At 44.1% G+C, this 230,686-nt stretch carries 192 protein-coding genes and 6 tRNA genes (1 of these 198 running past the window's edge); 101 read left to right on the top strand and 97 right to left on the bottom strand.

Translation table 11 applies throughout. The features are described from left to right. Together ACXAGK_RS03675 and ACXAGK_RS03680 are read right to left on the bottom strand one after the other, a co-directional pair. Nucleotides 1-376, bottom strand: partial view of a LytS/YhcK type 5TM receptor domain-containing protein gene (locus ACXAGK_RS03675; RefSeq protein WP_474854165.1) — the 5' portion only. It extends 1,313 nt beyond the left edge of the window; the window shows 376 of its 1,689 coding nt (coding positions 1-376); its start codon is at nt 374-376; its stop codon lies beyond the left edge, outside the window. A 122-nt stretch (nt 377-498) separates the two neighbouring features. Then, nucleotides 499-1,992 carry a carbon starvation CstA family protein gene (locus tag ACXAGK_RS03680; protein ID WP_474854167.1) on the bottom strand — a complete coding sequence of 498 codons (1,494 nt, stop codon included), beginning with the start codon at nt 1,990-1,992 and terminating at the stop codon, nt 499-501. A 346-nt stretch (nt 1,993-2,338) separates the two neighbouring features. On the opposite strand from ACXAGK_RS03680, the gene prfC reads away from it, so the two are divergent. From prfC to ACXAGK_RS03695, 3 genes are all read left to right on the top strand, one after another. After that, nucleotides 2,339-3,928, top strand: coding sequence for a peptide chain release factor 3 (prfC, locus tag ACXAGK_RS03685; protein WP_474854170.1), 1,590 nt, complete (start codon nt 2,339-2,341; stop codon nt 3,926-3,928). Between the two features lie 33 nt (nt 3,929-3,961). After that, nucleotides 3,962-5,692, top strand: a complete 1,731-nt coding sequence (gene argS, locus ACXAGK_RS03690) for an arginine--tRNA ligase (protein WP_474854172.1) — start codon at nt 3,962-3,964, stop codon at nt 5,690-5,692. A gap of 204 nt (nt 5,693-5,896) precedes the next feature. Next, nucleotides 5,897-6,463 carry an NADPH-dependent FMN reductase gene (locus ACXAGK_RS03695; protein ID WP_474808067.1) on the top strand — a complete coding sequence of 189 codons (567 nt, stop codon included), beginning with the start codon at nt 5,897-5,899 and terminating at the stop codon, nt 6,461-6,463. A 42-nt stretch (nt 6,464-6,505) separates the two neighbouring features. Here the strand turns inward: ACXAGK_RS03695 and ACXAGK_RS03700 are convergent, their stop codons facing one another. From ACXAGK_RS03700 to ACXAGK_RS03720, 5 genes are all read right to left on the bottom strand, one after another. Next, nucleotides 6,506-7,174 (bottom strand): pentapeptide repeat-containing protein, encoded by a 669-nt coding sequence (locus tag ACXAGK_RS03700; RefSeq protein ID WP_474854174.1) that lies wholly within the window; start codon nt 7,172-7,174, stop codon nt 6,506-6,508. Nucleotides 7,175-7,236: 62 nt separating this feature from the next. Continuing rightward, a complete protein-coding gene (locus tag ACXAGK_RS03705) occupies nt 7,237-9,087 on the bottom strand; it encodes a methanol/ethanol family PQQ-dependent dehydrogenase (RefSeq protein WP_014948731.1) in 1,851 nt (616 codons plus the stop codon). A 243-nt stretch (nt 9,088-9,330) separates the two neighbouring features. Next, a complete protein-coding gene (locus tag ACXAGK_RS03710) occupies nt 9,331-9,966 on the bottom strand; it encodes a response regulator transcription factor (RefSeq protein WP_474808061.1) in 636 nt (211 codons plus the stop codon). A gap of 105 nt (nt 9,967-10,071) precedes the next feature. Then, nucleotides 10,072-11,232 carry a DUF2891 domain-containing protein gene (locus tag ACXAGK_RS03715; RefSeq protein WP_474854176.1) on the bottom strand — a complete coding sequence of 387 codons (1,161 nt, stop codon included), beginning with the start codon at nt 11,230-11,232 and terminating at the stop codon, nt 10,072-10,074. A gap of 154 nt (nt 11,233-11,386) precedes the next feature. Continuing rightward, nucleotides 11,387-12,430: a PLP-dependent cysteine synthase family protein gene (locus ACXAGK_RS03720; RefSeq protein ID WP_474854178.1), complete on the bottom strand. Its 1,044-nt coding sequence runs from the start codon at nt 12,428-12,430 to the stop codon at nt 11,387-11,389. Between the two features lie 410 nt (nt 12,431-12,840). On the opposite strand from ACXAGK_RS03720, the gene ACXAGK_RS03725 reads away from it, so the two are divergent. Together ACXAGK_RS03725 and ACXAGK_RS03730 are read left to right on the top strand one after the other, a co-directional pair. After that, nucleotides 12,841-14,055, top strand: coding sequence for an endonuclease/exonuclease/phosphatase family protein (locus tag ACXAGK_RS03725; RefSeq protein ID WP_474854180.1), 1,215 nt, complete (start codon nt 12,841-12,843; stop codon nt 14,053-14,055). Between the two features lie 102 nt (nt 14,056-14,157). After that, nucleotides 14,158-17,016, top strand: a complete 2,859-nt coding sequence (locus ACXAGK_RS03730; protein ID WP_474854480.1) for a ligand-binding sensor domain-containing diguanylate cyclase — start codon at nt 14,158-14,160, stop codon at nt 17,014-17,016. A 61-nt stretch (nt 17,017-17,077) separates the two neighbouring features. Here the strand turns inward: ACXAGK_RS03730 and ACXAGK_RS03735 are convergent, their stop codons facing one another. Next, nucleotides 17,078-17,956 carry a DUF417 family protein gene (locus ACXAGK_RS03735; RefSeq protein WP_474854182.1) on the bottom strand — a complete coding sequence of 293 codons (879 nt, stop codon included), beginning with the start codon at nt 17,954-17,956 and terminating at the stop codon, nt 17,078-17,080. A 231-nt stretch (nt 17,957-18,187) separates the two neighbouring features. On the opposite strand from ACXAGK_RS03735, the gene ACXAGK_RS03740 reads away from it, so the two are divergent. Continuing rightward, nucleotides 18,188-18,646 (top strand): hypothetical protein, encoded by a 459-nt coding sequence (locus tag ACXAGK_RS03740; RefSeq protein ID WP_474854184.1) that lies wholly within the window; start codon nt 18,188-18,190, stop codon nt 18,644-18,646. A gap of 68 nt (nt 18,647-18,714) precedes the next feature. On the opposite strand, the gene ACXAGK_RS03745 is transcribed toward ACXAGK_RS03740, so the two are convergent. Further along, the gene (locus ACXAGK_RS03745) at nt 18,715-19,176 is read right to left on the bottom strand and encodes a hypothetical protein (protein WP_474854186.1); all 462 of its coding nucleotides are present in this window, start codon (nt 19,174-19,176) and stop codon (nt 18,715-18,717) included. 191 nt (nt 19,177-19,367) lie between these two features. On the opposite strand from ACXAGK_RS03745, the gene ACXAGK_RS03750 reads away from it, so the two are divergent. Together ACXAGK_RS03750 and ACXAGK_RS03755 are read left to right on the top strand one after the other, a co-directional pair. Beyond that, nucleotides 19,368-21,293: a GGDEF domain-containing protein gene (locus tag ACXAGK_RS03750; RefSeq protein WP_474854188.1), complete on the top strand. Its 1,926-nt coding sequence runs from the start codon at nt 19,368-19,370 to the stop codon at nt 21,291-21,293. Between the two features lie 79 nt (nt 21,294-21,372). Beyond that, nucleotides 21,373-21,831, top strand: a complete 459-nt coding sequence (locus ACXAGK_RS03755) for a DUF2177 family protein (RefSeq protein WP_474854190.1) — start codon at nt 21,373-21,375, stop codon at nt 21,829-21,831. Here ACXAGK_RS03755 and ACXAGK_RS03760 read toward each other — a convergent pair. Next, nucleotides 21,809-22,972, bottom strand: a complete 1,164-nt coding sequence (locus ACXAGK_RS03760; protein WP_474854192.1) for a fatty acid desaturase family protein — start codon at nt 22,970-22,972, stop codon at nt 21,809-21,811. The two genes, ACXAGK_RS03755 and ACXAGK_RS03760, sit on opposite strands and share 23 nt — an antisense overlap. Further along, nucleotides 22,969-24,027, bottom strand: a complete 1,059-nt coding sequence (locus ACXAGK_RS03765) for a flavin reductase family protein (RefSeq protein WP_474854194.1) — start codon at nt 24,025-24,027, stop codon at nt 22,969-22,971. Before ACXAGK_RS03765 ends, ACXAGK_RS03760 begins: the two co-directional genes overlap by 4 nt. Nucleotides 24,028-24,316: 289 nt before the next feature. On the opposite strand from ACXAGK_RS03765, the gene ACXAGK_RS03770 reads away from it, so the two are divergent. Continuing rightward, complete coding sequence (locus ACXAGK_RS03770; RefSeq protein ID WP_474854196.1) at nt 24,317-25,402, top strand: alkene reductase; 1,086 nt, start codon at nt 24,317-24,319, stop codon at nt 25,400-25,402. A gap of 162 nt (nt 25,403-25,564) precedes the next feature. Here ACXAGK_RS03770 and ACXAGK_RS03775 read toward each other — a convergent pair whose 3' ends face one another. Continuing rightward, nucleotides 25,565-25,783 (bottom strand): hypothetical protein, encoded by a 219-nt coding sequence (locus ACXAGK_RS03775; protein WP_474854198.1) that lies wholly within the window; start codon nt 25,781-25,783, stop codon nt 25,565-25,567. A 336-nt stretch (nt 25,784-26,119) separates the two neighbouring features. Here ACXAGK_RS03775 and prfB point away from each other — a divergent pair. Together prfB and lysS are read left to right on the top strand one after the other, a co-directional pair. Then, nucleotides 26,120-27,218, top strand: a protein-coding gene (gene prfB / locus ACXAGK_RS03780) for a peptide chain release factor 2 (protein WP_474808039.1) whose coding sequence is annotated in 2 segments (ribosomal slippage) — nt 26,120-26,194 and nt 26,196-27,218 — 1,098 coding nt in all. Because the reading frame shifts where the segments join, the coding sequence is not laid out codon by codon here. Nucleotides 27,219-27,241: 23 nt separating this feature from the next. Next, on the top strand, nt 27,242-28,810 hold the full coding sequence (lysS, locus tag ACXAGK_RS03785; RefSeq protein ID WP_269916047.1) for a lysine--tRNA ligase: 1,569 nt from the start codon (nt 27,242-27,244) through the stop codon (nt 28,808-28,810). 23 nt (nt 28,811-28,833) lie between these two features. Here the strand turns inward: lysS and ACXAGK_RS03790 are convergent, their stop codons facing one another. The 3 genes from ACXAGK_RS03790 to ACXAGK_RS03800 are packed head-to-tail and all read right to left on the bottom strand — an operon-like array spanning nt 28,834 to nt 31,161. Then, entirely contained in the window at nt 28,834-29,775 is a 942-nt protein-coding gene (locus ACXAGK_RS03790) for a ketopantoate reductase family protein (protein ID WP_474854201.1), read from the bottom strand. A 58-nt stretch (nt 29,776-29,833) separates the two neighbouring features. Next, complete coding sequence (locus ACXAGK_RS03795) at nt 29,834-30,601, bottom strand: pseudouridine synthase (RefSeq protein ID WP_474854202.1); 768 nt, start codon at nt 30,599-30,601, stop codon at nt 29,834-29,836. After that, nucleotides 30,601-31,161, bottom strand: a complete 561-nt coding sequence (locus ACXAGK_RS03800; RefSeq protein ID WP_474854204.1) for an Hpt domain-containing protein — start codon at nt 31,159-31,161, stop codon at nt 30,601-30,603. The genes ACXAGK_RS03795 and ACXAGK_RS03800 overlap by 1 nt, the downstream gene beginning before the upstream one ends. A gap of 336 nt (nt 31,162-31,497) precedes the next feature. Between ACXAGK_RS03800 and ACXAGK_RS03805 the strand changes: the two genes are divergently transcribed. The 6 genes from ACXAGK_RS03805 (at nt 31,498) to ACXAGK_RS03830 (ending at nt 38,473) form a co-directional block, all read left to right on the top strand. Beyond that, entirely contained in the window at nt 31,498-34,368 is a 2,871-nt protein-coding gene (locus ACXAGK_RS03805; RefSeq protein ID WP_474854206.1) for a M16 family metallopeptidase, read from the top strand. 74 nt (nt 34,369-34,442) lie between these two features. Then, nucleotides 34,443-36,041 carry a glutamate--cysteine ligase gene (gene gshA / locus ACXAGK_RS03810; RefSeq protein WP_474854208.1) on the top strand — a complete coding sequence of 533 codons (1,599 nt, stop codon included), beginning with the start codon at nt 34,443-34,445 and terminating at the stop codon, nt 36,039-36,041. 67 nt (nt 36,042-36,108) lie between these two features. After that, nucleotides 36,109-36,747 carry a transglycosylase SLT domain-containing protein gene (locus ACXAGK_RS03815; RefSeq protein WP_269916053.1) on the top strand — a complete coding sequence of 213 codons (639 nt, stop codon included), beginning with the start codon at nt 36,109-36,111 and terminating at the stop codon, nt 36,745-36,747. Nucleotides 36,748-37,144: 397 nt separating this feature from the next. Beyond that, complete coding sequence (locus ACXAGK_RS03820; protein ID WP_474854210.1) at nt 37,145-37,603, top strand: hypothetical protein; 459 nt, start codon at nt 37,145-37,147, stop codon at nt 37,601-37,603. A gap of 135 nt (nt 37,604-37,738) precedes the next feature. After that, entirely contained in the window at nt 37,739-38,158 is a 420-nt protein-coding gene (locus ACXAGK_RS03825; RefSeq protein ID WP_474854212.1) for a hypothetical protein, read from the top strand. A 189-nt stretch (nt 38,159-38,347) separates the two neighbouring features. Further along, on the top strand, nt 38,348-38,473 hold the full coding sequence (locus ACXAGK_RS03830; RefSeq protein ID WP_474831331.1) for a hypothetical protein: 126 nt from the start codon (nt 38,348-38,350) through the stop codon (nt 38,471-38,473). A 20-nt stretch (nt 38,474-38,493) separates the two neighbouring features. Here ACXAGK_RS03830 and smrB read toward each other — a convergent pair whose 3' ends face one another. Further along, the gene (gene smrB / locus ACXAGK_RS03835; RefSeq protein ID WP_474854213.1) at nt 38,494-39,144 is read right to left on the bottom strand and encodes an endonuclease SmrB; all 651 of its coding nucleotides are present in this window, start codon (nt 39,142-39,144) and stop codon (nt 38,494-38,496) included. Nucleotides 39,145-39,296: 152 nt separating this feature from the next. Here smrB and prmB point away from each other — a divergent pair, with 152 nt between their 5' ends. The 3 genes from prmB (at nt 39,297) to ACXAGK_RS03850 (ending at nt 42,708) form a co-directional block, all read left to right on the top strand. After that, a complete protein-coding gene (gene prmB, locus ACXAGK_RS03840) occupies nt 39,297-40,232 on the top strand; it encodes a 50S ribosomal protein L3 N(5)-glutamine methyltransferase (RefSeq protein WP_474854482.1) in 936 nt (311 codons plus the stop codon). A gap of 9 nt (nt 40,233-40,241) precedes the next feature. Then, a complete protein-coding gene (aroC, locus tag ACXAGK_RS03845; protein WP_474854215.1) occupies nt 40,242-41,339 on the top strand; it encodes a chorismate synthase in 1,098 nt (365 codons plus the stop codon). Nucleotides 41,340-41,490: 151 nt separating this feature from the next. Further along, nucleotides 41,491-42,708 (top strand): MFS transporter, encoded by a 1,218-nt coding sequence (locus ACXAGK_RS03850; protein ID WP_474854217.1) that lies wholly within the window; start codon nt 41,491-41,493, stop codon nt 42,706-42,708. A gap of 28 nt (nt 42,709-42,736) precedes the next feature. On the opposite strand, the gene ACXAGK_RS03855 is transcribed toward ACXAGK_RS03850, so the two are convergent. The 4 genes from ACXAGK_RS03855 to sodB form a co-directional block, all read right to left on the bottom strand. Continuing rightward, nucleotides 42,737-44,284, bottom strand: coding sequence for a SpoVR family protein (locus ACXAGK_RS03855; RefSeq protein ID WP_474854219.1), 1,548 nt, complete (start codon nt 44,282-44,284; stop codon nt 42,737-42,739). 1 nt (nt 44,285) lies between these two features. After that, nucleotides 44,286-45,572 carry a YeaH/YhbH family protein gene (locus tag ACXAGK_RS03860; protein ID WP_474854221.1) on the bottom strand — a complete coding sequence of 429 codons (1,287 nt, stop codon included), beginning with the start codon at nt 45,570-45,572 and terminating at the stop codon, nt 44,286-44,288. A gap of 102 nt (nt 45,573-45,674) precedes the next feature. Then, nucleotides 45,675-47,597 (bottom strand): PrkA family serine protein kinase, encoded by a 1,923-nt coding sequence (locus tag ACXAGK_RS03865; protein WP_474854223.1) that lies wholly within the window; start codon nt 47,595-47,597, stop codon nt 45,675-45,677. 240 nt (nt 47,598-47,837) lie between these two features. Next, nucleotides 47,838-48,419 carry a superoxide dismutase [Fe] gene (gene sodB, locus ACXAGK_RS03870; protein WP_025254504.1) on the bottom strand — a complete coding sequence of 194 codons (582 nt, stop codon included), beginning with the start codon at nt 48,417-48,419 and terminating at the stop codon, nt 47,838-47,840. Between the two features lie 349 nt (nt 48,420-48,768). Between sodB and ACXAGK_RS03875 the strand changes: the two genes are divergently transcribed. From ACXAGK_RS03875 to ACXAGK_RS03895, 5 genes are all read left to right on the top strand, one after another. Then, complete coding sequence (locus ACXAGK_RS03875) at nt 48,769-49,119, top strand: Grx4 family monothiol glutaredoxin (RefSeq protein ID WP_136780857.1); 351 nt, start codon at nt 48,769-48,771, stop codon at nt 49,117-49,119. A 334-nt stretch (nt 49,120-49,453) separates the two neighbouring features. Beyond that, nucleotides 49,454-52,009 carry a TonB-dependent receptor plug domain-containing protein gene (locus ACXAGK_RS03880; RefSeq protein WP_474854225.1) on the top strand — a complete coding sequence of 852 codons (2,556 nt, stop codon included), beginning with the start codon at nt 49,454-49,456 and terminating at the stop codon, nt 52,007-52,009. Between the two features lie 165 nt (nt 52,010-52,174). Then, nucleotides 52,175-52,735: an RNA polymerase sigma factor gene (locus ACXAGK_RS03885; RefSeq protein WP_474831674.1), complete on the top strand. Its 561-nt coding sequence runs from the start codon at nt 52,175-52,177 to the stop codon at nt 52,733-52,735. A gap of 1 nt (nt 52,736) precedes the next feature. Further along, on the top strand, nt 52,737-53,792 hold the full coding sequence (locus tag ACXAGK_RS03890) for a FecR family protein (protein ID WP_474808010.1): 1,056 nt from the start codon (nt 52,737-52,739) through the stop codon (nt 53,790-53,792). A gap of 100 nt (nt 53,793-53,892) precedes the next feature. Continuing rightward, the gene (locus ACXAGK_RS03895) at nt 53,893-56,964 is read left to right on the top strand and encodes a TonB-dependent receptor domain-containing protein (RefSeq protein ID WP_474854227.1); all 3,072 of its coding nucleotides are present in this window, start codon (nt 53,893-53,895) and stop codon (nt 56,962-56,964) included. 150 nt (nt 56,965-57,114) lie between these two features. On the opposite strand, the gene ACXAGK_RS03900 is transcribed toward ACXAGK_RS03895, so the two are convergent. Continuing rightward, on the bottom strand, nt 57,115-57,309 hold the full coding sequence (locus ACXAGK_RS03900) for a bacterioferritin-associated ferredoxin (protein WP_179982758.1): 195 nt from the start codon (nt 57,307-57,309) through the stop codon (nt 57,115-57,117). Between the two features lie 297 nt (nt 57,310-57,606). Between ACXAGK_RS03900 and ACXAGK_RS03905 the strand changes: the two genes are divergently transcribed. Next, complete coding sequence (locus ACXAGK_RS03905) at nt 57,607-58,212, top strand: peroxiredoxin C (RefSeq protein WP_474854229.1); 606 nt, start codon at nt 57,607-57,609, stop codon at nt 58,210-58,212. A gap of 71 nt (nt 58,213-58,283) precedes the next feature. Here ACXAGK_RS03905 and rnt read toward each other — a convergent pair whose 3' ends face one another. Then, entirely contained in the window at nt 58,284-58,919 is a 636-nt protein-coding gene (gene rnt / locus ACXAGK_RS03910) for a ribonuclease T (protein ID WP_474854231.1), read from the bottom strand. A 339-nt stretch (nt 58,920-59,258) separates the two neighbouring features. Here rnt and ACXAGK_RS03915 point away from each other — a divergent pair, with 339 nt between their 5' ends. Beyond that, the gene (locus ACXAGK_RS03915; RefSeq protein ID WP_474808003.1) at nt 59,259-60,131 is read left to right on the top strand and encodes a flagellar protein MotY; all 873 of its coding nucleotides are present in this window, start codon (nt 59,259-59,261) and stop codon (nt 60,129-60,131) included. Nucleotides 60,132-60,168: 37 nt separating this feature from the next. On the opposite strand, the gene glpQ is transcribed toward ACXAGK_RS03915, so the two are convergent. The 3 genes from glpQ to ACXAGK_RS03930 form a co-directional block, all read right to left on the bottom strand. Continuing rightward, nucleotides 60,169-61,365: a glycerophosphodiester phosphodiesterase gene (glpQ, locus tag ACXAGK_RS03920; RefSeq protein WP_474854233.1), complete on the bottom strand. Its 1,197-nt coding sequence runs from the start codon at nt 61,363-61,365 to the stop codon at nt 60,169-60,171. 105 nt (nt 61,366-61,470) lie between these two features. After that, nucleotides 61,471-61,866: a lactoylglutathione lyase gene (gene gloA / locus ACXAGK_RS03925; protein WP_179982761.1), complete on the bottom strand. Its 396-nt coding sequence runs from the start codon at nt 61,864-61,866 to the stop codon at nt 61,471-61,473. Nucleotides 61,867-62,066: 200 nt separating this feature from the next. Then, nucleotides 62,067-62,777, bottom strand: coding sequence for an SDR family oxidoreductase (locus ACXAGK_RS03930; RefSeq protein WP_474854235.1), 711 nt, complete (start codon nt 62,775-62,777; stop codon nt 62,067-62,069). Between the two features lie 327 nt (nt 62,778-63,104). Here ACXAGK_RS03930 and cspE point away from each other — a divergent pair, with 327 nt between their 5' ends. After that, nucleotides 63,105-63,317, top strand: coding sequence for a transcription antiterminator/RNA stability regulator CspE (gene cspE / locus ACXAGK_RS03935; protein WP_025254517.1), 213 nt, complete (start codon nt 63,105-63,107; stop codon nt 63,315-63,317). A 164-nt stretch (nt 63,318-63,481) separates the two neighbouring features. Beyond that, complete coding sequence (locus tag ACXAGK_RS03940) at nt 63,482-63,661, top strand: hypothetical protein (RefSeq protein ID WP_334057716.1); 180 nt, start codon at nt 63,482-63,484, stop codon at nt 63,659-63,661. 236 nt (nt 63,662-63,897) lie between these two features. On the opposite strand, the gene ACXAGK_RS03945 is transcribed toward ACXAGK_RS03940, so the two are convergent. Next, the gene (locus ACXAGK_RS03945) at nt 63,898-65,316 is read right to left on the bottom strand and encodes a M20/M25/M40 family metallo-hydrolase (RefSeq protein WP_474854237.1); all 1,419 of its coding nucleotides are present in this window, start codon (nt 65,314-65,316) and stop codon (nt 63,898-63,900) included. Nucleotides 65,317-65,514: 198 nt separating this feature from the next. On the opposite strand from ACXAGK_RS03945, the gene ACXAGK_RS03950 reads away from it, so the two are divergent. Further along, nucleotides 65,515-66,315 carry a hypothetical protein gene (locus ACXAGK_RS03950; protein ID WP_474854238.1) on the top strand — a complete coding sequence of 267 codons (801 nt, stop codon included), beginning with the start codon at nt 65,515-65,517 and terminating at the stop codon, nt 66,313-66,315. A gap of 68 nt (nt 66,316-66,383) precedes the next feature. Here the strand turns inward: ACXAGK_RS03950 and ACXAGK_RS03955 are convergent, their stop codons facing one another. The 9 genes from ACXAGK_RS03955 to ACXAGK_RS03995 form a co-directional block, all read right to left on the bottom strand. Beyond that, nucleotides 66,384-67,106 (bottom strand): endonuclease III domain-containing protein, encoded by a 723-nt coding sequence (locus tag ACXAGK_RS03955; RefSeq protein WP_014948779.1) that lies wholly within the window; start codon nt 67,104-67,106, stop codon nt 66,384-66,386. Between the two features lie 122 nt (nt 67,107-67,228). After that, on the bottom strand, nt 67,229-67,921 hold the full coding sequence (locus ACXAGK_RS03960; protein ID WP_474854240.1) for an electron transport complex subunit E: 693 nt from the start codon (nt 67,919-67,921) through the stop codon (nt 67,229-67,231). Nucleotide 67,922: 1 nt separating this feature from the next. Next, a complete protein-coding gene (locus ACXAGK_RS03965; protein WP_474854242.1) occupies nt 67,923-68,777 on the bottom strand; it encodes an RnfABCDGE type electron transport complex subunit G in 855 nt (284 codons plus the stop codon). Further along, complete coding sequence (gene rsxD, locus ACXAGK_RS03970; protein WP_474854244.1) at nt 68,777-69,862, bottom strand: electron transport complex subunit RsxD; 1,086 nt, start codon at nt 69,860-69,862, stop codon at nt 68,777-68,779. The genes ACXAGK_RS03965 and rsxD overlap by 1 nt, the downstream gene beginning before the upstream one ends. Continuing rightward, the gene (gene rsxC / locus ACXAGK_RS03975; RefSeq protein WP_474854484.1) at nt 69,859-72,738 is read right to left on the bottom strand and encodes an electron transport complex subunit RsxC; all 2,880 of its coding nucleotides are present in this window, start codon (nt 72,736-72,738) and stop codon (nt 69,859-69,861) included. The genes rsxD and rsxC overlap by 4 nt, the downstream gene beginning before the upstream one ends. Before the next feature lie 5 nt (nt 72,739-72,743). Next, the gene (gene rsxB / locus ACXAGK_RS03980) at nt 72,744-73,325 is read right to left on the bottom strand and encodes an electron transport complex subunit RsxB (protein ID WP_179982769.1); all 582 of its coding nucleotides are present in this window, start codon (nt 73,323-73,325) and stop codon (nt 72,744-72,746) included. Then, complete coding sequence (rsxA, locus tag ACXAGK_RS03985) at nt 73,325-73,906, bottom strand: electron transport complex subunit RsxA (RefSeq protein WP_179982770.1); 582 nt, start codon at nt 73,904-73,906, stop codon at nt 73,325-73,327. Before rsxA ends, rsxB begins: the two co-directional genes overlap by 1 nt. A gap of 193 nt (nt 73,907-74,099) precedes the next feature. After that, nucleotides 74,100-74,176 (bottom strand) — tRNA-Asn (locus ACXAGK_RS03990). 27 nt (nt 74,177-74,203) lie between these two features. Beyond that, a tRNA-Asn gene (locus ACXAGK_RS03995) sits at nt 74,204-74,280 on the bottom strand. A gap of 998 nt (nt 74,281-75,278) precedes the next feature. Between ACXAGK_RS03995 and ACXAGK_RS04000 the strand changes: the two genes are divergently transcribed. The 3 genes from ACXAGK_RS04000 (at nt 75,279) to ACXAGK_RS04010 (ending at nt 80,140) form a co-directional block, all read left to right on the top strand. Beyond that, nucleotides 75,279-76,661: an MATE family efflux transporter gene (locus tag ACXAGK_RS04000; RefSeq protein ID WP_474854246.1), complete on the top strand. Its 1,383-nt coding sequence runs from the start codon at nt 75,279-75,281 to the stop codon at nt 76,659-76,661. 96 nt (nt 76,662-76,757) lie between these two features. Further along, on the top strand, nt 76,758-78,773 hold the full coding sequence (gene uvrB, locus ACXAGK_RS04005) for an excinuclease ABC subunit UvrB (RefSeq protein ID WP_474854248.1): 2,016 nt from the start codon (nt 76,758-76,760) through the stop codon (nt 78,771-78,773). Nucleotides 78,774-79,213: 440 nt separating this feature from the next. Next, a complete protein-coding gene (locus ACXAGK_RS04010; protein ID WP_118489862.1) occupies nt 79,214-80,140 on the top strand; it encodes a LysR family transcriptional regulator in 927 nt (308 codons plus the stop codon). Between the two features lie 109 nt (nt 80,141-80,249). Here the strand turns inward: ACXAGK_RS04010 and queC are convergent, their stop codons facing one another. After that, on the bottom strand, nt 80,250-80,906 hold the full coding sequence (gene queC, locus ACXAGK_RS04015) for a 7-cyano-7-deazaguanine synthase QueC (RefSeq protein ID WP_334057735.1): 657 nt from the start codon (nt 80,904-80,906) through the stop codon (nt 80,250-80,252). Between the two features lie 94 nt (nt 80,907-81,000). Here queC and queE point away from each other — a divergent pair, with 94 nt between their 5' ends. Beyond that, nucleotides 81,001-81,675 (top strand): 7-carboxy-7-deazaguanine synthase QueE, encoded by a 675-nt coding sequence (queE, locus tag ACXAGK_RS04020; RefSeq protein WP_474854485.1) that lies wholly within the window; start codon nt 81,001-81,003, stop codon nt 81,673-81,675. Between the two features lie 100 nt (nt 81,676-81,775). Next, nucleotides 81,776-82,657 carry a type 2 periplasmic-binding domain-containing protein gene (locus tag ACXAGK_RS04025; RefSeq protein ID WP_474854249.1) on the top strand — a complete coding sequence of 294 codons (882 nt, stop codon included), beginning with the start codon at nt 81,776-81,778 and terminating at the stop codon, nt 82,655-82,657. Nucleotides 82,658-82,726: 69 nt separating this feature from the next. On the opposite strand, the gene asnB is transcribed toward ACXAGK_RS04025, so the two are convergent. Then, complete coding sequence (gene asnB / locus ACXAGK_RS04030; RefSeq protein WP_474854251.1) at nt 82,727-84,397, bottom strand: asparagine synthase B; 1,671 nt, start codon at nt 84,395-84,397, stop codon at nt 82,727-82,729. 399 nt (nt 84,398-84,796) lie between these two features. Beyond that, the gene (locus tag ACXAGK_RS04035; protein ID WP_474854253.1) at nt 84,797-86,464 is read right to left on the bottom strand and encodes a M28 family metallopeptidase; all 1,668 of its coding nucleotides are present in this window, start codon (nt 86,462-86,464) and stop codon (nt 84,797-84,799) included. A gap of 70 nt (nt 86,465-86,534) precedes the next feature. Here ACXAGK_RS04035 and ACXAGK_RS04040 point away from each other — a divergent pair, with 70 nt between their 5' ends. After that, nucleotides 86,535-87,488, top strand: a complete 954-nt coding sequence (locus ACXAGK_RS04040; protein WP_474854255.1) for a DUF3025 domain-containing protein — start codon at nt 86,535-86,537, stop codon at nt 87,486-87,488. Nucleotides 87,489-87,634: 146 nt separating this feature from the next. On the opposite strand, the gene ACXAGK_RS04045 is transcribed toward ACXAGK_RS04040, so the two are convergent. The 17 genes from ACXAGK_RS04045 to ACXAGK_RS04125 all read right to left on the bottom strand — a co-directional run bounded on the left by ACXAGK_RS04045 (nt 87,635) and on the right by ACXAGK_RS04125 (nt 109,006). Then, nucleotides 87,635-88,339: a YIP1 family protein gene (locus ACXAGK_RS04045; RefSeq protein WP_474854257.1), complete on the bottom strand. Its 705-nt coding sequence runs from the start codon at nt 88,337-88,339 to the stop codon at nt 87,635-87,637. Between the two features lie 275 nt (nt 88,340-88,614). After that, nucleotides 88,615-90,339, bottom strand: a complete 1,725-nt coding sequence (locus ACXAGK_RS04050) for an SLC13 family permease (RefSeq protein WP_474854259.1) — start codon at nt 90,337-90,339, stop codon at nt 88,615-88,617. A 16-nt stretch (nt 90,340-90,355) separates the two neighbouring features. Then, nucleotides 90,356-91,771: a sulfate adenylyltransferase subunit CysN gene (cysN, locus tag ACXAGK_RS04055; protein WP_474854260.1), complete on the bottom strand. Its 1,416-nt coding sequence runs from the start codon at nt 91,769-91,771 to the stop codon at nt 90,356-90,358. A 1-nt stretch (nt 91,772) separates the two neighbouring features. Further along, nucleotides 91,773-92,564 (bottom strand): 3'(2'),5'-bisphosphate nucleotidase CysQ, encoded by a 792-nt coding sequence (gene cysQ, locus ACXAGK_RS04060; RefSeq protein ID WP_334057750.1) that lies wholly within the window; start codon nt 92,562-92,564, stop codon nt 91,773-91,775. Next, nucleotides 92,564-93,160, bottom strand: coding sequence for an adenylyl-sulfate kinase (gene cysC, locus ACXAGK_RS04065; RefSeq protein ID WP_474807967.1), 597 nt, complete (start codon nt 93,158-93,160; stop codon nt 92,564-92,566). Before cysC ends, cysQ begins: the two co-directional genes overlap by 1 nt. Continuing rightward, entirely contained in the window at nt 93,160-94,074 is a 915-nt protein-coding gene (gene cysD, locus ACXAGK_RS04070; RefSeq protein ID WP_474854263.1) for a sulfate adenylyltransferase subunit CysD, read from the bottom strand. The genes cysC and cysD overlap by 1 nt, the downstream gene beginning before the upstream one ends. A 252-nt stretch (nt 94,075-94,326) precedes the next feature. Beyond that, a complete protein-coding gene (gene putP / locus ACXAGK_RS04075) occupies nt 94,327-95,832 on the bottom strand; it encodes a sodium/proline symporter PutP (protein WP_474854265.1) in 1,506 nt (501 codons plus the stop codon). 117 nt (nt 95,833-95,949) lie between these two features. Next, nucleotides 95,950-97,911: a GGDEF domain-containing protein gene (locus ACXAGK_RS04080; RefSeq protein ID WP_474854267.1), complete on the bottom strand. Its 1,962-nt coding sequence runs from the start codon at nt 97,909-97,911 to the stop codon at nt 95,950-95,952. A gap of 194 nt (nt 97,912-98,105) precedes the next feature. Beyond that, nucleotides 98,106-98,810, bottom strand: coding sequence for a DUF3379 family protein (locus ACXAGK_RS04085; RefSeq protein WP_474854269.1), 705 nt, complete (start codon nt 98,808-98,810; stop codon nt 98,106-98,108). After that, nucleotides 98,803-99,360 carry a sigma-70 family RNA polymerase sigma factor gene (locus ACXAGK_RS04090; RefSeq protein ID WP_118489846.1) on the bottom strand — a complete coding sequence of 186 codons (558 nt, stop codon included), beginning with the start codon at nt 99,358-99,360 and terminating at the stop codon, nt 98,803-98,805. Before ACXAGK_RS04090 ends, ACXAGK_RS04085 begins: the two co-directional genes overlap by 8 nt. A 116-nt stretch (nt 99,361-99,476) precedes the next feature. Then, nucleotides 99,477-101,330 carry a DUF885 domain-containing protein gene (locus ACXAGK_RS04095; RefSeq protein ID WP_474854271.1) on the bottom strand — a complete coding sequence of 618 codons (1,854 nt, stop codon included), beginning with the start codon at nt 101,328-101,330 and terminating at the stop codon, nt 99,477-99,479. Between the two features lie 204 nt (nt 101,331-101,534). Continuing rightward, nucleotides 101,535-103,334 carry a BatD family protein gene (locus tag ACXAGK_RS04100; RefSeq protein WP_474854272.1) on the bottom strand — a complete coding sequence of 600 codons (1,800 nt, stop codon included), beginning with the start codon at nt 103,332-103,334 and terminating at the stop codon, nt 101,535-101,537. Then, nucleotides 103,335-105,383 (bottom strand): vWA domain-containing protein, encoded by a 2,049-nt coding sequence (locus tag ACXAGK_RS04105; RefSeq protein WP_474854274.1) that lies wholly within the window; start codon nt 105,381-105,383, stop codon nt 103,335-103,337. Then, entirely contained in the window at nt 105,383-106,459 is a 1,077-nt protein-coding gene (locus ACXAGK_RS04110) for a vWA domain-containing protein (RefSeq protein ID WP_474854276.1), read from the bottom strand. The genes ACXAGK_RS04105 and ACXAGK_RS04110 overlap by 1 nt, the downstream gene beginning before the upstream one ends. Further along, a complete protein-coding gene (locus tag ACXAGK_RS04115; RefSeq protein WP_474854278.1) occupies nt 106,452-107,072 on the bottom strand; it encodes a DUF4381 domain-containing protein in 621 nt (206 codons plus the stop codon). Before ACXAGK_RS04115 ends, ACXAGK_RS04110 begins: the two co-directional genes overlap by 8 nt. After that, nucleotides 107,072-108,046 (bottom strand): DUF58 domain-containing protein, encoded by a 975-nt coding sequence (locus tag ACXAGK_RS04120; protein ID WP_474854280.1) that lies wholly within the window; start codon nt 108,044-108,046, stop codon nt 107,072-107,074. The genes ACXAGK_RS04115 and ACXAGK_RS04120 overlap by 1 nt, the downstream gene beginning before the upstream one ends. 3 nt (nt 108,047-108,049) lie before the next feature. Further along, entirely contained in the window at nt 108,050-109,006 is a 957-nt protein-coding gene (locus tag ACXAGK_RS04125) for an AAA family ATPase (protein ID WP_474854282.1), read from the bottom strand. 429 nt (nt 109,007-109,435) lie between these two features. Here ACXAGK_RS04125 and fadI point away from each other — a divergent pair, with 429 nt between their 5' ends. The 3 genes from fadI (at nt 109,436) to ACXAGK_RS04140 (ending at nt 113,312) form a co-directional block, all read left to right on the top strand. After that, nucleotides 109,436-110,746, top strand: a complete 1,311-nt coding sequence (gene fadI / locus ACXAGK_RS04130) for an acetyl-CoA C-acyltransferase FadI (protein WP_474831292.1) — start codon at nt 109,436-109,438, stop codon at nt 110,744-110,746. Between the two features lie 19 nt (nt 110,747-110,765). Further along, a complete protein-coding gene (gene fadJ, locus ACXAGK_RS04135; protein ID WP_474854284.1) occupies nt 110,766-112,907 on the top strand; it encodes a fatty acid oxidation complex subunit alpha FadJ in 2,142 nt (713 codons plus the stop codon). Between the two features lie 207 nt (nt 112,908-113,114). Then, a complete protein-coding gene (locus ACXAGK_RS04140; protein WP_474854286.1) occupies nt 113,115-113,312 on the top strand; it encodes a hypothetical protein in 198 nt (65 codons plus the stop codon). 101 nt (nt 113,313-113,413) lie between these two features. On the opposite strand, the gene ACXAGK_RS04145 is transcribed toward ACXAGK_RS04140, so the two are convergent. From ACXAGK_RS04145 to ACXAGK_RS04155, 3 genes are all read right to left on the bottom strand, one after another. Then, entirely contained in the window at nt 113,414-113,578 is a 165-nt protein-coding gene (locus tag ACXAGK_RS04145) for a hypothetical protein (RefSeq protein WP_474854288.1), read from the bottom strand. Between the two features lie 299 nt (nt 113,579-113,877). Continuing rightward, the gene (locus ACXAGK_RS04150; protein WP_474854290.1) at nt 113,878-118,434 is read right to left on the bottom strand and encodes an EAL domain-containing protein; all 4,557 of its coding nucleotides are present in this window, start codon (nt 118,432-118,434) and stop codon (nt 113,878-113,880) included. A gap of 398 nt (nt 118,435-118,832) precedes the next feature. Beyond that, nucleotides 118,833-121,580 (bottom strand): insulinase family protein, encoded by a 2,748-nt coding sequence (locus tag ACXAGK_RS04155; protein WP_474854292.1) that lies wholly within the window; start codon nt 121,578-121,580, stop codon nt 118,833-118,835. A 171-nt stretch (nt 121,581-121,751) separates the two neighbouring features. Here ACXAGK_RS04155 and sixA point away from each other — a divergent pair, with 171 nt between their 5' ends. Both sixA and ACXAGK_RS04165 read left to right on the top strand, forming a co-directional pair. Next, nucleotides 121,752-122,267 (top strand): phosphohistidine phosphatase SixA, encoded by a 516-nt coding sequence (gene sixA / locus ACXAGK_RS04160; RefSeq protein ID WP_474854294.1) that lies wholly within the window; start codon nt 121,752-121,754, stop codon nt 122,265-122,267. A 121-nt stretch (nt 122,268-122,388) separates the two neighbouring features. Further along, entirely contained in the window at nt 122,389-122,583 is a 195-nt protein-coding gene (locus ACXAGK_RS04165; protein ID WP_118489834.1) for a hypothetical protein, read from the top strand. 36 nt (nt 122,584-122,619) lie between these two features. Here ACXAGK_RS04165 and ACXAGK_RS04170 read toward each other — a convergent pair whose 3' ends face one another. Together ACXAGK_RS04170 and ACXAGK_RS04175 are read right to left on the bottom strand one after the other, a co-directional pair. Beyond that, on the bottom strand, nt 122,620-123,915 hold the full coding sequence (locus ACXAGK_RS04170) for an HlyC/CorC family transporter (RefSeq protein WP_118489833.1): 1,296 nt from the start codon (nt 123,913-123,915) through the stop codon (nt 122,620-122,622). A gap of 163 nt (nt 123,916-124,078) precedes the next feature. Further along, on the bottom strand, nt 124,079-124,870 hold the full coding sequence (locus ACXAGK_RS04175; RefSeq protein WP_474854297.1) for a cytochrome C assembly family protein: 792 nt from the start codon (nt 124,868-124,870) through the stop codon (nt 124,079-124,081). Between the two features lie 297 nt (nt 124,871-125,167). On the opposite strand from ACXAGK_RS04175, the gene ffh reads away from it, so the two are divergent. After that, nucleotides 125,168-126,607 (top strand): signal recognition particle protein, encoded by a 1,440-nt coding sequence (gene ffh, locus ACXAGK_RS04180; protein WP_269916103.1) that lies wholly within the window; start codon nt 125,168-125,170, stop codon nt 126,605-126,607. 184 nt (nt 126,608-126,791) lie between these two features. Further along, nucleotides 126,792-128,849 carry a hypothetical protein gene (locus tag ACXAGK_RS04185; RefSeq protein ID WP_474854299.1) on the top strand — a complete coding sequence of 686 codons (2,058 nt, stop codon included), beginning with the start codon at nt 126,792-126,794 and terminating at the stop codon, nt 128,847-128,849. Between the two features lie 199 nt (nt 128,850-129,048). Here the strand turns inward: ACXAGK_RS04185 and ACXAGK_RS04190 are convergent, their stop codons facing one another. Continuing rightward, nucleotides 129,049-130,068 carry a heparin lyase I family protein gene (locus ACXAGK_RS04190; protein WP_474854301.1) on the bottom strand — a complete coding sequence of 340 codons (1,020 nt, stop codon included), beginning with the start codon at nt 130,066-130,068 and terminating at the stop codon, nt 129,049-129,051. A 350-nt stretch (nt 130,069-130,418) separates the two neighbouring features. Here ACXAGK_RS04190 and ACXAGK_RS04195 point away from each other — a divergent pair, with 350 nt between their 5' ends. The 5 genes from ACXAGK_RS04195 (at nt 130,419) to ACXAGK_RS04215 (ending at nt 138,205) form a co-directional block, all read left to right on the top strand. Continuing rightward, on the top strand, nt 130,419-134,141 hold the full coding sequence (locus ACXAGK_RS04195) for an ATP-binding protein (RefSeq protein ID WP_474854303.1): 3,723 nt from the start codon (nt 130,419-130,421) through the stop codon (nt 134,139-134,141). Further along, nucleotides 134,138-134,773: a condensin complex protein MksE gene (locus tag ACXAGK_RS04200; protein WP_014978725.1), complete on the top strand. Its 636-nt coding sequence runs from the start codon at nt 134,138-134,140 to the stop codon at nt 134,771-134,773. Before ACXAGK_RS04195 ends, ACXAGK_RS04200 begins: the two co-directional genes overlap by 4 nt. Further along, nucleotides 134,770-135,987, top strand: a complete 1,218-nt coding sequence (locus ACXAGK_RS04205) for a phosphoenolpyruvate carboxylase (RefSeq protein WP_474807924.1) — start codon at nt 134,770-134,772, stop codon at nt 135,985-135,987. Before ACXAGK_RS04200 ends, ACXAGK_RS04205 begins: the two co-directional genes overlap by 4 nt. A 462-nt stretch (nt 135,988-136,449) precedes the next feature. Next, on the top strand, nt 136,450-136,842 hold the full coding sequence (locus tag ACXAGK_RS04210) for a TerB family tellurite resistance protein (RefSeq protein ID WP_025254566.1): 393 nt from the start codon (nt 136,450-136,452) through the stop codon (nt 136,840-136,842). Between the two features lie 34 nt (nt 136,843-136,876). After that, entirely contained in the window at nt 136,877-138,205 is a 1,329-nt protein-coding gene (locus tag ACXAGK_RS04215) for an alpha/beta hydrolase (RefSeq protein ID WP_474854306.1), read from the top strand. 273 nt (nt 138,206-138,478) lie between these two features. On the opposite strand, the gene ACXAGK_RS04220 is transcribed toward ACXAGK_RS04215, so the two are convergent. The 3 genes from ACXAGK_RS04220 to ACXAGK_RS04230 all read right to left on the bottom strand — a co-directional run bounded on the left by ACXAGK_RS04220 (nt 138,479) and on the right by ACXAGK_RS04230 (nt 144,603). Beyond that, nucleotides 138,479-141,595, bottom strand: a complete 3,117-nt coding sequence (locus ACXAGK_RS04220) for an efflux RND transporter permease subunit (protein WP_474854308.1) — start codon at nt 141,593-141,595, stop codon at nt 138,479-138,481. Further along, nucleotides 141,588-142,646 (bottom strand): efflux RND transporter periplasmic adaptor subunit, encoded by a 1,059-nt coding sequence (locus ACXAGK_RS04225; RefSeq protein WP_474854309.1) that lies wholly within the window; start codon nt 142,644-142,646, stop codon nt 141,588-141,590. The genes ACXAGK_RS04220 and ACXAGK_RS04225 overlap by 8 nt, the downstream gene beginning before the upstream one ends. Before the next feature lie 142 nt (nt 142,647-142,788). Continuing rightward, nucleotides 142,789-144,603 carry an ABC transporter transmembrane domain-containing protein gene (locus ACXAGK_RS04230; protein ID WP_474854311.1) on the bottom strand — a complete coding sequence of 605 codons (1,815 nt, stop codon included), beginning with the start codon at nt 144,601-144,603 and terminating at the stop codon, nt 142,789-142,791. A 260-nt stretch (nt 144,604-144,863) separates the two neighbouring features. Here ACXAGK_RS04230 and ACXAGK_RS04235 point away from each other — a divergent pair, with 260 nt between their 5' ends. The 6 genes from ACXAGK_RS04235 to ACXAGK_RS04260 all read left to right on the top strand — a co-directional run bounded on the left by ACXAGK_RS04235 (nt 144,864) and on the right by ACXAGK_RS04260 (nt 148,469). After that, nucleotides 144,864-145,538, top strand: coding sequence for a DsbA family protein (locus ACXAGK_RS04235; RefSeq protein WP_474854313.1), 675 nt, complete (start codon nt 144,864-144,866; stop codon nt 145,536-145,538). Between the two features lie 214 nt (nt 145,539-145,752). Next, complete coding sequence (gene rpsP / locus ACXAGK_RS04240; RefSeq protein ID WP_105931878.1) at nt 145,753-146,004, top strand: 30S ribosomal protein S16; 252 nt, start codon at nt 145,753-145,755, stop codon at nt 146,002-146,004. A gap of 23 nt (nt 146,005-146,027) precedes the next feature. Continuing rightward, nucleotides 146,028-146,549, top strand: a complete 522-nt coding sequence (gene rimM, locus ACXAGK_RS04245; RefSeq protein ID WP_179982811.1) for a ribosome maturation factor RimM — start codon at nt 146,028-146,030, stop codon at nt 146,547-146,549. Continuing rightward, a complete protein-coding gene (gene trmD / locus ACXAGK_RS04250) occupies nt 146,550-147,311 on the top strand; it encodes a tRNA (guanosine(37)-N1)-methyltransferase TrmD (protein ID WP_334057805.1) in 762 nt (253 codons plus the stop codon). It begins immediately after the preceding gene. 18 nt (nt 147,312-147,329) lie between these two features. Further along, a complete protein-coding gene (gene rplS / locus ACXAGK_RS04255; protein WP_024015986.1) occupies nt 147,330-147,689 on the top strand; it encodes a 50S ribosomal protein L19 in 360 nt (119 codons plus the stop codon). A gap of 129 nt (nt 147,690-147,818) precedes the next feature. Then, entirely contained in the window at nt 147,819-148,469 is a 651-nt protein-coding gene (locus ACXAGK_RS04260; protein WP_474807912.1) for a trimeric intracellular cation channel family protein, read from the top strand. An 88-nt stretch (nt 148,470-148,557) separates the two neighbouring features. Here ACXAGK_RS04260 and ACXAGK_RS04265 read toward each other — a convergent pair whose 3' ends face one another. Next, entirely contained in the window at nt 148,558-149,274 is a 717-nt protein-coding gene (locus ACXAGK_RS04265) for an enoyl-CoA hydratase/isomerase family protein (RefSeq protein ID WP_474854316.1), read from the bottom strand. Between the two features lie 649 nt (nt 149,275-149,923). On the opposite strand from ACXAGK_RS04265, the gene ACXAGK_RS04270 reads away from it, so the two are divergent. Then, a complete protein-coding gene (locus tag ACXAGK_RS04270; protein ID WP_474807907.1) occupies nt 149,924-151,012 on the top strand; it encodes a 3-deoxy-7-phosphoheptulonate synthase in 1,089 nt (362 codons plus the stop codon). Between the two features lie 75 nt (nt 151,013-151,087). Further along, the gene (tyrA, locus tag ACXAGK_RS04275; RefSeq protein ID WP_474854319.1) at nt 151,088-152,242 is read left to right on the top strand and encodes a bifunctional chorismate mutase/prephenate dehydrogenase; all 1,155 of its coding nucleotides are present in this window, start codon (nt 151,088-151,090) and stop codon (nt 152,240-152,242) included. A gap of 48 nt (nt 152,243-152,290) precedes the next feature. On the opposite strand, the gene pheA is transcribed toward tyrA, so the two are convergent. From pheA to yciH, 3 genes are all read right to left on the bottom strand, one after another. Then, nucleotides 152,291-153,472, bottom strand: coding sequence for a prephenate dehydratase (gene pheA / locus ACXAGK_RS04280; RefSeq protein WP_474854487.1), 1,182 nt, complete (start codon nt 153,470-153,472; stop codon nt 152,291-152,293). 307 nt (nt 153,473-153,779) lie between these two features. Beyond that, complete coding sequence (locus tag ACXAGK_RS04285; RefSeq protein ID WP_118489812.1) at nt 153,780-154,580, bottom strand: response regulator; 801 nt, start codon at nt 154,578-154,580, stop codon at nt 153,780-153,782. 60 nt (nt 154,581-154,640) lie between these two features. Beyond that, a complete protein-coding gene (yciH, locus tag ACXAGK_RS04290; protein WP_269916119.1) occupies nt 154,641-154,973 on the bottom strand; it encodes a stress response translation initiation inhibitor YciH in 333 nt (110 codons plus the stop codon). A gap of 170 nt (nt 154,974-155,143) precedes the next feature. Here yciH and ACXAGK_RS04295 point away from each other — a divergent pair, with 170 nt between their 5' ends. From ACXAGK_RS04295 to ACXAGK_RS04335, 9 genes are all read left to right on the top strand, one after another. Next, nucleotides 155,144-155,449, top strand: coding sequence for an STAS domain-containing protein (locus ACXAGK_RS04295; protein WP_179982820.1), 306 nt, complete (start codon nt 155,144-155,146; stop codon nt 155,447-155,449). A gap of 20 nt (nt 155,450-155,469) precedes the next feature. After that, complete coding sequence (locus tag ACXAGK_RS04300; protein ID WP_474854322.1) at nt 155,470-157,146, top strand: SpoIIE family protein phosphatase; 1,677 nt, start codon at nt 155,470-155,472, stop codon at nt 157,144-157,146. A 176-nt stretch (nt 157,147-157,322) separates the two neighbouring features. Then, nucleotides 157,323-157,766 (top strand): tellurite resistance TerB family protein, encoded by a 444-nt coding sequence (locus tag ACXAGK_RS04305; RefSeq protein ID WP_474854324.1) that lies wholly within the window; start codon nt 157,323-157,325, stop codon nt 157,764-157,766. 163 nt (nt 157,767-157,929) lie between these two features. Then, nucleotides 157,930-159,999 carry a putative bifunctional diguanylate cyclase/phosphodiesterase gene (locus ACXAGK_RS04310; protein ID WP_474854326.1) on the top strand — a complete coding sequence of 690 codons (2,070 nt, stop codon included), beginning with the start codon at nt 157,930-157,932 and terminating at the stop codon, nt 159,997-159,999. 300 nt (nt 160,000-160,299) lie between these two features. After that, nucleotides 160,300-160,581, top strand: a complete 282-nt coding sequence (locus ACXAGK_RS04315; RefSeq protein ID WP_474854328.1) for an EF-hand domain-containing protein — start codon at nt 160,300-160,302, stop codon at nt 160,579-160,581. Between the two features lie 62 nt (nt 160,582-160,643). Then, nucleotides 160,644-162,041 (top strand): sensor histidine kinase, encoded by a 1,398-nt coding sequence (locus ACXAGK_RS04320; RefSeq protein WP_474854330.1) that lies wholly within the window; start codon nt 160,644-160,646, stop codon nt 162,039-162,041. A gap of 1 nt (nt 162,042) precedes the next feature. Beyond that, a complete protein-coding gene (locus ACXAGK_RS04325) occupies nt 162,043-162,627 on the top strand; it encodes a hypothetical protein (RefSeq protein WP_474854332.1) in 585 nt (194 codons plus the stop codon). Next, nucleotides 162,624-163,964, top strand: coding sequence for a sigma 54-interacting transcriptional regulator (locus tag ACXAGK_RS04330; protein ID WP_474854334.1), 1,341 nt, complete (start codon nt 162,624-162,626; stop codon nt 163,962-163,964). Before ACXAGK_RS04325 ends, ACXAGK_RS04330 begins: the two co-directional genes overlap by 4 nt. 14 nt (nt 163,965-163,978) lie before the next feature. Further along, nucleotides 163,979-164,281, top strand: a complete 303-nt coding sequence (locus tag ACXAGK_RS04335) for a flagellin (protein WP_474854336.1) — start codon at nt 163,979-163,981, stop codon at nt 164,279-164,281. Between the two features lie 34 nt (nt 164,282-164,315). Here the strand turns inward: ACXAGK_RS04335 and ACXAGK_RS04340 are convergent, their stop codons facing one another. Next, a complete protein-coding gene (locus ACXAGK_RS04340; protein ID WP_474854338.1) occupies nt 164,316-164,792 on the bottom strand; it encodes a GAF domain-containing protein in 477 nt (158 codons plus the stop codon). Nucleotides 164,793-164,888: 96 nt separating this feature from the next. Next, a complete protein-coding gene (locus ACXAGK_RS04345; protein WP_474854340.1) occupies nt 164,889-165,740 on the bottom strand; it encodes a DUF72 domain-containing protein in 852 nt (283 codons plus the stop codon). Nucleotides 165,741-165,988: 248 nt separating this feature from the next. On the opposite strand from ACXAGK_RS04345, the gene aspS reads away from it, so the two are divergent. The 17 genes from aspS (at nt 165,989) to ACXAGK_RS04430 (ending at nt 178,314) form a co-directional block, all read left to right on the top strand. Then, nucleotides 165,989-167,749 carry an aspartate--tRNA ligase gene (aspS, locus tag ACXAGK_RS04350; RefSeq protein ID WP_474854342.1) on the top strand — a complete coding sequence of 587 codons (1,761 nt, stop codon included), beginning with the start codon at nt 165,989-165,991 and terminating at the stop codon, nt 167,747-167,749. Between the two features lie 3 nt (nt 167,750-167,752). Beyond that, entirely contained in the window at nt 167,753-168,193 is a 441-nt protein-coding gene (gene nudB, locus ACXAGK_RS04355; RefSeq protein WP_474854344.1) for a dihydroneopterin triphosphate diphosphatase, read from the top strand. Then, complete coding sequence (gene ruvC, locus ACXAGK_RS04360; protein ID WP_014948862.1) at nt 168,193-168,711, top strand: crossover junction endodeoxyribonuclease RuvC; 519 nt, start codon at nt 168,193-168,195, stop codon at nt 168,709-168,711. The genes nudB and ruvC overlap by 1 nt, the downstream gene beginning before the upstream one ends. A gap of 36 nt (nt 168,712-168,747) precedes the next feature. Beyond that, nucleotides 168,748-169,368, top strand: a complete 621-nt coding sequence (gene ruvA / locus ACXAGK_RS04365; RefSeq protein ID WP_269916132.1) for a Holliday junction branch migration protein RuvA — start codon at nt 168,748-168,750, stop codon at nt 169,366-169,368. Nucleotides 169,369-169,437: 69 nt separating this feature from the next. Next, nucleotides 169,438-170,442: a Holliday junction branch migration DNA helicase RuvB gene (gene ruvB, locus ACXAGK_RS04370; RefSeq protein WP_118489799.1), complete on the top strand. Its 1,005-nt coding sequence runs from the start codon at nt 169,438-169,440 to the stop codon at nt 170,440-170,442. Nucleotides 170,443-171,033: 591 nt separating this feature from the next. Continuing rightward, nucleotides 171,034-171,432, top strand: a complete 399-nt coding sequence (gene ybgC, locus ACXAGK_RS04375; protein WP_474854346.1) for a tol-pal system-associated acyl-CoA thioesterase — start codon at nt 171,034-171,036, stop codon at nt 171,430-171,432. Then, entirely contained in the window at nt 171,422-172,111 is a 690-nt protein-coding gene (gene tolQ, locus ACXAGK_RS04380; RefSeq protein WP_014948866.1) for a protein TolQ, read from the top strand. The genes ybgC and tolQ overlap by 11 nt, the downstream gene beginning before the upstream one ends. 29 nt (nt 172,112-172,140) lie before the next feature. Next, on the top strand, nt 172,141-172,560 hold the full coding sequence (tolR, locus tag ACXAGK_RS04385) for a protein TolR (protein WP_061485248.1): 420 nt from the start codon (nt 172,141-172,143) through the stop codon (nt 172,558-172,560). 7 nt (nt 172,561-172,567) lie between these two features. Next, on the top strand, nt 172,568-173,461 hold the full coding sequence (gene tolA, locus ACXAGK_RS04390; protein WP_474854348.1) for a cell envelope integrity protein TolA: 894 nt from the start codon (nt 172,568-172,570) through the stop codon (nt 173,459-173,461). Between the two features lie 4 nt (nt 173,462-173,465). Beyond that, complete coding sequence (gene tolB, locus ACXAGK_RS04395) at nt 173,466-174,821, top strand: Tol-Pal system beta propeller repeat protein TolB (protein WP_474854349.1); 1,356 nt, start codon at nt 173,466-173,468, stop codon at nt 174,819-174,821. A gap of 40 nt (nt 174,822-174,861) precedes the next feature. Continuing rightward, nucleotides 174,862-175,428 (top strand): peptidoglycan-associated lipoprotein Pal, encoded by a 567-nt coding sequence (gene pal, locus ACXAGK_RS04400; RefSeq protein WP_014948870.1) that lies wholly within the window; start codon nt 174,862-174,864, stop codon nt 175,426-175,428. Next, nucleotides 175,428-176,222: a tol-pal system protein YbgF gene (ybgF, locus tag ACXAGK_RS04405; protein WP_474854351.1), complete on the top strand. Its 795-nt coding sequence runs from the start codon at nt 175,428-175,430 to the stop codon at nt 176,220-176,222. The genes pal and ybgF overlap by 1 nt, the downstream gene beginning before the upstream one ends. A gap of 292 nt (nt 176,223-176,514) precedes the next feature. Then, nucleotides 176,515-176,590 (top strand) — tRNA-Lys (locus ACXAGK_RS04410). 24 nt (nt 176,591-176,614) lie between these two features. Beyond that, a tRNA-Lys gene (locus tag ACXAGK_RS04415) sits at nt 176,615-176,690 on the top strand. A gap of 38 nt (nt 176,691-176,728) precedes the next feature. Then, nucleotides 176,729-176,804: transfer RNA gene (locus ACXAGK_RS04420), tRNA-Lys, on the top strand. A 241-nt stretch (nt 176,805-177,045) separates the two neighbouring features. Beyond that, nucleotides 177,046-178,101: a quinolinate synthase NadA gene (gene nadA / locus ACXAGK_RS04425; protein WP_474854353.1), complete on the top strand. Its 1,056-nt coding sequence runs from the start codon at nt 177,046-177,048 to the stop codon at nt 178,099-178,101. 122 nt (nt 178,102-178,223) lie between these two features. Further along, nucleotides 178,224-178,314, top strand: a tRNA-Ser gene (locus ACXAGK_RS04430). Nucleotides 178,315-178,372: 58 nt separating this feature from the next. Here ACXAGK_RS04430 and ACXAGK_RS04435 read toward each other — a convergent pair. Next, complete coding sequence (locus ACXAGK_RS04435) at nt 178,373-178,759, bottom strand: winged helix-turn-helix transcriptional regulator (protein WP_474854355.1); 387 nt, start codon at nt 178,757-178,759, stop codon at nt 178,373-178,375. 127 nt (nt 178,760-178,886) lie between these two features. Here ACXAGK_RS04435 and ACXAGK_RS04440 point away from each other — a divergent pair, with 127 nt between their 5' ends. After that, entirely contained in the window at nt 178,887-179,507 is a 621-nt protein-coding gene (locus ACXAGK_RS04440) for an NADPH-dependent F420 reductase (RefSeq protein ID WP_474854356.1), read from the top strand. 161 nt (nt 179,508-179,668) lie between these two features. Next, nucleotides 179,669-180,406, top strand: coding sequence for an SDR family oxidoreductase (locus ACXAGK_RS04445; RefSeq protein ID WP_474854358.1), 738 nt, complete (start codon nt 179,669-179,671; stop codon nt 180,404-180,406). Between the two features lie 125 nt (nt 180,407-180,531). On the opposite strand, the gene ACXAGK_RS04450 is transcribed toward ACXAGK_RS04445, so the two are convergent. Then, nucleotides 180,532-180,966 carry a hypothetical protein gene (locus ACXAGK_RS04450; RefSeq protein ID WP_474854360.1) on the bottom strand — a complete coding sequence of 145 codons (435 nt, stop codon included), beginning with the start codon at nt 180,964-180,966 and terminating at the stop codon, nt 180,532-180,534. Between the two features lie 193 nt (nt 180,967-181,159). On the opposite strand from ACXAGK_RS04450, the gene ACXAGK_RS04455 reads away from it, so the two are divergent. Beyond that, nucleotides 181,160-181,807: an HAD family hydrolase gene (locus ACXAGK_RS04455; protein WP_474854362.1), complete on the top strand. Its 648-nt coding sequence runs from the start codon at nt 181,160-181,162 to the stop codon at nt 181,805-181,807. Between the two features lie 37 nt (nt 181,808-181,844). Here ACXAGK_RS04455 and ACXAGK_RS04460 read toward each other — a convergent pair whose 3' ends face one another. After that, complete coding sequence (locus ACXAGK_RS04460; protein WP_474854364.1) at nt 181,845-182,999, bottom strand: patatin-like phospholipase family protein; 1,155 nt, start codon at nt 182,997-182,999, stop codon at nt 181,845-181,847. 218 nt (nt 183,000-183,217) lie between these two features. Between ACXAGK_RS04460 and ACXAGK_RS04465 the strand changes: the two genes are divergently transcribed. After that, the gene (locus ACXAGK_RS04465) at nt 183,218-184,246 is read left to right on the top strand and encodes a 2-dehydropantoate 2-reductase (protein ID WP_474854489.1); all 1,029 of its coding nucleotides are present in this window, start codon (nt 183,218-183,220) and stop codon (nt 184,244-184,246) included. Nucleotides 184,247-184,306: 60 nt separating this feature from the next. Here ACXAGK_RS04465 and ACXAGK_RS04470 read toward each other — a convergent pair whose 3' ends face one another. Beyond that, on the bottom strand, nt 184,307-186,835 hold the full coding sequence (locus ACXAGK_RS04470; protein ID WP_474854366.1) for a response regulator: 2,529 nt from the start codon (nt 186,833-186,835) through the stop codon (nt 184,307-184,309). 117 nt (nt 186,836-186,952) lie between these two features. On the opposite strand from ACXAGK_RS04470, the gene ACXAGK_RS04475 reads away from it, so the two are divergent. Then, a complete protein-coding gene (locus ACXAGK_RS04475; protein WP_474854368.1) occupies nt 186,953-187,312 on the top strand; it encodes a VOC family protein in 360 nt (119 codons plus the stop codon). Between the two features lie 111 nt (nt 187,313-187,423). Here ACXAGK_RS04475 and asd read toward each other — a convergent pair whose 3' ends face one another. Beyond that, complete coding sequence (gene asd, locus ACXAGK_RS04480) at nt 187,424-188,548, bottom strand: aspartate-semialdehyde dehydrogenase (protein WP_474854370.1); 1,125 nt, start codon at nt 188,546-188,548, stop codon at nt 187,424-187,426. A gap of 46 nt (nt 188,549-188,594) precedes the next feature. Here asd and ACXAGK_RS04485 point away from each other — a divergent pair, with 46 nt between their 5' ends. From ACXAGK_RS04485 to ACXAGK_RS04495, 3 genes are all read left to right on the top strand, one after another. Next, nucleotides 188,595-188,774 (top strand): hypothetical protein, encoded by a 180-nt coding sequence (locus ACXAGK_RS04485; protein WP_474854372.1) that lies wholly within the window; start codon nt 188,595-188,597, stop codon nt 188,772-188,774. Between the two features lie 189 nt (nt 188,775-188,963). Beyond that, nucleotides 188,964-189,767, top strand: coding sequence for an SDR family NAD(P)-dependent oxidoreductase (locus ACXAGK_RS04490; protein WP_474854491.1), 804 nt, complete (start codon nt 188,964-188,966; stop codon nt 189,765-189,767). Between the two features lie 206 nt (nt 189,768-189,973). Beyond that, a complete protein-coding gene (locus ACXAGK_RS04495) occupies nt 189,974-190,540 on the top strand; it encodes a cytochrome b (protein WP_474835124.1) in 567 nt (188 codons plus the stop codon). Between the two features lie 104 nt (nt 190,541-190,644). Here ACXAGK_RS04495 and ACXAGK_RS04500 read toward each other — a convergent pair whose 3' ends face one another. After that, nucleotides 190,645-191,601: a 2OG-Fe(II) oxygenase family protein gene (locus ACXAGK_RS04500; RefSeq protein ID WP_474854374.1), complete on the bottom strand. Its 957-nt coding sequence runs from the start codon at nt 191,599-191,601 to the stop codon at nt 190,645-190,647. Between the two features lie 299 nt (nt 191,602-191,900). Between ACXAGK_RS04500 and ACXAGK_RS04505 the strand changes: the two genes are divergently transcribed. After that, nucleotides 191,901-192,671, top strand: a complete 771-nt coding sequence (locus ACXAGK_RS04505; protein WP_474854376.1) for a CmcJ/NvfI family oxidoreductase — start codon at nt 191,901-191,903, stop codon at nt 192,669-192,671. A gap of 16 nt (nt 192,672-192,687) precedes the next feature. Here the strand turns inward: ACXAGK_RS04505 and ACXAGK_RS04510 are convergent, their stop codons facing one another. The 4 genes from ACXAGK_RS04510 to ACXAGK_RS04525 form a co-directional block, all read right to left on the bottom strand. After that, nucleotides 192,688-194,292 carry a sensor domain-containing diguanylate cyclase gene (locus ACXAGK_RS04510; RefSeq protein ID WP_474854377.1) on the bottom strand — a complete coding sequence of 535 codons (1,605 nt, stop codon included), beginning with the start codon at nt 194,290-194,292 and terminating at the stop codon, nt 192,688-192,690. After that, the gene (locus ACXAGK_RS04515; RefSeq protein ID WP_474854379.1) at nt 194,285-194,728 is read right to left on the bottom strand and encodes a hypothetical protein; all 444 of its coding nucleotides are present in this window, start codon (nt 194,726-194,728) and stop codon (nt 194,285-194,287) included. Before ACXAGK_RS04515 ends, ACXAGK_RS04510 begins: the two co-directional genes overlap by 8 nt. 9 nt (nt 194,729-194,737) lie before the next feature. Further along, nucleotides 194,738-195,982: a hypothetical protein gene (locus tag ACXAGK_RS04520; protein WP_474854381.1), complete on the bottom strand. Its 1,245-nt coding sequence runs from the start codon at nt 195,980-195,982 to the stop codon at nt 194,738-194,740. Between the two features lie 169 nt (nt 195,983-196,151). Then, complete coding sequence (locus ACXAGK_RS04525; RefSeq protein ID WP_474854383.1) at nt 196,152-197,066, bottom strand: LysR family transcriptional regulator; 915 nt, start codon at nt 197,064-197,066, stop codon at nt 196,152-196,154. A gap of 116 nt (nt 197,067-197,182) precedes the next feature. Here ACXAGK_RS04525 and ACXAGK_RS04530 point away from each other — a divergent pair, with 116 nt between their 5' ends. From ACXAGK_RS04530 to ACXAGK_RS04540, 3 genes are all read left to right on the top strand, one after another. After that, nucleotides 197,183-198,172 (top strand): zinc-dependent alcohol dehydrogenase family protein, encoded by a 990-nt coding sequence (locus ACXAGK_RS04530; protein ID WP_474854384.1) that lies wholly within the window; start codon nt 197,183-197,185, stop codon nt 198,170-198,172. Nucleotides 198,173-198,359: 187 nt separating this feature from the next. Then, nucleotides 198,360-198,857 carry a M48 metallopeptidase family protein gene (locus ACXAGK_RS04535; protein WP_474854386.1) on the top strand — a complete coding sequence of 166 codons (498 nt, stop codon included), beginning with the start codon at nt 198,360-198,362 and terminating at the stop codon, nt 198,855-198,857. A 100-nt stretch (nt 198,858-198,957) separates the two neighbouring features. Then, the gene (locus tag ACXAGK_RS04540) at nt 198,958-199,377 is read left to right on the top strand and encodes a CBS domain-containing protein (protein WP_474807835.1); all 420 of its coding nucleotides are present in this window, start codon (nt 198,958-198,960) and stop codon (nt 199,375-199,377) included. Between the two features lie 145 nt (nt 199,378-199,522). Here the strand turns inward: ACXAGK_RS04540 and ACXAGK_RS04545 are convergent, their stop codons facing one another. Together ACXAGK_RS04545 and ACXAGK_RS04550 are read right to left on the bottom strand one after the other, a co-directional pair. Continuing rightward, entirely contained in the window at nt 199,523-202,564 is a 3,042-nt protein-coding gene (locus tag ACXAGK_RS04545) for an efflux RND transporter permease subunit (RefSeq protein ID WP_474854388.1), read from the bottom strand. Nucleotides 202,565-202,567: 3 nt separating this feature from the next. Then, a complete protein-coding gene (locus ACXAGK_RS04550) occupies nt 202,568-203,656 on the bottom strand; it encodes an efflux RND transporter periplasmic adaptor subunit (protein WP_474854389.1) in 1,089 nt (362 codons plus the stop codon). Nucleotides 203,657-203,881: 225 nt separating this feature from the next. Between ACXAGK_RS04550 and ACXAGK_RS04555 the strand changes: the two genes are divergently transcribed. Together ACXAGK_RS04555 and ACXAGK_RS04560 are read left to right on the top strand one after the other, a co-directional pair. Continuing rightward, entirely contained in the window at nt 203,882-204,496 is a 615-nt protein-coding gene (locus ACXAGK_RS04555; protein ID WP_474835146.1) for a TetR/AcrR family transcriptional regulator, read from the top strand. A gap of 759 nt (nt 204,497-205,255) precedes the next feature. Then, on the top strand, nt 205,256-207,331 hold the full coding sequence (locus ACXAGK_RS04560; protein WP_474854391.1) for a TonB-dependent receptor: 2,076 nt from the start codon (nt 205,256-205,258) through the stop codon (nt 207,329-207,331). Nucleotides 207,332-207,538: 207 nt separating this feature from the next. Here the strand turns inward: ACXAGK_RS04560 and ACXAGK_RS04565 are convergent, their stop codons facing one another. The 7 genes from ACXAGK_RS04565 to ACXAGK_RS04595 all read right to left on the bottom strand — a co-directional run bounded on the left by ACXAGK_RS04565 (nt 207,539) and on the right by ACXAGK_RS04595 (nt 217,397). Further along, nucleotides 207,539-208,027 (bottom strand): N-acetyltransferase family protein, encoded by a 489-nt coding sequence (locus ACXAGK_RS04565; RefSeq protein WP_474854393.1) that lies wholly within the window; start codon nt 208,025-208,027, stop codon nt 207,539-207,541. A 133-nt stretch (nt 208,028-208,160) separates the two neighbouring features. Then, a complete protein-coding gene (locus ACXAGK_RS04570; protein ID WP_474854395.1) occupies nt 208,161-211,340 on the bottom strand; it encodes an efflux RND transporter permease subunit in 3,180 nt (1,059 codons plus the stop codon). Between the two features lie 9 nt (nt 211,341-211,349). Beyond that, the gene (locus ACXAGK_RS04575) at nt 211,350-212,498 is read right to left on the bottom strand and encodes an efflux RND transporter periplasmic adaptor subunit (protein WP_474854397.1); all 1,149 of its coding nucleotides are present in this window, start codon (nt 212,496-212,498) and stop codon (nt 211,350-211,352) included. A gap of 119 nt (nt 212,499-212,617) precedes the next feature. Next, nucleotides 212,618-213,751, bottom strand: coding sequence for a GGDEF domain-containing protein (locus ACXAGK_RS04580; RefSeq protein WP_474854399.1), 1,134 nt, complete (start codon nt 213,749-213,751; stop codon nt 212,618-212,620). A gap of 2 nt (nt 213,752-213,753) precedes the next feature. Continuing rightward, entirely contained in the window at nt 213,754-214,365 is a 612-nt protein-coding gene (locus ACXAGK_RS04585; protein WP_474854401.1) for a PqiC family protein, read from the bottom strand. 240 nt (nt 214,366-214,605) lie between these two features. Further along, nucleotides 214,606-216,258: an intermembrane transport protein PqiB gene (pqiB, locus tag ACXAGK_RS04590; RefSeq protein WP_474854403.1), complete on the bottom strand. Its 1,653-nt coding sequence runs from the start codon at nt 216,256-216,258 to the stop codon at nt 214,606-214,608. Continuing rightward, complete coding sequence (locus tag ACXAGK_RS04595; protein ID WP_474854405.1) at nt 216,255-217,397, bottom strand: paraquat-inducible protein A; 1,143 nt, start codon at nt 217,395-217,397, stop codon at nt 216,255-216,257. The genes pqiB and ACXAGK_RS04595 overlap by 4 nt, the downstream gene beginning before the upstream one ends. 165 nt (nt 217,398-217,562) lie before the next feature. On the opposite strand from ACXAGK_RS04595, the gene ACXAGK_RS04600 reads away from it, so the two are divergent. Continuing rightward, a complete protein-coding gene (locus tag ACXAGK_RS04600) occupies nt 217,563-218,576 on the top strand; it encodes a hypothetical protein (protein WP_474854407.1) in 1,014 nt (337 codons plus the stop codon). Between the two features lie 107 nt (nt 218,577-218,683). On the opposite strand, the gene ACXAGK_RS04605 is transcribed toward ACXAGK_RS04600, so the two are convergent. Beyond that, nucleotides 218,684-219,355 carry a fibrobacter succinogenes major paralogous domain-containing protein gene (locus tag ACXAGK_RS04605; RefSeq protein ID WP_474854409.1) on the bottom strand — a complete coding sequence of 224 codons (672 nt, stop codon included), beginning with the start codon at nt 219,353-219,355 and terminating at the stop codon, nt 218,684-218,686. Nucleotides 219,356-219,425: 70 nt separating this feature from the next. Further along, entirely contained in the window at nt 219,426-220,376 is a 951-nt protein-coding gene (locus ACXAGK_RS04610) for an SDR family oxidoreductase (RefSeq protein ID WP_474854410.1), read from the bottom strand. 241 nt (nt 220,377-220,617) lie between these two features. Here ACXAGK_RS04610 and ACXAGK_RS04615 point away from each other — a divergent pair, with 241 nt between their 5' ends. Beyond that, complete coding sequence (locus ACXAGK_RS04615; protein ID WP_474854412.1) at nt 220,618-221,517, top strand: AraC family transcriptional regulator; 900 nt, start codon at nt 220,618-220,620, stop codon at nt 221,515-221,517. A 133-nt stretch (nt 221,518-221,650) separates the two neighbouring features. Here the strand turns inward: ACXAGK_RS04615 and asnS are convergent, their stop codons facing one another. Further along, nucleotides 221,651-223,048 carry an asparagine--tRNA ligase gene (asnS, locus tag ACXAGK_RS04620; RefSeq protein ID WP_334057913.1) on the bottom strand — a complete coding sequence of 466 codons (1,398 nt, stop codon included), beginning with the start codon at nt 223,046-223,048 and terminating at the stop codon, nt 221,651-221,653. Between the two features lie 456 nt (nt 223,049-223,504). Between asnS and ACXAGK_RS04625 the strand changes: the two genes are divergently transcribed. Then, nucleotides 223,505-223,882 carry a hypothetical protein gene (locus ACXAGK_RS04625; protein WP_474854493.1) on the top strand — a complete coding sequence of 126 codons (378 nt, stop codon included), beginning with the start codon at nt 223,505-223,507 and terminating at the stop codon, nt 223,880-223,882. 123 nt (nt 223,883-224,005) lie between these two features. Here the strand turns inward: ACXAGK_RS04625 and ACXAGK_RS04630 are convergent, their stop codons facing one another. Continuing rightward, entirely contained in the window at nt 224,006-224,974 is a 969-nt protein-coding gene (locus tag ACXAGK_RS04630; protein ID WP_474854414.1) for a calcium/sodium antiporter, read from the bottom strand. 250 nt (nt 224,975-225,224) lie between these two features. On the opposite strand from ACXAGK_RS04630, the gene ACXAGK_RS04635 reads away from it, so the two are divergent. Together ACXAGK_RS04635 and ACXAGK_RS04640 are read left to right on the top strand one after the other, a co-directional pair. After that, complete coding sequence (locus ACXAGK_RS04635) at nt 225,225-226,712, top strand: RimK family protein (RefSeq protein WP_474854416.1); 1,488 nt, start codon at nt 225,225-225,227, stop codon at nt 226,710-226,712. Further along, on the top strand, nt 226,709-227,983 hold the full coding sequence (locus tag ACXAGK_RS04640) for a GNAT family N-acetyltransferase/peptidase C39 family protein (RefSeq protein ID WP_474854418.1): 1,275 nt from the start codon (nt 226,709-226,711) through the stop codon (nt 227,981-227,983). The genes ACXAGK_RS04635 and ACXAGK_RS04640 overlap by 4 nt, the downstream gene beginning before the upstream one ends. A gap of 47 nt (nt 227,984-228,030) precedes the next feature. Here the strand turns inward: ACXAGK_RS04640 and ACXAGK_RS04645 are convergent, their stop codons facing one another. The 4 genes from ACXAGK_RS04645 to bioA all read right to left on the bottom strand — a co-directional run bounded on the left by ACXAGK_RS04645 (nt 228,031) and on the right by bioA (nt 230,677). Continuing rightward, nucleotides 228,031-228,312: a hypothetical protein gene (locus ACXAGK_RS04645; protein ID WP_474854420.1), complete on the bottom strand. Its 282-nt coding sequence runs from the start codon at nt 228,310-228,312 to the stop codon at nt 228,031-228,033. 157 nt (nt 228,313-228,469) lie between these two features. Beyond that, nucleotides 228,470-228,685, bottom strand: coding sequence for a hypothetical protein (locus tag ACXAGK_RS04650; RefSeq protein WP_474854422.1), 216 nt, complete (start codon nt 228,683-228,685; stop codon nt 228,470-228,472). A gap of 40 nt (nt 228,686-228,725) precedes the next feature. Further along, entirely contained in the window at nt 228,726-229,247 is a 522-nt protein-coding gene (locus ACXAGK_RS04655; protein ID WP_474854424.1) for a DUF2937 family protein, read from the bottom strand. 164 nt (nt 229,248-229,411) lie between these two features. Next, nucleotides 229,412-230,677: an adenosylmethionine--8-amino-7-oxononanoate transaminase gene (bioA, locus tag ACXAGK_RS04660; protein WP_474854426.1), complete on the bottom strand. Its 1,266-nt coding sequence runs from the start codon at nt 230,675-230,677 to the stop codon at nt 229,412-229,414. Between the last annotated feature and the right edge of the window lie 9 nt (nt 230,678-230,686).

Here is a 230,686-nt window from a genome sequence, read left to right on the forward strand (position 1 = left end):
CGTAGTAAATGTGCACTAGGCCACCAATCAAGCCTTCTAGTGTAGTGGAGATAGCGCAGGCCAGATCCGTAAAACCTCCCAATGAATAACGATGTAGGCCGCCGGTTAACCCTACGGCAAAGCCAACTATTGGCCCGCCTAGCAACCCACCTATGACAGCGCCAATGGCCCTAGTGTTCGCTATAGCATCGTCTATTTGCAGACCAAAATAGGTACCCAACACACAAAATGAAGAAAAAACTAAGTACACCAAGTAGCGGTGCTTGTGGTGGGAGGAAATACTGAGAATAGGAAGGAAAAGCGGTGTTTTACTGAGCATGTACGCCAGTACAAGATACACACACATTTGTTGAAGTAGTGAGAGTATGAGTTCCATGCTTGCCAATATTACCGCCAGTTAAAGGTGAGCCTCATTATAACCCATTTAAAACGTACAAAATAAATAGCCGCCCCATCTGAAGGGCGGCTCATCATAATGTCTGTATTTCGATTATTAAGTTACGCGTCCGCGGGTTGGGTGGGCTTTTCAGTACTTACAGACATAGGTTCAAGTGGGGCTTCGCCTTTCCCTTTAGAAATTCGAATGACATACACTGTGGTAATCAATGATGCAACGAGCCCGATGATTGTCGATACATTCATCGCCATACCGAAACCCAAGGTATCGTTATTTAAAATAAAAGTTACACAAACGGCAGTCATAAAGATAGCCGGCACCGTGGTGATCCAATGCAGCTTATTGTGTCTAAGTAAGTACGCAGAGGCAGTCCACAACATCATGACGGCAGTTGTCTGATTGGCAAACCCGAAGTAGCGCCAGATAACACCGAAGTCGACTTGGGTGAGTATACCGCCCAGAACAAACAAAGGGGCAGCCATAAATAGTCGGTTACGTATACCTTTTTGTTCAACGTTAAAGTACTCAGCCATAATGAGACGGCTTGAACGAAAGGCGGTGTCGCCTGACGTGATAGGTAAAATCACCACACCAAGAAAGGCAAGTATGCCACCCACAACGCCCAACAGTCCGAATGAAGAAGCGTAAACAACGTTTCCAGGGCCACCGTCTGTAATGGCTGCCGATAGTCCTTCTAGATTATCGAAATAAGAAAGGGCAATCGCACACCAGATAAGGGCAATCACGCCTTCACCTATCATTGCACCAAAAAACACGAAACGTCCATTTTTCTCGTTTTCCATGCAGCGGGCCATTAGTGGAGATTGGGTAGCGTGAAACCCGGAAATAGCGCCACAAGCAATAGTAATGAAAAGCGCTGGCCACAGCGGCATATCGTTAGGGTTTAGGTTAGTTAGCATATCGCTTGCTGAAAACTGACTTAAAATTGAGTGCTGGTCAGAATAGCTGGCTGCGGCTAATAAACCTACTGACATGAAGATTAGAAGTGCACCGAAAAACGGATAGAAGCGGCCAATAATCTTATCTACTGGAACTATGGTTGCCAGTATGTAATAGGCGAAAATAATAGCTACCATTGTGCCAACTTCAACCTGCCATGATGTCTGGTCGTTGACTAAATTTGTGATCATACCTGCGGGCGCTGAGACAAAAACCACACCTACCAGCAGAAGCAGCACAATAGCGAACAAGTTCATAAAGTGTTTAGCGCCTCGGCCCAAATAACGGCCAGATAAGCTAGGCACTGACTCACCATTGTTGCGAACTGACAGCATGCCAGAGAAGTAGTCGTGAACAGCACCGGCAAAAATGCAGCCTAATACAATCCAAAGCATTGCTGCTGGGCCATATAGCGCCCCCATGATAGGACCAAAAATAGGGCCTACACCAGCAATGTTGAGTAGCTGTACGAGATATACCTTTGGTGTAGACATAGGAACAAAATCTACACCGTCTTTTTGGCTATGTGCAGGAGTAGGGCGTGCAGGTGTGACGCCAAATACCTTTTCGACAAAGGCGCCATATATAAAGTAGCCAGCAATAAGCGCGGCTACACAAATCAAAAACAATATCACAGGGCATTGTCCTTATTTTTATAAATAGGGTTTATAAAAAGGGTCTCTTTCTTATGTTGTAAACGCTGTGTACAACAATGTTTGAAATAGGTTAACGATATGAAAGTGTGTATGCATGAAAAAAAGCAGTGAGCGGTCGCATAGCAAATTAAGCGGTAGGGAGTATGTAATTTCGCTCTACTGTTACGAGCAGTAAAATGCTAAAATCCGCGCAATTAACTACCAAGCCGTATCAAGCGTTTTGCCGCAATACTAAATTTGCGCGGAAAAGCATTGCTTATCCGTTATAAAACGCGCCTGTAAATAATTGTTTTACAGGGATAATAGATAACGAAGATAAGTATTGATGTCAGATAAAAAGCTTCTTGAAGAGATTAAAAAGCGACGTACGTTCGCAATCATATCGCACCCGGATGCGGGTAAAACCACCATTACTGAAAAAGTACTGTTGTTCGGGCGCGCCCTGCAAACGGCGGGTACTGTAAAGGGGAAAAAGTCAGGTCAGCACGCCAAGTCTGACTGGATGGAAATGGAAAAAGAGCGTGGTATCTCGGTAACTACCTCGGTTATGCAGTTTCCTTACAGCGATCACTTGGTAAACCTGTTAGATACTCCGGGGCACGAAGATTTCTCTGAAGATACCTATCGTACGCTCACAGCGGTTGATTCATGCCTTATGGTAATCGACGCGGCTAAAGGTGTAGAAGACAGAACCCGTAAGCTTATGGAAGTTACGCGTTTGCGCGATACGCCAATTGTGACTTTTATGAACAAGCTAGACCGGGATATTCGCGATCCTATGGAACTGCTTGATGAAGTAGAAACCGAGCTTGATATACTGTGCGCGCCAATCACGTGGCCAATTGGCTGTGGAAAAAGCTTTAAAGGTGTATATCACCTTCACCGCGATGAGACTATTTTGTATCAAAGCGGTCAGGGTCACACTATTCAAGATGTGCGTATCATTAAAGGGTTGGATAACCCAGAGCTTGATACCGCAGTAGGAAGTGACCTAGCTGAAACCTTGCGTGACGAGCTTGAGCTTGTACGCGGTGCATCAAACGAATTCGAGCAAGAGCTTTTCTTGGAAGGCCAGTTAACGCCAGTATTTTTCGGTACAGCATTGGGTAACTTTGGTGTTGACCACATGCTTGACGGATTGGTTGAGTGGGCGCCTGCGCCACTTGGTCGTGAGACCGAAGAAGGGACTATTGAAAGCACTGACGGCAAGTTCAGCGGTTTCGTCTTTAAGATTCAAGCCAATATGGACCCGAAACACCGTGACCGTATCGCGTTTTGTCGCATAGTGTCGGGTAAGTACGAGAAAGGCATGAAAATGCGCAACAGCCGTCTAGGTAAAGATGTGCGTATTTCCGATGCACTGACTTTCTTAGCAGGCGATCGAGCTTTACTAGAAGAAGCTTATGCCGGCGATATCATCGGCTTGCACAACCACGGTACTATCCGAATTGGTGACACTTTTACGTCAGGCGATAACTATCGATTTACTGGTATTCCAAACTTTGCGCCAGAGCTATTTAAACGTATTCGTTTGAAAGATCCACTTAAGCAAAAACAGCTGCTGAAAGGCCTTATTCAGCTTTCTGAAGAAGGCGCAGTTCAGGTGTTTCGACCCCTTGCAAACAACGATTTGATCGTAGGCGCGGTTGGTGTGCTTCAGTTTGATGTGGTAGTGGCACGACTAAAAGCCGAATACAATGTAGATGCACTTTACGAGCACGTGAACGTTGCAACAGCCCGTTGGGTTTACGCGGATGATGAGAAGAAACTAGACGAGTTCCGACGTAAAGGTGAGCAGAACCTAGCCCTTGATGGAGGCGACAACCTGACGTACATCGCGCCAACAATGGTGAACCTGCAACTATCGCAAGAGCGTTACCCAGATATTCAGTTTACGAATACGCGCGAAAATTAAGCTAGAAAAAATTAATTAAAGACAATATACACTATGAACATACATGCACTATTAGTTAACCGTTTCACTGAAGCTTTACAAGAAATGGGCGTAGAAAATGCGCCAGTGCCAGTTTCGCGCAGTGCTCGACCTGAGTTTGGTGAGTATCAGTTTAACGGCGCTATGGCCCTTGCCAAGCAGCTTAAGCAAAAGCCTCGAGATATTGCAGAGAAGGTTGTTGAAACCGTTAAGCTTGACGATATTGCCAGTAAATTAGAAGTGGCTGGACCTGGCTTTATTAACGTACATTTAAACGACGATTGGCTGTCTAACCAGTGCGAGCTGTCGTTAACCGATCCGCGTTTGGGTATTGCAAAGTCAAAAGAGCAAAACATTGTAGTAGATTATTCATCGCCGAACTTAGCCAAAGAGATGCACGTAGGTCACCTGCGTACGACCATTATCGGCGATGCAGTAGTTAAAGTACTCGAGTTCTTGGGTCACAACGTAATTCGTCAAAATCACATGGGCGATTGGGGTACCCAGTTCGGCATGTTGCTTGCGCATCTGTCAGACAAGCTTCAAGAGGAAGTGGCGGAAACTGCGCTGTCTGACCTTGAAGACTTTTATCGCGAAGCCAAAGTACGTTTCGATGAAGAAGAAGGCTTTGCCGACCGTGCCCGTGAATACGTAGTTAAGCTGCAGGGCGGTGATGCACAGTGTCTAGCGCTATGGGAAAAGTTCATTGATGTGTCTATCGCTCACTCAGAAGAAGTTTATGACAAGCTAAACGTAAGCCTTACCCGTAAAGATATTATGGGGGAGTCTGCGTACAACCACGACTTAGCTAATGTAATCAGCGACCTTAAAGCAAAAGGTATTGCGGTTGAAGACCAAGGCGCACAGGTGGTGTTTATTCCTGAGCTTGCCGATAAAGAAGGTAACCCGGCTGTTTATATCGTTCAGAAGTCGGGTGGTGGCTATCTTTACGCAACTACTGACCTCGCAGCAATGCGCTATCGCAGTGGCAAGCTAAATGCCGACCGTACGCTTATTCTTACAGATGCTCGCCAAGCCCTGCACTTCAAGCAAACTGAAATTGTAGGCCGCAAAGCAGGCTTCATGAAAGAAGAGCAAACTTACGAGCATTGCCCGTTTGGTATGATGCTAGGCAGTGACGGTAAGCCATTTAAAACCCGTACTGGCGGCACGGTTAAACTGGTCGAATTGCTTGATGAAGCCGTTGAGCGTGCGGGTAAACTTATCGCAGAGCGCGACAACGATTTAAGCGAAGACGAACTTAGAGAAGTTGCTCGCAAGGTAGGTATTGGCGCCGTGAAATACGCTGACCTATCTAAAAACCGTACAACTGATTACATGTTCAACTGGGACTCAATGCTAAGTTTTGAAGGTAACACGGCACCTTACCTTCAATATGCGTATACCCGTGTGAAAAGCTTGTTTAGAAAAGCGGGTGTTGATATGGCAACTATGCCGGTAGATATCAATATAGTTGAGAAACAAGAGCATGCGCTAGCAGTGTTATTGATGCAGTTTGAAGAAGTGATTGGCATGGTATCTCGTGAAGCGACACCTCACGTATTGTGTACGTACCTGTACGATGTGGCTTCAGCGTTCATGACGTTCTACGAAGCTTGCCCAATGTTAAAAGACGGCATTGAGCCAACTGTACGTGATAGCCGCTTAGCGTTGTCAGCTTTGGTTGCCAATACGCTAGAGAAAGGATTAACTCTACTTGGCATCGAAACACTAGAAAAAATGTAGTGTTCGCGGTACAACATAGGTAGTGATATTGAAAAGGCTGACATTGATTGTCAGCCTTTTTTTATGCTTAACGCGAGCGACCAAGAGAGCTAGCTTGTCGGTCTCACTAATTGATTTGGTATTTCAAATAAAACCGATAGGCCAACACATCTTTATAAATAAGAAGACTAAATTATCTATTCAAATTAAGGACAGGAAACCCAAATGACTAAGATCCTTGCATTTGCAGGCAGTACCCGTAAAGGTTCGTTTAACCAAGCTATTGTTAACGTCGCTGCTGAAGGCGCCCGTGAAGCTGGCGCAGAGGTTACCGTTATTGACCTAGCCGACTATCAAATGCCAATATTTAATGAAGACGAAGAGGCTGAATTTGGCATGCCTGAAAAAGCGCAGGCGTTCAAAGAATTGCTAATGAGTCATGATGGTTTTCTTATAGCATCACCAGAATACAATTCTAGCTACCCAGCACTGCTGAAAAACGCTATCGATTGGGCATCGCGCATGGGAGAAGGCGAAAAGCCACTGCAAGCCTATCGCGGTAAAGTGGCCGGCATTATGGCCGCGTCGGCCGGCGGGCTGGGCGGCATGCGTGTGCTGGTGGTACTGAGGATGCTGCTTGAAAACTTAGGTACTATGGTCCTGCCAAACCAAAAAGCTATCGCGAAGGTCAGTACGCTTATGGAAGATGGCGTAATTACCGATGAAAAAACGATTAAACAGCTCAAGAATTTGGGTAAAGAAACAGCTGAGTTGGCTGGTAAACTGTCTTAGACGTGAGCGACCTTGCTAGAGCGACCCCAAGGGGGCTCTAGCTTACCAGTCAATCGGACAATTTATACATTCGTCCATGAAAGTGCCCTGAAATGTTGCGTAGTGGATGCGCGTGCCTGTTAGGTTCGCTCGATACAAACTTGCATCGTTCAGTTTTGCTTCCTGAATATTGGCGTTAATGAGTGAAGCACCTTCAAAGTTTGCTTTGTTCATCCAAACTCGCTCTAGGCGCGCGGCACGTAAGTTGGTGTTTACCATTGTCGCACCTGATAAACGCCCTTGGTCTAGGTTGGCACCTGAAAAGTTGGAGTTGGTGAAATCAACCCCTTGACCGAAAAGCGCCCAGCCATCTACACCTTCTAAGTTAGCGTTGCGAACTTTTGAACTGCGTAAATCTGCATGTTTTAAGTTGGCGGTAGCTAAATCAGCATGATCTAGGTTACTTTTCTTAAACGTCGAGTAGCTTAAGTTGGCGTGCCTTAAATTGGTTTTGTGGAACTTAACGTTGGTGAATACTGCCCCGTGCAAATTTGCATGGCTCAAATCAGCACCGCTTAAGTCAGTATTGCTGCATACTGTCTTTGGTTTTATTTCGCATCCGTTGATAATTTTCACGTCATCTTCGAAATCGGGAATGGCACTGGCAGTTGCTGAATATAGGGCGACTAATAATACTGGGAGTTGTTTGGTTGTTTGAAAACGTAAGCGCATGAGAGCTCCTTAATGCCGAGAGGCGTTTTCACCGCCTCTCGGTTTGGTTTGCAAATTTAAAGCTATTGTTTAGCTACGTTTTGCTTCTTATTGTGATTAGGAAGTTTAAATACCCAGAACGAACCACCTTGCGCGACAGGTTTGGTGAGTTCAGCCATATCTCCTCCCCATAGAGGTACTGCACCACCATACCCTGACGCTAAGCCAATATATTGCTCACCATCCTCTTCCCAGGTTATAGGGCATGAAATGATGCCCGAGCCCGTTTGGAACTTCCAAAGTTCTTCACCGGTTTCCTCATCGAAAGCTTTGACGTAGCCATCGCCCGTTCCGGTAATAATGAGTCCGCCTTTGGTCGCCAGTACCCCAGCCCACATAGGAAGTTTCTCTTTGTGCGTCCATTTAATTTCACCTGAAATGGGGTCTACGGCACGAAGTACGCCCACGTGGTCGTCATACATGCGCTTAATTCTAAAACCCTGTCCTAGGTAAGCTGCACCTTTCTTATAGGTCACTTCTTCCGTCCAGTAGTCTTCTTTCCAGTGGTTTGCGCCCATATAGAACCAGCCAGTATTCTGGCTGTAGGCCATCGGGTTCCAGTTCTTCCCGCCCAAGAATGGAGGCGACACCTCTATTGACTTTCCTCGTTTTTCACCCGGCTCAGGCAGTGGTGGGCGTTGTCCGTCTACTTCAACTGGGCGACCCGTGTCAGGGTCTATATGTGTGGCCCACGTAATGTTATCTACAAAGGGAAAGCCTCTGATGAATTCACCGTTTTGTCTGTTAACTACATAGAAAAAGCCATTTCTGTCTGCATGAGCCGTCGCTTTTATGAGCTTTCCATTATCGTAATAGTCAAATAGAACAAGTTCATTGTTGCCAGAGAAATCCCATGCGTCGTTAGGTGTATGCTGATAGAACCATTTAACCTCACCAGTGGTTGCATCTACACCCACTTGTCCGGAAGTATAGAGGTTATCCCAATCTCGTGGATCGCCGCCTTTGGCGGTGCGTTTCCATGTATTCCAAGGAGCGGGGTTACCTGCACCTATGATGATAGTGTTAGTTTCAACATCGAAGCTTGCACTCTGCCATGGTGCGCCACCACCGTGGTGCCAAGCCTCAACCATTTCGCCATTTTCATCTTTCGGCCATGTTGTCACTTCGTATGAACCGCCAGTAGGTGTGCTGTCTTTTCCATTTAATCTGCCCATGTGCCCTTCAACAAATGGACGCATCCAAATCTCTTCACCGGTTTCAGGATCGCGTGCAAATAGTTTTCCTACAACGCCAAATTCATCACCTGATGAACCGTGGATAAGCATGACCTTTCCTGACTTTTGGTCTTTAACAATCGTAGGTGCCCCCGTCATGGTGTAGCCTGCACGATAGTCTTCAAAGCGCTTCTTCCATTTTACTTTGCCCGTTAGCCGGTCAAGGGCAACAACGCCAGCATCCAGCGTACCGAAAAAGACTAAGTCACCATAAATTGCTGCGCCGCGATTTACCACGTCACAACAAGGTCGAATACCTTCTGGAAGGCGGTGGGCGTAGTCCCACAACTTCTTACCTGTTTTTGCTTCATAGGCGTAGATACGGGAGTAGCTACCGGTTACATAGACAATACCGTCGTACACTATTGCCTGGGATTCTTGACCCCGTTGCTTTTCATCACCAAAACTCATCACCCAAGCCGGAGATAGCATGTGTACATTTTCTTTGTTGATTTGATCTAGTCCGCTGTAGCGCTGAGCTTCTGGACCCATACCATACATCAGCACGTTCTCAGGCGTCTTGGCATCATTTTCAATGTCTGCCCATGTCACGCCATCGTCCGCATATAAATGTGAACTCGTACCTAAACCAATAATTACGCTTAAGGCCAATGAAGCCTTTGAATAGAACTTAGCCATAGTTTTGTTTCCACTGTTACCTTGATGTTGTGTTAACAGTATGTAACTAAGTAGAGTCTCTTATAAACGGAATTCGTCCTCCAAAACACGGGAAATTTTCCCTTAGTGTGAAGTGGGGCGAAAACACTAATATCTTGATTTACATAAAGTATCTTTGTCATAAGATAAAGTCAGTACCAAAGGGGGGTATAAAAGAGACGAAAGTACAGGGAAGATTTCCCGACTTTATTTAGTGGGTCTTGTTTAGCTGGCGATTTTGATATAGCCCTGCTTGATGGCAAGGTGAACAAACTCGGCATTTGTTTGTAGCTCAAGTTTTCGCTTGAGCTGGGTGATAACGTTTGAAACCGTTTTTTCGGAAATATTGAGGCTTTCTGCAACCTGTTTTCGACAGAGGCCGTTCGCTATTCCAAGGAATATATCTAACTCTCTTTGTGTCAGATCTGTTAAGTTGCTTCCGGAATGTGACAGGTTGAATGTGGCGAGTTCAATTGCAGTATTGTGTTCCAAATAACGCCGGCCTTTAATGATAGATGTCACCGCGCTTATCAGCACATCAGGTTCACTTTGTTTGCTAACATAGCCCATTGCCCCTAGCTTCATAGCTCTATCGATGATGGAAATATCATCGAACATGCTGAACATAAGTACTTTTGCGTGCTCCCAGCGCTGAATAATGTATTCCGCTAGCGTAAGTCCGCTGGTGGCTCCTAAATTAATGTCTAAAATAATGAGGTCGAAGTGGTTGGTACGAAGTGCATTTGTGGCTTGCTGCGCATTTTTTGCATTGGTGACGACAGCGCCTTCGAGAACCGAAGATAACAGCGTAGAAAAGCCTTCTCTCACTATTGCGTGATCATCAACAAGTAAAATTTCCATAGCTGCGCTTTATTCATATCACCATAGAATGAGCATGCCACGGTAGGCGTGTGAGACGAATAGCACTTTAGTGCCCATTCATCTCACACTTTAGTAGGATATAAGTTAATTCAAACCGCGCTGTGTTTCCAAGTAGCTGGCAAAGCTGCCAAGCCAATGGCTTCCCATATAGTGCATATCACCAAACACCGCGTTTAATCCTGCTTCACGATGTGCTTTTAGCGTTTTCCCCAATACAGGTAAGCGTGCGTCATCGTCTGGTAAAGCGCTCATGATGCCTTCAATCATCCACGCACGACTGATATTCAGTCCGTCTAGGTGGGCAAGCTTACCGTCTGTTTTGTCTGTCACGGTCGCAGGCGCTAGCCAACTTGATGTTTTAGCGGTTAGGTCTGGAAAAAATGCTGAAAGCCATTGGCTGTAGTCTTCTTTAGCCATTACTCGGCGCATTAGGTCAGCTTCGGCCAAACACGGTGATAGGAAATCCTGCCCTGAGGGTTCGTAGGCTAGGGGGCATTGCTTATCAGCCTGGTAATACTCTTTTACTCTAGATGTAAGCAGGGCTTCAAAGTCCTCGTTATCTGCTACCTTCGCCCAGTCTAACATTAGTCCAAAAGCAAAGGCGGTTTGGCTGTGTTCACCCGTTCGAATAGGGTAAGCCAATTTAGGTAACCATGCGCTTACTCTTGCCACAATTTCTTCCTCAAGTGGCAGTAGCGTGTTTAGCCATACCCTTGCTTGTGGAATTGATGATTGACGTAGTTCCGCGGTTAATTGTAGAAACCAAGCAAGGCCATAGGGGCGCTCAAATGACGCATTGTTTTCGCGCTTAAGGCTAGCCAGTTCACCTTGAATGTTCTCTGTCGTAAAGCTGATATTTAGCTTTTCAATGATCTCGTCTTTATCCACCGCGTCTTGTGCCGTATTTAACATCCTTACCAAAAGCCAATGGCCATGGACTGACGAATGCCAGTCTAAACAACCATAAAATGCCGGGTAGAGTTTATTAGGTGCTTTAACGTCGTCGGCACTATTCATCATGTGTTTTACAACATTGGGAAACTCTTGATGAATACAGTGACGTGCAAGATTGGCAAAAACGCTTTCGTAGTTGTTGTTAGAAGTACCTGTGGAGTAGCTTGCATCTGTCTTAGTATTGCTGGTGCTAACGCCTTCAGCTGTCGGTATGCTAGTAGCGAAGGCGTTGTGAGTAGCGACTATCGCAGTTAACGCAGCACTGCTGCGAATAAAGTTCTTTATTTTCATCTTTATTTTCATCATGGCTTCGTGAGCTTTTTTATTAAAAATCTATCGCCAATGTATAGTGAACCATGATTTGAATAAAGTGCTGCGCGACATATAGCGTGCCAGCACTTTAAGTAGCAGATTAAAGTGTAAACCAAGCTGCCTTAGTTTTATTTCAGCTTTCGATACTTTCTAGTTTTTCAGTAAACACACTTGTACAACCAATATTGTTTAGTACCCACTGTTCGTTGTAATAAGTGTCACCATACCTTTCCCCGCTATCGCACATAAGCGTTACAATAGAGCCCGCTTCGCCCCGCTGCTTCATTTGTTTAGCAATACTTAATGCGCCCCATAAGTTGGTACCGGTAGAGGGGCCGGCTTTAATTCCCATGGTGTTGTTCAACCAATGCATGGTTGCAATGCTAGCCGTATCGGGAACAGCAATCATGTCGTCTATAACGTCATGCTGAAAAGAGGCTTCTACTTTAGGGCGTCCAATCCCCTCTATGCGGCTTCCTCGGGTAGCCGTAAGTTTATGATCCTTGTTCTTGTAGCTATCAAAAAACACACTGAATTCTGGGTCTACTACAACGAGTTTTGAAGCGAGGCCTTTGTATCGTATGTAGCGGCCTATGGTTGCTGATGTTCCGCCTGTACCTGCACTCATAACCACGGTGTGTGGTATAGGGTGGGGCTCGGCTTTCATCTGCTCAAAAATACTTTCAGCAATATTATTATTGCCGCGCCAGTCCGTAGCGCGCTCAGCGTAAAGGAACTGATCCATAAAGTAGCCGTTAAGTTCTTTCGCTACCTTAGTGGCTTCGCTGTGCATTTGTGTAGGGCAATCCACAAAGTGACACTGTCCGCCATATCGCTCAATAAGCGCGATTTTACTTTGTGCAGTTGATTTAGGCATGACAGCAACAAACGGAACGCCAATCATCTTAGCGAAATAAGCTTCAGACACCGCTGTACTGCCTGATGAGGCTTCAACAACAGTGGTTCCCTCTACAATTTTTCCATTACACAAAGCATACAGAAAAAGGGAGCGAGCCAAACGGTGTTTCAAGCTGCCCGTGGGGTGAGTGCTTTCATCTTTTAGATAGATGTCGATACCTTGAAATGCTATTTGCTCAAGCTTTATCAGATGGGTGTCTGCAGAGCGCTGATAATCTGCATTGATGGTATTAATCGCTTTTGAAACCCAGCTTTTCATAACACTTCTCTCTTCCTATTAAATTCTTGTTCATTACTTCCAAATGCGTGCAGCAGTTAAAGTCAGGGAGAGTTTTACTCACTGGACTTCAGAAAAAGAATATCAGTGCATTATGAGTAATAGATTCTATTATTCCACTTTGTAGTAGTTTTTGTGCAATATAATTTTGTTAAAAGATTTAATTGTGCGGTTATTTTTTAAAATGGTAATAGCGCAAGAATTGGAAAGATCAAAACTAACCCAAGATTGTAACGACAAGGGCAAAAAAATAGCCGCAAGTGAGGTAACTTTAGGTAAGGTTCATTGCTCCTAACGCTTAACAGACCCTGGCTATTCTTCAGTACAAAATAGTTTAGAATCCTCATGCATATTGGTATCGTTAGCAAACGACTTTATTTAAAGGTAACAACATGAAAATTAGAGCGCTTTTCTTTGTAACAGCTCTTTTACCCGCAATGTGCGTATCCACTTTGGCTTATTCAAAAGATCAGCAAATGCTTAAAGTTGCTACGTTTAACGTAAGTATGGAAGCCACTAACTATAAATCGTTGGATATGCCGCCAAGCAATAAAGTTCTTCAACACGTTCTATCTACAGGTGAGCACCCTCAAGTCAAAAATATTGCTGAGATCATTCAACGTGTGAACCCTGATATTTTATTACTCAATGAGTTTGATTACATTGCAGATAAACGCAAAGGGGTAGAGGCTTTTATAGAAAACTACCTGAACGTTTCTCAGCGTGGCCTAAAGCCAGTGGATTACCCCTACACCTACGTAGCGCCAGTAAACACGGGCGAGCCTACCACCTTCGACTTAGACAATAATGGTAAGGCAGAAGGTTTTGGTGGCGATGCCTATGGGTTTGGATTATATCCAGGTCAATACGGAATGGCGCTACTGTCAAAATACCCTATTGATGTTGAGGGTATTCGTACCTTTCAGACATTCAAATGGCACCATATGCCTCATCCCCAAGTACCTATCATTCCAGATGAAAATGGCAATGTGGACAATGGCACTCCTTGGTACGATGTAAATGAATGGGCGGCATTGAGGTTAAGTTCAAAGTCTCACTGGGATGTGCCAGTAAAAGTAGGGGATAAAACCGTACATGTATTAGCAATGCACCCAACGCCCCCGAATTTTGATGGAAACGAGGACCGCAACGGTAAGCGCAATTTCGATGAAATAAGGCTAATGGCAGATTACCTTTCTCCTGACAAAGGCGCATATATCTATGATGACACGGGCGAAAAAGTTAGCCTAGCAAACGATACACGCTTTGTGCTTGTAGGCGATTTTAATGCTGCTGATATCGGGGATAAACACAGAGAAGGTGTAATTGAGCAATTAACCGAACACCCACTTGTTAATAACGAAACAATTCCAACAAGCGCAGGTGGGGCTGGCGCGTCTGGCGCTAAATACAGTAATCGCTTTACCGCCTATTGGGGCGCCAGGGCTGACTATGTTTTGCCATCTCGATATGGATTGGATGTACATGATGCAGGCGTTTTTTGGCCAGCTAAAACAAGTGACCTGTATCGATTAGTTAAAGACCGTGCCGCCAGCTCAGATCATAGATTAGTCTGGGTAAGCTTGTTGGTAGAACAAGATAAATAAAAACCACAATTTTTGTGTTAGTTAATAGATAGAGGTATTATTACATCGTCTATCTAATAATGTACCGAGAAGCCATTGAAGTTTGTGTCTCTCACTTTTGTGATGTGTTTGCTGTGGGTGATACCCATAGATGGCTTTTCGGTAGAGTCTTCTCAGCTCATGCCGCTCAACCGGTATTTCCCTCAATCGTGGGGAACGAAAGACGGGCTTCCTCACAATAGTATTCACGCATTAGCACAAACGTCCAATGGGTATCTATGGGCGGGTACTTGGGAAGGTGTTGCTCGGTTTAATGGTCAGCAGTTCACTGTATTTACCCGCGGCGCGCAAACAGGATTACCAGACTCCGGTATTCGAAGCTTGTATTACAACAAGCCCCGCGACGAGCTACTTGTGGCAGGAAACCGAGGCGGTGTAACGTCGCTTATAGCAGAGCAGTGGCATGCTCAAGCGCCCTTGTCTTCAATGGTTAATCATGCATTCAGAGACAGTAATGACGTGTTGTGGTTTGCGTTGGAAGACTCGGGTGTTGTAATGAGAATGCCTGACGGCACTCAAAAAGAATACATTGTAAATTCGAGTGCCTACCGCATAATCGAAGACGGATTTGGAGTAATTTGGTTTGCAACAAACCAAGGGCTATTCAAATACATAAACAATAAATTTCAGCTAGCTGTACCTGACCATAACATACTCTCTGGTCCATCATTCACTCTCGCTCTTGATAGCAATAAGCGTGTTTTAGTTGGCACAGAACACGGTGTTTGGCAGCGAAAAAACGGTACTTTCGCGCTACTTCACACCTCACTTGCCGACAAATCTATTAGTAGTATTTTGCTTGATCATCAAAATAGCATTTGGGTAGGCACCATTAATCATGGCCTTTATCGTCTAAGTGATTTAGGCCTAGAAAAACTGGATGCCACAGCAGGTCTTCCCAATAACCGCGTTTTTTCACTGCTTGAAGATTTGGAAAAAAATATCTGGATCGGCACTAATGGTGGTTTGTTTAGGCTGCGTCGTGCGCTATTCACCACATTCTCGCAAAGCCAAGGTATGAGTGGAGATTTTTTGCGAACTGTTTTGCAAACGTCTGATGGCAAAATTTTATCAGGTGGAAGTGCTGGGTTAGATATATTTTTCAATGATGCGTTTTCCAGCACATCGCTCACTACGGGTGAAGCTTTTTCTGTACTTAGTTTGGCAGCGGTAACTGAAGAGGTAACGTTAGTTGGTACCTACACAAAAGGTGTGCTGCGATATGAAAATGACCAACTTACTCCTTACCTCAATAGACATCTAGGGTTACCAAGTAATGAAGTAAGGGCCATTCTTTTAGCGAGTGACCACAGTGTTTGGTATGCTACGGCGCAAGGTGTAGTTAAACAAACGCCAGATGGAAAGCTAATCCATTTTAATGAACAAAATGGTCTACCTGCCCATTTCTCAATGGGCTTGGCAGAAGATCGTGAAGGACGAATCTGGATTGCTACAGGGATAGGGCTCGCCTATATCCAACAGGGGATTGTGCACACAGTTCCGTTTCCTGAACATTCAGATGCGCAGCACGCGTTCAGTTTTAGCGTTGTTGAAAAGGGAACTTGGATTACAACCGATCGTGGCCTTGCGTATTTTGACAATGATACCCAGGCACTTAGTGTAATCGAAAAGTCGCAGGGACTTCCCGTAGATAAACTGTTTTCAATTGGTATAGATCATAATAGCGGTGTATGGCTAAGTTCAAACCAAGGAGTCATTTTCACTTCACTATCAAATCTTGAAGAGTGTCTGATATATCCAAGTGCAATATTGGAATTTGAGCATTTTAAGGAAGAAAATGGTCTAACGAGTATTCAAATCAATGGTGGTTCACAGCCATCTCAGTTTGTCGATGTAGACGGAAATATCTGGCTTCCTACTGCGAAAGGGCTTGCCACAGTAACGCCTGCAAACCTTGCCATGTTAAGTGAATTCCCTATTCCGGTAAGCATAGAGGCGGTACTACTAGACGGAGCTGACCAGCAATTTGATACGTCTGAAAGGGAAGTAGATGTAACGCCGTTAACCACGCGAGTTGCGTTTCAGTATGCAGGGTTGGGTTTCGCTATGCCTTCGCGTATAGAATATCAGGCTATGTTAGTAGGATATGACCAGCATTGGGTTAACCGTCATCAATTTAGAATGACTGAATACACTAATTTAGCACCTGGTCGTTATCAGTTTAAAGTACGTGCCCGTTACATTGGTGGTCCTTGGCAAGAGGTTACGTCACCATTTTCTATTCGTGTGCTACCCAGCATTTATCAGACATTTGCTTTTAAATTCTCGGTGTTTCTTTTCTTCTGTTTTGTCATCTATGCACTTTATAAAATACGTTTTCATCATTTGAAAAAATCAGAAATGATTTTAAAACAAAGGGTCGATGAACAAACCAGATCATTAGAATTACAAACCAAGCGGTTCGAGTTCCAAGCAACTCACGATGATCTAACGGGGATTGCAAATAGACGAGCATTCGACCGCTGGCTTGTACGATATTTTGAGGAGGCTAAAGCGAAACAAACTTTTCTATGTCTCGCCGTTATCGATATCGATCATTTTAAACAGGTGAATGATCAGTACTCTCATTTAGTGGGAGATAAAGTCATTACTGAGGTGGCCCGTATATTAAATCGCGAAGTTCCGCATTACGCTAAATGTGCAAGGTGGGGCGGCGAAGAGTTTACTGTGTTGTTACCCGAGTATGACTTGGTAAATGCAAGGAGCGCTATGGAGCATGTTCGAAAAATCGTGGCTGCACATGATTTCAGTTTTATAGCGCAAACGCTGAAGGTCACAATCAGCATTGGTGTAGCGAGTGCAGATGGCGCAAAAGATCACGGCAGAATGTTAACCCATGCGGACCAGGCACTTTACACTGCAAAAGAAAATGGCCGCAACCAAGTGACCATTTTCGAATAAACAATATGCGAAATAGTTGTTAATTATTACAACATCTCTAACTTGGCTTTGCCGTATAGCCTTACTGTGACGAGCGACCCGAACGCGCTTCTTTGCGTTCTCGTGAAACTGCCTCGAACAGCGTAAAATAAGCCACTACCGCTAAGTTAGCGACAAACCAAAGGTCTTTAATAACGAACTGGCCTAAACGGTTAACGATGGTGGCACTGTTAAAGGTATCCGGCACAGTAAACAAAAATGTTTGGGTCATCAAAAATACGGATAAACAAGCGATTCCACTCGTAATGATCATTGGCTTGTTCTTAGTGTAAATACCTACGCCCAAAACAAGCGCAAAGAAGACGTCAAACCCACCAATTACATTCGATGCTCCCTGTACACTGAACACGTCATAAAGCCACGACATAAACGGCGAGGTTTCTACTAACCCAACAATTGCATTGGCTTCAAAACCAAAAAACTTCATGCTCCCTATCCATAGTAAAACCATGGCTACAGGTGCAAAGTTAAGGTAAGTCAGCTGTTTACGCGAAAGTTTGTCGCGATAAAACAAGAACAGAAAAAGCGGTAATACTGCGAAGTACTTGATGATGCCTTGACCACTTCCGATAATCGGGAAGCCGCCTAAATCAGCCATCCATCGCCCGGGAGATAACAAGGTGAGTAGGGGGATTGCGGTAACCAATGCAGCGAATAGCGTAACCGTTTTTACTGACACTAGCTTAAATCGAGCAGCAAATGTCATTAAGGCTAGCAGCAATAATGTAATCCCAGTGATAGCACCAAGTGCACTTTCACTAACTATTGCGCCTAACGAATAGAAGTTAAAAGTAGTTATTAGTGCATTGGGGTTTGCACCCAGTAAAAACGTTAGGCCAAGAACAGCGAAGCTGAAGGCTATTAAGGCCGTTACTAGGTTTTCGGTTTGTTTTAGTGTCATAAAGCATCCGTAAATACTGCAAGTTTTGCGAAGTGTATGTAGAGACCCGCCTAAGTATCACTAAAATTTCAATGGTTTGATAATTAATTAGGCATAGCGCAGCGCACGAATAAGGATTTATTGAAAAAATAAGAACTTATCTAATAGCCGTGGTCATAAGTATCGCAGGTTTGAAAAAGCGTGGCCTTTAAGTAGTGGTTGTTTAAAAAGTAAAACAAATAGAGGGAAAGAATGAAACAGGCAGGCGTTAAGATACAGCATCGGTTTGGGGCCTGGTTGGCAGTGGGCTTGGGTGCAACTTTAGCGGCTTGTGGTGCGCGGCCCCCAGAAGTCATTGAACAGCCGATAGCAAGTGTTGAAGAAGTTGAAAAATTAGAGCATGTTGTTGATACCTCATTGCCTCTGGTACAGCAGGCCTATTCTATTGAGTCTGAAAAAGTGTGTGATAAACAAGGTGGTGACTGGAAGAAAGTGGGCCGACAGCAGGCGTATGCTTGCGTTTTACCGGCGAGTGATGCTGGCAATGCCTGCAATGACAGCAGCGAGTGCGAAGTCGCCTGTGTTACAGGAAATAATCAGGTGGAAGCTGGGCAAAAAGCCAGTGGCGTGTGTTTAGAAACTACCGACCTATTTGGCTGCAGAGCTTATGTGTCTAATGGTGTGGTGGAGCATACCCTCTGTGTTGATTAAGAGCTTGTTGATTAAATGAGCGTTAAATGAAGCGCACGCTATCGGCAATGCGCTTTATGAAAAACGCGTTAATTAACGTTCGGGAAGTCGAGTCTGTCCAGTTCGCTAGCCGTCTCATTACATTCGCCTAATAGGTGCAGCCTATCTTCGGTTTGATGTGTATCGATTTCTATAAAGCCGGTTTGGCAATAACCTGTTTCATCCAATTTTTCATCAAGAGAGGCATAGAGTTGCTCAGTCATTCTATCGCTGCTATCTGACGAATTTTGTGATGAGCCTCCTCGGCTTTCCTGTCCTCCACGGCCGCCACGACCACCGCCACCTTCAACCCCTTGACCACGGCCGCCTCTGCCGCCACCTTTAGCGCCTTCTCGCGGTTTCATTAATGGAATGCTAAAGGCGAAGAGCTTGGTACCGTCCTGCTTGATTTTCGTTTCAAAGAATATTTCATCCATGTCTAAAGGTGGTGGCCTATGAGCACACGCACTGACAATCAAAGAGGTCGTTATTACTAATAGTGTTTTATTCATTTTATTTAACGCTTATTTGAACCACGTCACTTTGAGATTCGAAAGCTTCTTTGGTTGCAATTTGCAGTGTAAGTTTTAGGTAAAGTATTTCCGACTTCTTTGGCGTGTTTACTATTGAATGGATACCAAAGTTCAATGGCGATTTATAAATAAAAACCTACTTTTATTATAGAGAATATAAGAGTTAGCTAATGCCGTTGAATAAATTGAAGGTATTCATAATTTCAATACTTCCGTGTTTCGCACTTCATGTGAGTGAAGCGATTGCTCAAGATTTAACGAAACTAAGCCGCTACGATCAGGCAACGTATAGAGCGATAACCCTCTGGTCGAATAATAACGAACAATTGAATAATGAGTTAAGCAAACAAATTAAGTCGTCAGGTCTCCCTCAAGATGATTCCTCGCTGGGGCTTATCTTCAAACACGTTATCTGGGAAGGTTTTAACGGAGATAAAGTAGTTGAAAACTGGTTTAGCCGTCCAAGCAGGCTAATTGAAACGAATGATTGGGATGTCCTTAAAAGCCTAGATGCTGAACTCTATGCGGGAGTTCGTTCGTACTTTATTTATTCGAGTTCGGCTAAAAACGATGGACATGAACAACAAGCAACTCCAGCGATAGAAAAACTTAGACGCTTAAAATCTGAAATGCTCGAAGCCTCGAATAGTAGGGCTGTCGCTCTTGTAAGTGCATGGCTAGGCAATGAATTTCAATCAAAATCGCATATTGACGCATTAGTCGAATTTAAATATTCGTTTAATTATTTGAACGTTGAGAAAAAAGATTCGTTCAAAGCAATGCTAACTCAAAGAGAAATTGCAGCATATATAGCGAATATACTCATAGAGCTTCAGCTTTACTCTGAGGCCTTGCAGTACGCAGATTATATTCTATCGATAGTGCCTGTAAGTGAGCGATATTCTGTAGACTACATTGTTTCAGTCCAAGCATTGACTCAATTAGGGCGCTTTTCGGAAGCTTTAGCAAAATCAGAATTGGCTGTTGAATTAGCAACAGAGCAGGACGATACAGATAATCTTATTGTCGCGTTTATACTTAATTTATCTGTATATACGCATTTTATGACTGAAGCCGAAGTCGATAAAATAAGAGGTTTAGCTGGGCGAATAGCGGCTGTCGTTGAAACAAGTACTAGCAATAGCTCTTCGCCAATGATAGAGGCATATATTCAGACAGCTCTAACTCTAATTGAAGCATTAGATGGTAATGACCCTGTCAGGTTCTCTGAGGAGGTTGATACTCTTACTGAAAAATATGAGACTTGGTCAGCACAGCATCCCTCACCAACGGATATCAACCTAAGGCTTTATCAAAATCTCCAGAGAATTTATGAGGTAAAGGGAAATTACAAAAAAGCGTATCAATTCGCTACTAAATATCGGTCGCTAAAATTAGATAGAAACCAGCTTATCTCATCTTCAAACACTAATCTTGGTAATGACTTTCTCTCAAAAGAAATTGAAATCACTGAACTTAGAAACATAAAAATTAATAGAGAAAAAGACCAATTGACCAACCAAGCTAATTTTCTAAAAAGTATATTGTTTGGAGGTTTAGCTATTATTCTAGGTTTCACCACGTTGTGGTACCGACGTCGACACAATATCGCTAAAGCCTTGGCAGACGTAGACTCTCTAACCGGTGCTTATACTAGGAGAGCTATCAACAGTTGGTTGACCTTTATCTCACCTGAACAGGTTAATTGTGCAGTCCTTTTAGATGTCGATCATTTTAAAAAAATTAACGACAACTATGGGCATAATTTGGGAGACGAAGTGCTCAAAACACTGAGTCAAATCATCATAAAACGCATACGTAAAATAGATCGCTTATGCCGGTACGGGGAAGAAGAATTTTTGTTGGTTATACAAGCTACAGATATCTCTGAGGCGAGCGCAATAATAAATGTTATTCGAAAAGAAGTAGAGGGCATTGAGTACTGGGGAGAACAGGAAGTACCATTTAACGTAAGCTTTTCTGCCGGTATTGTAACATTTAAAAGCACTGATAAGATTGAGTCAGTATTAGAGCGTGCCGATCATCTTTTATACGAGGCTAAAAGAACGGGAAGGGCAAAAACGTTAACAGAATAGCTCTGATAAAGGGGCATATGTTTGCGATCTACGCTTAGTTTAATAACCAAAAATAGAGTAAACTAATTAAGATCACTTTATGCTAACAGGGATAGGTTTCATGCTTTCCAACATCATTCGCTTTGCGAAAAACATCATCGTGTCGTTAATTGCTATCTTTGTGTGCTTTGGCGTACTTGATTTCTTTTGGCTTGGCGTTATTGCGGACGGCTGGTATCAAAGTGAGATGGAGCCGCTACTCAGAAGTCAATTTATCACGTGGCCTTGGGTAGTGTTCTACTTAATGTATGGATGCGTGGTGTTTGTACTTGCCGTGGTAGCGAACAGAGAGAAGTCGCTACTTTATGCTGGAATAGATGGCGCGCTTTTAGGATTAGCCAGTTATGGCGCTTACAACTTAACGGCATACAGCATTATTGAAGGTTTTACATTGTTCATCATGCTGGTTGATTGGGCGTGGGGAACGTGCCTAACCAGCGCGAGCGCTATGGCCGGCTGGTTAGGGTTTCAGTTTGTTAAGGGAAAGAGTAGCGAATAATGCGTTTTAACACGCTGGCGTATTGTTTAAAAAAGCCGCCAGTGTTGTAGTGCATGCCGTGTTCTTTGAATACGGCTTCTACCTTGGGAGCCATTTCTCTGTAGCGCTTAGCAGGAATATCTGGGAACAAATGGTGCTCAATCTGAAAACTTAAATGCCCAGTAAGAACGTGAAACAGGTTGCCGCCTTTGATGTTAGATGAGCCTAGCGCTTGACGGTAGTACCACTGTCCTCGCGTCTCGTTAACGCAATCTTCCTCTTTGAATGTTTCTACATCGCCAGTGAAATGACCACAGAAGATGATAGTCGACGTCCACAGATTGCGCAGTAAGTTGGCAACAAGGTTGCCTGTAAGTACCCATAAAAATAGAGGGCCAGCTATCAGAGGAAATAGAACATAGTCTTTTACTAATTGACGCGCCCCTTTGCTGAAAAAGCGCTTCTTAAGCTCGCTATGGGTAACCTGATTCTTGCGGTTATCTTTCTTCTTTCCAAAAAAGACACGCTCAGCGGCCATCTCGTGATAAGACACGCCCCACTGAAACATCACGCTAAGTACGATATAAGTTGCGAACTGCCATAAGTTTTTTACACGCCATCTGAAATCGTTAGACAGGCGAAGCAAGCCATAGCCAAAGTCTCTATCTTTGCCAATAATGTTGGTATAGGTGTGATGTTCGTAATTATGAACGCGATTCCAGCTTGCGCCATCACAGGCAATATCCCACTCATAGCCTTTCGAGTTAATATGTTTATCGTTCATCCAGTCGTACTGACCGTGCATCACGTTATGGCCAATTTCCATATTGTCGAGTATTTTAGCCGTTGCTAAGCTTAATACGCCGGCAACCCAGAGCAGCGGTTGAATGAATCCCAACATTAGGAGTATTCGGCCCCCCCATTCGCAGATACGCTGAATGAGAATAATACGTCGAATATAGGCTGCATCTTCAGCACCTACTTTCTGTTTGATATCGGCTTTGATTTCATCAAGTTGGGCGGCAAGTAGCTCGTAGTTAGGTTTCTTTTCAGTGCTCGTTGCCCCAATTACTTGAGTATTATGAGTTTCATACTCCGGTAAGCGCGCTTGTTCAATCGCCTCTTCTCGGTGTTGTTTGTCTATTGCTACGCTTGTGTTCATAGTTGAATCTCCACATCGGTAACGGCTTGTGATACACACAATTGAATAAGTTGCTCTGCGCTATCTGAAAGTTCGCCAGTACGGGTATCTCTTACCACGCCTCTTTTCTTAACACATTGGCACTGATGACAAATCCCCATTCCACAGCCATAGGTCACAGGCTGTTCTGCTTGTTGAAGCTGTGAAAGCAGGGTTTGCTGATTATCGATAGCCAAAGATTGGCCGTTGTGAATTAAAGAGAAGGTTTCGCTTTCGGTAAGGCTTGTGTTGCTCACCACAGGCAACGCAGCGAAATGTTCGCTTGAAACAGGTGCGCTAATTGTCTTTGCATAACTTTCAACTTGCTCGAACATGGCATGTGGGCCACACACTAACCAGTGTGCATTGGCGAAATAAGATAAATGGGCTTCTACGTCCCCATCTTTTTGCTTAGTTAAAATATCATAGGTGAAGTGTTCACAGCGTTTACTGAAGGCAGATAGCTCGTTAAGCAATACGTGTTCATTGGGCTTGGCAAAATAAAGCAAATGTACTGCTTTTTGATTTACCTCTGCATTGTTAATAGCATCGTCAAGCATGGCAATGAAAGGGGTAATGCCCGAGCCGCCCGCAATCATAAGTAGAGACCTTTCTGTCTTAGGCCATACAAACTCTCCCTTGGGGGCTGAGATATTTACCCATTGATTGGGCACACAAGCATGAAGGTAAGGCGTTAGCGCGCCCTCGGCTTTTACCTTAGTCACCAAGCGGATCTGCTTGTCTCTTTGGTAGGTATTAGCACCACTTGCTATGGTAAATACTCGGGTGGTGAGCCTGCCATTAATCTCTATGGTTAACGCGATATGCTGCCCCGCGGTATGAGTGGGCCACGAACTATTTGGCTTAAGTACCACCTCGAGCATATCCGTGCTTAAGCTGTTTACTGTTATAACTCTGGCTCTGAAATACCCATCGCGCCATGCGGGTTTAATTTGCTGAATCAGTACTTCCCAATAGCCCTTCCAAGAGCCGTGGTGGAATATGCGATCAGTAAATTTATCTAGTAATTGTCTCAATGTAGAAATCACACCTATTTAACGTCGGAATATTTTCAATACAAAAAAGATGAAATATTTAAGCGTACAGGTGTACGCTAATTCAGCGAACAAGTGTAAGCTTAAAATTTTCTGCGTCAAGAGGTGATAGTGAATTTTTGGTGTAACGTCGTCGAAATGGGCTAATACTTTTGCGAAAAATGCAAAAGTGCTTTGTAAAAAGTACGGGTTCTGACAAAGCTAATGGGCCTCATTTATAGGGTTACATAAGATGAAACTGCAAAAGTGAAAAACTTAAAGGACCCCCATTATGAAATTATTTGAAACCGTATCGCTGGCTGGAAAAACGCTTAAAAACCGTGTTGTTATGCCACCGATGACCCGTTCCCGTTCAACCCAGCCTGGTGACGTGCCAAATGCGTTAATGGCAGATTATTACGCCCAACGCGCAAGCGCAGGGCTAATCGTAAGCGAGGGCACACAAATTTCTGCGCTAGGTAAGGGATATGCTTGGACGCCAGGTATCTATACCAAGACCCAAATTGAAGGCTGGAAACTAGTAACAGATAAAGTACATGACGCAGGTGGTGTAATGTACGCACAACTTTGGCACGTGGGTCGTGTTTCTCATCCATCAAATACAGAAGGGCAGCAGCCTATCAGTGCATCTCCAATTCAAGCAAAAGGGGTTAAGGTATTCGTGGATGAAGATGGCAACCCTGGCTTTGTAGACTCAGTCATGCCAAGGGAAATGACCATTGACGATATAAAAGCGGTGGTTGAAGAATACCGAGTTGCTGCAAGAAACGCGGTTGATGCCGGTTTTGATGGTATTGAGCTGCATTCTGCTAATGGTTACTTGCTTAACCAGTTTATTGATTCTCAGAGTAATGCAAGAACTGATGAATACGGCGGAGGTGTACAGAACCGTATTCGATTTTTGAAAGAAGTGGTGCAGGCTGTGTCTGAGGAAATTGGCGCTGATAAAGTAGGTGTACGTCTAGCGCCCCTAACAACATTAAACGGGACGGTCGACAACAATCCGGAAGAGACCTACCTTGCAATAGCTTCAATGCTAAACAGCGTTAATGTTGGCTATATGCATATTGCAGAGGCCGACTGGGACGATGCACCGCAAATGCCGATATCCTTCAAGCAGGCTATTCGCAAAGCATTCAGCGGTATATTGATTTATGCAGGAAAGTACGACAAGGCGCGTGCCGAAAGTGCGCTGTCAGCAGGGTGGGCAGATATGATTGGTTTTGGCCGTCCTTTCGTAGCAAACCCTGATTTACCCTATCGATTAGAGAACGATCTACCGTTAAACACACATAATCCCGACACCTTGTTCGGTGGCGATGAGAAAGGCTATACGGATTATACGTTGGCTAAATAGCCGTAAATGTAGAGGTGAGCACTGCTGCGCATGAAGGCAGGAGATTCTTTTATGCGCTCGGCAACTTACCTATACGCACTGCAGTTTACAATTGAGAATACGTAAGTATGTATGATTAATTACGTTGGCAGATTGCAGTGCGCTTACAATATGGCAACGCGATTAGACGTTGCGGTTTCGAAATAGCCAAACGGCGATACCACTTCCAGCTATTAACATTGAGGTGGCCAGCCATAGTTTTGAAATAGGCGTACCATTGGGGCACTGTAGCGCCATGGTTGCGCCGGCTAAGTTCTGACAGTCAACAAGTTGGCCTAATGCCAATACTAAGAGACCGAGAAGTACTCCGATAACAGCATAAGACAAATTATTTAACGACATTCTTTTCCTATTACTTTTCCAATTATCGCTTATAACGACTTTATGGTTTACACTGCACACTTGTGGGAAGCGAGAATGTGCTAAACCAGTGCATCGAATTAAGATGCCAATAAGCGTTTAATGTTTTATAAGTTTGATCTTATGGGCTTTGACTGTGTTACCAATGCTAGCTGCGCGCCGTTTAACGGTAATATTATTCAATTCACCTTAAGCGACTAAAAAATGTTCGCTAGTTTATGCAAAAACTAGGTCGCAATATTTGCGCCAACCCCTATCAAAATTCCTTCAAATTCGGTACTATCCGCGGTCTTAAATTTTTAACGAAATAAGCGGACTATGTTTGAAATAAACCCCGTTACTAATGCGATAAAAGATATCCGCGAGCGCACCGAAGCGCTTAGGGGGTATCTTTGACTTTGATGCAAAGTCAGAGCGTTTAGAAGAAGTTAGCCGAGAGTTAGAAAGTCCCGATGTTTGGAACGAGCCAGACAGAGCGCAGGCACTTGGCAAAGAAAAAGTGGCCCTTGAGCAAATCGTTGAAACGATCCATAAGCTCGACCAGGGAACAGAAGATGTTGAAGGTCTTGTTGAATTGGCCGTTGAAGCCGAAGATGAAGATACTTTCAACGAGGCCCAAAGTGAACTGGAAGGCTTAATTGAGCAGCTAGAAGTGCTTGAGTTTCGCCGTATGTTCTCTGGTCCAAATGATGAAAACGACTGCTACATTGATATTCAGTCGGGCTCTGGTGGTACAGAAGCGCAAGATTGGGCAAATATGCTGCTTCGCATGTATTTGCGTTGGGGTGAAGCCCACGGTTTTAAAACTGAACTTATTGAAGTATCAGACGGTGATGTAGCCGGGATTAAAAGCGCAACTTTGCGTATTCAGGGCGAATATGCATTTGGTTGGCTACGTACAGAAACCGGCGTGCACCGTTTGGTTCGTAAGTCACCGTTTGACTCGGGTAACCGCCGTCATACGTCATTTTCATCAGCGTTTGTATACCCAGAAATTGACGACGATATTGATATAGATATCAACCCGTCTGATTTACGTATAGACACCTATCGCGCATCGGGCGCGGGTGGTCAGCACGTAAACAGAACGGACTCTGCGGTACGTATTACTCACGAACCAACGGGTATTGTGGTGCAGTGTCAAAATGACCGCTCGCAGCACAAAAACAAAGATCAGGCGATGAAGCAGTTAAAAGCCAAACTTTACGAGTTTGAACTGCAAAAACAAAACGCTGAAAAACAAGCGATGGAAGACAGCAAGTCTGATATCGGCTGGGGAAGTCAAATACGCTCTTACGTACTTGACGACTCTCGCATTAAAGATTTGCGTACTGGCGTGGAAACACGTAACACTCAAGCCGTGCTAGATGGCGACTTGGACAAATTTATTGAAGCCAGCCTGAAATCTGGGCTGTAAACCGAACAACGAAGTGAAAGGTTATGACTGACCAACAAACAGACGATAACAAATTGATTGCAGAGCGCCGTGCCAAGCTAAGCGCTATTCGCGAGCAGTGCCGTGCAAACGGTTTCCCAAACAGCTTCCGTCGCGAAAACTATGCGGATGAGCTTCAAGCTAAGTTCGGTGAATTCGACAAAGAAACGCTACAAGAACAGGGTAATAAAGTAAGCATTGCTGGCCGTATCATGGCAAAGCGTGGTCCTTTCATGCTGCTTCAAGATATGACAGGCCGTATTCAAGCTTACGCTGATAAAGACACACAAAAAGCCCTTAAAGCCAAATACGGTGCACTGGATATTGGTGACATCATTGGTGTAGCGGGCGACTTGCACAAGTCAGGTAAAGGCGACCTATACGTAAACATGGAGCAATACGAGTTGCTAACAAAAGCGCTTCGTCCATTGCCAGAAAAGTTCCATGGTTTGAGCGACCAGGAAACGAAGTATCGCCAGCGTTATGTTGACCTAATTACAAGTGAACAAACGCGTAAAACCTTCATGATCCGAAGCAAGATCGTAAACGGGATTCGCAATTATCTTACCGAGCGAGACTACCTTGAAGTAGAAACGCCAATGCTACAGGTTATTCCTGGTGGCGCGACGGCGAAGCCGTTTGTAACTCACCACAATGCGCTAGACATCGATATGTACCTGCGTATCGCGCCAGAGTTATACCTTAAGCGCTTAGTGGTTGGTGGATTTGAGCGTGTGTTCGAAATCAACCGTAACTTCCGCAATGAAGGTCTATCAACCCGTCATAACCCAGAGTTTACTATGCTTGAGTTTTACCAAGCGTATGCAGACTATAACGACCTGATGAACCTTACAGAAGATATGCTGCGCACCTTGGCAGAAGATATTCTTGGAACAAGCATTATCAAAAACACAACCAAAGACGCTGAAGGTAACGTAACGTCTGAAGTTGAATACGATTTTGGTAAGCCGTTTGACCGCTTAAGCATGGGTGAAGCTATTCTTAAGTATTGGCCAGAAGCTAATGAGGAAGCTATCCGCGACCCAGAAGCTAACCTTGATGCGCTTAAAGCGATGGCGAAACAGCTTCACATCAAAGAGCCTGAAGTTGACGGTATTTGGGGGGCAGGTAAGTATCTTTGTGAAATCTTCGAAGCAACCGCTGAAGAAAAGCTTGAGCAACCTACGTTTATTACAGAATATCCGTGGGAAGTATCGCCGCTTGCGCGCCGTAACGACAACAACCCATTCATTACCGACCGTTTCGAGTTCTTCGTAGGTGGACGTGAGTTGGCAAACGGCTTTAGCGAGTTGAACGACCCAGAAGACCAAGCAGAGCGTTTTGCAAAGCAGGTTGAAGAGAAAGATGCTGGTGACGATGAAGCCATGCACTTTGACGACGATTACATCCGCGCCCTTGAATACGGCTTACCGCCAACAGCGGGTGAAGGCATTGGTATTGACCGTCTAGCTATGCTATTTACTGATAGCTCAACAATTAAAGACGTTATCTTGTTCCCACACATGAAGCCTCAGGCGCCAAAAGATGGGCAAGAAGCGGGTGAGCAAGAGTAAAAACGGTTATAAACGCTAAGGCCTTAAACACTTAGCGCTTTAATACGCTCTACCAAAAGGGTGTTCTCGGGAACGGGGATACCCTTTTTCTTTGCCATTTCTACAATATAACCGTTAATGGCGTCTATTTCTGTTTGTCTATCGTGGGTTACATCCTGATGCATACTGGAGTAGTTTTCACCTGTTGCATTGGCTACCGACAGTACGTTTTCATGAACCATCTCTGCAGTAAAATCTAACCCGTACGCTTTTGCCACAAGCGTAAACTCATGGCATATAGCATGACGGCTTTGCTCGAATTCTGCATCAGCGATATGCTTATTTCGAATATTGTAAAGTGCTGTCAGTGGGTTTATCACCGCATTAACGGAAAGCTTCGTCCACAGTGCTTTTAAAATATCACTTCGGTACTGCACGGGCGGAAGCGCACTATTTAAAGTAGCAATTGCATTTGCAAGCAACGGTGCTACTTGTATAAGGTCTGCAAGCTTTTGAAGTATTGGCTTAGCTAAATTAGGCGCGCCAATTTGCGTTGCGCCAACTCCAGTATACTTCACATGAAAATCGCCGCTTAATGTACTTTCTTTTAACGCACCGTGACTCGTTGTAGCAAGAAGCAGCGGATAATCGCCGCCTAACAAATTTCGTGCAACCTCTAAACCGCCCATACCATTGTGCATCAGTACAACCGTCGGTTTTTGATTAAGGTAGGGAAGCCATTGTATTAGAGCTGCGTTAAGTTGGTACACTTTAAGTGGGAGTATTAACACGTCATCTTTTTCGAGAACGACAGGCGCTGACATAGCAGCTTTCAGTTCAATACTTTGACCATCTTGCCATTGTGCGCGAGCTGGCATGGTCCTAATATTTCTGGGGTAGCAATCATAGGGCACGCCATTTTTATGAGCGCTCGCTGCAATTAAACTCCCGATGGCACCGCCACCGACTATGTGTAGTTTTCCCATTAATATTTATCAAATGTTGTATAAGGTTACGGTTTTACTTATGCGGAACTGGCTTAACTCAACAATGCTCTTTAACAGATGCAGACATAAAGCGCGCTGGTATTGACGGCCATGGATAAGTTTCCGGCGCATTAAGTTCCTTGACCCAAGCTTGCACGTCTTCTTGGTTAATTACTTCGCCTGTATCAAAAGGGGCGGTTACCGCTAATTCACCTTTTGATAAAGGAAGGCGCAAATGCCAAGCATGAAGGTAGAGCCTGTCTGATGCCGCGCCGCCGTAAAGTGTATCACCTAAAATAGGGGCCCCAATGCTTTTAAGCGCGACTCTAATTTGATGGGTTTTCCCTGAATGAGGTTTAACGACGAAACCACGAGTGCCGGGTTTAGCCGCGCTACTGAAAAACTGAGTTATCGCTGGGCTTTCCTGAGTTTTAAGCAAAATACGCTGGCCGCCGCGACGATTTTTCATATCACCGATTATCGTGCCCTGTTTCTTTTTAGGTTTGTTATCGCTCAAGGCTAGGTAGTATTTGCTGACCCGTCTTGATGAAAAAAGCTCGCCGATTTCTGCCGCCACTGTGGCGTTTTTAGCCAGACACAAACAACCTGAGGTACCGGTATCTAAACGGTGACAAAGGTGCAATTCTTTAACGGCGAGCTGCTTTTTTAAAACAGTAACAATGCCGTCTACCTTTCCTGCTTTAATACCTTCAGTTGTTTCTTGTTCTACGCCAGCGTCATTACCAGCGTCATGCATGGCAACGCCAACAGGCTTATTAACGACAATAAGCTCAGCGTTTTCAAAGAGGATAGGGATGTGCAGCACTAGCTATTTTCTAACTCTTCGATAGCTTCTTCATAATCTAGCTCGTCAACCGCATCGATAATAGCCGTGCGTTTTTCTTGCGGTAAGGCAAGGGCGTCTAGCCATTCGTCTAACTTATCCTGCGCAATAAACTCACTGGCTTTCAGTGCCGCTAACAATTGCTTTCGAGCTTGCTCAGCGGCAGCGCCATTTGCAGGGGCAGAAGCGGTAACTTCTGGCTCTTTGATGAGCGCATCTACCGAGGTAATGGTCTCATTTAGCACAGCGACAAACGCAGGGTATTCATCAGCTACTTGTCTGTCATTTCGAAAGCTGGCTTCAACCGGCTTGCTTGCGTTGTGAAGCGCAAACATACCAAGATTTCCCGTCACTCCCTTAAGGGTATGAACAAGTGAATAAGCCTCAGTGAAGTCACCCTTTGCTATATGCGCTTGTAAGTCAGCATCAAGAGAACGGTATTCGTCCGTGAACTTACCTAGTAGGGTGAACAACAGTTTTTTGTTACCACTTAACTGTGACATTCCGAAGTCTATATCAAGTACTGTTGTTGACTGATCCATACATCTATCCTTTTATTTCGCAACTTCTTTCCGGACAATTTCTAGTCCGAACGCAAACCATTTGTCAGTTCATTCGTACCACTTAACGAATTCAACTGGCTAAAGCCTTTATTACTAAAGACTATGAAGTGTAAGTGTATTTCAGAAATACACAAATTAATACAATCATAGCAAAGTCGAAGCAAGTAAAGCGTTAAAAAGTCTGGTAGTCTTCGAAAATTCGCTCGCGCTTTTAAAATCGCAACTTCATTCTTGACCGTAGAGTTAAGTGGTTACGTCAAAGTGAAGTTAGAGTGAAGGCGAGTGAAAACATGTAGTAATTGAAAAGGAATCATCATGTCAGGAAAACTGACCCTTCGTACCCTCTTTATGGCCATAGGCGTCATTGCAGTATCAGCGTGTCAGCACGTGCAGGAAGAACAGGCGAATAGTAAATTAGATACCGCCGCAACTACATCAAATAGCGTATCTATTCCTTATGAAAAATATACGCTTAGTAACGGGCTGACCGTCATCCTTCACGAAGACCATTCAGATCCGCTGGTTCATGTCGATGTAACCTATCACGTCGGTTCGGCACGAGAAGAAATTGGTAAATCCGGCTTTGCCCATTTTTTCGAACACATGATGTTTCAAGGATCAAAACACGTTGCTGATGAGCAGCATTTTAAAGTTATTACAGAATCTGGCGGCAATTTAAACGGCACGACAAATACCGATCGCACTAACTACTTTGAGACTGTGCCGGCAAACCAGTTAGAAAAAGTGTTATGGCTTGAGTCTGACAGAATGGGCTACTTGCTAGAAGCCGTAGACCAAACCAAATTTGAAAATCAAAGAGAGACAGTTAAAAACGAACGCGCACAACGGGTGGACAACCAGCCTTACGGGTTGCGTTTTGAGCTTAATGGCGAAGCGCTATACCCTGAAGGTCACCCGTATTCGTGGATGACCATTGGTTATGTAGAAGACTTAGATCGGGTAGACGTAAACGACCTGAAAGCCTTCTTTAAGCGCTGGTATGGCCCTAACAATGCTGTGCTAACCATTGGGGGCGATATCGATGTAGCTAAAACTAAAGCTTGGGTGAAGAAATACTTCGGCGAAATACCAGCGGGCCCCGCAGTAGAAGAGCCTGAGCCGCAGCCGGTGACGTTAAACGAAACCCGTTATGTAACGTTAGAAGATAAAGTCCATCTTCCGCTTCTTCAAATAACCTACCCCACGGTATACGGTCGTCATGAAGATGAAGCGCCGCTAGATGTTTTAGCCGATATTTTAGGTGGTGGTAAAACGTCATTGTTTTATAAAAACTTAGTAAAAGAGGGTATGGCAGTGCAGGCCGTGGTGTCTCACCCTTGCCGTGAACTCGCCTGTGAATTTCAGCTACTTGCCTTGGCTAATCCTGCAAAAATCACCTCGCTCTCAACACTTCAAAATGTGCTGAGTGAAACACTTAAAGAGTTTGAAACAAGAGGTGTCACCACCGATGATTTGGCGCGAACAAAAGGTAAAATTGAAGCGCGTACGGTGTTTGGCTTACAAAGTGTGTCTGGCAAAGTGTCAGCCCTTGCTGCTAACGAAACTTTTTATCAAACGCCCGATTTAATAGCTGAAGATATTGAGCGCTATAACGCGGTAACGGCTGAAGACATCATGCGCGTTTATAACAAGTATATTAAAGATGCCAACAGCGTAGTGCTAAGTGTAGTGCCAAAAGGGCAGGTGCAACTTGCTGCAGCCGAGCAGAACTTTGAGCGCCCAGTAAGAAATATTGAGATAGAAACCGCAGAGGTTACAAATGAGGAAGCCTTTACCAGCGCAGCATCAAGTTTCGATAGAAGCGAAATGCCAGAAGCTGGCGAGGCACCAGTTGTTGAAGTCCCTGATTATTGGGAAGCTGAACTAGCTAACGGTATAGAAATGCTTGGCGTTACCAGTGCTGAAACACCAACGGTAACGTTAACTCTAGGCATGGATGGTGGCATGTTGCTAGACCCTGAAGGTAAAGCTGGAACGGCTTATCTGACGGCTTTGCTAATGAATGAAACTACAAAAAATTACAGTAACGAAGAATTAGCTAACGAGCTTGCTAAGCTGGGAAGTGCTATCCGATTCAGCACTGCTGGTAGGTACTCGCAAGTCTATGTATCAACATTAACTAAGCATTTAGATGAAACCTTAGCACTGTTAAAAGAAAAGTTGTTTAACCCCGCGTTTACGCAAGAAGACTTCAACCGCATGAAAGAGCGTGTTGTGCAGGGGTTACAGCAGCAAGCCAAAACGCCTTCAAGCCTGGCGCGTCGTGCACGAGATCTCATCTTGTTTGGAGAACAGAATCGCGTAAGCCTGCCTGACGAAGGTACATTAGAATCAGTACAAAACATCACGTTAGAAGACGTTAAAGCGTTTTATGCTAATTATTACTCACCTGATAAAGCGAGTATTGTTGTTGTCGGTAACTTACCGAAAGATGCTATGGTGAATACTTTAGATTTCATCGGTAAGTGGCAAGGTAAAACCTATGAGTTCGCTGATTACAGTGACTTCCCTAAGTATGAAGAAAATCAGATATTCCTGATAGACAGCCCAGAAGCGGTACAGTCAGTGGTATATCTAGTCGATCGAAGTCTACCTTTTGATGCAACAGGCGATCACTTTAAGTCCCGCCTTATGAACTTTCCGTTAGGTGGGGCATTTAATAGCCGTATAAATCTTAACTTGCGAGAAGATAAAGGTTTCACCTACGGAGCAAACAGCGGCTTTGTGGGTGGTAAAACACTTGGTTGGTTTGAAGCAAGTACCGACTTAACCGCTGCCAATACAGGTGAAGGCATTTCTGAAATTCTTAAAGAAATTAATCGCTACCGCACCAAGGGAGTGAATGAAGAAGAAATAGCCTTTATGCGCAATGCCTTTACGCTAAGTGATGCGTTAGAATTTGAAACGCCTGCTAGCAAAGCACGCTTTCTAAGACAGCTGCTTAGTTACGATTTGGAGAAAGGCTATCGTGAAGAGCAGCTTACTATTATCAACAATATTGATAAGGAAACGATGGATGCGCTAGCGAAGCAATATTTGAATCTCGATAAGATGCAAATTATTGTAGTAGGTGATAAAGCTAAAATTTTGCCTCAGTTAGACGCGCTATCGATGCCAATTATCGAATTATCAGTAGAGAGTAATACCCGAGAAACGTTAAACTGATAGATTGATTTTTGTTGAATTTACACTATTGCCCCCCATAACAGGGGGCAATATTGACATAACGGACCACCATTTTGACTGTAGACTCATCCCGTTTTGAAGCGCGCATTGCTGCGCTTAAGTCACCCGAGTTCTTAGCTGCGCTAAAAGACATTAAGCGCGGAGTAGAGCGTGAAGCCCTTCGCATAAACCCAAATGGTACGTTGGCGCAAACGCCTCATCCTAAACCTCTGGGCTCTGCACTGACTCACGATTCAATAACTACAGACTTTTCTGAATCACTGCTTGAGTTCATTACACCGCCAGAGAATAGCGCAGCCAAAACCATCAATCAGTTAAAAGATATCCATAAATTCGTTATCGATAACATTGGTGACGAGCAGATATGGCCACTAAGCATGCCGTGTTTCATCGAAGATGAAGCCGACATTCCTATCGCTTACTTTGGTGAGTCAAATGTAGGAAAAATGAAGCGGGTGTACCGCATAGGGCTTAAAAACCGTTATGGCAGTATGATGCAGGCTATTGCTGGCGTTCATTTTAACTTTTCTCTACCTGATAGCTTTTGGAAACTATGGGCTGAACTGAACGGAAAAGAATATTCGCAAGACCAGGTTTCAGCGGATTATTTTGGGTTAATTCGCAACTATCGTCGCCTTTGTTGGCTAATACCTTATCTTTATGGCGCATCTCCTGCACTTTGTGGTTCATTCCTGAAAGGTAAAAAGCACGCCTTGCCGTTTGAGAAAGTGGGTAAAGGTACAGTTTACATGCCTTATGCCACGTGCCTTCGAATGAGTGACTTAGGCTACACCAGTGCCGAGCAATCGTCCCTTAAAATCTGTTACAACCAGCTCGACAACTACGTCAAGCTGTTGCGGGATGCCATGAATACGCCGTCTACGCGCTTCAGCCAGTTTGCTGCTGGGGATGAGGGCAATTATCAGCAGCTTAGCCGTAATATTATTCAGATTGAAAATGAGCTGTACTCGCCTATACGACCCAAGCAGCCTACTAAGTCAATGGAAAAACCAACAGACGCTTTGGTTCGCCGCGGTATCAATTACATTGAAGTGCGAGCGCTAGACGTTAATCCGTTTTCGGCAGTGGGTATTTCACAAACCCAGTTTGACTTCTTAGATGTATTTTTGGTTGCGTGTCTATTATTGCCAAGTGCTGAGCTTGATGAAACACAGCTTAACGAAGCTAAAGAGAATATGAACCGAGTAGTACTAGAAGGGAGAAATCCAAATCTAGTGCTACAAAATGGTGGCGTGGATATCACATTACCCCAGTGGTGTACTTCGCTGTTTGAGTCTTTCGAGCAGGCCGCTGAATTACTTGATATGGCTAACGATACTTCTCGCTACGGTGAAGCAGTAAAAACTGAATTTGCCAAAGTACAAGACCCCGATTTAACGCCGTCAGGCAAACTGCTTTCTATGCTTTTAGAAGACGACAAAGACAATGGAGTGCTAGGGTTAGAACTTGCTCGGGCTTATCAATCTGAGATGAAGTCTTTTGAATATGCGGATACCGACGCGGCAGGATTCGCTGCCCAAGCGGAAGTCTCATTTGCTGCTCAAAAAGAAGTAGAAGCGGCTGATGTGAAAGACTTCGATACATTCATACGTGATTATTTCGCTGAGGCTCCAGCAAAAAAAAATGCCTGACATAGGTCAGGCATTAAAAGGTTCCAGGGAAACACACATTTTACTAGAACATTAGTTAAGACAAGTTATGAACCAAAAGTTCAAAAAACTGGTTGTTTTTTTATCAACTCTCATCGTTCTTTTTCCACTGTTTATCGCTGGGTGCGCAACTACGCCTCCTAAAGACATCAGTAATTTGTGCGAAATATTCTACGAAAAGGACGATTGGTATGATGCAGCTGCTGACGCCAGAGATAAGTGGGGCGTGCCCATTCATGTGCCTATGGCCATGATGTATCAGGAAAGCTCCTTCCGTCACGATGCACTACCACCTCGCGATTATGTGTTCTTCGGGCTTATCCCTTGGGGGCGTGTGAGTTCAGCTTATGGTTATTCACAGGCTAAAACGCCTACTTGGGCAGACTACATGCGCGAGACTGATAATAGTGGTGCGGATAGGGATGATTTTGAAGATGCCATCGATTTTATGGGTTGGTTTATCTACAAATCGCAAAAAGTGAACGGTATTTCTAAATGGGACGCCTATGCACAATACCTAAACTATCACGAAGGGTGGGGCGGCTATAAGCGCAGAAGCTATGACAGAAAACCTTGGCTTAAGAAAGTGGCGTCAAAAGTAAAAGCCCGTTCTTTGCGTTACGCGACACAACTGAAGACCTGCGAAGAGGATCTTCAAAAAGGTTGGTTTATGAAGCTGTTTAGCTAGCTTTTAGAAGCGAATATTTATTTAGTATTTAAGACGCGACTTTTAAGTCGCGTTTTTTATGTCAGTAAGAGACTGAGTATCGAGAAGTAGTGAATGAAAACAACACGGCAATAGTCATTGAGGCAGATGAAAAAATGAGGGATAGACGGGCGTCTATCCCTCAGCGACGCTAAGCCAAGACCGTTTTTTACCCAACGTCGAACAGGCATTTACAAGATAATGTAAATGATAATGATTTGCAATAGTCTTTTGGTGTTATTTTAATATTCTTTAAATATCGATGTTTTCGTCATTCTTTTTGAATTTTGGTTTGTAGGCGAAATTTAGATTGTTGAATTATACTTCAATGTGACTAGCGTTTTTTAAACAGGTAAAAGCGAGCAGCGGTAGCAATTTTATGGAAAGTGAAAAATTTGGCGCACACGGCGATGTTAAAGCTCACTTCGTAGAGGACAGACGGATACTAACTATCGATCTCAACGGCCCTTTCAATTTAGAGTTTATCCGCAAATATCAACGTGTGGTGGGCGCAGAAAGAAGAAAGATTAATGCTCCTCGTTGGGCAAGCCTAGTTAATATTTACGGCTTGGCGCTTGCGCCCCTAGAAGGTACAGCAGATGCGCAACTGATAGTAGAGGAAGCTGTGGACTCAGGGCTTGTTGCCACCGCTGTAGTGCTTCATGAACCAGAGGGACTCGCACTGCAGCAAAAGTTTTGGTCTAGAATTTACGATGCATCCACAATACCTTTCCAGTTTTTTAGTGAAGCACCTAAAGCCTCAGAGTGGTTGAGCGAGAAAATTACTTCTGGTATGCGCGCGAAGGGCATTTATCAAAACAACAACATTATTCGGTAAGGGATACAAGGTACGAGCAGACCGAACTCATTCGTTTTCTCGGTTTCTATCTTTGAAATCATTTCCTTTTCATTAAATGATCTAAGCATCAAAACACTTCTTATCAATTCTATAAAGGCATAACAGGAGGTAGCCATGGTAGGAAGTCAGCATCAATATCGTTTTTTCAACGTCAATGAGGTGCTATTTGATATCCCAAGCAGGGTATACGACGACAGAGCGGTAGACGACTGGTTTGCGGCAATTGTTAAAGAAGGGAGAAAGAGAGAACATTGGGTAATATTCTCTATCCCCGATAAAAGTTTAACTGTCACCCATACCGTAGCAAAACAACTCTGTAGTCGTCTGCCTTATTTAAAGTCTTACGGTTGCCTTGGCTTTTTACTTTTATCGACACACACTAACGCAAAAATTTTTCAACACAGTTTAAAATCTACGCCTTCTAACTTTGACGTGAAAGTGAGTGAGTCGATGGAAACACTCTGTAGGACTGCTGAGTTGATGCTAGGGAATGAAAACGAGCTCAATATCTTTAACCGATTTGGGTCGAGATAATGTAAAGCGCTCGGTATGCCTGCGCTCTAATTACCCTAACAAAATATAAATGTTAAAATGACAACCTCAATTTGACCTAGATCAAGCATACTAAAAGTTGCCGAAAGGCTAATTTTCGCTATTGATCTAGATCACAATCGCTAACACCAGTCTCTTCTATTATGAACTTAGTTAAAGAGGAGACTTATTATGATGTGGACTATGATGAAAGACCCAGTGGTATGGGGCTCACTATTAGGTATAGGCATTATTGTTGCGATGATGATGTATTACACCTATTTATTTATGCACAACAGTGCAGACGAGAATAAATAGACCGCACTACGCAGCATTGCCTATCGTTTGTTGTTTTGAAGCGGTACCTCAATAAGCACCAGTAGTGCAGCTTGTCCGCCGTATTCGAGAGGGGCTTGATGGAAAGCACGTACGTGTGGATGCTGGACTAAGTAATGGGGGAGGGCAGCTTTTAACACGCCCTGCCCAAAACCGTGCATCACGCAAACACAATCAATCAGTTCTTTTCTTGCCGTGTGAATAAGCGCAGCAAGCTCTGCTTTTGCCATTTCTCGGGTTAACCCATGTAAATCCAGGGTCATTTCTGGTGAGTAATCGCCGCGACGCAACTGTTTCAAAATATGCGTAGACTCACCTTCTTGGCAAAAGCGCACAGGGCCTTCTTGAGGTAGTGCTGCCTGGTACATGTCAGAAAAATTGAAACTAGCTGCAAGTTGCTTGCTGTGTTTTAGGTGTTTACCTTTTACCTGCTGCGACTTTTTAAATAATTCAACTTGCTTATCAGGTTCAACCTTATCTTGTGATAAAGGCGTCACTCCCTGCATTGCATCTGCAAATGAAAAGGTGTCTTCCTCAGCATTCGTAGACGTCTTTCCATTACGCGCACCTTCCTTTATCGCCTTGTTTGTATGGCGATTGGGTTCAGAAAGTTGCTTCTTTAATGCTCTGAGTTCTTTTTTAAAGGTTTTCATCAAATATAGCTTGGGTTAATACACTCGAGTTTAATGATTCAAAACGCCTAAATTATAACGAATAGAAAGATTCGGTACGTAGTTAATTATGTGAATCGGTATGAAGTTTGGGTATGATACCAGCTTTGAAATTTTTGATGTACCCAAACGCCATGACCGATAAGTTTTACCTTGAAGAAGCCATTGAAGATCTGCACACCCTGTTAGATATGACACGATGGGCAACCAGCCGTTTTAACGATGCGGCTTTGTATTTTGGTCATGGTACTGATAACGCGTGGGACGAAGCGACAAGCCTAGTTATGCAAGCCTTACATTTGCCTCACCCTATACTAGAGCAGGTGGGCGATAGCGTTATGGCGTCTCGCTTAACGAAAAGCGAGCGAGAGAAGATTGCAGAGCTTGTTTTAAAGCGCGTACAAACTCGCATGCCGTTGCCTTACATTACAAACGAGGCTTGGTTTTGCGGTATTCCATTTTACGTAGACGAGCGTGTGCTTATTCCACGTTCGCCGTTTGCCGAACTCATTCAAAACGAATTTGCGCCTTTTGTTGAGTCTGCGCCAAACACTATTCTCGACATGTGCACAGGCGGTGCTTGTATTGCTATTGCACTTGCTCATGCATACCCTGAAGCCCAGGTGGACGCTGTAGATATCAGCACAGATGCCTTGGAAGTGGCTGACATTAATATTCAGGAGCATGGTTTAAGCCACCGCGTGTATCCAATCCAGTCAGATCTGTTTTCAAGTTTAGAGGGGCAGAAATACGACCTTATCGTGTCCAACCCACCTTATGTTGACGCGGAAGACATGGCTGATTTGCCAGAAGAATATCATCACGAGCCTGAACGTGCCCTTGCCGCAGGCGACGACGGTTTAGACCTTGTGGACATTATGCTTAAAGATGCGCCAAATTACCTTAATGATGGCGGCTGGCTGTTCGTAGAAGTAGGCAACAGTGAAGTGCACATGAGCGAAAGGTTCCCTGGCTTAGAAGTCATTTGGCTTGAGTTTGAAAATGGTGGTTCAGGTATTTTTGCCGTGCGCAAAGACACACTCGTACAGTATTTTAGTAGTAAGGATTAATAGTTAATTATGTCAGGTAACAGCTTTGGAAAACTTTTCACTGTAACCACGTTTGGTGAAAGCCACGGCATTGCAATTGGCGGTGTAGTAGACGGTTGCCCTCCAGGACTTGAGATCACAGAAGAAGATCTTCAGGTGGATTTAGACAGACGCAAACCAGGCACTTCGCGCTATACCACAGCGCGAAGAGAAGATGACGAAGTACAAATTCTATCTGGCGTATTTGAAGGCAAGACCACAGGCACCAGCATTGGTTTGTTGATTAAAAATAAAGATCAGCGAAGCCAGGATTACGGCAATATTAAAGACCGCTTCCGCCCAGGTCATGCTGACTATACCTATGATCAAAAATACGGTAGCCGTGACTATCGCGGTGGTGGTCGCTCGTCAGCCCGCGAAACAGCTATTCGCGTAGCCGCTGGCGGTATTGCGAAAAAGTACTTGAAAGAAGTGCATGGTATCGAGGTGTTGGGTTATTTGTCTCAGCTTGGCCCTGTAACGGTAGATAAAGTTGACCATAGCGTCACCAACACTAACCCGTTCTTCTGCCCAGACGAGTCTAAGTTAGATGCGCTGGACGAATACATGCGTGATCTTAAAAAATCTGGCGACAGCATTGGCGCGAAAGTGTCGGTTGTGGCTAAAAATGTCCCTGTGGGTCTAGGCGAGCCTGTTTTCGATAGGCTGGATGCTGAAATCGCACACGCTATGATGGGCATTAACGCGGTGAAAGGCGTTGAAATTGGCGATGGCTTTGATGTTATTAATCAAAAGGGCAGTGAACATCGCGATACGTTAACGCCTGAAGGGTTTACGTCTAATCATGCCGGTGGCGTGCTAGGCGGCATTTCTACTGGTCAGGATATTGAAGTACACATGGCGCTTAAGCCAACCTCAAGCATTTCGGTACCGGGTAAAACTATCAATAAAGACAATGAAGAGATTGATATCGTCACAAAAGGACGTCACGACCCGTGTGTGGGTATCCGTGCTGTTCCTATTGCTGAAGCCATGCTGGCGCTAGTGTTAATGGATCACTTGCTACGTCACCGCGCGCAAAATGCGGGCGTGCTATCAACGACTAAGCCGATTGCAGGTCAGGCATAGGGTATATAATCGAAACACCGCAACCTTAAAACCACCACATTCACGCGGTTTACAAATACGCGCAGCACTAAAAACATGCTGCGCCAATGAATTTTACTATTCGCCACTACCCGTTTTGCGCTAGTGGCGTTTTTGTATATGGAGATGTGAATTGTCATCTAATGGTCTAAACCACGCCAAAAGCGCTGATCCAGGCGCAAACAGTAGCAAAGCTGCGCTCTTTATCCTCGCTATTACCTATTGGCTTTACTTCGGGCAACTTGGCGTGCTTGTTCCATACTTGGGGATCTTTCTCGATGGGCGGGGCTTTTCTTCTGCCGAAATTGGTGAGCTTTTTGCCGTCATTACCCTAGCGCGTATTTTGGGCCCTGGCTTGTGGGCAGGCGTTGCCGATAAAACTGGAAATGCTATAGGCGTTATGCGTTTAGGCTGCTTTCTTACGGTGCTGACTTTTAGCTCTGTCTTTTACTTCACTAGTTTCTGGGGGCTTACGCTGGCTTTCGGCCTAATGATGATGTTTTGGACAGCGGTATTGCCTCAACTTGAAGTTATCACCATGAACACGGTGGCGAAAACCAAGGCTACCTATGGGCAAATAAGGCTATGGGGAAGTGTTGGATTTATTTGTTTGACGGTAGGTGTGGGTAAGGCCCTAGATATTTTTTCTACTGATACCCCTGTGCATGCCAGTGTTGGTGTACTAGCGCTTTTATTTATAAGTACCTTGTTTATACGCGCGCCGAAAGAAGCTGCACCTGAATCTTCTACGGCGGGCAGTATTTGGAAATACGCCAAACAAAAACCTTTCGCCATCTTTATATTCGCTTCAGCGTGCTTGCAAATTAGCTTTGGTGCGTATTACGGCTTTTTCGCCCTTTACATGCGAGACCTAGACTACAGCGGACAACAAACTGGCATTTTTATCGCGCTGGGTGTACTTGCTGAAGTGGGGATTTTTCTGGTTGCCCGTAGGCTTATTAGTCAATTTGGCGTGTGGAATTTATTGTTTGTAAGTATCGCGCTCACAGGGCTTCGTTGGTATGTGATGGCGGCATTTGCTGACAGCTTTATGGTGATCGTATTAAGCCAGCTTATTCATGCATTAAGCTTTGGGTTAACCCATGCGGTATCGGTACACTTTATCCACCAGTTTTTACCTAAGGCATATCACAGCCGAGGGCAAGCCGTGTACATTAGTGTAGCCTTTGGCCTTGGCGGCGCATTTGGAAACTACATGGCGGGGCAGCAGTGGCAGCAGGGTACTAACGCCTATGAGACCTTTGTCACCGCAGCCGTTTTTGCAGCAATAGGCGCACTGTCATTACTATTGTGTTCACGAAAAGAAATGGAAAGCCCAAAAGCGGCTTAATACCTTTTTGTGAGGGCGTACCGCAGGCCTATCCCTGCGGTGCGCGTTTACACTCCGATATCACTTCAACGCCACTATCCCCATTGTCTTGCTCTAAACGTACGTCGAATTTCCATAGCCTGTGCAAGTGACGCATGACTTCATCTTTAGATTCACCAAGCGGTATACCCCGCTGTGGAATATAGCGCAGAGTCAAGGACCTATCCCCACGCACATCAACGTTGTGTACCTGAATGTTAGGCTCTAAATTACTCAAATTGTATTGGGCGGAAAGCTTCTCTTTAATAATTTGATAACCCCTTTCATCGTGGATAGCACTGACTGCGATAAAGGGTTTAGCGGTATCATCTTCAAGGGCGAATAATTTAAAATCTCGAATCACTTTTGGCGATAAAAACTGACTGATAAAGCTCTCGTCTTTAAAGTTTTGCATAGCGAAATGCACGGTTTCCAGCCAGTCCTTACCCGCAATACTGGGCAAATATTTATAGTCTTCCTCAGTAGGCGACTGACATACCCGCTTAATATCCATGAACATGGAAAAGCCAAGAGCATACGGATTGATGCCAGAGTAATAAGGGCTGTTGTACTCTGGCTGCATCACTACACTTGAATGACTGTGCAAGAACTCCATCATAAAGCGGTCGCTAACTAAGCCCTCGTCATACATTTCATTGAGAATATGGTAATGCCAGAAACAAGCCCACCCTTCGTTCATCACTTGGGTTTGTTTCTGCGGATAAAAATACTGTGAGACTTTGCGTACAATACGCACAATCTCCCGCTGCCAGGGTTCAAGTAATGGAGCGTTTTTCTCAATAAAATAGAGCAGATTTTCCTGGGGCTCTTGTGGAAAACGAATTTTCTCTTTGTGCTTGCTGTGCGGGCTATCGGGCAAGGTGCGCCAAAGCTCATTCACTTGCGATTGAAGGTAGGCTTCCCGCTCTTCCTGCCTGTTCTTTTCTTCTTGTAGCGAAATCTTCTGCGGGCGTTTGTATCGGTCAACGCCATAATTCATAAGCGCGTGGCATGAATCGAGCATGTTTTCGACCTCGTCATAACCGTACTTCTGTTCGCATTTAGCAATGTAGTTTTTAGCAAATACCAGGTAGTCGATGATAGAGCTGGCATCGGTCCAGGTTTTAAATAAGTAATTACCTTTGAAAAACGAATTGTGCCCGTAGCAGGCATGGGCCATCACCAGCGCTTGCATAGTAATGGTGTTCTCTTCCATTAAATACGCAATACAGGGGTCAGAGTTAATAACAATTTCGTAAGCCAAGCCCATTTGCCCGCGACGATATTGTTGCTCGGTTTGAATAAACTTTTTGCCAAAGCTCCAGTGCGTGTAATTAAGCGGCATACCTATGCTGGCGTAGGCATCCATCATTTGCTCTGCGGTAATGACTTCAATTTGATTGGGGTAAGTGTCTAACTTAAAATTTTTAGCGATGCGATCGATGTGCTGCTCGTACTCTTCGATAAGCGGAAATGTCCAGTCGGGCCCATCGCTTAGCAAATGTCGTTTTGATGATTTAGCCTTGCTGTTATCTGTTGCGATAGCGTCGGTTGTCATATTAGGCTCCTTGCTGCGCATCTTGTTCAGAGCGTTTGAATAGCTCTCTGAACACAGGATAGATGTCGGCCTGTGTTTGTATGTGCTTGCATACAAAGTTGTCGTGAGTGGCGGCCACTTTCTCGTATTCTCGCCACAAACTTTGGTGCTGCCTCTCGGTTATCTCGATATAGGCATAGTAACGGGTTGCGGGTAGCAGTTTAGCGGTAAGCAAGTCACGACACTGCGGCGAATCGTCAGCCCAGTTATCGCCGTCAGACGCCTGTGCTGCATAGATATTCCAGTCTCCATCGCTATAGCGCTCACGCACTACTTCATCCATTAGTTTCAAGGCACTTGAAACAATAGTGCCGCCAGTTTCTTGAGAATAGAAAAACTCCTGCTCGTCTACTTCTTTAGCCTGAGTGTGATGGCGAATGTATACCACGTCTACGTTTTCGTAAGTGCGACTTAAAAATAGATAAAGCAAAATATAGAAGCGTTTTGCCATTTCTTTAGTGGCTTGGTCCATAGAGCCAGACACATCCATTAAACAAAACATCACCGCTTTACTTGAAGGAAGCGGGCGCTTGTCGTAGTTTTTAAAGCGTAAATCAAACGTGTCGATAAAAGGCACTCGAGCTATTTTGGCTTTAAGTGCTTCAATTTCTTCTTTTAGTGCATTAATAGCCAGCGTATTGTCATGCTTGTCTTCTACAAGCAGTACCAGTTTTTCTTCAAGCTCTTTGAGTTTCTTTCTATCACTTCCACTTAGGGCAATACGCCTTGCTACAGAACCTTTGAGCGAGCGAACAATATCAAGGTTACTCGGTACGCCGTCGGTCTGATAACCTGCGCGGTAGGTTTCGAATTGGGTGACTTTGTCGAACTGATTTTTCTTTAAATTTGGAAGCGCTAAATCTTCAAATAGTAAGTCTAAATATTCGTCTTTGGATATTGAAAATACGAACTCGTCTTGCCCTTCACCCTCGTTGCTAGCGTCGCCTTCACCTGCGCCTTTACCGCCGCCACCTGGCGGTCTGTCAATTTTATCTCCTGCAGTGAATTGGTCGTTGCCGGGGTGGACAATATCTCTACTGCCGCCGCGACCGGTATGAAAAATAGGTTCAGAAATATCTCTGGCTGGAATGCTTATTTGCTCCCCAGAATCTAAGTCGGTAACAGAACGTTTTCCCACAGCATCAGATACAGCACGCTTTATTTGCTGTTTGTAACGCTTGATAAAGCGCTGGCGGTTTACCGTACTTTTGCCTTTGCTGTTTAACCTTCGGTCTATGAAATGAGCCATACACACCTGCTTGGGTTGTTGTGAACTACAAATACCGGTACTAAAGCGCGCTTAGCGCACGCTTTAGTACCAATTACGTTCTAGAAGCTTCCAGCCTTTAGGCTATGACGCTTTTCGTACGCGTAGGTACCATTCACAAAGCAAGCGAACTTGTTTTTGCGTATAGCCTTTTTCGGTCATACGATTTACAAAGTCGTCGTGCTTTTTCTGCTCTTCTGCTGAGCCTTTGGTGTTAAAAGAAATAACGGGCAGTAAATCTTCCGTATTAGAGAACATCTTTTTCTCAATGACGGTGCGAAGCTTCTCATAACTTGTCCACGCGGGGTTTTTGCCGCCGTTATTTGCACGTGCTCTCAAAACAAAGTTAACGATTTCGTTACGGAAGTCTTTCGGGTTGCTAATCCCAGCGGGCTTCTCTGTTTTTTCTAACTCAGCATTAAGCGATGCTCTGTCAAACAGCTGCCCAGTTTCTGGGTCGCGATACTCCTGGTCTTGGATCCAGAAATCAGCATAAGTCACATAGCGGTCAAATAGGTTTTGCCCGTATTCAGAGTATGACTCTAAATAAGCGGTTTGGATTTCTTTGCCAATAAACTCCACATAGCGGGGGATCAGGTAACCTTTTAAAAACTCCAAATACCTATCAGCGGTTTCTTGGGGGAACTGTTCCCGCTCAATCTGACGTTCCAATACGTAGAATAAATGAACTGGATTCGCTGCCACTTCTTGATGATCGAAGTTAAACACGCGAGAGAGGATCTTAAATGCAAAGCGGGTGGATAACCCCTCCATGCCCTCGTCGACACCTGCGTAGTCTCTGTACTCCTGATAAGACTTTGCTTTCGGGTCGGTGTCTTTTAAGCTTTCTCCGTCATAGACCCGCATCTTTGAAAACATGCTGGAGTTTTCAGGCTCTTTTAAACGGGATAGCACGGTAAACTGTGCTAAGCATTCCAAAGTGTCTGGTGCACAGGGAGCGCCACTAAGTTCACTACTATCGAGTAACTTTTTATAAATGCGAATTTCTTCGCTTACTCTTAAGCAGTAAGGGACTTTAACAATATAAACACGGTCTAAAAACGCTTCGTTGTTTTTATTGTTTCTAAACGATTGCCACTCAGATTCGTTTGAGTGTGCCAGTATTAATCCATCGAAGGGAAGGGCAGAGAAGCCCTCTGTCGGGTTGTAGTTACCTTCTTGTGTAGCAGTTAATAGGGGATGCAGCACCTTAATCGGTGCTTTGAACATCTCTACAAATTCCATTAAGCCTTGGTTGGCTTTACACAGCGACCCTGAATAACTGTAAGCGTCTGGGTCATTCTGTGCATATTGTTCTAGGCGGCGAATATCAACCTTACCCACAAGAGCTGAAATATCCTGGTTATTCTCATCTCCCGGTTCGGTTTTAGCTATGCCCACCTGGTCAAGCACCGATGGATAAACCCGAACCACTTTGAACTGGGTAATATCGCCGTTGAACTCATGAAGGCGTTTGCGAGCCCACGGTGACATAATAGTTTTTAGATAGCGCTTAGGAATGCCATACTCTTTTTCTAATATGTCGCCATCTTCTTTGACATCGAATAGACAGAAAGGATGATCATTCACTGGTGAGCCTTTAAGCATGTAAATAGGCACGTGCTGCATTAGCTCTTTAAGTCTTTCAGCCAGTGACGATTTACCGCCGCCAACTGGGCCGAGTAAATAAAGTATTTGTTTCTTCTCTTCAAGACCTTGTGCGGCATGCTTGAGGTAAGAGACGATTTGTTCAATGGCTTCTTCCATGCCATAGAATTCTGAAAAAGCTGGATAACGAGAAATGACGCGGTTGGAGAAAATGCGGCTTAGCGCCGGGTCGTTGGCAGTGTCGATTAGTTCTGGCTCACCGATGGCTTGTAACAAACGTTCTGCAGCGTTTGCGTAAGCACTTTGATCTTCCTTACAAATTTCAAGGAACTCCCCAATGGTGAACTCTTCCTGTTTTCGCTCTTCATAGCGACTTTGATAGTGTTCAAAAATACCCATGAATACCCCTTAAATACGGAACCCCGTAATTTCAGCTTAGTAGGTATTTGAGAAAAGGATAGTAATTATTGTGTATAGTTTTTAATCTTTTCGTCTAATAAAAAATGCAACTTTAATAAGAATTTAGTGTCTCTTAATGAAGCTTTTACATAAACAAAAGCCCCGCTAAATAGCGGGGCTTTTCATTTGTTTTTTCAACACCGTGTAGCACACAGTGTGAACTACAAAACGGCGTCTGGCTTATGCAAAGTTTTTGCTTGCGAATTCCCAGTTAACCAGTGCCCAGAAATTTTCTAGGTACTTAGGACGCGCGTTGCGGTAGTCGATGTAGTAAGCGTGTTCCCAAAGGTCGACAGTAAGTACTGGTGTTAGGTCATCGCCAGAAATAGGTGTTTCAGCGTTGCTAGTGTTAACGATATCTAGGCTACCGTCTGCAGTTTTAACTAGCCAAGTCCAGCTAGAGCCGAAGTTGTTAACTGCTTTGTCGTTAAACGCTGCTTGGAAGTCTGCAAATGAACCCCATTTGGCGTTAATCGCGTCAGCTAGTGCGCCAGTAGGCTCGCCGCCGCCATTCGGGCTAAGGCAGTGCCAGTAGAACGTGTGGTTCCAAACTTGCGCTGCGTTATTGAAAACACCGCCTTCAGAAGATTTAATGATTTCTTCTAGGCTTTTGTTTTCCATGTCAGTACCTTCAACTAGGCCGTTAAGCTTAGTTACATAAGTAGCGTGGTGCTTGCCATAGTGGTACTCAAGCGTTTCAGCAGAAATATGCGGTTCTAGTGCATTTTGTTCATATGGTAATGCTGGTAGTTCAAAAGCCATGACGGTCTCCATGTTGGTTTAGTATTGTAGTCTAAAGCACACTTATCTTCGCCTGTTCAATAAGTGCCAGTCAACGCTTAGCTGACTATATCACTTTAGACGCTAAAGCATATCCCAAATGTGGGGATAAAGTCTTATAACTCAATGACAAAATTGTGAATTTTTTTTCAAAATCTATTTTGTGGAAATCTAGCGTTGGTAGATATACAGGTAGATAGGGATAGAGCGTACTAAAAGATCAATTCAGTAATGGGTAATTAAAAGGGATTTTATGATACCCTTCGCCTTGATAAATCATACATGCATTCCCATCTAAGAGGGAATACACTTTTGTGCTCAGAGGAATCAAATGGATAATACTGAAAATCAATCAACGCTAGATAGAATCAAGCAGCAAATCGAAGAAAACCCAATTTTGTTGTATATGAAAGGTTCTCCTAAACTACCTAGCTGTGGCTTTTCTTCACAAGCATCACAAGCGTTGATGTCATGTGGCGAACCATTTGCTTATGTAGATATTCTACAAAACCCTGATATTCGTGCTGAACTACCTAAATACGCGAACTGGCCTACATTCCCACAGCTATGGGTAGAAGGTGAGCTTGTTGGTGGTTGCGATATTATTATCGAAATGTTCCAACAAAACGAACTTCAGCCGCTTATCAAAGAGACAGCTGAAAAATACAAAGAAGAAGAGTAAATCTGTCGATTTGTAGCAGATTTCTGATATTTTAAATATCGATTAAAAAGCTGGCTTTATGCCAGCTTTTTTCATTAAAAACCGCCAAAAACTTCTCACTTTCATTCCCGTAAAAACTATATAGACAGGTCAGAAATAGAGATCCTCTATGGTTTGAAAAAATATTTTTATTTTGTCGAAAAAGGTTTGTTTTTTAATATCTTGCGTTCTATAAAATCAAGCATCTGGCCACAAATGAGTCAGTGTTGAAGGTATAAAATAACAACCTCTCGAAATACTTTTTTATTGTGTGAATAACGCTGAAAGTGTTTTAGAGAAAATCCGGGAAACCACCATGAATACATCCTTGTCTTTATTGACTAAAAACGTGCGCGGCGTATTAGCTGCATCTGCGGCGTTTTCAGTAATGGCTACAGCACCTGTTTATGCGCAAGAAATAGAAGAGAGTGCTAAAGCTGAAGATTATGAACAAATCGCCGTCGTTGGTTCACGCGCAGCGCCTCGCTCTGTAGCAGACTCAGCGGTTCCAATTGACATTATTTCTGACGAAGAGTTCAAGCAACAGGGTGCCACAGATATGGTATCTATGATGCAAACTGTCGTTCCGTCTTTTAACGTTAACGACCAGCCAATCAACGATGCATCGACGTTAGTTCGCCCTGCAAACCTTCGCGGCATGGCATCGGACCATACGCTAGTGCTTGTAAATGGTAAACGTCGTCACCGCTCTGCGGTTATCACTTTCCTAGGTGGCGGTTTATCAGACGGTGCACAAGGCCCTGATATTTCAGTAATTCCAGCAGCGGCACTAAAGCAGGTGGAGGTACTACGTGACGGTGCAGCAGCACAATACGGTTCAGATGCTATTGCAGGTGTAATTAACTTCGTACTGAATGACGCGTCGGAAGGCGGTACATTTGAAGCTCGCTATGGCTCTTACTACGAAGGCGATGGCGACATGATTCAGCTGTCAGGTAACGTGGGTTTACCATTATCTGACAAGGGCTTTCTAAACCTTTCAGCCGAATACCGTACTGCTGACGATACGTCTCGCAGCATACAGCGTGACGATGCCGCAGACCTTATCGCTGCGGGCAACACTTTTGTAGCAGACCCTGCGCAAATTTGGGGTTCGCCTGAAATTAAGCATGACATCAAGCTTTTCGCTAACGCGGGACTAGAGCTTTCTGCAACGTCAGAAGCTTATATATTTGGTAACTTTGCCGAGCGTGAAGTTGAAGGTGGCTTTTATTTCCGAAACCCACATACTCGTAGTCAAGTATACGCTGATCCAGATGGCAACCTATTAGTGGCAGACCTAACGGACGATATGTCAGGTAATTGCCCTAATGATATTGCTCCTGGTGCAAATGTACTTACGAATCAACGCTACATCGACGAAGTAGCGAACAACCCAGATTGTTTCGCGTTTAACGAAATGCTTCCAGGTGGTTTCACTCCTCGCTTTGGCGGGACGGTAACAGATATGTCGCTTGTCTTTGGTACCAAGGGCGAATTAGACAACGATATCACCTATGACGTAAGTTTGAACCTAGGTCAAAACGAAGTTGATTTTGCTATTAGTAACACTATCAACCCGTCGCTTGGTCCAGACACGCCAACGTCGTTCAGCCCAGGTCGTTACACGCAGTCTGAGCAAACGCTTGATATTGATTTTACAAAACCTTTCGATGTTGGTTTGTATGAGCCGCTATTCGTAGCGACTGGTTTCCAATACCGCAACGAAAGTTATGAGAGCGTTGCAGGTGATACTGCCTCTTATGAAATAGGTTCGCTGGCGACACAAGGCTTTGGCATTGGCTCAAATGGTTTCCCTGGCTTGGCGGCCAATAGCCAAGGTCGTGTGTCCCGCAACAATATCGCGCTTTACATTGATGCAGAAGCCTATATCACTGAAAACTTCATGCTAGCCGGTGCGCTGCGTTACGAAGATTTCTCTGATTTTGGCGATACTACGAAAGGTAAAATTGCGTTCCGCTGGCAAGCGCTAGAGAACATCGCGTTCCGTGGTGCATTCTCAACAGGCTTCAAAGCACCTACGCTTGGTCAAAGTAACGTTCGTAACGTAACCACAGCGTTCGGTACAGGTGGTGAGCTTATTGACCGTGCAACGTTACCGCCAACGGATCCGGTATCTCAGCTTAAAGGCGGTGAGCAGTTAACGCCTGAAGAGTCAGAAAGCATTACATTTGGTGTGGTAGCAGACTTTGAAAATGGTTTATTCATTACTGCTGACTACTACAACATCGAGCTGACTGACCGCATTAGCACGGCATCTGGTATTGCCTTGACTGAAGACGATATTGCAGCACTTCTAGCGCAAGGCATTAATGATGCGTCTAGTTTCCAAGAGATCAGTTTCTTTACGAATGACTTCGATACAACCACTGAAGGTCTTGACGTAGTAGCCAACTACGCAATGGAAATGATGGGCGGTGAAACTAAGTTCTCGCTTGCTTATAACTGGACATCGACAGAAGTAGACCGCGCGTCAGAGAATATTTCACCTGAGCGTATTCGCATGCTAGAAGACAACCTTCCAGCAGTGCGCTACAGTGCAACAGCGAATCACACCAACGGTGACTGGCGCTTCCTTGCACGCTTGAACTATTACGGTAGCATCTTTGAAGATCACTTAGATTCTGCATTGCCTATTGATAAAGTAGGTTCAGAGTTTACTGTGGACTTAGAAGTGGCTTATAACTTCACTGAAGAGTTTACTGTAACAGTAGGCGCGAAAAACGCCTTTGATGAATACCCAGATGAGAATACACAGTATGCCGGTATCGCAGGTTCGTTGTATCCAACTACCTCACCAATCGGTATTAACGGTGGCTTCTATTATCTAAGAGGTGTTTACACGTTCTAATCGCTAATACTAGCGAAAACAACTTTCACAATTGTTTCGACGTGAAGGGGAGCGTTAGCTCCCCTTTTATTTTCAATATCGAACATCATTTGCGTGAAAAGTTATGAAGAAACAGGCATTATTGATGCCATTGTAAGCAATTCGAAACACACAACTTTTATTATTATGACAAGAAAGTCGACAGTAGCTGAAACCTTTTTAAAATACCGCTCGAAGTTAATGCGCGCGGTAGGTTCTATTGTTGGCGCTGACGACATTGAAGATATCGTGCAAGAAGCTTTTATAAAAAGCTACGAAGCAGAATTAAAACAAGAAATACAATATGAGCGGACATACATGCTCAAAACAGCGCGTAACTTAGCGTTGAACCATGTTGCAAAAGCAGAAAATAAAAACAAGCAGCAGCTAGATGACATGGATATTTTGCCTTACGAACTAGTGGGGCACAGTTTAGAAAAAAATGTAGAGAGTAAAGAGCGCTTTATTCATTTTTGCCGAGCGACAGACACGCTGTCTGCTGATGTAAAACGCGTATTTTTACTTAAAAAAGTATATGGCATGCGACAAAAAGAGATTGCAGAGCTTGTGGGGCTAAGCGAAAGCACCGTAGAAAAGCATGTCGCCAAAGGTTTAATGATGTGCTCTAGGTATTTAGCCGAGCTTTCAAATGACAGTGCATCTCCCCGTGCCACTGCTACCGCGACTCAGGACATAAGCAGTAGTTAACATGAATAATATTCGCCAGTTTTCAAGCAAAGAAGATATCCAAGAGCAAGCGTGCCTCTGGGTGAGCCGTCTCGATCGCGGTTTAAAAAGTGACGAAAAGGTAGAGTTAGACACCTGGTTGGCAGAGAGTAATGCCCATCGCCAAGCTCTATTAGATGCCGCAAGCTTGTGGGATGATATGTCTGTGCTTAATGAATTAAGTGGGTTATTCCCACAACCAACAGCAAGGCACACTGCCAAAAAGCGCGCCCTACCGAAAAACGCTGTATGGGGGATTGCTGCCACTTTCTTAGTCATGGCAATCGCGATTGGCGTCATTGTTCAGCGCACATGGTTAAATAGCACGCCTGAATTTGCTGCTGTTAGCCAAAAAGTTCAGACGGGTGTCGGCGAACAGAAAAATGTAACCTTATCCGATGGTTCGCAGCTTCATCTAAACACCAACTCTTTAGTAACGGTAGATTTCACATCAAGTGCACGTAATATTGTACTTTTGAAAGGCGAAGCCCATTTTGAAGTGGCTCACGATAAAACCCGTCCATTTTCAGTTACCGCTGGAAACAATACTGTAACGGCAGTAGGTACCGCGTTTAATATGCAGTATGTTGACGACAACGCATTTGAACTTGTTGTTACCGATGGCAAAGTATTAGTTAAAGACCGCTTTAAAGCATCATCTTCAAATGAATCACTGTTTGGTAAGCGCCCTGTTACAGAGGAAGGTCTGCTAATGTTTGCAGGGGAGAAAGCGACTGTTTTGGGCAAAGTAGAAACCCGTGAAAGTATGTCGCAAGATGAGATTGACGATGATTTAGCATGGCAGCAGGGCATGATAGTTTTTAAAGGCGAGCCCCTTGAATCTGTGCTGCTAGAAATTGGGCGTTATACGCCAGTTCGTTTTCATATTTCTGACAATAGTTTGCGTAAGCGCAGAGTAGCGGGCTATTTCAAAGTGGGCGACATAGACGGCTTGTTGTCTGCACTAGAAAGCAGCTTTAATATTACCTATGAGAAAGTTACAGAAACCAGTATTGAGCTTAAGCTAGCGAAAGGTTAATCAATGTTTGATAGATAGGTGCTATTGGCTATTCCCCATTGGCATCAATTTATTTAATGTGACAATATAATTAAAATAATAAGTACATCGATCATATATCTTGCATTACGGCAATTTAGCGATAAGCAGGCAAACGAAAAAGGCAATCGAGAAGCTGCATGCCCTTGCGTGTTCGGCTGGTTGCGTTTCGCACAAAACAACGGCGTGGTTTTTTCACGTTGCTCTTGCAGCGCCCTTACATATTGCCTCGAGTGTATGTTTATTTTTATTCGTAACACCGTCACTTTACGCGCAAGACCAAAGCGGTTCGACGCTAATAAATTCTCAACCTTCTAAAACTCTTCCGGCATCAGCGCCCGATGCTTTTAGTTTCTCTATTCCAGCACAGAACGCTAACGAAGCCTTAACTGAATTAGCTAAACAAGCCAACACTACCCTTTTGTTTCCTTTTGATTTGGCGAAGAAAGTAACGACCAATGCGCTTAAAGGAACCTTTACTTTAAGTGAAGCATTGGCTCAATTACTTGAGGGAACGGAATTAGCGGTGGTTGCTGATGAGAATGGGGCGTTGAGTATTCGTTCTCGTGCATCGCTAACAGCACAAAATAAACAGCCTGATGATAATGAACAGTCAGATGACGAGGGGGCAAACGGGCTTGAAAAAATTGCTATCGTTGGCTCTCGTAACGCGCCTCGAAGCGCTGTCGACTCGGCAGTGCCTCTTGATGTTATTGGAGCAGATAAACTAAGTTCACAGGGCAATAGCGACGTCCTTTCCATGCTAAGCGTTATGGTGCCTTCACTAAACGTGAACGACCAGCCTATCAATGATGCAAGTAGCTTGGTGAGACCCGCTAACCTAAGAGGTATGTCGTCAGATCACACTCTGTTGTTGTTAAATGGCAAGCGGAGACATCGCTCTGCGGTTATTACGTTTTTAGGTGGAGGTTTATCAGATGGTGCTCAAGGTCCCGATATATCCGTTATACCTGCTTATGCGTTAAAACAAGTGGAAGTACTGCGAGACGGGGCCTCTGCCCAGTATGGCTCAGATGCTATCGCTGGCGTGATCAATTTTGTGCTAAAAGATGACCGTGAGGGTGGGAGCGTTGCGCTTAAAGTCGGAGGATACAGTGAGGGTGATGGCGAACTGTTTCAAATACAGCTTAATAAAGGCTTTGCGTTAGGAGACTCGGGATTTTTTAACGCCACTGCGGAATACCGACAGCAAAACGGCACATCGCGCTCGGTGCAGCGAGATGATGCCCAAGGGCTATTAGAACAGGGGAATAGCTTTATTGCCTCGCCATCTCAAATTTGGGGCGCTCTTGATGTTAATGAGGATATTAAGCTCGCGCTCAATGCAGGTGCTGATATTTCGGCAACCTCCCACTTTTATAGCTTTGCAACTGCTGCGAGAAGAGAAATAAACGGCGGTTTTTATTTTCGAAACCCGCAAACTCGTGAAGGTGTTTTTAGCCGAACCGATCCAAGTACCGGCGAAAGCCGTCTTATTGTTGCTGATTTAGATGGGCTAAACAGCGGCATAGCGTGCCCTTCCATTTCCTTATCAAATGATAACGTACTAGAAGACCTCGACTACCAACTTATCGCAGATAACACGACAGCACTTGGAGCAAACTGCTTTGCCTTCAATGAATGGTTCCCTGGTGGTTTTGCTCCTCAGTTCGGTGGAACGATTACCGATGCATCTATTGCAATGGGTATAAAGCATGAATTGCCTCACGGTTGGGCGATGGATATTAGTGGCACGTTGGGCTATAGCGATATTGAGTACACTATATCGAATACAGTCAACCCTTCGCTAGGGCCGCAAAGTCCAACGGCCTTTTCGCCGGGCGGGGTATCGCAAGTAGAACGCACACTCAATCTGGATTTTACGAAACTGATCCAAACCATTTTTGACGACCCGGTAAGCATTGCTGCCGGTTTTGAATGGCGAAAAGAGACGTATTTCCAAAAAGCAGGAGACGAAGCCTCTTATATCGCTGGCCCTTTCGCTTTAGAGCCGCCGATAGGCTTAAGTGAAGGCTTCTCAATAGGCTCTAACGGTTTTCCAGGTTATCAACCTCAATCTGCAGGTCACTGGAGTCGCAGCAACTGGGCAGTGTATGCCGACTTGGAATTATACGCGACTGAAGACTGGCAGTTTGGTTTAGCAACGCGAGTAGAGCATTTCAGTGATTTCGGGTCAACATTTGATGGAAAGCTAAGTACGCGCTACACACTTAACGAGATGTTTGCACTGCGAGGTTCTGTCAATACTGGCTTTAAAGCTCCGACTGTGGGGCAAAGCAATGTCATAAACGTTACCACTGCCTATGGTGTTAATGGTTTGGAAGACCAAGCAACATTACCGCCAACCGACCTTATCTCGCAGCAGCTTGGCGCCACGCCGCTGACGCCTGAAGAATCAGTAAACTTTAGCTTGGGCTTGGTTATGCAAGCAAGTGACAGCTTCTTTGCTACCCTTGACTATTTTAATATTCGCCTTACCGATCGTATCAGTACCACATCGGCCATTCCTTTAACCGAGGATGACGTTAATACGCTTGTTGCTCAAGGGCGTTTTGATGCGGCCCGATATAACTCCGCTAAGTATTTTACCAATGATTTTGATACTAAAACCCAGGGTATCGATTTAGTTGTAAACTACAATTTTGCGTTAAGTGACTGGTCAAACTCTGTGTTGGTTGCCTACAACTGGACAGACACGCAAGTGGAGCGTGTATCTCTGTACCCGGTGTTAAGCGATGGGAAAACAACGCTTCTGCCCAACTTAACCGAGGCTCGAATACGTATGTTAGAAGACAATCTCCCTGCTCATCGAGGGAGCATTACCTTAGAACAGTCAAAAGATGAATGGGCCTTCACTTGGCGTTTAAACTACTACGGTAAATTTTATGAAGATCATCTAGATGCTTCGGCAGGCTTGGATATTTACGGCAGTGCGCTAACCACTTTCGATGCTCAACTCGCTTGGAAGGTTTTGCCTGATACTCAACTTACTTTTGGAGCGCAGAACTTGTTTGATGCGTTGCCAGATGAAAACCCCTTTAAAGGGGAAGTGGGGGCCCTTTATCCACCAACATCTCCGGGCGGTATTAACGGCGCGTTTTACTATGCAGGTGTCGAGTATCGCTTTAATTAGCTGAAAGTACTGACGAAGCTCAATTAAGAAAAGGTGAGGGAGCTAAACTGAGCGTTTTAAGATGAATAAAGCGTTAACATCAATAGATAGGGTAAGCGTGTTCGGAAATAAGACTGCGATATTTAGCCTTGATAGCCTTGGACTTTAATATTAGCCAACGTCTTTGAAAAGCGACTCATCAATGATAGTTTGATCGATAATTTGTTGCGCCATATTGATGCACTTACCGCACTGTGAGCCTAGCTCTAAATGTTGGCGTAACTCACGTACATTTCCCACGCCGTTTTCTTCAACCGCCGCGCGAATGCTTTTATCTGTTACACCATAGCACATGCAAACAAACATTAAACGTACTCCAAATGAATCTGTAAATGATAATAATTGTTATTCTTTGTTTTGGCAAGCAGATAATGGCAAGTTTAATAAATCACAATTTGGTAATGAGTGGGTAATGACTGGGTAATGTCTAGATAATTATTTATGTGGACGAGCATTATTGGTACGAGCAGTAAAAAAAACTCATTGTTTAACATTGTTATTTCCGTATTCGTACCTATTTTCTGGGAAGGAAATTTTCTATCAAAGTGGTTACGCAATGTAATCACTTCTATTGTTACAATCCAAATATAAATGGAGAGACTCATGAGTGTATTAGTTGGCCGTCCTGCGCCTGATTTTACTGCTGCAGCGGTACTTGGTAGCGGTGAAATCGTAGATTCTTTCACACTAAGTGAAGCAATCAATGGTAAAAAAGCGGTTGTATTCTTCTACCCGCTAGATTTTACTTTTGTATGCCCGTCAGAGCTGATCGCTTTCGACAAGCGTTATGACGAGTTTAAAAAGCGCGGTGTTGAAGTAATTGGTGTTTCAATCGACTCTCAATTTTCACACAATGCGTGGAGAAATACCCCAGTAAATCAAGGTGGTATTGGTCCAGTTAAATACACTCTTGTTGCTGACGTAAAACACGATATCTGCCAAGCATACGATGTTGAGCACCCTGAAGATGGTGTTGCTTTCCGCGGTTCATTCCTAATTGATGCAGAAGGTATGGTACGTCACCAGGTAGTAAACGATCTTCCACTTGGTCGTAATGTTGACGAAATGCTTCGCATGGTTGATGCACTAGCGTTCCACGAAGAGCATGGCGAAGTTTGCCCAGCAGGTTGGACCGAAGGTAAATCAGGTATGGATGCATCACCTGAAGGTGTAGCTAAATACCTATCTGAAGAAGCAGACAAACTATAAGCTAACCTGTTCAAAGATAATAAAACAGCGCCTTTTGGCGCTGTTTTTGTTTATGGCGTTTATCGAAAAAACTATTCTTGATTTTCTACTGGCCAGCCACCTAAGGCCTTATAGCGATTTACCATATAGCAAAATAGCTCGGTGGTTTTCTGTGCATCGTAAAGGGCGCTATGCGCTTCATTTTGGTCAAACGATATCCCAGCCGCCCGGCATGCTTTTACCAGCACAGTTTGACCAAGAGCAAGGCCCGCTAGGCTGGTGGTATCAAAGGAAACAAATGGATGAAAGGGCGTGCGCTTTATATTGCAGCGTTCAATCGCAGCATTAACGAAGCTTTGGTCAAAAGTTGCGTTATGAGCAACGATAACAGAACGCTGACAGTCTGCATTTTTCTGTGCTTTGCGAATGCCTTTACATAAATCCTTCATGGCTTCGCTTTCCTCAATAGCACCTCGTAATGCGCAATTCGGATCAATGCCATTAAATTCTAATGCCGCAGGCTCAAGGTTAGCGCCCTCGAACGGATCTATATGGTAGTGAAAGGTTTGGTCTGGATGCAGTATACCGTCTTCATCCATTTTCACCGTAACCGCTGCTAACTCTAGTAAGGCGTCAGTGCCTGCATTAAATCCGGCCGTTTCAACATCGATGACAACGGGAAAATAACCTCGAAAGCGCTGGGAAAGAAGGGGCGGGTTGGCAGACATAAACACTCTTGTAAGACTAGATTGCAGAAACTGGTTGGCCGCTTTAAATGCGAACCTACCTGCGAAACTTATTAGCAAACAGAATTATCGCAAGGATATCTTCGAGTTGCCAGTTTCAATTTAAAAGTAGCGAAGATGGGACGCGCTAATAGTACGAAACGTTAATGGTATTAAGCGTTAAACTTTTCTACACTTTGGACGATAATCATATTAACCATGAATTTTTAAAACACTCAATTCGCGACTTAAAACGAATGGGTACAATTTATGGCGCTAGAGATTGGTGGGCGTATAAAAGGCCTACATTTATGTTAGTCTGACTTTCGTTATGGTGTCGAAATGGTGTCGAAATTAAAATATATCGCTTTATTGGGGATGGTGGGGTCGCTGTCGTCCCATGCTGCCATGCGGCAATATTCTGCAACCATAGAAAGCTCCAACTGGCGTATTGATTCTGACACGCGCCTGCAGTGTACGCTTAACCACGAACTCCCTGGTTACGGCGAAGCCATGTTCACTAGTTCTGCATCGAAGCAGCTCAACATGGAATTTGAATTAGATATGTACATGCTGCCAAACAAGTTCGATGTGGCTGCGGTCTACTCTGTTCCGCCAAAGTGGATGCCGGGTGTGGCGCCAAAGACCATCGCGGATATGTCGATTCGCAAGCAATATAACGGCGACTTGCCGCAAGATGCTGCATGGACCATGCTATCTGAGTTAGAGAAAGGCTTTTGGCCCACGATTTACTACCAAGACTGGTATAACAAATACGACCAGGTGAGTGTGGCATTAAACGCAAGCAACTTTTCGGGCGTGTATCGCGACTTTGTTAAGTGCGTGTCGAACTTGCTTCCCTTTAGTTTTGATGACATAGCCTACACCGTATTGTCTTATCAGAACAACAGCACAGAACTTACTAAGTATTCGCAAAAGCGTTTAACTATGATTGGCGAATATTTAAAAGAAGACAGCGAATTGGAGCTTGTGCTTCTCGATGGTTATACGGACAGTTACGGTGGACGTTACAACAACGAGCAATTGTCTATTCGAAGGGCCAATGAAGTAAAAAGCTATCTCACTACGCTAGGTGTACCTGAAGATAGGATCCAGCTTACAGGCCATGGTGAAAAACGTCATATCGCGCCAAACGATACGCGGGAAAGCCGTGCGCAAAACAGACGCGTAGTGGTACGACTATCCAAGTCATAGGCGCTTGCTAAAGCGCATTAAACCCGTTTAACTTGCGTTAATGTGTTTTGTCTCGCCAAGTTAATACAGGCACTAAATGGTCGGTAAAAACGCCGTCAGCTCGAATTTCTTTTTGCAATACATCTAAAATGTGTTCTCCAGACATGCCCGCTGGAAGCGCATCCTGACGATAAGTATAGGGGTGAATGGTAAGTTCATTATCGTGAGCGTACTGAACCCAGCTTGCTGCTTCGATTTTCCCTTTAGCCATAGCCTGGGTATCCATTAAATGGCCTAACCAAGGGCCTATGCCGTTTGCATACTTCGCGACTTGTTTCATGCCATCTTGTGTACGCAGCCAATCGTAGTCGGTGTCGCTCTCGCCCCAATCGTTCTCGCCAATCAGCATAACTACTTTGCCCTTATAGCCAAGGGTTTCACGAATGCGTTTGACTTCGTTAAAGTCAAAGCACTGCAGGTAACTATTGCCGTTTTCTCCCGCAAACCCGTAGTTTTTTAATGTGTCGATAACCATCTTACTGGCATCAATACCTTCAGCAATGTGAAAAGCAGGGGACTTTACTTCTGGGTATACGCCTACAGACGTGCCGAATTGGCGATTAAGTTCGCTGATTAGCTCAAAGTGTTCACTTAACGTGGCCACTTTGAAATTAGCCTGGGAGCCGCGGTACCTACTTTTAAAAACTTGTTTGCCATCACTGTTGGCACGCTCATGTACCCGCAATGCTCGAAGCTCTTCGAGGGTAAAATCACGGGCATAATAGCGTCCGTCCTTTCGGTGACGTGCTGGAAAAATATCCTCTACATTAGTGACTGTCTCTAAGTGAATGTCGTGTAGTACCACCGGAATGTCATCTTTGGTTATAACAACATCCTGCTCTATAAAATCAGGACGCAGCGAGAATGCTAGCGTGGCTGCTTCAAGGGTGTGTTCCGGCAAATAGCCAGACGCACCTCGATGGGCGATAACGGTAAAGTGCAGTCTTTCACTAGCGGTATGTTCTGCTTCAGCGTGCGAAGTTTTACCATTCGTAGCATCAGCCGCAAACGTACTCTCAGAGGCAAGAGCACCTGTAAATAGCACCACCAAAGCAGGTAGTAACGATGCCAATCTAGTCGTGTATCTATTGCGCAACCTAGCATTGCCCTTTAATCTCAGCTTGAGCTGGTTCGACGAACCCGCTATACCCTTGCTTACCCGGTTTAAAGAAAATAATAAGCGGTTACCTAGCATGTGACTGCCACTCCATGTGTTTACTTTTATCGCCTTCTTACTTATGCCGTACATTTCACAGAAAGCTTATGTTACAAGCGCTTAAAAGATATTGGCGACGTCGCGCTATAGTGAAATAGACTTATTTTGAATAAGTTCTATGGCATACCCATCTGGATCGCGTACAAAAGCGATGACGGTAGAGCCACCTTTTACGGGGCCGGGTTTACGGTACACCTCAGCGCCATTTGCTTCTAAGTTTTCACAAAACTGATAGATGTCGTCTACTTCAATGGCGATATGGCCGTACGCGTTACCCTTATCGTAGGTGTTGTCACCCCAGTTATAAGTAAGTTCTAACACGGTGCTATCGGTCTCTTCTCCATATCCTACAAAAGCGAGGGTGTACTCATACTCTTTGTTTTCTGATTGTCGAAGAAGGCGCATGCCCATCAATGAGGTGTAAAAGTGAAGTGACGCCTCTAAGTTTTCAACTCGAAGCATGGTGTGAAGCATTCGCATAACTATTTCCTATTTGAACCATCAGAATTACCCAATGGTACACTGCATTGTATGTGCGCGTTTGCAGTTGCCACATGTATCCAGAACTCTAGCTATACAGATCCCCGCATAGTACTTTCGTTGGTCAACGCAAACGACACACCATGATAATGGAAAAATGTTAACGCTTTAAGACAGTTTTACAATTCCACTTAAACGTATTAAAAACCCCACATGCCGATATTATCAATTTTAAGTCTACGTGGTTGGCTTAACAGATAAACCACCATTTTTCCTAAGTCTTCGTTTTGAATCAAACCCTTGTCTACTTTCTCTGATCCTGTTTTTTGTGACTGAATTAGCGCAGGGTTGAGCGAATGTACGTGAATGCCATAAGGTCGCACTTCCTCTTGAAGAGCTTTACCAAATCCCACCAATGCGAATTTCGAAGCGCAATAAACGCCCGCATTGGCATATCCATTTAGTGCCGCCTGAGAGGCAATATTAATAATGTAACCTTCTCGATTTTCAATCATATGGGGCACCACTTGCTTACACATAAGGAAGGAACCTTTTACATTGGTATCCATCACTTCATCCCAATCGTCTTCACTGGTTTCCCAGATGAGCGTTTCTTTACCAAAACCACTGTTATTGATAAGAACGTGAAGTTCGCCAAATGCATTTTTAACTTCTTTTACGAAACTTGCGACTTCATCACTTTTTGATACATCACATTTTGCCCCAATGACTTTACCGGGGAATAGCGCATCTAACTGTTCAACAGTCTCGTTTATCGTTTCTTTGTTGCGTCCACAGATAGCTACTTTCATTCCTGCATCTAATAGAAAGCGGGTAATAGTTTTACCCAGTCCCTTGCCGCCACCTGTCACGATGGCGGTTTTACCCGATAATGAGTACATGTCTGTCATAATTAAAACCTAGCGAAAAAAGAATAAGATTAACTTAGCTGCTATTGGCGTTATACAAACATACGTATTCATTGTGGGAGGCGTAATTAGATCGCATTGCAATGCTTAAAAAATAATCCCGAAATAGTTGGACATCGCGGTCAATAACCTGTATTGTCTCGCTCGCTCTAGATATGTTTTATGCTTTACCTAATACTGCGCTGTACCTTTCTTTATACCTTCAAATTGAAGTGCTAGATAGATATACAACTGCTTTACTAGCTTAGTTATGTCTATTGCTATTCGGTGGCTTCCACCATTACATCAATTTTTTAAAAGGTTATTATTATGTCTAATTCTGTAAACGGTACAGTTAAGTGGTTTAACGAAGAAAAAGGTTTCGGTTTCATTACTCCTGAAGCTGGTGGCAAAGACGTATTCGTACACTTCCGTTCAATCACTTCTGACGGCTTCAAGACTCTTGCTGAAGGTCAAGCGGTTAGCTTTGAAGTTGAACAAGGCCAAAAAGGCCCACAAGCTGCTAACGTAACAGTTCTTTAAGACCTGTAAGCAAGCTTAGGGTTATTTCTCTTATTTGAAGTAACCCGCAAAGATGGGCTCTTTTTCACGTAAAATGTGAAAAGAGCCTAATTTTCGTTTTTAGATTTCTTAACCCAACCTGCGAGGAATTCAAAACAAACAATATCAATAAAGAAGTATTTAATATGCAATTTCAAAACTCTATCTCTACCATTAACAGCCTTATTCCAGGTGCGTTAATTTCAAATATCTCCATAAATAAAACAGCTGTTGCCTTCAAACATGCGAACACCTATCGACATGTTCAATTATCATCGAGACAAGAAGCAAAGCGATTTATTGATCAGCTTATTCAAGAGAGCTAATTAAGTTCTAACTACCCATTCTATGCTTTCGTGCTTAATAACAAGCGCTTAAGAGACTTTATCGCTGTATAGTCAATAATGATGCTAAAAAGCTAAAAGGTTATAGGTCTTGCGTGTTCAGTCGTGCAACTGCGTCGTATGTATTAAGCGCTGTAAATAAAGGTGTGTTGTTACAAGAAAAGCATTGGCTAGTACGGGTGTGTACTAACCAACGTCATTATAGAAATAACCTGTGGTTATTGTTTGGCTTTTAAGTCGACGTCTGAATCTGCTAACAGATATATGCTTGCTGCATAAGCTGCAATGTTTTGCGCCAGTTCATCAGGGTTAATTTTATCCAATGTGTCATCAGGCGTGTGATGAAGATCGAAATAATCTCGTCCGTTTTGGTTCAACCGGATAGTCGGTACGCCTTTCGCTGCTAGCGGTATAATGTCGGGGCCGCCACCAGCAACGTCTGAACCACCGCGAATTATACCTAGCGGGGACAGGATTTTTGCGATTTCATCTACCAGTACTGTTGCTTCAGGGTTCACATTCGACACAAGTTGCCAAATTGTTTGCGCGCCAAAATCAGACTCTGTAGCAAGTACGTGGTTAGCAAGGTTCTTTTCATGCTGTTTTGCATAAGCAAACGCGCCTAACAAGCCTACTTCTTCAGCGCCAAACATAACTACACGAATAGTGCGTTTAGGGCGTTCAGGCAGTGATGCAATTAATGCGGCTGCCGCTGTGGTAATAGCAACGCCCGCACCGTCATCTACAGCGCCAGTGCCGAGGTCCCAGCTATCTAAGTGACCACCAATGAGCACAATCTCTTCAGGCTTTTCACTTCCTACTAAATCTAGTATTACGTTGCCGCTATTTACTTCGCCTTTCCACTTTGACTCAGAATGGAGCGATAACGACAGTGGCTTGCCTAAATTGTGTAGGCGTCGAAGATGATCGGCGTCGGGGTTAGAAATAGCAACTACTGGGATATCGGCCCACTCATCACCGTCTGAGCTCATCATGCCAGAGTGAGGGAAGCGATGAGAGTCTGAGCCTACCGAACGTACAACTAAAGCTTTAGCACCACCGCGTTGTGCATGTTGCCAACCAATACGGCGACGCTGATTCGCTTGACCATAACCTGCACCCGTTTGGCTTTTTACCATGGCGTCGCCATCGACAAACGCAATTTTGCCTTTCAGCGCGCCGTCTTTAACTGCGGTTAGTGCATGAATATCCCTGAAATACACGATGTCAGCGTTGATCTCGCTCTCTGAAGGAGCCGCTCCACCTAACGCGGTACCGTAAAGGGGCTGCATGTATGGCGCGGTCAGTGAAATATGCAGATGGCCTCTATCCCAAAATGGCATAGTGAATTCTTCTATACTCACTTTATCAAAGCCTAGACGCTTTCCTACCTCTACGCCCCAATCTCTTGCTCGCTTTTCTGCTTCTGAACCGCCAAGGCGTGGGCCTATCTCTGTGGTTAGTGATTCGACGATGCTATAGCCTAAGTCACTTTTCAGCGCTTTTTGAATTAGCGTCTCGGCATTTTTCTTTTGCTCGTCAGTAATGGGGGAAGTTTCAGCAAAAACACCGAAACTGCATGCACTTACTAATGCACCAAACGCTAGATTCCTAGCGATATTATTCAATCGGGACATGTGTTCTCCGTGGATTATTTTTATATTTTTGTTTATTTGCGTGAGCAAAAATATGACGTGCTTATCATAGCCAAATTGAGATGTGCTTTCGAGGTAAACCACAAGCCGAAGTCGTAAGTTAATCGCAAAGCAGATCTACTTGGTTGTTAAAAATAATGTTACCTTCTGAAAAGGACAAAAATAACAAGGAAAGTAAATATGAAGATACCTCTCTATACTTATTTCAAAAATAGAACATTAGCCTTCTCAAGTATTATCAACAATAAGGCTTGTTTCGGTTCATTGGTCTGTGCATTTTGGCTTGTTGGTTGTGGCGGTAGTTCAAATGACAATGTAGTGAGGCCAGATTCAGTACTAGGCGTATGGTTTGGGCAAACTTCAACAGTTGAAGATGGGCAAGAAGAGGTTGTTGTTGCGGTTTCCTCTGAAGGTAAAGCTATTGTATTTTCGCAGGCCTCGCGAGACACGCTTATTGCTCACGGCGATATAAGCGAAGATACCTTTACTTCTGACGATACCATGCTGTATCCAGGAGAAGGCATGACTAAGCATGGCACAATGCAGCTCACAGCGAATGGTGACAGTTTAGAAGGCTCAGCGACAGTATCGGGTCTCACACTTGATTTCTCTGCCAACAAAGTCAGCGCTACCGAGGATGTTTCACTTATCGATATTGCTGGCAATTATGCAAGTTCTTGGTCTGATGGCGCCTACACTCGTTCGTTTGCTATCGATAACGAAGGGATGATCAGCGGTTCAGATACTAATGGTTGCATATACTCAGGCTCTGTAGAGCCAATTATCGGGATCAATTCACTTTTCGATATTACGATTAAAGCGGAGACTTGCTTTGAAGATTTCGAATATGAAGGGCTTCTCGCTTATGGTGTATTTCCCTTTGAATATCAAAACTCAATTATTGAGAGAAATGGTATTGTCATATCAACAGAGGCTTCATCAAGAGCTTATGCTTTTCGCCAATTTAGCCCGCAAGATTAGCGCTATCCGGTATATGAACAAGGAGTCTATAGACTCCTTGTTTGAATCGCAAAGGCTTGCCTTAAGTTCTATCTACGCTTCTTCTTAAGCGCCAATTTTTGCTTTTTCTCTTGTTCTTTCAACACTTCGTTTATAAAGCTCTTTCTACCGAACTCACGTGTGATAACACACTTATTTAAATCAAAACCGCGAGCAGGGCAGTATTCTCTGCCGTACAAGATAATCTGTAGATGGAGGTCGTTCCATCTTTCTTTAGGGAACAGGCGTTTTGCATCACGTTCTGTTTGCTCTACGCTTTTTCCGTTCGATAAACCCCAGCGGTACATTAAACGGTGAATATGTGTATCTACCGGGAAAGCAGGAATGCCAAAGCCTTGCGACATAACCACAGCGGCTGTTTTGTGGCCAACAGCAGGCATGGCTTCCAGCGCTTCAAAGTTTGCTGGAACTTCACCATTATGTTGTTTAATGATCATATCGGACAAATGCCAGATGCCTTTCGACTTCATAGGCGATAATCCACAAGGGCGGATAATGTCTTGTATTTCTTCAATACTCATCAACACCATGTCGTAGGGGTTATCTGCGCGGGCGAACAGCTTTGGCGTAATTTGATTAACGCGCTCGTCGGTACATTGGGCCGATAATAGAACCGCAATGAGTAACGTATATGGGTCTTTGTGATCTAAAAAGATAGGAATTTCTGGATAAAGGTCATCCAAAATTCGCATTATTTCTTTTACTTTTTCCTGCTTAGAAAGCGGCTTTGCCGGCTTAACTACATCATTCATTTCTATATACTTTTTTAATATGGTCGCTAAACAAGGTGTAAATTTTTTAAGTTAAAACGTTTGCGCCATCTGCTGAAGTTTTCGCTTACTCCGTCAAGCCACACTAATAATTACAGTATGATTTAACTCTCTGCAGTAACACGCACGCGCTCAGCTTTCACCGCAGGCGATGTTTGCTTAGCTGCTAACTTGGCATCTACGCTGTTTTTAATAGCAATAAGAAGTCCCATGCCTAAAAACGCACCCGGCGGTAATATCGCAAGTAGAAATGGGTTTTCTGTGTTGAACAGTGTAATAGTCCAATTCGCAGCAATGGGCCCAAATAGCCTATCTGCACCCGCTAATAACGTACCCGCACCCAGTATTTCTCGCATGCCGCCTAGTACCACCAACACAGTGGTAAATCCTAAGCCCATCATGAACCCATCGTATGCGGACGCAAGGGGCCCGTTTTTCGATGCAAAGGCCTCAGCGCGACCTATGATGGCGCAGTTAGTTACAATCAGTGGAATGAAAATACCTAACGCCAAGTAAAGGTCGTAGGTATAGGCATTCATTAAAAGCTGAACAATGGTTACAAATGCTGCAATAATCATAACGAAAACAGGGATGCGAATCTCGTTTCTTACCACGTTTCGAACGAGTGAAACGGTAATGTTACTGCCAATTAAAACCAACATGGTAGCAAGGCCAAGTCCTAAACCATTAATGAAGGTAGCGGTAACGGCTAGTAGGGGGCACAATCCTAACAGCTGTACTAACGCAGGATTGTTCTTCCAAAGTCCTTGCAAGGACAGGTCGCGAAAGTCAGTCACGTTATAACTCCTCTACACTATGAGGTTGCGTTTCATCCACATTAACGGCATCTATTGTTTCAACCGAATCTGTTATTGCACAGGTGTTGGGAGCGGAGAATAGCGCGCTTTGGTTAGCCTGAGCGTAAAGTAAAGCCTCACGTACGGCTGTGACTACCGCTCTTGGTGTTATAGTAGCGCCTGTGAATTGGTCAAATTCGCCGCCATCTTTTTTGACTTGCCATGGGGCTAAATTGTCTGGTGAGAAAGACTTGCCGCTGAAGCTTGTGATCCAATTGCTCACTGCAAGCTCAATTTTATCACCAAGCCCAGGGGTTTCTTTGTGTTCGATAACGCGTACGCCAAGCACTCTCATATTGGTCGTTTTTATTTCAGGCGTATTCATTTCGGAAGAACTCGCGTCGAGCTCAACCATATCGGTTAGCGGTAGGGCAGAGGTATTGAGGTTTTCACTCTCACCGCTACTGGAGTCGCTTTTCATACTCTGTTGTTTATCGGTGCCAATATGTGTATCTACTTTTACACCGACAACAATATCTATATCACCGCTATAACCATCTGGAGCGGTGGCTTCCAGCACAAGCGCGCTAGGTTCGCCGTTTAGCGTGGCCCGGTATACCTTATGGGCTTTTTTGATACCCAGTTCGGGGGCGTTGACTTCTGTGCAGTTGGCGTACAGGGCATTGTCGTGGAATTCACTAGGCACAACTTCATTAAGTACGCTTAAAAGCTTTTGCTGCTTTTGTTGCTCAATTTTGTCTTGGGTGCCGAAAAAGGTTAACGCTATTAACGCTGTGGTGACAACGGCAAACGCACCTAACATAAGGCCGTTTTTGGCCAAGCTTTCTTTCATCATTACTGCTTACCTCGGCCTTTGCCCACATTTTTACCGTAAACGCGAGGGCGGGTGTAATAGTCAATAAGCGGTACCGCCATATTCATAATGATCACCGCAAACGCCACCGCATCGGGGTAACCACCAAATGTACGTATTATAACTACCCAAAAACCAATGGCAGCTCCAAATATAATTCGGCCTTTTGGGGTTGTTGACGCTGAAACCGGATCGGTTGCGATAAAAAATGCGCCTACTATTACTGCCCCATTGAATAGGTGGAATAGCGGTGAAGCATAGTAATCGGCGTTAACTAAATGAAGGAGTGATGCACAGATAAATACGCTCAGCAGCATGCCACCTGGGATGTGCCAGCTAATAACACGGGTTTTCCATAGGTAAAGACCGCCAAGTAAATAGGCAAGGCTCACCATACCCCATCCTGCACCAGCGGCGTCGAATATGCCGCCATCGAAAATCGGTTTAGCTAAAGACTCTGAATAAGTCACGCCTTGTGTTAAGTCAGTTTTTAACGTGTCTAGCGGTGTAGCCATGGTTACACCGTCGGCAATAGTTTTAAGCTGAGTAACATCGTAGCCGCCGGTAGTGAAGCCTGTAAATATCAATGATAACGAGTCAAAGAAGCTTGGCGTAACACCGGCATGGGTTGCAGGAGGAAGCCATAGGCTCATGGCTGCCGGGAATGAAATAAGCAAAACCACGTAGGCTATCATTGCGGGGTTAAAAATATTGAAGCCAAGCCCACCATAGACCTGTTTAGCAACCGCGATCGCAAAAAATACCCCAATGACCGTCATCCACCACGGCAGAGTAGGTGGAATACTAATCGCAATTAACAAGCCGGTTAAAACTGCGCTGTAATCAGTAAGCGTGCGTTCGATAGGGCGCTTTCTTAAAAATAAAATAACCCCTTCAATAACCAGTGCACTTACTACTGCAATGACCGCTTGAATAAGCATGCCCCAACCAAAAAAAATAGATTGGGCTATCATGCCTGGGATCATGGCGTAAATGACCATGCGCATGACCTGTCCGGTATCGCGTTTAACCCGTTGGTGTGGTGAACTCGATAAACTTAACTTCATTCTGATTCTTTCTCTTGTTCAGCCGCCGCTTTTTTGGCTTTAGCTTTTGCAATGGCTGCCGCTATACGTGCTTTTTTTTCATCTTGAGCAGTGGTGGTTTGAGAAGTTGATTGCATGCTTGCTACTTGTTCTGCTTCACTAGGCGGCTCGCTCTGTTCATTTTCCTTGTGACTTTCTTGTTCAGCAGTATCTTGTGAGGCTGCTAAATCGTCATTTGTGCTCTGAGCAAGCTTTTTTGCTTTGGCCTTTGCCACTGCGGCTGCTATACGCGCTTTTTTCTCGTCGGCGTCACTTTTAGATGGAGCGTCGTTAGTATTCTCATTAGGCGTGCTGGTTACATCCTGCGCATTTTGCGCTGAAGCTGTCTCTATGCTGAGGTCACTGTTGCTAGCATCTACTTGCTCGCCTTCTATATTGTCCTCTAGATTCCCTTCCTGTTTGGCCGCTTTTTTGGCTTTTGCTTTTGCCACGGCGGCAGCAATGCGGGCCTTTTTCTGTTCCGCTTCGCTCAAGTTGCTAGATGAATTTAAAGCCTTGTTATCCTGAGCACCATTATCTTGGCCGTTGACACTTTGAGGATCCGCTTCTTTTTGCAAGCTAACGTCTTGGCTGTCTGTGTCAGCTTCACTAACAGGGCTAGATGCTTGTGCTTTTTGCGACGCGGCCTTTTTGGCTTTCGCTTTAGCAACGGCAGCAGCTATCCTAGCCTTCTTTTCATCCTTAGCGTCCGTTTCACCTAGCGGTTCTTTAGACTGATTGTCTTGCTGCTCGCCAAATTGAGTGGGCGTAGCCTGCTCAGATTGGCCACTTGCGTCATTTCTTGCGGCTTTTTGCGCTTTTGCTTTAGCAACAGCCGCTGCGATTCGCGCTTTTTTCTTTTCCTCAACTGATAGGTCTGCGTTAGTTTCAGTCTTTGAAGGCTCAGAATTTGATGTCTCAGAATTTGAAAGAGCAGCATTTTTTTCGACTTGAGAACCTGCTTGGTTTTCTATTGACGCATCTGAATGCTGGCCAGCCTGGGCTGCTTTCTTCGCTTTCGCTCTGGCGATAGCAGCGGCAACTTTGGCCTTTTTATCATCCTCTGGCGATGATACCTGAGCCGCTGGCTCAGTGACGTTCTCAGCTTGCTCTGAACCTTGAGCTCGGGCTGCTTTCTTCGCTTTCGCTCTGGCGATAGCAGCAGCTACCTGCGCTTTTTTATCGTCTGCCGCTGGGGCAGGCTCCTCAGCGTTTACTGGCGTATTTTCGTCTTTAGCCTTGGCCTGCATTGCCGCTTTTTTTGCTTTTGCGCGTGCAAGCGCCGCCGCTACTTTATCCTTTGCTCCCGTTGCGCCAGTATCAGCCGTGCTATTTGCATTATCTACAGCTGCAGCGTTTTGTTCTTTGGCTTTATTTGCGGCTAACCGCGCCTCTTTTGCTTTTCTATGCTTTGCTTCTCGCTCCAGCTTTTCACGCTCTAAACGCTCTTTACGCGCTTCAAAACGCTGCTTGGCCTTTTCAGCCTTGTTCTTTTCATCGCGCTGAATGCGTATCTCAGATTTCGCCTGGCGATAGTAATGCACCAGCGGTATCTCGCTGGGGCAAACATAAGCGCATGCGCCACACTCTATACAGTCGAAAAGGTCGTATTCTTCGGCTTTGTCGTATTCTTTTGCTTTAGCGTGCCAAAAAATCTGTTGTGGGAGCAGTGATGCCGGGCAAGCATCGGCGCACGCGCTACAGCGTATGCACGGGCGTTCTGCATTATCATCTACAAGCTCTTTTTTAGCCGGGACTAGTAAACAGTTTGTGGTCTTTACCACAGGAATAGTTGCGTCTGATAAGGTGAAGCCCATCATAGGGCCGCCCATAATGACCTTGGGCGCTCTCTGTTTTTTCGGGTTGTAACTTGCTTCTTCTAACAAATGAGAAACAGGGGTACCTAAAAGCGCTCTGAAGTTACTAGGGGATTTAACTGCTTCACCGGTTACGGTAACAATACGCTCTATGAGCGGCTTACCATGCAAAATAGCGTCTGCAATGGCATAGCAGGTTCCTACGTTAAACATCATCACACCTACATCGGCAGGCAAACCATTTCTTGGCACTTCTCGACCAGTGACTACCTGGATCAGCTGTTTTTCACCGCCGGCAGGGTATTTAGTTTCAACGCTAACCACGCGGTAGTCTTTCTTATCCTGACAAGCAATATTGAGCGCCTCAAACGCTTCGGGTTTGTTGTCTTCGACCGCAACTATAATTGCCTTAGGTTCGATAAGGTGAGTCAAAATGTCTAAACCCTGGCGTATTTGCCATGCGTGCTCGCGCATTAACCGGTCATCAGATGTGATATAAGGTTCACACTCAATCCCGTTTAGAATAAGAAACTCAACAGGCTTAGACGTTGAGGTTTTAATATGGGTCGGGAAGCCTGCGCCCCCCATTCCTGAAATACCAGCTTGGCAGATGGCTTCAATAAGTTTGTTTTTATCAAGCTCGCTGTAATTAGCGATGGGCGACAGGTCGCCCCATGTGTCTTTACCATCCGGGCGTATTGATATACACATTTCGGTTAAGCCGCTAGGATGAGCAACAACATGCGGCGCTATTGCAACGACTTCTCCAGAGGTGGGAGCGTGTACAGGTACCGAAAAAGGCGAGGAGCTTTGCGAAAGAATTTGGCCTTTTAACACGGTATCGCCAACTTCTACGCAGCATATGCCGTCTGAACCGATGTGCTGGCGCAATGGTACTATCAATAACTCAGGCAACGATGGCTTTTTAATTACCGACGTATTAGAAAGTGATTTTTTATCCTCAGGATGCACACCACCTGGAAATGAGTACAGCTTCCCCGCTTCAAGCGCTTCTATAATTGAATCAAAACTTGGATACATCACAATTACGATACCATTTTGATAGGGATATCACCTTTAGGTGATGATTCGAAATCCCACTTCCATGTAGAAGTAGTTTGAACGATTGGCACCATGTCAATGCAGTCGACAGGGCAGGGGTCTACACATAAGTCACATCCTGTACACTCATCAGTAATAACGGTATGCATGTGTTTTGCGGCACCTAATATGGCATCGACAGGGCAGGCTTGGATACATTTGGTACAGCCGATGCACTCATCTTCTCGAATGAAAGCAACTTTTTTGACGTCTTCTTCGCCGTGTGCTGCGTCAAGGGGTTTGGGTTCAACCCCCATTAAGTCTGCAAGTTTTTTAATTGTTGCTTCACCGCCTGGAGGACATTTATTAATGTCATCGCCATCTGCAATAGCTTCAGCATAAGGTTTACAACCTGGATAACCACATTGGCCGCATTGGGTTTGTGGTAACACGGCGTCGATTTGCTCGACAAGGGGGTCGCCCTCTACTTTAAAGCGAATGCTCGCATAGCCCAAGACTAGGCCAAAAATAAGGGCTAGGACGCCAATTGCAATGACAGCAAGTATGATCGTAGTAGACATCGACATTACACCTTCACCAACCCACTGAATCCCATAAATGCGAGGGACATAAGGCCTGCGGTAATCATGGCAATTGATGCACCCTTGAATGAGACAGGTACGTCAGCAGCAGCTAAGCGCTCACGCATAGCTGCAAATAACACCAATACCAAGGAGAAACCTACTGCAGCCCCGAATCCATAAATAAGGCTCTGCATGAAATTATGCTGCTCCGTAAGGTTTAACAACGCTACACCAAGAACTGCACAGTTGGTTGTGATAAGAGGAAGAAATATACCTAACAGTCTATACAAGGTAGGACTTGTTTTGTTCACGACCATTTCTGTGAACTGAACAACCACCGCAATAACAAGGATGAAGGCTAGGGTTCTGAGATAGCCAATACCTAAAGGCGCAAGTAAATAGGTTTCAACCAGGTAACTTGAAGCCGAGGCAAGGGTGAGTACAAATGTGGTGGCCATAGACATACCCATGGCGGTTTCCAGTTTTCCAGATACACCCATAAACGGACATAAACCGAGAAACTTAACCAACACAAAGTTGTTAACCAGTACTGTACCAATCAATAGCAGTAAAAATTCAGTCATGAATAACGCAATTCCTTCGAGGAATCTTGACGGACAATGCCCGCGAATTAAAAAGAAAAACAGATTAGGTCTATTATCCCTTTTTAGAACGGGTTTAACAACTTGATTGAATTAGGGTTATTTAATGTCTAAACGCGTTGTTTTAGGAATTAAAATAGAATGAAGTGGGTGAGGCGATTAAGAGCCAACTAAGTGGCTCCCCCTCCCCGACTCGAACGGGGGACCTGCGGATTAACAGTCCGTCGCTCTAACCAACTGAGCTAAGGGGGAATCGACACCTAAGTTGTTTGCTGAAGTTGGCTCCCCCTCCCCGACTCGAACGGGGGACCTGCGGATTAACAGTCCGTCGCTCTAACCAACTGAGCTAAGGGGGACCTGTGCTTCAACGGGGGCGAATATTAAAGACGTACTTAGGAACTGTCAACAACATAAATGAAATATTTGTGCTGACTGCGCAAAAAATAGCTTTTTACAGCTTTAATGCTCATTTTGTCGTCAATGTAGCGAAAGTGATGGTTAATAAGTGCACATGTTGCTTATTAACATATAAACAAGTGTGCTTTTAGCTATAAAAGAAAATGATTTTTTCTTTTTCGCTATATATCTCAGTATAGGTAAGTAATATAACTAAAAAGAATAAAAAATTGCTTCCATACTGTTATTATGTACAGCCTTTAATAAATCTGTAACCTGTACCTGAGGATTAAAAGGTTAGTCATCACTTACGTGATGAGAAATTAATCGAGCACGAAATCCCGCCGAATATGGTCTGGCGGTAGTTATCCACTAAATCTGTGGATAACTATGTTGATAGCTTAGATTCGCCTACTGCTTTTGTAAGATCAGGTATTAATTGATCCGATTGAATAGGCCTGGATGTGGGGTGATATTCTATATACTACAAAGGGTTAGCACTGTTTTTGTGATCGCAACCTTCGATCTAAATTGATCGGTTGAACAAAAAGTAGCTTGTGTGTTAATTCAACGAATGACTAAATGCTATCCAACAAAATCCATGTTATTTCTCAGGTTCTTACAATCTATTAACATTTTTGTTGTTCTTTCAAGCGTTAAGCAGTGAAAACTTAACGTGAACGAACTTCAGAAGTGACTATATTAAAAGTGAAATAGAATAGAAACTAAACTGTCACGGACTTACTGACACATTTATCGCGTACAATTAACGACAAAGTAGTGCTTTTAGCGAATAGCGAACAAATTCGTAGAACGCATGCATTTTCATTAAAAACACCATATTTCTTCTCTCCCTCTTGCTCTTTGCTTTGTTTATCGAAACAGAATAGCTAAATAGTGTTCACCGTTTTACACTAGCGTGCAATTAATGAGGGGAATTCATTCAGCCGGAGATCTAGTGATAAAAAGTAACGCTAAACAACGTACTTCCGACTTATTGGGAGGAGATATAGGTACTACGTTAAAGCGTATGACTATTCCTATGATATTAGGAATGGTAATGATGATGAGCTTTGGGCTTATCGATACCTTTTTCGTCAGTTTGTTGGGCACAGACCCATTAGCTGCTATCAGTTTTACCTTTCCAGTGACCTTTACAGTAATCAGTCTGAACATTGGTTTAGGTATAGGAACCTCGGCAATTATAGGGAAATTGCAGGGTAGTAAGGAAATAACCAAGTCCCAACACTATGCTACAGGCTCACTAATGCTGTCTGTTTTGCTGGTAGGGTCATTAGCACTGATTGGCTTTTTTACCATAGAGCCTGTATTTAAACTGCTTAATGCCACAGATAACTTAATGCCATATATATCTGACTATATGGGGCTATGGTATTTGTCGAGCATCTTTTTAGCTATGCCTATGGTGGGCAATAGTGTACTACGCGCATGTGGTGACACGCGGACGCCTAGCATAGTGATGGCAGCTGGGGGCGGTTTAAATGCGTTGCTTGACCCTATTTTTATATTCGGACTTGGGCCTATTCCCGCAATGGGAATAAAAGGTGCGGCGCTGGCTACCTTTATCGCGTGGATAGTTGGTGCCATATGGATACTTTATATTTTATCTGTACGTCGAAAGTTGATGTTACCTCGACTTCTAACAATCACCGAGCTCCGTGACAGCAGCCGGGAGATTCTCAAAATAGGGCTGCCTGCGGCAGGGGCAAATATGTTAACCCCAATTGCAGGTGGTGTGATGACAGCTGTAGTTGCTGGTTACGGCGCCGAAGCAGTGGCAGCTTGGGGGGTAGGTAATAGAATGGAGTCTATTGCTAGTATTGTCGTTCTAGCGCTATCTATGACGCTGCCTCCATTTATCAGCCAAAATGTAGGGGCAGGGCAGGTAGAGCGGGTTAAAAAAGCATATTCGCTTACTTTGAAGTTTGTTCTTGTTTGGCAGTTCGGCATTTTTCTTCTTATGTGGGCAATGTCTAGCTGGATAGCCGTTGCTTTTGCCCATGAAGCAGAGGTAAGCGTATTAATACAGCTATTTTTGATGATTGTACCTCTGGGTTATGGCATGCAAGGCATTATAATTCTGACTAATTCATCGTTGAACGCAATGCACCGCCCCATGACGGCATTAGTATTAAGTGTCATCCGCTTATTTATTTTCTTCGTACCAATAAGCGTTGCCGGTAGTTTTCTATTTGAACTGAAAGGGTTATTTGCCGGTACTGTCATTGCCAATATTGCAATGGCGTGTGTTTCATTTGTTGTTTTCAAACGTGCGATTACTCAGTTTGAATCAGATAAGAAAACATCTGAGCGCAGCTAATACCATAGTGGCCAACCAAGGTTGTGTGTTTGTAAAGTTAAGTAGTTTGACCGAGAGCAAAATGTTAAGCAGTAAGCTAAAGAAAAGGTTAAGTAAATGAGTAGAGGGTTTGAGCTTCATTCTAAATACAAGCCAGCAGGCGACCAGCCAAAAGCAATAGAAGCTTTGGTGGATGGCTTGGAAAGTGGTTTGGCTGGCCAGACACTGCTGGGTGTTACGGGGTCAGGTAAAACCTTTACCATGGCTAACGTGATTAAAGAAGTGCAGCGACCAACACTTATTTTGGCACACAACAAAACACTGGCGGCTCAACTGTACGGTGAAATGAAAGAGTTTTTCCCCAATAACGCCGTAGAGTACTTTGTCTCCTATTACGATTACTACCAGCCAGAAGCCTACGTTCCTAGTACCGATACCTTTATCGAAAAAGACGCGTCTATAAATGATCACATCGAACAAATGCGATTATCAGCTACCAAGGCACTGATGGAGCGCCGGGACGTAGTGATAGTGGCCAGTGTGTCGGCTATTTATGGCTTGGGTGATCCTGAATCCTATATGAAAATGCTGTTGCACCTTCGACAGGGCAACACTATGGATCAGCGTGATATCTTACGTCGCCTTGCAGAACTGCAGTACAAGCGTAACGATTTGGCTTTTGAACGGGGTACATTTCGCGTGCGTGGCGATGTCATTGATATCTTCCCCGCCGACTCTGAAAAGCAAGCCGTACGGGTTGAGCTGTTTGACGATGAAATAGATAAGATAAGTCTGTTCGACCCGTTAACGGGCGCAGTGGATAAGTCTGTTATTCGCGCGACGGTTTTCCCAAAAACGCACTATGTAACCCCGCGAGAGAAAATTCTGAATGCTATTGAGCATATAAAGGATGAATTAGGCGATCGCAAAAAGCAGCTTCAAGAAACGAATAAGCTTATTGAAGAGCAACGCATCTCACAACGTACCCAGTTTGATATCGAAATGATGATGGAGCTTGGATATTGTTCAGGTATTGAAAACTATTCCCGCTACTTGTCGGGACGAGCGCCGGGCGAGCCGCCTCCAACTTTATTAGATTATTTTCCGGCAGATGGCTTGATGTTTATCGATGAGTCTCATGTTACGGTTTCCCAAGTAGGGGCTATGTACCGTGGGGATCGCTCTAGAAAAGAAACGCTAGTGGAGTTTGGTTTCAGATTGCCATCTGCGTTAGACAATCGTCCGCTTAAGTTTGAAGAATTTGAGCAAATTTGTCCTCAAACCATTTATGTTTCTGCAACGCCGGGTGACTATGAGTTGAAGAAAACTGACGGCGAGGTAGTCGAGCAAGTGGTACGGCCCACTGGGCTCTTAGACCCGGTTATTGAAGTGCGCCCTGTTGCAACTCAAGTCGATGATGTTCTGTCTGAAATTCAAAAGCGGGTAGAGCTTGACGAACGTGTGCTTATTACTACCTTAACAAAGCGTATGGCCGAAGACTTAAGCGAGTACTTAAACGAGCACGGCGTTAAGGTGCGCTATCTACATTCGGATATCGATACTGTAGAGCGAATTGAAATTATCCGTGATTTACGATTGGGGAAATTTGATGTCTTGGTCGGTATCAACCTGTTGCGTGAAGGTTTAGACATGCCTGAAGTGTCGCTGGTGGCTATCTTAGATGCAGATAAAGAAGGCTTTTTGCGCGCTGAGCGTTCGCTTATTCAAACCATTGGTAGAGCTGCGCGACACGTGAATGGTAAAGCCATTTTATATGGTGACAGCATAACCAAATCTATGAAAAAAGCGATAGACGAAACGGACCGTCGTCGTGAAAAGCAAATGGCACATAACGAGGCAAACGGCATTACACCAATGCGACTCAATAAGCCTATTACCGATATAATGGACTTGGGTGATAGTGCACATCCTGCTTCTGGTAAGGTAAGACTGCGCAAGGTTGAAGAAAAGAAAAAGCAACAGAAGACAGCAAGTGCAACTGAGTTAATGGATCAAATCACCGAACTGGAAAAACAGATGTTCGAATATGCTCGGGAGCTTGAGTTCGAAAAAGCGGCGTCACTTCGTGACGATATTGAATCACTTAGAAAACAGGTAGTTGCGCTTTCTTAAGCATTTTGCCAAGTCAACGCCTTCAGTACTTATTGGGGGCGCTTTACTTGCCAGATCTTCCCGAAGGACGAGTCTAAAATGTCCGTACTCTTTGTGGTGTAACCTTGATGTCGAACCACTACTCCTACGGTTACACGCCGCGATTACGAATATTCTAACTCTCATTGAGTGAGTAATTATATATGCGGGCTGTTAAAAAGCCCCTTGCGCTCGTATTCCGTATAAATCTGAATAACAGATCTCTACTTGCTCTTCACCTTTGCTTAGTTCTTTTTACTTATGTAAAAATATTCCTGTAGATAACTATTTACGAAACAGAGAAGTTGTTTTTTTATTATTAAATGAGACGAAAAGCAGCAAAATGTCGTTGTAATAGCACGATTAGTTACATATAGTTCTCATTAGAGTATCTATAACTATACCTAAAAACAGGTGCTAACATGCTTAATCGTCTTCAGGAGTCAGATATCAAGCTACTGCGTGTGTTTTATGCTGTAGCAAGCTGCAACGGATTTACTGCGGCTGAACCCGTGTTGCGTATGCAACGTCCAAATATCAGTGCCGCCATTAAAAAGCTCGAAGAGCGTTTGGATTTGGTGCTATGTCATCGTGGTCGTGGTGGTTTTCAAATGACAAAAGAAGGTGAGGTGGTTTTTCAAGAAACCAAGCGCATCTTCAATGCCTTCGATAACTTTGTTTTTAATCTAAAATCGCTACACGATGATTATTCTGGTCATATCACGCTAGTGTTAATGGCAGGCCTCCCACTTTCAATGCACATGGCTGTAAGTAAAGCAGTTAAAAGTACAATGAAGAAGTTTGATGATATCCACGTGAATATCCAAACTCGTTTATATAACGAAGTAGAACATGTTGCGTTATCAGGTGAGTGTCACCTTGTGGTTTCAACCTATGACATGGTAAAACCTGAATCAGTGACTTTTCACCCTGTGGGGATTGAAACTGAAGGGCGTCTATATTGTGCGCCAACCCATCCGTTGGCAAAGTATCGCGATACTGAATTGCCAGAGAATGTGAAGATTGGTGATTATCCTGCCATTGGCATTGCTGGCCTGTCATCAGCTAACTACATTGAAGATGAGACAAGGCTATCTATACAAACCTTTTCTGATTCTTTTGACGCTGCGATGTCCGCAATTATGACGGGCGAATATATCGGTTTGTTACCTGATTACATGGCAAAAGAGCAGGGGGCGGCGTTAGGACTTGTGCCTATTGCTCAAGGGAGTCTTTTTAACTTTAGCCACGAGCTATTTGTGATGAATGGTAAAAACACGCGGTTAAACCCGGTATTACGCCACTGCATTAAAGAGTTAAGTTATTTTATTTCTGAAAGCCAGAAGTAGTTTCATCAATACAGCTAATATAAAAACACCTCTTGTTCTAAAGCGTTCATAAATACGCAGGGAACAAGAGGTGTTTTTTATTGAGTCTGTTTATTTGTATGAGCAGTACTTATTCGTACTCTAGTGGGTCGGTAGCGTTGTTTTCCTTAAAAGCTTCTAAACGCTCTTCACATGCACCGCATTTCCCGCACGCTTTCTCTCTGCCGTTGTAGCATGTCCATGTTTGCCCGTAATCCAAACCCATCGACAACCCGTCAGTCAAAATAGCTGTTTTGCTGTCGTCGATATAAGGCGTCATAATGGTAACTGGGGTATAGTTTGCAATACCACATACGTCATTCATCTTATGCACGAATTCTGGTCGGCAGTCGGGGTAAATGGCGTGATCGCCTGAGTGTGCACCGTAATAGACTTCATTGGCGTCCAAACTTACAGCATAGCCAACCGCCAAAGACAGTAATATCATGTTACGGTTAGGCACTACCGTTTGTTTCATGCTTGGTTCTTCATAGTGACCTTCAGGTACGTCGATATCTGACGTTAGGGCAGAGCCACCAATAAGTGTGTTAATAGCGCTAATATCGACAATTTTATGTGGCACATTAAGTGATTTACACACGTTCGCCGCATAGTCGAGTTCTTTTTTGTGACGCTGTCCGTAGTTAAAGCTTAATGCGTGAACTTTTTTGCCTGCCTTCAGTGCTTTGTGCAGTACTGTGAAAGAGTCCATGCCTCCTGAATAGATAACAACAACATTTTCTGACATAGTTTTCGAAGATTTAAGAAATTATCCCCGAATTTTATGTGATCCTTGGTAAAATCCCAACATACAATCGTTAAAGGGTGTCAATTTGTCTGTAATGTCCACATTAAACATCAATGAGATGTTTGAAACTATCCAAGGTGAAGGTGCTCACACAGGTATTCCTTCTATCTTTGTTCGCCTGCAGGGCTGCCCTGTAGGCTGCCCATGGTGTGATACTAAACATACGTGGGAAATAAAACCTGATTTAAGTGTTTCGCCTCAGGCTGTGATAACCAAAGGCGAAGAGTCAGAAAGTTATTTCATCTCAAGTGAAGACGCCTTGCTGGCCGAATTTAGTAAACAAGGATACGTGGCAAAACACGTGGTCATCACGGGGGGGGAACCTTGTATGTATGATTTACGTCCGTTGACAACCCTGCTACACGATAACGGGTATACCACACAAATTGAGACCAGCGGTACCTTTGAAGTGCTCTGTGATGAGCGCACTTACGTAACTGTTTCACCTAAAATAAATATGAAAGGCGGATACGACGTTTTAGTCAGTGCTTTAGAAAGAGCAAACGAAATTAAGCATCCTATTGCTATGCAAAAGCATGTTGATGAACTTGACGCTCTGCTGAGCAGCGTATCATCGCTGGAAGGAAAACAGGTTTGTTTACAACCAATTAGCCAGCAGAAGAGAGCAACTGAACTGGCTGTGCGGACTTGTATTGAGCGCAACTGGCGGCTATCTTTACAAACACACAAATACATTGGCATTGAATAAATGTTTAATACATATCTGCCTTTTAAAAGAATAAAACGCGATCAAGAGTACTCAGCTCACTCTTTAACTCACTCTTTAATTCAACTTGGGCATAAAGAAAATGAACAGCTTCAACTCGCTTAAAAAAGCTGTTGCGGCAGCGGTTTCTATATGTCTTTTGGTTATCGTTCCAATGGCTGATGGCGCTACGTGGACGATTACCTATCCCCGTCCTATCGACGACTCTGACGCTCGAGCTCAATATCCTATCGCTTTACTTAAACTTGCTCTCGATAAAACCGGTGTCAATTACGAACTCCGTCCTTCGGATCGCATATTACTGACGAGTAAAGCTATGCGCCAGCTACGTGAGAATAGAGAAGTTAACGTTGTGTGGAGCATGACAGATAACCAGCGAGAAAAAGAGCTGACTCCCATTCGAATACCTATCGCCAAAGGGCTTATTGGCTTTCGCGTTTTTGTTATTAACGAAGATAAGAAGTCGAAGTTTGATGATGTATTGTCGTTGAACGATATGCGTAAACTTGTTCCTATCCAAGGAGAAGAGTGGCCAGATACTAAGATTTTGCAAGCTAACGGGTTCAATGTTTTCACCGTGCCTGAATTTCGTGAAGCGTATGACATGATTAAACAGGGCAAAGGAGACTTTTTCCCTCGTTCTGTGATGGAAGTAATCGCTGAACTTGAAGAAGAGGGCCGTCGCACTAACCTCTATCTAGAGCCTTCAATGGCGCTTTATTACCCCACAGCCATGTATTACTTCGTTAATGGCAATAACAAAACATTAGAAAACCTTATTCAGACTGGCCTAAATAGAGCCATAGAAGATGGCTCATTCGACGCTCTTTTTGAGTCTACTTACGCGCCTATTTTAGAATATTTAGGCGTTAATGAGCGTAAAATTTTTACTATAGAAAACCCATTGCTTCCTATTGAAACGCCTGTCACTAATTCTGCACTCTGGTATAAACCAAAGTTATAAAGAATAAAATGGCAACAAAAAACGCAGCCTAAGCTGCGTTTTATACATATCTTTGCTTCGTTTCGTCTATTACGACTCGCCAGCGTGAACATCTTTCATTGAGCGACCAGAAGGGTCGGCATTGTTCTTGAAGCTTTCGTCCCACTCGAGGGCTTCAGCTGTACTACAGGCGATTGACTTGCCGCCAGGTACGCAGCGAGCGGCACTTTCTTGAGGGAAATAACTCTCGAAAATAGTGCGGTAGTAATAGCCTTCTTTAGTGTCTGGCGTATTCACTGGGAAGCGGAACTCCGCAGTAGCTAGCTGTTGGTCGGTTACTTCGTTTTCAACGAAATCGCGAATCGAGTCTATCCAAGAATAACCTACGCCATCACCAAACTGTTCTTTCTGGCGCCACAATACTTCCGCAGGAAGGGTTTCGCCGTTATCAAACGCTTTACGAAGGATCCATTTTTCCATTTTTCCGTCAAGACACATCTTGTCTTGTGGGTTTAAGCGCATGGCTACGTCAATAAAGTTCTTATCTAAGAAAGGAACACGTGCTTCAACACCCCATGCTGACGTCGCTTTGTTGGCGCGAGCACAGTCAAACATGTGAAGACGATCCAGCTTACGTACCGTTTCTTCGTGGAACTCTTTGGCATTTGGCGCCTTATGGAAATACAGATAGCCACCAAAGATTTCATCAGAGCCTTCACCGGAAAGCACCATCTTTATGCCCATTGCTTTAATTTTGCGGGTCATAAGATACATAGGGGTAGCAGCGCGGATAGTGGTTGTATCGTAGGTCTCAAGATGGAAAATAACATCACGGATGGCATCTAAACCTTCTTGAATGGTGAAATGGATTTCATGGTGAACGGTACCAATCATATCCGCCACTTTCTTCGCAGCTTTAAGGTCTGGAGCACCTTCAAGACCTACAGCAAAACTGTGAAGGCGTGGCCACCACGCGTCAGTCTTGTCTTCATCTTCAACACGTTTGGCTACGTACTGTGCAGCCACAGCAGAAACCAGTGATGAGTCTAGACCACCAGACAACAGAACTGCGTAAGGCACGTCAGACATCATGTGTGACTTCACCGCTTTCTCAAATGCTACGCGAAGCTCGTCTAAATCGCTTGTGTTGTCTTTTACGTTGTCGTATTCCATCCAATCGCGTTTGTAGTACTTAGTGATTTTTCCTTCTTTGCTCCACAGGTAATGACCTGGAGGGAATTCACTAATTGTCTTACATACGCCCGCTAGTGCTTTCATTTCTGACGAAACATAGAAGTTTCCGTGTTCATCGTAACCCGTGTAAAGCGGGATAATACCAATATGATCACGGGCGATCAGGTAGGCGTCTTGCTCTTCATCGTAAAGAATAAACGCGAACATGCCTTCTAAATCATCAATAAAGTCGACACCTTTTTGCTGAAAAAGCGGAAGGATAACTTCACAATCTGAACGGGTTTTAAATGGATACGGCTCATCTAAGTCAGCGGCTAGCTGCTTGTGGTTGTATATCTCGCCGTTAACAGCAAGGATTTGCTTATCGTTTTGGCTGATAAGAGGCTGTGCCCCTGTATCTACGTCGACAATCGCCAGTCTTTCGTGACAAAGAATGGTATTGTCATTATTCCAGATACCCGACCAGTCAGGGCCACGGTGGCGCAATAGTTTTGATAAATCGAGGGCTTGGGTTCTGAGTTCAGACACATCGGTTTTGATATCAAGGATACCGAAAATACCACACATATAACGGATTCTCTCTGTTCACTTGTTGAAAAAAATAATAGAAGTTTTTTCTGTCGGTACTCGCGTACGAGTGAGCGAAGGATTGTTTTTATTCTTTTTTCGCGTGCCTTGAATGTGCCAGTCTGACAGGAAATTGCAAGTACATTATGATGAGAAAATGGAAATTCTTATTCCTTTTATATCAAAACAGCCGTTTATTAACATTTTTATCCTATTTAGAGTGCATAATTATTATGTCAACTAAATAGCGCGGGAGTTTACTGAATAGTAAAAAATAGCAGTTCGAAGTCGCTTGAATCAGTATTCCGGAAGTGAGAAATAAGAAAGGGCCTATAAAAAGGCCCTTTTAATTTCACTGCATAACTACGCATTTTTAACGCTTAGATGTCGGTGCGGGTATTAATTTTTGCGTTGAAACTCACTTGCTTCATTCCATTTAGGCCAAGCGTCTGCATTTGCAACGCCTACACCCACGTCAAACAGCATTTGTGTGTCCTGTACTATACCGCTTAGATCCCAGTCATCGCGATATTGGTCGCACACTTGATGGTAGCAGCCTGTTACAATAACGTTCATACGTTTTCTATACTTAGCCGTTTCTTCATCTGCTGGTTCATTGCCGCCCTCTGCATATAGTGCCGGTACACCTTGTTTAGCGAAGCTGAAGTGGTCAGAACGGTAGTAGTAACCTGCTTCAGGTCGGTCTTCTTGGGTAAGTGTACGACCTTGCTTAGCCGCAGCTGCTTCAAGGTAGTCTTCCATTTCTGATTTGCCCATGCCCACAACCGCCACGTTCTTGGTTTTACCTAAAACGTTCATTGCATCCATATTGATGTTCGCAACGGTATTCTCAATAGGAATAACAGGGTTGCTGGCATAAAACTTACTGCCCAATAGCCCTTGCTCTTCAGCTGTAACTACTAGAAACGACACTGAACGCTTAGGTGCAGGCGTAAGTTCTGAGTAGGCTTTAGCCATCGCAAGCATAGCTGCAGTACCCGTGGCGTTATCGTGCGCGCCGTTATAGATTTGGTCGCCTTCTTTGCTTTCATCTTTACCTAGATGATCCCAATGTGCCGTGTAGATGATATGCTCATCAGGAAGCTCGGTACCCGGTAATGTGGCGATAACATTGTTGCTTTCTGACTTTTCGAACGTGTTTTTCACGGTAACTGACGCTTTAATATCCATTGCTTTGCTATATGGACCCTCCATCGCGTTAGCTTTCTCTGTGTCAAAATCAAGGCCGGCATCGGCAAACACTTTTTTCGCTGCATCTAACGTAAGCCAGCCTTCAACGGCAACGCGGCTCGCACCTTTATCGGCACTCACTAAACCGTACTGCGGACCACTCCAGCTGTTTGCAACAACAGACCAGCCGTAGGACGCTGGCGCGGTTTCGTGAACAATAATGGCACCCGCTGCCCCTTGACGACTCGCTTCTTCATACTTGTAGCTCCAACGGCCATAATAGGTCATGGTAGTGCCTTGAAACTTCCCACTTTCTGGGTTTTCAAAACCTGGGTCGTTAATTAGAATAACCACGGTTTTGCCTTTAACATCTAAGCCTTCATAATCGTTCCAGTCGTATTCTGGAGCATTTACGCCATAACCAACGAACACCAGTTCAGAGTCTTCAAGAGATACCGAGTTTTGCTCGCGCTTTGAAGAGGCGACCATTTGCTCTTTGTAGGCAAATGTATTGTCGCCAATGGTCATGGTCATGTCAGGATCAGCAGTGATCTCCATGAGCGCTACTTTTTGAAGGAAGCTATCGCCATTACCCGGCTGAAGCCCAGCTTTAGTAAATTCACTGACCAAGTAACCAATGGTTTTCTTTTCACCTTCAGTCGTTGGTAAACGACCTTCAAACTCATCAGAAGACAAAACTTTTAGCGGCTCGCGAATGTCAGCATCAGAAATACTGCTGTAAACGCTGTCGAAGTTAGAAGCCGCAGGCATAGTCTTCTGCGCTGATTCGTTTGTTGAGGTGCTGTCGTTGTTAGGAGTGCAAGCACTTACGCCTAGAAGGGTAGGTACAAGCAACGGCAAAAACATTTTTTTCATTGTTAGTCTCTGTTTGCTCTACAATACGCGTCCAGTATAGAGAAAACCCCAAAGCGAACCAATAGTTGATATGCAATCAAACTCAATCCCCTTCTGTAAAGACTACTTACTAAAACACGCCAGTAAACCGGTTACGGCGCTTCTTGAAGAGGTTGGCTTACTAAGTAATACCGAATTCCCTGCACCTGACCAGCTAAATGAATTGACGACACGGTATTGTGAGCATTGGCAGGGGCCTCAGTTCAAAGGGCAAAGCCAGTTTTCAAACGATGAACAACGATATTACGAAACCATTATTAGTGAAGACGGTGTAGTTCCTACACGGGAGCAAAGCTGGCACGACTTGTTTAATGCACTTATTTGGCTGCAGTTTCCTAAAACAAAATCGTTACTAAATGAGCTGCATATCAAAGATATCAATGCGTATGGTGTAAACCCCAGAACGGCGCGCCGCAACCGTATTACTCACTTCGATGAGTGTGGGGTAGTACTTGCCATTGAAGCACCCGAGAGCATTGCTTTAAATAAGCCCAAACGTACAGCTACACTTAATGACTCAAATAGCGGAACAACAGATAAGATCATGCAAGGTGCGCCATGTGATCGTGACACCCTTGAAACGTTTTTAGCGGAATTAGCGTCCCATCAGTGGGAGCGTGTTTTTATGGCAAAACGGTCACTGTGGCACACACAGATCAGCCCTTTTATCTTCGGACACGCGAATTTAGAAATGATGCTAAACCCATTTATAGGCCTTACCGGCAAGTGGTTAGCAGTAGCTGTACCACATGGTTTTAGCCGTCTTGATAAATGGCAGCAGCGCTTGCTGTTAGACGATGCGATGACAGCACGCATCAAAGCGTTAAACTATTTTGAAAAAACACCGCTTTTAAAGCCATTGCCTTTGCTTGGTGTTCCTTTGTGGCACAGTCAACAAGATGAAGTTTTTTATCAGAATAAAGACTATTTTAGACCGCTACGGGAGGGAAGTAATCCGACAATTCAGCTACCTTTGTGGTCTTAAAGGGCTTGGCCCGTTGACTTGTGTACCGCCTTTTTTATATTAAGCTTCGAAGATTTAAATTTTAGGTAGGAGCTTGTCGCTGCCTCCGTTTTATCGGGGCAGCAACAACAAATAGCCAAATGGAAGGCGGCTATTAAGTGTATATTTTAGAATAGCGCTAAAGCAATCAGCCAAATACCGTAGATAACCACATACGGAGCGCTTGCAATGAGTGCCGCTTTCTTAAGAGGAAAAGACGTCCATTGAGAGATGCCTACCGTGGCCAAATAAATTCCCCAAAAAAGCTCTAACCTTAAAGCTTGGCCGAACGCGTACCAAGGCGAGTCCATAGGAATACTTGCTATAAAGCCTAAGGATGCTGGTGATAAGATTGATGGTGCCACCTGGTGGTCGCCGGTGAACAATAGCAGTGCAACGCCAACTAAACCGGTCAATACGTAAGGCATTGAAAGCCACCATGCAAAACCGTACCAATCTGTGAAACCGAAAACATGGCTATCGTCTGAACGAGTCATCAGGTTTACGTAAACGGCATAAACAGCGTTAATGGTAATAGGAATGAAAAAAGCGAAGATAATAGAAGACCAAAGCAGCGCATCTCTGGTAAAGAAAGCCTTCATCTGTTCTTCTTCAGCCGGGCTCATATCGCCTTGCGCGGCAATGTTCATTTCTGCAAACCACTCAATATCGACAAAGTTCACATAGAGATATTGAGATACCAGCGTAATAGCCATTACCAAGATAAACGGCATCCAGCTCCAGTTATTGTGCTCGCCAACCGCTTTGAAGACGCCATTCGGTTTAAAAAAGATATCATTACACGCTTGGAAAGGATTCGTCACAGTGTGCATCCTTTGCTCCTCTTTCTTAGTTTTTATTTGCTGTTCAGATTCTGTGTAAAACAATGATTGTAAATTATTGTTCGTTAACACGTGGATAAGTTTGGGTATAAAGATTACTGGCGGGCACACATTATGTACAGCACAAGATTCTGATAAAGAGTCATTTTTTTGTAAGGGAAAATGAATAAGGTTAGTTAATTGTAGCACGAAGGCTCGGTTAAAGAGCAGTAAAAAGGGAAGCTAGGCTTCCCTCTTATTTTCTATGGTAGTAAACCATAAACAATCTATAGATAAGTTATATTCAGCAGCGTTAGCACTATTGTGCTGTACATCACAGATATAGGTAGGCCTATCTTTATAAAGTGCGCAAATTTGTAGTTCGCAGCGTTATAGACTAAGAGGTTAGTCTGGTAACCAAATGGCGATATAAAGCTCGCGCTTGCCGCAAAGGCAACGGCTAAAGCAAATGGCATTAGCGGTGCGCCGATAATTTGCACTAGCCCATAAGCAAACGGGAACATTAATGCCGCAGCTGCATTGTTGGTAACGAACTCAGTTAAAAGTAAGGTTAGCAAGTAGATAACCACGAGCGCTACAAACCAATCAGTGCCCGCCAAAAGAGGCATTAGTGCTTCGGTTGTAGTCGTAATAACCCCAGAGTTTTCAAGTGCTGTGGCTAAACTTAACGCACCAACTATCACAACAATCAAGTTTAGCGGCAGGTTTCGCTTCATTTCTCCGTTTGACGTAACCCTAACGCCGATAAGTACAGCAGCTAAGAACAATAAACCAATAGCCAATGAAATGACATTAGTCGCGGCTAATAACACCGTCGTAAGGAAACCACCAAGGGTGATCCACTCTTGCTTATTGGTCAAAGGACGGGCAATTTTTTGCTCAGACAAAATGAAAAAGTTCTTGTTCAAGTTTTGACGAGTCGCAAAGTCAGGACCTGTCGCTAACAACAAAAAGTCACCGGCTTGAAGCTTTATTTCTCCTAACTTTCCTGATAGTTGCTCTCCATCGCGACGAATTGCCACAACGGCGGCATCAAACAGAGCTCTAAAACCAAGATTTTTAATGGTTTGCCCAATTATTTGAGCGCGGTTTGCCACCACAACTTCAGTTAAGCTTTCACGCAATACCCCATCGGTTTCTGCGAACATGCTTAAGCCTTTTATATGGCTTAAGTTATCTAGCTTTTGGACGTTGCCAGAGAAGATCAGCTTGTCGTTTTCCAGAATAACCAGGTCAGGCCCAACAGGCGAGATTAGGTTGCCATTGCGCACCACTTCTACCAAAAAGAGCTCAGGCAGATTACGTAAGTGGTTTTGCTCCACGGTTTTGCCAATGAGTTCTGAACCTGCTTCGACTTCTGCTTCAACCATATACTCATGATAGTTATTGTTTTTGTTGCCGATATTGGGCAGCAAAGGTAATAACATGAACATGAGAAGGCCACAGCTTAACCCAGCAATGGAGCCATACAGAGTGAAGTCAAAAAAATTGAAGCCAGGGTGCCCGTGCTCTTGTAGAAAGCTATCTACAATAAGGTTGGTTGAGGTACCAATTAAAGTAACCGTGCCACCGAGTATTGCGGCGTAGGAAAGCGGGATCAGTAATCGGGAAGCGGGGTGATATTGGTTCTGTTTTATAGGGCCAATAAGGCTTGCCACAATAGCGGTGTTATTGAGTAGTGCTGAAGACACAAAAGTGAGTGAAAACAGACGCCAGTAAGACTGCGTAAAGTTAGCACTAACAAGTTTTCTACCAATACGTTTTATTAACGCGGTTTTATCAATAGCACTGCTTACTAAAAGCAACAAAATAAGGGTGATTAAGCCCTTGTTTGTTAAGTTTAGCAAGATGTCATCAAGAGATAACTGCTGGGTAACCAGTAAAGCTAACACTGCGCCAGAAAACACAGTGGAAGGGCGCTGACTGGTAAAAATCAGCGCGCATATCGTACCGGCAAATACTGCCAGTACGATGAACTGGGTCACATCCATATTGCTCCAGTCCTGCTTATAGTTTACTGATATCCACAGAGTTCCAATGCGGGAAGTGCTTGCGTACTAGTGCATTGAATTCAAGCTCGAACTCAGAGAAGTCAGGCGATGTATGCTGTGCGTCGCCCGCAATTTCATCAATGATCATACCTGCACCAACCGTGCCGTTGGTAAGGCGATCTATGACGATGAATGAACCGGTAGGGCGGTTGCGCTTATACGGGTCGCAGGCAACAGGTTGAGTAAACTTAACGTCTACTACACCAATCTCGTTAAGATTTAGATGCATGGCATCTGTTTCTTCCAGCGTGTTCACATCAATTTGATTATCGATATGAGCAACTACCCCTGGTGTTGATTTAGTCGCGAACTTAAACAAGTATTGCTTGTTTGGCATTAGCGGCTCTTCAGACATCCACACAAGGTGAGTTTTAAATTGCGTGTTAAGCAGTGGCAAGTTGTCTGATTTTACAATCATATCGCCACGAGAGATGTCAATTTCATCTTCTAGCGTTAGCGTTACTGCTTGAGGTACATAAGCGCGTTCTTGATCACCTTCAAATGTAACCACTTGCTTAACTTTTGATTTCTTGCCAGAAGGAAGTGCCGTCACTTCATCGCCTGGTGCGACCTGGCCTGATACTACCGTACCAGCAAAGCCACGGAAGTCTAGGTTAGGGCGGTTAACATACTGTACAGGGAAGCGGAAATCTTCTTGATTGTCATCTTCACCAATTTCAATATTTTCTAGCATTTCCATTAGTGGCGTGCCGTTAAACCAAGGTGTTTTCTCACTGATACCTACAACGTTATCGCCTTCAAGTGCTGAAATAGGAACAAACTGAATGTCTGGGATATCAAGCTGTTCAGCAAACTTCAGGTAATCTTCTTGAATCTGCTTGTACACTTCTTCTGAATAGTCCATTAAGTCCATTTTGTTGATTGCAACAATAACGTGCTTAATACCTAGAAGTGAAACTAGGAATGAGTGACGCTTGGTTTGCACCTTAACGCCGCCACGGGCATCAACAAGAATAATTGCAAGGTCGCAGGTAGATGCGCCTGTTACCATGTTGCGGGTGTACTGCTCATGCCCTGGGGTATCAGCGATAATAAATTTACGCTTGTCGGTAGAGAAGTAGCGGTATGCTACGTCAATGGTAATACCTTGTTCACGTTCAGACTGAAGGCCGTCTACAAGAAGGGCAAGGTCAACTTTCTCACCCGTAGTACCTACTTTTTTACTGTCTTTTGTAATGGCAGCAAGCTGGTCTTCATAAATCATTTTTGAATCGTGAAGCAAGCGACCAATAAGGGTACTCTTACCGTCGTCTACGCTACCGCAGGTAAGGAAACGTAGCATGTCTTTCTTTTCGTGTTGCTCAAGGTAAGACAGAACGTCCTGTCTTAATAATTCGTTTTCGTTGTTCATGTTATGCGCTCACAAGGAAAAAGGGGTTTAACACAGACTCTTTTTGGTTATAGGTAAGAGCGTCGGCGTTGTCATCTAATGGATTTTCTGGGTCTAGAACAGTTACATTTGCCCCAGCAGCCAGTGCAACTGCATGTGCAGCGCCTGTATCCCACTCAGATGTTGGGCCCAAACGAGGGTAAAGATGTGCTTCGCCCTCTGCCACTAAGCAAAGTTTTAGTGAGCTGCCCATCGCCACAAGCTCGGTTTCACCTTCAAGCTGTGCCAATAAATTTTGAATTTCAGGACTTTGGTGAGAACGACTGCCCACCACTTTCCACACTTCTGCACCATCGTGCTTACGCGCAGAAATGGCAGTGAATTCACCATCTACTTCGGTCCATGCACCTTCACCTACAATACCAACATAGCTTTTGTTTAGCGCAGGCGCGTAAACCACACCCATAGTCGGTTTGCCATTTTCGATGAGTGCAATGTTTACCGTAAATTCACCGTTTTTCTTAATAAACTCTTTGGTGCCGTCGAGCGGATCAACCAGCCAGTATGACGACCATGTTTTACGTTCATCCCACGAAATATCAGCTGACTCTTCAGACAAAATAGGCAGGTCAGATTCCGCTTCAAGGGCCTTTACAATAACGTTATGGGCGGCAAGGTCAGCTTCGGTTAGTGGGCTGGTATCTTGCTTCTCATAAATAGCGAAGTCTTTTTCGTAAATCGCCATAATTTTATCGCCAGCTTCTTTGGCAATAGTTAGCACTTTTTGTGCAAGGGTATTTAAAGGCTGTGTCATTACACCAATCCCTTTTCTTGTAGCAAAGCATATAAACGCTCAGCGGTTTGCTCTGCCGGTTCATCCTGATAGGTTAGGTGCACTTCTGGTGATTCAGGTGCTTCATAGGCTGAATCTATGCCCGTGAAGTCCTTGATCTCACCGCTGCGCGCTTTCTTGTATAGCCCTTTCGGGTCGCGCTTTTCACACACCTCAAGTGGCGTATCAACAAACACTTCTACAAATTCACCGTCATCCATTAGGCTACGGCAGTAATCGCGGTCTGCCTTAAACGGAGAGATAAAAGCGGTAAGCACAAGAGTACCTGCGTCAACGAACAGCTTCGCAACTTCACTGATGCGGCGAATATTTTCAACGCGATCTTTGTCGCTAAAGCCTAAGTCGCCGCATAAGCCGTGACGTACGTTGTCGCCATCAAGCAGATAGGTGTGCTTGTTCTGCTCGTGAAGCTTTTTTTCAAGCAGGTTTGCTAATGTCGATTTACCAGAGCCGCTTAAACCCGTTAGCCAGAATACACGAGGCGTTTGGCCAAGCTTTTCAGAGCGGGTGGTCTTGTTTACTTCATGTTTATGCCAAACAACGTTGTCGGTGGCCATTAGAAGTACCCTTCCATTTTCTTCTTCTCCATAGAACCTGCGCTGTCATGGTCGATAACTCGGCCTTGACGTTCAGACGTCTTGGTCAGCAGCATTTCCTGAATAACTTCAGGTAGGGTTGCTGCTTCTGACTCTACTGCACCGGTAAGTGGGTAACAGCCAAGAGTACGAAAACGCACAGAGCGCATTTCTGGAACTTCACCTTCTTCAAGCGGCATACGGTCGTCATCAACCATGATAAGCACGCCATCACGCTCTACCACAGGACGAGGCTTAGAAAGGTACAATTGTGGAATATCAATGTTTTCTAGGTAGATGTATTGCCAGATATCTAGCTCAGTCCAGTTAGACATTGGGAAAACGCGGATGCTTTCGCCTTTGTTAACTTGTGAGTTGTAGATATTCCAAAGTTCTGGGCGCTGGTTCTTAGGGTCCCAGCGGTGGTTGCTGTCGCGGAAAGAATAAACGCGCTCTTTAGCACGAGACTTTTCTTCGTCGCGTCGTGCACCACCAAACGCTGCGTCAAACTTATATTTGTTTAACGCTTGCTTAAGCGCTTGAGTCTTCATGATATCAGTGTGTTTCGATGAGCCGTGGCTAAATGGACCAACGCCAGCTTCAACACCTTCTTCATTAATGTGGACAAGCAAATCAAAACCGTGTTTCTTTGCTTGCTCGTCGCGGAATTTGATCATTTCGCCAAACTTCCACGTGGTGTCTACGTGTAGAAGTGGAAAAGGAATTTTGCCTGGCGCGAACGCTTTACGGGCAAGGTGAAGCAGCACTGAAGAGTCTTTTCCTACAGAGTAAAGCATTACTGGGTTTTCAAACTCAGCAGCTACCTCACGGAAAATTTGAATACTCTCGGCTTCGAGTTGTTTCAAATGCGTTACAGACGGGATACTAGCAGTCATTTTGAAGTCCGAATTTATGTTATATATAAAAAAGTTATATGCGGGTTATTTTTCTGCATAGAACGATAACATATTTAAATTCAAAAGTAGTATGCGATTTTGCTATTTAAAATAGCAATCTTATTCCAATAAATAAAACTGTCATACAATTGAAGCATAAGGCCCTATTTTGCAGGGGTAGAAAAAGATAAGGCCCTGCTTAGAAAACTAAACAGGGCCTTACTGTTGCTCTTATTTACGCGTTATTTTTAATTACTTTTCATTCAGCCTGGTCTGGAATGCGTCGAATGTGTCTAGCACGCCTTCTCTTGGTGTACCTGATTTACTCAAAATCATTATGGTTAAGCTCGACAAAATGAACCCGGGTACAATTTCGTACATCCATGCCCCAAGCTTTTGTCCACCAATTTCTATCGGAAGATAAATCCACAGTAGTACGGTCACAGCACCAACTATCATGCCCCCCAATGCCGCGCGGCGGGTCATTTCACGTTTAAATAAGCTAAACAGTACTAGCGGGCCAAATGCTGCACCAAAGCCAGCCCATGCGTTACTCACTAAGGTCAATATCGTGCTGTCTCTGTCATAAGCCAGGTAGATAGCCACGAGTGCTACGGCTACAACGCTTACACGACCCGCTATTACTAACTCACCATCAGATGCATCTCTGCGAAGGAAGGCTTGGTAAAAGTCGCTGGTAAGTGAACTAGACGTTACTAGAAGCTGAGACGAAATGGTGCTCATGATAGCCGCTAGGATTGCAGCGAGTAAGAAGCCTCCAATAAGCGGATGGAATAAAATTTGAGAAAGGTAGATAAATACTGTTTCTGGGTCAATGTCATTGCCGTTACCGGTAATATAAGCCAACCCAAATAAACCCGTCATTAGCGCGCCGATGATAGAAACAATCATCCAACTCATGCCGATGTTTCTAGCGGTAGGAATATCTTTTACCGAACGGATAGCCATGAAACGAACGATAATATGTGGCTGACCGAAGTAGCCTAGACCCCATGACATCAGTGAAACAATACCGATTACGCTTAATGCTTCGTTAGTAGAGGCATCCATGAATGCATCAAATAAAGCAGGGTTAATGGTATCTAGTGCGTCAATTGAAGCCCCAATGCCGCCAAGCTCACTGATGACCACAGCAGGTACCATAATAAGTGATACGAACATTATGCAGCCTTGCACAAAATCGGTCATACTCACCGCCATAAATCCACCCACGAGGGTGTAAGCAACCACAACACCAGCGGTAACGTACAAACCTGTCTCATAGGTTAAGCCAAAAGATGTTTCAAAGAGCTTCCCACCGGCGACAACGCCAGAAGAGGTGTAAAGCGTGAAGAAAACTACGATGACCACAGAAGCAATAACTCTCAGTAGACGAGAGTTATCGGCAAAACGGTTCTCAAAATAGTCGGGGAGGGTAATGGAGTTGTTAGCCACTTCGGTGTAAACGCGAAGGCGCGGAGCGACCAACATATAATTTGCGAGTGCACCTAAAACTAACCCGACGGCAATCCAGCCTGCAGATAAGCCCGATACGTACATGGCACCAGGTAAACCCATGAGCATCCAGCCACTCATATCTGATGCGCCTGCTGAAAGTGCGGTTACAGCGGGGCCTAGTTGGCGGCCGCCAAGCATATAGCCTTCTACGTTGGTGTCTGTTTGCCGATAGGCGAAAAGGCCTATTCCCAACATTACAACAAAATACAAACCCAACGAGATTATCGTGCCAGTAGCCATATAAATTCCCTATGTTTTTTATCTCATGCTAACACCTATGACGCAGAGTCTCTACGTCAGTCAGTGACCTTGCTTGTTTTCTATACGACTAAAGGTGAATAAAGTTTGGCAAAATTTTTAATACGCGAAAGATTCTACTCGCGCGCGGCCTGACCTTTTTGCTTTATAAAGGAGTTCGTCACAGGCTTTGATTATGGTATCCAAGTTAGTCTCTCCGTCAACATTTAACAGACCGGAAGAAAAGCTAACTGAAAACTTCTTATTGGTATGCGTCCAGTTTTTTTGGTGAGAAAGCGCCACATTTAACTCATCGAGTATACGCTTGGCCGATTGTTCATCTGAGTCAGAGAAGTAGATCAAAAACTCTTCACCACCATATCGGCAAAGCTTATCTGATTTTCTAATCCTATTTTTGATGGTTCGAGTGAGTGTAGTCAGCACTTCGTCGCCTACGGTGTGACCATATCTATCGTTAATTTTTTTAAAATTATCAACATCAAGCAGGGCTATACACGATGTATTGTCGCCTTTAAGTGACTTCTTAAGGCTATTCAACATCGCGCGACGGGTGAGGGCGCCAGTAAGAGAGTCTCGCTCTGCGAGTAAGTCACTTTGTCGTTTAGAAATCCAAAGCCACAAAGCAAGTATAAGAAGAATAGTGACAATGAGCGCAAAAATAGTCGTTTTCATTGCTTCTTTATCGGTGGATAGCCCTTCTTTTTCGTCTCGCAGGGCGTTGATTTCTTTTTGTCTATAATGGACAAGCTCAATATCCTTCGCGATGCTATTTGAGAAGGCAGGCGAAGAAAACTGAAATTGCTCGGTGTTCTTCTCGAAGAGAAGTTGGTTGTACGCTTTTGAATGCTCATAGGCTTTTTCGTAATTGCCTGCAGTATCATAAATTCTTGTAAGTTCGAGTTCTTTACGTAGAAGGTATTGGCTCTTAAATTCGCTTGACGACGCGCTTTCAAGCACGGAGTTTTCGTACTTTGTAACTGTCAAAGCGAGTTGGCTTTCGTTATTTTCAACAATGGCTTTATAAGACTGATAGAGGTAAACAAGTTCTTTTAAATCAGTTTCAAACCGAAGGGCGCTTATAGCATCCATCTCACTTACAATAGAGCGTATCTGACTATTATGGGTTACTCTAAATCCCATCACGAGTGTTCTTAATTTTTGATAAAGAATTAAAAACATATCGGCTTTTGAATTTCTATTTTTTACAAAATTAATAGCTTTTTCCGAGATAGTTAAAGCTTCCTCGTATTTAGCTTGAAGTAGCAAGGCATCAATCGCAGTATAATATGCCCACGCTACAATATCGTCACGTTGAGTGCTCTCTTTTACTATCTTCATAGAGTGAAAATAAGCTCGACTTGGTACCGATAACTCAGTAAAAGCGATGCGAAGCCATTCATGGGCAGTATCGCTATCTAATGAATTTTCCAAAGTAAGCGTAGAGGAGCGGGCGGGTAGATGGGGGAGTGCGTACTCCAATTCATTGATTGCCTGAATGGGATTAGCTAGGGTGAGTTCCATTGACAGCCACACACTAGCTATGGCGGTTGCTGTTTTGCTACCCGTTTCCAAAACTTCACGCTTTAAGCGTTTAAGCGCTGGCACTGTAACATTGATTCGCAGTGACGATCGGTCAAAGTCGTTAACTGCTCTGGCATAGATATAATACGCCCTTGCAGCAGCATACAAATCTGTATTGAGCGACTTTAGCTCGTCCCAATGGTTCTCAAGCAAAGGTGACTTAACGTATATTGGAACTCGAGGACCTTCCGTTTCGTTAGCTGTCCCCGTAGCCAATAAATGTCTAAAGATTATGCCTTCACTACTATCATCAGATTGAATTTGTAAGTCTTCGATTTTTGCTTTTATCTGGTCATTATCAATATCAGATTGATTATTCCAGTTATAGATAGTTACTGCTGCTAACCGACTATAAGCATCTAACTTTTTGAGCCTCAACTTCTCAGAATTAGTGTCTAACTGTGCATGAAGCGAGTGACTGAAGAAAATGATGAAAAGTAGACAAAATTTCCCCCTTGTAAAACGACACCAAGCGGCCATTGAATTTGCTACCTCTATACTGCGGATAAGCTGAAATGTTTGCTGAAAATTAAAACGATTGTTTTAATCCTAAAGTATAAGTTTTATTGAACGTATTTTCACCTTAAATTTAGGTAAAAAAATCGGCCACAGTGGGCCGATGAAGGGAAGTGCATAAATTCAGCACTTTTTTGGAACAAGGAGTAGGCTTTTTTCTAGGCCGAAAATTGAATCCTTTCAGATACGGCTTTTTTCATTTCACTCAGGTCAGCACCTTTGTCGCCCACTATCATGACATTGGCGTGTCTCATTTTGATGCTTTCGCCGTGGTACTGGTCGTCAGAAAATTCGCTAGGTACAGTGATATCACCGCGCTCAGGCACAACGAATACCGACATTTTCCCTTGTGGCGTATCAAGGATAAGGTGCAGGCTTCTCACTGTACTTAAGTGACAATAGTTCACCACTTCAACACCATCAAGCATCTCACTGAAGCTACCGCCAAAGCTTGCCAATTTTGCATTTACCATATTCAAATCAGCTGGAAGTAGCGAATGCGCAGTTTCCATTTCGGCGTACTGCATATGCGCTAGCGCTTGACCACCAATACTAAGCGGTTGGTGGTACCACATGGTAAGTCCGATACCTATAGTAAAAGCAACGGATGCGGCCATCGCCAAATACCAACGACTTCGGCGTTTGTAGCGATTAAACTCGTCAGTCGACTGTTGCCAAATGAGCTTACTAGCTAGGTCCTCTGGCACATCGACTTTTAAGGCTTGCTTTAACTGCTTATCTAACTGCTTTTGTTCATTCCAGAAACTGCGTTTACTTTCATCCGCTTTCGCTGCTTCTACAACATCACTGTCAGTCGTTTCTGGATCGGCGTAGATTCGACGCCTAAATTCTAACTCATCCATTTATACGACCTCTCTGTTCATTTTGTTTCTCTAATGCCTCTTTCAGCTGGTTTCTCGCTCTAAATAAACGCGTCATTACTGTGTTTTTATTAAGGCCTAACTGGTTGGCAATCTCTTCACCACTGAACCCGAAAATCAATTGAAGGATCAAGGGTTCGCGGTATTCCACACTTAGCCCACCTAACAGTCGCTGAAGCTCTCTGTCTTTCAGGTCGCCGTCCGCATGTTGGGTGTCATCTTGTATATGACAATCGTCAATATCTACCGTGTCGAATTGCTTGCGCTCGAACCTGCGGGCATTCTCACGACGAAGAATGGTTATTAACCATGACTTTGCCGCCTTTTCATCATTTAGGGCGTCTAACGATCGCCACGCACGTAGAAACGTTTCCTGTACAACATCTTCAGCAATGCTCTGGTCTTTAATAAGCCAGAATGCATAGCGGTAAATGTCGGCGTGGAATGCCTTTACCAGTGCTTCATATCTTTGGTGTTTTGCTTTCATACCCGATAAGACCTGACCACTGTCGGATTTATTTCGCCCAAACATAAAAAAATCCAAAAACTTAAAGAATTTTCACTATGGCACAAAAAACGCGCCATTTCGTTAGCCGAAAGGCGCGTTTTTATTTTAATTCCAGCGATCAGAGCACCTATTAAGGAATGCTAAGCACCTTTTTGAGTGGCTATCCAAGCGTTGATGTTTTCTTCTAGTATAGAAAGTGGTACTGGACCGTATTTTAGCACCTCGTCATGGAAGCCTTTCCAATCAAACTTGTCACCAAGTTCAGCTTGAGCATGCGCTCTAAGCTCCATGATTTTTAGTTTGCCAATCATATAGGCGGTAGCCTGACCTGGCATAGCTATGTAGCGCTCAATGGCTTTTTGCGCGTCATACTCAGGGTTTGGCGTATTTTCAATAAGGTAATCTACAGCCTCTTCACGGGTCCACTTCTTCGCATGAATACCCGTATCAACTACAAGACGACATGCGCGCCATAGTTCCATGGCTAGGCGGCCGAAATCAGAATAAGGGTCTTCATAAAAGCCCATGTCTTTGGCGAGTTCTTCGGTATATAGACCCCAGCCTTCTGTGTACGCAGTAAAGCTCAAGAACTTTTGAAATTGCGGCACGCCTTCAAGCTCTTGTGCAATGGCACGCTGCATGTGGTGGCCTGGAATGCCTTCATGATATGCCAGCGCCTCTAGCTGATAGGTCGGCATCGCTTTCATATCGTACAGGTTTGCATAGTAAATACCTGGGCGGCTGCCGTCTTGCGCTGGGCTTTGATAAAACGCTTTGCCCGCAGACTGTTCGCGGAATGCTTCGACGCGTTTAACAATCATTGGCGCTTCTGGGAGAATTCCAAAATATTCAGGAATAGCTTCTCGCATGTCATCTATGGCAGTTTTCGCCATATCAAGGTATTGCTGTCTGCCTTCATCTGTTGAAGGTAAATAGAATTGTTCGTCTTCACGCATGAAAACAAAAAACTCTTGCAGCGTACCCTCAAATTTTACCTGTTTCATAATGTCGCGCATGGCGTTGTGTATGCGCTCTACATTATCTAGGCCAATTTGATGGACTTCATCAGCAGTAAGGTCAGTAGTAGTAAACCAGTTAAGGCGATTTTGATACCACTTATCGCCGTTCGGTAAACGCCATACACCATCGCCTTCAGGGGTTACTTCACGCTGGTGGGCTAGTTCTTCAATAAACTTTTCGTACGACGGCATGACTGATGTTACCAAAGCGGCCTTTGCTTCACCTAGCAGCGTGGTTTTTTCAGCTTCTGTAATATCAAGGTTGTTTACTTTGTTTTGAAAATCTTCCCAGATAGTCGACGGTGTTTCGCTTGAATCAAATGGTGCGCCGGTAATCACGTTTTTCGACGCATCAATCATTTGGTCATAAGCCCATGCCGGTGGGAATACGCCGGCTTTTTCACGAACTTTCATCTGTTCGATAACTTGGTCAAAGTAGGTGCGTACATTGTCTAAACGACCAATATATGCCTGAGCATCTTCTTTGCTTTTTACACTGTGAATATTGATAAGAAAGCTAGGCACTTGGGTATGCGCAGCGCGGAACTGATGCACAATGTAGCGGTGGTGTCTAAATTCGTCGTTAGCTAAATCACGTTCAATGCCAAGCTTATAAAGGCGCAAGCTTAATTTTTCTTGTTCGCTTAACTTGCTAATGTCGAAACTATTAAGTTTCTCTAAACGGTTTTTGGCGATAGCTACACGAGCATCGGCTTCTTCATCACTAATGTCATCCCACTTGTCGTAATCCCACTTTTTTCCGAGGTAACTTTGGAATAGGGGAGAGCGCTTAAGGTCTTCTTCGAAAGTACGCTCAAAAAACGCATTAAGGCGTTCAGACTCAGACTGTCCAGCAGGCTGTTCGGTTTTAATCGGCTCTGGCGCTGTTTGCGCGGTTTCACTTGCTGGAGAGCAAGCAGCTAATGTGGTAACTGCCAACGCAATTGGCGTTAGCTTTAGTAGTGTTTTCTTCATTCTATTCCCCGTCGCGTTTAATTGATTATTTTTATAGGCTACAAGCGGTTCGGATTTTTGAGCCTCTCAAAGGGCACTAAAGACCGAGACTTGTGCTGAATATTAACTACAGATAATGCTTTCAAAACCCTTGCGGCTGTCGTTCAGCTCTATACAAGGGCTTTAATTACGCAGGTTTCCGTGTATTAGCAAATGAAATGCGTTTTATGAAGCAGGATACAAGTTAGATAGCGTGTGGCTGTTCTTTGCACCTGTTTGCTGCCATTTGCTGCGAGCGCGCTTTATTTCATCGGTAAGTTTTTCTAACGTCTTAGATACTTGTTCCGATTGAGCACGTTTATCAGTTTGACTAGCCGAGAAGCGTAGTGCGTAAAGCTCATTCACAGCTGTGTTAATTCCTTCAAACTGTGAAAGTTGCGCTTTCCCGGCAGTTAGTGCGTTTATCCATTGCTTAAGAGTAAGTGTTACTGAGCTGGTATCTTTTGCTTTTATCACTGCCATCAGTTTTTGATATTGGGCTTTCTCATCAAACTCCGCTGTAGGAATTAGGCGCTGTTTAGGGCCGTGAGCATTTCCGATGAACTGAGCTTGTTTAAGTTTTCTATAGGTAAATAGCCACCCGATAAGCGCGACCAGCAAAAGTGCAAGTAGTACACTGCTCACAATCCAATCAAACTGTGTTTTTTCACTAATACTAGCGTTATCGGCATTGCTATTAGGCGGTTTGCTTTCTTTACCCGAATCGACGTCGGGCTTAACTGCTGCTGACGGTAAATCACTTTGTGCGTCGTTTACCGCCGCAGTACTTGTTGATGGGGCACTGGCGTTTTTCTGGTTGTTGCTGCCAGTCGCCGGTACTACCGTAATAGAGCGAGCAGGAATTGTGGCATACTCAGTCTTTTGAGTAAGCGTATTAAACCAAGGAATAGTAATTTCAGGTAAAACAAAGTCGCCGGGCTGTGTTGGAATAATTGCCAAAGACGTTTGGCGCTGTGAAATCAAGCTCTGGTCTTTTTCAACAGTCGTTGTATTTGATTGATCAGGATATAACTTAAAGTTCGGCGGATAAAACTCAGGAATATCAGGAAGCTGTTCTTCTACTACGCCCAATGCGGTTAGCGTAACTATGCGTGTTACCGGTTCGCCTGCGACAAAGTTATCTCCTTGCGGCCACTCTTCGTCAACTCTAACCATTTCAGAAGGCAGCCACGGATAGTCAATTCCTTGAGGGATAGGCTTAATGTTTACCGTAATGTCAGGACCAACACGATTAATTTGCTGGGTACGATTAAAGAAGCCAAAACGCTGGTTAGTATTAGCCGCCATAACTTCACCGGTAAAGATGGGGCCCCTTAGCGTGAACTCTCCTGAAGCTTGAGGGACAACAGCAAATTGACGCTCAATAATCTGATACCGTCTGCCGTTTACTATATCGGTATACTGTTTATCTTCACCTAGCTGAGTAATTTCCGCATTCTGCATTTCTGGTGCTTGCAAGCTGCCCCGCTCAATATTGCTAGAGAGAAAAAGCTTAACAGTGTACAGCAGTTGTTGGTTTAAATAGGCCTCGTTCAAGTCGATATCTGTAGTAACAAAATAGTCGCGGGCCACGTTGCTTTGTTCTTGAACAGGAATAACTTCAACTTGAATAGGCTTTGTTGATTTCCCTTCAATAGTTAACGAAGGAATAGTGAAGGTACCTTCTTTACGAGGGAATAACGTGGTGGTCCAAACCGTAGTGCGTTTGGTGTCGAAATTGACGATAGACGTTTGGCTACTTACCGATGTCCTGCCCACTACAAAGTCTTTTAATAGGGGAGAGCTGTCAAATGCGTCTCTATCGGCGCTTCCATCGGCGGTAATGGTTAAACGAATAGCTTCATCAAGCATAACCGGATTTCGGTCGATGGTTGCTTCAACTGAATTTACATCGGCATAGGCAGCCGCGCTAACGAGTAGGGTTAGTAAAAAAATTATTCCTGTAGATTGTAATAAGGCTCTCATCTACCAATCACTCCGGTTTGAAGGCATACGTTGACGCTGACGTTTTTGTGCTTCTAATTGCATTTTTCGTTTTAGTAAGAATGCTGGGTCGTCTGGCACGCGACGCATTAAACCTTCCATTCGCTGTAGTTCTTCTTTTTCTGCATCGGTAAGCTCGGCTTCTTGACCTTGCATTGCCTGCGCTTCCCGCTGTGCTTCTTGTTCGTTTTCTTGCGCTTGAGCACTAGCTTGCTGAGTGTTTTCTTGCTGTGCACTATCACCTTGCTCAGACTGTTCTTGTTCCGCATTTTGCTGCTGAGAGTCTGATGACTCGTTTTGATTATTCATCTCAGTATCATCAGGCTGCGCCGAGTTATCTCCGCCGTTTTGTTGTTCGTCATCAGAGCGCTGCTCTTGGTTTTGGTCAGACTGTTGTCCTTCAGTATTGTCTTGCTGGCCATTCTGATCATTCGAACCCTCCTGATTGTTCTGATCTCCTGATTGCTGCTGGTCACTATCTTGCGAGTCACTTTGTTCGCCATCATCACCATTTTCGCTTTGATTCTGGTCTTGCTCTTGTTGCTGCTGTTTCAGTAAATCCTCAACAATTTTTTTATTAATTTTCGCGTCTTCAAACTCAGGTGCCTCGTCTAAAGCCTGCTCGTATTTCTCGATCGCTTCTTCAAGCTTTCCGAGTTTGGCCAATGCATTGCCCTGATTAAAGAGGCTTTCAGCGCCCGGAATATTTTTGTAAGCATTTAAAGCACCTTCATAGTCACCTGACTTAAAAAGGGATGATGCCTTCCACGCTTCGCTATTGAATTGGCTAACGGCGTCTTTGTATTTACCTCTTTGGTATTTATTCAAAGCTTCCTGATCATCATTCATAAATGGCTTTTGCCACCATGCAAGCGGTTCAGGTCTATTTGTCGTTACTGGCGCAGGCTCTTCCGACAGTTTCGTGCTTGGAATAGATTGAGCGCCTTGAGACGTACCTATATTTTGTGCAGCATGGGCGTTTTTAACTATTGAAGGGCTTAGCAGGCCAACCAATACGATAAATACTAATCCGCGTTTAAACGCAAAGGCCGCAAATGGCAGAAGTAGTAGCAATAAGTAAGGGCCAACTTCTTTCCACTGATCTCCCTGTAAATTACTTTCTTCTTCATCCTCTTCACTGCTGCCTTTATCTAGCAGCGATACCGCAGCGAGAGCATCAATGTCACTGTCGTTAGAAGTAAAGGATTCAAAGCGACCACCACTTGTTTTCACTACACCTTCCACCGCGCTTTCATTTAGCTTGGGTATAACGATGCTGCCGGTGAAGTCTTTTAATAGTTCACCGCTTTGCTGCCTAATAGGCGCGCCTTCACTTGTGCCAACGGTAAGTGCATTTACTGTAAAAGGAATAGAAGCCACATACTTCTGAAGCTCTTGTTGTTGTTCTAACTCTATACCGTCAGTAATCCAGTAGATTATGCCTGAGTTATATCCGGCATTCGTGAGAAGCTCTGACGCACTCTCTATACCTAGGAGAGGGTCGCTGCCCGGCACGGGCATAATTTCCGGTGACAGGCTTGGGATTAGGGTTGTGATATTTCCTGCGTCTTCGGTTAAAGGGCTAATGACAAACGCATCGCCAGCGTAAGCAACCAAGCCCATTTCACCCTCGCCGATGGCGTTAACTAAGTCTATGGCTTTGTATTTAGCCCTTGTCAGTCTGTCTGGTGTCATATCGGTCGCACGCATCGAGAGCGACATGTCTATTACGATAACGTGCCCCATTTTTAGTTGATAAACCGGCTGAGGCAGGCGTTCCCACGTTGGGCCGGCGAGTGCTGTAACACTTATTACCCACACAAACGCCAGCATCCACATTGGCGGCTTTACACCCATTTCGGTCTTTCCAATCACCATATGTTGATAAAGGTGAGGAGGGATAACCGATTGCCAGCCAGATTGTTTAGCCGTGGTTTTTCTAATTAAAAGCACAAGCAGCATCAAAGGAACGAGCGCGATAAACCATTCGGGGCGTAAAAAATGAAATTGGTTTAAGAAGTCGAAATTCATTATTTCGTCTCCCTATTTGTTTGAGTTACTTGTGCTGCGTTAGCCGTATTTAGCTGTTGCGTTGACGTGTTATTCCGCTTTTGTATGAACCAACGAAATGAAGAAATCGAAATAGTGAGGAAAACCCAAAGCGCCGACAATAAAATTGCAGCCGCTAGAGGGTAGTAAAACAGCGCGCTCAGTGGACGCATTTTCCGAGTTTCGCCTTCGATAGGCTCAAGTGCATCAAGCTGTTGATAAATTGCCTGAAGCTCTTGGGCATTTCTCGCCCTAAAGTATTGGCCGCCGGTAGCGGTAGCAATATCAGTTAACATGCCTTCATCAAGCTCTTGCGACGGGTTTATCTGTCGGCTGCCGAAAAAGCTTTGGATCAGCATTTTGTCGGCGCCCACGCCAATAGTGTAAACCTTCACACCTTTGCTTATAGCCAATTCTTTAGCTTGCTCAGGCGTAATATTTCCTGCGGTGTTTTGTCCGTCGGTAAGAAGAATTAATACGTTATTAGATTCTTCTCGTTCGTCAAAGCGCTTCACTGCTAAACCAATGGCATCACCTATGGCAGTTTGTTCTCCAACTAAGCCAATCACAGCTTCACTGAGAAGCGTAGAAACGGTGTCTCTGTCATAGGTTAGCGGCGCCTGAACATATGCGGTATCGGCAAATAAAATTAGCCCGATTCTATCGCCCACGCGGCGCTGAATAAAGTCATACACCACTGATTTTGTCATGGTTAAACGGTTAACTTGTCTTCCATTTAGCTGCATGTCGTCTATCTTCATGCTGCCAGATAAGTCTACCGCCAACATCATTTCTCGGCCTTCATTCGGTATGCTAACAGGTTCACCTAACCATTGAGGGCGTGCGGCAGCTGTTACGAGCAGTATCCATATTAAGCTACTTGCTATTAGCGGTATTTTGGTTTGTTTCAACTGGGTTTGCTCTGACACATCACCAGGTCGCAAGCTGGGAACCCGCAGCGCTGCCATAGGCATTTCTTGGGCTTTTTTAGAAAGAAGGCGTACGATAATAGGCAGGGGGAGTACGAAGAAGACCCACCACCAAGCAAAATTAAGCATGATGCGGCTCCTTTACATTTTCAGAGGAAAGGCCATTCACCGTCCGCTTATTTTTCGGGAGCTTCGCTTTCGAAAGCCAACTTTTTACCGCCCCTTTGCAGGTTTCAAAGTCACTTGGGTTAGGGTTAGCTTGGTAAACATTGCTTATCAATAATGCCAAGTCACCTTCAAGCTTGTTATCACGGCTTTTTAGCGCAGATGTTAATAACGCTTGCCATTGTTTGCCGTATAGCCCAGCAACCTGTTGAGTAGAGTAATAGCTCATGGCGGTGCGCTTCAAAATAGAGTTTAGGGCTACCGGCCAATTACTTTGTTGTGCTGAAACTGATTCGAGCAATGCTAATGCTTGCTTACGAGGCTTGTTATGCCGTACATGAGCAGAAATAGCTTTATAGAGACCAAATAACACTAATAAAACCACGGCGATAAGTACCCACCAACCCCAATCTAATGGCCAAATACTGACCTCATTGGGCACGTGTATATCGCGCAGCTGGGCGAGGGGGTCTTGCTGCTGAGGCGCTGCCGGCATTTGATGTGTAGGTGGCATCGACTGTACTGACTTTGGTAAAAGGTTTGATAAAAAATGGGTTGAAAGATTATTGCTTTGCATTAATTAAGCTCCAACCGTTGTTCTTGTTGCATGCTTTGAAGCTGTTCATCTAACGGAAGGCCGGCACTCACACTGAATCTGGCGATGTTAATTTTGCGCAACGTATCGTAAATTGCGCTGTTGTGTTCATTTCGCCATTTTAAATATTGCTGTTGTTCGGTATTGTCACCTAATACCCAGCGCTGTTGATTGTGACCATCTGAAACGCTAACGCTTTGCAGTGAATTGGTTTGTGGCAAGGCATGCTCTATCGGGTCATGGATCACGATAGCCCTTACTTCACAATGGCGCGTTAAGTGACTTAAATGCTGAATAGCCTGGGTACTTAAATGCTGAAAATCTGATACCAAATAAACTAAGCTTCCTGGCCTAGCTAAACGTCTTGCGCGGGCACAAGCATCAGCAAAAGCTTGTTCGTCTTTTGCTTTGTCAGCTTTAGATTGTGTGCTTTGTTCATGTAATGCCATAAGCTCATGACAAACGTGAAGTACGGCTTTTTTACGAGTAAGGGGCTTAATTTCTTTGTGCTGTTTTTGGTTAAATACCAATGCGCCAACCTTATCGCCGCGGGCCGCAGCAGACCAGCTAATCAATGACGATACATGCGCGGCCTGAACGGCTTTGGTAAGCAGCTGCGTACCAAAGGCCATTGAAGGCAGATAATCACAGAAAAGAAAAACCGGGCGCTCCCGCTCTTCCCGATACACTTTGGTGTGGGTTTTACCCGTGCGCGCAGTAACACGCCAATCAATAGCGCGAATATCGTCACCGGGTTGGTAGTGACGGGCCTCGTCAAACTCCATACCTCGGCCCTTGTGCTTAGTCAAATAACTCCCAGCAAGTTTAGCTTGTGGCATGCGTTTTGGCGCCAAGCTAAAAAGCTTGGCCAGCTGCTGGTAGCGAAGTAACTCTGCACTAGACAGCGAGACACCGTTACATTGCAGCTTACTCAGCTGCGCTTGTACATTCACCATAGCTTAAGGAACTGCGACAGTAGCAACAATCTTATCGAGTACGTCGTTAATCGTTATACCTTCTGCCTCAGCTTGATAAGACAAGATAATACGATGGCGAAGTACGTTATGAACGACGGCTTGGATATCGTCAGGGCCGACAAAATCTCTACCGCTAAGCCAAGCGTGGGCGCGTGCACAGCGGTCTAAGCTAATGGTGGCGCGAGGACTTGTTCCCATCGCTATCCACTGGCCTAATTCTGCATCAAAATTAGCTGGCTGACGGGTCGCCATTATTAGTTGTACCAAGTATTGCTCTAGCTCTGGTGCCATGTATAAGGACAAGGCTTCTTTGCGAGATGTAAAAATATCATCCTGAGTTAGCGTAGGCGGTGTAATAGGCGGTTCTGAAAGCGCTTCGCCTCGAGTCAAACGCAGTATTTCTAATTCAGTCTCTGCGCCAGGATAATCTATGTCCACGTGCATTAAGAAACGGTCAAGCTGCGCTTCAGGTAGCGGATACGTTCCTTCTTGCTCTAATGGGTTTTGCGTGGCCATAACTAAAAATAGCGGGGGCAGGGGATAAGTTTTACTGCCTACCGTAATTTGACGTTCCGCCATGGCCTCAAGCAGGGCCGACTGCACTTTTGCTGGTGCGCGGTTAATTTCGTCGGCTAGCACTAAGTTGTGAAAAAGCGGCCCTTTTTGAAAAACAAACTCGCCGGTTTCTGGGCGGTATATGTCTGTCCCGGTTAAATCTGCCGGTAAAAGATCTGGGGTAAACTGCACGCGATGGAAATCACCGTCAATACCATTAGCAAGTGCATTGATTGCGCGTGTTTTTGCAAGTCCAGGAGGTCCTTCTACTAAAAGGTGGCCGTCGGCCAAAAGAGCGATAAGAAGGCTTTTGGTTAACGCATGCTGACCAATAATCTGTTGGTCTAAATAAGCGTGTAACTGTTGAAATTGCGCTGCTGCCATAATGCAAAATTTCCGTTTGAGTTCTCGTTATCAGGAAGTGTCATTTGAACGATAGAGTTTTCTACTATCTTATAAAGTGATCGCTTAGCTAAAAAGTAAATTACATACTAATTTAAATAACTTTTGCTCGTCACAATGACACAAAACAGACTTTCATTTCCATATAAGGTTCATTCTATCTTTCTTCAAGTCGTCAAACAGTAATAAAAATACGATATGCGGTTGAATGCAGAGCGAGCTTTTTTAATTCCAAGAGCATCCAATGATCAAAATTTGTGAACAGTGCAAACTTTAGTTTCATTTATATTGCCCTTAACCCTGCATTATTTGCTATTTTGTTCATTGTTTGTAAAAATCGGGTTTATTACAGGTCAGACCACTTTATAGCAACGAGCTAATCATGAAGTCGGTCATCAATTTAGGTGCATTATGGCAACAAAACAATCAGTTACTACCCGAGAGGGTGATCGCATCGCCATTGTCGCGGGGTTGCGTACTCCGTTTGCGAAAATGGCTACATATTTCCACGGTGTTCCGGCTGTTGATCTAGGTAAAATGGTCGTGAACGAACTTCTCGTTCGCCATGGTGTTCAAAAAGAGTGGGTTGACCAGGTTGTCTACGGTCAAGTAGTACAAATGCCTGAAGCGCCAAACATTGCGCGCGAAATCGTGCTTGGCACGGGCATGAATATTCATACCGACGCTTACAGCGTATCCCGTGCATGTGCCACAAGCTTCCAGTCAACGGTAAACATCGCTGAAAGCATGATGGCTGGTACGGTCCAGGTGGGTATCGCAGGTGGTGCAGATTCAACATCAGTATCACCTATCGGCGTGTCTAAGAACCTTGCACGTGCTTTGGTAGATTTGCAGAAAACTAAAACTCTGGGTCAGAAGCTAAACATCTTCAAGCGTTTAAGCTTAAAAGACTTAGCACCGGTTCCGCCAGCTGTAGCTGAGTACTCTACCGGTTTGTCGATGGGGCAAACGGCAGAGCAAATGGCAAAAACACATCAAATTTCTCGCGAAGAGCAGGATAAACTAGCACACCGCTCGCACAGCCTAGCCGCTGAGAGCTGGGAAGCAGGTAAACTGTCTAGCGAAGTAATGACTGCTTACGCAGAACCGTACAAAGGTGCGCTTGAGCGCGATAACAACGTACGTTTCGATTCTAAGCTTGAAGGCTACGCGAAACTTCGCCCAGTGTTTGATAAGAAATACGGCTCTGTAACAGCTGCGAACGCAACACCGCTAACTGACGGTGCCTCTGCGGTGATCATGATGACAGAAAGCCGAGCCAAAGAATTAGGCTACACACCGCTAGGCTACATTAAAAGCTACGCGTTCTCGGCAATCGACGTATGGGAGGACATGCTAATGGGTCCGTCGTACGCGACACCTATCGCACTAGACCGTGCGGGAATGACGCTAAATGACTTAACGCTAATTGAAATGCATGAAGCGTTTGCTGCGCAGACGCTTGCTAACGTTAAGATGTTCGCAAGTGACAAGTTCGCCAAAGAGAAACTAGGGCGCGATAAAGCGACTGGCGAAATTGACATGGACAAGTTTAACGTAATGGGTAGTTCAATTGCCTATGGTCACCCGTTTGCTGCAACCGGTACACGTATGATTACGCAAATGCTTAACGAACTAAATCGCCGTGGCGGTGGTACAGGTCTACTGACGGCATGTGCCGCAGGTGGTCTTGGTGCCGCAATGATCGTGGAGACAGAATAATATGAGTCAGGAACAAGAAATGACAAATGAAGTTCAGCCAACATCAGGCGCATTTACGCTAACTAAGCAAGATAATGGCGTTGCTATTCTTAGTATGGACGTACCTGGCGAGAGCATGAATACGCTTAAAGCTGAGTTTGGTGATGAAATATCAGCCATGCTTGACGATATCGAGCGTGATAGCAGCATTAAAGGCGTTGTATTAACGAGCGGTAAGCCAAGTTCTTTTGTCGCGGGCGCTGATATTACCATGCTAGCGGCGTGTAAAACTGCTGAGGATGCAACGACTATAGCAGCCGGTGGACAAGCTATTTTCGATAGAATCGAAAACATGAAGGCTACCTTCGTTGCAGCGATTCACGGCCCTGCGTTAGGTGGTGGTTTAGAGCTTGCGCTTGCGTGTCACTATCGCGTATGTACCGATTCATCTAGTACTCAGGTAGGTCTACCTGAAGTGCAGCTTGGGCTATTGCCAGGCAGTGGCGGTACTCAGCGTCTTCCTCGCCTAATAGGCATTCAGCAAGCAATGAAAATGATGCTAACTGGCTCACCTGCACGTGCCAAGCAAGCCAAGAAATACGGAATTGTTGATGAAGTTGTTCCGCATAGCGTACTTTTGAAAGTGGCAGAGCAGTTTGCCCTTAAACGCAAGCCAGAACGTGAAGCGCCGCAAAAAAGCGCTATGGACAAAATGTTAGAAAAAACGGGCCCTGGCCGCAACATGATGTTCAAAAAGGCCCGTGAAGCAACGTTTGCTAAAACCAAAGGTAATTACCCTGCGCCGGGTTATATTATCGACGTTATTGAAACAGGCATGAATGAAGGCATGAAAGCGGGGCTTAGAGCCGAAGCAGAAGCCTTTGGTAAGCTAGTGATGACGCCAGAATCTTTCCAACTTCGTCAGATTTTCTTTGCTACAACAGAAATGAAAAAAGAAAATGGTGTTGAAGGCGTTAAGCCTGAAAAGATGAAGAAAGTAGGTGTGCTTGGTGGCGGTTTGATGGGCGGTGGTATCGCTTATGTAACCTCAACGAAAGCCGGTGTGCCTGTGCGTATTAAAGACGTACGTGCCGATGGCATCGCGAACGCAATGAAATACAGCTATGACATCCTAAACAAAAAGGTGAAGAAGCGTTTCATGCGTAACAGCGAAATGCAGAAGCAGTTAGCGCTTCTTACCGGTACACTGGATTACAGCGGCTACCAAGACGCGGATATCGTGGTTGAAGCTGTATTTGAAGACTTAGATCTTAAGCAGAAGATGGTGGCGGATATTGAAGAGAACTGCAAAGAAAGCACGATCTTCGCTTCGAATACTTCGTCTATTCCAATTACACAAATTGCAGCAAAAGCAGCACGTCCTGAAAACGTGATTGGCCTCCATTACTTTTCGCCTGTAGACAAAATGCCATTGGCTGAAGTTATCGCTCACGATAAAACGTCGGACCAAGTTATTTCATCAACGGTAGAGTTTGCTAAGAAGCAAGGTAAGACGCCAGTTGTTGTTAAAGACGGTGCGGGCTTCTACGTAAACCGTATTTTGGCCCCTTATATGAACGAAGCGGCAAACTTGATTCTTGATGGTGAGCCTATCGAGCATATCGACAAGTCTTTGGTTAAATTTGGCTTCCCGGTAGGTCCTGTGAAACTACTTGATGAAGTGGGCATTGATGTTGGTACTAAGATTATTCCATTCCTTGTAGAGGCATTCGGCGAGCGCTTCACTGCGCCAAGTGCTTTCGATAAAGTACTGGCAGATGGCAGAAAAGGTAAGAAGAACCAAAAAGGGTTTTATTCTTACGAGGGTAAGAAGCCAGGTAAAGAAGTGGATGAGTCAATCTACGAATTACTTGGGCTATCACCGTCTGCTAAGCTAAGCGAAAAAGAAGTTGCTGAACGTTGCGTGCTTATGATGCTAAATGAAGCTGCACGCTGTCTAGACGAGGGGGTTATCCGCAATGCCCGCGATGGCGACATTGGTGCTATCTTTGGTATTGGCTTCCCTCCATTCCTAGGCGGCCCATTCCGCTACATGGACACATTGGGCATAAAGCACGTAGTTGCTCGTTTAAACCATTATGCTACAGCAGTAGGTGATAAGTTTGCACCTGCTGATGTGTTAGTAAAAATGGCGGAAAACGATCAGAAATTTTACGAATAAGTTCATAAAATGTTAAAAGCCGGGCTTGGCCCGGTTTTTTTATGTCCAGCGTTTATTTTTGATGGTTTATTGTTCTATTTTGAGTAGAATTCGCGTGATTAAAAAATAAACGTGTCAAATTGTTGGCGTCGATTATCAGTGGGTTAACTCAAATAATTGATGGAAACAATAGACTTCGCATTATTAGGTAAAACAGCTGGAGGTAGTGTGATTTCACTCGTAATACTAGGCGTTATCTTTTCTCTGTATTTTTATGTAGAAGCGTTTAAATGGGGAATGAACGCGAAGAAGTGGGCAATAGCAGGCTTCGTACTAGGTCCAATCTTATTACCTATGTTCTCCATCTCTCGCCACATGCATTGGCGCAACGCGGTAGGATTTAATAATCTTTATATCGCAGCGTAGGGTTAGCAATTACGTCATTAGCTTAAAGCTGTGTTGATCTTGCAGATATAAAAAAAGAGAGTACGCACTCTCTTTTTTTGAAAAATCGTTTCAACTTCAAATTAGAAGCCTACACCATGACCGCCACCAGAGTGTGGCTTAACATACTCTGGTTGTGAGATAGTTTCTTTTTGCGACTCTGGAGCTTGTTTAGCGCCTTCTTGAGTGTCGGCAGCAACTGGGGTAGCGGTAGAAAGTACTAGTGCAACTGCGTACTCTTTTAACATGTTAATTTCCTCTGATTATTATTTTGAACGAACAAACAAAGCCGATTTTTTATATTTGTTACCGGCACGTAAGATATTGCTAGTTACGTGCCAATATGTCTGATATTGAATTTAATTCTTTAAAATCAATTGCTTGCTCTATGTTTAATGTAATTTTTAAAAAAGAGGGAACACTAGTGCCATTATAATGACACTAAAGTCTAATATACGAAGGTTTAAAGGGAAGGACTTTGCCTCAGCTTGCCGTTTTAGGGAAGCTAAAGGGACAATTAACTCCTCTTATAAAGTGGCAGTGCCTTTTAGAACTGGCTATTACCTAAAAGCGTATGCAGCTTTTGATTTTCTGTAAGCAGCTTTTCAAAACGTTCTGCATTTAATGGACGGCTGTATAGGAAGCCCTGCAACATTTCGCAGTCGTAACGACGCAGTATGTCTAGTTGAGATTCCTCTTCTACACCTTCGGCTACAACTTTAAGGCCTAAGTTGTGGGCAATGTTGATGATGGCCGCAGCCATATGTCGGTCTACATTGCTTTTTGCAATATCGTCAATAAAGGCTTTGTCGATTTTTAAGGTATTTAAAGGGAAGCGTTTTAAGTACGCAAGTGATGAGTAGCCAGTACCAAAATCATCTAGCGCTAAGTGAATACCGCGTTCACGCAAGCGAGTCATCATTTGCAGGCCGTTTTCAGGGCTTTCCATCAGCGTACCTTCGGTAATTTCGCACTCAAGGTGCAGCGGTGACAGACCGACATCGCTTAATATTCTATTTATTCTGTCGTCTAAATCTGGCAGTTCGAACTGTTTTGCCGAAATATTGACGGCAACACGCCCGCTAAACAAACCTTGCTTAACCCAGCGTTTAGTATCGGCGCAGGCCTTACGAAGTACCTGCTCGCCAATCTCAATTATTTGGCCGGTCTGCTCTGCTAATGGAATAAATTGCCCCGGACTTACTATGCCTTTTTGCGGGTGCTCAAAACGCACCAAGGCTTCCATGCTAACCAATTTACCAGAGGCTATATCCACTTTAGGCTGGTAATACACGGTGAACAGGTCGTCTTTTATCCCTTGACGAATCAAATTTTCAATTTGCAGCTGCCTAACCGCGTTTTGATTCATTTCACCACTGAAGAACTGATAGCTGTTGCCGCCGTTATTTTTGGCAAAATACATTGCTGTATCGGCATTTTTCAGCATCTCCTGTGGGGATTCACCATCGTCAGGGTAAAAGGCAATACCAATACTCGCGCCAAGCACAAACTCTTGTTTATTGATAATAAAGGGGCGCGACAAGGTATCTAACAAGCTTTGTGCATAATGGGTTACCGTATGAATATCGGCATTGTCTTCCATCAAAATACTAAACTCATCACCACCTAATCGATAGCAGGTCGCATTTTTTCCGGTAATTCGCTGTAGTCGCTTTGCAATTTGCTTTATTAAAATGTCGCCGGTTTGATGACCCAACGAGTCGTTTATCTTTTTAAAGTTATCCATATCCAAGCAAAGCAAGGAGTGGGTGCTGGATTTGCGTACTAAGTTCTGATGACTTGCTTGGAAGAATGAACGGTTAGGAAGTTCGGTCAACGGGTCGACATTGGCAAGTTTTAAAAGCTCTTTTTCAGTACTCTTACGAGACGTAATGTCGCTGAAAACCCCAACAAAGTGGCTTATTTTGCCGTCTTCATCATGTACGGCATCAATATTTAGCTCCATTTCGTAGCGCTCGCCGTTTACTCGCACGCTCTCTACTTCACCAGACCAGTTGCCTTTTGATTTGAGGGTTTTCTTAATTTCTTCGGTAAAAGCATCTGGGTATAAATGAAAATGCATAAAGCTGGCAAGGGCTTGGTCACGCGTTTCACCGGTATAGCTGCAGTATGCATTATTAACGCTAATAAACTTGAATTGGGTATTGGTAATAAATACCCCTTCTGAGATGTTCTCTATAGAGCGCTTAAACAAATTAAGCTGTTCTTCAGCTTCTTTTAAGTGGTGAATGTTTTTGAGCGTGCCCGTCATTCGCACCGGCTGTTCGTTATGGTCGCGCTCTACCACTTTTCCGCGATCAAGGATCCATATCCACTGATTTTTGAAGGTTTTAGCGCGGTAGGCCAGTTCGTAAAAATCACTGTTGCCTTCTAAATGCTCTCGCAAAGCGGATTTAACCCGAGTAATGTCGTTAGGGTGAATATTGGCATCATAAGCGCCAGTAGTACGAATATCGTCTTGAGGGAAATCTAACGTACCCCAAGTATTTGCTCTGTATACCTGCCCTCGATATACATCCCAGTCCCACAGTTCATCACCTGAACTCCATAGGGTAAGCTTTAAACGCTCTTCCGACTCTTTAATGGCAAGTTGGTTCGCCTTTCTTATTTGGTACTGGCGAACAATAAAGGCAAAAATAGCCAATGCAATTAAACCATAAAAAACAAGGGCTACGGTGTGAAGCCAAGGAGGTCGTTCTATGGCTATTTTTAAATTTCTGCTTTCAGACCACGCTTTACCGGGTTCTTTCGCTTGCACTGAAAATATATAGTTGCCGAAAGAAATATTGTTAAATTGAGCAGTACGTTCTTTGTCAACGTAAATCCAATCGTTCTCAAAACCTATAAGTTTATAGCGATAAGTAACTTGATTAGGATAAATTGGATTAACCAAACTAAATGAAATACTAAACCTAGTTTCATCATGCTTCAGTGTGAGGTTCTCATCGTACGTAATAATTTCTTTCGACGTGAAAGAGCGAGAAGATTCATCGCTTTGCTGCAGATTTCTTTTTGACTGAGCAACAGAGCCAAAAATGTTGATAAGATATAATTGAGGCGAAAGAGTTTTTTTAACGCCCTCATTAATTGATTTACGTTTTTTAGATATTTTTATATAGCCTTTGTTACCTCCAAAATATATAACACCGTCTTGGGTTGAAATGACGGCTCCTTCTCCTAGAGAATTAAACTCTAACTGATCATTTGGTATGCTGTCAGCTTCTCTCAATGAAGGAAGAAGTACTTTGTGTACGCCTCTCGCATCAGAAAACCAAATACTATCACCTACCGCTGTCGTAGAAGTAATAAAACCACTTTGGTTATCTCTTTTTTGTTTTTTAACTAATGCAAAACTCTTTTCATCGACCTGTATTACACCGTCTGAACGGGTGGTTAGCCAAAGGCCGTCATCAGTTTTGTGGATTCCATATACCAAGGAATTAATTCCATTTGACGAATCCAATACCCGGTCAACTAGACGATTGTCGGCAGAATATATAACTAGTTTTTCTCCTGCTCTAAACCAGATTTTCCCATAGCTATCAGCATAAGTAGCAAACATTTTCCCGAACTCTTTCGGTATGTTTTTGTGGGGTAGGTAAATTTCTTCAGTGGGCTTATGGAGACTGTCAAAATTAATTGAGTGAATCTCACCGCTTGGCAGCTGGAACCATATAGCATCTTCGCTTTTAAATATGTGATCAATAAAAGAGCCTTTGAAAAACTGTCGTATCAAATTAAACCCATTCGTTGTTCTTTCTAAAACTAGCAATCCATCAGATGAAGCAATCCAGACATTGTCATTCTTGTCAACTTCTACGTCCCAAAATGAACTAGTTTCTTCTAGCTTTTCAGAAAAATCGTAGTAAGTTACATCACCGGTGTCCTTTGAAATCTTTCCTAGGCCTTTTTGCTGAGAAATGAGGAAGAGCTCTTTGGAGCTGTTTTCAGCGAACCCCCAAATAGTAGCGTAATTATCTTCTGTATGCCGTTCTGAATTGTAAACGGGCTGAAAGTGAACAGTTGCATATTCGGGATGATACTTAAACGCTCCCCGATGGAAAGTTGCAGCCCACACTACACCTGTTCTATCTTCAATTACTTTGATAATAATTTCGTGAGGTAGGCCTGTCGTACTATATGTATCAGCGTTTAGATGTAAGAATTTTGGATCATAAGATTCTGTTATTACATCGGACGCCGCATCAGAAATCAAGAACAAGCCTATATAGGAACCAACCCATATATCATCGCCAACAACCTTTATTGAAAACGAATTTATATCTTCATTAACCCCAAGGTCTAAGTAATTAATTTGTTTTATAATTCGGCCATTGGAAGCTAATACTATAAGTCCTTCATTTGTCGCTAACCAATAATTACCATTAATCACTTTCAAATCGTGGAGAGCGCGTATGTTGAGTGATACGCCCCAAGGATTAACTTTGCTCGTTTCGTAAACTTCCAGTGTTTCACTATCTACTAGGTTTGCTCCGAATTTATTGGAACCTACCCATATCCGGTTTGCCTCTTCAAAGATCACTTTGATAAAGCTTTCTTCTTTAAAAACTTGAGTCAAAACGATTATCTGTGAGGATTGTTTAGAATATCGATATAGAAACTTTTTATCCGCGAATAAAATGTCACCATTTTTCGCTTCTGAAATCGCCGTGATTAAGTCTGTTTTTATTACAGAGTTGTCTTTATTAAAGACTTTGAAGTCATCCGATTCTGGCTGATAAAGCGCTAATCCTGAATGCGTTCCCACCCATAGTTGTCCTTCGGAATCGACAAATAGTGTTTGAATGTAACCGGAGGGTAAGGAGTTGGGATCGACATCTGATGGGTGGTATTGCTTTACGTTATAACCTGAATAGCGGTTGAGGCCATTTGACGTTGCCAGCCAAATAAAGCCCATGTCATCTTCCACAATATCTAAAACTGCGGTGTCTGATAGGCCGTGTTGCTTGTTTAACTCAGTGAAATGAAGATCAGAGACTTCTATCGCCTTCGCAGGATTAAAACACATTCCTGACAAAGCCAACAAAAGAAGCAGCATTGAATAAATTAGGGTTGAGCGCACCTATACACCTTTGGCATACGCCATTTATTATTTTTTTATTTTTGACTGGCAGCATCCCTAACGACCAGAACAATAAATATGCCGAATTAACTGAGTCTCCACAAGCACTTTTTAAGGTTTGCAGGGATGATGGGTTACTTATTGAGCAACCTCAGATAAATTCAGCGTCTATTTATCGACACCTCGGTCAAAAACTTGACGTTTATATCTTTTTTAAATCGCTGGTGAGTATGTGTTTTCTATAAGGTGTTGACAATAAAGGGGATATTGTGGAGAGGTTAACCGCGTTATTTAAGAAAAAGCAATGAAGTTAGCGCTAAACTAATGCATAAGGTGGTCCTTAAACAAAAAGCAGAGTAGTTGTAAGTGTATAACAGTGTGATTATTGAAAACTGTGCTTAGTAGTACGGTATCTCTTGTTTGAAGTGTGAAATACTGTTTATCGTACGTTTCTCTTGAGTTGGAATTGTCTCGAATTTTCCTTTCGAAAATAGGACTAGCTCTCCACAGCGTTCACGCTTGGCAAGTTGATGTGCGAAATCTTGGATTTCTTCAAAGCTCAGTGCTTTAACTCGCTCTGCCAGTTTTACGTTTCTATTAAACCCTAAGTCTTGGGTACCCAAGCTCACCCATAGTCGCTGAGATTTCATAGAAAGTGTTAGGTCTCGTTCCTCTAGCTGTTTTATTAGATTTTGCTGAATAGTTGGCCAGTAGAAGCGATAAAACTCAATTTCATTTAACTGCTGAAACAAGAATTCTGTCATAGCATCTAGCAAATGTTTTGGGCTACATTGCGGGCTTTGAATATAGAACGCCATGCCGGGATGCTGGTTGTGCGGAACATAGCCGGTGCCTACGATATAGCCTAATTGCTGTTCTGTTCTTAATGCATTGAAAAATGGCGCGGCCAGCATTTGCTCTAAAATCATGCAAAGTGCCGTATCGGTAAAGCCCGGGGAGGGAGCTTGAAGATAGAGTACTACCGCCGAGTCATCGTGGTTACAAAGTACCTCATGGTAAAGCGTTCCCCCCACAGGCAGTTTAGACACCGCTCGTGAAAGTGGGCCGCCACCAGCATTAGGACACTGTTCTTGAAGCGCTTTTGAAAATACTTTTGCCTCTTCGCTAGACCAGTTCCCGTGCATAAATGCTTCAATGAAATAATGTTCAAAAGCACGTTTTCTGAAGTTTAGCATTTGCTCATAGGTGATACTATCTATTACATCTAACAGCTCTACTGGCGCTTGGGTGTTGCGCTGGATCAGCACGCTCAATCGTGAAAATAATCGGTTGGTGGGCTTATTTAATAGCGAATTGTGAAGACTCTGAATTTGCAGCGCTTTGTGGTGTTCAAAGGCTTTCTCATCAGTTATGAAATCAAGCACGGCCGCAAGAAGCTGGTTGGCTAATAAAGTTTGTTGATTAGTGAAGCCTCGTGTGTGAAGCGTAAACCCAGCCTGATGTCCGTATATACGATAATGCAGGCCTGCTATTTCGGCTCTGTAATATTTCGCCTGCAGGTAATCATTTAACGCACCCAGCCAGATGCGTTTAGCAGCAACCGCCAGTAAAGAGTCAGAAAATTTTGCGGCGTCAAAAGAGATATAAATATCGCCTTTAGGGCTATGGAACTGCTGGTCTTGGGCAAACCAAAAGCGATAACCACCGTTGTCCATCAATTTATTAGGAATATTAAAGCCAGCCTCAGGCAATATAAGGCTGTATTCGCTTGCCAAATAAGGGTTGGGTGGAGGAAGCTGTAATTCACTAATCGCCTTTGGTGACCCAAGTTCCTGCAGTAACTTAGGATCAATTTTATCTACACTGTATTCGGCTTCGTAGAACGCACAAACTTGTGTGGTTTTCACGTCTTTAGAAATAACTTTCAGGCGGATGTTATCTGGAGCAAAAAAGGATAAAGCATGTTCAATAACGCCTTTATCATAGCTACCTATGGTAGAGCGCAGTTTACCTAATTCGTCTGGCCCAAAAATAAACTGGTGCTGTGCGTATTCGGTCACCAGACTAAGTGGCTTAATATTTTCTTCGTACTCTAGGGCTAAAGTATTTAACTTTGACTTTTCGTGAAAGCGCCAATCTTCATGGGATGCTTCTCGAATTATTGAGATGTAACTAAATAGTGCTTCCAGTACACGGTTTTTGTTTTCCAGCCCGTTTTGGGTAAGCTGGAAACTCACGTTGAAGTCTTTAAATTTGTCTCCCTCAATACCCGAACCTGCAATAAGGTTAAGCGCCCAGTCCTTTTCTTTAAGGTAGGCAAGCAAACTACCTTCGCCCTCATCGCCAATTAAATGGCTAATGTAATTCAGCGGCTTTGTTACATAATCATTTTGTAAAGCGGGTAGGGCGAATGTCACTATCATCCGCTTTGCCGACTGAAGCGGATGTATGTTTATTTGTATACCCAATTCATTTTTGGTGTAAAGGGCTGGCCAGTCATCTGACGCTAACTGTCCTGACGGCATACTGGCAAAACATTGATGCACTAATGCTTCAAGTTGAGGTAAAGGCATGGTGCTGGCAATACACAGGCACATGTTTTTGGCGCAGTAATAAGTATGGTGAAGTGTTTTGAGTTGTTGTTTCAGCGCAACGCATTCATGTTGAGAAAAGGTATCGCTGTTACCCACTGAGAACTTAGCGAAAGGGTGCTCTGGATTACAGGTTTCTTTGTGAATTTGGTAAAGGCGACGAAGGTCGTCTTTTTTCTTAAACTCAAATTCCGCATGAATGTTCTTTATTTCGTTGGTAAGCGATTCTTCCTCGAACAAAGGTTGCCTAAGCATGTCGGCAAAAGCAGGTAAGGTTTGCGCAATTGCGTCCCCACTACAATTAAAATGATAGTTTGCGTATTCGGTGCCAGTCCAAGCGTTTATGGTGCCCCCATGCTGTTCAATAAAGCCATTTATCGCATTAGGTTTAGGTAAGTGCCGGCTCCCCATGAAAAGCATGTGTTCTAAAAGGTGGGCTAACCCCTGACAATCGTGGGGGTCGTAAAAGTGTCCTGCTCGCACTGCCATCGAAACAAAAGACTCATTTGCCTCGGGCGTATGACACAGCATAACACGTAGGCCGTTAGGCAAAGTTATGTGGTGCGCGTTTTCTAAGTTGATCGTGTTATTCACATTTTCTCATATATGGTCAAAAGCACCTTACTGCTGGAGCATCTATTAAGGTAATCTTCACAAAACATTAAATAATAGTCGAAAATTGCCATTATTCACGGTTTTGCGCTAGGCGTAGATTCAGCTCTCTGATATCGTTAGCGTACTTTCATTAATACTATGCGCAATGTTATGTCAGGTCAAAGTAGCAACGACGACATTTATCTTTTCATTATGCGTCACGGTGAAGCAGAAGCACCTCGACTCGATGACAAAAGTAGGCAGCTCACGTCAGTTGGCCGAGAACAAGCCAAGACCGCTGCACTATGGCTAAAAGATCAGTACTGCACCGAAGGCGTTGTTGATTTAGCGCTTGTTAGCCCTTACCGCAGAGCAAAACAAACTTTTGATATGGTGTCGTTAGATGTGGTGGCGGGTAAAGTAGAAAGTAACGAAGATATTGTGCCAGAAGGCTCGCCACGATTGGTAAGTGATTATATCGACGGCTTGCTTCACGCAGCAGTCAACTCTAAAAAGTCTATTAACAAGGTGCTTGTCGTTAGTCATATGCCACTAGTTAGCTATTTGGTTGATGAACTTTGCCAGTCCTACACCACCAGCTTGTTTTCTACAGCGTCAATTGCGGTAATTAAGTACTCTTTGAATGAGCACAAGGGCACCTTAGTTACGCACTATCAAGGTCTCTAACCCTGTCCATTCATTCTCATGTTAATTAATAAAAATTGAACAAATAATTGTTAAGTATATCCCTATCCGGTCGATAGCCTTTTTGAGAGTGTCAAAGTTTATTCTATTGAAGGGTTGGGAAATGGACAGCAAATCTATTCCTGAGCTCCTTAAGCGTTCATTGCAGTCGCATATGGCGGAGGCTGATTTACGTGAAGATGAGGAGACGCAGGATATTATTGCCAGGTTATCTGAACTATCAGATAAAGTCGCTGCTGCGAAAGCAAGAGCGCTGGCGAATCGTGCACAGCGTCTCGCTGACGAAACAAAAGGCTAACAGATAAGGTCAAAGGAACAATAACCACCCCGTTGCTTAGTGGTCATTGTTTGACTCGTTCGGTGCAACATAATATTCCGGCATAATTCTGACGGTTTTTATCATGCTTTCTGAAATATCCACAATTTCAAGTGGGTAACCTGCCAAACGTACACTGACTTTGTTTTCCGGAATATCTTCAAGATACTCAAGCAATAGCCCGTTAAGGGTTTTCGGTCCTTCGGTTGGTAATTTCCAGTCCATTTCGCGGTTTAATTCACGCACGTTGGCACTACCGTCGACCAGTACCGAGCCATCTTGCTGTACGTGGGCTTCTTTACTGTGATCGGGAACCATACTAGTGGTGAAGTCACCGATAATTTCTTCTAAAATATCTTCCAGGGTTACTAGGCCCATGATATCGCCATATTCGTCTACCACTAAGGCGATGCGCTCTTTCTCTGCCTGAAACTTATACATTAGCGTATGCAGTGGCGTAGATTCAGGGGTGTAGTAAATTTCCCGTACTGCGCGAAGCAGGCTCGATTTGGTAAACTGATCTTTTGATAAAAGCCGCAGAGCATCACGTACGTGTACAAAACCTACCGCGTCATCGACACTATCGCGATATAACAACACTCGGGTGTGCTGAGCATGGGTCAAGGCTTTTTGAATTTTCTTCCAGTCGTCATTGATATCTATAGCAAAAATTTCAGCGCGAGGCACCATGATATCTTCGGCAGTGACGCTTTCTAAATCCAGAATGCTAACCAACATGTCTTGGTGACGCTTAGGGATCATAGCGCCAGCTTCAAACACTACGGTTCTCAATTCTTCTCTACTCAATGAATCATCATTGCCATTTGCCGGGCTAATTTTTAGCAGTGCAAGAATGCCGTTAGTTATACCGTTGATAGCTGCGACAAAAGGGTAAAGTAGGGTGAGTAATGGAAGCAGAATAATAGAACTAGGGAACGCTATCTTTTCAGGATAAAGTGCAGCCAAGGTCTTAGGGGTGACTTCTGCAAAAATGAGTAGAACTAACGTTAGGCCAAAGGTTGCCGCGAACAGCCCCCAATAGTCACCAAATAGGCGAATACAGAGTATGGTGGCAAGCGAAGAAGCCGCTATGTTAACAAGGTTGTTACCGATTAGGATGAGGCCGATTAGGCGGTCTGGTCGTTCTAGAAGCTTAGCAACACGCATAGCTGAGCGGTTGCCTTCTCCCTGCAAGTGCTTAAGTCGATAGCGGTTTATCGACATCATGCCTGTTTCTGAACTAGAGAAATACGCAGATAGTAATATGAGTACGCCGAGCGCGATAAACAGCGTACTCGTTGATATGTCGTCCAATTAAGGTTTTCCTGTACAAACTAAGGCTTCAAATGTATTGATTTGAAGGGGGAGTTTCAAGGGGAAATTGTTGATATCAACCTAAATACTTAGAAAGTTTAGTGTAAAGAGTGAGCCGCCTAGCAATGTGGTAGATAGATTCGGCGGCTACAAATATGTTTATTTAAAGAAGGAACTCGCGCACTAACTTGCTACCAAAATAGGCAAGAGATAACAGCGTGACACCCAATACCGTCATAACAATGACTTGGCGTCCTCGCCAACCTCTTAGTTTTTGGCCTATCAGAAGAATAAGAAAAACCACAAGCGCAGCAGCGGAAAGCACCGTTTTGTGCGCATAGGTCTTATTAAACATATCCTCTAAAAAAACAAATCCGCTAATAAGCGAAACAGTCAATAAACAAGTGCCCGCAAGTAATAGCTTAAACAAGATGTTCTCTACCAGCATTAGAGGGGGCAGCGATGAGTGGAGCAGCGCGGCACCTTTCTGTTTTAGCCTATAGGTGATGTAAGACATTTGAAGTGCATACAAAAACGCGATGACCAAAGTACAGTATGCAAACAAGGATAGGCTAATATGAATCACTAAGCCGGGCTGCAGTTCAATATGCATGATGTACGACACGGGGATAAACTTTGAAGCAAGCACCGTGAGGCTGGCAAAGCCGAATACGACGGGAAGTAATATCAAATTTGGAATAGAGCGGGCGAAAATGAGCATGGAGATAGTGATTATCCACGACACTAATGAAAGTACATTGGTTACACTCATATCCTGACCTGGCGCTACCATAATGGCGCTGGTAAGAAACGCGATATGTGCGATTGCCCCTACACTAGCGATAGATAGACCTAAACGTTTGTTTGGGCCATCCTGATGTACGAATTTGCCAATTAGCACTGCCGCAGCCAACGCGTAGAGTAAAGCAGCAGAAATGGCGAAAAGGGTGTTCATGATGCGTCCTGTAATAGGTAGGTGATGTCTTCACCGACTGAGTCGGTATTGATACTGCAACTTGCAAGTAAATTCAACCATCTCCTTGATTTTGTTTGTTTCACACCCACTTTTAGTGTGGGTATAGGGTCATGAATAGTTAATTTTTACTCATGTTCAATTCGAAATTTATACATCAAAGTTCGACAGCCCTTAGCGAAAACGTTTAAAAATTTAACCGCAATTGTGGGTACGTTACCGTTCGCTTTTACGTTACAATGCGGGCATTACGTCTGAAATAAAAAGAAGTTTCATACTATGTTTGAGAATTTATCAGAACGCTTAGGCCAGACATTACGAAATGTCAGCGGTAAAGGGCGTCTTACTGAAGACAATATTAAAGAAACGCTACGTGAAGTGCGAATGGCACTCCTTGAAGCCGACGTAGCGCTTCCAGTGGTAAAATCGTTTGTTGCGCAGGTAAAAGAGCGTGCTGTTGGCACAGAAGTGACCAAGAGTCTTAAACCTGGCCAAGTATTCATTAAAATCGTTCAGTCTGAACTAGAGTCTGTAATGGGTGAGGCGAACGAAAAGCTGAACCTAGCAACTCAGCCTCCTGCTGTTGTGCTAATGGCGGGTCTACAAGGTGCGGGTAAAACCACCTCTGTAGGTAAACTTGCCAAATACTTAACAGAGCGCGAGAAAAAGAAAGTAATGGTAGTGAGTGCCGACGTATACCGTCCCGCCGCTATCAAGCAGCTTGAAACCCTTGCTGGTGAAGTGAATGTTGCTTTCCATCCGTCAACGATTTTACAAAAGCCGATTGATATCGTTAACGATGCCATTGTCGAAGCTAAGAAGAACTTCTTTGATGTACTACTAGTGGATACCGCAGGTCGTTTGCACGTCGACAATGACATGATGGACGAAATTAAAGAGCTTCACGCTGCCGTTAAGCCTATCGAGACTCTGTTTGTGGTTGACGCCATGACGGGGCAAGATGCTGCGAATACGGCAAAAGCCTTTAACGATGCGCTTCCGCTTACCGGTGTAATCCTTACCAAAGCGGACGGTGACGCAAGAGGTGGTGCTGCGCTGTCGGTTCGTCACATTACCGGTAAGCCAATCAAGTTTATTGGTATGGGGGAGAAGGTTGATGCACTTGAGCCTTTCCACCCTGAGCGTGTTGCGTCTCGTATCTTGGGCATGGGTGACGTACTCAGCCTTATCGAAGAGGTTGAGCGTAAAGTAGATAAATCAAAAGCCGAAAAGCTAGCCAAAAAAGTACAGAAAGGTAAAGGCTTTGATCTGCAAGACTTTAAAGATCAGCTTGAGCAGATGAAGAACATGGGCGGCATGATGGGAATGCTTGATAAGCTGCCTGGCATGGGCGGTATGTCTGATAAAATTAAAGATCAGGCGAACGACAAGCAGTTCAATCAAATGGAAGCCATCATCAATTCAATGACACCGGCTGAGCGTGCGCGCCCTGATATGATCAAAGGTTCACGCAAACGTCGTATTGCAGCAGGCTCTGGAACCCAAATTCAAGACGTAAACCGTTTGCTTAAACAGTTTACGCAAATGCAGAAAATGATGAAGAAGATGTCTGGCGGCGGCATGAAGAAAATGATGCGCCAGATGAAAGGCATGATGCCTCCGGGTGGCGGCGGCTTTGGAGGCCCTGGCGGTCCGGGCGGCCCAGGTGGATTTGGCGGTGGCGGCTTCGGCGGGGGCGGCGGCTTCCCACCACGCTAATTCGCTATAGTTCTAACACTACCAAAAACCTCAACAGCAGCATTGCGTTGAGGTTTTTTTATTTTTGTTGCATCCAATATTAAATGTGGCTCGTTTGGCTTGTTGAACAGGACGTGAGCAGTATCTATCGCACAGATTCGCGGTTGACAGCGTCTCTTCAAAAACAACAAGTATGGAGATGAAGATGGAATTCAATAAAACTTCGCAGCAAAAAATGAAATTATCATTATTAGCAACGGCTATGGTTTTTGCCTTAAGCGCCTGTGATGGTGACGACGGGACCGACGGTTTGGATGGTGCTGATGGCGTCGATGGCGCACCAGGCCAAGACGGTACACCCGGCTTTGCTGCAGCTACTTTCCTGGTTGCCAATAATGGCGATGATAATCGCAATACGGTAACGGCTGTCGACCAAAACGCTAGCGCGCTAAGTACGGTAACCACTGGCGCTAATGAAGGTATTGTCTTCACCAATAAAGGTTCTCTTATTCAAGCGGGCGACAGTGACTTACCGCTTTTAAGAACGCAATGTAATTTTGATACACAGACTGATTACATGATGAATAAAGGGCACGAGATAACGGGGGCAGCTACCGGTTTAGTCAACCCTAAAGGTATAGCTTTTGCTGAAAATGCTGGCCTAGTGATGGTGGCAGACTTCAACGGTCAAAAAATAAGCGTGTTTGGTAGTCAAGCAGCAGGGGACGTTGCACCTATTGCTGAGATAATGGTATCTGCAAAACCATGGGATTTGGCCTACGACGAGCAAAGCGATAGGTTATTCGTTGCACTTACCGACGGCACGCTAGCGGTGTACGACAATGTGGCAAGTTCAAATTTTGCGCCTACTGTGATGCGTTCAGTTGTTCCTTCGGACACCGATGGAAATCAAATTTCGATTAATTTGCACGGCATTGTGTATGAACCTAAATCTAACCGTATTGTGCTATCAGATGTGGGCGATGCTTCTGTGGCCGACGACGGTCAAATATTTGTAATTGAAAATGTTTCTTCAGCAGACGGGGCTGTCGTACCAACCAGAGTAATAGGCGGAGCATCGACCCAGCTTGGTAACCCAGTAGACATTATCCTAACCGGGTCTGATCTTCGCGTGGCGGAAAAATCAAACGACGCCATTCTGGTTTTCTCAAATATTTTCAACGGAGAGAGCGGTGATATTGCACCGACATTATCAACGCCATCGGTGAAGCCGGAGTCTTTAGCTGAATTCAAAGAATTAGGTGAAATGAAAGACGCTTCGGACGACGGGATAACGACTATGCCTATTATGGGGCTTTCGGTATCAAGTAATCCTTCAACCGAAGGGGGTACAACAGGTGAGGTTGCCCAATATAGCGCTACATTAACCAGTGACCTGAGCGCTTTTAACGCAGGTATGAGCATTGAAAGTGCCGCGTTTACGGCAAGTGGTGACGGTGTTATCACTTTTGATGATGTGGATACATCAACAGGCGGCTTACTGGTAATCAATCGCTTGAAAACTATGCGCAATGGGATGACGTACAGCGATAGCTACGACCACATGATTATGGGTAGCGAAACCGGACTGATTGCACCGAAAGGGTTAGACATTGCTTCTGAAGCCGGTGTGGTGTTTGTGGCTGATGTTAATGAAAACACGCCTGCTGTAAGAGTATTTTCGCCATGTGCATCGGGTAATGTCGCGCCTCTTTTAACGCTCGAAGCCGCTGATGGTGGACGTCCTTGGGATGTGGATTACGACCCATCGACTGACAGCGCGTATTTAGCATTAACCAACGGTTCTGTGGCAGTTTTTGAAGAAGTAATGCGCAGACTGCAAAGTGGTGAGACCGTAATTACAGGTGAAGATAGATTAATCGTACCCGCAAGCGACGGTGCTGCATTTGAGGCGCCAACGAACATCCATGGTATAGACTACGATAGCCAAAGCGATAGCCTTGTTATTTCTGACGTTGGTAGCGCTGCAGATGCAACAGACGGCAAAGTTTACGTTATTCCTGGTGCTGGCAACGCAGATGGTTTAACCGATGTATCGGTTAATATTGCGGGCCCGAGTTCGATGTTGGGTAACCCAGTGGATCTGATGCTTAGCAACGGTCATGTTTACGTAGCAGAAAAATCAAACGGTATGATCCTACGCTTCGACAACATTTTAAATTCAGCCTCGGGTGACATTGCGCCGACTTTCAGCATGATGTACCCCGCGCCAGAGTCTGTGAATGTACTAGCTGTTAAATAGGTAAGGTAGTGGTTGGAAGGCGCATAATAGCGCTTTCCAACGTGATAGTTTAAAAACACACTGTCAAAGCTAAATGAGTGTGGTAAGTGAACCTGAGTATTGCTTACCGCCTTTTTTAAAAGAACTTTTAAAAACGTCTTTCGACTATTCCCAGTATCACTTAAAGTGAAAACATCGATTGAGTAGCTTCAATTGCAAATCAAAGCGTACCTTTTCTAATAACGAAGTCAGCAAACTTCACTCGTTCTTCCTGCTGGCGTAATTTATCTATTTCAGCGGTAGAGCGATAGATACCCCACTTAGGGCGGATAAAGTCCTCGTCAGATACACCTCGCCACATATCGATATCTGTTTCGTTAATGTCGACTATAGTCGCGTCGTCACGAACGCGGGTTATTTGCAAGATGAAGTCGCCTTCTTCGGCAAAGGTTGCTTGCACAAATACCTTAACCCACTCATCGGCGATATCGCTCCAGTTTGCTCGAACTAAATAAACATCACTGGTGCGAGAACCGTCAGAGTTAAACCCTACACTGTGTCTTACTTGTAGTTCTTTGCCTGAGCTGTCTTTTTCAACAGCAGAAAGGGTAATGACGGGCTGATCGTCGTTACCGTTACTGTTGTCTTCACTGTCATTTCGCGCTTTAAGCTGGAAGAAGTGGCTAAACCTGCTCGTTAAAGACATATCGCTGTCAACATAGAAATACCATTCAAACTGCATGGTTTCTCCTTCAAACCCGAGTACTTCGACATCGCTTTTGTCATAGGTTTTTATTTCGTTGCGCTGACGGTCCGACTGAACACCTTTGTTGAAGTCCTCATCTCGGTGGGCTAAAAACACAAAGTGGTGGCCTACAACGCTATCGGTTTCCTCTAAAATATGCGGCGTAGAAGTATGGTCACCAGCGAATAAGTCGGGGGCTTCTATGCTGCCTTCTCCAAACACGCTTTCTATTGATGCGTAGGTTTCGCTAGCGCTGGCAGCGCCCGTGGCGCTCAACATGATTTCAGACTTTAGGGTAAACTCTGCTTGCTCTTCAGTGGGCGTTTCTCCACCACCTTGAGAATCAGGTACAGCCACAGGTTGAGAAGTTGTATCACTCATAGAGCTACTTCCACAGGCCGATACCGCTGTTATCACCAATGCAATTAAAAAGAAGTAGAAAAGTACTTTTAGGGTTTCTTGTAGGGCGTTTTCGTTTTTGTTGTTTGTAGACACGGTTTTTACCAAATGTTTCTTATTGGTTAATAAGATGTTTTAAAATTGGTTAACCAGCAAGTGCAAAAGTTAATCTAGTTAGAAAAATTATTGAAATTTTATTTTTAATTCGAAGCGGCGCAAACCTCGATAAAGAGAAACATCAAATGATTCTTGCGCCATAGCGTGCTTTGTAACCAACAAATCATTGCGCATCTGTGCAAATTCGTGAATTCATAATACACTGACGGGCTACATCGTGCGCATGTGCGCGGCTTCTATTCGATATACCGCTTTTTTGTATATCAAAGCAGGCACAATTTTGTGCTGTGTGAGGATTCACACAGCAGAGTTATTGATACAGGAACACTATGGCAGGCTTAAAACGTATTATTCTTATCGACACGCATTTACCAGGCGTGGTCGAACTAAAGCTTGATGGACACACCAATATTTGTGGTACCAATGCGTCGGGTAAAACCACGCTTCAGCGACTTATACCCGTGTTTTACGGCGAATACCCTAGTCGTGTGGTACCAGCAACCCGTGACAGCTTTGAACGCTGGTACTTACCGCGTTTATCTAGCTTTATTATCTATGAATATACACGCGCTGAAGGCGACCTATGCCAAGCTGTATTAAGCTCAAACGGAACCGGCGTCAATTATCGTTTAATTGGCAAGCCATTTGAAATCAGTGATTATTTAATAGAACAAAAGAACGGTAAACACGCCAGTGTAAGTAGCGCCGAGCTTGCACGTGCCATGAAGCGCAACAACATATTGGTAACCAGCTTACTTAATACCAAAGACTTCCGCGCCATCATTCAAAACGACCACGGTGTGCTTAACCAGAGTAACAATGCCCGTGAGCTATTAGGCTACGCCAAAATCTTCAGCCTTTGCGAACCGTCGAAACACATGCGCCACATCGAGAAACTTGCTAAAGCGGTGCACTCTAAAGAAGGCAAGATGGAAACCATTAAAGCCATGATTGCCGCTATTTTAGAAGAGGATGGGGTTACGCCGCCTACTTCAGGCCTTAGCCGCCATCGGGTTGATGACTGGATTAAAGAATGTCACTTAATTAAACAATTCGACAAAATTCGTCCTGAGTTTTCTAAACTCGAGCAAGCGGACATGGCGCTAACGAGCACAGAGCAAGTGCTTGCTAACCTTAAGCATAGCTTCGAGCTTGATAAGACCTACTTAGCTGCGCGCGTTGAAACAACAAAAAATGAATTGGATGAGAATAGCTTCCAGCGCAAACAAACGGACAGCGAGTGGGGTGATACCCGTGATCACCTAAACCAGGTAATTTCTTCTGCTCGCGCTGATGTTGAGAAGTTCACCAGTGAACTTGATACGGTAGAGCGTGAATTCGATAAGTGGCAAGACGAAAATATTGAGCAGCTTAAAGAAGACGTCGCAAATTTGTCGCAGTGGCAAAATGAAAAAGCCATGGCCGATAGTCGCTATGTACTGCTTACTGAAAAGCACCAAGATATTGAGTCGGCCTACAACAAGCGCTTGGCTGAGCTAGGTGAAAAGCTGTCAATTACTCTAGAAGAAATGTCAGCCGCACGCCAAGAAGCCGCAGAGAATAAAGCTGAGCAGCAGCAGAGCGAGCGTGAGGCGTTAAGCCGCATTCAGAGCGACTACAATAGTCAGCTAAGTGCGCTTCAGAACGACTACCAAAATAGTTTAAATGAGCTAAAAGTCGCTGAAGCTGAACTGAAAGCTTCATTGAGTAACGCAGGCTACAACGAGTTTGAACAATCTCAACTCGATATTCTTGATGCGGCCATTAAAGAAGCATCTATCAATGAAGATGCAGCGCGCGGTGAACTGCGACAAGCGCAGCAGGCGCACAGCAAATCAGTTGAGTTTCGTAAAGAATGTTCAAATGCGTTAGATAAAGCACGCAACGCCTTTCAACTAGAAGAAAAAGCGGTTAACAAAATTAATGCGCTTCTTTACCCTGGCGAAGGCTCGCTACTTGAGTTCTTGCGCGCCAACGTCGATGACTGGGAGTTATCCTTAGGTAAAGTTGTTCGCCCTGAGCTACTAGAACGCACTGATTTAGCGCCTGCTATGGCAAAGGATGCACAGGATGCCAGCGATACCTTTATGGGCGTTAAGTTAGCACTTACTGAACTTGACACCCCAGACTATGCCTTTACCGAGCAAGCCCTTAAGCAGCAATTGCAAGAAGCTGAAATTCGTCAGGCTGCTGCTCTAGCCGCCCAAAACGAATGTGAGCAGCGCCTAGCGAAAGCCAACGAAGACGTGCGTAATGCCGAGCTTGTGGTTACCCAAAAAGACAATGCCGTTAAAAGTGCGGAAGCTAGCCGTAAACGTGCACAGCAAGACCGCGATACGGTACTTAGCGAATATCAGCAGGCTCTATCTACTCGTAAGCAAAAAGCCAAAACTAAGCTAGAAGCGAATCAGCAGTCGCAAAAGCAAGCAAAAGCTCAGTTTGAGCTTAGCCGAGACGAAATTAAAGATCAGCAGCGTGAAGCCGAAACTGAGCACAAGTTCCATTGGCAGCAGCTCATCGCTGACAGTGAAGCGCGGATTTCTCAGCTTGATAGCGATATGCGAAAAGCGAAGGACAGTGCTGCTCAAGACCGAAAAGATATGCAAGATTGGCTGGAAAGCGAATTGAGCAATCGCGGTGTGGATGTTGATGAAATAGGTCAGCTTAAAAAGCAAATCAATAAGCTTAAAGAAGACATTACGCGCACTGAAACCCACCGTCACAAAGTAGCCGACTATGAACGTTGGTACACTAACGTGTTTACCAAGCAAAAAGTGGTATGGCAAGAAGGTTTGTCTAAGTCGCGCAAGTTATTGGGCGAATCTGAGCGTAATTTAGCCAGCAAACAAGCTACCTATAAAGCTAATCGCGAACAGCTTCAAGAACAGCATGGGCAGCTTGAAACTACGCTTAAAACTGCCAGTGAGCACCTGGAGCAAGTTAAAACGTTAAGTAAGTCGTTAGCTAAGCTAACTCTTCAGGCTGGTGATGAAACGGCTGAAATTAAGCATGACGATGTCAGTATTGGTCAACGTATCTCAGAAGTACAGAGCCAGCTTCAGGAACGTGAAAACTTATTGAGCGATGTACGAGCTTATGTAGAAAGGTTTGATCAGCTTATAGCAGCGCAAGCAGGTACAGGTTTATCCGACACCTGGGAGCGCGCCCGTGAAGAGTGTGCAACGCTTAACGCCCACGGCGTGAAGAGTTTTGATCACCGTCGCATGGTGTCGCACCTTGCACAGCTTTTGAACGTGATTGTGCCGCAAAAGCTGCAAGGCTTACGTGAACAAGGCCGTATATTCGGTGCTGATCTTTCGCAATACTATTTTGTTCTTGCCGATATCGATAAACGCATTGTGTCGCAAAGCCGCCGCATTACCCAAGAGGTCGACGGCGATCTTTCCCTTGATGGTGTATCAGATTCTGCCGTTAAAATTCGTTCACGTATTAGCGAACTCGAATTTTGGCCTGAACTCGAGCAATTCAGAAAGCTTTATGAACACTGGATGGAAGAGGGGGCAAACGAACTGCCGGAAGAAGAGTATGGGCAGAGTATGCGCCGGGTTCTTGATATTCTTGGCCGTGCAGCGCTTACGGGCGGCATCAGCAAGTTACTTGATATCGAGCTTCACCTGCGTGAGGGGAACAGCGACCTTGTTATCCGTACCGACCGCCAGCTGAATGAATCATCAAGCCACGGTATGGCCTACCTTATTCTGTGTAAATTCTTACTTGCCTTTACCCGTCTGCTGCGCGGCGATGCCGACGCCACCGTGCATTGGCCGATCGATGAGCTAGGTACACTTCACCAAAACAACGTGAAGAAAATCTTTGAAGCCTGTCAAAACAATAACATTAGTGTAGTGGGTGCATTCCCGAATCCAGAATCGGAAGTATTGACGCTATTCGAAAACCGCTACTTGATAGATAAAGTAACTCGCCAATTGCAGGTAGTTCAACCGAAAGCAAGTTCGATAGGCGCACGCATAAAACTAAAAAAAGAAGCTGAAAAGAACAGTGAAGTAGCAGGCAAGGAGACTTCAGCATGATGACAGAACAAGGCCGTGTACTAAGTGCACTTTTACAAGGCGCGTTTATTTGTCAGGTGACCGATGAAGAGGCGTGGCGTTTTCTTAAATCAAGAGATAACGCTGCACAGCTAGAGCCTCACTTAGCATTGCTGAACCGCACACTCTCGACTACCGCAGAAGGTGATGTTTTCTTTGCTAGCTTTCTCACCATAGGTGAAAACGAACGTAAAGTACTAACCCAGCAGTTTCAAGATACAGCGTCTAATCTAGTGCCTCTGGTAGAGTGGTTATTACTAGTTCAACAAGCCAATGAATCTGACATGCCAATAACCATGGGCAGCGCTATTCGTTTGAACGAGCTGCAAACAACTATTGAAGACACGCCGGCCTATGCAGAGCAACTAGAGAAAATTTCGCGCTATCGTATGTTCGGCTCTACCAGCGTGAACTTAGATGGACAGCTAAAGCAGGTTTTTAAACGCTTAACAGAAATGGGTTACCTGATTAAACCTAACCCGGATAAACAAATCTATTTGGGCACAGGTAAGATAGAACACCTTTACGAAATGCTGCGCTTTATCGACGAAACCGAAGCGCTGAGCTTGTCTGAGCAGGCGGAGGCCGCTATTTCGCAAGGTAGCTTGATATGAGCCAGGTTTTAATTCAAGCGGGGACCAAACTATTAAATGCACTGGGGCGTCACAGCGACCTTATTATGCAGGCGTATGTTAATGGTTCAGTGAAAGAGCGCGACCACAGCCCAAAGGTATTGGAGCAGCTCGTTCAATTGGGCGTCTTATGGCGTCCCGAAGCGCAAAGTGAATTGCGCTTAAAAAGTGCGGTAAGAACGCTTCTAGAAGGAAGCTTGCAAGACGAACGTAACCGAACAATTAATGCGAATATTGGTGCGTCGCTGGCAAGCCTTAAAACCCTAACCGAGCACTATAAAGAAGCCCTTCACTACAACAAGTACAATGAAGCGGCAGCCCACATGGGCGATTTGACCGAGCATGTCTATCAACTTTCAGAATCATTGAGTAATAGCGTGCGTGTCATGTTCGGCCGTATTAACAATGAATTCGGTTATGTGTCGTCGGTTGAAGCTAAAATTCGCGAAAACGAGCTAGCGCAGGGGCAGGTAACGGATTTGCTCGCTCAGCTTGAGTGTTTCCGCTTCGATGAGTTAAGTGAACTGGCTGGGTCTAACCGCGAGCTACGCCACTTATTGGTAGTATCACTCCAGCAGCGCTTTTCTAAAGCCGCACAAGAGCTATCTGTTGTACAAGCGCGTTTATTAGACCTGTTAGGCCGGTTTAGAGAGTTTCAAGGTCGTACACGGTTACTTAAAGGGTTTTTGCTACACATGGAGCAGCAGCCTGATTTCGCGCCGGGTAACTATGCTAATCTAACCAATGTGCCAGTATTGTTTAATCAATCAGATTCGATTATTGCCAACGCAGCGCCTGATGTGAATAACGTTGAGCATGAAGCTGATTATCAAAGTATTGTGTCGTCGTTGACTCATGTACACAAACGCCAGTCTCAGCACGAAGATACTAAGCCTGTTGACATTGATGTGACCGAGCAATCCACTCTGTCGCTAGAAAAAGATCCCCTTCAGCAGGCAGTTGAAGCCTATTTCTGTGAGGTGATTGATTCAGGCCAGCCTAAAACGGCACTGAATTATTTTGAAGAGCACGCTTTAGACTTTGACCCAGAGGTGTGGATTTATCAGGTAATTGGTGGGTATCAAGCCCTAAACGATGAAGATAAGCAGTTTTTTGCATTAGAATCTCACGGTAATAACGATAAAATCTATACAGGTAACTTCTATATAAATGACATCACGTTGGGCCTGCGTTGATGTCGAATTTTGTGCGCACCTAAATCTCGTCGAATTAAGTCTGGCCCTCGCAAATCAAGAGCGTGCCAGACTTTTTGTTTAGCTGTGATTTGCAGAGAATCAAAGACAACTTCAATATTCGTTCAATTCAATACTCCACAAAAGCCCTTCGTATTTTGCGATGGCTACCACTTGGAACCTGCCAAAAAAGTCCTATAATGCAATAGGTGTTTACACTTATTTAACATCGTGAACTAAAAGCTTCATCGCTGCGTAATGTTACCGTCAATCGAGCGGTCTACATTGTTAGTCCTGTAGCCTTTGGAACCAAAGTAAAGGTTGGCAGGTCTTAAAAGCAGTCAATAAGCGCTTTAATGCGTTCGATGTTTAATAGCTCGATGTAGGCACAGAAAATTTTCGCTACTGCTAGGATGCAGAGCATGTTGTGGTACTGCTGCGTACAGTACGAAGAGGAAGAGAGTTATGCAATTATCAGAACAACAAAGTTTTAACCAAGCCCTTATCAAGCTTTCAGTTTTACTTTATCAAGTCGATGGAATGGTAACATTGACTGAACAAGACTACCTGAATGCTATGGTTGAATCGTTAGATTGGCAAAGCCCAATCTGTCGCGAAGCATTTCTAAACGACACTATTTATCAAGCCCGAAAGGCCATCGACACCGGCGATACTGTCACTTTTTTAAAAAGCCTCAAAAATGATCTATCGTTTGACGCAGACAAAACGTTAGAGGTGGCTATGGCGATTACCGGTGTAGATGGTGAGCGAAGTGAAGAAGAAACCGAGCTTCTATCATTACTTACTCATAAATTACTCGCCAAGGCATTAGTTTCAGGCAAAGATACATTACAATAATTGCTTTAAAGCATCGTAGGTGTCTTTCTAACTAATGCGAAAAAAGTTGCGCCAGCTAACGCGCCCCAAAGTGCGTCCAGAAATACAAGAACACTCATTGAAAGCAGCATATTTATGTGCTGCTTCTCTCGCGTTGTTCGTGTTAAGCGGGTGCTATTCATCCCCCAGCTCTCAAGTAAGTGCGTCTCAAGTCAGCGCGTTTCAATTTAGCGCGAGTACCCAAGCGTTCCCAGTTGGTGTGCAACCCTTCGACGATTATTTAAAAGACGTTGAGGGCTACCTTTTAAAGCACAGGGCATTTATATCCGACAACAAAACGCAAGAAATTGCCATGAACATGCCTTTTGAATGTGGCACACAATACCGCGACATCGGTGTGTTATTGGTTCATGGCCTTGGCGATTCACCTTATTTCTTTCGCGATGTGGCAAACGCCTTGTGTGATAAAGGCATACATGTAAGAACCATCTTGCTACCTGGGCATGGCTCAAAGCCAGGGGACATGCTAAACGTTAACTATGAACAGTGGCAGGCTGAAACCAATCACCACATAAAGCTGTTTTCTGAAGAAGTAGATAACCTCTACATTGGGGGCTTCTCAACGGGGGCAAATTTAACCACTATTGCAAGTTTTTCAATGGCCGACGAGCTCGATATTAAAGGGCTTATGCATTTTTCACCAGCCTTTAAGTCACGCTTTTTTGTGTCCCGTTTGGCCCCTTATATCGATTCATTGTTTCCTTGGCCTAATGTAGAAGAGGAAGATAACCCCAGCCGTTATAATTCCACCGCTATGCCCGGATTCGCTGCCTATCAGGAAAGCGTAAACGTGCTTCAAGAGTTGTTTTCTCAATCAGAAGGAAAGCGAACTTTGAACCTTCCTGTAATTATGGTGGTGGCCGAAAAAGACAGCGTGGTTGATACCAAAAATATTGCTGAACAATTTAGAGATAATTTCATTCATCCGCGTAAGTGTCTATTGTGGCAGGGAGAGAAGAAACCTGAAGTGCCTGATAATACACTCATCATGCAAACCATGAACTTACCCGAGCAGCGAATTAGTGCGGCTTCTCATATGAGTACACTTTTTTCTGAGCATAACTCCTTGTATGGAACGGAAAGTAGGTTTCGCATTTGTGACAACGGCCAAGGGAGTGATGCTGAAGCGCGCTGCAAAGCAGGGGAAGAAGTATGGTATGGACCTTGGGGATTTGAACCTGCGGTCGAAAACAACAGGCTTAGCAGTGATAAAGAAGAAAGAGTGTATGCAAGGCTCACGTATAACCCTTACTTCGAGAGGATGGTAGATCAGCTGCTGGCCTTTACAGGCAAGACGAAAGTTAAAGCTTTTTGTAAGACCTAGTAAGAAGTTTAGTCCTCATAACGCGATTTATATGTCTTTCGTATTTCTGCAGCATTTCAACTAAAAACGCCTGAGCCAATGCGTAATAACAATTGTGTTTGTTACTACGCCCGTGGCTGAGGTGTCTCTTTTATTTCTTAACGCTCCCTGACTGGCAAAGCGACTATTTATTATCGGTTTGAAAAGGGTTTAAGCACAACTCAAGTACGTAAACATGGCGCAAACATTACGCACCGCTTAAATAGGCGTAGCGCCTATCTAAGCGGGAAAATTTTAAGAGTGCTGAGCGTTCGCTTCTTCCATCTCTTTTTCAAGCTTAGCGCTTTCATCTGCACGAGGTTTGGTGAAGCGTGCTAGTGCTAGGTAAAGTACAGGCGTGAGGTAAAGAGTAAATACCACTGCGATACCCAGGCCGCCAAACACCACCCAACCAATCGCATTGCGTGCTTCAGCACCTGCTCCTGTTGATAGTATCAACGGCAGGCCACCTAGAATTGTAGATACCAAGGTCATCATAATGGGGCGTAAACGCACTTTGCCTGCTTCAACAATAGCGTCATAGATATCAAACCCTTTATCACGTAGCTGATCGGCAAACTCAATCAGTAGAATGGCATTTTTGGCAAGTAGGCCAATTAACATAACTAGTCCGATTTGCGAGTATATGTTAATACTAGTGCTGGTTAAAAACAGCGCGTAGACCGCAGCTGCAATACCAAAGGGCACGGTAAGCATAACAACAACGGCGCTATTCACACTTTCAAACTGTGCCGCTAGCACAAGCAAAACGATGACAAACGCTAAAATATAGGTAAGCGCGACCTGTTTGGACGTTTCTTCAAAGGTTTGTGCTTCACCTAAAAAGACCAATCCGATGCCATCGGGCAAAGTATCAAGTGCTAGCGTGCGTATTTGATCTACTACTTCACTAAGTGCCACATCTTCTGGTAACTCCATTTCCACTTTTATTGCTCGTCGCTGGGCTTGACGTTCTAGTTCAGCAGCAACGCCTTCTTCGCTAATAAATGCCACACTAGAAAGCGGTACTAAATTTCCATCAACGCTTTTTACATACAGGCTGGTAAGCTCTGACGGGTCTAGCGTACTGCGATTATTAGTTTGCAGCATAATAGGAATGGCCTGATCGCCTACGTTTAAATCGGCAATGTCATCGCCATTAACGGCAGCGCGCAGCGTACTCGCGATGTCGGTAAGCGGCACGCCCAGCTCCTCTGCACGACGGCGGTCTATATTAACGCGCATTTGTGGTTGGGTAGGGTCGTAGCTTATTCTGGGTCTGCCAAGCTCGGGCAGCTTTTCTTCAAGCTGACGGGAAAAGTTTTGCGCTGCTAGAAAAATGTTTTCATAGGTATCACCGGTGAGCGCAATCTCCAATCCGCCACCTTGACCACGCAAATTAAGGCTATTGCCACCAAAGGCGTTACCAGGAGCACCGGGTATTTGCTGTAGTTTAGGGCGAATTTCGTTAACGACATCTTGAAGTGATTTGTCACGTTCATCCCAATGCTTAAGCGGTGCGGTAATAAATACAATGTTCGGATCCCATGAGCCAACTACCGTGTAAATCGAATCTATGGTGCCGTTTTCAACATAAGGAAGCAGCAGCTCTTCCATTTTTTCTGCTTGTCTATCCATAAAGTTCAGCCCAGCGCCATCAGGGCCGCGGGCAAATATCCGAATTGTGCCTCTATCTTCGCTTGGCAAAAGCTCATTATCGATATTTTGTGACAATATATAAGCGCCACCTCCAGCGGCTAGGCTAAGTATGCCCACTACCCAGCCATACTTAAGGGCTTTTAGCAGTGAAGCTTGATATACACCAAGGCACGCATTACCAAAGCGTCCAAAGGTTTTACTAAACAAGCCATCCCTTTTTGTTTCTTTTACTTTTAGGCGTGCGGTAAGCGCAGGTACCAAGGAAAGTGCAACAAAAGAGGAGATAACAACAGCGCCTGCTAATACCCCTCCAAACTCTCTAAACAAACGCCCAGCGGTTGAAGGAAGGAATGCAATGGGAATAAATACAGAGGCAAGTACTGCGGTGGTTGCCACTACGGCAAAAAATACTTCACGTGTGCCGATTACGGCTGCAGCACGAGCACCTAACCCCATACTTCTGCGACGCTGAATATTTTCAGAAACAACAATCGCATCGTCCACAATCATACCCGTGGCTAAAACAAGGGCGAGCAGGGTAAGGATATTAATTGAAAACCCCATGCCCCAAATAATTGCCAAGGCACCTGCTAGCGATACAGGAATAGAAAGCGCCGGAACAATGGTTGCGCGCCATGAACCTATAAATACCAGTAACGTCACCACCACTAAAGCGACGGTAAGGCTAAGCGATATCACAACTTCTTTCACAGAATCTCTAATAAACTCCGCGTCGTCAGCCGTCACCGTGATGTGCATGTCGGTGAAGCGCTTGTCTAGGTCTTTGACCATGGCTAGCACTTCATCAGATATTTCTATGGTATTAGAGCTAGCTTGTCGAATGACACCTACACCGATAACTGGTGTGCCGTCTAAGCGAACCACGCTGGTGGTATCGGCGGGGCCAAAGTAAACACTGGCGACATCATTAATGCGAATATCACCACTTACAACAATGTTGCCAACATCTTCTGCCGAGACTGACGTTGCATCAGCTCGCACAATAAGCGCCTGTTCTGCCGACTGTATACTGCCTGCGGGAACATCAAAAGGCGCGAGCGATAGGGCGTCGGCTATATCACTCATGGAAAGACTAAAGCTGGTAAGGCGAAGCGGGTCAACGGATACGCGCAAGACACGTTCTCTATCGCCGTTTAGGGTAACATCCGCAACACCGGGAATGCTGAGAAACAAAGGCGCTACGTCTGTATCGACGCGCTCGGTGAGTGTTTCCATATCCAGGGTATCACTAGAGATAGCAAGGCTAACTACCGCTTGAGCATCGCTGTCTGCGCGAATGATTGCCACTTGCTCTACGTCCTCAGGAAGTTGACGCTGTACGCGACTTACAGATTCACGCACTTCATTGGCGGCATCTTCTAAGTTGACGCCAGGGCGAAACTCTACACGTACGCGGGCAGAGTTTTCTTCGCTTTGCGCGTATATGTTTTTCACACCGCTAACGCGGGCAACTGCACCTTCCAGTCGGCCAGTAACTTCCGCATCCACGGTTTCAGGGGAAGCGCCGGGAAATTGCGCTGTAACCGTAACGCGAGGGGTATCAACATCGGGGAGTTCTCGAACCTCAAGCCCGCTTAAAGCGGCAAGGCCTGCAATGGCAATAAGCAGATTGAGAACAACGATTAAAACTGGGCGTCGTATTGAGAGTGAGGGAAGATCACTGACTGTAGATGATAGATTTGGATCACTCACCTTGAGGCCCTCCGGCCAGTTCAGTAGTAATTTCTTGGCCTGTACGTAAGCGCTGTACGCCTTCTGAAATTAATGCGTCGCCTTCTTTAATATTGCCAGAGACTAGAATAGTTCCTCTTAAACGCTGATGGACACTTACATCCACACGTTTGGCTTTCCCATCTTCAGCAAGCCAAATATACGCACCGGTTGCTCCCCACAGTAACGCGGCTTCAGGCACGGCAGCGTAGCGATCACCTTCAATGCTTAAGTTAACTCTAAAACTCATACCCGGACGGAATTTATCAGATGAGTTATCTAAAAGTGCGCGAGCACGAAGGGTGCGGTCAGCTTCATTAATACGAGAATCGACCTGCGCTATTTCGGCTTTCACCAGTTGTTCTTTATCGCTCCAAGGTTCAAGTGTGACGTTCGGCGCATTGAGCAAAACAGGAAGGGCGGCTTCAGGGGCTTTGAAATTGATAAAAAGCTTGCTTCTATTATCGAGCGTGGTGATAACCGTTTGTTCGTTAATCCGATCGCCTACCTCTACGTCAGTAATTCCAACAATGCCGTCAAAAGGCGCGACAATATGCCTGTCTTCTAAATCTGCTTTCGCTTCTTCTAATGCGACCTCAGCAAGATCACGCTGAGTGCGTGCTAGGTCTAGTTCGCTAACGGGCACTGCACCTTGCTTATAGCTTGAGGCTAAGCGCTCCACCGTGCGCTGGGCGTCCTCTAGAGTAAGCTTAGCGCGCTTTAATGCAGTTTGTTGTCGTCTATCGTCAAGGCGAACCAATACCTTGCCTTTCTCCACCGATTGGCCCGGTACGAAGTTAATTTCTGTTACTTCATCAGAAACGGCAGGATATAACACGATAGAGCGTACGGCTTCTGCACTGCCAACCGCTTCAACTTTTCGTGTTTCGTTCATAAATTGAATGGGCTTGGTCACAACAAGCTTCGCTTGTCTATCTCCCATAAACTGCGCGTTCGCAGTTGATACCATCACTAAAAAAAGAGCACAAAGACGTGTCCATGTCTTTAATGCATCATAGACTGAATATTTCATTTTAAACCCGTAGCGTTAGTTAAGTTTACTCTGCTCATCGCTGTAGAGAGCGGTAAACCCTTTATTTTTGTATGACCAAAACGGATGTTTAATAGCCGATTGGTTAACCTAATTGTTTGTACCGTATAGCACCACAGGCGGTTCAGCTAAGCAATTGCAGTTCAGCGTATTCCCTGTACAGGGTATCGCTTTTCATCAAAGTAGCGTGATTGCCACTTCCTACAACCTTGCCTTTATCCATAACCAAAATACGGTCAGCATGCTGTACTGTTGCAAGTCGGTGGGCTATGACGATGCTGGTTTTGCCTACCATTAGTCTATCTATCGCTTGCTGAACCATACGTTCACTCATGGCATCAAGCGCGCTCGTCGCTTCATCGAGCAGTAAAATTGGGCGGTCGGCCAAAATAGCGCGAGCAATAGCAATACGTTGTTTTTGGCCACCAGAAAGCTTCACGCCCCTTTCGCCTAACTGGGTGTTATAACGTTCATCAAGGCTATCAATAAATTCGTGAGCAAAGGCTTGCTTTGCCGCATTTACTACGGCTTCATCGGAGGCTTCAGGGCTGCCGTAACGAATGTTCTCCATTACGGTATCTGCAAATACTACGGGCTCTTGAGTGACAATCGCAATATGCTGCCTCAGTACATTAACGGGCATTTTGTTAATAGGCATCCCGTTAAACAGAATTTGCCCGCTACTTGGGTCGTAAAAACGCATTAGCAATTGAAAGAGGGTGGTTTTACCTGCGCCACTCGCGCCAACTAAAGCAAGGCGTTCTCCAGCTTTTATATCAATGTCCAAGTTATCAAACAAAGGTTTACTATCTGGATATGCAAAGGAAACTTTGTCCAACTGAATTCGAGGGGCAGCCTTGGAAATTGAAACCTTATTTTCAACCTCTTTGACGTTAGATTCTACTGTGTGCTTAGGCTCGGTAATTTTGTTTGCCTCATCTGATACAGGTTTAATAGCTGACTCAGTAGTAAACAGTTCGTATAAACGCTCGCTCGCCCCCACACCACGCTGTACTTCGCCTATGACTTCACTAATTGTGGCCACACTGCCGCCAGCCATAACGGCATAGAAAAGAAAGGCAGAAAGCTCGCCTACTGTCATGGTTCCGTCAAGTACTTGCCTTGCGCCTACCCAGGCAATAAAAATAATAGCTGTCATGCTGATACACATAATGCAGCCAATCAGTAATGAACGGTAATGGATACGCTTTTTGGCTACATCCATGGCAAGCTCAACTTTTCTAGAAAAGTGCAGGCGCTCAGCATTTTCAGCGGTATAGGCCTGTACGGTCATAATTTCATGTAAACTTTCATCAATTCGTGCACCCAAATCTGCCACTTTGTCCTGGCTTTCTTTGGCATAACGGCGTACTTGAGGCGCCAGTACTTTGATAGGAACCAGCACCGCGGGTACTGCAACAATTACACAGAAGGTAAGAAGGGGACTGGAAAAGGTCATAAGGGCCAGTGCACCAACAAAAGTCACGACCGAGCGAAGGGTCATCGACAAACTCATTCCCACCACAGTCTGGATGATTGTCGTATCGCTGGTAAATCGAGATATTACTTCTCCTGTTCGAAGTTCTGCGAAAAATGACGGCGGAAGCGAGAGAAGATGCGCATATACCTGGTTTCGAATATCTGCGCTAACCCGTTCGCCAAGCCAAGTCATTAAGTAAAAGCGCGCATAAGTTGCTAAACAGGCGATGATGGTTATAGCAAGTACCATAACCGTAGCTTTGTTTAAGGTGTCGGCAGCGTTTTCGATAAAGCCGCTATCTATCGCGTACTTAATGCCTTGTCCAAGTAAAAGCCATGCGATAGCTGCGGCAAAAAGGGCGATGACAGCGCCTACAACTCTTGTTTTATATTGAAGTAAATGTGAGCCAATCCACTTTAAGACTTGCTTTGTTGATACGGTTGGTAGCGGTGTCGTCAAAATTACCTCGTTGCGTGCGTTACTTCTTTATAGCGCTGTCTCTAGAGCGCCATTTGACTTTGATGATTGGATTATACGGTAAAGCGTGTACATTGGACGTAACCAATGCGACTACAGCGACAGTATTTACGCTGGGATGAGAATTGAGTGAAGTATTAAACAATTAACGCAGTAAATTAATAAAGCTAAATATTTGTAGCGTTAACTTGCGTGAAAAATTAAGTGTTTTCGTTAGACAGCGGCCAGCAAAGGTGACAATGATGGAAGAGATGCGAACTTTATATTACGTGCACGACCCCATGTGCAGCTGGTGCTGGGCGTTTGTTCCCACTTGGGAAAAAATACAAAGTGACTTGCCCAGTGATATTGAGGTTGTCTATTTACTTGGCGGTCTTGCACCAGATAGTGATGTGCCGATGCCTGAACAAATGCAGCTTACTATTGCTGGATACTGGAAAACTATTCAAGAACGAGTGCCAGGCACCCAGTTTAATTACGACTTTTGGACACAATGTCAGCCCCGCCGTTCGACCTATCCTTCGTGTCGAGCAGTTATTGCGGCTAAAGCGCAGGCTAAAGATAGTGATGAAGCAAAAATAGTAGAGAAAGCAATGATCAAGGCAATTCAAGAAGGGTACTACTTGAACGCAAGAAACCTCTCGGATTTTGATACCTTGATAGCATTTGCTGAAGAAATAGGGCTTGATGTCGAGCGCTTTAAATTAGCGCTTAATAGTGAAAGTACTGTTGAGAAACTTAACGAAGAAATGCGTATGGCTCGTAGTATCGGCGCCCAAGGTTTCCCCAGTTTAATACTCAAATCCGGCAAACCTGCCGAGGCAAAAGAGACAGAGTCGCAAGAGCTTAAAAACGCACAGTGGCAAAACGTTCCCTACGACTATAATGACGCAAGTGTAACCTTGCGCCATCTATAACCGTCGTTTAAAAATGGGATAGGTTTAAACGGTGTCTTCTTTGCATTGTTCTAAACGCGTATTACCAACAAAATATTATAAGTTAAACAAGACTTTTACTTGCATTGAACGGTGATATCCGTATAATTCGGCGGCCTTCCAATTGGCGTCTAATTTTTAGTCGCTGAATGAAGGCTTAAGTTAACGGTAACGCTACAACGAGTTTGAGGCATTTATGGTTACTATTCGTTTACAGCGTGGTGGCGCGAAAAAGCGTCCATTTTATCAACTAGTGGTGGCTGATAGCCGTCGTGCAAGAAACGGTCGTTTCATTGAAAACATCGGTTTCTTCAACCCAACTGCACAAGGTCAAGCGGAACGTCTTCGCGTAGATCTAGAGCGTGTAGATTACTGGGTTGGCGTAGGCGCGAGCTTATCAGATCGCGTTTCTAGCTTGGTAAAAGAAGCGAAAAAATCTGCAGCGTAAGCTGTTATTAACTGGTGGTATAGATGAGTCTAGCGTCTGACAAAGTGATTGTTGGCAAAATTGGCGCACCGTACGGTGTTAAAGGTTGGGTCAAAATCAACAGCTATACAGAAACGCCAGAAGGTATTTTCGAGTACACGCCATGGTTTCTTGGCGAAGAAAAAGAATACCAAATTGACCAGTGGCGACCGCACGGTAAAAGCCTCGTTGCAAAAATTGTGGGCGTTGATAGTCGAGATGATGCCGAGCGCATCAAAAACTTGGATATCAACATAAATGCTTCACAGCTGCCTGATTTAGGCGACGAAGGGGTTTATTGGCGTGAGCTCACCGGCATGAAAGTGGTAACAACGCAAGGTTACGACTTGGGTGTGGTGAAAGAAGTGTTTAATACAGGTGCTAACGACGTGATCCACGTTAAAGCGAATGTAGGCGATGCTTTTGGTCAAAAAGAAAGACTATTACCTTTTGTGTTCGACGAAGTCGTACAAGAGGTGGATAAAGAAGCGAAGGTCATTAAAGTTGACTGGGACCCGGGGTTTTAAGTGACACCGGAAAAGTGGTTTGGCGTTGTTAGCCTGTTTCCAGATATGTTTGCCCCTTTTACCCAACAGGGTGTGATAGGACGAGCTGTTAAGTCTGGAACGGTATCGGTTGACACCTTCAACCCCCGTGACTTTACACATGATCGCCATCGTACAGTAGACGATCGCCCCTACGGAGGCGGCCCCGGTATGCTGATGATGGTAAAACCGCTAACTGACGCGATACAAGCCGCCAAGAAAGTGGGTGGCGAAAAAAGTAAGGTGATCTACTTATCACCACAAGGGAAACCCCTTGACCAAGCAGGCGTACAGCGCCTTGCTAACATTGACCGCACAATTTTAATTTGCGGCCGATATGAAGGCATCGACGAGCGAGTAATCGAAAGCCATGTAGATGAAGAAGTCTCTATTGGTGATTACGTGCTAAGCGGCGGTGAACTGCCAGCAATGGTCCTTATGGACGCGGTTGCTCGATTAGTTCCTGGCGTGTTGGGGCATAAAGCTTCAGCAGTTGAAGATTCTTTCACTGACGGTCTTTTGGATTGTCCGCACTATACGCGGCCCGAAATACTCGATGGTCAAAAGGTACCTGATGTGTTGTTAAGTGGGGACCATGAAAAAATTAGGCAGTGGCGATTGATGCAATCATTAGGTAGAACCTGGCAGCGTCGCCCTGAATTGTTAAATCACCTAGCTCTGACTGAGGAGCAGCAGCGTTTGCTTGAATTATTCCAAGCGCAACTGCAGCAAGATGACAGTTAACTAGGACGAGAGGATATGATGAGCAAAGTCAGTCAAGATATCATCAAAAAAATCGAAGAAGCACAGCTAAAGACTGATGTTCCTGCGTTTGGTCCAGGTGACACAGTAGTTGTTAAAGTTCGCGTTACCGAAGGTGACAAAGAGCGTCTTCAGGCTTATGAAGGTGTTGTTATCGCTAAACGTAACCGTGGTCTGCACTCGTCTTTTACCGTGCGTAAAATTTCTAGCGGCGAAGGCGTTGAGCGTGTGTTCCAAACACACAGCCCGGCAGTTTCTTCAATTGAAGTGAAACGTCGCGGTGCGGTTCGTCGTGCTAAGCTTTACTATCTACGTGAGCGTTCAGGTAAATCTGCACGTATCAAAGAGAAGCTTAACTAAGATTACTAATCCTTGCGTTATTGTTAACTTCGAAAAAGCCCGCTTCAAGCGGGCTTTTTTGTGCCTAAAATTCGATCTTTTTCCTGTTCTATCTATTACATACATTAAGGTTTTTTAATAGAGTGTAGAATGACTTCCGAATATTTTATTGTGCTAGGCATTATGGGCGTTGCCTTCTTCGCCATATCAGGTGCACTGCTAGGACACGAGAAAAATATTAACGGTTTTGGAATAGTGGTTGTAGGCGTTATGACAGCGCTAGGCGGAGGTACGCTAAGAGATTTACTTTTGGGAAAACCGATATTCTGGGTAGAAGCCTCCGAATACATTTTAGCAACTTACAGTGCGATCTTCGTAACTGTGATATTGATACGATATTTTCCATCCCCTTCAAATTTCTACTTCATTCTGATTGATACCATAGGGCTCGCTATATTTAACGTAATAGGTATCGAAAAAGCCTTGATTAGCGGTACAGGGATGATTGTTGCTTTAACCATGGGAATGACCACAGGCATCTTTGGTGGCTTGATGAGGGACGTGGTGTGCAGAGAAGTGCCTTATGTTATGCGTGGAGATGTCTATGCGAGCGCCTGTTTTGCGGGGGGACTGACGTATGCTGCGCTATTTGCAGTAGATATCCCCTATATTTGGTGTATTTTAGGCTCAGTTGGCGTAACCGTTTTACTGCGGATAGCATCACTTCATTGGGGAGTGAATGTAGACTTGTTCAGAAAAAGGACGTCGAAGCTTTCAGAAAAAAACACTAACGATAAATGAGTCCATTTATAAAAATTACTGCGTAAGGCTATGTTAACCTCTTGGCTTACATAGCCCTGTTAAATGTAATACCCGTTCTCAAAGATAATTAAGCCATAAGAGAAAGCGCCTCAATAAGTGGCTTATTTTCGCTGTCTATAGTGTGAATGATGTGTTTGTGCAGTCGTTTTTTGTGTTCACCAAATATACCTCGCTTTTTATCAAAGGTTTTTGCGTAGTTCAATGCACCTTCTAGCAAGCTTTCCTGTGTATCATATGCCTTCTCTATTACATGATCTTTCTCTAACTCTTTACCAGAAACCCGTCTTCCAGAAAGCTTCATTTCGTTAAACCGATAATAAGGCATCGCCTTTTTAACAAACTCAATCATTCCCGGTAAAAAAGGAATAGACAAGTCTACTTCAGGGAAACAGAAGAAGCCTTTGTCTGAGCGCATGAATCTAAAGTCGCAAGCACACGCCAAAATTGCTCCATTGCCAAAGGCGTGACCATTGATGGCAGCGATAACAGGAAGCGGGTAGAGGAGCAGGGTTTTAAAGACATCGTCCATGTCATGCATGAACTGCTTTATTTCTTCTGTGCGACCCGCTTTCATAGCCGGCATCAGCCAATCGGTATCGATGCCTAAGCTAAAGCATTTCTCATCGTTTGATGTGATCACCAGTGCTTTACAGCTTTCATTGCTTTTAATAGCACCTAAAGCTGAAAGCATCTCTTTTGCAAATACAGGGTTATGGCGGTTTTCACCATTTTTCATGGTTAATGTAGCTACGTCGCCGGTATAGGTGATGGTTATATTTTGCATTATATTCTCGTTATTATTTCTTTGTGGCAATCATACAAAACCTAGCCAATAAATGAGAAATTTAGCTTATTTATGCCCGTTAATAACCTGAGATAAATAAATTTAAAATACATAAATTTAAGATACACAGATTTAAGGTGCATGGAGATGTGCATCAGTAACACAAGCTTGCTTAGCTTCTTCGGGGATCAAAAGTGAAGAAAATATATTTTAAATTTATTGCCACTCAATTGGGATTATCGGTGTGATGTTTGCTGCTTGGAGCTTTTTAAGTGGTATTGAGAATGCCAGAGAGATGTTATTTGTAATAGCAGTATTATCGAGTGCGATGGCTGGTGAAGTACTTATGAGTGACGCCTACAATTTAGGGAAGCAAAGTAAAAAGGATTAAACCTCACTGCCGATTAAAATTTGAGCTTTAAATGTGGTGCATTGCCATTTAGTCATGCTCATTTGCTTCGAATCTACCCTAGATTAAAGTATTATTCGTTATTGCTTGCGCTATTAAGCTTAAGTTGTTAAAAAGTCAATGACGTTAAAGAAATATAGAAAAAGCTGGTTGTACAATAAAGTTTACATGCAGATTGCACACTCTTTTGGCGTTTAATTTTCCGTTTTTATTTGTAGTTAAGAGAGTAAGAGAACTCCCATGATCAAGGACACCGTAAATAATGTTCACGTAAGTACAGAAGACGTACTTATTACCCCAGAAGCGCTTAGTGCTGAATTGCCTGTATCAGACAAAGCGTTAGCGGCTATTTCTGAGTCTAGAAAGATTGTTTCAGATATTATTCATCGCCGCGACCACCGATTACTCGTAGTGTGTGGTCCATGCTCCATACACGACATCGAAGCAGCCAAAGAGTATGCACTTAAGCTTAAAGAGCTTCATGAGTCATGCAAAGACACGCTGTTTATCGTTATGCGTGTGTACTTTGAGAAGCCGCGTACTACAACGGGTTGGAAAGGCTTAATTAATGACCCTCATATTGATGGTACGTTTGATATTGAAACCGGTCTTCGCAAAGCGAGAGAACTTCTAATTTGGTTAGCTGAGCTGGAATTGCCTGTTGCTACAGAAGCACTAGATCCAATAAGCCCTCAATACCTTGCTGAGCTATTTAGTTGGTCTGCTATTGGTGCGCGTACTTCTGAATCACAAACTCACCGCGAAATGGCCAGTGGTCTGTCTATGCCAGTGGGCTTTAAAAATGGTACAGATGGTAGCCTTGATATTGCAATTAACGCGCTGAAATCAGCGGCGTCAGGTCACCGTTTTATGGGAATTAACAAGCAAGGGCAGGTAAGCATTATCGGCACCAGTGGTAACCCAGACGGCCATATCATTTTGCGCGGTGGTAAGCAGCCAAATTACGATTCGGTATGTGTATCAGAATGCGAAATCGAGCTTCAGGATGCTGGATTGACTGCGGGGTTAGTGGTTGATTGCAGCCATGCAAATTCTTCTAAAGATTACCGCCGCCAGCCGTTAGTTGCGCAGAACGTGGTAAATCAAATCCTAGAAGGTAATCAGTCTATCATTGGCGTTATGCTGGAAAGTCATTTGAAGCCCGGTAACCAAAAAGCGGAAGGTAAGAAACCCGAAGAACTAGACTACGGAGTTTCAATTACAGACGGTTGTATCGATTGGGAAACAACAGAAAACTTAATCTCTCAAACCAGAGATAAATTAATAACTGTGTTACCCTTACGCCAAAATAAGCGCACGGTGGCCTAATAAGAAGTGACGCCTAATGGGCAATATAATTATTGCCCACAAGCCCCGTGCCATTTGCTCCAAGGATAAGACAGAATGGCCGATTTATCGCAGCACTTAAAACAGTTAGATACGCTGCGTGAAGGTATCGACGAGCTGGATTCCCAGCTTGTCGAATTACTTGCTAAACGCAATCAAATCACAACCCAAGTAGGCCAGATCAAGGCTGAAGCAGGCATGCCTGTTTACGTGCCAGAGCGCGAGAAAGCTTTGATCGCGTCTCGCCGCGCTCAGGCTGAAGCGCTAGGGGTTTCTCCCGAACTTACTGAAGACCTTTTACGCCGCGTAATGCGAGAGTCTTACCATACGCAGAACAACAAATACCGCTGTGTGAAACCTGATGTCGACAACGTTGTTGTCATAGGTGGAGCAGGGGCGCTTGGTCGTGTGTTTGTGAGCTTGTTCGAACGAAGTAACTACAATGTTTCAGTTGTGGAAAAAGACGACTGGGAAAGTGGTAGGGCAGCATCTTTGTTAAGTTACGCTTCATTAGTCGTCGTAGCTGTACCTATAAACTTAACAGAAGCCGTGATCAGCAAGCTAACTATGCTACCGAAAGATTGTGTGCTCGCAGATATAACCAGTATTAAAGCTAAGCCTTTAGAGGCGATGCTTGCCGTACACAGTGGCCCTGTCGTTGGGTTACACCCTATGTTTGGCCCCGATGCGCCAGGCATGATTAAGCAGGTAGTCGTAGTGTGTGATGGTCGTGACAGCGACAAGTACAGTTGGCTGATTGAACAAATGCGAATTTGGGGTGCCACAGTTCACGACTCGAGCGCACAAGAGCACGATCAAGCTATGGCGTATATTCAGGTCATGCGCCACTTCAACACCTTTGTATACGGGCAACATTTGAAAGGTGAAGATCCTAACCTTGAATCCCTGACCATGTTTAGCTCACCTATTTATCGGTTAGAGCTAGCAATGGTTGGAAGACTGTTTGCCCAGTCCCCGCAGCTCTATGCTGATATCATCTTTAACAACCCTGACAACTTTGCACTGCTACGTCGTTTTTACGAGCGCTTTGGTATCGCCTTATCGTTACTTGAAAACGGAGACAAAAAAGGGTTTGTCGAGCAGTTTATGAAAGTTGGAGCATGGTTTGGAGATTATGCGAAGAAGTGCTTAGTAGATAGCAAACAAATGTTATTGAAGGCTGATGATGGTCAACTTCTAAGAGATAAGTAAACTAAAAGAATGAATAAGAAGGCGAGCAATGAGCTCGCCTTTTTTGCATTAGTTTGTCAATGCGCTTGCCGCTGCCACTTTAGTTGGGCTAATTTCCTCACTTGGGTAACATCCCAGCACTTTGATGTAGCGCGTAATACCTCGCAATGCATCCAGGGCATTTTGTACGGGGCCGTCTTCTACGTTGCCTTCCACATCAATGTAAAACATTTCTTCCCACGGGTTACCAGGCATTGGGCGAGACTCGAGCTTAGTCATATTTATGCTGTTTTCTCGAAGCACGAGCAACGCTTCAACAAGCGCTCCTGGCTTTTGAACGGTAGACATAACAAGCGTAGTTTTAGCCGGCACCTGTAAAGGCACCACAACCGGATTACGTGCCACAACGATAAAGCGACTATGGTTTTCCTTTTGGTTGGCCAAATTACTCTTAATTGCCATAAGGCCGTAAAGATTTCCGCCAGCTTCGCTTCCTATAGCAGCAACATCGTCGCGTTTTAGCTCGCTAACCGTCAACATGGCAGAGCTAGTACTATCCATGGTTTTCACTTCAACGTTACCGAGTTCCGCTAAGAAGTGGCTGCATTGGGTAAATACCTGTGGATGCGCATAAAGCGTTTTAATCTTATCTATTCTTGTGTTCGTTCCCACCAATAAGGTATGTCGAATTGGGTGGGTAAGCTCGCCGATAATACTTAGCTGAGTATGCTGCAGCTGGTCGTACACTTCATTGATACTGCCTGATGTTGTATTTTCTATAGGCAAAACTGCGTAATCGGCTTCTGTGCTTTCAACTTTGTGAACAATTTCAGCGAAGCTTTGACAGCCAATTTCAAGCAATTCGCCAGGTCTGCGTGAGAAATACTTCTGCGTAGCTAAATATGAATAAGAGCCCTTGTCGCCTAAAAACGCCACGCGGTTCAATGGCAGGGTGCTGCCAGGGTTAGCGCGCTCTGCAAGCATAGCTTGTTGATTTAAAACAGAGTCTTCGATAATGACATGAAAAATCTGTGTTACATAATGAGGGTCCAAGCCGATATCTTGCCCTTCTTTTATTAGGCGAACTAATAGCTGTTCTTCACGCTTTTGATCTCTCACAGGGATGTGATGCTTTATCTTTGTCTCAGCAACTTCGTTGGTTAATTTTCTGCGTTCCGAGAGTAGTGTGAGTAATTCACTGTCTAAAGCGGTAATGCGCTCTCTAACAGTATCTAGTGCATTGTCTGACATAGGGTTCCCGTGTGAGTCGTGTAAAAATGTTGCCAAAAAAAAACCTCCCTAGAGGGAGGTTTTCATGCATGTAGCTGCGCCTCCCTAATTAAAGGATGTAAACGCAAAAAAGAAAAATGCTACGTGCTTTATATTCTGTTTCATAACCATGAATGTATGTTGAAGCCCTATTTGTGTCAACTCATTTTTACGAAATGTATAGTTGTTTTTGATATGAGGGACTTGAAAAAGAGCTAAAAATAAGTTTGCCGCAAATCGCTAACCTTTTGTGACATGCGGCCATAGCTTTTATAAGCTTCAGTGAAAGCTAGTTACCTAGAAGTGCAGAGAGCATTTGGCGCACTTCATTTGGCTCAAACGGCTTGTCGCATAACGCATTGACTCCAGTTTGCTGGATGTTTGCCATGTGTGCGCTATCTGCCGATTCAGACGTCACCATAATAATAGGAATGTGGGTAGTTTCTGGGTTAAAACGAATGAACTCAGACAACTCTCGACCATCCATTTCTGGCATGTTGTAGTCAGTCACAACGAGATCGAAAGCTTGGTCTTTTATCAAAGTAAGTGCTGCGGCACCATTTTCTGCCTCTTGAATTCGCTGTAGCCCCATTCCTTCAAGCACGCGTCTAATGTGATTCCTTGCAAGCTTGCTGTCATCAACTAGCAGCACTCGAACATCGTGTACGTCGAATAAATCGAGTTCTAATTCATCGTGGTTTATAAGGTCAAGGCTAGCATTTAGCGCACGAGACAAGTGAAGAGGCTCAAACGGTTTGGGAAGGATAGCGGCAACACCTGCTTGTTTAAACTCTTCTAACTTGCTCAATCGGTTTTCACTAGATACCAGCATAAATGGAATACTCTTAAATTCATCATCTTCTTTGATGAATTTAAGAAGTTCTAGTGCGGTTCCATCTTCATAGTACATCGCACTTACAATTAAATCGGCGCCATGAGCTTTAACCGCAGAACGGGCTTCGGAAAGGGTACTGACTGGGTCAATTTCCTTAACGTTTTCCTTTAACAGCAACGTAGTAATAATTTTTCGTTGTGTATCAGAAGGCTCAACCAAAATAATATGTAAATCAGAAATTGACAGCTTTTCCATTTCAGACTCTTTTTGTTATATGTTTATGAAAAAGTGAGAGCGAACCGGTAGTTTTTATCGCTAACCACCAGCAAGCTTAACTTTGTATCCTTTATCGGTAAGTAGCGAGCGCAGTTTTTCTCTGTCATCGGTTTGAACCTCAATGACTCCTTCTTTCACTGCTCCGCCGCAACCGCATTTCTTTTTTAATTCTGAGCCTAATTTCTTTAATTCATCCGAAGGAAGATCCAGCCCTTTAATTAATGACACGCCTTTCCCTTTGCGACCTTTTGTTTCTCGATGAATACGAACTACGCCGTCAGTAGACACTGACCGTTGCTCAGCTTTTTGCTCAGGCTTTATTTTGCCGCTCTGTGTGCTGTAAACCAAAAGAGCGTCTTGCCAATCTTGCATAAATACCTCAATAAATCCTGTAAAACCATCTTTAATACACTAAACAAAGTGTAATCATACGAAAGTTTAATTAGCCTTCGATGGCGATGTAGAAAAGTTCAACTAGAATAAGGATAGCAAAGATAAAAGCATGTATTGAAGCATTTCTGCTGACATTTTAAGGAAAGCATATGGAAATAACGTCAAGCTATCAGAATCAAGGGAAAGTATTAGTTATAGATGTGGGTACAAAGTTCGACTTCAGCAAAGTAGAAGACTTTAGAAACGCCTACAGTGAGCTTAACAATGATGTTAGTCATATCACTGTTGACTTGTCTCGTACAGAGTATATGGATAGCTCAGCCTTAGGCATGTTGTTGAATATGCAAAAAACGCTAGCCGAAAGAACGCTTACGTACAGCATTGAAAATGCCAGACCCCAAGTGGCTAAGATCCTCAAAATATCTCGGTTCGATAAGAAGTTCGACATTAAATAGCCTGTAGAAAGGACCCTCTTTTGAAAATCCTTATTGTTGATGATGAGGCAATCAACCGTACTTTATTGACTAACATGCTTTACAACGCAGGCTATAAAAAATGCGTAGAAGCCGTTAATGGCGTAGAGGCGATTGAAAAGTTTATTGAGGAGCAGCCAGATCTCGTGCTGCTTGATGTGGTTATGCCTGGTCTGTCAGGCTTCGATGTTGCGCCTAAAATTCGACAACTCGCAAAAGGCCCTTATCTTCCCATTCTTTTTATCACGGCTTTAGAAGATAAAGACAGTTTAGTACGCTGTTTGGAAGTAGGAGGCAATGATTTTGCAACTAAACCTTTCGACCGTCATATTTTAATAGCAAAAATTCGAGCGCATTTAAAAATACGCGCGCTCAGTGAATACGTTGAAGAACAAAACAAGACACTGCGACTCTTCAACCAACGGGTGGCGCGCGAACACTCCATCGTAGAACACATATTCAGTCATGCTATTGTTAATCGCCCGGAAGTGCAGGCTCACTTCGACTGTTTCCTAAAACCTGCTGAAACCTTTAACGGAGACTTGTTTCTTTGTGAGGCAAGCCCAAGCGGTGGTATTTATTTCGTCGTGGGAGACTTTACCGGTCATGGTCTTGCCTCGGCCATTGGCGCACTGCCTGTGACACGTGCGTTTCAAGAGTTAAGTCAGCAAGGCGTATCTGTATCTGAAATAGTGAGTGAACTAAATCAAATACTCATCAGGTTTTTACCCAGTGACATGTTTATGGCTGCAGTTATTGGTGAAATTAATGCGGCAGGAAATCGCATTAATTTGTGGCAGGGCGGGATGCCTGCAGTGATTATTCCCGCTAAAACAAATATGGCGTTGCGTAAGTTTTCTTCTCGCCATATGGCCTTGGGTATTTTGGAGGAACATGAACTAAATACGGATACTGACACGATCAACTTGGGGCATAACGAGCAATTAGTTGTATGCAGCGACGGGCTTATAGAAATTGCCAACGGCAATGGTGATATGTTGTTAGAAGAAGGGTTAGTCGAGATAATAAAAGAACAAATGACGGAGAACGGCGCTATCAAGGCAAAGTCTTTATTTGACCGAGCCAAAGCACACTTTACGACATCTAAATTTCATGATGATGTGACCTTGGTTGTATTTACTTCAAAACCAATAAAGATGCCGGTACAAAGCCAAGTCGAAAGTAGTTTCCCCTCAATACATGAAGTTGTTCTAGACGCAAAACATCTAAAGGAACCCGATGTTCTGCCTCGTGTACTGCAATTAACCGGACAATGTGAGGGGATTCAAGGTATTCGCTCGATTGTGTTCACGGTTTTATCCGAATTATTCAATAATGCACTTGAGCACGGTATCCTAAACTTAAATTCAAAACTGAAGCGTGATAGCGGGGGCTTTCAACAGTATTACGAAAAACGCGAAGCGTCATTAAAAGTGTTGGAACATGGGCACATTATCATCAGAGTCGAGTCCTTACCCATGAAAGGCGAAGTGCTGATCTCGGTTGAGGACAGTGGGCAAGGGTTCCAATGGGAAGATAAAAATCATTTAGCAGGAACACGTTCATCTAATGACGAGTGTTACGGTCGAGGCATTCCCCTTATCAATGCCCTTTGCGAAAGAGTATGGTTTGAAAATAACGGAAGCAAAGTTCTCTGTCTGCTAAGTACCCGAAATTAGCCTATGGCTAGTTATACGCCTTTAGTATTGTTAGCGTGGTTTATATAGCCTCCCCTTAGAGTTATCTAAAGAATACAGCAACTAATCGAAATCTCCTTCCACTTAGTATGAATTAGCTAAATACTCAGTTTCCTTTAGTAAAAACTGTGTTGCCATAACTTTAAACCTGAGGGCTTATGCTGAAATCATTTCTTAAACTCTTTGAAGAGTCACACAAAAAAGCGGAACCTGCCTATACCATCGAACTTGCCACCGCTGCCTTACTTAGCGAATTGGTCAATGCAGATAATCAGGTGACCGATACGGAAAAAGAAGCATATGAAAAACAGCTCAAACGTCTGGTAAATGTCGATGATGAGGCAATGGAGCTTTTGCTGCAGCGAGGGCACCAAACAGCGGATGATGCAGTGGACCTTGTTCACTTTACTCAGGTTCTTAATAAGCATTATTCCGCGGAGGAAAAAGTTAGTGTAATAAAAAGCCTTTGGGTTATCGCGTACGCCGATAATTCCCTAGCGCCGCTGGAAGAAAGTACAATACGACAAATCGCCGATTTATTGTATGTCCCTCACAGCCAGTTCATCAAAACAAAGCTCGAAGTCGTTGAAGGTACAAAATAATTAATGTCTAGTGCATTGAAATCAATACCTTTAAAAATCTATTTTTAATTCTTGAGTCCGTGACATACTATTGCAGCTAGAATAATAAAAAAGTGGCTGTGTTAAGGGGATTGTTATCCTTGCATGTACCGCTTTAATCAAAGTAGTAAGCAAGGACACACTTGTGTTGAAAACATTGAAAGTCTCCATTGGGTTTGCTGTTGCCTTATCCACGGCAGTTTTATCCATCTCAATCGCTATGGTTAATAAATCAGATAATAGCGAAACTGTAATTGAGGTTGTTAAAAACAACACCGCCGCTTTAAGTAATTCTCTTGCGCTACAACTATCAGTGATGATGGAAAGAAATCCTGGTAACGACGCTCTACTCTCTTCGCTGTTTCAACCCGCAAAAGAACATGAAAATGTTTTATCGGCAGCCCTTTACGACAATAACTATAATGTTATTTCTGCAATTCAACCCGAAAGAGTGCTTGAAATAAGCGACCCTGCGGTGCCCAAAACACCTCAAAGTGTTCCTTATGGTATAAACCAATACGAAGGTGTCATTGTTGCCCATCAAATTGTTGGTAGTAGCCTTTATCCCATGGGGCACATTGTTATTTACGCTGACACCACCAAGGTTCAAACAACAAATAGTGCTCGGCAGTTTTTAGAACAAATACCAGTTTTTATAGCACTTTGGCTATTGTGTACTGGCGTATGTATTTTCATAGTATCCCGATTAATTTCACCTTTGGCCTCGTTAGGGCGGTTTACACAAGACGTGTTTGAAACCAAAGATTACGCGCTACGAAGCTCAATAAACTCATCTAATGAGATAGGCCAGATTGCCACTAATATTAATAGCTTATTAGATGCTATCGAAGTTGAGTTACTGGTGAACTTTGAACAAAAACAAACCTTGGTCGACCAGCAAGAGACGATGTCTCGCCTTGCGAATTTCGATAGTTTGACAGGGTTACCTAACAGACAGTTTGTTCTTGATAATTTAAGACTGGAATTAGCCCGAGCAAAAAGAAATGACGAAGATCTATTGTTGCTATTTTTCGATCTTGATGGCTTCAAAGGGATAAATGATTCGCTAGGACACGAAACCGGCGACCTTATTTTGATAGAAGTTGCAGATAGGGTGCAGTGTTTACTTAGAGACGGTGACTTGTTTGCTCGTTTAGGCGGCGACGAGTTTTTAGTCCTCCCAGATAGAGATGCGACTGCAGATCAAGCAAAGCGTTTAGCAACGCGACTAATTACAGCATTCGACGAGCCCTTTGAACTCAGGGGACTCTCGCTTACCGTAGGGTTGAGTGTTGGTGTGGCTACTGCTTCTGATGCAGGATACGATTTAAGTGAACTTATGAGTAACGCTGACTTAGCCATGTATCGTTCAAAAGCAAAGGGAAGGGGAAGTTACACATTATTTACGCCGGATATGGTGGAATCTCACAAGCGTAAACTGCATCTAGCCAATGGTATTGAACAAGGTATAACCAACGATGAGTTTGTTGTTTATTACCAAGTAAAAGTAAACAACAACGGTAACGTAATTGGCGTTGAGGCATTGATTCGTTGGCAGCATCCTGAGTTTGGCCTTGTCATGCCAAACGAGTTTATTCCTATCGCAGAGCAAGGCGGGAAGATCACTGCCATTACGCAATGGGTTATCAGTCGTGTTTGCATGGATATGCCTGACCTCAAGCGTTGGGCAAAGGGAGCTTTTAGGGCTTCTATTAATCTATCCGGTCATGATTTGAGAAGCAATCAACTGTTCGATTATATCTACAATACTTTTGCGCTCTATGACGTAAACCCCGAGAATATCGAATTTGAAGTTACCGAAAGTGCTTATCTTGAAAACTTCTCCCTTTCCAATAAGTTTTTCAGGCGCATTAGTAATATGGGATGTGCTATCGCGCTTGATGACTTTGGTACCGGTTATTCGTCTTTGAGTTATCTCACTCAAATCAATATAGATACCCTCAAAGTAGACAGGCAGTTTGTGATGGAGCTTCAATCTTCAGAACGCAGCCGACTAGTAACAGGCGCTATTATCGATTTGGCAAAACGCCTATCACTTTCAGTTTGCGCTGAAGGGATAGAAAACCTTGAACAATGGCATTATCTGATAGAGCACGGCTGCGATAATGTTCAGGGTTTTATGTTCAGCAAACCTATTCCCATCAACGACCTTGTTACTTCTCCTTGCCATTTTAAAGCTGAACAGTTTAGCTGATGCTAAAATATGTATGTCGGTATTGTTGCCGACATGCACTTACTACCAGTGTTTCTTTATTGCAACACCTGTCCATGAGTTACCCACATTAAAAGTTTGACACTCTCTTAAAGGTATAATTTGTAATGGTTTTTTATTGTGGCCTGAAAATCGCATAGCAAGTTTCGATGTACTAATGATGTGGTTAATCGAAGACTAATGGTAATATCCATATGCCTTAACTATTCTTTGGTGGAAGAATCCATAGGATAGACATTGGTGAATTGAGAAGGATTTTAGAAAGCGTTTAGCGGAGGATTCATGATGAAACGTCTCGAAAAACTTTTTTTAGCACTTTGTGCCGTTGCTGCGGTACAAGCTGTTTCAGTAGCCGATGCGCATGCTACACCAGCGCGCACGCTTATGCAGAAATTAGATATAGACAAAGATGGTCTTATTTCACTTAAAGAAGCAGTAAGACACACAGAACTACTGCGAAACTTTGGGCTGATTGACGACAATGAAGACGGTAAGCTTTCCGAAGCCGAGTTGGCAAAGAGCAAGCTTACGCCAGGTAACAAAAAGCTCACCGCGAGTGAGTAGATAAGAATATCAACATCAATGAGGGTAGGGTTCTGATAAACAAGGTATCGTTTGGTGAGCGCTTGGTACAACTTGGTTCACTAAGGCAGTTAACGTTAGGAAGTTTTGTACTGGCCCTTATTCCCCTTATTGCGCTTCTTTGGCAGAGCCAAAGCGACTTAGCCAAGGTAGGTCAAATGACTACCCTTGAAACACGCTTTGTAGTGGATGTCGTAAGTGATATGCAACGTCTGGACAATGCAGTGGTGGATGTTGAGCGCAGCATCAGACAGTTTGCCGTTTTACGTAACGACAGGGTGGCGCAGCTCTCTGATAATGCCATAGACCAGTTTGCTGTGGCGGCCGATAACTTGTGTCAGGCGCTTTCCGTGCCAGCAACCTGTTCCCGTTTATCTGAGCAGCTTAATCAACTCGCTGAATACCGTGCCATTGAAGATCAGCTGCTGCTCAATGCGTATTTAGCATCAGTAGGAGATAGTGTCGACCAGCTGCGCGACGATGTAGAAGCGGCCATTACAGAGCGGGTTAAAGTACAACAAGACGACTTAAATGCCATGCAGGCGAAACAGGCATGGTCTACCGCAATGCTGGTAAGTGTGTCGCTACTCCTCATATTGATGGGAAGCCAACTGATTGTAAACCCCGTTAATAACCTCAAAAAAATTATTCGGATCATGGCACATAGCGATGGTCAGCTTCCGCCATTGTCTAAGCAGGCACCTAGGGAACTTATTGATGTAGAAAAAGATTTGCATTGGCTTTATGAGCGTTTGCAACAGCTGGAGCACATCAGAACCGCACTTTTAAGACATGCCGCACACGAACTAAAAACACCCCTAGCAAGCATTAAAGAAGGCTGCAGTTTGTTGTCAGAGAACGTGGTAGGCGAATTGAATAACGCTCAACGAGAAGTTTTATCATTACTTACTGCAAGTACCCAGCGTCTCAATACTTTGGTTGAGAAACTACTCGACTACAATCTGCTACTACAACAAGCACAGCCTAAAATTGTAGAAAGTAATGCAAATAAATTAGTTGATGCCTGTTTAGAGGATTACGCCCTTGCCATTCAAGATAGAGAGGTAGACGTAAATATTTCCTCACCTTCAATACATGTAGACGAGGAATTATTCAGAAGAATACTTGATAATCTAGTGTCCAATGCTGTAGCACACGGAGCAGTTGGACGACCGATAAATATTAGCCTTTATAACAAAAATGATAACCTTGTACTGGATGTCGCCAACAGAGGAAAACGCATAGCGCCGGAATCAGTACACACGCTGTTTGAACCTTTTATCCGCGGGACCGAGCCGAGAAACGACAATGTTATCGGAACGGGGTTAGGATTATCAATTGTTGCCGATTGCGCTCGACTAATGCATGGTGATGTAAAAGTGGTAGATGTAGACTATGCCGATGTTTGCTTTAGAGTGACCATTCCGCAACAGGAAAAATAAAATGAGAATAAGTGGTTTAATTGTTGCCTTACTGGTACTGACAGGATGTCAGAGTTTAACCAGAAACAGCAGCAACACGGGTGAGCCAGAAGAAGTGACACCTGTAACAAAAATAGAACGTGGTATCTGTTTGTTTAACGAGCCGCCCCCTGTTTTCGAACACAATTGTGATGCGGCTTATTGGCTTAATACTTGGATTGCAGCAGCCAACCAACCTTGGATGGAGCGTAAGCAGGCTTTAAAAGCATTAGGGGATTCAGCGTTTGACACTATTCATGCTTATATCTTAACGCTACCCACTGATACCCCTTATCAAGATAGGTTGCGCGCACAACTAGCATTAAATGATATCGCGGGTACATTCACCACAGAAGCCCAAGAAGTAGTTAATGTTATTGCAGCTTCGCAAAACAATCAGATAATGCAGCTTGAGTCTGCAATGGTTGTGTTGGAACAAGAAAATACATCTCGTGGAGAGAAAGTTAAGGCACTAGAGCAAGAAGCCGTTAATCTGCGTAAAAAATTAGAAGAACTGTTGCAAATAGAAGCAACATTGATGGACAAAAACAGGAGTACACAACAGTGAGCGAGAAGGCGAGTAGTAACCCTAACTTATTGTTGGTTGATGATGATAAAAGCTTATTGCGCTTATTAACCATTCGTCTGGAAGGCGAAGGTTATGAGGTGACCGCAGTGGAAGACGGTCAATCGGCGCTGAGAAAACTTCAGAACGATAACTATGATGTTGTATTAAGCGACCTACGCATGCCAGGCCTAGACGGTTTGAGCCTATTTGAAGAAATAATGGGAATTAGAAAAGACATTCCTGTTATCTTGATGACGGCGCATGGCACTATTGCAGATGCGGTTGCTGCCACTCAGCGCGGTGTCTTTGGTTTCTTACCGAAACCTGTTGATCACGATGAATTGCGCGCATTATTACAAAAAGCATTGAGTCAATCTCAAGCTGCGCAGCCGGGGGATTGGGCAAAAGACATAATCACCCGTTCACCAGAAATGCTTAATGTCCTTGACCAAGCGTTTCGCATTGCTCAGCGTGAAGTGTCTGTGCTTATCAGTGGCGCCAGCGGTACAGGTAAAGAACTGTTGGCGAATGCTATTCATAAAGCCAGTAATCGCAGCGATAAACCATTTGTAGCCATTAACTGTGGCGCGCTACCTGAAAACTTACTCGAATCTGAATTGTTCGGTCATGCTAAAGGCGCGTTTACCGGTGCTGTAGCAGCTCACCCTGGCTTATTTAGGGAAGCCGACGGTGGTACGCTATTTCTAGACGAAATTGGCGATATGCCAATGACGCTGCAGGTAAAACTACTGCGTGCATTACAAGAGCGTCAAATTCGTCCAGTAGGTAGCAGCAAACATGTAGATATTGATGTACGTATTATTTCTGCCACGCACAAAGATTTGCATAAAGAAATGGAAGAGGGCACCTTCCGCGAAGACTTGTATTACCGGTTGAATGTAGTCAACCTTAAGCTTCCATCCCTGAAATCGCGTAGTGAAGATATTCCACTTCTGGCTCGCTCGCTGCTGCAGCAAAGTGCACAGCGTCATGGTGTCAATGTAAGTCAGTTCTCTGACGATGCAATGCAGCAGTTAGTGACTTCATCTTGGCCGGGTAACGTACGTCAACTTGTAAACGTGGTTGAGCAATGCGTAGCTTTAACGCAAACACCTGTCATCCCTCTACATTTAGTAGAGCAAGCTCTTTCCGCTACTAAGCAGAGTTGGCCAACGCTCACAGAGGCTCGCGACGCCTTTGAACAGCAATATCTTCATAAGCTTCTTAAAATGACAGATGGCAATGTAACGCGCGCTGCTGAGCTTGCAGGTAGAAACCGCACAGACATGCACAAACTTATGAAAAAGCATGATTTAGATGCCGCTGATTTTAGATAAGTCAGTTTTAAATTGTGACTGAACTAACAGGGGCTAAAAGTCCCTGTTTTTATTTCTGCATGGTCGATAACGCCATAGAAATTATAGGTAATTTGCGTACAGATATGGGGGCAACGTCAAACCGCTTTTCTTCAGCGCTCAAAAGTATGTCGAGCACAAGCGTAAATTTACAGCTTGCCAATGCCCAAATAACTCAGTCGGATTTTGCTAGCGTTACCGCCGAAGAAACGCGTTTTTCTATTCTCCAAAAGGCCAATGTCAGTGTCTTAGCTATGGCTAATCAAATGCCACAGAATGTTCTGTTCCTGTTAAATTAAACCTACACTCGAAGTATTGGGTGGGATGACGAGCTTAATGTTCTGAAAAAATAATTATTTCCGCTGTGCGAGCATAGTTTTTTAAGCTCGCTATTTCAGTTTCTGTAAAGTCTCTTGGTTCATCAAACAGGAGGCATAAGGTACCTAGTTCATAACCCTCTTTATTACGTAAGATTGCCCCCGCATACGCACGAATATATGGCTTGCCAGTAACCAACGGGTTATTAGCGAATACTTTGTCAGCTTTTGCATCAGGTACTATTAAATATTCCTCTTCTGCAATGGCATAAGTGCAAAAAGAGATGTTACGGGGTGTTTCTGTAGCGTCCATGCATTGACGCGACTTAAACCATTGACGGTCTTCAGCAACCAGGCTTACTAAGCAGGTTTTAGCACTAAATTCTTCTTGGACTTTTTTAGTAAGCGCATCAAGTTGTTCGCTGGGGGAGGTGTCTAATATATCTAACGATTCCAAAGCAGCAAGACGTGCTTTTTCGTATTCATGATTCATTGAGGGGTCACGATAAAAAGTGGTTAATACAAAAATTAATAACCGCTGTAGTTTACCTTTAAATCAGAAAAATACTATCTATTAAGGAGTTATTGTCTAAAACAAGGCGTTTTGAGCTGGCTGATTTTTAATTGAAAGGTTGTCTAACCGGTGGGCTATCTCTTCAGCGTTGTACAAATCAATAAACTGTTGCGCCAGCCATGGTGCGTCTTTGTTGTCAGGGCGGTGACAAAAAAAGTACACATCTTTTCCTTCGCTTTGCCAAAGCTTTACTTTTTTCACCCAAGGCAATAAACAGCGCTGGTTGTCATCATCAATATCATTACCTACGAAGCGCACAATGGGAGTATGGCCTGTAGCGATAACGTTAACGGGAACCCGCGGCTTTTTCTGCCTGACTTCTTCTAGCATAGCACGCCTTTCAACTCCGCCTGCATCTAAAGACCCGCTAAATAAAGCTCGGGTGTCCATAATGATTCTATTCACACCGTGGCGGATCAAAAGTTGGTTAAGCGCCTTTTCCTCATCACCTTTAGCAAAAAACGCTAGGTGGCGCACTTCAACCGCTACGTTTAACTCTTGGGGTAACGCCGCTAGGAAGGTATCCAAAACGGGCAGCTTTTCTGGCCCGAAAGAAGCGGGCAGTTGCAGCATCATGACGCCTAGCTTTTCTTCAAGCGGGCTTAACAATGAAAGCTGTTGGGCAACCTCTTCATCACAATGCTGCAATTGATGTACATGAGTAATGTTCTGGTGAAACTTGAAAGTAAACCTGAAGTGGTCGGGTACTGAATCGCACCATCTCGCTACAGCGTCTTGGTGGGGAAGAGAGTAAAATGTGGTATTCCCTTCAACCGTATTACACTCCTTGGCATACAGCGACAATCCATTATCAGACTTGGGATAATTAGCAAACCACGTGCTTGGCCAATGGCTGTGTTGCCACATTGGCAATCCAATATAGAGATTTCCTTGTGATATGGCTGATTTGTGCATATTTGTCATTGGGCTTTATCAAGCATTTGTTTATACTATGCGGCCTTTAAATCATTACATTATGCATGTTGTGGGCGGGCCAGCTAATTGGCCAGCAAGTTTACGCGATTTTTGGCAAAGTCTTAAGCCCAAAAGTAAGCGGTTTTGAACGCCAATTCACTGCATGCGAAGCAAGAAAAAAACATCAGGGGTCAAGGACCATGCGCACAGATTACTGTGGGAATATCGATTCATCATACATTGGACAAGAAGTTACCCTTTGCGGGTGGGTTAATAAGCGTCGCGATTTAGGCGGTGTAATTTTCATCGACTTACGCGACCGCGAAGGTATCGTACAAGTGGTGTTCGACCCAGATTTACCAGACGTGCTATCGGTTGCTAACACGTTGCGTAGCGAATTCTGCGTAAAGCTAACGGGTAAAGTGTGTGCGCGCCCTGAAGGTCAAGTAAATAAAGACATGCGCACTGGCGAGATTGAGATCCTGGGCACAGGCCTTGAAGTGATCAACAAGTCTGACGTACTTCCACTAGACTGGAACCAAGAAAACTCAGAAGAACAGCGCCTTCGTTATCGTTATCTAGACCTTCGCCGTCCTGTAATGAGCCAGCGTTTACAGTTCCGTGCAAAAGTAACCGGTGCTGTACGTCGCTTCCTAGAAGAAGAAGGTTTCCTTGATATTGAAACGCCTATTCTTACTAAGGCAACGCCAGAAGGTGCACGTGACTACCTAGTGCCAAGCCGCACCCACAAAGGTGAGTTCTTTGCACTTCCGCAATCGCCACAGCTTTTCAAACAGCTTCTGATGATGTCGGGCATGGACCGTTACTATCAAATTGTTAAGTGCTTCCGCGACGAAGACTTACGTGCCGACCGTCAGCCAGAATTTACCCAAATCGATATTGAGACCACGTTCTTAGATGCTGATGGCGTAATGTCTATTACCGAGCGCATGATCCGCGATTTGTTTAACAAAATGCTAAACGTTGATCTTGGCGACTTCCCGCGTATGACTTACGCAGAAGCGATGAAGCGCTTTGGTAGCGACAAGCCCGACTTGCGCAACCCGCTAGAGTTAACAGACGTTGCAGACTTGCTTGCTAACGTTGACTTTAAAGTATTCAGCGGCCCAGCCAACGACCCGAAAGGTCGCGTTGCGGCTATTCGCGTACCTGGCGGTGCGTCGCTTTCGCGTAAGCAAATTGACGAATACACCAAATTTGTAGGTATTTACGGCGCGAAAGGCCTAGCTTGGATTAAAGTTAACGATGCTGGTGCAGGTCTTGAAGGTCTACAGTCGCCCATCCTTAAATTCCTAACGGAAGATATTACTAACGCAATCATTGAGCGCTCTGGCGCACAAAGTGGCGATATTCTATTGTTCGGTGCTGACAGCTACACTGTGGTTACTGAAGCGATGGGCGCACTTCGTCTTAAGCTTGGTGAAGACTTTGAGCTTCTTGAAGGCGAGTGGAAGCCACTTTGGGTTGTTGACTTCCCAATGTTTGAAGAGTTCGACGGTCAGCTTCACGCTATCCATCACCCGTTTACTGCACCACGTGGTCTAACGCCAGAAGAACTTAAAGCTAACCCAGCTGAAGCCTTATCTGATGCGTACGACATGGTATTGAACGGTGTTGAGTTAGGCGGCGGTTCTGTACGTATTCACAATGAAGACATGCAGTCTACAGTATTCAACATTCTTGGCATTGACGATGAAGAAGCGAAGAATAAATTCGGCTTCTTGCTTGATGCACTTCGCTTTGGTGCGCCACCGCATGCAGGTCTTGCGTTTGGTCTAGACCGTCTGGTAATGCTAATGACGGGCGCAACATCTATTCGTGACGTGATGGCATTCCCTAAAACGACCACAGCGGCATGTCCGTTAACATCGGCGCCTAGCCCTGCAAACCCACAGCAGCTTGAAGAGCTCGCTATTGCAACGGTGAAAAAGCAATCGTAATTTATGGCGTATAAGAAGCCTGAATCTGCACTGGTAGTGTTGTATGACCAACACTACCGAGTGTTGCTTTTGCAACGACAAGACGACCCCACCTTTTGGCAGTCGGTAACCGGCGCGTTAGAAGAGGGGGAGTTACCCTTAGAAACGGCATATCGTGAAGTGTGTGAAGAAATTGGCATCGATGCCAAAGCACACGGCTTTGTGGTTAACGACCACGATAAGCAAAACCAATATGAAATTCGTAGCCGCTGGCTACATCGTTATCCTCCTGGTACTGTGCACAACACAGAACACGTATTTTCCCTTCAAATAAACAGCGATTTACCCCTTGTCTTAACAGAGCACTTGCAGTACGAATGGGTGTCAAAAGACGAAGCGTTAACGCGTTTATGGTCCCCCTCTAATAAAGAAGCGGTATCTTTGTTTGTACCGAGTGTGCCTTAATGGTTATACTGGGTATAGATCCAGGTTCTCGGATTACAGGCTACGGTTTAATTGCACGCAAGCAAGGTAAACTGGTGTATGTAGCAAGCGGATGCATTCGCGTTGGAACGGCAGATTTGCCTTCTCGTCTTGCTAATATCTTCACCGGGGTTGGCGATATTATTCGTCAATATAAACCCGACCAGTTTGCTATTGAACAAGTATTTATGGCGAAAAACCCTGATTCAGCGCTGAAGCTTGGTCAGGCCAGAGGTGCCGCCATTGTGGCAGCCACCCAAGCGCAACTTCCTGTTGCTGAATACAGCGCAAGGCAAATTAAGCAGTCGGTAGTGGGAAAAGGTGGTGCAGATAAAACGCAAGTTCAGCACATGGTAAAACACCTGCTGAATTTAAGCGGCACGCCACAGGCCGATGCTGCCGATGCATTAGCCGTTGCTTTGTGTCATGCACACACCGAACAGAGCCTGATAAACATGGCAGGGCAAGCCCGCAAAACTGTACGCGGACGCTTGCGCTAATCCTGCTCGAAGCTCACGCTTTTACAGAGATAATTCATGATTGGACGAATTCGCGGTACGTTGGCTGAGAAACAGCCTCCAGAAATTCTTGTAGATGTAGCCGGTGTTGGCTACGAAATTCACATGCCTATGACCAGTTTCTATCAGCTTCCCGCGGTGGGTGAAGAAGTGGTGGTGTACACACACTTTGTGGTTCGCGAAGACGCCCAGTTGCTGTTTGGTTTTGCTGATAAAATGGAAAGAGGCTTATTTCGCGAGTTAATAAAAGCGAACGGTGTAGGCCCTAAACTGGGCTTAGCTATTTTATCAGGTATGTCGGCTGGGCAGTTTTTGGCAAGTGTGCAAAATGAAGACGTTTCAGCATTAGTAAGTTTACCGGGCATTGGTAAGAAAACTGCCGAACGTTTAGTGGTCGAACTTAAAGACAGGCTCGCTAAGTTTGGTAAAGCGCAAAGCATTGTGATGCCACCGCCTAGCAGTGACCTGTTATCGAATAACACAATTGTTGAAGTAAACGACGCCCGTGAAGAGGCACAAAGCGCACTTATCGCATTAGGCTATAAGCCAGCACAGGCCAGTAAGCTGGTTGAAAGTGTATACACTGAAGGTATGGAAAGCGAAGCGGTAATTCGCGATGCCTTAAAAGCCGCTATATAATAGCCCGTAGTGAAGGCAGCGAAAATGTCGTTATGCTGTCTTCGTGTTATTCCCTAAAGTAGAACTATCATGATTGAAGCAGACAGACTGATTACGCCTGACGCCAGTACCGAAGACGAGGTGATTGACCGTGCCATTCGCCCTAAAATGTTGGAAGACTACACAGGGCAGCCTCACGTTTGTGAGCAAATGGAAATATTTATTCAGGCGGCACGTAATCGCGATGATGCGCTCGACCATCTACTTATCTTTGGCCCGCCTGGTTTAGGTAAAACAACCTTGGCGAATATTGTGGCTAATGAGATGGGCGTAAACATCAAAACCACTTCAGGTCCTGTGCTAGAAAAAGCCGGGGATTTGGCTGCACTGCTTACCAACCTTGAGCGAAACGATGTATTGTTCATTGATGAAATACATCGTTTAAGCCCAGTGGTAGAGGAAATTCTTTATCCAGCCATGGAAGACTATCAGCTTGATATTATGATAGGTGAGGGGCCTGCCGCCCGTTCTATTAAGCTCGACCTTCCCCCCTTTACGCTTGTAGGCGCTACCACCCGCGCAGGCTCGCTAACGTCGCCATTGCGCGACCGTTTCGGTATTGTACAACGCCTTGAGTTTTACAACGTAAAAGACCTCACCAGTATTGTGGCAAGAAGCGCCAGCTACCTTAATTTAGAAATGAATGAGGAAGGTGCTCAAGAAGTGGCACGTCGCTCTAGAGGTACACCGCGTATCGCTAATCGCTTACTTCGCCGTGTTCGAGATTATGCCGAGATTAAATCTGATGGTACCGTAGGCGCTGATGTCGCTGCTAAAGCCCTCGATATGCTTGATGTAGACAAAGAAGGCTTTGATTACATGGACCGCAAATTGCTTACGGCTATTATTGAAAAGTTTGATGGTGGGCCAGTAGGCTTAGACAATTTGGCCGCTGCCATAGGCGAAGAGAAAGAAACCATAGAAGATGTAATTGAACCCTTCCTTATTCAGCAGGGCTTCTTACAGCGCACGCCACGGGGTCGCATCGTATCACAGCGCGCCTATCTACACTTTGGCTTCACTCCGTCAGAATAGTTTGTAACCCTTTTGTAAGAGGTTTAGATTCGTTTTAAAGGCCTAGCTGAAATGCTGGGCTTTTTTGGGTAAGGCCCGAAGGCTTCAAATATTAGAAGTAAGCGCTTATATAGGGGAAGGTGGCAAGTTCAGGGCCGCCAGTGAAGAGTGTTTGAAAGTAAATGGCGAATTGTTGAAATGCGCTAGTTAAGCATGAGCCGCTAATATTTTGTTTTGTACAGATGCTAAATTACAGGCAAAAAAAAGCCCGCTCATTGAGCGGGCTAAAACAACAAGTGTTGAAGGAAATAAATCCAGGGAACTCATGTCTAACAGGAGAATAACTCTTGCATGACCGTGCTAAGCACCATCACGCTCTGTACGACTGATGCTGTGCATTATAGGTAGAGCAGAGAAAACTACAATTGAGTAAAATTGTTAGTTTGGATTAGAAAAACTAATGTGTTAACTAGGTGTTTAATATTGGTTTACTTTTGATTAAATGTTAGCTTTGGTGGGGCTTGTGGAGTGTTTTTGTTCTGCATTTTGTCGCGATAATTAGTTGTTTTAACTCCGCTTTGGATTATTAAATTTTTGGGTGAAGGAATAGTTATGCATTTACATCAGGTAAGAGTGTATTACGAAGATACCGACGCAGGCGGTATCGTCTATTATGCTAATTACCTAAAGTTTATGGAGCGAGCCCGTACAGAGTGGCTTCGCGAGCTAGGTTTTGAACAAGACACGCTGATGGAACAATCCATCGCTTTCGTCGTCAAACACGTTGAAATGCATAACTATGCGCCTGCACGGTTCAATGAACTATTGAGTATTGAAACTCGCGTTGTAGAATTGAAAGGCGCTAGTATGACGTTTCAACAAATTATTAAAAATGAACAAGGCGTTACATTGGTATCGGGAGATATCAAGGTTGCCTGCGTCGATTTGGCCGTTATGAAGCCAAAAAGATTACCACGTACTTTGTTAGGGGAAATTTCGCGTGTCATCTGATCTCACTTTTATTGGCTTGTTTTTACAAGCGAGTTTTATTGTTCAACTAGTTATGCTTTTGTTGCTAAGCGTGTCGATAGCGTCGTGGACGTTTATCTTCCAACGCAGCAAAGCGTTGTCGGCGGCACGCAACGAAATGCGTCAGTTTGAAGATAAGTTCTGGTCAGGCGCTGACCTTAACCGTCTTTATCAAGAGCTTTCTGCCAGAACTAACCTCACAGGCATGGGCAGCATCTTTTGCTCAGGCTTTAAAGAGTTTGTTCGCCTGCGCAAGTCTAACACCGCTACCAACGGCATAGTTGATGGTACATACCGTGCCATGCGCGTTTCTATGTCTCGTCAAGTCGAAGAATTAGAAAGTCGTTTACCCTTTTTAGCCACGGCGGGCTCAATCAGTCCTTACATTGGTCTATTCGGTACTGTGTGGGGGATCATGAATGCCTTCATCGCACTAGGTGAAGTGCAGCAAGCTACCCTTGCTATGGTAGCGCCGGGTATTGCAGAAGCGCTTATTGCAACTGCTATCGGCCTGTTTGCTGCTATCCCTGCGGTTATTGCCTACAACCGTTTCAGCCACCAAGTTGAGAAGCTAGAAAATAGCTACGGCAACTTTATGGAAGAGTTCTCTGCAATTCTTCACCGCCAAGCCGTTGCTGCGCAAGCACAACAACAAGCCTAAGCGTTTACATTCCAAACGGAGGACTTGTTATGTATGTAAGAAAACGCCGTAGGCCCGTATCAGAGATAAACGTAGTGCCCTACATCGACGTGATGTTGGTATTGCTTATAATCTTTATGGTAACGGCGCCGCTTATTTCTCAAGGGGTAAAGGTAGATTTGCCTAAAGCAAGTGCCAACCCGATAGAGCAAGAAGATACACCGCCAATTATTGCGTCAGTGGATGTTAAAGGTCGCTACTTTCTTAATGTAGGAGAAGACCAAGAATCGCCAATTAGCGAAGATGAGCTTGGCGCTATTGTAAAAGCACAATTGACCAAAGAGCCTAACACGCCCGTAGTGGTTAAAGGCGATGGACAAGTAGCGTATAACGAAGTGATACAGCTAATGGTGTTATTACAGCAAGCGGGTGTGCCTTCAGTGGGGTTAATGACGGATCCGGTTGAGTAATATAGATATGTCAAAACCTGAAGTGTCGAAAAGCACGTCAACCGCTAGTCACTCAAACAACGCGAGTAACGGTGTAAGTGGTGATAAAAAGAACGGCAAAAGTGCCAAGCAAGCCAGCAGTATAAGCCCAGAACAACTAGGCTTGTACAAATCCATAGGTTTGCATCTTTTTTTTGCTGCGCTGTTGCTAATTAGCGTCAGTTTCTCTCCTGACCCGTTGCCAAGTATGCCGTCGAATGCGCCTGTGATAGAAGCGACGTTTATTGATGCGCAAGCGATTGCGGATCAAAAAAGGGAGCAGGCACAAGCTGAAGCTCAAGCAAGAGCCGAAGAGCAAGAAAGGCAAAGAAAAGCAGAAGCAGCTGCAGAGAAAAAACGTCAGCAACAGCTAGCTGCAAAGCGTGCGAAAGAAAAGCGTGAAGCAGAAGCTGCTGAAGCGAAACGTCAAAAAGACTTGGAGCGCTTAGCGGCGCAAAAGGAACAAGAGCGTAAGGAGCGCGAAGCAAAAGCGAAAGCCGAGGCAGAGCGGAAGAAAAAAGAAGCCGCTGAACGTGCAGAGATGGAAAGGATCATGCAAGAGCAGTTAGCGCAAGAGCGAGCTGCACAGCAAGAACGTAGGCGAAAACAGGTACTTACTGAAGTAGAGCGTTATACCGCACTTATTCAGCAAACTATTAAACGCAACTTGTATTCAGACGACAGCTATCAAGGTAAAACCTGTCGATTGAATATTCGGTTAGCAACGACAGGGTTTGTGACGAGCATTCGCGTACTCGGCGGCAATGACGCGCTATGCCGCGCAGCAGAGAGTGCGGTTCGCAGGGCTGAAAAGTTGCCGGTATCTGATGCGCCAGACGTTTACGAGCAGTTAAAAGACATTACTTTAAAAGTGGAATTATAGTGGTATGAAAAAACTAGGTTTATGGATAGCGCTTATTACGATGGCCTTTAGCGTCAAAGTATTTGCATCCTTAGAAATTGTAATAACCGAGGGCGTAGATAGTGCACGTCCAATCGGGGTTGTGCCATTTAAATGGAAAGGTCAGGGCAGTATGCCTGGCGAACTGTCTAAAGTAGTAATGGCAGATTTGATGCGCAGTGGTAAGTTTAACCCGGTATCTGTCGATAAAATGCCACAGTACCCAGAGACAGCGGAGCAAGTGTCTTTCACTGCATGGGCAACACTTGGTGTTGATACCGTATTAGTGGGAAGTATTGAGCCACAAGGAGGCGACCGCTTTCTTGTATCCTATGAGTTGATTGATGTACTTAAAGGGCAGGTTGACAATGGGCAGGCTAAAGTACTCAAAGACGGCAATTTGGTATCGAGCAATGACCACGTACTAGCTGCCCGTCAGGCAGTGATCAACGGCCGAGATTTTCGCCAGTATGCGCATCGAATTAGCGACATCGTGTATGAAAAATTAACAGGTGTTCGCGGCGCATTTTTAACGAAAATTGCTTACGTCATTGTTCGCGATCGCGATACGGTTGAAAAACCTTATCAATTAGTGATTGCAGACTACGATGGTGAAAATGAAACGCGCTTGCTGTCTTCTCCCGAACCGCTTATGTCGCCAGTGTGGTCGCCTGATGGAGAGAAGCTTGCCTACGTGAGTTTTGAAAATCGTAGACCACAAATATTCATTCAGGATATTTACACCAGTGAGCGCACGCGCATTACTGATTTCCCTGGAATAAATAGTAGCCCGGTGTTTTCACCAGATGGCAAGCAACTTGCTATGGTTTTATCGAAAGATGGAAACCCTGAACTCTATGTGATGGACTTAGCGACGAAAAATCTTCGCCGAGTTACACGCAATAGAGCGATTGATACGGAGCCTGCGTGGCTACCCGATGGCAGCGGTTTAATATTTAGCTCGGAACGGGGTGGTAAACCCCAGATATATAGCGTAAATTTAAATTCTGGGAAAGTAAGGCGCGTTACCTTCGTAGGTGAGCAAAACCTTGGCGGTACGCTAACCCCTGACGGCAAGCAAATGATTATGGTTAACCAAACTAATGGGAACTATCACATTGCTAAGCAGTCTTTGGATGGTGGATCACCTCAAGTACTGACACGGACGTACTTAGATGAATCACCAAGTGTATCGCCGAACGGAAGCATGATTATTTACAGCACCCTTCACGAGGGGACTCAAGTACTATCACTGGTCTCTTTAGATGGGCGTTTTAAAGCTAGGTTACCAGCAGCCAATGGGCAAGTTAAATCGCCAAGTTGGTCACCATTTTTGTTCTAACAATTTAACGACTAAACAATAAAATTTAAGGATTAGTAGGATGCAAATGAATAAAGTGATGAAGAGCTTCATTATCGCATTGCCAGTAGTGACAATGATGGCATGTTCTTCAGGCCCTAGCGAAGAAGAATTGGCAGCAGAGCGTAACCGTCTTGCGCAAGAACAAGCGGCTGCGGAAGCGGAAGCACGCGAAGCAGAAGCACAGCGTGTTAAAGCAGAAGCTGCACAGCGTATGAAACGTCAAGAAGAAATGGTTCAGCAAGAAATGGAAGCGCTGAAGAACGAACAAACCGTTTACTTTGACTTTGACCGCTCAAGCATCAAGCCAGAGTTTCAGCGTATTCTAGACAAGCACGCGGCGTTCTTGGTGAAAAACCCAAGCACTAAAGTGACTATTGAAGGTCACACTGATAGCCGTGGTACGCCAGAGTACAACATTGCACTAGGCGAACGTCGTGCGCAGTCTGTTGAAACTTACCTACTTAATGCTGGCGTAAGCAGCAGCCAAGTAACAGTAGTTTCATACGGTGAAGAAAAACCAGCAGTGATGGGTTCTACTGAGTATGCATTTGCTCAAAACCGTCGCGGAGTGGTTGTTTACCGCTAATGACTATTCTAACGAATAAGACATTAAAAATGGGCGTCACGTTATGTGCCGCCTTTGCTGTTTCTACCGCATTTGCGCAAGCGCCTGTAGTAGACGCCAATGGCGGCAGTGAATTAGAGCAGCGTATTGTCGTGCTTGAGCGTATTGTTAAGAGCCGAACTGAGATGCAGCATAGGCTTCAAACGCAACTAGACAATATGCAAATGGAAGTCGACCAGCTGCGTGGTGCGGTTGAAGTTAATACCAACGAACTTCAAAAAGTACTTGAGCGCCAGCGTGAGCTTTACCTTGAAATAGATAAGCGCGTAGAAGCCCTTAAGCAAAGTGGTGCGCTACAAGGCAGTGCTATGCCAAGTGCAGGTGTTGATTCGGGCTCTGTGAGCTCTCCAACAGCATCTACGCCAACGCAAGCGCCGCAAGCAGGTGAAGATGAAGCCTATGAAAATGCGGTGAATTTGATCCTTAAGTCTCGTGAGTACGATAAAGCCATTCCTGCGTTTCAATCGTTCATTTCACGCTTTCCCAACAGTGGTTACGCACCAAATGCGCACTATTGGTTAGGGCAACTGCTGTTTAATAAGCAGCAGTGGAGCGAAGCAAGTGAGCAATTTAATATTGTAGCTAATCGCTTTACCGATTCTGCTAAGCGTCCTGATGCCTTATTAAAATTAGGTGTCATTGCTGAGCGAACGGGAGACAGTTCAACAGCACGTCAACTGTTCCAACAAGTTGTAAATGATTACCCTGATTCTTCGGCAAAACGCCTCGCTGAATCTCGGTTAAATAACTTGTAATGAACAAAGCCTCTTTTAAAGAGGCTTTTTTATGAGTTAGAGAAAAGTTTTTTTCAGAAAATTCCATTTAGAGTGCATAAAACTTCTGCACCAAATTTAACTGTATTTCGTAGAAACCTGACTAAACTCAATTAGTACTGGTATAAATACTCAGCGATTTGTTTTCATTTTGACCGTTTAGTCGTAATTTGACAGAAAAATGAAAATAAAAGGACGTTATGGGTTGCGTCGAATAAAAATCTGAGTATTATATGCCGCCGTTGCCAAGACACAGGCAACAACAGGAAAGAAAGGGTCGTTAGCTCAGTTGGTAGAGCAGTTGACTTTTAATCAATTGGTCGCTGGTTCGAATCCAGCACGACCCACCACTTTCTCTCCTAGCATCAAATGATGGGTCGTTAGCTCAGTTGGTAGAGCAGTTGACTTTTAATCAATTGGTCGCTGGTTCGAATCCAGCACGACCCACCATCATTTGAATTGCTTAACTTATCTTTGTGTCACTTGATGGGTCGTTAGCTCAGTTGGTAGAGCAGTTGACTTTTAATCAATTGGTCGCTGGTTCGAATCCAGCACGACCCACCATCAAGTCTTCTTAATGTTCAAACAACGCTACTCAAATCGCACTTTCTGAAATCCAACTTTTATTTCTTTTTGCACTGTCACTTATCTCATTTTTACTTTGATCTGGTTAACTTAACCCCATGTAGTAGAAAGGTAAGTACAAATACGACTATTTAATTACGCTTATGTTGAATAGGTAGTATGTAATTTTTATGACAGTTGGGTATAATCCGCACCCTTGTCGCAACAGAGATGTAGGTTAATGTCAGTAGCATTTCGAGTGGATCAGGTAGAGTACCCGTTCCCAGCAAAACCACAGCCATTATCAGAAGCACGTAAAGCTGAGTTAAAGGCAGAGATCAAAGCCTTACTTAAGGCTCGCAACGCTGTGCTTGTCGCACACTATTACACCGACCATGAAATTCAGGCGCTTGCTGAAGAAACTGGCGGTTGTGTAGCTGACTCTTTAGAAATGGCGCGATTTGGTAGAGATGTAGCAGAGCAAACGTTAATTGTTGCTGGCGTTCGCTTTATGGGCGAAACGGCAAAAATTCTTAGTCCAGAAAAGACGGTGCTAATGCCTACCCTTGAAGCGACCTGTTCCCTTGATATCGGTTGCCCGGTAAAAGAGTTCAGCGAGTTTTGTGACCAACATTCTGATCACACCGTTGTGGTTTACGCGAATACTTCGGCCGCTGTGAAAGCGCGTGCTGATTGGGTAGTGACCTCAAGCATCGCGCTGGAAATTGTTGAGCACTTAGACAGCCAGGGCAAGAAAATCATTTGGGGTCCAGACAGACACCTAGGCTCTTACATCGCCAAGCAAACCGGTGCCGACATGCTAATGTGGCAGGGCGAGTGTATCGTTCACGATGAGTTCTCTGCGCAAAAACTTGCCGATATGAAGGCGCTATATCCAAACGCAGCGGTTCTAGTTCATCCTGAATCACCAGCCAGCGTGGTAGAGATGGCAGACGCAGTTGGCTCAACCAGCCAGCTTATAAAAGCATCGCAAACTATGGACAACGATACCTTCATTGTTGCCACTGACAAAGGCATCTTCTACAAGATGCAACAACTTACGCCAGAGAAGACGTTTATAGAGGCTCCAACAGGCGGTAACGGCGCTACGTGTAAAAGCTGTGCTCACTGCCCTTGGATGGCAATGAACGGCTTAGAAGCGATTAAGGCGTCTTTAACGGGCGAAACTGATGGGCACGAAATCTTTGTTGATGATGAATTGCGTAAAGGTGCACTTATTCCACTTGATCGCATGCTTAACTTCTCAGCCGAGTTAAAAGCGAAAGGCGGGCTATAAGCGCACGTTTTATAAGCACTTGCTGAATATTTTCCAGCAAGTTCTTGATTAAGCGCGCGGCTTTACCTACTATACGCGCGCTCAAGGGTTTTCTTAGTTGAATTCTTCTTGATACAAAATTTGGAGAGATGGCTGAGTGGCTGAAGGCGCACGCCTGGAAAGTGTGTATACGTTTATAGCGTATCGAGGGTTCGAATCCCTCTCTCTCCGCCAAATACAAAGAACCGGCTTTACGCCGGTTTTTTTTAAACGCTGTTCTTTAGCTTACCAATTACTCAGAATGCTTTGTTAGTGTTTTAACTCGCTCACGTTCAATTTCAAGTAAATTATTTTGAGCCCACTCAATGACTGTTTTTATTACTGGCACTAACGTTTCTCCAAGCTCAGTCAGTTTATATTCCACTCGAAGTACCATCTCGTCCGTATAGTTCGCTCGACTTACTAATCCATCTCTTTCTATTTTTCTTAGTGTTTGTGTGAGCATTTTCTGTGAAATCCCCTCACATTGGCGTTTAAGTTCGCCAAATCGAAGCGTATTGCCATCGAGTGCAACTACTACTAATGCCACCCATTTTTCTCCAATCATCGCTAATACCTGCCTGGAAGGGCAAATTTTTGCGTAAACATTAGGTGAGAGTTCGTTTTCTTCCGTAATCACTAGTTACCTCAAAGTGCCTAATTGAAGGCAACGTCTTTAGTCTTTAAATTGGTTTTCGGTATCCATTGGATACCGGTGTTCTAAATGTACTGATTTCTCCAATTAACATCAACTAAAGGGTTAAGAAATGAATAATATTGCGGTAGTAGGGTTCGGAAACGTGGGTAAAAACTTAGCGCATCTTTTTAACCGCGCTAATTATAAAGTGACGGTTTACTCCACCTCAGGCGATGCAGGTGCGACTGTTTATGATACTCAACTCCTTGGTCATGGCTTTAAAGAAGTCGACGCAGTTGCTTTAGCTCTGCCTTATAAAGCGGCATTGGCTTTAGTTGAGGAACAAGCGGAATCTCTAGCAGACAAAATAATCATCGATTGCACAAATCCACTTAACGATGACTGGTCACCCTTGTTACTGGGTGAAAGTACTTCTGCTGGTGAGGAAATAGCAAAACGAGCACCATCTGCACATGTAGTGAAAGCGTTTAACACAATTTTTGCTGATGTTATGTCACCTCAGTACCATAATATTAGCGGTACACCGACAACGGGTTTTGTAGCAGGTGATGATGCGGTAGCGAAAGAAATGGTTATGCGACTTGTCGATAATGTCGGTTTTGCAGCGTTAGATGTGGGGGCTTTGAAAAGCGCACGCTATCTTGAAGCAATGGCCAATTTAAATATCGAAATTGCGGTTAATCAACGAGGTGGTACAAAAGCGGTATTTTGCTACTACCAAGACAAATAGTTAAATATAGGAAAGAAGCTCGCAGCAATGCGGGCTTTTTTACTAGTCATAAACGCAACTAAATTCATTTCAACCAAATTCCTCGCTAAGTCAGCATAAATCGCAATTTATTACTTTTACAGTAACGTAAAAAGAGTAACGTTTTAAACAAGGAGTGCACTATGACAACTTTCAAACATACAGCGATGATTACAGGAGCATCAAGGGGAATAGGTGCTGAAATTGCCAAAAAGCTGAGTAAAGATGGCTTTCAGATTGTTGTTAATTACTCAGGGAGTGAAGAGCAAGCGCTGAGTGTAGTGCATGATATCGAGAAGAACGGCGGTATAGCTTGCGCCATTCAAGCCGATGTATCTGATATTAAAGATGTAAAACGTCTATTCGATGAGAGCGAAAAGCAATTTGGTTCGGTCGATATACTCGTTAATAATGCTGGTGTTCTATCTATGGATGCATTAGCAGATGTGAGTGAAGATACTATTCATCAACATGTGGATATTAATCTAAAAGGCGTAATCTTCACCACTCAGCAAGCGGTAAATCGATTGAACAATGGGGGGCGGATCGTAAATATATCTACCTCCATAGTTGGTCTTAAGCTAGAAAAATATGGCGTTTACGCGGCAACAAAAGCTGGTGTTGAAACCTTAACTGCCATTACATCTAAAGAACTACGTGGAAAAGACATTACGGTAAACGCTGTTGCACCTGGCCCCACTGATACCGAACTGTTTATGAAAGGCAAGTCGGAAGACTTTGTTGAGAAGTTGAAAAACATGGCGCCGTTAGAACGTTTGGGTACGCCAAAGGATATTGCTAATGTCGTTGCCTTCCTATGCAGCGAAGACGGTATCTGGGTAAATGGTCAAGTGGTGAGGGCAAACGGTGGCATTGTTTAAGGTCTATAAAGCATATTGATTTAGTCAAAAAGAAACCCGCGATTAAGCGGGTTTCAATCAACAATATATGACGCGATATCTAACTTACGTTTTCTATTAACGTAGAAGCATTTGCTTAATTTTGATTATTTAGCAACCTGCTGGTGAAGTTTGATTAGGTCAGGAAGCTTTTTCGCGTAAATTGCTTTCTTAGTACCCGGGTGAAGTAGTTGGCTTACGAATGTACGTAAGAAACCAAGTACAAAAGTTTGAACTCGGTCAGCATCTGCTTCGCTTGGATTAGCGATAAGCGTTTCTGTTTCCGCTTGTACTTTATGTACAATTGGGTCCATGGTGTCTTTGCCTGCAACAAGGTCGTTACCTGTCACTACACCTTTGCCAAGTAAGTCGCGCACTGCATTATAAAGGTCGGCAGAAACAGCATTAGTTTGGCCCCAATTTGCGATATTGTACTCTTCAGAAATTTTATCTAGCTCGGCAGTTGGATCGCTAGATTTCAATAGGCCTTCAATAAGTTTGTGTGCTTCGGTTTGTTTTACAGGTGTTGATAATTCTGACATGATTTACTTGATGAAATAGTGAAAAAGCGTTTTATAAATACTTTTCTATTTACTGTCAAGGTGGTTAGATTTTAGCCGTACTTATTTTCTATTTCTATCAGTTACTTACACTTTATCGTACTCTAAAAACCGTTAACAGGTATACGCTAGGTTATTTATTCATGCCTCTTAAGCTAATCTCACAGTGTTTGCCATGAAAGCCATTTTCTTTGATCACGACGGTACGCTAATCGACTCAGAAATGACGCATTTCGAGTTATGGAAAACCATGCTTGCAGGTATGGGCAAAGAACTAACATTCGAGTATTACCACACGCGTATGGCTGGCATCTCGGTAATGAACAATGCGAGTGATATCATTCGGGATTTCTCGCTTGCGTTAACGCCCCAAGAACTCTTTGAGAAGAGAAGGGCGCTGACACTTCAATTTTTACAGCGCCAAGCATTTCCGTTAATGCCTGGCGCAAAAGAAGCCCTTATACTCTGTAAATCTCATAACTTGCGCGTAGCTGTAGTAACGGGGGGCGCTAGGTTGGCGGTTGAAAAGACAGTGTCTTTCTATGGCTTTGAAGATATTGTTGAGTGTATCGTTTCTTCTGATGACGTAGTTAAAGGTAAACCTTCACCCGATTGTTATTTAGCTGCCCTATCTCAAATGCAGTTGGCACCTCATGAAGTTATGGCAGTTGAAGATACTGAATTTGGTTTGCAAGCTGCCGTTAGTGCAGGAATTGAAACAGTGGCTATACCCACACCCTTGTCGGCTAATCACGATTTTTCTAAAGCAGCGGGCGTGTATGAAAATCTTGAGGACTGGACGGCATCGCTGCCCCAAAAGTAAGGAGAGCCTCGCTGCCCTAAAGTTAATAGAGCAGCGATTATGCCGTCATCCGCTTATCTTCTTTCTGCGCACTCATATTCTGTTTTACACGAACAGGGAAGGGCAATGAAAGTAAAGGTCGTTTTTCTTTCACCTCTTGATCTTTAACCTCTTCAATATTCTTCGCAACGCGAATATTATCGCTGCCCAACGTTTCGGCTTCGTTCTCTTTGGTAAGTACTGCAACCGCTTCGCTTTCCAATTGAGTTTTTGATGCGCTTTCTGCTTCTAGAAAAGCAATACCTGCCTTTTTGCCAAGGTTGTAATCGTGACGAAGCTGCGCATCAGTACTGCCTAACAGCTTACTTTGAAGTTTGTTAGGTGCAAAAATTTGAATTACCTCAACTCCTTCAGGTGGATTTTCGATAAACGCTAATTCTTTTTGATACGCATGTTCGTGCTGCAGTAAATAGTCGATAGTTTTTGGGCAGGTTCCCGTTGCACACATTACTGCGCTTAACTTTTGTAGCCAAGGTGATTGAGCTTGAAAACCCTTATCAACGGTTCTAATCACCACGATTTTTGTAGCGCCCCGGATATAAGCTTCTGTTACGGGCAAAGGCGCGGCTAAACCACCATCTAAGTAAAAATCTGTATTGGCAGCTTGCTTGGCTTCAATTTCAGTGTGAAGCGGAACGCCTTGTTTGTATAACAAGGGCAGTGCGCTCGATGCTTTAATCAATTCAACCCAGTTGTTTTGGCTCTTCATAGGGTTTAGAAAATATGCTTTTCTGTCTCTAGAGTTCGTAGCCGTAAACAGTATTTCTCTGTCTGCCACATTGCTTTTAGCCGTATCTAAATCTAATAAACGGTTAGCTTCTTTGGTTTTATCAAAGTACCAGTCTAAATCGACAATATGTTTGCCCATTAAACCGCGGCCCATCTGAAAGAAACGCTTATGTCGTGTTAAGCCGCGAATAAGGCGTTTTGCATACCCTTTTTGACGTGCAACAAAACTTGTTAAATTTTGCGAGCCTGCCGATGTGCCAATAAGGATATCGAAGGGGTCATGCCCTGCATCTAACCATGTATCAAGTACACCCGCTGTGAAAATACCGCGCTGACCGCCACCTTCTGCGACTAAAGCAACTTTGCTATTAGCAGAATTTCCAGCATTACGAGCATTAGTTGATGCAGATTGTTGACCGAACATGATGACCCTCTATTTGACCATATATGTGTTGACTACTTGGTCTAATTGTATGGAGATCACGTGTTAGGGGAAAATTGAAAGATTGAATCACATTAATAGGAAATAACTGATACAAAACGTTTTTTGTTATTACTGTGTGATTTTTATGTTTACATTTCGATCGTTACGAAGCAGTCTGAATAAATAACAGAAAGTTAGGCATGATAGGAAAAGTATCAATGAATATCGTGGTGTTAGGCGCGGGTAGTATTGGTTGTTATGTTGCAGGTTGTTTGTTGGCGTCCGGCTTTGCGCTTAATGGGTCTAATACGCTTACACTTATTGGTCGACAGCGATTACACGACGACATCGTAGCAAATGGCTTGAAAGTGACAGGCTGGCAGGGCCGCAATCAAATGATCGACGCTCATCACGTCAGTTTTTCATTAAACAACGATAGCTTAACTAATGCAGAGATCATTCTACTATGTGTTAAAAGCCAAGATACCGAGAGTGCTGCCAGCATAATTAATCAGTTTGCAAAGCCTCAAGCACTTGTTGTCAGTCTGCAAAACGGTGTGCGCAATGCTGATTTACTACGACAACATCTAGAACAAGTTGTTATTGCAGGCATGGTGCCTTTCAATGTCTTTTACAAAGGAAAGGGGCACTTTCATTGTGGTACAGAGGGAAATTTAGCTTTAGAAGATCCCTATAATAATTGCGCAGAGTTAATGACGGCGCTTGAAAACGCTTCCTTGCCGGTGACGGTTTATAGAGATATGGCAGCGGTGCAGTATGGCAAGCTCATTATGAACTTGAATAACGCGGTAAATGCTTTGTCGGGCATACCGCTTAAATCTCAACTAGGGGATAGGCAATACAGGTTGGTTATGGCTAAAGTATTGTCTGAAGCATTGAGGGTATTAGAAGCGGAAGGAATTACTCCAGCAAGAACCGGTAAAGTCATTCCCAAACTGATGCCGACAATCATGAAATTACCTAACTTTTTGTTCAAGGCGGTTGCTGCATCAACGCTTAAGATCGACCCGGAGGCACGCTCGTCCATGTATGAAGATCTGTTGCTGGGAAGGCGAACTGAGATAGATTATTTAAATGGAGAGATAGTCAGGTTGGGCAAAAAGCATCATATCGCGACACCGGTCAACGCCTATATTGTTGAACTAGTTAAACAGAATGAGCAAAAGCAACAAGGAAGCCCGTGTCTATCGGCAGAGGCTTTGCTACCTACTGAAAAACATCAGTAAAACTTACCGTCAGGAAAAAACTGATTAGCAATCTATTTGTGCACAACAAATAAATAGCGATTAATCGGGTAAAAGGAACTTTTTAAGCGTATTAACCAAGTGCACTTTATCAACCGGTTTACCAACGTGAGCATTCATGCCCGCGGTTAAGCATTCGTCGATATCTTGCTGCATTGCATTTGCAGTCAACGCCACGATCGGCGTATTTTTCTTAAGGGTTTGGCGGATGTGTCGTGTCGCGCTTATGCCGTCAACCTGCGGCATCTGTACATCCATAAGAACTAAGTCGAATTCTTGGTTTGCCATTGCATCAATGGCCTCTTGTCCGTTAGACGCATGATGCAGATCCAAATTAAACTCTTCCAATAACGCCTTCATTACCTCTACATTGATATCATTGTCCTCAGCTAATAAAACTCGCTTTCCAACCAATAAATAGTGAGAATCTTCTTCGTTAGCTGCAGGAGGCATACTGTCTGCGTCAGCAGCTTTAGCAAAGCTTACGTCAAATGAAAATGTGGTTCCCTTGCCAAGTTCGCTTTCAACAGTTAAATAAGAGCCCATTAATTTAAGCAGGTTGTTGGTAATATTAAGCCCCAATCCTGTACCGCCGTATTTTCGCGCGATAGAACTTTCCGCTTGCGTAAAAGGCGTAAACAGCTTTGCTTGGTTTTCTTTAGATATGCCAATACCGTTGTCCTTGACCCAGCAATGAAGGGTGCAATGACTATCGCAAGCCTCAGTAACGCGAACACCTATCTCGACGATGCCATCTTTAGAAAACTTGATGGCGTTACTGAGCAAATTAGCCATAATTTGCTTAAATCTGAGTTCATCGAACATCAGCTCATTTTTGAGGTTTTCATCAACATTTAGCACTAGGTTCAGAGCTTTGCGCTGCGCTTGGTCAGAAAAAATGTCAATTAATGCACTAATACTCGATTTTACGTGATGCGGTCCTATCGCTAACGTTAGTTTGCCGGCTTCTATTTTCGAAAAGTCCAATAGGTCATTAATAAGCTGTAGAAGCATTTCCGATGCAGTGACGATTTTCTTTGTTAAATCTTTCGTTTCTAAATCAGATGAACGTTTAGCTACGGTTTGACCAAAGCCAATTATGGCATTCAAGGGCGTGCGGATCTCATGGCTAATATTTGATATAAATTCTGACTTGATGCGGCTGTGTAGTTCGGCTTTGTCTTTTGCAGTCGAGTACAGTGCATTCGCCTGTTTTGATTTTTTTAGCAGAATTAAAATGATTACAATGGTAACCATCGTTAATGCGACCAACACAGAAAGTAGCATTGAGAATAACTCTTGTGTCTGTTGCGCTTCGTTTTTCAACTTTAACGCTTCTTCAAAAGCTTTGTTCTCATTCTCAAGTAAGTTCGCTCTCTCTTTTTCTTGGGTAATTTGTTGAACCAAGTTAGCGCTTTCAATTAGTTCTAAATCTTCGTACTTTTTCGCTTGTAAATATGCTTCGTGAAACACCTCAAACTGTTCGAACGCTAATTTATAATCACCTTTTGCTGCGGTGATATAAGCCGCAGTTTTGTCTAACTGGGCACGCCATGTCGTTTGTTCATCCTCCCGATTTTCATCATAAAGCTCGCGTGCAAGCGCTAGCGACTGATAGGCCTCATCTAACTCGCCTAAAGTAAGGTGTGCTTCTGCTTTCAAGCGATAAATTTCACTATTGTAAAAAGATGAGGAGAGGGGATGGGCTAGTACTTTTTCAGATAGCGCTATTGCAGCTTTTAATTCTCCAGCACGATAGTAAGTGGTTGCTATCCCGTAGGTTGCTAGAAATTCTGAATAGTTAATATCAATTTTTCTATCGTGTTCAACGGCGCGTTCGAAGTAGCCAATGGCGTTATCATAATCACCTAAATTTCGATATAAAATACCAATGGCATAAAGGTTGTCGCTTTCTAAAATCCGTTGATTGGCTGCTTGGGCGCCAGCTAGTGACTTTTCATAAAAGCGCAATGCAAGCTCGTAAGCCCTTACCGACTGATAGTAATCTGCCACGATAGAATCGTAGAGAGGCCTGAGGTAAGAAAGTTCATGAGCGATCAGCAAATCATTAACCGTATTAATAAGCTCTGCATTAGGAGCGAAAACCTGCCCCTCACTATAAGTAAGAATTTGGTAGATTAGGGCATAGGCTTTGACATCAGCGGGAAGGGATGGCGTAGAAATTAACGCGTCAAAACGTTTGTAAGCTTCTGTGTAGTCTGCACTTATGCCATACATTCTCGCTATTCCTGCTGCGATAATGAGGCCATCTCTGGATTTATCTTCTAGCTCTTTTAATTCGCGTAAAATATTGTCATTCGGTCGCTGATGGATTAACAATTGGTAGCGAGCGTATAAAGCGGCGACCGTTCTTTTTTCGTCTACTATCAATGTATCTGATAGCAAAAGCGTTTCTAACTCATCAATTGCAGCGCCTATTGGCGTGGGCGAGACAGTTTCTACTTGCCGACTGATTTCGTTAACCCGGTCAGCTATCGAAGCGTGAACATGAAACGCAGCAAAACTTATTGCAAACACACATAATAATGTAGAACAAAAAAAACGGGTCAAAGTCAGGGGCCTCCCATGCGAATGCAGCCTCTATATTAAACGATTAAGGTAGTTTATAACTTAGTCAATAAGTCTAAACTATTCGAAGGTACGACAACATTTCAAGGAGAAGAGAAAATGAATGAGAGTATTAAACTCAACTACGTAGAGTTTGGGTCATTAAACTTAAACGCATCTAAAACGTTTTTTGAATCTGCGTTTAACTGGAGCTTTACTGACTACGGTAGTGAGTATAGTGCCTTTAGTAATTCAGGGTTGGATGGCGGCATCTTTGCAGCGGAACGGGTTTCAAAAGCAGAGAGCGGGGCGCCCTTGTTAGTACTTTATGCTAGTAATATTGCTAAAGCACAACTTAATGTAGAAAGCGCGGGCGGAACAATTACCAAACCATTATTTGATTTTCCCGGCGGGTGCCGTTTTCATTTTGTAGAGCCTGGCGGCAATGAACTTGCTGTTTGGTCTGAGTCGGCAAACTAGTATCATACTCTTTTCTAATGTTTTACGTACATTACGAGGAATACTAGAAATAAAAAACGCCTTACCAGTCAATGGTAAGGCGTTTTAGGTTTTACTGAGTAAAATTAAGTTTTAGTTTTGCTCAAGCACAATACGCAGCATTCTGCGAAGCGGCTCTGCAGCGCCCCATAAAAGCTGATCGCCAACGGTGAACGCTGAGATATACTCAGGGCCCATGTTAAGCTTGCGGATACGACCTACTGGAATAGACAGCGTACCGGTTACCTTGGCTGGCGTGAGTTCCTGCATAGTCACTTCACGATCATCAGGCACGACTTTTACCCAGTCATTGTGTTTCGCTAAGATTTCTTCAATCTCGCTAACCGGCAGATCTTTCTTCAATTTAAGCGTAATCGCTTGGCTGTGACAGCGCATGGCACCTACGCGTACGCAAATACCGTCGATAGGTACTTCGCTGCCTTTTATGCCTAGAATTTTGTTTGCTTCGGCTTGGGCTTTCCACTCTTCACGGCTTTGACCTGAAGGTAGCTGTGAGTCGATATACGGGATCAGGCTTCCTGCAAGAGGAACGCCGAATTGCTCACTTGGGTAGTCTGCGCTTCGAATAAACTCGGACACTTGCTGATCGATATCTAAAATTGCGGTAGCAGGATCTTCTACTTTATCTTTTACATTGCTGTGAATAGCGCCCATTTGGCTAATAAGTTCACGCATATGCTTAGCGCCTGAGCCTGAAGCTGCTTGGTAAGTCATTGGCGATGCCCACTCAACAAGGTCTTTTTCAAATAGACCTCCTAGCGCAAGCAGCATAAGTGACACTGTGCAGTTCCCGCCAACGTAAGTGCGAATGCCTTTTTCAATACCATTATCAATTTCTTTACGGTTTACTGGGTCTAGTACAATGACCGCATCATCTTTCATGCGAAGGGCTGACGCTGCGTCAATCCAATAGCCGTTCCAGCCTGTTGCTCGAAGGTCATCATAAACGGCTTTCGTGTAGTCACCGCCCTGACAAGTAATAATAATATCTTGTTTTGATAGCGCCTCGATGTCGTGCGCATCTTCTAAAACACCTGCATCTTTGCCAGCAAAGTTTGGCGCTGCAATACCCTTTTGAGAGGTGGTAAAAAAGGTGGGCTCAATGTGCGCGAAATCTTGTTCTTCTTGCATTCGCTGCATTAAAACTGAGCCAACCATACCGCGCCAGCCCACTAAACCTACTTTTTGTTGTGACATTAAACTGAGAACCCTTGTTACTAAAATGAAAAGTACTTCATCACTTATGTTTGTAGCAATAGGCCAATACCCAGACCTTTTCATTCATTGGTGTGTATTGGAGAAACATAAAAGTGATGTCGAGCGCCGCGTGCCTAGCGCACTGGCGCAATACCTGTCGTTTTTATTTTTATCTCCGCAGTCTAAGTGTTATTTGGCGCGCTGGCTAGATGGTTTTTATAAATAATCTATCGCTGATATAAGCATTTTGAACACGATGAAAATGTAAGCTGTTTATTATATAGATTATCTTGAAACTGCTTTAACAAAACCTGCGCTTATCGAGTTTAGGCATTATTGATAATTTAATGTTAGGCAATTAATTAAAAGAAAGATTGAGCCAGAATTTTTTAAGAGAATTAACGGGTAGAGAGCAATAATGAAAACAATATTGATTACAGGTGCCACTGACGGCATTGGTCTAGAGACGGTAAAAATGTTGGGCAAAGAAGGTCACAACGTAATTTTACACGGTAGAAATAACGCGAAACTGGAGAGTATAAAAGGTGCGCTAGAAGCTCAATTTCCAGGAAGTACGTTTGATACTGTTCAAGCCGATTTATCTTCGTTCGATGATGTAAGGCAGCTCGCAATTGCAGTAAAAGCCAAAAATAAACATCTAGATGTATTAATAAATAATGCCGGCGTATTTACAATGGATAACCCCGTCACAAGCGCAGGCCTAGATGCCAGATTTATGGTAAACACCATAGCGCCTTATATGCTCACTCTAGGGTTAATCGATGTAATGGACGCACAAAGTAGAGTGATAAATGTGTCATCGGCTGCACAGGCTCCTATTAATTGGAGCGCGTTACGCGGTGAAATTCAGCTCTCAGATGGTGCTGCCTACGCGCAAAGCAAGCTAGCGATTACCATGTGGACCATGAACTTGGGCAGTAAATACAAAAATAATGGCCCTAAAATGGTATCGGTAAATCCGAAGTCGCTTTTGGGCAGCAAAATGGTGAAAAGTGCTTACGGCATTGCTGGGGGCGACCTGAAGCTTGGCGCACAAATTTTTATGGATGCCGCTTTCTCTGACCGTTTTGCTGATGTTGCAGGAGATTACTTTGATAATGACCACAATACCTTTGCTGCACCACATCCGTTTGCTAATGATCCTTCTCATATTAAGACGTTAATTGCCGAATTAGACACCATCATCGCTGCGCATTAACTTTTTGATGCGCTGTAAAATTAGCTCCTCTATTTTACGCTCTGATTAAATAGACAAAACTTCAAACACCTTGCTAGTGAAAAATAGGCCTACAAATTGCTTTGATACTTATTGGTAATCCCTCACAATGTGTGAGGGATTATAAAATGTTGAGATACGTTAGACGAATAATGTAGTTCTTAACATGGACAAGAAGTGAGGAAAGCATGCAGTACGATAGCCACAACAAATTTGCTACGACAACCGTATTTTTACACTGGCTGGTGGGGTTAACCATTATCGGGTTACTCGCTACCGGCATTTACATGTCAGAAAATGGTGTTTATGCGCTTTATCCATGGCACAAGGCCATTGGTTTTATCATCTTATTTGTCGCGTTAGCCCGCGTAATATGGCGTATGAAGAACGGCTGGCCCAGTGCAGCTGCTAACTACAAACCCATTGAACACAAGTTAGCCACAGTGGTGCACTGGGTTCTGATTATTGCAACATTAATGATGCCTATATCAGGTTTAATGGCCTCGGTACTTGGAGGGCACGGCCTATCCGTTTTCGGGTTGGAAGTATTTGCCCAAAACTTTAGTGTAGAAGACCCAGAAAAAACACTGCCTATCAATTACGAGCTGTCTAAGCTGGGTGGAGCGATTCACTTCTATTTAGGATACACCGTAATTGTCGCTTTATCGCTACACATTGCTGGCGCGCTTAAGCATCACATCATTGATAAGGACGGTACGTTAAAGCGCATGCTGGGTAAAACAATTAGTGAATAAAGTGTGAAGCACTTAAATACATCTATCTAGATGTACCATTGAGTGAGTAATAGCACGAAGATGAAAAAGAAAGCCGAGTTATCTAATAACTCGGCTTTTGTATATTAGAAAGGCGCAAAACTATCTTTTGGCGCGTTAGGAACTGTCCATCTCGATTTGGCATCAGCTTTTGACGTTGGCAAAACGCCCCGTGGTATTTGCATACTATCGCCATATAGCCATAGCACCATGTTAGTTCTGCTGCCACCAGTAATAGGCTGCGCGGCGTGAGGTACACTGCCTCTGTGAAGCATAGCAACACCAGGTGCAAACACTGTACGTGTTACTTTGCCCGTTTCCTGATTAAAGAAGTCAACTTCCGACCCTTTAAAGGTTTCCCCTGGCACATTTAGGTTGATATTCATTGTCGCAGCAGACGCGTCAGTGTGCGGTCTAAGCGATGTGTCCATGCCTTCCTGATATTGAATTGAAAACCCAAACGTCTGGCTATCGAACCCCATTACTTCAGGAAATAGCAAACGCGAAATAGGGCGCATGTACTTGTCCATGATTAGGTTATAAAACGTTTGGAACGCAGGTGCGGCCAAGTAACCTTCAGAACGTGCATCCAACATGCCGCCGTTGCGATTTAGCGCAATACCGTAAGGAGGGCGAAGGGGGATGCCGGCATCGGCTACACCGTCTAAATAAGCGCGCAGAAGATGAAGTTTTTCAACATCAACTAGCTGTGCTTGATATACACCTGGCAGAACCTCTTCCCATAAATTTGCTACAGCTTGTTCTTTAGCTGGGTCTTCCCAAGCTAGCGTAACAGCATTGCGAAGCGGTTCGCTTATCAAGTTTTCTGTTACCCATTCAGCTAACTGCTCGTTTTGCTTATCCCATTCCCGCCATGCGCTCTTAAGTAATATGCGGTTGCTGTCCCAAAAGCGTTGAACCGACGGCGCTCGTTTTAACATTTCATCGCGACTAGGAAGGACTAGCGAGCGAGCTTGTAGCAAGGCTCCGTCTGTTGCTTCAACGTTATTTATAGTTGCTGTTTGCGTTTTTGAAAGGGTCATAAATATTCTCCGTTTAAATGCACTGTATCGGCGCAGGTTACTCGTTTGCATTGATGACAGTGCGTCGATGGCAAAAGAATATTGCACTTTTTAAAATTTAAAAATGCGTTATTTATAGAGTCAGAATATAGATTTTGTTGAAAATTGAAGTATGCCAATAAATTATCAATAAAAACTAAATACTGCTTCAGTACTTATGGGGTTTTTCATTCAAATTGCTGTAGGTATAGTTCGCGACCTATTTAACGCTTCGTCTTAAAAAACGAATAGCGTGCAACTTTTTAATGGGGGTAGATAAGATGAATGCTTCAGTTAATTACCACGTAAGAAAGCCTTTTACACAGGCATTTGAGTTTGATGTAGATGGTATTGATGGCAACTTGATATCGCCCGAACTTTTAACGACCAATGTTAATGTCGTCGACATACGAAATAGCGACGTTAATATTGGTTTCAAAACCCATGGAATTACTTTTTTAGAAGGGCTTAAGGCGGTTCCTTACCCATTCAATCAAGATGAAGAAGCACTATATAATCGTAAAATAGTGGAACTGCTTCAATCACAAATTGGTGCGGAAGAAGTCTTGGTATTTGATCATACTGTACGTATCGATGATGAAAATGCGTCGCGCAGACCTGCGAGAAACGTGCACAATGATTACAGTGAAAAAGGCATTCAAAAGCGTCTTATTGATTTAGTTGGAGAAGAAAAAGCCGCTGAATATCACAAAGGGCACTTTGGTTTCGTAAACCTGTGGAGACCCGTTGAAAACACCATCATGTCTTCTCCCTTAGGCTTTATCTGCCCTGACTCCATGGATGTCGAAGACTGGATAAACATTGAGCTTTGGTATCCAGACCGCAAAGGGGAGATTTTAGGCGTAGCACCTAACCCTCAACATCGTTGGTTCTATAAATCTAAAATGCGCGTGGATGAAGGTATTATTTTTAATATTTACGATAACAGTGGGATCCACCACTTAGCGCACAGTGCATTAGACATGAGCGAAGAAGGCGCTAAAAGTACAACGCGTAAGAGTATTGAAAGTAGGATGCTGGTTAAATATTAAGGTGGCGTGAAGAGCGCTAACTCATATCTTCATCATCTAGCCGGCACTGGTTAGCAAAGATAAGGTAGTCGTCTGGCGCCAATACTTTATTTTGTTTTGCTTGATACATGGCAATGTCAGCGAGTTTAATCAACGCATGCATATTACTGCTTGATTTAGGAAAGAAAGCGACCCCAACGCTCATTGAAACCACCGTTGGCTTGCTTTCGTTATTAAAATAAAAAGGTTGTTTAACGCCAGCATTTACTTTGTCTACCACTTTCTGAACCGACGCTTCATCATCCGCTTGCAGTAACAACATAAATTCATCGCCGCCCCAACGTATCGCGACATCGTTTTTGCGTATTTTTTCTTTTAATTGCTCAGCAACAAAAATGAGAACTTCGTCACCCGCATCGTGACCGTAAATATCATTTACCGCTTTAAAACCGTTAAGGTCAATCAGTGCCAACGCGAACTGGTGTTCCTTTCTCATGAGTTTGGTTATGAGCTTTTCACCGCCATTTCGATTGTAGATACCCGTTAAAGCGTCAAAATCTGCTTGTAGCGCAAGCTTTTGTAACTCTTGTCTACGACTCGAAATGTCATTTAACGTAAGCTGGTAGTAACGTTCACCTTCTTCTGTCAATAATGGGCTAGCAATAAGTTGAACCCAAATGGCAGTGTCATTTGCGCTACTTTTTAGCTTGTACTCTCCCGTCGCAAACTCGTTTCTGGCAAACGCTTCTTGAAGTGCTGACTTCATTGCCTCAGGGGTGTCGAATAGCTCATCTAACAATTCACCATAGTCTTGCTTTATTCCAAGCCCGGTTTTTTCCACTAAGTCATTAAACGCTTTATTACGAAGTTCTATAATGCCGTTTTCAGCCATTAACACGGTTGCTGTTTTGGCGTTTTCAAACAGCATCCTGAAGCGTTTTTCAAGAAACTCGATTTCTTCTCTTAATTGTCGTTCTTGGGAAAATTGCTCTTCAACTTTGCTCAGCAGTTGGTTGGTATCTTTTACCAGAGCGCCGATTTCACTTTTAGCGTGATAATCGGGCATATCAATTCTTTCGTTTGTTCCTGGTGTAATTTTATGCAGGGAGCGGCCTACACGTAGCATCGGTGAGATAATAATGTAGTAGGTGATGAACAACGCAACAATGCCCACAACCAGTGCTTCAGCGTACAAGGAGTAACTATTGTCGGTACTTATTTTTTCCGCCTGACTGATAATGTATTCAAAGTTTGGATATACGTTAACTTCAGCAAGTGACTCCTCTGGCATAAAGGGATGTCTAACCACAAATACCCGAGGTTCAATGCTTTTATTGATAGCTTCAGTTACATTCGTCTGGTAATAAAGGGCCTCGCTTTTTATAGAGGCCGCTAGAATTTTGTCAGTTTTAACCAAACCATTTATGGCTTCTTTTGCTAAGTCTTCATCTTCTAAAAAAGCCGCGATGGATGCGGTTGCACCAACGGTTTGATAAAGCTCTTCGATATCTCTGTTAGCTTCGTTTATTTCGTTTTCATAAGTTACGCGATAAAAGAATTCAGCGGTAGTAAGTACCACTAACATTGCCGCTGCGACTAAAAACAGCGAAAAACGAAAACCTAGACCTTGTACGTTAATCAAAACGATACACTACCTTCATGTTGCTGGTGACCGTCGACTCATAAACATAGGCCAGTGCTGATTCGTCTTCTTCAAGCCGCACCTTAACATCGTCGATGGTTTGCTCTACCGCAGGAGGTTTAACGCGGCCTGAGAATTTTAGTCGCGACCAATAGGCATTAACCCTTGCAAGAGGAAGGCCAACTAAAGACTTATAGAATTGACTTTTTAGTTCGGGATCTAGTTCTACATCAATAGGTGTGGCTTCTTTTCCATTTGGGAACGCCGAGTATTTACCCATAAATAAATCGATTAAGCCTTTTTTATCCAATACCTGCACCTCGTTGTTAGGGTTAGTGACAACGACAATTTTTTCTTGCGCTTGCGCCATAGAAAACATGCTTAGCATTAGTAGTGTTATAACAGTTATCAAGGGGATGGGGTTTAATAAATACATACTCCCCCCTTAAAAGCTAAAACTTAAGGCGAGGAATAGGGTGTGTGCTATACCGCCTTCATCGTCAACGACTAAACCATCGCGGGCACGAAGGCCGGTACCTCTTGCTTTAACGTTGGTTCGTTCAACTTGTGCCTTAAACGCTAGGTTTTCTCGTAGGTCCCAGCGCCAGCCCACAGAGAATGTCTTCTGCCGGTGAGCCAGTGTACTGGCCACTTCTTCAACAAACATAGCGAGTTCAGCTGTAGCAGGAATGATGGGAAATTCAGGCTGCTCTTCGCTTAGAAAGTAGGTATCGGTTTCTGCAAAAGAAAATAGACCGTAAAAGGTATGCGCACCATAAAGGTAACTAATATTTAGAAAACCGTTAAAAGAGGGCCTTAATGCAACAGATTCTGAATCAATATGCGAAAGTTCACCGGATACTTCCCAGTCGCCTAAATATCGGTTGGCATAAAGAGAAGTATATTGAATAGTCGCGTCGCGCAGTCGCAGTGAGTCCGAAAAGTCGACCGCGCCGCTCCAAAAAGGTTGTAATAAATCTACAGCGGAGGTGACTTGTGCTATATCGAAATTATCGTTATCAGCTTCGGTGCGTGTGTGTTTTAACGCTACGCTCCAATCAAAAGCGGTTAATTCAATGCCAAGCGTGCGTAAATTTTCAAAGGTGATAGGTTCGAAATCTTTACTTGAAAAGTCGCTTTCTCCTTTACCCCAAAATCCTTTAACTGATAAGTTGAAGTTTTCATAACGTTTCAAGTAACTGATATCAGCGCCATCAAGGCTTCTAGCCGGGACAATGCCGTAAACTTCTGTAGGCACTTTCACCCAAGGGTAGGCAATAGATACATCCCTCGTATCACTAAAATGGAAGATATCGGCTGCAAGTCTTCCGGCTCTAACCTGCCACGAATGCGTTAGGTTATAGCGCAAAAAAGCCATCTGCGTTATTGAGTCTATGTCCTGCTCATCTTGCTCTCTATAAACAAATTGCCCTACGAAGTCGAGGTTGTCTGATAATGTGTAATCAAGTTGCACGCCAATCAAACTCAAAGGCTTAAACGCAAAGCCGTCTTTTTTCGCAAATTCTGCTTGCGAACGGTCGTTTCGAAATTGATATTTGTTGGTATCAGCGGTAGCGGTTGCTAAGGTGCCGAAACCGCTTATATTAAGTTTGCTTTGTTCTGCTGCTGCAATGTTAGCTAGCAGCAGGCTGAAGATGGCCGTGAAGAATAAGTACGGCTTTTTCATCATTGTATTACCCAATTTGACGTCTGCGTTAAATGTTGCCGAAAAAGCATTGTTTCGACAATTTTACTTTAGTACAAGCATAGTAGAGAAACGGAGAAGCTACTGAAAAATTGGTGTTTTGTTTTGCTAACCAAAAAAGTAAGAAAACCAGTTTTCTTAATATTAGATAATCCTAAAGAACTACGCCGTTTAACTTTTCGTCCCAATACGGTGTGCCGCTAAAGCGTTCAGCTAAAAAATCAATAAACGCGCGGACCTTAGGAGCTAATAACCGGTTGCTAGGATACACTGCCCACAGTGCACATTCGGTATCTAGTGGGTAGTCTTGTAGTATTTGAACTAATTCGCCGCTTTCTAAGTGAGGGTAGCTGCACCAGGTAGCAGTAAGGGTGATACCACAGCCTTGAATACAGGCGTCGCGTACCGCTTCACCATTGTCCATACGCAAGTGATTAGGCGTTTTAATTGAAGTGATACCTTGGCTGGCTTTAAAGTCCCACACTTCTAAGCCGGTAAGATTAACTATTTTGTGATTTTTGAGATCTGCTGGCGTTTCTGGCTTACCGTATTTTTCAATATAGCTTTTTGACGCCACAATAATGCGTTTATCATCAGCTAGCTTTTTGGCATGTAAATTAGAGTCTTTTAATTCGGCGTCGCGAATGGCGACATCAAAGCCACCTTCTACTACATCTAAAATACTGTCGCTGAACCTGAAATCGATATTTAGCTGTGGGTATTGTTCTAAAAATTCAGGGATCGCAGGCACTAAATGCATTCGACCAAATGAAGCAGGGGCGGTGACTCGCAGTGTACCTTGTGGAGTCTGCGCTCCGCTACCCACGGCTGCTTGCGCAGTTTCAATACTGTCTAACACTTCTTGCGCATGGGGCAGAAAAAGCTTTCCATCATCGGTAAGTGACACTTTTCGGGTGGTTCGATGAATAAGTCGAACACCTAGCGTTTCTTCCAGTTTGCCAATATGAGCGCTCGCCACAGCAGGTGAAATATTAAGTTCACGCCCAGCCAAACTAATATTGGCTGTGCTCGCAATTCGCACAAAAAGCTTAAGGTGTTCTATGTTCATTTGGATTATCAATAAAATCTAAAAACTGTTTGCCTTTATACACTAATTATCATCTGAAGTTCTAGTGCTTATGATTAGTTCCGTACCCAAACAACAGGCTTTAAAGGAGCTTAATCATGAAAGCGATGGTAATAAACGAATTTGGCGGTTCAGAACAATTTACTCAAAACGATATTGCAGAGCCTTCTGTAAAGGCTGGCCACGTAATTGTGCGTATTGCAGCAAGCAGCGTTAACACAATCGACATGATGATTCGTCAATCGGGTGCCGACTTACCCTTTGCTCCACAACTACCTGGCGTGTTAGGCATGGACTTCGCCGGCACTGTTGAAGCTGTTGGTGAAGGCGTTACAGACTATAAAGTAGGTGATGAAGTTTACGGCTGTGCCGGTGGTCTTGGCGATTTACAAGGCTCACTTGCAGAAAAAATGCTGGCCGATGTTCGCCTTATTGCTCACAAACCTTCGTCTCTTTCTATGAAAGAAGCGGCAGCCATTCCTCTTGTAGGTATTACTGCGTTTGAGGGGCTAACTCGCGCACTCACCAGTGAAGGCCAAAAAGTACTCGTTCATGGCGGTGCTGGTGGAGTAGGGCATTTAGCAGTACAACTTGCCAAGCATATGAAGGCAACCGTATTTGCTACAGGTGGCTCTGATGAGCAAAAGGATATTATTGAATCTTTAGGTGCAACCTACATCGATTTCCGTAGTGAATCAGTTGAAGACTACGTAAGTAAATACACTGATGGTAACGGCTTTGACGTGATTTTCGATACGGTTGGCGGTAATAACCTTCAAAACTCATTCGCTGCTGCAAAATTAAACGGTCAGGTTTCGACTACTTTATCTTTACTAGAAACCGACTTGTCACCAGTACACTTTAGCGGGCTAAGCCTGAACGTCGTGTTTATGTTGTTGCCTATGATCCACAACGTGGGCCGTGAAGCACATGGCGAAATTCTAAAAGAGCTGGCAAGTATTGTAGATGCAGGCGCACTAAAGCCAATTATTGATGCCGAAGACTATACATTCGAGCAAATCGCACAAGCTCACGATCGTTTGGCAAGCGGTAAAGCAGTAGGCAAAGTTGTCGTTACCGTAGACTAGTTTTTTCCTTTCAAGTTTAGGTAAACAAACTTCCCGTAGTGCTTCCCTTAGCACACCCTTCGCCGCAGTAATCTTTACTGCGGCTTTTTTATTTGTATCTTTTATTTAAAAGCGTCGTTTGGTATAGGTCAGTGCTATCTACACAGTTCAAATGTTTTATAATTCTCTGTGCAAAGGAGAACTAAACGTGAATGAATATGCCCGGTATTTTAATGGCTACCCTTCAACTATTGTAGAACAAGCCCTACAGCTAATTTCGGACAATCGGCTAAAAAGCTACTTGTTGAAAAAATATCCTAAAGCCCATGATATAACTACAGATAAGCTGCTTTACCAGTACGCGACGAATTTTAAAAAGCAGTACTTAAAAAATACGCCCCCATTTGGGCGCGCCGCGTTTAAGAAACAGGGGGATATGGTTACCAATGCGTTAGGTACGCATACCTACCGTATGCAAGGTAAAACGCGCAAACACGACTTAGCCATTAATAGTGATTTGCTGCGTGCACCTGAGCCTTTATTAAAGGCCTTAGTAGTACACGAGTTGGCGCACTTTAAAGAAAAGGACCACAACAAAGCTTTCTATAAACTTTGTTGCTACATGGAGCCGGATTACCATCAGCTTGAGCTAGACTTGCGGTTATTCTGCGTGGCCGTTGCGATGGGAGAGAATCCTTATGGGTAGTACTTATGCCTTGATCTTAGGGGACGTCTATTATTGTAGTGCCGCTTATACGGCGATATAGCGGTTAAAGTGAAAGATGTTAAGTGAATAAGGAGTATTGATGAGCATTGCTAAAATTATGTCTACTCGTGTAGTCAGTGTGCATATGGACGATAGCTTGCAGTCATTAAGAGAGCTATTTGCGGCAACAGGGTTTCATCATTTGGTTGTGGTTCACGATAACAAGCTTCAGGGCATTATATCCGACAGAGACTTAATGAAATCGGTTAGCCCTTTCGTCGACACGTTAAGTGAGCGTATGCTTGATCGAGCAACGCTTGATAAACGAGCCCATCAAATTATGACCCGTGAAGTGATAACGCTAAATCCCACTGATTCAGTATTCGCGGCCATTGAGCTTTTCAATACGCATAAAATTTCCTGCATTCCCATCATTGATAAAGATAAGCACCCAGTTGGCATGGTGTCGTGGCGAGATGTAATGAAGTTTATGCAAAGTAGGGTGGAGGCTAAGCGCTAGCTCTGATCTATTTAGCCCTACTTTGTACTATTTGTTTGACTTGGGTTAATTGTATTATTTTAACGATGCCCTGCAACCTTTAGGCATAGAGGCCCTTCCACCAGAGCAAGAAACGCTTTTCGGTAGAAAGGCCAACGATGATTTGTTAGCTTTTGCGATAGCTAACTTTAAACAGCAAGCTATAAAGCACGGGCACAGCGATAAGCGTAAGCACTGTGGCGAAGGCCAAGCCGCCCATAATCGTCACAGCCATGTCAGCAAAGAAGGCGTCGAATAGCAGCGGTGCCATACCTAGTATGGTAGTAACTGCCGCCAATGACACAGGACGTACACGGCTTATTGTGGCATCGACTATCGCTTGTCGAATGGCCAACCCTTCTTCTATTTGAAGGTCAATTTCTTCAATAAGCACTATGGCATTCTTAATAAGCATTCCAAACAAGCTTAAGAAGCCGAGTAGTGACATAAATCCAAATGGCATATCAGTACCCAATAAGCCTGTTACTACGCCCACTACAGCCATAGGTACCACAAGCCAAATGATAAGTGGCTGGCGTGCATGACCAAAGAGCAATACCGAGATAATAAACATAACTAAAAAGCCTGCGGGTAAGCCTGCGCCCAGCGCTTTTTGTGCATCGCTAGAGCTTTCAAATTCGCCGCCCCATTCCAGGGAATACCCTGATGGCAGGTCAATGTCTTCAATAAGTGGGCGAATTCTAGCTAATGCTTTGGCCGCGGTTTCATCGTCACCCGGTTCGGCTTCTACCGTAATGGTGCGCACACGGTCGCGACGGTGAATACGCATTTCTTCAGTCATTAGCTCTAAGCCTTGCGACACCTGTGTGAAAGGCACGTACTGTCGCTGCTGCGTAGACCAAACTTGCGACTCGCGTATTGACTGAAGCTCGGTATCTTCTGCTTTACCCATTTTCGCAACAATGTTGTAGGCATAGTCGCCGTCTTGCACTGTACCTAGCTGAACACCGCTACTTGCGTACTGTATGGTTTGGCTAAAGTCGCTATGCGATACGCCAGCAATACCTGCGTTGTAGTTATCAAACTGCGTGTTGATGGCAAAGCCTTTTTCACGCCAGTTATGGCGTACGTCTTTTATTTCTCCGTCAGCAAAGAGCAAAGCCTTAGCTTTTTCCGCTAATTCACGAAGCACTTCAGTATCTGGGCCAGAAAACCTTGCTTCCAGTTTTGCACCAGAGCCGGGCCCAAACTGCATGCGTTCCATATAGAAATTGGCGTCGAAATCTAAGTCAGTAAGCTTGTTTCTAAGCTTCTCTTGAATGGCTGGGATGTTATCCAGTTCATTCGCCCGAACCATGAAAAAAGCATAGTTTTCGTTAGCGCTTTTAGGTGCATAAGTAAGGGTAAAGCGATCTGCACCCTGGCCAATAAAAGTAGTTACAGCCGTCACGTTTTCCATTGCTAAAATGCGTGATTCAGCTTCTTTTGCAATGATTTCAGTTGCACGAATGTCTCTGTCTTGCGGGCCCCAATAGTGCACAAAGAATAGCGGCGCATTTGATGGTGGGAAGAAACCTTGCTTTACCATACCAAAGCTTCCATAAGCCACGATAGTAATAACAAACAATGCACCAATAGTTACCCAACGAAGTTTAAGTGCGCCTAACAACGTGCGCTTGAACCAGCGCTGCGATGCTGAGAGTTCGTTGCCTGCAGTCTGACCCATACCTTTGCGGTAGAAATAAGCGCCGAGAACAGGCACTAACGTTACTGCTAATACCCAGCTGATCATTAGTGAAACTAAGACTACGGCAAATAACGAGTAAAGAAACTCGCCGGTGGCATCGTTTGAAAGGCCTATGCCTGAAAACGCTGCAATTCCAATAACGGTTGCGCCAAGTAGCGGCCACTGTGTGCGCTTAACAATAAAGCTGGCAGACTCTTTAGCGGTTGAGCCAGTGGCCATGCGAAGCATCATACCTTCAGCAACCACAATAGCGTTATCTACTAGCATACCCATGGCGATAACCATAGCACCAAGGGATATACGCTGAAGCTGAATATCCATCAGCCACATCACAAGAATAGTACCTAGTACGGTAACAAGAAGCACAGAGCCAACGACTACACCTGAGCGCCATCCCATGAATAAACACAGGGTTAGAGTAACAACGGCGACTGACATGACAAGGTTATTAATAAAGCCAGTTACCGACTCATCAACCACTGAAGCTTGGTCGTATATGGGCGTAAGCGTAATGCCAACAGGTAGCTCTTGAAGTAGCTTTTCTACTTTTGCGTTTACACGTTCGCCTACATCAACAATATTTACGTCAGTCAGTGCTGAGACCGAAAGCGTTAACGCTTCTTCGCCATTGTAGCGCACGTGAACAGGTTGTATGTCTGCGGGCTCTAATTTCAATGTGGCAATATCGGCAACTCTAAGTGAACGGTTAGTGCCCGGCACTACCACAGAAAGGTTTGAGATTTCTTCAAGCCTATCTGGTGCGCGCTCTACAATTAAGCGTACATTCTTCTCGTCTACTTTAATCCGACCACCATTAAAAGGCCGTAAGTTATCTTCAAAAAGGGCGGCGAGATCAGGGAAAGAAATGCCCAAGCCTGCTAGTTGGTAGGGGTTTATATACGCCACAATTTGTTCTTTTTGAACGCCTGTCACATTAACCTTAGCTACGCCCTCTGTAGTAAGCAGGTCGCGGCGTATAATGCGGGCAAACTCGCGAAGTTCTCGTGTATCAAAATCCGGCGCGCTTAGCGCGTAATACAGGCCGTATACATCGCCAAAATCGTCGAACACTATGGGGTCTTGTGCGCCGGTGGGCAGTGAACTGGCAGTGTCCCGAAGGCGCTTTCTTAATTCATCCCATATCTGTGGCAAGAGGTTACTGTCGTAAGTACTCTTAACTTCAACGGTAATTTCAGATAGTCCCGGTGAGGAAACTGACGTCACTTCTTTTAACTGCGGCATTTGCTGAATGGCAATTTCCAAGCGTTCAGTGACTTCACGTTCTACTTTTTCAGCACTGGCTCCAGGATAGTTTGTGTATACCTTTACTTGTTTGATGGTAAACGCAGGGTCTTCTAAGCGACCAATTTTGCTCATGGCCAAAATGCCGCCTAAAAGCAGGATGACTACCATTAGCCAAATGTTGACGGGCTTATCAATTGAATAGCGTGCGATATCCATAAATTACTTCTCTCCTTGGTAAGGAAGCACTTTCATGTCTGCACGCATTTGTGTTGCTCCAGCAGCAACCACTTGCTGGCCAAGAGTGATTTCACCTTGGCTTTTACCTTCGATAATTGCTAGTTCATTTTCAATATGCTTTACGTCAACAGGTGTTTTTGTCACCGAACTCGTTTCGTCGTTATACACCCAAACTGCAAAGCCTGAGTTTTCGTCACCAACAAGGGATTTTACTGGCACAACAAAGCCTTCAGGATACATGCTTCCTTGCAAACTTACTTTAACCACAGCGCGGGCGCCGGGTGTAAGCGGGAGTTCTTCACGAGGCTCCATAGCAAATACCACTTCATAGGTTTGCGAAACGGGGTCGGGTTGCGTGGAGTGCTCTACGTAATTCACTGGATACCACTGACTGCGATTGGTGGCTAACGTGGCGCTTGCCTGTTTGATACCACGGCCAATATTAGCGGTGAGCAAACGCTCGGGTACATTAATGTTGAAGTAAATCTTAGATACGTCTTGCAGGCGAGCAATGGGGGTGCCTGCAGCAACAAAGCTGTTGTTTTCAACAAGGCGTTGAGACACTTTGGCATCAAAAGGGGCATAAAGTTGTGTGTAGCTTAAGTCCTGCTCAGCATTTTTTAGGTCAATAACCGCCAGTTCGTATGATGTTTTAGCGGTATCTAGAGCGCTTTGCGCGAGCAATTTTTGTGCGAACATCTTTTCAATTCTATCTAGTTCACGTTTTGCTTGATCTAAACGTGTCTTCGACTCTTCAACACGACGCTCAAACGGTTTACGGTCGATAGTGGCCAGTAACTTTCCTTTCTCAATGTCGCTACCTGTCACCAAATCAGTTTGAATAAGGCGACCAGACACTTCAAAGCTTAAATCTACAGTCTTAACCGCAGAAACAACGGCAGGGAAGGTGAATTCGTCAAAGTCGGGAATGCTGCTTACCGTAGCAAGCTTCACGTAGCGAGGAGTTGCGCTAGATTGTTGTTCAGCGGGCTCTTCTTGAGAACATGCAGTCAGGGTTGAAACCGATAAAACGCTTAAAAATAGAATGTGAGAAAATCGCATTATGGACATAGGTGTGTGTAATCCATTGTCAGGGTGAATAAAGTATAGACATGAGAACGTTAAGTAATAATGCTTCAGCACAAGAGCGAATAAGCAGTTATTACCTAAAGTAAACTGGTGAGTGCATTTTAGTGCGGTCGCATTGAAAAGTAAACTGTTCAGTGTAAAATGCAAACTAAGCGAGTTCGCGAAATGACGGGCAAAGCATAGGGGATTTATTTTGAGACTTTCAACATGGTAGGCAATACAAGAACGCGTAGTGATATAAAACGCGAAGCCATCATTCAGGCGGCTACACAGGCGTTCCAAGAGTTTGGCGTTAACGGCACCAGTATGGATAAGCTGGCTGAATTGGCGAACGTGTCAAAGCGCACAGTGTATAATCATTTTTCTACTAAAGAAGAATTGGTGATGCACTTGGTTACCAAGCAATTTGAAGACGCTAAACTAAGTATAACGGTGGAATACGACTCGTCTCGTGATTTATCCGAACAGCTATGTGAGTTAATTCTTCAAGACATTGAATTTACCGTTACTGAAGAACATTTAGATATTGCAAGGGTCGCAATAGGGCACTTTTTTTATGATCCTGACAAGCTGAAAGACGAAGTTGCTCAATTAAAAGCGCAAGAGACAGCATTGCATCGCTGGTTAAAAGCCGCGAAAGCAGATAATAAAATTGAGTTTGATGACCTAAGTCGAGTTGTTGATGAAATTGAGAGCCTTGTAAAAGGTCAGTGCTTTTGGCCGCAGCTTTTTAAAATTGAAGATACCCTGAGCGGTAATGACAAAAAAAATGTAGCGAAGAATACAGTCGCGCTAATCCTAAGCCGTTATGCTACGGCATAGCGGCTAGTTTCTATTTTAAACTAAGTAAAACTAGCTCGGGCTCTGAATACGAACTTAATACATTACCCGAGTGTGTCTCCAATCTATTACCTACACATTTTAATATCTGTACAACAGACTTCCGTTACAGCGTAATACTCAATCAGACCGTACCTCAAAAGCGTCATATCACTATCCTTTTACGTGCGCAGTATCCCATTATTTCAACGCCCCCTTTAAATGGCGTCATCAGTACATCAGGCTCGAGAGATTTTATGTCAGTCATTTAGTTGGCTAGATAAACAACTTTGAATAAGCGTTAGAAGGACAACCTATTTTTGTAACACAGCAGCAGCTCTTAGATTTAAATACTGGAAGGTAGTGAAGCTCAAATAGCAGCTAAAAATGCCGAACCGTAAACTACACGAAGCGGGCTTTTAACATTTCTCCTAATTAACTTTTTCTTAAACATTTTGAGACAAAAAACGATAATTTTTAGTTCTTGTGTTCGAAAAGTGTACTGGTAGACGTTTTTTTAAACTAAGGATTAAGAAAATTTATAAAGAGTTTTTAAATTTTGATGTATTTGCTCTCGTCATTTTGACATTTTTTCTATATTATCCAGACCACAAATAGCAACTATTATTATTTGCAATTGCAAAACGAATGAAAAGTTAAGCGGTTTGGAAATGCTAGCGACTTAAAAAAGTATTGCCGAATAATAAGGTTCTTGGTTGCCAACAAACACACAACACTTTGAAGAACACTTGGAGAGTAATTTTGAAATTCAAACTTACGAGTATTGCCACTGCGATAATGTTAAGCCCAGCAGTACTTGCTGCTGATATGGAAGACATTGAAAGGCTGACGGTAGAAGGTAAATACCTTTCGGTTAACCAGTCTAACTCTATCAAGAGCCCTACGCCTATCATCGACGTACCGCAAAGCTTGTCAATTATAACCGCTGAAGAAATTACGGCTCGCGGTATTACAAGCGTTGGTCAAATTATTGATTACACGCCAGGTGTTAATACTTCTCAAGGTGAAGGTCACCGTGATGCAGTGGTATTTCGTGGCGTACGTTCAACAGCCGACTTCTACCTAGATGGTAATCGCGACGACGTTCAATACTATCGTGCGCTTTACAACGTTGAGCAGGTAGAAATCCTTCGTGGACCGAATGCGTTGCTATTCGGCCGAGGCGGTACTGGCGGTATTTTAAACCGTGTATCTAAAAAGGCGAAAACGGGCGAAAAATTCGTAAACTATAACGTTTCTGCTAACACCTTTGGTGCTTACAACCTTCAATTAGACACAAACGTTGATACAGGTGACAAGTCGGCGCTTCGTATCAATGCTATGTACGAAAGCTTAGATAACCATCGTGACTTCTACTACGGCGACCGCTATGGCTTTAACCCAACGGCACGCTTTGAAGTGAGCGACGATACTATTGTTGATGTGTCATACGAATACATCGATCACGAACGCTTCATTGACCGTGGTGTGCCAACGGCAAACGGCGAACCTGTAGAAGCATTTGAAGAAATCGTATTTGGCGACCCGGAAAATAACTACCAAACGCTTGGTGCCGACGTATTTCGTGCAAACGTTGAACACAGTTTCTCTGACAACCTAAAAGGTAACTTCAACGCCTTTTACGGTGACTACGATAAAGTTTACTCAAACTTTTACGCAGCGGCATACGACGCCGACACTGAACTAGTAACCCTTGATGGTTATGTAGATACTACGCAGCGTGAAAACCTTATCTTGTCTTCAAACTTAGTAGGCGAGTTCGCTACGGGCAGCATTGAGCATACGGTTATCTTTGGTGGTGAGGTTATTAATACCAAGTCGAATCAAGACCGTTATAACCCTGTTTTTGATTCTACAGATGGCGATAGAGAAGCGTTTAATGTATCTCGCCCACTTAGTTTCAGAGGCCTAACGGGTACTAACTCAGTTGGCGAAACAGTGACTGCTACTTTTAATGATGTAAACGACGATACGCACGTTGACCTTGACGTTTACTCATTCTACGTGCAAGACGAAATTGCACTATCAGAAAATTTCGACCTAGTACTAGGCGCGCGTTTTGATAGTTTCGATATTGAGGTGTTTAACGTTAAAGCAGCTGAAACGCGCAGCAGAAAAGACGAAGAAGTATCGCCGCGAGCGGGCCTTGTTTACAAGCCTCAAGAGAATATCTCAATTTATGCGAGCTACAGCGAGTCGTTTCTACCACGCAGTGGCGAGCAGTATGCGAATATCAACGGTGATGCAGACGCACTTGACCCAGATACTTTCACTAACCAAGAAATTGGTATTAAGTGGGACTTTAGTGACAGTATGAGCTTTACGGCTGCTATCTTTGAAAATGAGCAAACGTCACTTGATAACGACCCTAACGATGCAGAGAGCTTCGTGGAAGTTGATTCAGATGTATCTGGTTTTGAGCTTCAGCTTCAAGGCTATATCACTGACAAGTGGTACGTTACTGCTAACTACAGCAACCTGGACGGCGAAAATGCAAGCGGTGTGGAGCTTCGTGAGCTACCTGAAAACACCATGTCGGTATGGACAACTTATGAAGTGAATGAAGTATTTGGCTTCGGCATTGGCGCAACATACCAAGACGAAAGCAAGGTATCGACAAGTGCTACGTCTCCTGTACTGCCAAGCTATACCCGTGTTGATGCATCGGCGTACTACACACTTAGCGACAAGACACGTCTTCAGCTAAACGTAGAAAACTTAACTGATACGCTTTACTTCCCTAATGCACATTCTACGCATCAGGTTACAGTTGGCGCACCAATCAACGCGCGTTTATCTTTGATTGGTTCTTTCTAAGTAAAACGGAAAGATTATCCATAAAATTTAAAAGCCATTCGTGAAAGCGAATGGCTTTTTTATTTTGCAGAAAAGTTGTTCCAAGCGCCCTTGGTGTTATAAACGTATTTGCAGCTAATACTGTTGTACCTTCATACTGACTAAGTCAGCAAGTCAGCAAGTCAGCAAGTCAGCAAGTCAGCAAGTCAGCAAGTCAGCAAGTCCGCGTTAAGCCTGTTTTGCGAAGTCGATAAGTGTCTGTCCATCCATGCGATAGCCTAGCCATTCACTCTTTGGTTTAGCGCCAAGGGACTCATAAAAATCGATAGCAGGCTTATTCCAATCTAAAACACTCCACTCAAAACGGCCGCAGTCGTTTTCTACCGCTGTTTTTGCTAAATGTTGCAGCAGCGCTTTACCCGCACCTAAGCCTCGAGATTTCGGCGAAACATAAAGGTCTTCAAGATAAAGCCCGTTACGCCCCTGCCACGTTGAGTAGTTAAAGAAGTAAACGGCAAAGCCAATAGGGGCATCGTTATTCTCGCAAATAACACAGTGGGCGGTAGCACCTTCGCCAAATAGTGTTTTTAGAAGCGCCTCTTCAGAGGCCTCTACTTCATGCTCAGCTTTCTCATAAATGGCTAGTTCCAAGATGAACTGGCGAATTTGTGAAATATCGCTAGGCGTTGCTGGTCTTATTGAAATTGCATTGTTCATAGTGTTTTCCTTTCAATAGGCTTGAAAAAAAATGAGCCTCGAAGGCTCATTTTTAAAAGTTGAGTGCGTTTCTAACACTAACTAGTGAACGGCTATATAGTGAAGCATCTACTAGTCGGTTGTTAGTTAACTGCTAGTCAAGTGGGCCAGCAGGCTGAGGTGTATGCGCTTGATTCGCGCTATTACTTTCGACTTCGCTACTAGACTTTCTACGTAATACTTTTCTTTTTATGAACGAGAAAGGACCACGCAAATCTAGCAGTATCAAGTACAAACAAGGTACTAGTATGAGTGTTACCAAAGTAGCATAAAGCACTGCAAAGCCAAGCGCAGCCGCCATAGGTACCACAAACGCCGCCTGTAGGCTGGTTTCAAACATAATTGGCAATACGCCCACAAACGTCGTGATTGAGGTTAACGTAATTGCCCTAAAGCGCGCGGTACCGGCCTCAGTTACAGCTTCTTTTATACTGTAGCCTTGTGCACGGCGCTGATTCACAAAATCCGTCATAACCAGCGAGTCGTTGATAACAACCCCAGCTGCTGCAATAAGGCCAAAGTTAGACATCATAGATAGGTCTAGGCCTAGTACAAAGTGGCCGAACACTGCACCTGTAAAGCTAAATGGAATAACCGACATAATGATAAGCGGTTGCCCATAACTTTTTAGCGGAACAGCAAGAAGGATATACACCATGATCATGGCCGCTAAGAAGAAGAGTATTTGCTCGTTTTGTTGCGCCTGCTGCTCTTCAATATCACCGCCAAGCTCAGTCATGACCGATGGGAACGACTCTTTAAGCTGAGGGAGTAGCTTGTCTTGAATTTCAGTAACGACCTCATTAGGTTCAACTTTTTCTTCATCAATGTTGCCCCAGATATAAACACTGCGGTAACCACCTTCTCGGCGAATGTAGCTAATACCTGGCTTCTCTTCTAATGCAACCACATCACCAAGCATCACTTCTTGGCCGTTAGGGGTTTTGATTAAAGAGTACTTCAAGTCAGCAAAGCGTTCGCGGGTAAGTTCAGGGTAGCGAACCATAACCCTAACTTCTTCACCGTTGCGAATAACTCGCTGTGCTTCTCCACCGTAAAAGCCTGCACCAACCTGCGAGGCGATATTAGAAAGAGTAAGTCCTAAATCGTAGGCAACCGGTAGCAAGGTCATTTGTACTTCTTTGCTTGGTGGGTCGATAGTTGAACTTACATCAAACAAGCCTTCTTGCTGCTGCAGCATTTCAATGAACTTAAGGCCAGCCGCGTTTAAGGTGTTAATGTCTGGGCCAAATAGTAGATATCCGAATTCACCGTCGTCACCATCACCGTTTACATCATCAACCACAGTAAACGACTTCATTCCGGAAATTTCGGGAATGGCTTCGCGCCAGCGTCGAGCAAGCTCGAAAGTGTCGATAGGGCGGTCTTCTTCATTAACCAGTGGCGTAAGAATGCGCCCTTCATTGCTGTCTTCGTTAAAGGCGAGCCGATCGCGAATCATACCTTGCCTAAACTCATCAATGATTTGTTCTTCAACATCTAGAATGGTTTGCTCAACAATTTTAAGTGCATTGATGGTTGCAAGATCAGAGACGTTTTCATTCATCTCTATTTTTACGCTAGGGAAGTCGTGTGGCACTTTAGGGTTTGGCACCATGCGCACATAGTTCGCGCCAATCAGGCCCATGCTCAACATTAGCATAGCCACGAACATCATAAGTACTGCCCAGCGCCACTCAATCGCTTTTGTAACTGTACGCTTGTATGGACCATTCACGAATGCAAAGAAGCCTCTGTTAAAGCGTGCACGCCAGCTATCTTGTCTTACAGGTGAGAATTTTGTGTGAGCTAAATGCGCGGGCAAGATGAGTTTTGACTCAATTAAACTAAATACCAAACACAAAATAACTACTACAGCGATGTTATAGAAAAATGCACCTTCAGGGCCGCTGCTTAGTGTAAATGGAGCAAATACCGCAATCGTAGTTAACACGCCAAAGGTAGCTGGGGTAGCCACGCGTTTAGCGCCGCGAACCACGTTATCTACGCCGCCGCCCTTGCTTTCAATTTCGGTGTAAGCACTTTCCCCAATAACAATGGCGTCGTCAACCACAATGCCCAGCACCATGATGAACGCAAAGAGCGAAAGAATATTAATACTTACGCCGAAAACTGGCATAAGCATCATTGCACCTAAGAAACACACCGGTAGGCCGACCATAACCCATAGCGCCAAACGAAAGCGCAAGAAAAGGGTGAGCATAAACGCGACGAGTACAGACCCTTGAACAAGGTTTGACAGCATCATGTCTAAACGCGCGTTAAGGTAGTAGGTCATATCTACTAAAACTTCTAGGCTGACGCCCTGAGGAAGGGTCTCATTTCTCTGGTCGATATAGGCTTTTACAGTCTCAGCTACAGGAATAGTGTTTTGGGTTTTAGTAGCTTTTACGGCAATATAAATGGCGTTCATGCCGTTGTACTTAAAGTAGCGTTCGCCTTCGACAAACCCGTCATTAATATAGGCAACATCACCTAGGGTAACTTTAGCGCCACCTGAGCCAATTTTAATGGGGATTTGTTTGAACTCGTCACCGCTGTAGTATTGATTTTCAACGCGAACCGAGACTATCCCTGAATTAGTTCTTAGCTGGCCTGCAGAGATATTCGCTGAATAACTATTAATAGCCTGCGTCACATCGGCAATAGTTAAGCCGTACTTTCTTAGCGTATCGGGCTTTATTTCGATAGCAATTTCATCATCGGGTGTATTGGCTTCCACCAAAGATATAGAGCCAAGTTGAAGTAGTTCATCTTCGACTTCTTTTGCCAGCACTTTAAGCTCGGACAGCGGTAAGTCGCCAACAATGGGCATTTCAATAACTTGCTGCTGGAACTCTACTTGCGAAACGTTTACTGGCTCCATGCCAGCTGGAAAGGTTGCAATGCTGTCTACGCGAAGTTTGACCTTGTCTAAAACGTCAGTCAGTTCAGCTTTAGTATCAATTTCTAAGGTGACTGCGCCGCCACCACGAAATGCTCTAGATACAGTACGCTTGATTTCAGTGATGTCTTTCACCGCTTCTTCTACTTTGATGAAGATACTTTCTTCAATTTCTTGTGGAGAAGCGCCAGGGTAGTTGGCTTCAACGGTAATGTAGTTAATCTCGATGTTAGGAAACATCTGACGCTGAATAGTAAAGTAGCTGGCTATACCCATGACAATAATGAAGAACATCAAAAGGTTGGCTGCTACTGAGTTTCTTGCAAACCAAGAAATAATGCCGCTTTGCGTATCGTTATGATTTTCCATGACAGCTCCTTAATTAGCTTGTGCTGTCACGATTTCAGCTGTGGTCTCAATAACCTTCACAGGCATCCCGTTTTGCGGGTATTCAGGCAAACTCATTACTACCTTTTTTGCATTGAAGTCACCCTGAATGAGGAAGTCGCCATTTTCTTCACGGACAACCTCAACCTTATGAGATTTCAATCGGTCTTCATCGTCAAGGGTCCACAGCAGGCGATTGGTTACCAATTCCTGTGGTACACGGTATACGTCACTTAACGTTTTACCTTCAAAAGCTATCGTACTGTACGAACCAAATTTAACGATAGGTTTAGATGAGTTAATTGCATAGGGGTCTTCAATGCGTGCCACGAAATAACTCATGCGCGTGGTGTTGTCTACAACGCCGGTATCTCGGTGGATGATGCCTTTTACCGTAGCGCCCTGAATGTCATCGACTTCGATGGCAATTTCACTTCCTATTGTACTATCTGAAAGAAAAACGCGGTCGAACCCGGCAATAGGGAAAGTGACTTCGGCATACTCTATATTATTAAGAATAGCGACAGGTGAACCCTGAGTCACATAGTCACCTGTGCTGATGTCTCTTGAGACAATAAGGGCATCGTATGGGGCTTTTACTTTACAGTTATTTAAATCGCGCTTTGCTATTTTTAGTTGGGCTTCTGCAGATTTAAGCGCTGCCTTTGCGCTCATTACTTGTGGCTTGCGAAGGTACAAATCGGTAACCCGCGCATTAGGCATCGTTTTCGCTTCCTTTGCAGCCACATCTGCTTGCGCTTCTTCTTGAATCAACTGAGCTTGTGCACTAGCTAAGTTTGCTTCTGCCAATAGAAGTGCAGCTTCATATGCATCAGCTTCTATTTCAAAAAGGACTTCACCACGTCGTATTAGACCGCCGCTTACAAATTTCGGGTTCCAACTCTCAACCTCCCCAGATACTTGCGCAGCAAGGTTTGTGGTTTCAAGGGGCATGATTTCGCCGTAGGAAGTGAGTTGTACGCGCACATCCTCTGGCGATAACGCTTCAATAGTGACGTTAGGGCGAGTATCAACTTCCTCTGTTATAGCGCTGTCGGAAGCAGAAGCTTCGATTCCTTTCATACCTAAATAGCCTACTAGTAAGACACCAATAGGTAATGCAATTTTCATCCATTTCATGGCTAAATCTACTTTTATAGCGAATACTTTACATAGTGTAGCGCTAAAGTGTTTCAGGAATACAGCGCAAATGTAACGAAACATGAGTCAATTTTGTGTAAAGGACACAAAATTATTGATTACTGTACTTTTAAAGAGGATGAGCCAGATAGAGGTGACGAGCTTATAAATGAAGAGGCGCATACACGATTGCGCCCATTATCTTTTGCGAAATAGAGCGCTTTATCTGCACGGCGTATAGCACTTGAAACATCGGTATCAGCGCTGACCTCACTCACGCCAAAGCTACTCGTTACATGTATTTTTTTACCATTTATATCTAATGGGGCTTTACTGAGTAATTCTTTAATACTTTCTAATGCCTGCACCGCACCTGCCTCATCGGTATCGGCAAAGATAAACATAAATTCTTCACCTCCCCATCGTGCGAGAATATCTTGCCCGCGAAGCCGAGAGCTAAATAACTTAGCGATTTGCCTAAGCACCTCGTCACCTTTTTCGTGACCGAGGGTATCGTTTATACTTTTAAATCTATCTACATCGGCAATGGCAACAGAGAAGGGACGTTTACTGCGCAGCATTCTTGCGTATTCTCTGTCTAAACACTGTTGAGCACCGCGCCGATTTAGCAAATTTGTTAAATGGTCGTGTTTCGCTTGTCTCTCAAATTGTTCACTGAGATAGAGTGCGGTATCGTAACTTTTCTGTCTACTATATTCGTAAAAAGCAGATAGAAAAGAGACAGTTAGAAAAGAGTAGAGTAGGCGAGTTTTAAACGCATAGGTGTAGTTGGCAACGAAGGCTGCATCGTTAAATCCGAACAGAAAGATTGCGCACGTAATTGTAAAGGCGATAAGAGCCATTAGACCGCGAACAAAACCAGCGAAAAACATAGTAACAGGTGGAACCAGGTACATCCAAAGTGGGCCTGTGTTGTCCTTGCCCCCAGTGATGATCAAAAGCAGCGTTAGCACCATCAAACAGCTAATTAGTAGTGTAATGGACCATGTGCGAGCGCGAGGTGAAGAAAAGCGTACTTGTAACTGCTGCGAGATGGCAAAAACAACACTCGCAATATAAAGAGTTGTAGATAGTGAATATTCTGCGTCGATAAGGGCGCGAGTACCCAGCAAAAACGTAATAGACATACCAACGGCGGCAAACAGGTTAACCACAATAATGCGCCTGTTAGTTTCGTCTTTTTGGTGGCTTTTTACGCCACTGAATACGTATTGCTTTAACCGACTGAGCATAATTAGCTTTGTTGGTTAATCGTTATGTTAATATCTTGAGCCAGCTTTTTAATCGCTGACCTCATGGCTTTTATGCTAGATGCAAAGCCATCATTGCTAAGCGGAGCCTTGAACCTAAATGAGTGGATACTGGCTTCTTCTGAAGCGCGCGTAATTGCGTATTGTCCAGAAAGTATTACTTCACCTTCATATGTACTGACAAAGTCATTGAGATATAAAGATAAGTGCGGTGTTTCTTCACTTGCATAATGGTCGGGGCGAACAAGCGCTACATTACTCGAACCTAGAGCACTAGCGAGCGCTTTAGTCAGTCCTTCATCTACAGGCTCAGCCCATAAGTGGCTCGTAGAAATGTGAAGATTAGTGTCACTTGTTTGATACACCAATCCTCTATGCTTTAGATACTCTGGCAATGTTACTTTATCTAAAACGATACTTTGTTTCGCCTCGCGGTCTAAAACAGACTCAACGTTCGTTGAGTGGAGTAGGTAATAAGTCAGCGCGTTAGGGGCGCTACTGCATGCAGATAAAAAAGAAAACAATACAGCTAAAATTATGATTTTTATTGTTTTGTTCTCCTTATTGAAAGAAAAAGTCTTAACCTGCATTATCATATAATTTAATCCTTTCATCCCTGTCTACGGGTACGCTACCTTAAGTATCGGGTAAGTTTTGCAATCTTTCCAAAAACAAAGTTTAAGGTATATGCCCAATTAGTCGAATTGAGGCATACCTCATCTGTTTACAAACTTATACACCTTTATTCGTTTACATTCATTTGTATCCATTTTTTGCGCCAAAATGAATAATTTACGTACAGTAATTTTTATTGAAAAGAATTTTAAATAGCTACTTCATTTTTTTGCCTTGGGCTGAATATCTGCCTCAATATCCTTGGAAAATATTAAGCTGTTCGGAGACTGATTTAATTTCAAAAGCAAAGGCTGAATATTACGCATGGTTTCTTGCAAGGCATCAACGGTTTCTTTAATTTCAGATTGATTAAAGCCACCCTCACTGTAATTCTTCAGTAGGCTATCAAGGCTCACAAGAACCTGATTAAGGTTACTGTTGAGCGCTTTTGCATCAATGTCAGCGATAAGTAAATCGAAGTCATCACTTGCTGTTTCTACTGATTCTGCCGCCAGACGCATATCTTCAACGGCCAACTGTACGTTCTCAACCATTTCTTTAAGGGGGAGCTGATTTATTTTATCTAGGATCGCATCAGCTTTTTGCGTTAACTGAGTAAACTCGTTACTTACGGTAGGAATTACCTCATAACCGTTAATGACGGCGATCTCGTTGCCGGCGTCTGCGTCAGGAATATGCTGTAAATCTACGTAGAGACCACCGGTCAAAACATTGCCCATTCGAAGTGAGGCTCTAAGATCTCGGTGCAACCAGTTTCTGATGGTTTGCTTTATGGCACTCAGCCCTTCATCTGTATCAGGTTGTCGCGCTTTACCCGGGTAAATGTTGATGAGCACTGGAATAGGGTAGTCCCTTTCTAGAATGTTTCCTTCAACCGCAGGGAAGGAGTTGATTGCAGTGACGTTACCAATCTCAATGCCTCGGTATTCAACGGGCGCGCCGACGGTGAGCCCTCGTACACTTTCATCGATAAGTAACAGGTATTCAGCGGCTACTTTATAACGGGCATCTGAGGCAGAAGTACTGTCGCCGTAAATAGTGAAAAAGGCGTTGTCTAATACTTGTTCACCCTTTGGTACGCCTTCAGGAATGCCAAAGGTAATGCCATTGGCTAATAAGGTTTCTAAGCTTCCGGTTTCTACACTGACCCCATTTGATTCAAGTAGAAGCTTTACGCCACTGACGTCCCAAAAGCGGGTCGTGTTAGTAATTAGCTTGTGATAGGGCGCTTCAATGAAGGCATCGTAATACACTACACGTTCTTCAATGTTGAATGTGGCATCTTCAAACTCACCCACTTTAAAGCCCTTGTAAATGATAGGGTCGCCAGGTTTGTAGGCAAATTCGTCGTCGCTTTTTAGCATAACGTGAAGGCCAGGAGTACCGGGCGGCGTAACAGGTGGGCGCTCAAGCGCAGTGAAATGCAGTTGTTCTTTGCCTTTGTCGTCAGCGGACATGGCAATGTAACTACCAGATAAAAGGGTATTGAGCCCAGACACTTCCGAAAAACTAATACGAGGGGCTACCACCCAAAACTTCGCATTTTCGTTAAGCAGGTGGGTCGCACTTGCATCAATTCTTGCCGTAACAAGCACACCGTTTAAATCGGGTTTCAGTGTTATTTTCTTAACCTGACCAATGTCTAAGTCACGCACTTTTATTGGGGTTTTGTTTACTTCAATTCCGGTAGCTGATTGCAGTTCAATAGTGATAAGTGGGCCTTGGTTTTTCCATTGGTAATAAACCATCCAGCCACCAATAACGATAACAAGAATTGGAATAATCCAAATGCGAGAGACCGATGAAGTGGGCTTAACTTTTGCCTCGTTAATGTTGGGGTCGTTTGTGGTCATGGTAATTGTTTCCACTGCTGCCAAATAAGCCTCGAATCAAATGTCATCGCGGCTATCATTGTTACAAATACTACGGCGCAAAAGGCGAGTGCCGCTTGGCCCGGATAAATAGATATAGTGTTTCCCATTTGTATGAGAGACACCAAAACTGCTACCACAAAAACGTCTATCATCGACCAGCGACCTATCGCCTCGGTAATGCGGTAGTAACGTATACGTAATTGTTTTGAAGTGGTTTTCTCTCGCTGTACGGAAAAATTAAGCCAAGCGAGAATTAATATTTTCGCGACCGGAACAACCACACTGGCAACCAAGATGATTATCGCAACCGGATACGAGCCAGATTCCCAAAGTGAGATCACACCGCCAATAATGGTATTGGGTGTTTCTTGGCCAAAGAATTCAGTATACATAATTGGCAGAACATTAGCAGGAATATATAAAATACAAGCGGTTAACAATAATGCCCACGTGCGCTGAATACTAATTTGCGCTTGTTTTTCGCATAGCGGTTTAGGTTGAGGGGGCTGACCTTGTGACATCCATAAGGCATAACTTGTCGTGTCGAATTGATAAATACAAAGGGCAGTAAATGCCGAAAAGCCGACAAACGCATAAAACGACAGCCCTATAGATACGTCGGCTAACTCTGTAATCTTGATAAGACTTACCAAGGTGCCCACCAGAAATATTTCAGCCATGCTCCATGGCAAAAGCGCTTTAACCAGCTTATACAGCCTAGCTAAGTAAAAAGGGCGGCGGTTTTGAATTTGCGCTAATGAAAGCAATAACAGGCCAGCAAGGACCATTCCGGGTAGTAATAGCGTGGCTAAACTAGTTATTATCGCAAGAGATAAGTAATCATTTTCAATGAGCACGGTAATGCCCGTTGGCAGGTCGATACTGTGCTTTTGCCCGCTCGCTTTAAATGTCAAAAAGTTAAAGGGTAACGAGAGCAATAAAAAAATAAGCGCGCTGAAAGCATAAGCGAGTAATTTTTCGCTGGCACCGACGCGATACGAAACTAACGTGTGGCTGCAAACAGGACAAACAGCTCTTTGTCTGTGCGCTAGCGCCGGTATGTGAACCTTAGTATGGCATTGCTCACAAACTATAGATAACGTATTAGATTCAGCCATAAAGTTTTATTGCGCCACTTTTTACACACTGGATGTATGATAGAGAGCAGCCTAATGAAATAACTCGTTGTTTTTTGAATTCAACAGAATAGCGTATTGCGGCCACATCGGGAAGTAAAGTCATTCGTGCTTAGAAACATAACAACAATAATTGACGAGTAAATGATGGAAATAACAAACGAAATTCGCGGTACTTACAGAAAAGTTAAAAAACAAGGGAATCGTTTATTGCTAAAAAGGCGTATCGGCTTCTTGCGCTTTTGGGGGAGTATCACTTTTGCTCAGCGGTGCTACTTTCTGGCAACTGCAATGCTTTTATTACAGCTTTTTTTTGATGTTAAAAGTGGCTTATTTGAAACTGTCATGTTTGGCTTTGCCCTTAGTGGTATTGTTAGTGAAACTTGGCCTAGGTTTATGGCGCTTTGGAATAGTTTACCGGGTAAAGCGGTAATTTTGTTTGTCTATGCCGTTATCGCGAATTTTGCCCTCGCTTCTGCTAGCGGGTTAGTAAATAGCATAACCGGCGTTTCGGCTGGTGCGCTGCCCTACAGCCACAATTTCGCGCTCATACTTATGGTGCCAAGCTGGTTCTTTGTCACCACGTTAATGGCACTCGTTGGCGGAATGCTAGTTATCTTTATTTATCTATTTTTTCTACTACTACTCAAGCCTTTTGGTGTGCAAAAACTGTGGCATAAGCCTGGTTATCGCTATGTACTTTCTACCGCTGTAGCGCGGTTTGTTTGGACATTAGGTGTAGCGCTCCAGCTTAGTGTGTTAGCGGGGCAGGTGGGGTTACTCTCCGAGTTTAGTGCTGAAAGTACAAGCCAGCTGATCACAATCGAAAACGAGACTGAAACGTCGATTGAAAACAGTGAGGTACCACTTACTGAGGAACAAGCGGAAGATACTTCTGAGCTAGAAGAAGATTTAACTGCGCTTCTCACCGATGCTAAGCAAAAAAGTATTCGTTATAAAAAGGTACAACGCCAAGCACTAGCTAGTTTTATCTATGAATTTGAGGCAGATTCACGTTCCCGCTGTGCCCACCCTGAAGGAACGCGCGTCATCGAGCTTAATGATTACGAGATATTACAAATAGCGCAAACGCCTGAGGATGAAATTGGCTATACGTATACAGTAGAGCCCTGTCGTTCAGCTGCTATTGGGCTCGATTAAAGCGGCCCGCTTTTTTCATAGTTTGCAGGGCCATCGCAGATTTAGATCAAATGTACGAATGACTATACCTTGAAAACGCTTTTACAGTATCTGCCATGCGTATAAAGCTACTTGGCATCTCGTACACACCTAACGCTAAACATATAGTCTTTGTTAAGCTTTGCCCTTCTAATTTCGCCTTTACGTGAGTTCCACCAAGAATAGGCGAGGGTGCGGGCGTACGCCTCTTTATCAGTGGCGCTAGTACTTGTCCAAAACTCGGTGTATATACCTTGCGTGATATACCAGTTTCCCATTTTTACACCTGCTGCAGTAGCACCAAAATGGTTTTGGTTAACACGAGTTTGGTCGAACTTTTTGAATAGTGTGTCTCGCTGTTCAGCTTTAAGGGTGATAGCAATATCGTTTTCGCCTCGCCAGCCTTCTTTGGAAAGTTCACTTTCCGCTATGCCAATAGCGCGTTCCATATCCTGCCAATCTTCATCGGTCGCTATGCGCCATCCTGCAGGGCATAGCTTTCGCTCGTCATTTACGTCTTGCCAATGATAAAGCCTGCCGTAGTTAAGAAGGTTCTCTTCATCATCTTTTGGAATAAAACCTGAACCGACAGGGCTACCATCTTGAAACTGCGTAGCGCGCAAGTTTTCAGCAAACCATTCAAGCTTACCGAGCTTAACAGTTTTATAACGGTTACCTTCTGAGTCTGTAAAAGCGCCAACGATGTTGCCTGTGGCGCTAATTTTGTGTGTGGAAACCGTGTTCGCGTACGTTGATGACATTGCTAATATTCCTAATAAAAAAAGGGCGCTTTTCATTTCATTACACTCTCGACACGTCCAAACCAGTTAATCAAAATTGCCATGCAAAGCCTGTTTCTTTTTCTGAAAGCGCCCATAGTTTCGTCAATACCTGTTTATCTACTGCAAAGTCTTCTAGCTTGCATTCTCCAACAGGACCGCCAAAATTCATTAGCCCTGTTGGTCCGTAGTAGGCACGTTGTTTGAGGTTTTCTGCCGTTGCACACATCACTTCAGGGTAAGCGCCTTTTTCTGCAGACTGGGCTAGCCCAATTTTCACCATAAAAGACCAAGAGATACGGGTTAAGAAGTTAGCACTTTCTCTGATAAGGGTAGTATTCGACGCACCGGGGTGACAAACAAACACCTTCACGTTTTTATTATGTGCTTTTACTTTGTCTTGCAGTTCGTATGCAAACATCATTTGAGCAAGCTTACTTTGGCTGTATACCTTATTCGGGTTGTAATTTTTATCCCAGTTCATGTCGTCAAACTGCATGGTTCTAAGACCCATTTTGTGACCTTCACTGGCAACCACTACAATGCGCCCTTTCGATTCATTAATGTGATCAAACAACAGTCCACAAAGCAAAAAGTGCCCGTAGTGGTTAACACCTAATTGGCTTTCAAAGCCATCTTCAGTGAATTGTTGAGTCGAAATTTGTGCGATAGCGGCATTACAAATCAGCGCGTCGATAACAGGTACTTGTTCTAATATTTCTTTAGATGACTGTCGCACAGAAGCAAGGCTGCCAAGATCTAAACGGATATAGCTGACATTAGCGGTTTCACCAAACTCTTGTTTTAACTTGGCAATAGCGTCATGGGACTTGCTCGGGCTTCGGTTCAGCATGACTACTTTGGCGCCTTTCGATAGCAAAATGCGCGATGCTTCAAAGCCTGCCCCTGTATTCGCCCCAGTTATTAAAAACGTTTTGCCTTCAGTGTTTTCTATTTGTGCTGGCGTCCAGCCGTCTTTTCCAAACTGATTAGAGTTAGCCATGTTCGCTTACCTTTTAATTACTAAAAAATTATATTTGTAATATAGTAACTATGAAGTTTTAAAAGTAGGCGTAATGGTCTTTAAAAGTTGCCTATTTGTATCACTTCGTTGTTAAAGAGGTGGTTGGGTGCTAATTTAAGTAAACTTGAAAAGTTGACTTTGCCAAGGCTTTTGTGCAATGCGATATTAAAAAGTCGACAGCTTTACAAGCCAAAATTAACTGAACGATGTTAATCTAGAAATGAGTAAACTGTTAATAAAACAACTTATTGAAGACAAGGTGACGCAAAGCGGGCTGTACGACACCGGAATAGAAGGTGTTCAGCTTTTTAAAATAACAGCACCTATCGATTGCGCCCCCGTGGTTTATGAACCGTCTCTTACCGCTATTGTTTACGGCGGGAAAGAGGCCATCTTAAACGGTGAAAAACACACGTTCAGTACAAGTAAATACACCTGTTGCACTATGTCTATGCCGGTTGAAGCGGGAATTCCCGACGCTTCAGAGACGAATCCGTTACTTGGCGTTTATATCTCTTTAAACAGCAGGATGATGACTGACTTAGCAATTGAGCTTGAAAGTGTGTCAGGAAGTTTAAAAACGTCGTTAGCAGAAAGTACAGTTTCTGGCATTGCTTCAGCGCAGTGGAGCGTTGACTTTGAAGATGCCCTATATCGCTTACTTTTGCTAACTGACAGACCAACAGATATTGCCATGTTGGCGAGTAATCGGTTACGCGAAGTGTATTACGCTGTTCTAAAAGGCGAAGCGGGTGGAGCAGTGCGCCAAAGCTTTGGTGTGGGTAACGGTATTGTACGAGCTATCGAGTACTTGGCTTCTCACGTCAATGAAAGTATTACCATTGACGATATGGCAAAGAAAGTGGGTATGAGCCGGGCCGTATTTCACCGCAAGTTTAAGCAAGCCACTAATATGTCGCCTATTCAATTCGTAAAGTCTATGAGGTTGAACAACGCAGCAAAACGCATAGCAGAAGGTACAAATGTAAGTGTTGCTGCTATGGATGTTGGGTATATCAGCTCATCCCAATTTAGCCGAGATTTTAAGCGAATGTATGGCTTATCGCCAAAGCAGTGGGAAAAAGAAAACAAAGCTAAAGTCGCTATTATGTTGCAGTAGGTGTGGTTATAGTGGTGGATGTAAGGAAATAATGGCTCGAGACTGTGCTTCGCGGCTAAACTTCATGCGGAATTGATAAAAAAGCCCGCTACAGCATAGCTGCAGCGGGCTTCGAAATATAGCGAACAACTGCTTAGAAGCTAGCGTTACCCGGTGTACGCGGGAATGGGATCACGTCACGTACGTTTTGCATGCCGGTTACGTAAGCTACAAGACGTTCGAAACCTAGACCGAAACCTGAGTGAGGTACAGTGCCGTAGCGGCGTAGGTCGCGATACCATGCGTAGTCTTCCTTCGATAGTCCCATTTCATCAAGACGCGCATCGAATACATCTAAACGTTCTTCACGCTGTGAACCACCGATGATTTCACCAATACCTGGCGCTAGTACGTCCATTGCAGCAACGGTTTTGCCGTCATCGTTAATGCGCATGTAGAAGGCTTTAATGTCTTTTGGATAGTTCTGCATGATGATTGGTGCACCAACATGCTCTTCGGCAAGGTAACGTTCGTGCTCAGAAGATAAATCGATACCCCATTCAACAGGGAATTCGAATTCTTTACCGCAGTTTTGCAGAATTTCAATAGCGTCAGTGTAATCCATGCGCACGAAGTCAGAGCTAACTAGCTTTTCTAAACGCTCAACCGCATCTTTCTTGATGCGCTGGGCGAAGAATGCCATATCATCAGGTAGCTCTTCTAATACCGCTTTACACACATACTTCAGCATGTCTTCAGCAAGCTGTGCAACGTCTTTCAATTCAGCAAATGCCACTTCAGGCTCAATCATCCAGAACTCGGCAAGGTGACGAGACGTATTTGAGTTTTCTGCGCGGAACGTAGGTCCGAAGGTGTATACCTTAGACATAGCTGTACAGTAAGTTTCAACGTTAAGCTGACCCGATACGGTTAGGTAGGTTTCTTTACCGAAGAAATCTTCTGAGTAATCAACATTGCCTTTATCGTCTAGCGGAAGGTTCATCATATCAAGGGTTGATACGCGGAACATTTCACCAGCACCTTCTGTATCGCTAGCCGTTAGAATTGGCGTAGAAATCCAATAGTAACCCTTTTCGTGGAAGAAACGGTGGATAGCCTGAGACAAACAGTTACGTACACGAGTAACCGCACCAATAACATTGGTACGCGGGCGCAGGTGTGCGTATTCACGTAGGTATTCAATGCTGTGGCGCTTTGCCGCCATTGGGTAGGTATCAGGGTTTTCAACCAAACCTACAATCTCTACCTCGGTCGCATCAATTTCTAGTGATTGCCCTTGGCCTTGCGATTCTTTCACTGTACCGGTTACCGACAATGAACAACCAGCAGTAAGGCGCTGGATATCGGCGTAATTTGACAGAGAATTTAGCGCAATAACTTGTACAGGATCGAAGCAACTACCATCGTGTAGTGCAATAAATGATAACCCCGCTTTAGAGTCGCGGCGTGTTCTTACCCAACCCTTAACGGTTACCGATTCGCCAACGGCGTACTTACCTTTAAGCACGTCAACTACGGGCGCATGCGTCATGTTAATTTCTCCGTCTTACTGATCTTATGTTGTTGCTCGAATACACATCGAGCGTATCAACCTAGTGCATTAAACTATGCATGAAAAATTGCACTAAAATTTGCTTTATGGTCAATGTTTTGGATTGCTGTGCCGATAAGTCTTTAATGCCGGTAAAATGCATATTGAAGTTATGGTTAACTTCTTTATGTCATTTATGTATCGCGAATTATAGAAATAAGTATAAATAACGAGATACACCGAACGGAATTCGCTTCGGCGATGTAAAAATAACCAATGAAATACAATCCAATAGCACGCTAGTATACCCAACATAAAGCGGGATGCCAGAGAACAGAGTGACAAATGGGAAATAAAAATGATTCAGGCACGTCGGTACATAACCAGCAGCAAACGCAGGGGGAATCGCAACGCGCGTCACAATCCTCTGCAACAGGCGATATTGACAGGCGTTCTATGACCTATGAGCAATTAGCTGAACGGCGTTCGACGCCACGCTCAAAAACTCCCTTTTATAAGGTAATGCTTGGCCTCAACGTGTTCGGTTGGGTGGGAATGGTGGTGGTTCTTATATTGTTTCACTACGCTCGGCCCGACTTCATTAGCGGGGTTCAGCAGTATTGGGGAATAGAAGGGGACTCATCTTGGTCTGAAGGTCATTTGTCTGCCATGACTATTATGCTGCAGGTATGCTTAATAGTAAGCCTTGTCAGCATTGTCATGCGTGCAAGACGCAATCGTCGACGCACAGACTCCTTCGGCGTAAACCTTATAATCTTGTTTGCTATTGCGGCAATTAGTTTAATAACTCTTGCGACTACGTTGGGGTTATAGCACAGGTTAACCAACGAAATTAATGGCGAGAAAATCAAAAAAGCTTGGCACTCACGTCAGTAGAGCAGCCAAGCTTTTAGTTGTTAGCTATAAATTTTTACTCACATTGCACAATTCTGCGGCTTAAATAAATGCTGCCTGAATTAGCCAATAGGTATAAGCAGCATAAGCAAGCACAAATGCCCCACCTTCAAGGCGATTAAGGCGACCTTGTCGTTTAATACCAATACAGAAAATAAAGAGTGCGACGGTAGAGGCGAACATCACCATGGCATCGCGGTAAAGGAACTCAGCCTCTACTGTCATAGGCTGTATCGTCCCTGCAATACCCACAACGGCTAGGGTATTAAACATATTAGAGCCAATAACATTGCCAATTGCTAAATCATGCTCGCCTTTTTTAACGGCCATTAATGACGACGCGAGTTCGGGTAGTGATGTACCAATTGCGATAACGGTAAGGCCGATTATCGTATCGCTTACACCAAAGAAGGTGGCGTATTCAACCGCGCCCCACACCAGCATGCGAGAGCTTGCAACAAGTAACAACAAACCCGCAATTAACCACATAACGTGGGTTTTAACGGTGCCTTCGTTACTATTGATTTCCTCATCGTATTCATCGGCAAGGGCGTCTTTATCGCCTTTCATTGCGTGATAGATACTCCATGAAATCAACAGTACAAATAGCCCCAGCAAAGAAAACGCGTCATCTTTGGAAACCGTTAAGTCCCATACCTGCCACACAGCAAAAAAAGTGATGCCCAGTAGTACGGGCAATTCTTTTTTGATAATTTCCGATCTAACCGCAATAGGGCTAATAACGGCGGTCAAACCTAAAATTAACAAAATGTTGGCGATATTCGAGCCGTAGGCGTTACCCAGCGCAATGCCCGAGTTACCTTGGTACGCGGCGAAAATAGAAACGATAATTTCAGGAGCGGACGTACCAAACCCAATAATAAGCATACCTATTAGGAGGGGCGATACACCATAATGATTAGCGACTGATGCGGCACCACCTACAAACTTTCCTGCACTCCAAAGCAGTACGGGTAACCCGATCAAAATAGCCACACTGGCTAGTAACATACTTACTCCTCAAACCATTTGTGTCGTTTTGTCTATCTCTATTTATAGACAAAATTAATAAACAAAAGCTCTATCAATAGATTTAATTGTACATCAGTTTTTATTGTCATTTCGATGAAAAAAAGCCGTGCAGATTGTGCTATGCAAAATTGAAGTTAGGCGTAAACTTCGCGACTAAATAACTGTGTATGCTATTTGAGCACCGCCGTTTACGTTTTAACTTACCTACCATCTTTTAGAAGCGACATTAATGCACAAAACCTTGATTGTTACTGACGATGTTATCCCTTTTCGTAACTCTTCATTAACTGTACTTACTTTTCAAGAATACCTTGCTGAGTTCCCAAAGCTAAACGAACCCAAAACCCGGGTTATTAATATTTGCGATACCACGCGATATTTAAGCGAGGGCTACTACTGTTCGCTGTTGGCTCAGGCTCGTAACCATTCTGTGTTGCCTTCAGTAAATACCATCAATGATTTGCGTATGGCTGAAGAGAAAAGTATCGATCGCATCGCTTTTTCCTTATCGGTATCTCAAGATAATACTGAAATTACTGATGAGCCTTTATTAGTACTTTTCGGTGAAGTGAAAGATCAGCGCTTTAAGCGCTTGGCCCGCCAAGCGTTTGAAAAATATTCGTATCCAGTATTGGTACTAAGCCTCATGGTTACCGATACCAACGAATTGCCAAAAGCTACGAATAAAGTACAAATTGAAGGCTTTGCAACGTTGCAAGCTAAAGCGTTTAAAGACTTAGATGCAGCGCAACAAGCACGCTTTATCGAGCAACTTGAGAAACAGGCAAAAATACAGTGGAAAGCGAATAAAACGAGCAAGCGCACGCGCTGGGATATGGCGATTTTGGTTAATCCAGAAGAAAGTACGCCTCCTAGTGATGAGCGAGCCATTAAAAACTTTGTAAAAGCGGCTGAAAAAGTAGGTTTTCGAGCTAATGTAGTCAGTCGCTTGTCGCAAGAAGAGCTAGGTCACTATGACGCACTGTTTATTCGTGAAACCACAGCAATTGACCACCATACCTATCGACTAGCCCGTGCCGCAGAGCGCGAAGGTATTGTGGTAATGGACGACACGCAGTCAATTTTGCGCTGTTGTAACAAGGTGTACTTGCAAGATGCGTTTGCATACCAAAAAGTGCCTGCGCCAAAAGCGACCTTTGTATCAAGCGCTACTGATGATGTATGCGAAAAACTCATTGCCGACTTTGGCTTGCCGTTGGTATTAAAGCTGCCAGAAAGTTCGTTTTCACGGGGTGTGCATAAAGCTGAAAATAAAGAAGCGTTAAAAGCGCGCTTAGAACAAATGCTAACTGAATCGGCGCTAGTGCTAGTTCAAGAATATATTTTTACTGAGTTTGATTGGCGAATTGGAGTGTTAGGCGGCAAGCCAATTTACGCTTGTCAGTACTTCATGGTGCGCAACCATTGGCAGATATACAACCATCAGGGCGATAGATTCTCCTCGGGTGGATTTACAACAATGCCTACGTTTGAAGTACCTAAGCCGGTATTACAAGCCGCTATCAAGGCCGCTAAAGCGGTGGGTGATGGCTTATATGGTGTAGATATCAAGCAAGCCGGTAACGCGGTTTATGTTATTGAAGTGAACGACAACCCAAGTATCGACTCGGGTGTGGAAGATAAATATTTAGGCAAAGAACTGTATGAATTAATTATGCAGGAATTTGCTGATAGGTTGGAGCAAAGAGGGCGATGATTACATCGGCTGAGCGAGTAATTGAAGTGAATAATGCAAGTCCACAGGAAAGCGCAAATCGTGCATATGGCCTAGCAGAAGGCGCGTCGAATACTAAGTCGGCACAAGGTGCCGGTGCGCCTTCAACGCAGTCGAGTGTAGTGCTGCGTGTTGCGACATTAAACGATCTTGCTTCGCTTCAGCATATTGAGCAAACCTGCTTTACAACGGACAGACTAAGTAAAAGTCGTTTCAAGTTTTACATTGATGCACAGCACGCAGAGCTAATCGTGGCCGAGCGTGCGCCGTGCAATTCAGGCTTGAACCTCGATACAAATAAGCCGGATTGCAATAGCATAGTAGGTTACGGACTTTTACTGCTGCGACGCGGAACACAACTTACCAGACTGTATTCTATTGCGGTGCTGCCCGAAGCGCGAGGGCTTGGCGTTGCTGAGAAGCTTATAAATAGCTTGGGGGAGCGGGCGCTTTTGCGGGGAAAGCGATTTATGCGCCTGGAAGTGGCAGTAGGTAATGCTGGTGCCATTGCTCTTTATAAAAAGTTAGGGTTTAGCCAATTCGGTATGTATACCGATTACTACGACGATCACACTGACGCATTGCGTATGCAAAAAGTATTGGTGCCGAGCAAGTCGGTTAAGCCAGAGATTTACCCGTGGTACCAACAAACAACGGATTTCACCTGCGGTCCGTCGGCATTGATGATGGCGATGTGTGCATTAAACAATCGCTATGAAATGACGCAAGAAAAAGAATTATCTTTGTGGCGCACAGCTACCACGATATTCATGATGTCAGGGCATGGTGGCTGTCACCCGGTGGGGTTAGCACTAGCTGCAGTAAATGAAGGTTATGCGGCGAAAGTAGTTATTAACCAAGACGTCCCGCTTTTTGTTGATGGCGTTAGAGATGCTAATAAGAAAGCGATAGTTGAAAACGTTGAATCTCAGTTTATGGAAGAAGCACGGAAAAAAGGCATTTCCGTTGAAATTTCTGACTGGCGGACTGACGTAATCGACCAAACCCTTAAAGCTGGCGGGGCAGTATTGTGCTTAATCAGCACATATGCGTTTGATAAGAAAAAAGTTCCCCATTGGGTTGCGGTGACTAGCTGCGATTCTCACTGCTATTATCTGCACGATCCAGATGCGAGTGAGGGGCAGCCTGTCGAGTATCAACACATTCCGGTTGCCCGTGAAGACTTTCTAAGGCTTGCCAGCTATGGCACGCGTAAAGTAAGAACATTGGTGCTCCTAAAAAATAAAAAGTAACGCCAATATCAAGCTAAGGTTTGAGGCAAAGTTAAATGCCCCAAGCCTTAGTGATGCACTTGTGTAACGTTAACCTTTCTATTCAGTGTTTTGAGCTGTGTTACCAATTGAGACAACTCTTTCACCGAACCTGAATAATCAATGTGCTTATTCATTTCCTGGCCTTTCACTGCACTTTGATAAAGCGCTTCACTTTCAAAGCATGCAGTTTGCTTATTTAACGCGTTCCATTCGGCTTCTAAGTCGCTCGGAATGCAATGACGTTTTGCAACAATTTTGTCTTTTATTTGCAACACTTTCCCGATCAGTAATTGAGCATCTGTAGGCATAATAGTATCTCCTTCGTAATTTCATTAGATAAGTTGCTGATATTTGGCTGTTTATCATCTACTAGGAATGATAATTCAGTTATTTGCATCTCACCGTTGAATAAAGGATTGCATTATTGATGCCACGTTCAATAAAAGGGTATTGGTAGTGATAGTTTCAAGGATAATCTGAAAGGCCCTGTTTATTCCGAATCTGTTCTAATCTTAAGCTGGTGGTATTTACATCGCCATCAACCATAAACTCATCGAGAATTGGCATTATTTCTGAAGCAAAGGTTTCCTCAGCATCACGGTCGAAAAATTGTGAAAAGCCGTCTGCTTCAGAAAGTGCTGAATAGGCTTCTTTAGTAAGTTTGTTCCTGTGCCTATCCAACTTTGGTCGTTTTACGAGAAGCGCAGTTCTGATTGGCGCGCTATTTATAGGAATAGCGTTTGGGCTTGTCTTTGATTTTCTTAACTTGGCAGTAGCAAAAGTGCGGTGTCCAAATTAATAAATTAAGCAAAATAGCGGTAATAAGGCTAAAGACGATTGAGGAGGGGGTTAGCGGTACGGATGGACTAAAATTGTCGAGTACTCGATTTAGCGTGCCGTACTGAGAAGGTGAGGCCATAAACACCAGCTTTTCGAAATAGTGGCCGTGCTCAAGTTTTCTCATACCCTGCTCCAGTGTGGTGATCTGGGCAAAGCGGCTCGCTTTCATTGACGCATTTTCACGCACTACCGGCTCGCTATTTTTCTGTAAACTGTCGAGCATGGCCTCTACAGAAGAAAAACCATGCTGTTTAGCGAGTACAGAGGAACTGGATACTTCATCTCTTAGTGCGTCATAGTAGCCATTTAAATATTGGCGGTAGTGGTCCGCTAAAATAGGTACCTGCAGTGTAATAATGAATAAAACTGCAAAGACCACTTTATCAAGAACACGCACTACCATTAAAAACTCGCTATAAAATAATCAGTATTGTCGACTCATTAGTGACCCGCCTAATCGTTGACTTCTGACATTCGTTTATAGAAGCCTTTTAACGCTAGGGGCTCTCGACATTGAACTCATCTCATGTAACAAAAAGTAAGTGTTAAGCGTAACAACCTCTCACGCTACTTCAAGGCTGTATAAATCGCATGGGTTAACTTACTTAATTGCTCGGAAGATATGATATAGGGAGGCATAATGTATACCAGTTTACCAAAGGGCCTTATCCACACGCCTTCTTCGACGAAATGACGCTGAATTTCGGCAACATTGACCGGATTTACAGTCTCAACCACCCCAATAGCGCCCAACACCCTAACATCAGCAACGCGGGGTAAGTCTGCACATTTTGCCAACTCGGTTTGTAATTGTTTCTCAATGGCGGGAATTTGTTGCTGCCAATGGTTTTCATTAATGAGTGATAAACTAGCGTTTGCCACAGCACAAGCTAACGGGTTGCCCATATAAGTTGGGCCGTGCATAAAAACGCCAGGCTCCCCTTGGCAAACCCCTAACGCAACATCTTCGGTACACAAAGTTGCGGCTAACGTCATATAGCCGCCAGTAATTGCCTTGCCTAAACACAAAATATCAGGCGAGATAGCGGCATGTTCACAAGCGAAGAGCTTACCTGTACGACCAAATCCAGTAGCAATCTCATCGCAAATTAACAGTACATCATAGGTGTCACATAGTTGGCGACAGCGTTTTAAGTATTCGGGGTGATAAATACGCATACCTCCCGCGCCTTGAACAATAGGCTCTAGAATTAACGCCGCCATGGTGTGGTGATGTTTCTCGAAAATCTCTTCAAGCGGAAGAATATCGTCTTCACTAAAGGTTTGACCAAAGCGAGTTTGGGGCGCAGGCGCGAAAATCTGCTTGCTTAATACACCTTCAAACAAACTGTGCATGCCGTTTACTGGATCGCACACACTCATAGCGGCAAACGTATCGCCGTGGTAGCCATTTCGCGGCGCAACAATACGTGACTTCTCAGTACGCCCTTGGCATGCCCAATATTGAATAGCCATCTTTATCGCTACTTCAACTGACACTGAACCAGAGTCAGCTAAAAACACTCGCTCTAAACCAGCTGGAACCATACTGAGTAAAGTTTTACATAAATCCACTGCTGGCTGGTGGGTGATACCGCCAAACATAACGTGAGAAAAAGCATCAATTTGCTTGTGCGCTGCATCGTTGAGTATGGGGTGGTTGTAGCCGTGAATAGCAGCCCACCAGCTAGACATGCCGTCTACTAACACTTCACCGGTGGCCAAGGTGAGCTCGGCGCCTTTTGCACCAACTACTTCGTAACAGGGAAGGGGGTTAACCGCCGAGGTATAGGGGTGCCAAATGTGTTGTTTATCAAATTCTATATTGTTCACGAATTAACC

It is taken from the genome of Alteromonas sp. ABM1_013, assembly GCF_056160505.1.

Coding starts and splice junctions, on each gene's coding strand:
- ACXAGK_RS04595 (WP_474854405.1), bottom strand. CDS start 217,397: ATGGCTGAATCTAATACGTTATCTATAGTTTGTGAGCAATGCCATACT.
- ACXAGK_RS04485 (WP_474854372.1), top strand. CDS start 188,595: ATGTTTGTAGCAATAGGCCAATACCCAGACCTTTTCATTCATTGGTGT.
- ruvC (WP_014948862.1), top strand. CDS start 168,193: ATGGTTATACTGGGTATAGATCCAGGTTCTCGGATTACAGGCTACGGT.
- ACXAGK_RS03945 (WP_474854237.1), bottom strand. CDS start 65,316: ATGTCCCGATTGAATAATATCGCTAGGAATCTAGCGTTTGGTGCATTA.
- ACXAGK_RS04575 (WP_474854397.1), bottom strand. CDS start 212,498: ATGAAATGGATGAAAATTGCATTACCTATTGGTGTCTTACTAGTAGGC.
- pqiB (WP_474854403.1), bottom strand. CDS start 216,258: ATGACCACAAACGACCCCAACATTAACGAGGCAAAAGTTAAGCCCACT.
- ACXAGK_RS03775 (WP_474854198.1), bottom strand. CDS start 25,783: ATGTCGTTAAATAATTTGTCTTATGCTGTTATCGGAGTACTTCTCGGT.
- ACXAGK_RS04340 (WP_474854338.1), bottom strand. CDS start 164,792: ATGAATCATGAATACGAAAAAGCACGTCTTGCTGCTTTGGAATCGTTA.
- prmB (WP_474854482.1), top strand. CDS start 39,297: ATGACCGATAAGTTTTACCTTGAAGAAGCCATTGAAGATCTGCACACC.
- ACXAGK_RS04080 (WP_474854267.1), bottom strand. CDS start 97,911: ATGGCCGCTTGGTGTCGTTTTACAAGGGGGAAATTTTGTCTACTTTTC.
- ACXAGK_RS04565 (WP_474854393.1), bottom strand. CDS start 208,027: ATGAACAATGCAATTTCAATAAGACCAGCAACGCCTAGCGATATTTCA.
- ACXAGK_RS04630 (WP_474854414.1), bottom strand. CDS start 224,974: ATGTTACTAGCCAGTGTGGCTATTTTGATCGGGTTACCCGTACTGCTT.
- ACXAGK_RS04295 (WP_179982820.1), top strand. CDS start 155,144: ATGGAAATAACGTCAAGCTATCAGAATCAAGGGAAAGTATTAGTTATA.
- ACXAGK_RS04115 (WP_474854278.1), bottom strand. CDS start 107,072: ATGCAAAGCAATAATCTTTCAACCCATTTTTTATCAAACCTTTTACCA.
- fadJ (WP_474854284.1), top strand. CDS start 110,766: ATGACAAATGAAGTTCAGCCAACATCAGGCGCATTTACGCTAACTAAG.
- ACXAGK_RS03890 (WP_474808010.1), top strand. CDS start 52,737: ATGAATAATATTCGCCAGTTTTCAAGCAAAGAAGATATCCAAGAGCAA.
- aroC (WP_474854215.1), top strand. CDS start 40,242: ATGTCAGGTAACAGCTTTGGAAAACTTTTCACTGTAACCACGTTTGGT.
- ACXAGK_RS04025 (WP_474854249.1), top strand. CDS start 81,776: ATGAACAGCTTCAACTCGCTTAAAAAAGCTGTTGCGGCAGCGGTTTCT.
- ACXAGK_RS03760 (WP_474854192.1), bottom strand. CDS start 22,972: ATGAACACAAGCGTAGCAATAGACAAACAACACCGAGAAGAGGCGATT.
- ACXAGK_RS03915 (WP_474808003.1), top strand. CDS start 59,259: ATGGTGTCGAAATTAAAATATATCGCTTTATTGGGGATGGTGGGGTCG.
- ACXAGK_RS04265 (WP_474854316.1), bottom strand. CDS start 149,274: ATGCAAAATATAACCATCACCTATACCGGCGACGTAGCTACATTAACC.
- ACXAGK_RS04285 (WP_118489812.1), bottom strand. CDS start 154,580: ATGGAAAAGCTGTCAATTTCTGATTTACATATTATTTTGGTTGAGCCT.
- asnB (WP_474854251.1), bottom strand. CDS start 84,397: ATGTGTGGTATTTTCGGTATCCTTGATATCAAAACCGATGTGTCTGAA.
- rnt (WP_474854231.1), bottom strand. CDS start 58,919: ATGTCTGCCAACCCGCCCCTTCTTTCCCAGCGCTTTCGAGGTTATTTT.
- cysC (WP_474807967.1), bottom strand. CDS start 93,160: ATGGCCACCGACAACGTTGTTTGGCATAAACATGAAGTAAACAAGACC.
- aspS (WP_474854342.1), top strand. CDS start 165,989: ATGCGCACAGATTACTGTGGGAATATCGATTCATCATACATTGGACAA.
- ACXAGK_RS04540 (WP_474807835.1), top strand. CDS start 198,958: ATGAGCATTGCTAAAATTATGTCTACTCGTGTAGTCAGTGTGCATATG.
- rpsP (WP_105931878.1), top strand. CDS start 145,753: ATGGTTACTATTCGTTTACAGCGTGGTGGCGCGAAAAAGCGTCCATTT.
- ACXAGK_RS04645 (WP_474854420.1), bottom strand. CDS start 228,312: ATGCCTACAGATGCTCAATTACTGATCGGGAAAGTGTTGCAAATAAAA.
- ACXAGK_RS04585 (WP_474854401.1), bottom strand. CDS start 214,365: ATGATAATGCAGGTTAAGACTTTTTCTTTCAATAAGGAGAACAAAACA.
- tolA (WP_474854348.1), top strand. CDS start 172,568: ATGTCAAAACCTGAAGTGTCGAAAAGCACGTCAACCGCTAGTCACTCA.
- ACXAGK_RS03820 (WP_474854210.1), top strand. CDS start 37,145: ATGGAAAGTGAAAAATTTGGCGCACACGGCGATGTTAAAGCTCACTTC.
- asnS (WP_334057913.1), bottom strand. CDS start 223,048: ATGACGCATGCGCCCGTAGTTGACGTGCTTAAAGGTAAGTACGCCGTT.
- ACXAGK_RS03855 (WP_474854219.1), bottom strand. CDS start 44,284: ATGACAACCGACGCTATCGCAACAGATAACAGCAAGGCTAAATCATCA.
- rsxB (WP_179982769.1), bottom strand. CDS start 73,325: ATGTCGATGTCTACTACGATCATACTTGCTGTCATTGCAATTGGCGTC.
- ACXAGK_RS04475 (WP_474854368.1), top strand. CDS start 186,953: ATGAATGAGAGTATTAAACTCAACTACGTAGAGTTTGGGTCATTAAAC.
- ACXAGK_RS03770 (WP_474854196.1), top strand. CDS start 24,317: ATGAAATTATTTGAAACCGTATCGCTGGCTGGAAAAACGCTTAAAAAC.
- tolR (WP_061485248.1), top strand. CDS start 172,141: ATGTATGTAAGAAAACGCCGTAGGCCCGTATCAGAGATAAACGTAGTG.
- ACXAGK_RS03950 (WP_474854238.1), top strand. CDS start 65,515: ATGAAGATACCTCTCTATACTTATTTCAAAAATAGAACATTAGCCTTC.
- ACXAGK_RS03880 (WP_474854225.1), top strand. CDS start 49,454: ATGAATACATCCTTGTCTTTATTGACTAAAAACGTGCGCGGCGTATTA.
- ACXAGK_RS03900 (WP_179982758.1), bottom strand. CDS start 57,309: ATGTTTGTTTGCATGTGCTATGGTGTAACAGATAAAAGCATTCGCGCG.
- ACXAGK_RS03885 (WP_474831674.1), top strand. CDS start 52,175: ATGACAAGAAAGTCGACAGTAGCTGAAACCTTTTTAAAATACCGCTCG.
- sixA (WP_474854294.1), top strand. CDS start 121,752: ATGTCAGGTCAAAGTAGCAACGACGACATTTATCTTTTCATTATGCGT.
- ACXAGK_RS04100 (WP_474854272.1), bottom strand. CDS start 103,334: ATGAGAGCCTTATTACAATCTACAGGAATAATTTTTTTACTAACCCTA.
- uvrB (WP_474854248.1), top strand. CDS start 76,758: ATGAGTAGAGGGTTTGAGCTTCATTCTAAATACAAGCCAGCAGGCGAC.
- ACXAGK_RS04165 (WP_118489834.1), top strand. CDS start 122,389: ATGGACAGCAAATCTATTCCTGAGCTCCTTAAGCGTTCATTGCAGTCG.
- sodB (WP_025254504.1), bottom strand. CDS start 48,419: ATGGCTTTTGAACTACCAGCATTACCATATGAACAAAATGCACTAGAA.
- rsxC (WP_474854484.1), bottom strand. CDS start 72,738: ATGTATCCAAGTTTTGATTCAATTATAGAAGCGCTTGAAGCGGGGAAG.
- ACXAGK_RS04655 (WP_474854424.1), bottom strand. CDS start 229,247: ATGGTAGTGCGTGTTCTTGATAAAGTGGTCTTTGCAGTTTTATTCATT.
- ACXAGK_RS04085 (WP_474854269.1), bottom strand. CDS start 98,810: ATGGATGAGTTAGAATTTAGGCGTCGAATCTACGCCGATCCAGAAACG.
- gloA (WP_179982761.1), bottom strand. CDS start 61,866: ATGCGAATGCTTCACACCATGCTTCGAGTTGAAAACTTAGAGGCGTCA.
- smrB (WP_474854213.1), bottom strand. CDS start 39,144: ATGAAAACCTTTAAAAAAGAACTCAGAGCATTAAAGAAGCAACTTTCT.
- pal (WP_014948870.1), top strand. CDS start 174,862: ATGCAAATGAATAAAGTGATGAAGAGCTTCATTATCGCATTGCCAGTA.
- ACXAGK_RS03700 (WP_474854174.1), bottom strand. CDS start 7,174: ATGCGCTTACGTTTTCAAACAACCAAACAACTCCCAGTATTATTAGTC.
- ACXAGK_RS04035 (WP_474854253.1), bottom strand. CDS start 86,464: ATGAAAAAAATGTTTTTGCCGTTGCTTGTACCTACCCTTCTAGGCGTA.
- cysD (WP_474854263.1), bottom strand. CDS start 94,074: ATGACTGCTAGTATCCCGTCTGTAACGCATTTGAAACAACTCGAAGCC.
- ACXAGK_RS04040 (WP_474854255.1), top strand. CDS start 86,535: ATGCAATCAAACTCAATCCCCTTCTGTAAAGACTACTTACTAAAACAC.
- ACXAGK_RS03965 (WP_474854242.1), bottom strand. CDS start 68,777: ATGATGAAAGAAAGCTTGGCCAAAAACGGCCTTATGTTAGGTGCGTTT.
- ACXAGK_RS03825 (WP_474854212.1), top strand. CDS start 37,739: ATGGTAGGAAGTCAGCATCAATATCGTTTTTTCAACGTCAATGAGGTG.
- tolB (WP_474854349.1), top strand. CDS start 173,466: ATGAAAAAACTAGGTTTATGGATAGCGCTTATTACGATGGCCTTTAGC.
- ruvB (WP_118489799.1), top strand. CDS start 169,438: ATGATTGAAGCAGACAGACTGATTACGCCTGACGCCAGTACCGAAGAC.
- ACXAGK_RS03860 (WP_474854221.1), bottom strand. CDS start 45,572: ATGGCTCATTTCATAGACCGAAGGTTAAACAGCAAAGGCAAAAGTACG.
- ACXAGK_RS03705 (WP_014948731.1), bottom strand. CDS start 9,087: ATGGCTAAGTTCTATTCAAAGGCTTCATTGGCCTTAAGCGTAATTATT.
- ACXAGK_RS03710 (WP_474808061.1), bottom strand. CDS start 9,966: ATGGAAATTTTACTTGTTGATGATCACGCAATAGTGAGAGAAGGCTTT.
- ybgC (WP_474854346.1), top strand. CDS start 171,034: ATGCATTTACATCAGGTAAGAGTGTATTACGAAGATACCGACGCAGGC.
- tyrA (WP_474854319.1), top strand. CDS start 151,088: ATGGCCGATTTATCGCAGCACTTAAAACAGTTAGATACGCTGCGTGAA.
- ACXAGK_RS03905 (WP_474854229.1), top strand. CDS start 57,607: ATGAGTGTATTAGTTGGCCGTCCTGCGCCTGATTTTACTGCTGCAGCG.
- nudB (WP_474854344.1), top strand. CDS start 167,753: ATGGCGTATAAGAAGCCTGAATCTGCACTGGTAGTGTTGTATGACCAA.
- ACXAGK_RS04090 (WP_118489846.1), bottom strand. CDS start 99,360: ATGTTTGGGCGAAATAAATCCGACAGTGGTCAGGTCTTATCGGGTATG.
- ACXAGK_RS03745 (WP_474854186.1), bottom strand. CDS start 19,176: ATGAATAAAACACTATTAGTAATAACGACCTCTTTGATTGTCAGTGCG.
- ACXAGK_RS03725 (WP_474854180.1), top strand. CDS start 12,841: ATGAAAATTAGAGCGCTTTTCTTTGTAACAGCTCTTTTACCCGCAATG.
- ACXAGK_RS04125 (WP_474854282.1), bottom strand. CDS start 109,006: ATGGCAGCAGCGCAATTTCAACAGTTACACGCTTATTTAGACCAACAG.
- ACXAGK_RS03695 (WP_474808067.1), top strand. CDS start 5,897: ATGACTAAGATCCTTGCATTTGCAGGCAGTACCCGTAAAGGTTCGTTT.
- ACXAGK_RS04580 (WP_474854399.1), bottom strand. CDS start 213,751: ATGCTCAGTCGGTTAAAGCAATACGTATTCAGTGGCGTAAAAAGCCAC.
- ACXAGK_RS04315 (WP_474854328.1), top strand. CDS start 160,300: ATGATGAAACGTCTCGAAAAACTTTTTTTAGCACTTTGTGCCGTTGCT.
- ACXAGK_RS03720 (WP_474854178.1), bottom strand. CDS start 12,430: ATGAAAAGCTGGGTTTCAAAAGCGATTAATACCATCAATGCAGATTAT.
- ACXAGK_RS04635 (WP_474854416.1), top strand. CDS start 225,225: ATGCACAAAACCTTGATTGTTACTGACGATGTTATCCCTTTTCGTAAC.
- ACXAGK_RS04625 (WP_474854493.1), top strand. CDS start 223,505: ATGACCTATGAGCAATTAGCTGAACGGCGTTCGACGCCACGCTCAAAA.
- rsxD (WP_474854244.1), bottom strand. CDS start 69,862: ATGAAGTTAAGTTTATCGAGTTCACCACACCAACGGGTTAAACGCGAT.
- ACXAGK_RS04615 (WP_474854412.1), top strand. CDS start 220,618: ATGAGTAAACTGTTAATAAAACAACTTATTGAAGACAAGGTGACGCAA.
- ACXAGK_RS04450 (WP_474854360.1), bottom strand. CDS start 180,966: ATGTCAGAATTATCAACACCTGTAAAACAAACCGAAGCACACAAACTT.
- ACXAGK_RS04120 (WP_474854280.1), bottom strand. CDS start 108,046: ATGGTGAATGTACAAGCGCAGCTGAGTAAGCTGCAATGTAACGGTGTC.
- ACXAGK_RS04225 (WP_474854309.1), bottom strand. CDS start 142,646: ATGAAATATTCAGTCTATGATGCATTAAAGACATGGACACGTCTTTGT.
- ACXAGK_RS04095 (WP_474854271.1), bottom strand. CDS start 101,330: ATGAAGAAAACACTACTAAAGCTAACGCCAATTGCGTTGGCAGTTACC.
- nadA (WP_474854353.1), top strand. CDS start 177,046: ATGTCAGTAGCATTTCGAGTGGATCAGGTAGAGTACCCGTTCCCAGCA.
- ACXAGK_RS04050 (WP_474854259.1), bottom strand. CDS start 90,339: ATGGATGTGACCCAGTTCATCGTACTGGCAGTATTTGCCGGTACGATA.
- ACXAGK_RS04105 (WP_474854274.1), bottom strand. CDS start 105,383: ATGAATTTCGACTTCTTAAACCAATTTCATTTTTTACGCCCCGAATGG.
- ACXAGK_RS04600 (WP_474854407.1), top strand. CDS start 217,563: ATGGAAATAACAAACGAAATTCGCGGTACTTACAGAAAAGTTAAAAAA.
- cysQ (WP_334057750.1), bottom strand. CDS start 92,564: ATGACACAGCCTTTAAATACCCTTGCACAAAAAGTGCTAACTATTGCC.
- queE (WP_474854485.1), top strand. CDS start 81,001: ATGTCCACATTAAACATCAATGAGATGTTTGAAACTATCCAAGGTGAA.
- ACXAGK_RS04610 (WP_474854410.1), bottom strand. CDS start 220,376: ATGGCTAACTCTAATCAGTTTGGAAAAGACGGCTGGACGCCAGCACAA.
- ACXAGK_RS04530 (WP_474854384.1), top strand. CDS start 197,183: ATGAAAGCGATGGTAATAAACGAATTTGGCGGTTCAGAACAATTTACT.
- ACXAGK_RS04555 (WP_474835146.1), top strand. CDS start 203,882: ATGGTAGGCAATACAAGAACGCGTAGTGATATAAAACGCGAAGCCATC.
- ACXAGK_RS04195 (WP_474854303.1), top strand. CDS start 130,419: ATGGCAGGCTTAAAACGTATTATTCTTATCGACACGCATTTACCAGGC.
- ACXAGK_RS04260 (WP_474807912.1), top strand. CDS start 147,819: ATGACTTCCGAATATTTTATTGTGCTAGGCATTATGGGCGTTGCCTTC.
- ACXAGK_RS03730 (WP_474854480.1), top strand. CDS start 14,158: ATGTGTTTGCTGTGGGTGATACCCATAGATGGCTTTTCGGTAGAGTCT.
- queC (WP_334057735.1), bottom strand. CDS start 80,906: ATGTCAGAAAATGTTGTTGTTATCTATTCAGGAGGCATGGACTCTTTC.
- ACXAGK_RS04325 (WP_474854332.1), top strand. CDS start 162,043: ATGAGAATAAGTGGTTTAATTGTTGCCTTACTGGTACTGACAGGATGT.
- ACXAGK_RS04235 (WP_474854313.1), top strand. CDS start 144,864: ATGGAAGAGATGCGAACTTTATATTACGTGCACGACCCCATGTGCAGC.
- ACXAGK_RS04505 (WP_474854376.1), top strand. CDS start 191,901: ATGAATGCTTCAGTTAATTACCACGTAAGAAAGCCTTTTACACAGGCA.
- ACXAGK_RS04570 (WP_474854395.1), bottom strand. CDS start 211,340: ATGGAAAATCATAACGATACGCAAAGCGGCATTATTTCTTGGTTTGCA.
- prfC (WP_474854170.1), top strand. CDS start 2,339: ATGTCAGATAAAAAGCTTCTTGAAGAGATTAAAAAGCGACGTACGTTC.
- ACXAGK_RS04515 (WP_474854379.1), bottom strand. CDS start 194,728: ATGTATTTATTAAACCCCATCCCCTTGATAACTGTTATAACACTACTA.
- ACXAGK_RS03755 (WP_474854190.1), top strand. CDS start 21,373: ATGCTAACAGGGATAGGTTTCATGCTTTCCAACATCATTCGCTTTGCG.
- ACXAGK_RS03955 (WP_014948779.1), bottom strand. CDS start 67,106: ATGAATGATGTAGTTAAGCCGGCAAAGCCGCTTTCTAAGCAGGAAAAA.
- ACXAGK_RS03865 (WP_474854223.1), bottom strand. CDS start 47,597: ATGGGTATTTTTGAACACTATCAAAGTCGCTATGAAGAGCGAAAACAG.
- ACXAGK_RS04550 (WP_474854389.1), bottom strand. CDS start 203,656: ATGTCCATAATGCGATTTTCTCACATTCTATTTTTAAGCGTTTTATCG.
- ruvA (WP_269916132.1), top strand. CDS start 168,748: ATGATTGGACGAATTCGCGGTACGTTGGCTGAGAAACAGCCTCCAGAA.
- rimM (WP_179982811.1), top strand. CDS start 146,028: ATGAGTCTAGCGTCTGACAAAGTGATTGTTGGCAAAATTGGCGCACCG.
- ACXAGK_RS04145 (WP_474854288.1), bottom strand. CDS start 113,578: ATGTTAAAAGAGTACGCAGTTGCACTAGTACTTTCTACCGCTACCCCA.
- ACXAGK_RS04110 (WP_474854276.1), bottom strand. CDS start 106,459: ATGCTTAATTTTGCTTGGTGGTGGGTCTTCTTCGTACTCCCCCTGCCT.
- ACXAGK_RS04525 (WP_474854383.1), bottom strand. CDS start 197,066: ATGAACATAGAACACCTTAAGCTTTTTGTGCGAATTGCGAGCACAGCC.
- ACXAGK_RS04640 (WP_474854418.1), top strand. CDS start 226,709: ATGATTACATCGGCTGAGCGAGTAATTGAAGTGAATAATGCAAGTCCA.
- ACXAGK_RS03875 (WP_136780857.1), top strand. CDS start 48,769: ATGGATAATACTGAAAATCAATCAACGCTAGATAGAATCAAGCAGCAA.
- fadI (WP_474831292.1), top strand. CDS start 109,436: ATGGCAACAAAACAATCAGTTACTACCCGAGAGGGTGATCGCATCGCC.
- rplS (WP_024015986.1), top strand. CDS start 147,330: ATGAGCAAAGTCAGTCAAGATATCATCAAAAAAATCGAAGAAGCACAG.
- lysS (WP_269916047.1), top strand. CDS start 27,242: ATGACTGACCAACAAACAGACGATAACAAATTGATTGCAGAGCGCCGT.
- ACXAGK_RS04520 (WP_474854381.1), bottom strand. CDS start 195,982: ATGATGAAAAAGCCGTACTTATTCTTCACGGCCATCTTCAGCCTGCTG.
- ACXAGK_RS04010 (WP_118489862.1), top strand. CDS start 79,214: ATGCTTAATCGTCTTCAGGAGTCAGATATCAAGCTACTGCGTGTGTTT.
- ACXAGK_RS04605 (WP_474854409.1), bottom strand. CDS start 219,355: ATGTCATCAACGTACGCGAACACGGTTTCCACACACAAAATTAGCGCC.
- asd (WP_474854370.1), bottom strand. CDS start 188,548: ATGTCACAACAAAAAGTAGGTTTAGTGGGCTGGCGCGGTATGGTTGGC.
- glpQ (WP_474854233.1), bottom strand. CDS start 61,365: ATGCTAGGTAACCGCTTATTATTTTCTTTAAACCGGGTAAGCAAGGGT.
- ACXAGK_RS04455 (WP_474854362.1), top strand. CDS start 181,160: ATGAAAGCCATTTTCTTTGATCACGACGGTACGCTAATCGACTCAGAA.
- ffh (WP_269916103.1), top strand. CDS start 125,168: ATGTTTGAGAATTTATCAGAACGCTTAGGCCAGACATTACGAAATGTC.
- ACXAGK_RS04445 (WP_474854358.1), top strand. CDS start 179,669: ATGACAACTTTCAAACATACAGCGATGATTACAGGAGCATCAAGGGGA.
- ybgF (WP_474854351.1), top strand. CDS start 175,428: ATGACTATTCTAACGAATAAGACATTAAAAATGGGCGTCACGTTATGT.
- putP (WP_474854265.1), bottom strand. CDS start 95,832: ATGGCTACTGGCACGATAATCTCGTTGGGTTTGTATTTTGTTGTAATG.
- ACXAGK_RS03830 (WP_474831331.1), top strand. CDS start 38,348: ATGATGTGGACTATGATGAAAGACCCAGTGGTATGGGGCTCACTATTA.
- rsxA (WP_179982770.1), bottom strand. CDS start 73,906: ATGACTGAATTTTTACTGCTATTGATTGGTACAGTACTGGTTAACAAC.
- ACXAGK_RS04545 (WP_474854388.1), bottom strand. CDS start 202,564: ATGGATATCGCACGCTATTCAATTGATAAGCCCGTCAACATTTGGCTA.
- ACXAGK_RS04500 (WP_474854374.1), bottom strand. CDS start 191,601: ATGACCCTTTCAAAAACGCAAACAGCAACTATAAATAACGTTGAAGCA.
- yciH (WP_269916119.1), bottom strand. CDS start 154,973: ATGCAAGATTGGCAAGACGCTCTTTTGGTTTACAGCACACAGAGCGGC.
- ACXAGK_RS04465 (WP_474854489.1), top strand. CDS start 183,218: ATGAATATCGTGGTGTTAGGCGCGGGTAGTATTGGTTGTTATGTTGCA.
- ACXAGK_RS04210 (WP_025254566.1), top strand. CDS start 136,450: ATGCAATTATCAGAACAACAAAGTTTTAACCAAGCCCTTATCAAGCTT.
- ACXAGK_RS03735 (WP_474854182.1), bottom strand. CDS start 17,956: ATGACACTAAAACAAACCGAAAACCTAGTAACGGCCTTAATAGCCTTC.
- ACXAGK_RS04215 (WP_474854306.1), top strand. CDS start 136,877: ATGCGAAAAAAGTTGCGCCAGCTAACGCGCCCCAAAGTGCGTCCAGAA.
- ACXAGK_RS03940 (WP_334057716.1), top strand. CDS start 63,482: ATGCAATTTCAAAACTCTATCTCTACCATTAACAGCCTTATTCCAGGT.
- ACXAGK_RS03750 (WP_474854188.1), top strand. CDS start 19,368: ATGCCGTTGAATAAATTGAAGGTATTCATAATTTCAATACTTCCGTGT.
- ACXAGK_RS03740 (WP_474854184.1), top strand. CDS start 18,188: ATGAAACAGGCAGGCGTTAAGATACAGCATCGGTTTGGGGCCTGGTTG.
- ACXAGK_RS04045 (WP_474854257.1), bottom strand. CDS start 88,339: ATGCACACTGTGACGAATCCTTTCCAAGCGTGTAATGATATCTTTTTT.
- ACXAGK_RS04440 (WP_474854356.1), top strand. CDS start 178,887: ATGAATAATATTGCGGTAGTAGGGTTCGGAAACGTGGGTAAAAACTTA.
- ACXAGK_RS04200 (WP_014978725.1), top strand. CDS start 134,138: ATGATGACAGAACAAGGCCGTGTACTAAGTGCACTTTTACAAGGCGCG.
- ACXAGK_RS04205 (WP_474807924.1), top strand. CDS start 134,770: ATGAGCCAGGTTTTAATTCAAGCGGGGACCAAACTATTAAATGCACTG.
- ACXAGK_RS04305 (WP_474854324.1), top strand. CDS start 157,323: ATGCTGAAATCATTTCTTAAACTCTTTGAAGAGTCACACAAAAAAGCG.
- cysN (WP_474854260.1), bottom strand. CDS start 91,771: ATGAACAACGAAAACGAATTATTAAGACAGGACGTTCTGTCTTACCTT.
- ACXAGK_RS03930 (WP_474854235.1), bottom strand. CDS start 62,777: ATGACAGACATGTACTCATTATCGGGTAAAACCGCCATCGTGACAGGT.
- ACXAGK_RS04270 (WP_474807907.1), top strand. CDS start 149,924: ATGATCAAGGACACCGTAAATAATGTTCACGTAAGTACAGAAGACGTA.
- ACXAGK_RS03800 (WP_474854204.1), bottom strand. CDS start 31,161: ATGGATCAGTCAACAACAGTACTTGATATAGACTTCGGAATGTCACAG.
- ACXAGK_RS04495 (WP_474835124.1), top strand. CDS start 189,974: ATGCAGTACGATAGCCACAACAAATTTGCTACGACAACCGTATTTTTA.
- ACXAGK_RS04460 (WP_474854364.1), bottom strand. CDS start 182,999: ATGTTCGGTCAACAATCTGCATCAACTAATGCTCGTAATGCTGGAAAT.
- ACXAGK_RS04345 (WP_474854340.1), bottom strand. CDS start 165,740: ATGTGGCAACACAGCCATTGGCCAAGCACGTGGTTTGCTAATTATCCC.
- argS (WP_474854172.1), top strand. CDS start 3,962: ATGAACATACATGCACTATTAGTTAACCGTTTCACTGAAGCTTTACAA.
- ACXAGK_RS03815 (WP_269916053.1), top strand. CDS start 36,109: ATGAACCAAAAGTTCAAAAAACTGGTTGTTTTTTTATCAACTCTCATC.
- cspE (WP_025254517.1), top strand. CDS start 63,105: ATGTCTAATTCTGTAAACGGTACAGTTAAGTGGTTTAACGAAGAAAAA.
- ACXAGK_RS04175 (WP_474854297.1), bottom strand. CDS start 124,870: ATGAACACCCTTTTCGCCATTTCTGCTGCTTTACTCTACGCGTTGGCT.
- ACXAGK_RS04185 (WP_474854299.1), top strand. CDS start 126,792: ATGGAATTCAATAAAACTTCGCAGCAAAAAATGAAATTATCATTATTA.
- ACXAGK_RS03790 (WP_474854201.1), bottom strand. CDS start 29,775: ATGGGAAAACTACACATAGTCGGTGGCGGTGCCATCGGGAGTTTAATT.
- ACXAGK_RS03805 (WP_474854206.1), top strand. CDS start 31,498: ATGTCAGGAAAACTGACCCTTCGTACCCTCTTTATGGCCATAGGCGTC.
- ACXAGK_RS03715 (WP_474854176.1), bottom strand. CDS start 11,232: ATGAAAATAAAGAACTTTATTCGCAGCAGTGCTGCGTTAACTGCGATA.
- pheA (WP_474854487.1), bottom strand. CDS start 153,472: ATGTCAGACAATGCACTAGATACTGTTAGAGAGCGCATTACCGCTTTA.